This is a genomic window from Colwellia sp. 75C3 (genome assembly GCF_002836255.1).
Lineage (GTDB): Bacteria > Pseudomonadota > Gammaproteobacteria > Enterobacterales > Alteromonadaceae > Colwellia.
The window spans coordinates 115,344-346,029 of the sequence record NZ_PJAU01000059.1; the positions used below are offsets into that span (position 1 = coordinate 115,344).

The window sequence follows — 230,686 nt, forward strand, 5'->3', positions numbered from 1 at the left end:
CGGCCACGTAATTGGTGAAGTTGCGCTAAACCTAAGCGCTCAGGGTTCTCTATAACCATCAAACTAGCGTTAGGTACATCAACGCCCACTTCAATCACAGTAGTGGCAATCAGTAAGTGCAAATCGCCAGATTTAAAGGCATCCATCACGGCTTGTTTTTCAACTGCCTTCATCCGCCCATGCACTAAGCCGATATTTAATTCAGGTAATTGTTCTTTTAATAAAATAGCGGCGTCTTCTGCCGCTTGGCATTGTAGTACTTCAGATTCTTCAATTAAAGTACACACCCAATACGCTTGCCTGCCGTCATTAACACAGCCCTTGCGGATGCGTTCAATAACATCTCCACGGCGTAGGTCAGGTAAAGCGACAGTATTGATTGGCGTACGACCCGGTGGCAGTTCATCAATAATTGAGGAATCTAAGTCGGCATAAGCGGTCATCGATAAGGTACGCGGAATAGGTGTTGCCGTCATGATCAATTGATGAGGGTATTTATTATCGAACACGCCCTTTTCACGTAAAGTTAGCCGTTGATGAACACCAAATTTGTGCTGCTCATCAATGATCACTAAGACCATATTTTTAAAGACAACGTCGGCTTGAAACAGCGCGTGTGTGCCAATAACCATTTGCATTTCGCCACTGGCTATCTGTTCTAGGGCGAGTCTTTTGGCTTTTACTTTGGTTTTCCCCGCTAACCAACCAACGCTAATATCAAGCTCTGTAAACCAGTTAGCAAAATTAATGGCGTGTTGTTCTGCCAATATCTCAGTAGGGGCCATTAATGCGACTTGATAACCCTCACTAATAGCCGTTAATGCGGCTAGGGCGGCTACTAAGGTTTTTCCTGAGCCTACATCACCTTGCACTAAACGCATCATGGGTTGAGTCTTGGCTAAGTCCGCTTTTATTTCTGCAACAACGCGAGTTTGTGCATTGGTTGGCGTAAAAGGTAATGCGTTAAGGAATTTTTCACTCACTCTATCATCACCAACAAGTGGTAGTGCATCATGAATATCACTACTTTGTCTGAGCTTAAGCATACTCAAATTATGAGCAAGTAATTCTTCTTTGATTAATCGTTGCTGAGCAGGGTGATGACCTTGCTCTAATTGCTCTACAGAAACCTCTGGTGGCGGACGATGTATAATCGTTAAGGCTTCACTGAGGGAGTATTGCTCAGTAAAAATATTCGCGGGTAATAACTCTTCTACTTGCCCTCGCTGTAATCGAAGCAATGCTTGTTCGGTTAAGCTACGTAGCGAAATTTGTCTGAGGCCATCAGTACTGGGATAAACAGGCGTTAGGGTTTCTTCTGCGGAGGTTAATTCTCTATCGTCATCAAGGGACTTATATTCAGGATGAACGATTTGATAGCTACGTGGACCACGCTTTACTTCGCCATAACAACGAATCGTTTTACCAATAGCTAGGCTATTTTTTTGACTCGCGGAAAAGCTGAAAAAGCACAGTTGAATACTCCCTGTGCCATCATGCAGGGTAACCACAAGCATGCGACGTTTACCGTGTGTTATCTGGCTATCGGTAATTTCGCCAATAATATTGGTGGAGGTGCCGACTAATAAATCACGTACTGTGGTGACACGGGTTTTATCTTCATAACGCAGCGGTAAATGAAAAAGCATGTCTTGCACTGACAGCAAGCCAATTTTTTCTAGTTTTTCCGATAAACTAGGCCCGACACCTTTGAGTGTACTTAGGGGGACTTGTGATAATCGGCTTAGTGCTTCCAGTGCCATAGTTAACCTCAGCTCGGCTTAAAACTTATTATCGGTAGAACTAGTCATCGATATGTTGCCAAGCTTTTTTGTTCATTTGCATCTTTTGCCACCATTTTTCATCTGCGACAATTTGACCTTCTTCATCGATCTCAGGGTAAGGTAAACCTTTACGCTGACAAGCATCGGCAAAGATAGGATGGCCACCTTCAAATAAAGTACGTTGACGGCGTTCATTGCTTAAAAGAGGTTTATCATACATTCCAGCAGCTTCACGCTGGCGTTGTGCTTCGTATAAAACAACTGAGCAAGCAACAGAAACATTTAATGATTGCACCATGCCAACCATAGGAATAACAATATGGTGATCAGCTAGTTCAAGCGCTTCTTTTGAAGTACCAAACTTCTCTTGGCCTAAAATAATGGCGGTAGGTTTAGTGTAATCAATTTCGGTAAAGTTAACCGCAGTATCAGACAGGTTAGTAACCAATACCTGCATGCCCTGTGCTTTTAACGCAGCAATGGCATCGGCTGTTTTATGGTAATTATGGACATCAATCCAATTTTGGCTACCCGCGGCACTTCCACCACGTACTTCCGCCTCTTCACTCTTCCATACCGCATGAACATCACTAATACCAATAGCATCACAAGTACGTACTACGGCAGCTAAGTTATGAGATTTGTGTAAGCCTTCCATGCAAACCGTTAAATCAGGTTGGCGTTTATCTAACATGGTATTAATGCGTGCTAATCTTTCAGGAGTCATTTTTGTTAATTCTATAAAAGTAAAAGTTTAATATGTTAAATGAATAATATTTAGGCAAAGCCGTCAAGCAGTGAGTTCATGGAGCTTATGCCTATAAGTGACTTGAACGAACTGCGTAGACAATGCCGAATAAATTTTTTTCATGACACATATTTTAGTTAACGCTAGGAAGTTCCATGATACCGTCAATTTCAATGGCCACATCTTTCGGCAATCTAGAAACCTGTACCGCAGCTCTTGCTGGGTATGGTTGACTAAAGTAGCGGCTCATAATTTCGTTAACCGTAGCAAAGTTGCTTAAATCAGTTAAGAAAATATTCACTTTAACCATATCGTTAATTTCGCCACCAGCCGCTTCACATACTGCTACGATGTTTTTAAATACTTGCTCTGCTTGCTCAGCAAAGCCACCTTCAATTACCGTCATTGTTTCAGCAACCAATGGGATTTGGCCTGATAAATAAACTGTATTGTTTACTTTCACTGCTTGGCTGTATGTACCAATGGCGCTAGGTGCTTTGTCTGTACTGATAATGCTTTTCATAATATTTCCTTTGATTTAATTTGTTACCGCGTTGTAGAGCTCGGGAATAAATTCCCTCCTACTTTATTTATTTCGAATGACGCGTTGAACATCAATCATCACTTTAATTTTACGAATAATGTCAGCTAAATGAATACGGTCTCGACAGGTTATTTCCATATCTATTACGTATAAACCAGCTTCTTTTTCACCGGAATTTAAGTTGTGAACATTAGAGCCACATCTTGCTACTACATTGGTTAGTAACGCTAATGCACCTTGGTGATTAACAATTTCTACGCGTAATTTAGCAATAAACTCTTTATCGATATCCGTGTCCCATTTTACTGGGAATAAGCTACCTTGATCGTGGCCTTTAATATTACGACAACCTTGCTGATGCACCATTAAACCTTTACCTGGGCTTAAGTAAGCTAAAATAGCATCGCCAGGAATAGGACGACAACATTTACCGTAGCTGACTAACATGCCTTCGGTACCTTTTATCGGCATTTTGGTCTTAGTACCCGTGGTGATTAAGTCGCTATCTTCGGTAAAACCATCAGTAAGTTGTCTCGCGATACCTATACTCAGGGCATTACCTAAACCTATGTTGGTCAATAACTCTTCAAAGGTATCATTACCACTTTGTTGAACGACTTCATCAATTTTTTCTTGTGATAAATCTTCAAGTTTGGTTTTACCCAGGGCGTGACTTAATAAACGAATACCTAAAGCATGGGACTCATCTTTTTCACAACTTCTTAGGTAAGTTCTAATTTGTAAACGCGCTTTAGCGGTTACGACAAAGTTTAACCAGGTTGCATTCGGTCTCGCTGCCGCTGAAGTAATCACTTCAATGGTTTGTCCTGAATCGATAGGTTGACTCATAGGGTAAGGCTTGCGATCTACCTTAACGCCAACACAAGAGTTACCGACATCGGTGTGCACAGCATAAGCAAAATCGATTGCGGTTGCGCCCATTGGTAGCTCAATAATACGACCGTCAGGGGTAAAGACATAAATTTCTTCAGGAAATAGATCAGACTTAACGTTTTCAATAAACTCAAAAGAGCTACCAGCGCTTTGTTGAAGCTCTAATAAACTTTGCATCCAACGACGGGCTTTCATCTGCGCTGTTGTACCCGTGTTGCTACCGTCTTGTTTGTATAACCAATGAGCCGCAACACCCTTATCGGCCATTTGATCCATATCCTGGGTACGAATTTGAATTTCTACTGGAATGCCGTGAGGACCAATTAACGAGGTATGCAGCGATTGATAACCGTTAGTTTTAGGGATGGCGATGTAATCTTTAAAACGTGTCTCAATCGGTTTGAATAAATTGTGCATAGCACCTAAAGCGCGATAACAGTTGTCAATTTTTTCAGTAACAATGACGCGGAAGGCATAAATATCCATCACTTCATTGAACATTAATTCTTTATTTAGCATTTTACGGTAAATAGAATAAAGGTGTTTTTCTCTACCGATAATTTGCGCATCAATACCGCTTTCTTGTAGACGTGAAGCAATTTCTTTTTCAATGTTATCAATAATAGCTTTACGGTTACCGCGAGCACTTTTTACCGCTGATTTTAAAGCGCGTGATCTCATAGGATAAAGCGCTTCAAAGCCTAAGCGTTCTAATTCATTTTTTATATCATGAATACCTAAGCGGTTTGCTATTGGTGCATAAATCTCTAAGGTTTCTCTGGCAATACGACGACGTTTATCTGGTCGTAAAGAACCAAGAGTACGCATATTATGAGTACGATCGGCAAGTTTGATTAAAATGACACGGATATCTTGCACCATGGCAAGTACCATTTTACGGAAGTTTTCCGCTTGCATCTCTTCTTTGTTATCAAACTTAAGCTTATCGAGTTTACTAACGCCTTCAACAAGTTCAGCTACAGTGTGACCAAAAAGCTCAGCTAATTGATCTTTAGTAACTTCAGTGTCTTCAATAACATCGTGTAATAAAGCTGCCATGAGAGTTTCATGATCTAAATGCATTTGCGCTAAATTAATCGCTACGGCAACAGGATGAGTTATATAAGGATCACCACTAGAACGCATTTGGCCATCATGGGCATCACGCGCAACAATATAAGCGTGCTTTAACAAATCAATTTGTACTTTTGATAGGTAAGTAGAGCTAAGTTCTTTTAAAGGTTCAAATAGGTACACCTAATACTCCAAATTGAGGGGGAAAGTGGGGGTAATTCGAGTATATACCCTAGTTAATACTCATGTTACCTCGAAATGTACGGTTCAGCGAGCATTAAAAGGCATAAAGGCAAGGCATTGATTGAAGAGAATGGTTATTCCCTTCTCCAAATTAATAACGCAGTATTTATGCCTTATAAACTCGCCTTCTAGGGATTTCTGAGCAAATAATGCTCAGCGTTGTATCTTTTTTTAAGGGAGTACCATTAATAAAAAAATTCGCCTTGATCATGAATTGCTCAAAAATCCTGAAACGTATATTTTGAAGTATCATGAGTATAAGCAGCATACGCGGCAATACGCTCTGTTTACAAGAGAAAAATAAAGCTAACTAATAAAAAGACCATAAAAAAACGCGTAACCTATTTTCTGACAAAAGCAGAACGAGGTACGCGTTTTTAAGGGCTTAAAACTAATCAATCTATAAATAGAAAGAATTAACTCTAGCTAAAATCTTCTTGTTGACCACCAACAATCGCTGCAACAGCATCTAATTCAGCAGTATCTTGCTGGATTTGTTGTGCACGATCAGAAGTGTTCATAATGTCTGTAGTAATTAAGCCTGCTTCGATTTCACGCAAAGCGATTACCGTTGGTTTGTCGTTTTCGACTTCTACCAATGGATCTTTACCGCCAGTTGCAATTTGACGAGCACGACGTGATGCAACTAGCACCAAATCAAAACGATTACCGACTTTTTCTACGGCATCTTCAACAGTTACGCGAGCCATCTGGGCACTCCAACTAATAAACCAACTTACAAAATAGCTGCGTAGTTTACTGGGCACTCACTAATTAAGCAAGTAATAGCCACGCAACAGAGGATATTTATTCTTTTATTACTTATTCAGCAGACTGAGTTACTTCATTATTTAATAAATTGTTAAATAATTCTTGCTGAGCAATGCTTTGCTGGCGACATTTAAGGCGCTGGTTATTTACCACAATTGTTAGATCAAGCAAAGCTTGGTCGAAATTGTCGTTAACTATAACGTAATCAAATTCATTATAGTGAGAACATTCAGCTTGCGCTTGTTCCATGCGACTGGCGATCACTTCTTCACTGTCTTGACCTCGACCTCTTAGACGACTTTCTAATTCTTCTTTAGAAGGAGGGCTAATGAATATAGTGGTCACACTCGGTTTTTTCATGCGAACTTGTTGTGCGCCTTGCCAATCAATATCAAGGAATACATCAACACCTCGAGCAAGCTGCTCGTCTATGGCAGCTTCAGAAGTGCCGTAATAGTTGCCAAATACTTCGGCATATTCATAAAAGGCATTTTTTTCTATTTGTTTTTTAAACTCAGTAACACTAACAAAGTGATAATGTTCACCATTATTTTCGCCAGGACGGGCATCACGGGTAGTATGAGAAACAGATACCTGCATAGCTCTAGAGGATGCTTGATTATCTTGCTTTAACAATGCATTGATAAGGCTGGATTTCCCTGCACCACTTGGTGCAGAAAGAATAAATAAATTACCGGGAACGATCACAGGGTTTTCCTTGAGTCACATATAAGTTGAATTGGTATTACAGCCAATAAAAAAGGCTAAGCCTTATTTTACTCTATTAGAATAAAAAAAGCTCAGCCTGTCTGACGATAAACAATGTTAACTGTCGTATTTGCGCGATTAAAATCCCGCCTACGGTTGTTGCCAGTAGGCGGGAACTTGTTCGCGCTCTTTACTTAATAATGAAGGCTTAAAGCACCTTAGCAATAGATTTTGCTAAGTAATCAACATTACTGTTAGCAATACCGGCAATACTCATACGGCTAGAACCGACCATATAAATGCTGTATTCATCTTGTAATTGCTGCACTTGCTCAGGGGTTATACCTAAGAAAGAGAACATACCACTTTGACGACTGATAAAGCTAAAGTCGCGTGTTACGCCATTTTCAGCAAGCTTATCAACGATTAATTTACGGTTGCCATTAATGCGATCACGCATTCCTTTCAATTCGCTATGCCATTCAGTACGAAGTTCATCTGAACTTAAAATTGTTTCTACAATAGCAGCACCGTGTGCTGGCGGCATAGAGTAAATAACACGCACAACATAAAGTAAAACAGAATTAGCAATATCAACAGAAATACTAGATTCACCAATGATGGTACAAGCACCAATACGTTCACGGTATAAACCAAAGTTTTTAGAACATGAGCTACAAACAATCATCTCTTTAACTGTTTCAGCCATTAGACGTAAACCGTAAGCGTCTTCGTCTAAACCAGAGCCAAAACCTTGATAAGCCATATCAATCAATGGTGTGAAACCAACACTTTTAGCTACTTCTGCAACTTGCTGCCATTGTTCGTTGTTTAAATCCATACCACTTGGGTTATGACAACAAGCATGTAATAGCACAACATCATCACTGCTAACTTCTTTTAACGCATTTAACATGCCGTCAAAATCTAAGCTTTTATTTTCATAGTCGTAATAAGGATAAGTTTTAACAGTTAAGCCAGCTGCAGCAAATAAACCGGTATGGTTTGCCCATGTTGGGTTACTTACCCAGATAGTCGCGCCTGCTTTGCAGGACTTGATAAATTCAGCCGCTACGCGTAAAGCGCCAGTACCGCCTGGTGTTGATATAGTGCGAGCACGGTTTTCGTTTAAAACTTTATGTTCAGCGCCAAAAATAAGCTTAGCCATTTCGTCATTGAATAAAGGTGAACCCGTTGGGCCAATGTAAACTTTACTATCTTCGGTATTGGTACGATGTTGTTCAGCTTTTTTTACACAATCTAAAACAGCAGTATGACCTGCTTCGTTTTTGAATACGCCAACACCTAAATCAATTTTATTTGGGTTGTTATCTTTTCTATATTTAGCTAATAATCCAAGAATTGGATCAGCAGGCAAAGCCTTTAAACGACCAAACATGACAGAAGTTTACCTTATGTTAGATGAGAGTTAAGTCAATAAGGCATTATCGCACTTATGACTGCAAACTCTCTAAGTTTTTAGTTAACCAAGCATAACCTTGCAGATGGCGTAATTAAAGTGATTTTTACGCCATATAGTGACAAAAGTAAGATTAATTTGTACGGCTTTAGCTCTTTATTTTATAAGTATAAGGTTATGCACTTGATAAATAACTAAGCTATGGAGGGTATTCAGGCACTCTTAAAAATTATCGGTAATTGCGGCAACAACGCCAATGATACCGCCAAATATGCCACCCCAAACAACGAGCCATCCGAGATGCTTTTGTATCATTTTTTGCACAATTTCTTTGACTAATTGTGGTGTTAATTCATTAAGACGCTTTTCAATAATATCACTGACTTTATCCCGCATGCCGGAAATGATATCAGGTTGCTCTAATTCTTCTCGCAATAAAGTATTAAATTGCTCACTCTGAGCGATATCTTGTATCGAGATTTTCATCTTCTCAATAAAAGGTTCTCTCATTGGTTGTAAAGCGTCACTACCACCAACCATGGCAAGCATGCCACCAAAGGACGAGTTTTCAATAACAGACACTAAACTGTCAAAAGCTGGAGAAAGATCTACTTTATCAATAATGGGAGTTAAATTAAGGGTACTGGCTTTTCCTGAACTATCAGAAAGAAAACGGTCGATATTATCTTCAGTAAAAAACTGCTCCATCATTAATTGACGAATAGCGACTTTAAACTCTTCAAAACGGGCAGGAATAACGCCTGAACCATAAAGTAATGGCACTTTTTCAAATAACATATGGATAGCCAGCCAGTTAGTGACCGCACCAGATAAAGCAAATAACCCTAAAGTAAAAAGAATATGCTGCTCGCTAACATAGCCCCCTATTGTGCAAGCTAATGCAATGAGGTTGGTGATTAGGCTTTTGTTCACGGAATACTCCCAGATAGAATGATATAAATAATAGAAATTTTAAAGGCGGCTATGATAGCATTTAATTTACTTACCTTATAAATAGATAACTCAGCGATGAAAGCTTCTTTGAAAAGTATCCTAACGTTAACTACGTTATTTTTTATTAGCGCCTGTGGTGCGGATAACTCAGCAGACTCTGCTTGGCGTAAGTTAGCGCTAAACAATACGGTATTATTAACCCTACCTCATGGCAAAGTGGTTATTGAGCTAGCGCCGCAATTTTCTCCAAAAAGTGTTGCGCAATTTAGTGACTTAACAAAGAAGGGTTTTTACGACAGCACTAAATTCTACCGTGTTATCGACGGTTTTGTTGCGCAAGCGGGGCCAAAAGATGACAGTAAGAAAGACAAATCAGTACCATTATTAGCAATGGAGTCTGAATGGAACACAGATAGTAAATGGAGCTATACTCCGGTACAGCAGCAGGACTTATTTGCACAGCAAACCGGGTTTAAAGACGGTTTTGCGATTGCTTATCAAGCCAGTAATAACGAAAACTCAAGTAAAGCATGGTTAACGCATTGTCCAGGCACGATAGCAATGGCGAGAAATAATGAAGCAGACACGGCCTCAAGCCACTTTTATTTTGTTATTGGCCAAGCACCACGTTATTTAGACCGAATTATGACCATCTTTGGCCGCGTGGTTTACGGTATGCAACATGTGCAAGCAATACAACGTACTGAAGTTGTAGAAGGAGATTACGCTGTTGATCATCGTGATTTTACTAAAATTGTTAGTATGGAATTAATGAGTGATGTAGTAAAAGCTGAGCAAATTCACATTGAAGTTGAGAATACGGAGTCGACGATGTTTGCGGAGCGCCTAGTAAAACGTCGCGCACGTGAAAGTGATTTTTTCTACAAAAAGCCACCACCTGTGCTCGATGTTTGTCAGATCCCTATTAGAAGTCGACGAGTGAAATAGAACAAGTAGTAAACAATATGTAATAACAAAGAGGTGTTGTGTATAGCTATTATGACTTTGTAATTCAACATAATTACACGTAGCCAGTTGTTGATGGCATGTTGATATAGGTTGCTAAGAATACAATAATTTATAATTAATCGCTAAAGGGAGTCGATATTTTGCCGCTTTTCTCGATAAATTTTGTTAAAAAACAGGCTGTTCAAGTAGCAGCAAAAAACTACGCGTTAATTACTACTATTACTATATTGAGCACCTCAGTATTAAGTAATTTCGCTTGGGCTGATATTCAGCCGCGTAGTGCTAGTCTCAATTATTCACAAAAATCGCTATCAAATGCGGGTAATCCTGCGGCAGCAGCATTAATTGTCGCTCGAAAAGATCCTCATGTGATGACGGGTGGGTCAATTGAAATTGGAGCCGGCATTGAATACGGTGACTTAGATGAACTATTCGCCAAAATTGACGAATTATCAGTATTGTTTAATCCACCAAGTGACGGCAGTGAGGTTGAATTACCACCTACGCCAACAAACCCTATCAGAAATTATACTTGGGATGATCTCTTTGCCGAGTACCCAGAGTTAGCAGACCGCCTTGATATTATTAAAGAAAAAGCAGTGACAACCACAGGTTTGTTAGCTTTAATCGCAGCTGAAGGTTATGGTAAAGCAGAAGCAACCAGTGAAGCGAGTTTTGTTCTGAATGAAGATTTGTTCGGCGGCACTTTATTATTCGGTATGGCGTACAAAGGTAATTCAAAAGCCGTGGGTCTTTTTGAGGAAATTAACCTTGATTCAGGCTACGCAAAAGAACAATTAAAAACTATTCCTGATTTTAACGAAAATGATCCGATACAAGAGATCGACCTATCTGGCGGCATGACCCTATTTTATGACCCTGCGAATAAAAAAATTAAATTGTCTGTCGAAAATGACAGTTTGTTACTGGTCAAAGCAACCAAAATAGCGCAGTTTTCCTTATCTTACAGTCGCAATATAATAAAAAGTGATGCTGGAGATTTATATTGGGGCATAAAACCTACCTTTTATCGGGTTGGTTTAACCAATGTTGGTACTCGTATTGGTGAAGTTTCTGATACCGAAGCTTTGTTTGACGATATAAAAAATACTGATTTTATTTATCAAAATGGTTTTGATGTAGATTTAGGACTTGTTTGGGCGGCAGATCATTATCAGTTGGGTGTTTCCGTCAATAATACATTTGAGCACACATATAAATTTCCTGACTTTGATAAAGGAACATTTACTTCAGTAAGAATACTCAATCAACTTAATCAACATAGTGCTTATACTATGGAGCGTCAGTTGAAGTTAGAGGCAGGTATTTTTACTGACCAACGTCATTGGAGTTTAAACGTCGAGTTAGACGCTAATCCTGTTGAAGATTCTATGCGTGACGATTATCAATGGTTCACCTTAACAGCTGGATATGCGGCCGATAGTTGGTGGTTGCCAAGTGCACGTATTGGCCTTAGTCGAAATTTAGCGGGTTCACAACTTGGCTATATCAATGCAGGGGTGACTGTGATGAGGTTCATCAATATTGATGTGGCAACTACTATAGATACTGTCACGTTAGATGGTGATGAGATGCGACGCGGTATAAACCTTCGCCTAGGCGTACAATTTGATTACTAACTTCAACTGCTAACTTTGATCGTTAAATTAAATTGAAAGTATGCGATTTAAAACCTTAGTCAGCCATCAAACTTCCTGTCAGGTTGGAGCTGAACGAACAATAAAATAATTTATCATCATTAAGGAACACCTTGAAAAGTAATCTTATAACTAGTGCTGGATATAAAAAACTACAGGAAGAGCTTAACTATCTATGGCGAGATAAAAGACCAAAAATCACTGCTATTGTAAGCTGGGCTGCTAGCTTAGGCGATAGATCTGAAAATGGCGATTATACCTTTAATAAACGAGTATTAAGAGAAATTGACCGAAGAGTGAGGTACTTAAGAAAACGCTTAGAAGATCTTAAAGTGATTGATTATTCTCCTCAGCAAGATGGCAAAGTATTTTTTGGCGCCACGGTCGAAATTGAAAACGAAGCGGGTGAAATCATTAGTTTTAAGATTGTAGGTCCTGATGAGATTTATAATACCAAAGATTTTATTTCAATAGACTCGCCTATGGCCCGAGCGATGATAAAAAAAGAAGTCGACGATGAGTTTTTTGTCCAAACCCCAACGGGAAATAAAGAATGGTTTATAAACAAAATTGATTATGTGTAGTAACTAATCCAGTTAATTTTATTAATCCCCCAATTGCTCCATATCGACGTAAGAAATATGATTATTTAGCCGCAGATAAGTAACACATTGGTATAACTAATGATCACCTACCATACTGTAAAATAGTTTACTCATATTGTTAGGCGCATGAATGAAGGCATTGGTTGTAGAACCCTCAAAAATGTATCAATTATTGTTGAATGAATTTCTTAATGGTTTCTCCATCAGCCATGAAGTAGTTACCACAGGTGAAGCAGCATTAATTGAGTTAGCAAAAGAACCAGTAGATTTTATTATTATTGCGATGAATCTATCAGATACGCTAGCAACAACACTCGCGAGTCAAATTAAATCCCAGAAAAATTTAGCTAACACCGTCATTGTTATCATGACAGGCGAGCAAGATCCGTCGAAACTATTACAAATGAAAACGGCAGATATAAACCATGTTTGTCAACGACATGAGTTAAACCAGCTAAAAGACATTTTAACTAAGTTAACCCAAGGTGACCTGACTATTAGCAAGGTTTCGGGACATATATTATACCTTGAAGACCATCTAACACTTGCCAATATGACGATGGATATTCTTACACAAATGGGTTTAACGTTTGAGCACAGCAGCTCTGCTGAGCAGGGATTAGTTTTGTTTGAAGAAAATTGTTACGACTTAGTTTTATTAGATATTATTTTAGCCGGAAAAAAAGACGGTATTGAAATGATAAAGGAGATTAGAGCTCGAGATGATGATAAAAAATTAATCCCTATTTTGGCTATGTCAGCTACCTCCAAAGCCAGTGAACGCATTAATGTGTTAAAAGTAGGCTCTAATGATTTTATTACTAAACCCGTTTTGCAAGCTGAGTTGGCTGTTCGAGCTAAAAACCTCATTGTTGCCAGGCAATTACACTTAAAAATAATCAGTCAGCAACAAGCATTAGAAAAGCTTGCCATGACAGATCAGTTAACGGGTTTATATAACCGTTATTTTCTTAATTCTTTTATTGAGAAAGCGTTAAGTTTAGCTAAACGGCATAAGTATCCATTAAGTATTCTCATGATCGATCTCGATAAATTTAAATACATTAATGATACTTTCGGTCATGAACAAGGTGATGAAGTATTGGTCAGTATTTCAAAGGTATTACAACAGAATTGTCGTTTGGAAGACATTGCGGTGCGTTTAGGTGGTGATGAATTTTTAGTGGTGCTGCCGCATTGTCCCCAAGCACAAGCTATAAGTAAAGCTGATGAAATTTGTAGTAAAATACATGCTATAGAAACGAGTCGAGTTGGAGTGGTAGTGGCGGCAAGCTTTGGTGTGAGTTCAACAGAGCAGGGCAGTTTTAACTATAAATCTTTATTTGATTTAGCCGATCAAGCCGCTTATCAATCAAAAGCTGAAGGTGGAAATACAGTGCATTGCATTGAACCATAATAAAGTTCTCGTATTGAATTTTGCAGTATAATTCTCGTCAGAACAGTTTTCTGTTATTATGCTAACCAACATATTATCCTGCTGGAATTGCCTTTCAATGTTAACTATTGCCGAGCAAATAGCTCAAGAACTCAATGTTAACGCGGTACAAATAAATGCCGCTATTACTTTACTTGATGATGGTGCCACTGTGCCATTTATTGCCCGCTACCGTAAAGAAGCCACTCAAGGTTTAGATGATAATCATCTCCGCCATTTAGCGCAGCGCTTAAGCTATTTACGCGAGTTAGAAGATCGTCGACAAGTTATCTTAGTGAGCATTAAGCAACAAGATAAGCTTACTGTCGAACTCGAGAAATTAATCACTCAAGCAGATAACAAAACTCGCTTAGAAGATTTATATTTACCCTATAAGCCAAAGCGTCGTACTAAAGGCAAAATCGCCAGTGAAGCGGGTATAGCACCTTTAGCGAATAAGCTCTTTAATAACTGGCAACTCTCTCCAACAACCGAGGCTAAATATTTTATCAATGAAGCTGCTGGTTTTTCTGATGTGAACGCCGTGTTGGAAGGTGCCTGTTATATTTTAGCGGAACGTTTTAGTGAAGATGCCAGTTTACTCGCTAAATTACGTGCACATTTATTAAAACAAGCGCATTTAACCAGTAAGCTTGTTAAAGGACAAGAGAAAGCAGGAGCAAAATTCCGTGATTATTTTGAGCACAGCGAAAAGCTAAAGTCAGTACCGTCTCATCGCATGCTTGCCATGTTACGCGGCAGGAATGAAGGTTTCTTAAAACTTAATATTGACGTTGACCCAGGGCAAGAGATCGCTACTTTTAATAGTGCCGAGCGAATTATCATTGAGCACTTAACGTTACGTTGCCTATCTACCGGAAATAAACAACCGGCTGCAGAGTTTTTAACTAAACTTGTGCAGTTAACTTGGAAAGCCAAACTCAATGTTAGTTTAAGCAATGAACTTGTTACTAGTTTACGTGAGCAAGCTGAAACACAAGCAATAGACGTGTTTTCAAATAACCTTGCAGATCTATTAATGGCAGCACCTGCGGGCGTAAAAGTGACTTTAGGTTTAGATCCCGGTTTAAGAACGGGTTGTAAAATTGCCATTGTTGATGGCACAGGCAAGTTATTACATACCGCTACCATCTTCCCACACGTTCCGCAAAATCATTGGGATAAATCGATACGAACTTTGGTCAATATTTGTCGTCAGCATAAAGTTGAATTAGTGGCTATTGGTAATGGTACCGGTTCTCGTGAAAGTGATAAGTTAATTGCAGAAGTAATCCAGTTTTTCAAAGCAGAAGAAAGTAAAATACAGCTTACTAAGATGATTGTCAGTGAAGCTGGCGCATCTGTTTATTCTGCTTCTGAATTTGCCGCTAACGAATTTCCTGATTTAGATGTGTCAATTCGTGGCGCAGTTTCTATCGCTCGACGTCTACAAGATCCCTTAGCAGAATTAGTAAAAATTGATCCAAAAGCCATAGGCGTTGGCCAATATCAGCACGATGTAAGTCAAAGCCAACTGAGTAAAACCCTTGATGATGTTGTTGAAGATTGTGTAAATGCGGTTGGAGTAGACTTAAACAGTGCTTCAGCGGCGTTATTAACACGTGTTTCAGGGTTAAATAAAACCATGGCTAGCAATATTGTTGCTTATCGAGATAGCGAAGGTCGCTTTACCAACAGAAAACAGTTGAAAAAAGTAGCACGTTTAGGGCCTAAAGCTTTTGAGCAATCTGCTGGCTTCTTACGTATCACCGATGGTGACAATCCGTTAGATCAATCAGCACTTCATCCTGAAAGTTACCCAGTGGTTGAAAAAATCCTTAACCTACTAGCGCTTGATGTTAACAAAATACTTAATAATGATGAGCAATTAAAATCACTCGATATTGATCAGCTAACCAATAATGAGTTTGGTGAAGTTACCATCAAAGATATTATCAAAGAATTAGCTAAGCCGAATCGTGATCCTAGACCAGCGTTTAAAACCGCTAGTTTTGCCGAAGGTGTTACTACCATGGCAGATTTAACGTTAGGCATGATACTCGAAGGTGTTGTCTCTAATGTGGCTAACTTCGGTGCTTTTGTTGATATTGGTGTGCATCAAGATGGTTTAGTACACATTTCATCAATAACCGATAAGTTTGTTAGTGATCCGCGTGAAATTGTTAAGGCTGGCGATATTGTTAAGGTGAAGGTATTAGAAGTTGATGCGTCTCGTAAGCGAATCAGTTTGACTATGCGTCTGGATGAACAAGCAACGGAGCAAACTAAAAAGCCTACACAAGCTCAAGGTGCGAGTAATCCGAGTAGTAAAGCGAAGAATCACGCAAGTAATAAAAGTCATCAAGGAAAATCGTCTGCACAGCAAAACAATTCGCAGGGTAGATCGCAAGGTAAGAAAGTAGATAATGCCGTAATGGGTAACGCTTTCGCCGATGCTTTTGCTAAGTTGAAGAAATAAAATAAGACTATTTTAAATTTATTGTCGAAATAGTGTTGACTATCGTAATGAGAATGATTATCATTTGTTTCGTTGCTTAGGCAGTGAATGCTCTCTCACTAAATAGGTAATACCAATTCAATTAAGTTTGTTCTCACTCAGCGAGAATTAAAAGTTTTATAGGCAAGGCATTGTTTGAAGATAATGGTTATTCCCTTATCAAAATCAATAACGCAGTAAATAAAACTTTTAAACTCGCCCTAGGGAGCTTGCTTGGAAAACAATAACTGCACAAATTTGTTTGATTTAGAATGACTAAGCCAGCACAAATTTTATTTGCTCTAGTTCTCCAAGCATAGCTCTGAGTTGGGAAGAAACATATTTGATTTGGTATATGCAAAGCACGGAACTTAGTGGTTATGCTCCAGGACACATAACCACTAAGTACCACTTTGGGATTCTTTGGAGTTCGATTCGACTTTAAAATTTTTGATGGTTTAACCAGTAACACTTTTGATGAAAAATGTTACTGGTTTTTTTATGGCTAAAATTTACTGTTATTCATTTTTTAGTCTTAGATTTTAAAGCGACCCACTACTTCAGACATACCATGACTACTTACCTTTAATTGCTGGCTTGTCTCACTCAATTGTCTAGTGGTTGCCAGCGATTCATCGGTCATGCCAGCTAGGTCATTAATACTGCCATTAACTTCATTAGCTGCTTGGCTTTGTTGTTCGGTAGCACGTGCAATTTGCGTATTCATATCTGAGATAACTTCCATTAAACGGTCAATTTCAGAAAGAGAATCATCCGCTTTAGCTGTCTGTTCTACCGTTTTCAGTGATATATCCTGACTAACTTTCACTGCAGAAACCGCGTCTTGTGCGCCTGATTGCAGCTTTTGTATCATTTTTTGAATTTCGTTGGTACTTTGCTCTGTTCGGTTAGCCAATGTCCTAACTTCATCAGCAACCACGGCAAAACCACGTCCTTGTTCGCCTGCACGTGCCGCTTCTATTGCGGCGTTTAGCGCTAGTAAATTGGTTTGCTCAGCAATGCCTCTAATAACATCCAATACTGAGCCGATATTATCGCTCTCTGACGCTAAGCTAGAAATTACTTGGCTAACATCATCAATATTGCTCGATAGCGATTGCATTTGAGTAATGGTATGAGAGATTATTTCTTTGCCATCAGAGGTGTTAGTTCTTGCATCATTTGCTGCTTGTTCAGCAGAGCTAGCATTGTCACTCACTTCCCTGATTTGTGACGTCATTTGTTCCATCGCGGTAGCTACTTGCGCAGTAATATCATTTTGGCTTTGAATGAGGGTTTGTACAGTATCACTAGCCCCAGATACCGCCTCTGCATGGTCTAAAACTTGTGCGGTGTTATCGGCGACATCTTGTAGTGATTGACGCATTTTTGCAGTAAAGTCATTAAAATATTTAGATAAGCGAGAAATCTCATCTTGACCGCTATCATCTAAGGAATTAGTCAAATCACCTTCGCCTTGCGCTATATCTTTCATTAACTCAGCGGCAGAACGTGTCGGTAATAAAATACTCTTACCAATAACATAACTTAGCGCAATGATGACCAAGGCGATCACTAGGCTGTCAAAAATAACCCTATTACGCTGCGAGGCAAAAGTAGCTTCAATATCATCAAGGTAAGCCCCTGAGCCTACAATCCACTGCCAAGGGGGAAAACCTTTAACAAAGCCAATTTTGTCAACAGGATCATCAAAACCAGGTTTAGCCCATTTGTAATAAACGAAACCTTCACCTTTAGTTTTGGCAACATTAACCATATCAACAAATAAGGCCTTACCATCAGGATCTTTAACACCGGCTACATTTTTTCCGTTAAGTTGTGGTTTTACCGGGTGCATGACCATATTGGGAGTAAAATCATTGACCCAAAAATAGTTATTTGTGTCGTAACGCATACTGGCAAGAATACTCAGTGCTTGTTCTTTTGCTTTATCTTCACTGATTTCACCAGCTTGATGTAAAGCATAGTGGTGTTCAACAATGCCGTAAGCACTATCAATTAATTCTTTGGTGGTATGTTTTTTTTGCTTCATCATTGATTTGTATTCTTCAGACAAGCTCATGACATCGAGTGCAGAAAGACCAATAATGATTAATAACACCAGCATGGATAATCGTTGCTGTATGGTAAACTTCCGTAAAAAACCCATAAAATAATCTCTCAAATGACTAAGCTGTATTTGTTAGTTTAGTTCAATTTTTGCTATAACCACTAACAAGCTAAATAAAAAATCAGTTAGAAAGTCGTAATGAATTATGACTTTATAGGAAGTACTCCTCATTATGGACTTATGCTATGGGGAATCGATATTTTAAAGGTTTTACCTTGAGCTTGGTCTGTTATTAGCTCTATGTTGCCCTTCAATTTTTGGGTAACTAAATTGTAGACAATATGTGCTCCTAAGCCTGAGCCACCTTGACCTCTTTTAGTGGTATAAAAAGGTTCAAATAGTTGTGCTTTGGTCTCTTCGTTCAGCTTGCAACCGTTATCACCATAGTACAATTCAATACTTTGAGCCAAACGCTTAACTTCAATCGTTATTTCACCGGAGCTATCGCTAACCTCAGCAAAGGCATGAACTAAGCTATTGATAACAAGGTTATTTGTTATTTGTGCTATGGCGCCAGGATATGAAGTAATTAATAGCTCTTTAGGACAAGTAAGCTTGATACTCACTTGCGCTTGCCTTGCTTTAGGGCGTAATGATCTAATAACGTCTTCTAAATAATCGTGCACATTAAGCGTACGCGCATCATCAACAACACTATCGACGGCTATCAGTTTAAAGCCTTCAATCAACTCAACCGCGCGGCTAATATTTCTGAGCGAGAGGTCAAAACCTAGGTCGAGTTCATCAGTAAACTTGGTTAATTGTTTGGCGCTTAACGTTTGATTCTTCATCGCGTCCACAATATTGACACACCTTTCTTTCATAAAGCTGATTGAAGTGAGCACGATACCAATAGGTGTATTAACTTCATGGGCAACTCCTGCGACAAGCCCGCCGAGTGAGGCCATTTTTTCGTTTTCTAGTAGTTGTACTTGTGTGAATTTTAGTTCTTCGAGTGTTTGATTAAGCTCACCATTACTTTGGCTTAATGCTTGTGTTCTTTCTGTCACTCGCTGTTCTAAATCCTCGTTCAGAGAGTTCGCTATTTGCTCTGCTTTTAAGCGTTGAACGATCTCACTTTCTAATTTGGCTATCGTCTCGAGCTGCTGATTAGCATGACTCTCTAGCAGTTCACGCTTTTGCTGATGAAAGTTAACTTGTTCAAACAGCTCTTTGGGAGAAAGTTGTAACTGAGCAAAAAAGTGAGAAAAATAGCTGGCAAGTTGTTCTTCTTCCGCTGCATTGATTAAGCTAATGTTATTAAAAGCTTTATAAGCGGAAGCCATACCAATAGCACCCGCTAAGCTATTCAGTGCAGCATTTTTTAATGAAGATAGTTGCACTATATTAATATTTTCTTGGTTGTGTATTTCTGCCTTTTCTAAAGATTGCTTTAATTTCAATTCAGCTAAAGTTTCAGGTAAATATTGCTGGAAAACATGCTTTATTTGATATTTTTTACTGAAAACATTGATATTAGCAGGTGTACCTTCGGCAAAATTATCTTTAAAGTAGATGTTTTTAATATCGACAAATTGATGCGATATTTTTTGCTCTTCTTCTGACATCTTAGTAAATAAAGAAACGCCGACATAACAAATAAGATTGGCAAGTAAAGTCCAGACTAGGGCATTAGTTAGAGGGTTAATGCCTTGAATAGCAAAAAGTTGTTCGGGATTAAACCAATAAAAGAAACCGCTGTCTTGGGACAATATTGACCAATCTAGCCAACCAGAACGAATTAAAGACGGTAATAAAGAGCAGTAAAACCACAAACAGGCGCCGAGAGTAAGCCCGCTGAAAGCACCCGATAAGTTGCCTCTACGCCAAATTAATCCACCTATTAATGCTGGCGCAAACTGTGCTGTAGCGACAAAACTGATGCTGCCGATACTTACCATAAGTTGTGAGTCACCAATAGCACGGTAATAAAAAAGACTTAAAAAGAGTACTGCAAACACCATTAACCAACGCAAAGGTAAGATCTGACGCTTTAGCGATGAAAGCTGAGGGGTGCGCATGATTACCGGCATTAGAATATGATTGGTCAGCATGGTTGATAATGTCATCGCACTAATCATTATCATGCCTGTTGCGGCTGCAAAACCGCCCAGAAAGGTAATCAGTGCAATAAGTGGTGCATGTTCAGCTAAAGGTAAGGTCAGTAATAATAAGTTTGCTGACTTGAGCGTTTCTGGTGATAGTAAAGCGGATAATGCCACAGGAAAGGTGAATAAGTTAATCAGTAATAAATAAAGAGGAAAGAGCCATTTAGCCCGATCTAAAAATTTTGCATCGCTACATTCAACAATGCCAACATGAAATTGTCTTGGCAGAGTCATGATGCCTAAAAAACCTATCAGCATAAAACTTAGCCATTGCTGGGTCGATATAGTTTGGACTTTTGGATTCAGTTGTACCTGATGAGCAACTTGCTCGAAGATACTAAATACGCCTGGGTTGACTATATAACAAACCCATAGGGTACCAACGAGCATCGCTACTAACTTTATAATACTTTCACCGGCAAGGGCTACCATCATACCGGGATGCTTTTCGGTCGGGTCAATGTGACGCACACCAAAAATAATGGTGAAAAATGCCATCATTAAAACAATGATCACATCTAAGTAATCGATAAACGCCAGTGTTTGCTGAGAGTTAGCGGTCAGTATTTTAAAGCCATCAATAACCGATTTTAATTGGATGGTTAAGTAAGGGGCAATGCCAATTAAGCAGAGTAAACTAATTAATGCCGCTAGACCTTGCGATCTTTTATAACGAACCGAGATAAAATCGGCAATACTGGTGGAGTGAAACTCGTTTTTAAGCAGCACCATTTTTTTTAATAATGGCGTCATAAAAATAAAAGTTAAGGTAGTTCCTAAATATAAGGCAACGGGAAATAGCCCTTGTTTAGTTGATACCGCGATATTGCCGAAAAATGTCCATGAGGTACAAAATACAGCCAAGCTCAAGGCGTATGTATTAGCTGAGTTCCGTATTTTCTTAGCACTTTTACTTTCGGACTGCCCCCACTGAGCGATTAAAAAAAGTGAAACAATATAAAGAGCTAAAATGGAAATTAATAGGCTAAATGAAATCACAGACGATTATTCCTTTGACGCTGAATCAGCAGGAGGGACTGTGGTATTTTCTTTATTGGCAGAGGGTAAAGCAGAAAGTAAAAGGATGAATGACCAGCTAATAAAAATGAATAACCAGTTCGTTAATAAAGAGACTTCATCAACAAGAATCAAGGGTACGATAAAGGCAATAAAAGTCAGTACCGCGAGAAAGCTGCGTTTAGCGATATCATGAGACATTTTATTAACCAGTGATGAGAAAATATTACTTCATTATAGTTATAAAAAGATTTATTTATCAATCCCCTTCTGATAATTGACAAACTTATGTTTTAGCATAAAAAAAGGGAAGCAAATGCTTCCCTATAAAATAACCTCAACAGAGGTTAACTAACGCAAGTTGTGATACTAAATTACCTCTGTTTTATTCCTGTGTAAGCAGTAAAACTAGAGTACAAATTTAGTTGAGAATTGAACGTAAGTAGAATCAGCGTCTTGCTCAGCCATATCAAAGTTACCCACTTCAATACCAAAAGATAATTGCTTGGTTACGTTAGTGAATAAATTCACACCAAAATGAGAACGATCTCTGTCGGTAAGATCTGTAGTGGTATTGCCAAAGAATGCTGAACTGCGGAGTTTTTCAGTCCAAAAATGGCGATAAGCAACCATAACTGACGTTGTTTCTTCAACGTCTACTGCACCATTGCTATTTACTGCTACATCAGTTGCTGCCGCAACACCGACATAACGACCTGTGTGACCGCCGTGTACTTGGAAGCGAAAATCATCTTTACCAAAAGTATTAATACGACCTGCAACACCAAAACCCACAGCCGATTCAGAACCATCAACAGTTTGTAATTGACGTGCTAGACCAGAAACAGAAACATTACCCCAATCGCCTTTAAAGGTGTATTTACCAATGAAGTCTGGAATTGAGTCATCTCCATGAACACCACCATAGGTTTCTGGATTTTCAATAGAAAGTTGTAAACCGCCATTGGTATAACGAACTTGGCCCTGGCGAAGGAAGGCTGAGGCTACTAACGGACCGCCAAAGTCAGCAGATTCAGCAAGTGAACTGGTATTTTGGAAGGTTGTCCATGTTTGACCAACTAATACATTTTTGTACTTAACAAAGGCATGGCGTAAACGTGGTTTTGATGAATTAGAAATAATTTCATTACCGCCACCTGATGTACCTTCACCGTAAAAATCAATTTCAATAAAACCGGTGACGTCACCATGAACGTATTTAGTGTTAAAACGTGTTTCGTTGGCGGCGATACCAAAGTTGGAAACGTCACTGGCTGTTTTCGTAGCAGACCCGATGAAGTAATTGTTTGCGGCAATATTACCACTCATATAACGCGCATCAACTTTAACGTAACCACCAAAAGTTAGGCTATCACCGTCATCTAAATTAATAGTGTAACCGGCATTAGCGGCACCCGTAACAGCTAATAAAGTGGTTGCGAGTACTAATTTTTTAACTTTAAATAATGAATTATTGAACATGGTATTCCCCATTTGTTTTTACTTAATTTATTGTTATGTGTTTGTGTCAACTTTCTAATCTTTTATGAGGTCTTAAATGCCTCTTATTATTTTAATTCTAATTAGTGTAGTTGTTACTTTTTGTTATTGAATAATAAGTTAGAGTGTAAAGTGAACAAAAGGAATTAGACCTAAGTCTACATTGCTAATAAAACAGGGTAGACTTTAGTCGATTTTTAGCTAGTTCTGACCTATTTGGCTACTGATTTAGCTTTAAAGCCAATTCTGAAGCCACCCCAATGCTTACCTTGAACAAATATGGGAGCGGACACATCATGCATAATTTCACCGGTATCACGCTTGTATGTTTGCAGTAAAAATTTGTCAATGTGCTTGCCACAACGAATGCCTGTAGGGTCATCAAATAGTCGCTTAGTTCGGTTATTGATAACATCAACAGCATTATTACCGGTTAACGCTTTAGAGAAGCACTTATTATGGGTAGGGAAGTAACCATTGATATCAACAGCGCCTGCGTAAATCATCTCTGAAAATTGTATTAACAAGGGCTCTTGAATTTTAGGTAGGTGTTGATCGGTAAATTTATCAAAAGAGGTGGTGAATTTTTTCGGTTCACTGCTGCCCAATTGTTGGTAATTAAAATTAAATAATTGTTGCTGCGTAATAAGATTTTTTTCGATACTTTGTTCAAATAATTGACTTACTTTGCTGGCAGCAAGCTGTGATTGCTGGCACATATTAGCAATGAGCGAGTCACTTTCAAAAGATGAGATATGGACGAAAATGGATTCGGTACTATTAGACAGAGATTGTGCTTGCACTGATGCGGCTTGAGTCTCGCTACTTTTACTCAATAAAAAATCATGTAAACGGACTACCGAAGATGAAATTTCTTCCGCTGCAAAATCTTGCTCTTTTAGTGCATGGCTGATCTGATCGCTAGCCGCAGAAGAGTCAGTCATCAGTTGGTCAATTTCAGCAAAACCGTGCGACAAATCTGTCATTGTGGTTACTACACTATTCGTTTGTTCAACAATTTGTGACATAACTTTTGTTGTTTCACTGGTTTCGTCACTGGTTTTCTTAAGCATTTCTCCTATTTGTGCGGTCGCATCGGCTGTTTTCCCTGCGAGCGCTCTGACTTCATCAGCGACCACGGCAAAGCCACGACCTTGCTCACCCGCACGCGCGGCTTCGATTGCAGCATTAAGCGCAAGTAAATTGGTCTGTGATGAAATACCATCAATAACATCGGTAATACTTTGAATAGCCTGTGCTTTCTGCTGAAGAGATTGTATTTTATCTGCGGCATTATTTACCGATTGGCTCAGTTGATTAACAATATTGATATTATCGCCTAGCTGAGTTGAACTCGCGGTACTTGCCGCCATAGCATTACTGGCCTGTTGTGAAGCAAGTACGGCATTATCATTTATTTGCTTACTGTTGGCAGACATTTGCTCTGCTGCAGTTGCTAGGCGGTCAACATCATCACTCGATTGGTTTATTGCACCACTTAACTGTGTTAAGAAAAAGCTGATTTCTGCAGAGTTAATTGCAAGTTCGCTTGCTTTACTATCAATTTTACCGCCAATCACCCCCAATTCAACTTTACTAGGCGTTTGCTCTGCTAAGGTTTCAGCAAGTTTTTGGCTTTGTTTAAGTATAATATTGGACAAAACTACGAGGGTAATGCAGCTAATAATAAAGATACAGACTGCAGTAATGAGTGCTGAAATAATATAAATATGGCTCAAATAAGCGGTCAAGCTCATTAAAGTCGATAGTAATACTAAGGTCGGAAAGAGTTTTTTATGCATTTTATTCTCACTAACAGCTTAGCGCACGAAGCACCGTAAAGTATGATTAAATAAGTTCCTTATACTTGTTAACTTCCTTGCCAAATATTTTGAAAGTATAGAAATAACTAATGTCGAGGCTAACACTAAAAACAATGCTCTAGGCATTAGACTTTAGTGTTGAGTTACTTAATTCTTATTAAGGTGAGTTGAGGTTTTCAGAATAAAAAGGGATAAAAAAGCCTAGAGGAAAGCAGTTGATATGTGCTTTAACCACTAGGCTATTTCTTATGTTTTTACATTATCAGGCAGGTTAAAAAGCGACCTGCATAGCAAGACGGAAGCTTCTCCCATCACCCACGGTTACGTTAGATGTGCCGCCACCAGCAAGGTAGTCGGTATCAAATAAATTCTGCACATTAAAGCGTAAGTTAATGTCAGTATTATCTAAGTTTATTTTATAAGTAGCACCTACATCAATACGAGCATAGGCATTTTTTACAATAGTATTATCTTGATCTGCGAAGCGTTCGCCTTCATAAAAAGCACCTGCATTAATAGCAAAATTTTCGGTTACTTCATAACGAGACCAAATAGATGCAGACCATTCTGGCGCATCAATGGGTGTTTTTCCTGTGTACTCTTCATCATTTTCATAAACAGCATCTAGATTCATTACTGATGCCATGACAAATAACTTGTCTGTCACAGCCCCTTGAGCAGCTATTTCAAAACCTTTGTGGCGTTGTTCCCCTACTTGTGAAGTTTGGTAGCTATCATCTTCATAGTACTCGGTCACTAGCACGCCGGATTTAGTAATATCAAATATGGCCGTGGTCAGTAATAATCGGTCATCTAATAGCTGCCACTTTGCGCCTAATTCAAATTGTTCAGAGGTCATGGCATCGATTTCCATGCCGTGGTTCAAATCGTCTTCATCATGAATAGTTTCGCTACTTTGCGGTTCAAATCCTTCGCTATAACTTGCATAGAACGTGGTGCTATCACTTGGATGGTAAAGCAAGCCAGCTTTTGGCAGTAGTGACTCATTGTCTGCACCTTCTTTACTCTGTTTATCATAACGACCGCCAAGCATTACTTGCCATTCTTGGTTAATAGTAATCAAATCTTGGATGTAAATACCATAATAGTCGTATTCGCTGGTGTATAAGCTATCGTCGTTTGAATAGCTTATATCTGGGCGAGGAGGCTCACCTTGACCTGCCGAATATTCAAAGGAATCACCATTTACTTTCAGCTGACCGTAGTAATAATCAAGATAGTTAGCACCAACAAGTAAGTTATGATCAACACCGGCCAGTTCAAATTCACCAGTAAAATCAATAAAAGTGGTGGTAAACTGCCAATCATCATAGCGATCATAGGGTTTTGAGGTGTAGGTATCACCCTCATTAAAGTCGCTAGGCTTCTTCGGAGATGATTCAAAACGTTGTCTCTCAAAAGATTGCTCGTTATAGCCAACTTTTACTTGCCATGAGTCACTTAAAATATAATTAACATCAACACCGTAATTTTCTACTGTAATGTCGGTAAAAGCCCATGACATATCACGAATCGTTTTGTCATCACCAATAACCTTACCTTCATCATCAAGCCAAGCACCGGTATCTAAGCCGGCTTTGTCATTAGTTCTATCGTAGTGAACGCGAACGAGTAAGTTGTCATTTACATCGTAATCAACCACAAGAGCACCAAGGAAACGTTCACGATCGCGTTGTTCGCCGTTTTGATATTCTCGTTGATAAGTCACATCTTGTTTTACTAAATTTGCGCGGTAACGTAGAGCTTCATCATCAGTAAGTGCGCCACCAGCATCTAATGTTAAGCGAGATGAACCCTCTTGGTCAAAATCAACGCCTAGGGTAAAAATACTGTTAGCCGTTGGCTTTTTGGTTACCATATTAACTAAGCCACCAGGGCCTGATTGACCGTATAGTATGCTTGATGGGCCTTTTATTACTTCAATGCTTTCTAGTGTTTCAATCGGTTGTTGGTAATGAGACCAATGCTGATGACCATCACGTAAGTAACCATTGGATGAGCTTAATTCAAAACCACGTAAATTAAATACTTCGCGATTACGTTGCTTTGAACCAGCAGTTAAGCTGGCGTCATTAACCAGTACTTCACCTAAGGTAGTGGCTAGTTGTTCGTTAATCACAGTATCAGGAATAACGGTGACCGATTGTGCTGTTTCTAATAATGAAATATCACCACGCATGGCACCATTGGCATTATCAACTTTATATCCATGGAAATAACTGCCTTTAACTTCAATGACTTCCATTGGATTATTTCTTTGTGAACCGTCTGGGGTACTACTTGCCGAGTTATCAGGTGTATTAGCAAAAACTGCCGTAGAGGAAAGTACCGCACTGACGGCTAAAAAGAGTGGAGAAAACTTCATAAATAACTCAAACCTTAATTAATATAAGAGTAAAACAAGTGTGCAATAAAATAATGACGCGAATTCTAATGATAATCATTACCATTTGCAATGGTTGTTTTGTTATTCTTTAAGTTATTAATCTGGAGATTGATTTAGTACATGTTTATCTTATACCAAGTTGATTAAGTTCTTTCCCACTCAGCGAGAATTAAAGGGTTTAGAGGCAAGGCATTGATTGAAGAGAATGGTTATTCAGGAGAATAAGCTCCTGCATTCTCTAATTAGCTGCATCCGTGCAGCGTCCTTGTTAAAATCAATAACGCGGCATATAAACCCTTTAAACTCACCCTTTGGAAGCTTACTCAACGCCCACTAACATCGTTAAATTTATTTGGTTTAGAATGACTAAAATCAAAAAAATTCGCCTTGTTATTGAACATTGAGTACAGCTCTGAGTTGGGAAGAAATTTAATCAAATTGGTATTATTTTTAAGGCAATAAAAAAGGCCAGCAGAGCTGACCTTTTTGGGAAGTACTTTAACTAAAGCGACTGCTTTTTATTTCTTATCAGCGTCTTTTTGTGCTGTTAAGTTAGCTGCATGAGGTAAGTCATGAGCAGGCATTGGCTTGTTATCATGTTTTAGATAGTTATCCATCCAACGCATCAAACGTAAGCTGTAATCATACTTGGCTGCAGCGCGTTTATTACCATGACCTTCACCTGGATAATAAACTAAACGAACTGTTTTTCCATGAACCTTCATGTAGCGGTACATTTCCATAGATTGTGCAGGATGTACGCGAGGATCAGCTTTACCGTGCATAATTAATAATGGTGTTTCAGACTGCTCAACCCAATAAATAGGGCTACGTTCTAGGTACCATTGCCATTTATTCCATGGATATGAACGCGCATGAACTAAATTCATTTCGTTCGAAATATCAGTAGTACCAAACTTTGATAACTGGTTAGAAATACCAACAAACATAACGCTAGCAGCAAAATGTTTAGTTAGTTTCGTTGCACCCCAAGCTGAAGCATAACCACCGTACGAACCACCAGTGATACCTACTTTTTTCTCATTAACTAAACCAATGTTCACTAGGTGATTTTTAAGGTCAACCAAGTCATCAAATTCTTTACCAGCGTAATCGTTTTGACCTAACTTAGAATAATCTACGCCTTTGCCTGTGCTACCGCGGTAGTTAGGGTGAAATACTGCATAACCCTGTGCTGCTGCTAATTGACCAGGACGAGAGTAAGCCGTTATCCAACCATCTTTATCATGACTTTCAGGACCGCCATGAACAGACATGATTAATGGGTAACGTTGACCTTTTTTATAATCAAGTGGATAAACTAAAACACCACCAATTTCAACGCCGTCACGGGCTTTAATGGTAAGACTTTCTTGTTTTGCTAAAGCTACATCATTTAACCATGCATTTGAGTCAGTTAAACGCGTTTGCTTCTTACCGCGAAGCATGAATACTTCGTTAGGGTGTTGTGCACTGTTTGCTTTTACCACAACGGTTTTGTCTGAATTAGAAATACTTAGGTTACCAGCGATGAATTTACCACCTGCCACAACCGTTTTGTATTTATTAGAACCAGGCTTGATTTTGGCAACGACAGATTGTGTACCAACATTAGCGATGAAAAATAATTCATTACGCTTGTTAGACCATTCAAAATCACTGACGTGACCTTTAAAATTTGGTAACCAATTACTTACTTTGCCTGAGCTAACATTAGCAATATATAAACGACCTGTTGCAGGGTCATGCTTGTCTTGTGCGCCGTGCAGGGCAACATATTCACCATCGTATGAAAACTCAGCTGCGCCTAATTTACCTTCAGTAGCAAAAGATGTTTTAACTGCTTTATCAGCAATATCAACAATGTGCCATTGTGACTTCATATACTTGTCATCAATTAACGCAGTCGGTTGAGTTTTTACTAATAAATCTTCACCGTTAGGAGAAAAGTGCACATCAGAAACATAACCTTTGATGTCCCATGCTTCAGGTGTTATTGCTTTATCAGACTGAGTAAGGTCTGTTACGTATAACAACTGATTAGTCAGTTGCTCTTCAAAAACTTCAGCTTTAAAGCCTAAGCCAGTCAATTTCTTTACTGACTTGTCTTTAGCTTTTTTAGCTAAAATGGCAATTTTTGTATTGTCAGCGTTAAGCGAGTAGTTGCTAATGCTAGTGTCTTTTAATACAACCGTTTTTTGCGCTTGACCGCCATTTGCTGGAATTTGATAAAGTGTAGTGAATTTATCATCATTCATTTTTGCTAAGAAATAGATGAGTGAACCGTCAGCAGCCCACTGAATATTTCTAACATTTACTTTACCGGTAATATAAGGACGTTCTTCGCCTTTATCATTTACCAGGTAAAGTTCACCCCAGTTAGTACCATCTTTTTCAACATAAATTTCACGAGGTACAGAACGAGTGTAAGCAATGTGCTCACCACTTGGGCTTACTTGTGCACTGCTCACTGATTGCAAGGTAGCAAGGTTTTCAGCAGTAATGACTTTGCTTGTTTGTTCAGCCGATGCGACTGAACAAGTAAGCAAACCTAAGCTGATCGCTAAGGCCTGTTTTAACGAGTTTATTTTTAGTTTCATTTCTAGTCCTAGAGGTCTATTCGAAAATTGTTCACACCTGAGTTTATGTTTTTTTGAGCGTCAAACCAATGAAAAGTGTATTAAATTCGTTAAAAAGAGTGAGAATCGAGATTAAATAGAGATTGTACTAGTGTATTTTACCCATTTTATCGATTAGCATAATTTGGCAATAAAAATATCGTAACAATATGTAGCCGCTAGGCGAAATGATAATTATAAGAAGAGCTATTATGACAACTGATGTAACACCCGATATGAAAAAAAAAGCGAAGTTATGGCGAGGTTTTCCAAAGGATTTTTGGACAGCTAATGGCGTAGAGTTACTTGAGCGAGCAGCCTATTATGGTGTGTTTATAGTGATTACTTTATACCTTTCGCGCATTTTAGGTTTTGATGATATTGAAGCCGCATGGATCTCAGGTTCGTTCTCAGCAGGTCTCTATTTTTTACCAACGTTTACCGGAGCACTCGCGGATAAAATTGGTTTCCGTAGCTCTCTTCTGCTGGCGTTTGGTTTATTAACCGTTGGTTATGCTGGTTTAGCTGTTTTTCCTGCGTTATTAGAGGGGCAGGGTCTGGTGCAATATGGCCGCGAAGTTGTCTTTACTGGATTACTTGAGAGAGATATTCGCTGGGCAATTGTCCCCATTATGGTAGTCATCATGATTGGTGGTTCATTCATCAAGGCAGTGATCACTGGTACTGTGGCAAAATCGACCACGGCAGCAAACCGAGCAAAGGGCTTTTCTATTTTTTATATGATGGTCAATATTGGTGCATTCTCAGGTAAAACGATTGTTAAACCACTACGTGAATCTATGGGTGATTTAGGGCTAATTAACCTTAACTACTTTGCTGCCTCTATGACGTTGATAGCCTTTTTAAGTGTGTTCTTTTTCTTTAAAAATACGGAAGAGAAAGAAGACAGTAAGAGCCTTGCAGAAATATGGGCCGCGCTGTTAAAAGTATTATCTAACGGTCGCTTAGTATCATTAATTTTAATTATTACCGGTTTTTGGATGGTACAACATCAATTGTACGCGACTATGCCTAAATACGTACTTCGTATGGCAGGTGAGGGAGCGTCGCCCTCATGGTATGCCAATGTTAATCCACTAGTTGTGGTATTAACGGTGAGCTTGGTTACATCAATGATGAGAAACCGCAGTGCATTATTTTCTATGACGACAGGTATGTTGATTATGCCAATTTCTGCTTTGTTGATGGCCTCGGGTAATATGATTTCAGGCAATATAGACCTCGGCTTTATGCAGATGCATCCAATTGCTTTTATGATGATTCTGGGCATTGTTTTTCAAGGCTTAGCTGAATCTTTTATTTCACCACGCTTTTTAGAGTACTTTTCATTACAAGCACCTAAAGGTGAGGAAGGTCTATACCTTGGTTTCTCTCATTTACACTCTTTTCTTAGTTCACTACTTGGTTTTGGTTTGTCAGGTTACTTATTAAGTGCTTATTGTCCTGATCCTAGAAAATTCGCCACTCATGAGGCTTGGCAAGCCGCCTCTGCGAATGCGCATTATATTTGGTATGTTTTTGCAGGTATCGCCACTGTTTCGGCAATCGCTCTGGTCATTTATGGCTGGGTGATTAAGCGCTTAGATGCTAAAGACGTCAAAGCAGACGTGTTACCTGAGGCGATAGCCGATCCAATAAATTAGAGATAAGATTTAGTACAAAAGAAAAGGCTGCATATATCTGGAAGAGATATGCAGCCTTTTTAGGTTTTAGCTGAGCGTATTATTGTCAATGCGCAGCGACGACTTCCATGAGTCTAGTTATGCTTAACTACTTAAATCTAGCTGCTAAGTAATCAAATACTGCTCGAATACCGAATGCTTCACCATTTCCTATAAAACGGGGGCGGCCTGATTGTAACTGTGCAGCGACGGCTTCCATGAGTCTAGTTATGCTTAACTACTTAAATCTAGCTGCTAAGTAATCGAATACTGCTCGAATACCGAATGCTTCACCACCTAATGGGCGACCTGATAAATGACGCACATTAAAGGCCATTACATCAAAATGAACCCAATCTGTTTTTTCGACAAAACGTTGTAAGTATAACGCTGCAGAAATAGCGGCACCAAATGGCTGGGTAGGACAATTGGTCATATCGGCGATAGTGCTGTCGAACAAGTTATCATAAGCTTTATGTAACGGCATACGCCATACCGGATCACTATTTCTAAGACCTGCTGTAGTTATATCTGCGGCAACTTGGTCATTAGTTGAGAAGAAACCAGGTAATTCAGTACCTAAGGCAACGCGCATAGCACCTGTTAATGTAGCGAAATCTATGATTAATGCTGGCTCATCATTTTCGGCTTCAGCCAAGGCATCACATAAAACTAAACGACCTTCAGCATCAGTATTATGAATTTCAACGGTAAGGCCTTTACGAGTAGTAACTACGTCACCAGGACGAAGCGCATTACTTGAGACTGCGTTTTCTACTGCTGGAATTAAAACACGTAAGTTAATCGGTAAGTTATGCGCCATAATTAATTGCGCTAAACCTAAAACATGCGCAGCACCGCCCATATCTTTTTTCATGTTACGCATGCCAGCAGCCGGTTTCATATCTAAACCACCACTGTCAAAACAAACACCTTTACCTACTAAAGTGACTTGTGGGTTTTTACTCTCACCCCAGGTTAAGTCAACTAAACGCGGCGTATGAACACTGGCGCGACCAACAGCATGAATGGTTGGATAATTATGAACTAGCAGTTCATCACCAATGATTTGCTTAACGTCACCATTAAATTGCTCTGCTAGGGCTAACGCAGCCTTAGCAATATCTTCTGGCATCATATCGGCAGCGGGCGTATTCACTAAGTCACGTGTTAAGGCGGTAGCTTCGGCAAATTTAATTGCACTTTCTACTGCATCAGCATTGTTAATTGCTAAAGAGGCTAATACTTTAGCTGACTTGTTACTAATATATCTATCATATTGGTAAGCACCAACTAACCAACCAAAGCTAATCGCTTCAACATGTTTAGCATCTGCGTGTAATAAGTATTGACCTTGGGGTAACTGTTTAATTAAGTCACCACAGGCAAAGAAATCGCTAGCATCAGCAACGACAAATACAGCTTGGTTAATTTCGCCTTGGCTATTTGGGATAAGGGCTAAACCGTTTCCGGTAAATTGCGTATTTGATAACCAGGCTTTACTTTGTTTATCTTGGCTTTCAAGCCAAGTTTGATAAGCGATTTTTTCAATGATTATTAGTGGTGTTCCGGTATTTTCTGCGTTCAATAAGTTATTCATGATCATCCTTTAGAGCTGTTGGCTATCTTGATTAATACCAATTCAATTAAGTCTCGCAGTGTAGAAAGAAGCTTATTTGAATGGGTATAATGCTTTGATTGTAACTCAAGACGAGCAGAGAAAAAGCTCTATAAGGTCAATTATTTATCGATTTATGGTCAATTGTGATCGAAGGTGTCAATTAGGTTAAAGAGTGACCTGAAGATAGAAGCTATTGTTGAGTGGTTACAGCAATACATCTTTTTAGGTGGTTTTACCGTCTTTATTGGTTTTGCTCATTTGTGCCATTAATAATTCAGCGGTAACAATTGCATCATTAGTGCAATAAAGAGAAAAACCAGTAGCGGAAATATTGTTGGCATTGTTAGCATAAAGCCTAATGTTACTAAAGTTCATTTTTTAATGATAAAGCTATGTCAATAAATTTTACAGATGAAACATTTTCATTATATAAATTATAGTTAAAACAGTGCATTAGCCTGTTGGCTTGTTACTTGCTTGGGCGTGGAAAGGTTAGTTTATTATTTATTGAAAGGATTACAATGAAAAAAATTATTTTAGCAATTGTTTGTACAATGTTGATGGGAACTGCTCATGCAACACCACTTTATTCAGTATCATCGCCCATTGGTGATACCTATGGTAATCTTTCGTATGGTGAAATTTTTACTGTTGGCTCACAAGATCTAACTGTTACCGCACTTGGCGCATACGATCATGATCAAGATGGATTTTTAACAATTGGTGGTATTCAAGTAGGTTTGTATTTAGAAAGCGACGGTAGCTTATTGACATCTGCGAGTGTGCAAAGTTCTGATGCTCTTGATGGGCTGTTTCGTTTTTCTGATATTGCGAACCTGACTCTTTTAAGCGGTGAACAATATCGTATTGTTGCGGACACTGGTTTGGATCAATACAATGTTGCAGAGGGCTCAGCGACATTTGACTCTAGAGTTACATCTAATGGTTATATGCAGTGTGGTGACAACAAACAGTTTTGTACAAATGGTAGTACAGGTATGGGATATACTTTGATGGCCAATTTGCAATTTTCTGATTCTGCATCTGGTCCTACACCTGTTCCTGAGCCTATGAGTTTCGGCTTGTTTGCACTTGGTTTGGCTGGTATTCGTTTTTCAAGAAAACTAAAAATACAGTAAACTTGAATAATGGAATGAATTAGCTCCTATTATTGAAAGAATAATTCATTAGAGAAGCGACTACGGTTTATCCTAGTCGCTTTTTTTATTCCCAAAATATTTAACGTTGATTTTAGCTTCATCGCGTTTTATACGTTTGTTAATAGCATAAAGCTAAGGTTACAACGAAACGAGATGCAGAACCTTTGATTCAAAGAAACACCGATGAATTCACGTTGTTGCTATGGCATGCATAAATATCGCACTAAAAGACTTAATTATAACAACACATCTTTTAAGGTGGTTTCGCCGTTTTTATTGGCTTTGCTCATTTGTGCCATAAATAATTCAGCGGTAGCAATGGCATCGTTTAGGGCATTATGGGCATGGTGTTCAGGCAGTTCAAACTTGCGGCGTAAATTGGTTAGGCGCAATTCAGAAGGGTCGTAGGCAACATCACGCTTATCTAAACGGCGCTTAGCAAGTGCCAGCGTATCTATCATCGGAAAAGTGGGTGCCATGCCATAAAGTTCAAGGCAAGCTTCAGTCAGAAACTGTTTTTCAATGCGAGCAAAATGTACCAGCATTACTTTACCTGCTAAGGCTTTTAATAGCGTTTCAACTACCGTAGATAATGCTTGTCCTTGCTCTTTTTGGCTGTCAGTAATGTGATGAATAATGACATTACTTTCTTCAAGCTGTGCTTTGGTTTTGATAATTTGGTGGTAGCTTGTTTTGAGTGACATTTGCTGTTTTTTAAGAGTGATAAAGCCAACACTCAATAACTTATCTTGTTTGGCGTCAAGACCGGTTGTTTCAAAATCGACAGCTAAGATTTCTACCTTATCGATAGGGGTATCAATATCAGGTAAGGGTACCGATAAAAAATCACGCAAAACACCCGCAGGCGCCTTTTGTAACAACTTTTTGCGTTTGGCTTCATAACCAATAAGCCAGCCGAACACTGATGAATTTGCTAAGGTAGTACTGGTCATTAGTAGCTCGACTGTCTAGCGTCTTGTAGACTTTTAATGACCTTGAAGGCATCTTTAAGATGCTCTCGCTCTAACTTAGAAATCTCTTTGGGTGATAAATAATTATCAGGACTTTCTCCGCGCATCAATTCTTTCGCTTGGTGCTCAACTCTAAGCATGCCTAAAAACTCATAGGCATCAATTAAGTTATCTGCAGATTCTTTCGTTAATGAAGGTGTACCAGCAGCTTGTTGAATGCGTTCTATGGTATTTACCGCACTAATACCTTCAGCTAGAGCATAGATTCGTGCTAAATCGACTACCGGTGCTATACCATTATGTTTTAAATCCAATGTGGCTCGATGTTTACCACTTTGCTTTAAAACAAAGTCACGGAAAAACCCTAATGGCGGACGTAAATTTAAGGCGTTTTTAGATAAATGCGCGATAAATAGGGTGCTATTTTGAGTTTTAATCAGTAGTTTTTTTCTGACGTTATTGAGTAAAGATACATCACCATAAATGGTCTCTAAATCAAAAAAAACACTGCTATTTAATAAGGCTTTCGGACTTGGTGTTTCTACCCAATCAGTAAAATAGTTATGCCACATTTTCTGTGGTTGTCGCCACTTAGGATTGGTAGCCATAATATCCCCTGGACAGTAGATAAAACCACATTCAGCTAAACCATCGCAGACAAAAGTGGCGAGACTTTCAAACCAAGCATCATCATAGGGTTTCATAGAATTACAGATAATAATGGCATTATCTTGATCAGAATGAGCTAGTTGCTCTTGTCTTGCTTGAGAGCCAGCAGCGAGCCATGCATAAGGCACGGGGGCTTGACCATATTTGTATTCAGCCATTTCAATTAAACGTTTGGTAAATGCCATGGTAATGGCGCTAATGCTTTTACCAACATGATCGGCACTGCTACCTAATTTGGCTAATCGGATTTGTAGTTTAGGTATAAAGTGGCTGATTTCTTTGAGCTCGGAGAGCGTGCTAGCTTTGTGGATAATGCTCGATAAGTTAATGGCATTATGGCCTTCATTATTGATTAAGTCCGTAACGGTAACCATGCCAACAAGCTGGTCATGTTTGGTGACAGGAAGATGATGGATATGCTTAGCGGTCATCTTCATTAAAGCATCATAGGCATTACTTTTTACATCAATGCTACACATGTCGCGTGTCATAATTTCACTAATGGCTTCACTGGTTGCTAACCCCGTAGCAACGCAACGGCGACGAATATCTTTATCAGTGACAATGCCGACCGGATTATTATCATCAATCACCACTAAACAAGAATAGCCTTGTTCATTCATTTGTATTGCCGCCTGCTGTATTGTTTGTTTAGCATCAATAGAGGCGACTGGGGTGTGGTAGAAGTTACTAACTGAAGTATTCATTAAGGTAGAGGATAAAATAGCCTCTTCATTAACCTGGCTCATCTTAGTTTTTAGTCGTTGTGCTGAATTTTGGCTGAAATAGTCACCTATGCTGGGAAAACGTCCACTAATATCGTGCAAGATACTTGCCTCGACACTGTAGATTAAGCAGTCTTCATCAGTCTGAACGTTAAGCTGATTTTCTATGGATATTTGACTATTGTCGAATGCACTGGCATCACTATGATAAAAGGCGTCACACAAGTCACCTTCGCCGAGTCGACTGACCAAAACCCCATCAGCCGATCTGCAGCTGATTGCTCCTTTTCGTAAGATGTATAATCTTGGCTCGTTAATGCCTTTTGGCGGCAAAGAATCATCTTTTCTTACATAATTGATGCTTAATTCGCGAACTAAGTGCGCTAATACCTGCTTGGGCAAGCTATCAAATGGCGGAATACTATGAATAAAACTGCTGATTTCTGAAAGTTCGGTATCCATGATTTATCCCGCTAATAGGCAGTAGTGATCAACTATACCCGCTACCATTCAAAGTGCAGGATTTCAGTGGGAATTAAAATCTCTTTAGGCAAGGAAAATAATTTAAGCATAGTCATTCTATGGTTTGATTATTTAACGCCGTATAAAGTGATTTTAAACCCATCAAAGAAGTGCTTGAGTAACATCACTTCATCGTTGCTGTGATTTATAAGGGAATTACCCTTATTTCATCACAGCGCCTTGAATTGAAATTGCTCAAGCACTCTGAAACATGCATCTTGAATGGTAACGGGTATATAAGTAATAGAGCTAATTTAGAGTCTTGTGTGCTTTTAGACAAGTGTTATTGCTTAAACCTAGACTAAAGTGTGAGGTCTTTAATAGTGAATAAGTGGCTGGAGTTGATCTCTTTTACTTATTTAGCCAATAAACGGAAACATTAATTAAAGCCTAAATAGACTAAATACTCAGGTTTATCCTAGCCTGTAAGCTTTTGTTACAATCTAGACTAAAGGCTAATATCCCGCCAAAACAAAGCTTGTTAGATTAATTAACAGTTAAAAGTTGAATATGGATTTTTGCCACTATTGCCCTTTCCGGTAAGTTTTGACAGAAATCTATATCCATACTTTTACTGCAATGTTCATAAATTATTACTAACTCTTTTTTAAGAAAGGCGTAATAAAGCGAAATAAAAAAATAAATCGCTAAAAAACGCTATGTCGCTAGGAGACTATTGTGGAAGAAAATAAAGAAGCATACTGGCAGGAAAATCTGCGCTTGATCTTTATCTGTCTTGCAATCTGGTTCGTTGTTTCATTTGGTTTAGGTTTACTTTTGGTAGAGCCGTTAAATGAATTTCGTCTAGGTGGGTACAAACTTGGTTTTTGGTTTGCACAGCAAGGTTCAATTTATTCATTTTTAGGTTTGATCTTTTGGTATGGTGCCAAAATGAACAAGCTTGATAAAAAATATCACGCGGAGAGCTAAGAGATGGATGAGTTAAAACTATATACTTACATCGCAGTATTTGGCACATTCGCTTTATACTTTGCTATTGCTTGGTGGGCTCGTGCGGGTTCAACTAGTGATTTTTACGTAGCGGGCGGCGGCATTACCCCATTACAAAACGGTATGGCAATCGGTGCCGATTGGATGAGTGCAGCGTCATTCATTTCAATGGCTGGTATGATTGCTTTCATGGGTTACGGCGGCTCAGTCTTCTTAATGGGTTGGACTGGTGGTTATGTATTATTGGCATTGCTTTTAGCGCCATACATGCGTAAACACGGTAAGTTCACTGTACCTGAGTTCATCTTCGATCGTTATTATTCAAAAACAGCACGTGTTGTTGCGGTTGCTTGTTTAATTATCGCCTCATTAACTTACATCATCGGCCAAATGAAAGGTGTGGGTGTTGCTTTCTCTCGCTTCTTAGAAGTTGATTATGCTTTGGGTCTTTACATTGGTATGTTCGTTGTTTGGGTATACGCAGTATTAGGCGGCATGAAAGGTATTACTTATACGCAAATCGCTCAGTATGTTGTAATGATTTTTGCTTACACTATTCCAGCGGTATTTATTTCATTACAACTTACCGGTAACCCAATTCCACAACTCGGTTTAGGTTCAACCTTAGCTGACGGTAGTGGTATGTACTTGCTTGATAAACTTGACTTAGTCGTTACTGATTTAGGCTTTAAAGAATACACCACATCAAACTTAGGTGGTGGATTGAATATGTTCGCCTATACCATGTCTCTGATGATTGGTACTGCGGGTCTTCCTCATGTAATTATGCGTTTCTTCACTGTGCCATCAGTACAAGCAGCACGTGCTTCAGCGGGTTATGCTTTAGTGTTTATCGGTCTTCTTTACACTGTTGCTCCGGCAGTTGGTGCAATGGCTCGCTTAAATCTAATGAATACTATTGAGCCTGCTGCTGGTCAAAACCTTGAGTACGCTGAGCGTCCACAATGGTTTAAAGATTGGGAAAAAACGGGTCTGTTAAAGTATGAAGATAAAAATGGCGACGGTAAAATTCAGTACACTGCTGATGCAGCAACGAATGAAATGGTTAAAGTTGACCGTGACATTATGGTACTAGCTAACCCTGCTATTGCGAACTTACCTAACTGGGTGATTGCGCTTGTCGCCGCCGGTGGTTTAGCCGCAGCACTGTCAACAGCAGCCGGTTTGTTATTGGCAATATCCTCATCCATCTCGCACGATTTAATGAAAGGTATCTTAACACCAGACATGTCCGAGAAAAATGAGCTATTAGCCGGTCGCGTGGTGATGACCATCGCTATCATTGTCTCAGGATACTTAGGGCTGAATCCGCCTGGATTTGCCGCAGGTACTGTTGCGCTAGCCTTTGGTTTAGCAGCATCAAGTATCTTCCCGGCATTAATGATGGGTATTTTCTCTAAGAAAATGAGCGGTAAGGCAGCGGTTGCGGGTATGTGTTCAGGTATCGGTATCACTATGTTATACGTGTTCCAACACAAAGGAATTATGTTTATCCCGGGTACTTCATTCCTAGGCGACATGGGTAAAGATTGGTTCTTTGGTATCTCTCCTAACGCATTTGGTTCAGTCGGTGCATTAGTTAACTTTGCAGTAGCCTTCGCGGTACTTAAAGTAACAGGTCCAGCGCCAGCTCATATCCAAGCAATGGTAGAAAACATGCGTGTTCCTGGAAATGTTAGCGCAGCACACGATCACTAGAATATTAAGTGATTAGGCGTGACTTACGTTACGTCAGATAATATAAAGGCCAGATGACAATTTATATAAACCGTCGTCTGGCCTTTTTTGTTAAGCTCTATTAACTATTAGAAAATGAAATATAGTAATACCAAGTTGATTAAGTTCTTTCCCACTCAGCGATAATTAAAAGGCTTAGAGGCAAGGCATTGATTGAAGAGAATGGTTCTTCCCTTATCAAAATCAATAACGCAGCATGTAAGCCTTTTAAAATCGCCCTCTGGGAGCTTTCTCGATGCCCACTAACATCGTTAAATTTATTTGATTTAGAATGACTAAACCGAAACAAATTTTCCTTGTTACCGAACATCGAGCAAGCTCTGAGTTAGGAAGAAATTTAATCAAATTGGTATCATTTGATTAATCAATGAGTCGAATTAGTATATTCCATTCACTCAGCCTGAAGATATCACTGAACTATCGGAAAACCGTATTCAGTTGACCAAGCAGTCTTTTTTAATGCTCCAAAATATGATGATTCATCATATTCAATAAGAAGAAGAAATTGTTATGAATAAACACACTAAAATGGCCTTTATGGTTGCGCCTTTTCTCGCTATATTTGGCTTTATTGGCGCTGATCTGTATGAAGAAAATAAAGCGGATGATAATAAAATAATTCAATTAGCACCAGAAGGGCATTGTGATATTGCCAATAAAAATTGCGTACTTATCTCGGGTGAATTTAAAATAAATATTTCTGATGAGGCTGGTATTACTGAAGTTAATTCAACCTTTCCCTTAGATAGTGCGACACTCTTTTTAGTTGATAAAAGTGACAAGATGACACCATATCCTTTAGGGATGAAAAAAAGTCCTTATTATTGGCGTAGCAATACACCGTTAGGTGATTTGTTGGCTAATAAAGGCGATAGTTATAAACTACGTTTAATTGCAAAAATTAAGGGTGGTCAATACATTGGTGAGTTTTACACGCAAACAGTGAAGTAACCCCCCGTATTATTTTTAAGCGTATCCTTTAGGAAATAAACTGTCTGTCACAAGTTTGATTTAGATCAATAAATCAAACTACATGCCTTGTTATCAGTGTCTATAGTTAATAGACCGTTGGTAAGATAACAATACAAATGACTGAACTTTCAAACAATTACTTTGTTTGTGTCGCAGAAATCGCTGCAAAGCTTGATCAAGCGACTCGCATTGCCCAACAACTCTCCTTAACGGCCAGTAACGCCCGAGCTGTCGCATTACGCGCTGGTGAGCGAGCCGCTGGTTTTCGGCCATTGACGGACTTTATTGACCGTTTGGCTGAAATCACCATTAAATCTTCTCGTAGTATCAATCTGCTGGCGGCGACATTAAGTCAAACCTCAGCCGACAAAGTCCGTGCAGATTCTGCCATAGAACACTTTAATATTGTTTTTATAAAAGCGAAAGACTCTCAATTCATCGGTAGCTTAGATGAGGTCTATCTGCGCTGCCAAACTAAACAACAGCAACTTGAAAAAAGCTATAAAAGGCAAATAGATCGTCTGAGTGATGAACTTATTATGCTGAGTAATGAGTTACGTAACGCGGTTATTTTAGCAACATTATCTCGGGTAGAAGCTTCACAGGCAGGCATTGAATATCAAGATGCACTGATTAATGTTGCCAATAATGTTGAAGGCGCTGCCAGTAAAATTAAAGAGCATATTAATTATTCACAACAAATGGTTTCTACCTTAGAAGAATACTAATCAAACCTATAAAAATAATATCACAAGGACGATAGATGAAAACGCATAAGCTTTTTGAGAATAAATCACATACTTGGTTAATGTTTGGTCGTGACGATGAGAAACCCAATGAAATTATTGATACCAACCAATACATAGTTATTACCCATAAGAATGCTTTATTAATGGACCCCGGCGGCATTGAGCTATTTTCATCAATGCTTGCGGCTGTTATTAAACAATTACCCGCAGATAAAATAACCCATCTTTTTGCATCACATCAAGACCCGGACATCATATCTTCCCTTGGTTTGTGGGACCAAGCCTTACCCTCAGCAACATTGCATTCCCCTTGGATATGGGAGAGCTTTATTAGGCATTTTGGTATGCATAATATTAGCTATTCAGCCATACCCGATGAGGGTAGTACATTAAAAATAGATCAAGTTAGCTTAGATTTTATTCCTGCGCATTATTTGCATTCTTCGGGTAATTTCAATGTCTATGATGCCGAGGCAAAAATATTGATGTCAGGTGATATTGGCGCGGCATTGGAAAGTGTTGAAGCACCATTATTCGTCGAAGATTTTGATGAGCATATTGCAAAAATGAAAATGTTCCACCAACGTTGGATGCCGTCAAATGAAGCGAAAAATTATTGGGTTAGACGAGTACGTAAACTAGATATAGATATGATGTGCCCACAACACGGTAGAATCTTTAAAGGTGACGATGTTAAGCGCTTTTTAGATTGGTTTGAGGCACTTGAAGTAGGCATCATTAGCAAGGCGGCAGCAGATGTTTAATATGCTATAGTGCAAAAGAAACCTACGTAGGGAGGCTTAAATATAGCAAATTAAAGGATTAATTTATGCAAGATCTAGTCGATGATTTTATAAAGATGAACCAAGCAGGACAAGTGCTGGCGTTATGTGAAAAGTATTATCATGATGACGTCACCATGCTGAGTAATGGTGACATCTTTGCTCGTACTATGCGCGAAGCCTATGAGTTACAAAAAGGCTTTGTCGCTTCCATTGAATCTTTTGATATTCAGCTTATTTCACAGCAAGTAAGTGGCAATACCAGTGAATTAGTTTTTAACTATAAAATGATTGGTGTTGATGAAACCTTAAATGAATTTACCGGTAAGCATATTCAAACGTGGCAAGATAATAAAATTATCCGCGAAGAATACCTTAGCGTTTAACCTCGTAATTTATAATCGCCATCTCTTCAAACTAGCTATTACAAAAAACGTTACAGCAAGGTGAGTCATTACCCTAAAAGGGCTCACTTACTTTCATTTATCCTCTGAACTTACTGCACTGTCTAGGTGCGGAGACCCATAAATAGTGCATAAGTCCGATTAAATGCTTATGGGTTGGCGCTGTAAGTTGTTGATATGAAAAGGTTATTAAATAGTGTTAATGACTGGCATTTTGCTTGCTCTATAAAGTTATATATATTTTATAGGGTAAAATAATGAGTAATCAAGTTGGCATAAAGTTGTGGTCATTTACAGGGAAAATGAAAATACTCCATTTAAGTTGGATGGCATTTTTCATTACCTTCATGGTGTGGTTTAACCATGCACCATTACTTGCCGTTATTGCCGATAGTTTAGGCCTGAGCAGTAGTGAAATTAAAACATTACTGATTTTAAATGTCGCCTTGACCATACCGGCACGTGTCATTATTGGCATGCTAACCGATAAATATGGACCTAGATTAACCTTTGCTGTGTTACTTGCTGTCTGTAGTTTGCCGTGTTTTATGTTTGCTTTAGCACAAAATTTTGAGCAAGCAGCAATATCTCGATTTTTACTGGGTTTTATCGGTGCTGGTTTTGTTATTGGTATTCGTATGGTAAGTGAGTGGTTTCCTGCTCATGAATTAGGGACTGCGGAAGGTCTTTATGGTGGCTGGGGTAACTTTGGCTCTGCCGCTGCAGCAATGTCTTTACCTATGTTAGCCCTTTTTATTGGCGATGCTTTCGGGGTAGAAGAAGCATGGCGTTATTCAGTTGGCCTCACTGGTTTATTAAGTTTAATTTTTAGTTTTATTTGGTATGCCAATGTTACCGATACCCCTAAAGGTGCAACCTACTTCAAGCCTAAACAAACAGGCGCGATGGAGGTTACCAGCGTCAGTGATTTTTATTTACTGTTAATAATGAAACTACCTATGTACGGCGCATTAGCGTTACTGACTTGGAAGCTGTCGCCTGAAGGCGTTAGTTTACTTTCAAGTAATATGGCCATTGGTGCCTATGTAGGTTTAATTGTACTATTTATTGTTGAAGTAAGAAAAACTTACCAAATTAACGGACATTTATTTAGCGAAGAAGTGCCTGAAATTCACCGTTATGAATTTAAACAAGTTGCGGTACTAAATATTTTATATTTTGCGACCTTTGGCTCTGAACTCGCGGTTGTTTCTATGTTGCCTTTATTCTTTGCTGAAACGTTTAGTTTAGATATGGTTTATGCTGGTTTACTCGCATCTTTGTATGCTTTTATGAATTTAATGTCGCGACCTGGCGGCGGTTGGTTAAGTGATAAGTTTGGCCGTAAAAAAACCTTACTCATCTTAACGGCTGGTTTAGCGGTAGGTTATTTGGCTATGTCACTTATTGATAGTACTTGGCCACTGGTTTTGGCTGTTGTTACGGCAATGGCATGTTCGTTCTTTGTTCAGGCTGGCGAAGGGGCAGTGTTTGCTGCAGTACCGTTAATTAAACGTCGATTAACAGGACAGATAGCGGGCATGACTGGTGCTTATGGTAATGTTGGTGCGGTGGTTTATCTAACCGTATTATCTATGGTGAGCTATCAAGATTTCTTCTTAGTGATTGCAGCAACGGCTGTCGTTGGTTTTATCACGTTACTCTTTATGAAAGAGCCAAAAGGTTCCATGACTGAGATTCGTGAAGATGGCACAGTAGAATTAATTCAAGTGAGTTAGGTTAAGTCTTTCGACCATGGCCAGTCTGATCATTATCAGCAGGGTCGTGGTAGAAAACTACGCGGATTAATTTATTGCAGGTACTTATTGTAGGAAGTAAATGAAAACTGATAATAACGCATATACTCAACCAGCAAGTCAGCCTGTAGCTCCGGTAACGACAGCGGCTAAAGTCACAACAGCCAAGTTACAGGTATTATTGGGTGGTTATAGTAGTGCTGGTATCAAAGCAACGAATGAAGATGCTTTTGCCTCGCTAGTGCCTAATGATGCCGAGCTAACGACTAAAGGTGTTGTTGCTGTTATTGCTGACGGTGTATCGAGTGCCAGTAAAGCAGCACAAGCGGCACAATTATCAGTTACACAATTTATTAACGACTATTACGCCACACCACAGACATGGTCAACGCAAAAGTCTGCGAGTAAGGTGTTATCAAGCTTAAACCAATGGTTGTATGCGCAAACTGACGCGGTATCAGGTTATACCTTGCAATGGTTAACAACCTTTTCAGCACTGATCGTCAAATCGTCTACCGCTTATATTTTTCATGTCGGTGATACGCGTATTAGCCAGTATCGACAAGGTGAAATAGAAGTACTGACCAAAGACCATCAACAAAAGCAGGGACCTTCTCACAGTGTATTAACTCGAGCGCTGGGTGCCGACCATCGCTTGCAAGTAGATGTACAACAAGTTGCCATTCAATCAGGTGATATTTTTGTGTTAACTTGCGATGGTGTGCATGAATATTTATCGGCTCAACAGATCAAAAAACAATTAGGTACATTAACGCAGTCACCTAGTACAAAAGCGCTAGAAGAAATGGCGAAATTGTTGACTGAGCTTGCGATAGAGAATGGTAGTAAAGATAATGTCAGCTGCTTGCTAGTGTACATAGGCGCAACGCCGAACAGAGCTTTGGCTGAAATTGAGCGAGAACTACTAAATAAAGCTATACCTCCCGCGTTGGCGGTTGGCAATAAAATTGATGACTACCAAATCTGTAAAGTTATTCATGCCAGTATCCGTTCGCATTTATATTTAGCTAAACACCCAGATGAAACCGAGCCTTGTGTACTTAAGGTTCCTTCATCAAACCTCGCTGATGATAGTAGCTATTTACAAGGTTTCATACGTGAAGCTTGGCTAGGGGAGCGACTTAGTAATAGCCATGTAATGAAAATAAAACGTGGCAGCGACAATAGTCGCTTTCTTTATCATATTTGCGAATATATTGATGGGCAAACTTTAGGGCAATGGATGTTTGATAATCCTAAACCTAAGCTTGCACAAGTGCGTGATATTATTGAGCAGATTATTATCGCCTTACGTTCGTTTCAGCGCTTAGAGGTTATTCATCGAGACTTAAAGCCTGACAATATTATGATTGATGCTTACGGTAAAGTGTTTCTTATTGATTACGGCACCGCACTTATTGCCTCACTGGCGGAAAATAATGATGTGTTATCCGAAACCGTACCTCAAGGTACATTGAATTATATCGCGCCAGAAACACTACTGACTTTACATGCAGACCATCAAAGTGATCTATTTTCTTTGGGTGTTATTGCTTATGAAATGCTTTGCGGAGAACTACCGTACAAACCGATGCAAAGAGCTGATATGAGTGCACAAAATCACTTGATTGATGACGAAAAGAGTCGTTTAGAAAATTACTCTCAATGGCAGTATCGCAGTATTCGACAATTTCGTAGCGACTTACCTTTTTGGCTTGATATGGTGTTATCAAAAGCAACCCAAGCTGATCCTAAGTTTCGTTTTCAGGCTTATTCTGAATTAAAAGCAGATTTGAGCAAGCCCTCCGCCTCGGCATTAGAAGAATATAAAAGCCAGCCTCTATTACAGCGTAATCCGGTAGTATTTTGGCAAGGTGCCACGTTGACCTTCTTTATCTTATGGTTAACTGCGCTAATTCTGTAGAGAGAAGAGCGCGTTATAACCTCATTTCGAATGCTACATTACACAGCATTACAACCTATTGATAATCAATTGAATATGCGCAAGACTAAATAGCATCATCTATTGATTTTATGTTTTGGTTGGGTAGATGTGTAATTATGAGATTAATAATACTTACGACTTTGATAAGTATGAATATTTAATATATGTTTGCTGCCATCATCCAAAACTTTACTACGCGATTCAGTTTTTGAATATTAATATATCTAGTTCCTAGGAAAAGGCATGCCTTCTATTCGACCAAGGGTAAAACCCAAACATACCATTTTATTTAAATTTTCTTTTGGTTTGAGTATGCTGTTTTTAGTGATGATCGCAGCAACTTATATGGTGGTTGATCTCGTTGCTAAAGACTATTTGATTAGCAAAAATAAAGAATTAATTGACGAGACAGGTTCACGTATCGTCGCTGATATATCACTGCGTATTAGTATTGCTGAAACATTAACCCGGAATTTGGCCGCCGCAGGGGAAACCTTGCCTAAAGATCCTGAGTTGTTCTACAAAGTTATCCCTCAATTACTTGATATAAAGGAAAATAAAGACTTTATCGCTGGGGGCGGAGTGTGGCCTGAACCTGAACAGTTCACTCGTGGTCTAGCGCGACGTAGCTTTTTTTGGGGACGAGACAGTGTCGGTAATTTACATTACTTCGATCAATATAATGATGTCGAGAGTGCGGGTTATCATAATGAAGAATGGTATGTACCAGGGCGTTATAGCAAGCAAGGAGAATGTCTCTGGTCTAAGTCTTATATGGACCCGTACACATTGTCGCCGATGGTGACCTGTACCGTAGCCATGTTCAACCAGAAAAAATTCTCGGGTAATGCGACGGTTGATGTCAGTCTACAACAACTCAATAGTATATTAAGCAAGGGCAGCGCCAAGCTTGGTGGTTATGCCTACGCTGTTGATCGTAATAATAAATTTTTATCTTTTCCTGATGAGCAGTTAACTAAAACGACTAATCGAGACCATAATAATTTAACTCAAGAGTATATTACAGTAAATCAATTGGCTGAAAAACAGCCTCTGTTTCAGCCAATTTCCGGTATATTAACTGAGATAAACAAATCATTTATTCAAGCTCTGTCAGATGAAAATATGCAGCTGTCAGCGAGTATTGCTAAGCAAAGTAAGCAAATATCGACCGAAGAAGCGCAGTTATTGGTCGCTAATATGTCGATCTTACGTGATCAAGCTTTATATCATAATGCTGATAGCATTTCGGTGATTTCTAAGCAAGATTTCGTACTAGATGAACCCGTTAACATATCGGTATTTATCATTCCAAAAACCCTATGGAAAATAGTTGTAGTCACGCCACAACAGAGAGCAATAAATAGCGCGAGTAAGGTGGCAAATTTGATCTTAATATTGCTTATCACCATCCTAATTATCGCCGCTTTTTTTGGTTTTATTTATTGTCGACGTAGTTTAATCATACCTATGTATCAAATGGTAAAGCAACTGCAGCAACCCTTGTCGGAAGGTGATAATTCTAAGGCAGAATTGCTTGATGATCGCAGGAAGGATGAGTTTGGTTTGTTGGCTTATCATTTTAACCAAGCAAAAATGGCGCTAGATAATAACAACCATAATTTACAATTACAGATCAATGAACGTAAGCAAGCAGAACAACAATTAAAACATTTGGCACAGCACGACCCACTGACAGGTTTGCCTAATCGCTTAATGTTTCAAGAACGGTTGCAGCAAGCGATAGATCTGTCTGAACAATATAATCATAAGTTTTCGGTCTTCTTTCTGGACTTAGATAATTTCAAGATTATTAACGACACCATGGGTCATGAAACTGGCGATGAACTACTTAAAGAAGTCGCACTACGACTCTCGGATACAGGTCGAGAAACCGATACGGTAGCGCGATTAGGCGGGGATGAATTTGCATTTATTATCAATAATGTTGACTCTGTTGAAGACGCAGTAAGTTTTGCTCAACGTCTTAATAAGCTATTGAAAAAACCAATAGAAGTAAACGGCAACGCTATTAATATGGGTAGTAGCATTGGGATAACTATTTATCCTGATGACGCCAATAATAGTGAGGAGCTGCTTCGAAATGCCGATATCGCTATGTATCAAGCTAAGGATGATGGCCGTAATACTGTACGTTTTTTCACTAGTGAAATGAATGCTAAATTGCAAAAAAACAAAGAGATTATCATGGATCTCACTAAGTCTTTAACTCAAGATGAGTTTGAACTCTATTACCAACCGCTTTTTGCTATTGACGATAATAGCTTGGTTGGAACTGAGGCATTGATTCGATGGCACCACCCAGATAAGGGTATGATCCCACCGGACCAATTTATTTCGGTTGCTGAGCAGAGTGGGCTGATTAATGAGCTGGGTGATTGGGTCTTAGCGCAGGCATGTCGTGAAATAAAGAACTTTGAAAATGTGGGGATTAGTGGGATTAGGGTGGCGATTAACATTTCTCCAGTGCAATTTAGACGTAAAGATTTTTTACAACATATGCTACTAATTTTACAACAGTATAATGTTAACCCTGACTGTATCGAGCTTGAAATCACAGAAGGCGCGGTGATGTATAATGTCGACCAAGCTATCAATACTATGCAAGCCTTGCATGATGCAGGTTTTCAGTTGGCGATGGACGATTTTGGTACCGGTTATTCCTCACTGAGTTATCTGAAGCGCTTTCCGATCCAAAAAGTAAAAATAGATCGGAGTTTTATTTCAGATATTGAGAATGATGAGGACAGTAAATCTATTACTACCGCCATTATTCAGATGAGTCATTCGTTAGGATTAGATGTACTTGCTGAAGGCGTCGAAACGGCAGCCCAACTGGAATACCTTAAAAAAGAAAAGTGTGATTATGTGCAAGGTTATTATAGCGGAAGACCTATGCCTGCCAGCGAGTTTATCAAAAAATTTGCTGTCTCTGAGCAAGATAAGCACTCTGATGGAGTGTGGATGCTATCAACTGCAACAATTTAACCAAAGCGCCGCTATAAGGAAGCTATAGCGTAAAAATATTCAACTAACATTACTAACAAACGCTGAAATCGCTATCTTGATGGATAAAGGGGATAGGCCTTGTCTCAGTCATCATTCAGCTAAACCGATTACTATCTACATAATATCGTTTTCATAATACAAAACCAGTCACCATTAAGGCATTTAAAGAGTGAATGACTCAATTGCCATTTATTGACTCGTGTCTAGGTTATTTATATGTTGTGTATACTGTACCGAGCTAGTGCTGAACAATACGAAATCTAGAAAAAACTTTAATTTTCAATGGTATAATGGTTCTGATTCATTTCTATAGTTAGTTGGATTATGGGTTTCAGCACTCGACCGTAGTTATATTAGCTAACCTGTCAAATGAAACATAACTTTCCGTATTTAAGGTCCCTTCACAAAAGCTCACCGTGTTATTTTTTATCTTATGGTTATCAGCATTACTGTTTGATTAACTATTAATGGTGAATAGGCTATCAAGTGCGGTGTGTTGCAAAGTGGTAAACCACCGAGCTATTAATTAATCATTTATTTATGGCGTACTGGGTAATTATTCGCTTAATGATACTGACTACGCTTGAGAAATAAAATTAATTAAACTACGTTTATATAGTGAATAGATTAATATTTAAACAATCATTAGTCTCAGATGTAAGATGAAATTAAACTTTTATTATTAATATACCTATACTCATGTAACCCAAAAAAATCAGGGTTAGCGGGAGTTTCTAAGAGAATCATAGGTATAGTGCCAAGGAGAAAAGGATGTCTTCGATTCGACCTAAAGTACAATCCAAAAATACCATTTTGTTTAAGTTTTCTCTTGGTTTAAGCATGCAAATTTTAGTGATGATCGCGGCAATTTATATTGTGATTGATCTCGTCGCGAAAGATTATTTGGTCAAAAAAAATAAGGAACTGATCGACGAAATCGGTTCACACATTGTGTCAGAGATATCACAGCGTATTAGTATCGCGGAAACGCTAACTCGAAATTTAGCTGCCGCAGGGGAAACATTACCTAAAGATCCTCAACTATTCTTCAACGTCATTCCTCAAATGCTTGATATACAAGAAAACCAAGATTTTATTGCCGGTGGAGGAGTGTGGCCTGAGCCTGAGCAATTCACTCCTGGCGTAGCGCGAAGAAGCTTCTTTTGGGGAAGAGACAGCTTGGGTAAATTGCAATACTTCGACCAATATAATGATATCGAGAGTACTGGTTATCATTCTGAAGAGTGGTATGTGCCAAGTCGTTATAGCCAACAGGGAGAATGCCTCTGGTCTAAGTCTTATATGGATCCGTATACATTGGCACCGATGGTGACTTGTACTGTCGCAATGTTCAACCAGCAAAAATTCGCGGGCAATGCGACGGTGGATGTCAGTTTACAACAACTCAAGAGCATATTGAGCAAGGGTAGTGCCAAACTTGGTGGTTATGCTTATGCCGTTGACCGTAATAATAAGTTTTTGTCTTTTCCCGATGACCAATTAACTAAAATAACCAATCGGGATAATGATAATTTAACCCAAGAGTATATTACGGTAAATCAACTAGCCGAAAAACTTGATCTCTTCCAGCCTATAGCCGGTATTTTAACAAAGATAAATCAATCATTGATTCAGTCTATTGTAAATGAACATAGACTGTTGGCTGATAATATTGCGAAGCAAAGTACACAAATATCTCTTGAAGACGCGGAGTTAATTGTCGCCAATATGCAACTCCTTAGAGATCAGGTTGATCACCATAATATTAAGAGCATTTCAGTGATTAGTAAGCAAGATTTTTTACTCGGTGAACCGGTGAATGTGTCGATATTTATGATCCCAAAAACCTTGTGGAAGATTGTTGTGGTCACGCCGCAACATGTGGCGATAAACAGCGCGAGTAAAGTGGCAAACCTGATCTTAATATTACTCATCGCCATCATGATTATCGCTGCATTTTTCGGTTTTATTTATTGTCGACGTAGTTTAATCGTGCCTATTTATCAAATGGTCAACCAACTACAACAACCAGTGCCTGAAGGAGATGATGTTGACAGAGAATTGCTCGATGATCGCAGACAGGATGAGTTTGGTTTGTTGGCTTATCATATTAACCAATCAAAAATGGCGTTGGATAGTAACAACAGAGATCTAAAACTACAGATAAATGAGCGTAAGCTGGCAGAACATCAATTAAAACATCTAGCACTGCATGACCCACTGACTGGCTTGCCTAATAGACTCTTATTTCAAGATCGATTGCATCAGGCGATAGCACTATCTAAACGTCATCAACATAAATTTGCCGTATTCTTTATGGACCTAGATAACTTTAAGATCATTAATGACACCATGGGTCATGACGCAGGTGATGAATTACTAAGGCAAGTGTCATTGAGGATTTCTGGGACAGGGCGGGAGACTGATACGGTAGCACGGTTAGGTGGTGATGAATTTGCTTTCATTATCAATAAAGTTAATACAGTCGAGGGCGCGGTAAGCTTTGCTCAGCGACTCAATACGTTATTAAAAACACCGATAGCAGTGAACGGAAACAATATTAATATGGGTAGTAGCATCGGAATAACTATTTACCCCGACGATGCGACCAATAGTGAGGAATTATTACGCAATGCCGATATTGCCATGTATCAAGCGAAGGATGATGGCCGTAATACAATCCGCTTTTTTACCTGTGAGATGAATGCTAAATTGCAAAAAAACAAGGAGATTTTGACTGATTTAGCTGAGTCTTTAACTGAAGGCCACTTTGAACTTTATTATCAACCACTCTTTACTATCGAGCATAATACTCTTGTTGGAGCTGAAGCGCTGATTCGGTGGCATCACCCTGAGAAGGGTATGATCCCTCCGGATAAATTTATTGCAGTTGCTGAGCAGAGTGGACTGATCAACGAGTTGGGTGATTGGGTCTTAGCGCAGGCATGTCGTGACATAAAACGTTTTGTAAATGCAGGGATTTTAGCTATTAGGGTAGCGGTTAATATTTCACCTGTGCAATTTAGGCGCAAAGATTTTTTACAACATATGCTAATGATCTTAAAGCAGCATGATGTTAGCGCTGACTTTATCGAACTTGAAATCACAGAGGGTGCGGTGATGGATAATGTCGATCAAGCCATAGAGACTATGCAAGCCTTACACGATGCAGGCTTTCAGTTAGCGATGGATGATTTTGGTACTGGTTATTCTTCGCTGAGTTATCTGAAGCGCTTTCCGATCCAAAAGGTGAAAATAGATCGGAGTTTTATTTCAGATCTAGAAAATGACGACGATAGTAAATCTATTACCACCGCGATTATTCAAATGAGCCACTCGTTAGGGTTAGATGTACTTGCCGAAGGCGTTGAAACTGAAGCCCAACTGAAATATCTACAGGGGGAAAAGTGTGATTATGTGCAAGGTTATTATACGGGCAGACCTATGCCCGCCAGTGAATTTCTTAAAAAATTTAGCGTAGTTAAGGAAATAATATTATCGGACGGAGTCTGGACTGTATCAAGCACAACGATTTAACCAAAGCATCGCTATAACGAAGTTATAGCGATGCTTTGTTCAACTCACATTACTGAAAAGCGCTGAAACCGGTATCTTGACTGATAAAGGGCAAAGGCCCTGTATCATTCCGCTAAACCTATAACCATCCACACAATATCGCCTTCATAATATAAAACCAGTCACCATTAAGATATTTAAAGATTAAATGACTAAATTGCCATTTATTGATCCGTGTTCTGGTTATTTATATGTTGTGAACATTTGCACCGTCTGAGTGCTAAATAGTCTTCACTCTAGTGCAACTGTACAACTTTTCAAAATGATATTTATCATAACACATTGTTATTTATGTTAAAAAAATATTGGCATTCAGCTTGCTCTACTAAAAGCATCTTGAATAAAACCTTATGAAGAGTGTGTCATTTACTCATTGGTTTTATTTCATTCACGCATTATGAGTAGGATTACGCCCTTATGAGTACAGATAAGCAGTTATTGAAAAAGTTTAAAGTTGTTGTGGTAGGTAATGGCATGGTTGGCCATCATTTTGTGGAAGAAATGGCAAAAAATACTGATTACGACATAACTGTGCTATCTGCAGAGTCTCGTTTAGCTTACGACAGAGTTCACTTGTCTGAATATTTTGGTGGTAAAACGGCTGAAGATTTAGCGATGACTACACCTGAGCACTATGAAGAATTAGGCGTTAACTTTAAGACCAATGCCAAGGTCACTTCCATTGATAAAGTGGCCAAATGTGTCACTACCGAAAAGGGTGAAACATATCACTACGACAAGCTTGTTTTAGCAACGGGCTCTTATCCATTTGTGCCACCTATTCCAGGTAAAGATCAAGACCATTGTTTAGTTTATCGTACTATTGACGATTTAGAAGACATCGCCGCCAGTGCTAAAGTAAGTAAAGTTGGAGTGGTTATTGGTGGTGGTTTATTAGGTCTCGAAGCGGCAAACGCTATCAAACAACTAGGTCTACAAACACACGTTGTTGAATTTGCGCCACAATTAATGGGTGTGCAAATCGATGGCGGCGGTGGGCGTTTATTAAGGCAAAAAATTGAAGACTTAGGTGTGCAAGTTCATACCTCTAAAGCAACTAGCGTAATCGAAAAAGGTAATACTAGCCGTTATAAATTATGCTTTAGTGATGACACAGAATTAGAAACAGATTTAATTTTATTCTCTGCGGGTATTCGCCCGTATGACAACCTTGCACGAGAATTTGACCTAGATTTGGGTGAGCGTGGCGGTATTGTTGTTAACAACCAATGTCAAACCTCAGACGAAAACATTTACGCTATTGGTGAATGTGCATTATGGAATAACTTCATTTTTGGTTTAGTTGCCCCAGGTTATGCCATGGCGAAAGTAGCAGCCAAACACATTAGTGGTGAAGAAGGTGAATTTACCGGTGCCGATATGAGCACGAAGTTAAAGCTAATGGGCGTAGAAGTTGGCTCTATTGGCGATGCACACGGTAAAACTGAAGGTTCATTAACCTACACCTACGAAAACCAACCTGAAGGCGTATATAAGAAAATTGTAGTTTCGAGCGACAAAAAAGCCTTACTCGGTGCTGTGCTTATTGGTGATACCAGTGAATACGATACTTTATTGCAATACATGCTTAATGCCATTGAATTACCTGAATCCCCGGAAGGTCTTATTCTGCCAATGGCGGCTGATAAACCAACGTTAGGTGTTGATGCCTTACCAGATACTGCAACAATTTGCTCATGTCATAACGTCACTAAAGGCGACATTATTGCTTCTATTGATGCTGGCGCAACAACGGTAGGTGAGGTGAAAAGCTGTACTAAAGCTGGCTCTGGTTGTGGTGGTTGCGCTGCGTTGGTTAAGAGTGTTGCCGATAACGAGTTTGAAAAACGCGGTGTTGAAGTTAAAAAAGATATTTGTGAGCATTTTGCTTATTCACGCAGTGAAATCTTCGACATTGTTAGCGTAGAAAAAATCAAAACCTTTGATGAGCTACTTGAAAGTCATGGTCGCGGTTTAGGGTGTGAAATTTGTAAACCATTAGCTGGTTCAGTACTTGCCTCAGTTTGGAATGATTACATTCTTAAAAAGCCTCATTTATCACTGCAAGATACTAATGATACTTACCTAGGTAACATGCAAAAAGATGGTACTTATTCAGTGGTACCGCGTATTGCCGGTGGTGAAATTACGCCAGATAAACTTATCGTACTCGGTGAAGTCGCTAAAAAATATAACTTGTATACCAAAATTACCGGTGGTGCTCGTGTTGATTTATTTGGAGCTCGTGTTGAACAGTTACCGCCTATTTGGAAAGAGTTAGTTGATGCTGGTTTTGAAACAGGCCACGCCTACGGTAAATCATTACGTACTGTTAAATCCTGTGTTGGCTCTACTTGGTGTCGCTACGGCGTACAAGACAGTATGAGCATGGCCATCGATTTAGAACACAGATACAAAGGTTTACGTGCCCCACATAAGATTAAATTTGGTGTGTCGGGTTGTACTCGTGAATGTGCTGAAGCACAGGGTAAAGATATCGGTATTATTGCAACTGAAAATGGTTGGAACCTTTTTGTCGGGGGCAATGGTGGTATGAAGCCACGTCACGGTGATTTATTTGCCACGGATTTAGATGATGACACTTTAGTAAAATATGTTGACCGAATTCTGATGTTCTACGTACAAACGGGTGACAGATTACAGCGTACCTCTACTTGGATGGATAATCTAGAAGGCGGTTTAGCTTACTTACAAGACGTTATCATGAACGACAGCTTAGGTATTAATGCTGTGCTAGAAACGCAAATGAAAGCCATTGTTGGTACTTATCAATGTGAATGGAAAACAACTCTTGAAGATCCTGAAGCATTAAAACGTTTTCAACCTTTCGTTAACTCAGACAAGGCTGATAGCAATATCCAGTTTGTTACTGAGCGTGAGCAAATTCGTCCTGCACGTGGTGCAGAAAAAATTGACGTAACATTCATTGATGCAACAGAAATCGTCGCCGAAGAAGCATAAGAGGAGCACAACAAAATGACACTTTCAACCAAAGCAACAACTGACAAAACATGGAAAACTATCTGCGGTACAACGGACCTAGTAAAAGATTCAGGTATCAGTGCTTTAATCGCTAACTCTGCGGGTGAAGATGAGCAAGTAGCTATTTTCCACATCCCTAACAGCGAAGAAAAAATATTTGCCGTTGGTAACTATGACCCTATTGGCGAAGCCAATGTATTGTATCGCGGTCTTGTTGGCTGTATTGACGATGAACCAGTAGTTTCTTCACCATTATATAAGCAACATTACTCGTTAAAAACAGGCCGTTGTTTACAAGAAGAAAAGACTATCGCAGTTTACGATATTCGTATTGAAAACGAGCAAGTACAGCTTTTTTACTAGCTTGTTATCAAATATACCCAACCCACATGAGACGCTTAATGCGAATTAACGTGGCAAGGGTATGAATATATTGTTTTTAGGAGTTCAGTTTGAGCGATTTATTACCAACATCACCGCTTACTTCATCTGTTATTAAAACCGGTGAACCGTCACTAATTCAAAGTACTTGTGCCTATTGTGGCGTAGGTTGTGGTGTTGATATTGGCGTAGCAGATGGCAAAGCAACGTCATTAACAGGTTCAGCTAACCACCCTGCAAACTTCGGAAGACTGTGTGTTAAAGGTAGTAACTTACTGAACACCATAGATTTAACAGGTCGTTTGTTAGCGCCTGAAATAGCGGGCGAACAAGTGAGTTGGGATAAAGCGACCGATTACGTCGCTGAGCAATTTAACGACATCATTAAAAAGCACGGCAAAGACTCTGTTGCTTTTTATGTGTCAGGTCAGTTATTAACTGAAGATTACTACATTGCTAACAAGCTGATGAAAGGTTATATCGGCTCAGGTAACATAGATACCAACTCTCGACTTTGTATGTCGTCAGCAGTTTCAGCATACAAACGTGCTTTTGGTGAAGATGTTGTTCCGTGTACTTATGAAGACCTTGAGCAAACCGACTTATTATTAATTACGGGATCTAACGCAGCTTGGACGCATCCGGTATTATATCAACGTATTGAGCGCGCGAAAAAAATTAATCCTGCGATGAAAGTTGTGGTGATTGACCCCCGTAAAACAGCAACCTGTGAGCTAGCTGATAATTTCATTCAATTAAAACCGGGTACTGACGGTGCCTTTTTTAATGGTCTTTTGAATTATTTGGCAGAAAATGGCGGTTTAGATCCTGATTATATAGACGGATTCACCGATGGTTTTGAAGAAACCCTAAAACAAACTTCAACGTGGTCAATCGCGAATGTGGCTGAATATTGTCAAGTGAGTGCTGAAGAAATCACGGCTGTTTATCAGTTGTTTTGTCAGAGTAAAAGCGCAGTTACCTTCTATTCTATGGGTATTAATCAATCGTCTTCTGGTGTTGATAAATGCCAAAGTATTATTAATTGTCATTTAGCTAGTGGTAAAATAGCCAAAGCGGGTAGTGGACCTTTTTCAATTACAGGACAACCCAATGCTATGGGTGGGAGAGAAGTTGGCGGACTTGCCAATCAACTTGCCGCTCACATGGATATCGATAACCCAGCACATCAAGATAAAGTACAACGTTTTTGGCAATCACCGACCATAGCCAAAAAACAAGGTGCTAAAGCCATTGAGTTGTTTGATAAAATAGCGATGGGTGAAATTAAAGCCGTATGGATAATGGCAACTAATCCCGTAGTAAGTTTGCCTGATCGCGATAAAATAATTGCAGCGCTGAAGAAGTGTGAATTAGTGGTCGTGTCAGATTGTGTTGAGAAAAATGATACGTTGGCTTTTGCTGATGTAAAATTACCGGCAACGCCATGGTTAGAAAAAAATGGCACGGTCACCAATTCAGAGCGACGTATCTCGCGTCAACGCAATGCAGTTGCACCTGCGGGACAAGCTAAACATGATTGGCAAATTATCCAAGATGTTGCCACCAAAATGGGCTTTGATGGCTTTGATTTCGATGACGTAAGTGATGTTTTTAAAGAGCATGCGCAATTAACTCAATTTGAAAATAATGGTGAGCGCTTACTCGATTTAAGTGGCTTAAGCCAATTATCGGCCAAAGAGTATCATCAATTAGCACCAGTACATTGGCCAGTTAATAAAGAACATCCTCAAGGTTGTGCTCGCGTTTTTTCCGATGGAAAATTTAATACCGCATCAGGTAAAGCACAGTTTATTGCTGTAACACCACAATTACCAATACAACAAACTTCAGCAGAATTCCCTTTTGTATTAAACAGTGGTCGAATGCGTGACCAATGGCATACTATGACCCGTACCGGCAAAACCAGTAAGCTTTCCGCACATACAGATAAACCCTATCTATATTTACATCCTAAAGATGCCAAAGACTTAGGCGTGCAAGATAACGATATGCTTACCATTACAGCAAGCACAGGGCAGGCGATTTCTCATGTGAAAGTTGATAATCAACAACGCATTGGTGAGTGCTTTATGCCAATCCATTGGAACAAAAGTTATGCCTCACATGGCAACGTTAGCGCTTTGTATCAAGGTATTGTCGATCCCATTTCAGGACAGGCTGAATGCAAGCAAGGCGCTGTTGGCTTAAGTAAAAAAATATATCAACAATATGTTAGCGTACACACTACTGGTGACGTTAATCTCAACGCAGATTTTTGGGTAAAAAGTACCGCCGTCTATGGCGATGTTTATCAAGTGGCATTTCATCAAACAACGAATGATGCCCTATTGTGGAGCCAAAAGACGAGTGGTCTATCTGGTGAATGGTTAACCTTCCAACAAGGTAGCCAGTGTTTTATTGTTTGTTTACAAGCAGGTAAACTTGCCTTTTTAGCCTATTTTTCAACTGGCTGGCCTGAAATTGAAACGTCATGGCTTGATCACGTTTTTAGTGAAAAAACGTTAGCATTTGCCACGATACAATCACTTTTACTAGGTATTTCAAGTGAAGAATTCAATCAAGGTAAACAGGTGTGTAGTTGTTTTAATATCGGTGAAAAAACCATTAATAAAGCGATAGGGCAAGGCTGTAGCAGTGTTGATGAATTGGGTGAAAAGTTACAGTGCGGTACTAAATGTGGCTCTTGTAAGCCAGAATTAGCCAGCTTAATCAGTCAGTACCAAACAGATCATATTACCGTCATAACCGACCTTGCGGTCAGCTAAAAAAATAAAGAGTAACTATATTAATCTAGCGTACTAGCATAGTCAGTAGAAACTTGGTTACAATACGCGCTCTTAAAAATGCTCAATGAATGGATTTATCATGTCACTTTCTGTTGTTATTCTTGCCGCGGGTAAAGGTACCCGTATGCGCTCTTCTTTACCTAAAGTACTACATAGTATCGCCGACAAGCCAATGGTTGCGCATGTTATCGATAGCGCTCGCCAACTCGGCGCAAGCAATATCTATGTGGTTTATGGCTTTGGCGGTGAAGTATTACAACAACGTATCACCGGTGATGACTTAACATTTGTTGAGCAAGTAGAGCAACTCGGAACAGGTCACGCCGTTGATCAAGCTTCACCTTTTTTGAAAGATGATGAAAATGTACTCGTATTATACGGTGACGTACCATTAACTAAAGTATCTACCTTAGAAAGCTTATTAGCCGCTAAACCAGAAAATGGCATGGCGTTATTAACGGTAAACTTGGCTAACCCAATGGGCTACGGTCGTATCGTTCGTGAAGACATTGCTGGTGAGCAACAAGTCGTTGGTATTATTGAACAAAAAGATGCCAGTGCTGAGCAGCTAAAAATTAACGAAGCTAATACCGGTATTTTACTGGCTAATGGCGGCGATTTAAAACGTTGGTTAAGCAATTTATCAAGTGATAATGCCCAAGGTGAATACTACCTAACCGATATTATTGCTTCAGCTCACGGTGAAGGCAAAGTTATTGCTACTGCACACCCAGAAACTGAAGTGGAAGTAGAAGGCGCTAATAATCGAGTTCAACTGGCAGCACTAGAACGTGCTTTTCAAGCACGCATTGCAGAACAACTAATGATTGCTGGCGCTAGTTTACGTGACCCGGCACGCATCGATGTTCGTGGTAACTTAACTACAGGCACTGAAGTTAGCATTGATGTTAACTGTATTTTTGAAGGGTCAGTAACACTGGCTGATAACGTACTGATTGGCGCAAACTGTATTATTATCAATAGTACTATTGGCGAAAATGTTGAAATAAAGCCTAACAGTATTATTGAAGATGCCATTATTGAAGCTGATTGCTCTGTAGGTCCTTTTGCCCGTATTCGTCCTGGCTCAGTAATGAAACAAAATTCGCATATCGGTAACTTTGTTGAAATGAAAAACACCACTTTTGGTACTGGCAGTAAGGCTGGTCACTTAAGTTATCTCGGTAATGCCGAAATAGGCAGCAAAGTAAATATTGGTGCAGGAACGATTACTTGTAATTACGATGGTGTAAATAAATCAATCACTGAAATTGGTGATAATGCATTTATTGGCTCTAATAGTTCATTGGTAGCGCCAGTAACTATTGGTAACTCAGCGACGATTGGAGCAGGCTCTGTCATTACTAAGCAAGTAGAAGATAACGGTTTAGGGCTTGGTCGCGGTAAACAACGTAATGTTGCAGGTTGGCAGCGACCGGTAAAAAACAGTTAATTACCTGATAAGTAAAGTTATTTTCTAAAAGTGCTATTTTTATAGCACTTTTTTTATGTCTAAATTTCGAGCATTACTTGTTGGATAAGTTATCATGAAAATCTAAGTAAGAATTGCATTATCTTTCGGTATGAAACATAATACCCGTAATAGCGAAACTAAATTTCGCAACTCGAAACTATTCGAAACAAATTAATCAAATAAGTTAACCATTAAATCCCATGTCGAAACGAAATACTCAACAACGTCGTCATAATATAATTGCCGACTTAAATGCCCAGGGTGAAGTCAGCGTAGATAGCTTAGCCAAGCAATTTGATACCTCAGAAGTCACCATCAGAAAAGACCTTGCCGCACTGGAAAACAGCGGTTTGTTGCTAAGACGTTATGGTGGTGCGGTTGCTTTGCCCAGTGAAATTACTGAAACAAAAGCAGATCCACTGTCGCAACAAAAACTACTTATTGCGAAAAAAGCAGCGATGCTTATTCGTGATCACAACCGCATTATCATCGATAGCGGTCAAACCACCTCTGCTTTAGTCAGTGAATTAGCCAATAAAAAAGGCCTAGTGGTAATGACCAATGCACTTAGCATTGCTAACGAGATTCACGCATTAGAAAACGAACCGACATTATTGATGACCGGTGGAACGTGGGACGCAAACTCTGAAGCTTTTCAGGGACAAGTTGCCGAACAAGTTTTACGATCGTACGACTTTGACCAACTCTTTATTGGTGCTGATGGTATCGATATTAAGCGTGGTACTACTACCTTTAATGAATTAATCGGCTTGAGCCGAGTTATGGCAGAAGTCGCTCGCGAAGTTATCGTAATGGTTGAATCAGACAAAATAACAAAGAAAATCCCAAATTTAGAACTAACCTGGGAGCAAATTCATACAGTGATCACCGATGACGGTCTCTCTGACGAAATGCGAACAGCGCTCACTGAGCAAGGCGTAAAATTAATTATCGCCAAAGGTTAATTTAGCTGATTTAGCTTATTTATTTAAGTTAATAGAGTTAATGACGTTAATCAAGCTCAAAACAATGAAAGAATTTTACGTAAAAGACATAAATACGTAAAAATTAAAAGGAATCAATATTATGTGTGGAATAGTCGGCGCAGTAGCGCAACGTGATGTAGCAGATATTTTAGTAGAAGGTTTAAAGCGATTAGAGTATCGCGGTTATGATTCTGCTGGTGTTGCAGTGGTCAATAATAATAACGAACTACTCACAACAAAACGTTTAGGTAAAGTACAAGAACTTGCCCAAGCATTAGAGCTGAAACCTTTAACGGGCGGTACAGGCATAGCACACACACGTTGGGCTACGCATGGTGTTCCAAGCGAAGCGAATGCTCACCCTCATATTTCTAATAGCACTATCGCTGTAGTACATAATGGCATTATAGAAAATCATCAAACCTTACGTAGTCAGCTACAAGGTTTAGGTTATGAATTTCTATCGCAAACGGATACCGAAGTAATTACTCACTTAGTTCATCATGAACTAAAAACCAGTGATAGCTTATTATCAGCAGTACAAAAAACCGTTAAGCAGCTTGAAGGTGCTTACGGTACCGTAGTAATGGATAGTCGTGATAAAGACAACATCATCGTAGCTCGCTCTGGTAGCCCATTAGTTATTGGTTACGGTTTAGGCGAAAACTTCATTGCTTCAGATATTATGGCGTTACTACCGGTAACGCGTAAATTCTCTTACCTTGAAGAAGGTGATGTCGCGCAAATCAGTCGCTTTAACGTCAGTATTTACGATACTAATGGCGAACCTGTAGAACGTGAAGCGAAAGATGCTAACGTTTCACACGACAGTGGTGATAAAGGTGAATACCGTCACTACATGTTAAAAGAAACGTACGAGCAGCCAACATCTGTGCGTAATACCTTAGAAGGTCGTTTAGTGGGTACTGAACTGAATATAGATACTTTTGGTCAGGGTGCGGATGACATTTTTAAGAATGTTGAACATGTACAAATTATCGCCTGTGGTACGAGTTACCATTCAGGTATGGTTGCTCGTTACTGGTTAGAAGCGTTTGCCGGTGTTTCTTGTAATATCGAAATAGCCAGTGAGTTTAGATACCGTAAATCATTTGTACCTAAAAACTCTATGATTGTGACGTTATCGCAATCGGGTGAAACAGCAGATACTTTAGCGGCATTACGCTTAGCTAAAGAAATTGGCTACAAATCAAGTTTGAGCATTTGTAACGTACCCGGTTCTTCATTAGTACGTGAATCTGATTTATCGTTTATGACGAAAGCGGGCGCTGAAATTGGTGTTGCTTCAACTAAAGCATTTACCACTCAGTTAGTCGGTTTATTAATGATGACATTAGCCATAGGTAAACATCATGGAATGTCGGTAGAGCAACAAAATAGCATTGCCACATCACTAATGACATTACCAAATAAACTTGAAGAAGTACTTGCGTTAGCGCCTTCAATTGAAGCATTAGCGATAGATTTTGCTGACAAGCAAAACGCCTTATTTTTAGGTCGTGGCGATCAGTATCCAATCGCGATGGAAGGTGCGCTTAAGCTGAAAGAAATTTCATATATTCATGCAGAAGCTTATGCTGCAGGTGAACTTAAACATGGTCCTTTAGCACTTATTGATGCTGATATGCCTGTTATTGTTGTCGCGCCACAAAATGATTTAATTGAAAAATTAAAATCAAACGTTGAAGAAGTACGTGCCCGTGGCGGCTTAATGTATGTCTTTGCAGACAGCAATACCAATTTTGTTAGCGATGACACGATGAAGGTTATTGAAGTGCCGGTATGTGATGACATTATCGCACCAATCGTTTACACCCTACCATTACAGTTACTTTCTTATTATGTAGCGATAATCAAAGGTACGGATGTCGATCAGCCACGTAACTTAGCGAAATCAGTTACAGTAGAATAAGCTGTTCAAAATGAATTGGTGACCGGTCAGTTATTGTCGGTTAATAAGTGTTAATAATAAGATTAAAATAAAAGCGATTTACTCCTAGAGTAGTCGCTTTTTTATTATCCGAATATGTATTTTGTCATTGAAAATATTAGATATTGTTAACTATATAACTAAAGTGTCGATTATTTCATCTGATTAGTATTTATCCATTTACTTATCCAAGTAAACCCCCTATATTCACACCGACTAAACGGAATTAATATAAGGATATTATTATGGATAATACAAATTTAGATAGAAGACACTCATCACCCAGTAAATCGGCTCTATGGAATCAGTTAACAATTCCACAGCAGTTTGCATCAGCTAGTTTAAATAATTTCGGCTATGATCTCGCCTATATTAGAGACAGTAATATAAATCCTATGGCGATCTTACTATGTGACAGTAAAGTGGCTGTGATTGATGCCGACGGTGATATAAACACAGACCCTAGTATTACTATTAGATAGTATGAAAACGCTACTCCTAAATATGTAATGCGTAAGCGGTTAACACTGTCTTTATAGCGCGTAAAAAGCGACTTACTCCTAGAGTAGTCGCTTTTTTTGGTTGGTAACAAGACACACCTAAAGGTTTTATTAAGGCTTGTAAGCTATAGTTTTAAATACGATAGAGCAAGTAGCATAGTATTTATGAAGCAACTAAAGGAAACATTCGCCGTAGGCTTGGTCGTATTCCTTGTGTTTTATAGTGGGCAAGTATTGTCAGCTAGGCTCAATATCCTGACAGAACATTTAGCGCCTTATCAAATTGTTAGCGAAGATTCTATCAAAGGCTTCTCAACAGAAATAGTTGAAGCAACGTTAAAAGAATCTCAGTATGAATATGACATAACAGCCTACCCATGGGCATTGTCTTTTAGAAGGGCAAAGCATGAAAAGAATACCTGTATATATTCGCTCGCCCGAATTCCTCGACGTGAGTCAAAGTTTAAATGGATAGGGCATATTGTTACAAGTACGGTTTCTTTTTATTCACTTAAAAGTAATCAAATAGTTATTTCTACTATAGAAGAAGCTAAAAAATATAACGCTGCAGTGATACGCGATGATGTCACTCATCAATTTTTAGTATCGAAAGGCTTTGTAGAAAACGAAAATCTTTATGTGGTTAATAATTATGACGCGTTATTAAAATTACTAGAGTTGTCTAGTCGACATATTGATTTAGTGGTTCTTAATGATGATTTACTCAAAAATAGAGTAAAAAATTTGAAGGACACCGCTAAGTATAAAAATGTATTACCGCTCAAAGAATTGACGATGAATTTACATTTAGCTTGTAGTTTGAATACAGAACAAAAAGTCGTAGATGATCTTATTAATGCCATGAAAGTGTTGGAAAAACGCGGTGTACTTTTGGAGATTAAGGAGAGATGGAAAAAAAGCATGAAAAGTATCATCAAATAATAAAAAGCGACTTGCACATAGTGCCGTCGCTTTTTTATGAGTATTACTTAGTCTTATATCAGCGATGCTTTTGACACAAAGTTAAGGTTGTTGCTTTGTTGGTGCTAAAACAATTTCACGAATACAAACATTTTGAGGTTGGTTGTATGCATATGAAATTGCGTTTGATACATCAATAGGCGCCAATACCCCGCCCATCTCTTTTTTCCAAGACTCATAGCCTGAAACAATATCACTCGAGGTGGTGTGTGATAATAATTCTGTCTCAACAGCACCTGGAGCTATGGTTATTACTCTGACGTTGTTATTGGCTACTTCTTCTCTTACGTTCTCAGATATTGCATGCACAGCAAACTTAGTTCCACAATACGCCGCATGATCAGCAAAGGTTTTTCTGCCAGCTACCGAACTAATATTTATGATTGTGCCAGTATTACGTTGCTTCATTGATGACAATACGGTTTGCATGCCATTTAACAATCCTACAACATTCACGTCATACATTGATTGCCACTCAGTTGCATTCTGAACATCGACTTGGCCAAGTAACATAAGGCCGGCATTATTAACGAGTAAATCAACAGCACCATATTTATCAGTTGCTGTGTCTACCGCTTTTTGGAAGGCAGCTTTATCTGTAACATCCACCTTCATGCATAAGGTATTTGAAAGCCCTAACGCTTCAAGCCTTTCAACTCTTCTCGCTAGCAATAATAAGGGGTGACCTTGTGCATTCATTTGTTTTGCTAATTCTTCGCCAATACCTGAACTCGCGCCAGTAATAACAACTAAACTTTTCATAATATTTCTCATTAGTTAATCCAATCTGTTGAGTGAATAATAAAGAAAGCTTAGCTAATGATATATGCCACTTAACTTACATCATTGATGACTAAGAGTTAACAATCTAATGTCGCTGCAATATGTATGTCGGTTACGGAACGTTAAACTAGCTCAGAAAGCCTATAACAAGGCGCTTCCATCTGTTTTGAACATTTCACATTAATGCCTCATCCGTTTTACTTATTTAATATTTGGTGATATATATGCATCAACAGCTGTATCTGTTTACTGTTAGTTGACAAAGAGGTCGTATGAAAAAAAAAGTAAGTCTTTCTGATATCAAAACGTTTGTTGTGCTGGCTGAGCAAGGCAGCTTTACTAAAGCGGGCGAAAAGTTAGCATGTTCAAGGTCACATATTTCCAAGCAACTAGCTCAATTAGAATCTAGTCTTGACGTTAGCTTGTTGATAAGAACAACTCGCACCCAACACTTAACACCACAAGGTGAAGCGTTTTATCAGCGCTGTAAACTGTCACTCAATGGCATCTCTCACGCTATTGATCGAGTGCTCGAAAGTGCAGACTCGTTATCGGGCAAAATTCGCATCAATTGTGTTGGTGGTTATATTGCGGAAGAGGTAATTTCTCCGTTGATTAGTGACTTTATGGTTGAGCATCCAGATATTAATATTGAGTTAGACTTTTCTAGTCGACGAGTCGATCTTGTTTCAGGAGAGTTTGATTTCGTTTTTCGTATGGGTGAATTAGCAGATTCGTCACTTATCGCTAGAAAACTTACCGATATAACAATAAATACTTATGTCAGTCCCAAGTATCTAGCCAAACACGGTAAACCAAATGACCCGAAAGACTTAATAAAACATAGATGTATTACCGGCAGTTTGAAAAGCTGGAGCTTTATTAATAGTGAAACAAAGAAAAAAACAGACGTTATGGTTGAAGGTAATCTTACCTGTAAAAATGGCAGGGTGATGATTTCTTCAGCGATATCGGGTAACGGCATTATTAGAGTGCCAGAGTTGTATTGTAAAACAGAACTCGAACGGGGATTGTTGGAGCCACTATTTACTAAATGGCAGGTAGAGTCGACACCCTTTTATTTAGTTTACGTACAAGATAAGCATAAACCGATGCGCTTAACTGCTTTTAAGAATTATGTAGTCGAGAACTTTTCGAAGTATTTAGCGTGATACTTATTGATATTCACAGCAAGAATACTCAAGACAGCGGGCATTTGATTGTGGATAACGTCACCTAATGATAAGTTGTTCTTCGCTCAACATTCAATCTTAAGCCCATTATGAACCAGACAAATAAAACACTATCGTTATATCATAAACTTGAAAACTACCCATTTGGAAAGAAAATATTTTCCATTATGGTCAGCCGTATAGCACCTTATTTTGCGACTATTAGTCCTAAAATTTCAGCGTTAGTACCTCACCATTGCACCTGTCTTATCAAAAAAAGAAAGAAGGTTTTTAATCACATTAAAACGGTGCATGTCATCGCTATTTGTAATGGTTTAGAAATGGCGATGGGGGTAATGGCTGAGGCGTCTGTCCCCAAACATTTACGTTGGATCCCAAAAGGAATGACGGTTGATTACACCGCAAAAGCAGGTAGTGACATTCGATGCGTAGCAGAGGTGAAAGCAGAAGATTGGCAGCCTGGCGATATGTTCGTTAACATCACCGCTTATGATGAAAATAATGTGGTCGTGGTTAAGGGCAATATTAAGTTGTGGATAACGGAAAAGCCAAAAGTATAAATTTAAGGTTGTTGAATTCATATAGTAAATAAATAAACTTCTAAAATAGAGGGTTATTTATTTTAATGAAAATAATTTAGTACAATTTCTACCATTGTCTTTAGCGGTATAGAGGGCAATATCAGCATGCTTAAATAAATCTATTTTGTTAAGTGTCCCTGCTTTTAATGCTTCTATTCCAATACTTACCGTCACAACACCGGTGTCAGACTGAGTGTACTTAATCGCTAATGCCTCAATATTTTTCCTAATTCTTTCGGCAATAGCAAAAGCACCGGTAGCATCGGTTTCAGGCAATAACACCACGAATTCTTCGCCGCCAAACCTTGAAACTAAATCGGTAGCCCTGGGCAGAGAATCAGCAATAGATTGAGCAACACTACAGAGGGTAATATCTCCATTATCATGGCCATATTCATCGTTATATATTTTAAAATTATCAATATCGATCATTAATAGTGACAGATATGTGTCATTACGTTTAGCGGTTGAAATATTTTCACAAAGGCGTCGCTCATAAAAAAGACGGTTAGATAATTTAGTTAAAAAATCTGTTTCACTGCTTATTTTTAATTGCTTATTTGCTTCTTCAAGTGCTTTAGTGCGTTTTGCTACCAGTGATTCAAGTTCACTATTCATTTGATGAAGTTTTATTTCGGCCGACTTGCGGTCTGTAATATCGATGGAGACAATCATATAGTATTCTAATTGATGATTTTCATCGTAAACCGGCACTATAGTTGAGTGGAACCACACTTCATCTCCATTTAAGTCTACTACCGCGGCCTCTTGTGTTACTGTTTCCTTAGTATGCCTTGCATGTTTTATCGTCTCAATCATTTGAGTACGAAATGATTGAGGATAGAAATCAAGAGGATAAGGCTGCCCGTAATAAGGTAAAATATCAAAAATACACAAGGATTTAACCCCCGATTCACTCATGTATTGAAGATTGAAATTAGGGTCTACAATTTTTGTGCAAACAGGTGAATTTTCAAGCCAATGATGACTTCGTCTTTCTGCATCCTTTAATAATTGCGCTTTATTTGATAGTTCAGTGATAGACATCTTTAATCCTTGAGATAACCAAGTACCTATTCATAATATAGATCATTATTAAGGTGATCTAAGTTAAATATCGATCCTGTCTTAATTTTTAATGATTTATCATTGAGACTTCATAAAGAAAAAAGACTAATTGCTAGCCTCTTGGCACCAAGCAAGTGCTAATTAGGCCGCTTTATATTAGGCAAAGTGCTACTATAAGCTATATTTTGTTTTATCAATTTAATGTTAGTTTTATCTCCTAATACGGATGTAGTTGAGCTTAGTTCAAGCGAGAAACTCCTATGGTGACGCTTCATTTTTTGAATCAATAGCCAATGAATATCGTTAAAATTGTCACAATAATAGGTTTCACACTTTTCCCACCAAGATAATGATAAACCAATGAATATTTATGAGAGCGTAGCAATTGTCTAAATCGATCCCCAAGCTTCATGTTATCAGTGAATTATATGATATTAATGAGCAACTCATGCCTTTAAAAGCACTAGCTGATAGAGAACGCAGAGCTATTTTTGGTTTAACGGGTATGGTTTATACCCCACATATAGATGACTATATGCAGGTTAGTATAAAGAAAGCTGAGATACTCGCTTGTTTAAAAGCACAAGGATTAATGGCGCAATCAGAGGTCGAGGTCATTACCATCGCCTTAGATTTTTTGCATAAAAGAGCTAGAAATAATGCTGTTGTTGAGTATGATGGTAATTCTTATCAACGAAAATTCTCTCCGCTGAAGTTAAGCAAATCAGGTAAAGTTGTTCGCACATGGGCAAAATATTGGTTTTTACAGTTACCCAGTGGCAGAGCTGATCCGGAATGGGAAGCTCAAGTACGTGAGATTTGGCCAACGTATTTTTTAATCAGAACGATAGATATGTAGCTCGGTAAGACTTAGATAAGTACTACTTATCTAAGTCTTAGTTGTCAAAGTACTGTTGAGTAAATTCTAAGAAAGTTGATATTCGCTTTGATTGATGAATACGTTGCGGGTGTATCATATAAATCATTGAGCCACGTGGCATTTGTTCTTCAAATATAGCCTTAAGTTTTCCTGACTTTATCTCATTGTCTACTAAATATTTAGGTACTCGAATAATCCCCTTACCCGCTAACGCGAGTCCTTTTAACATATTGTTATCGTTAACTGATAACCATCCATGTGTTGGTACCTCAACTTGTTGAAACTGCCATGTAGTTTGTTCTTGTGCTTTTAGGCATTCATGATCTATTAAGTCATTAGGAGTTTTTGGTACCCCTTTTCTAGCAAAGTACTCAGGGGAGGCACAGCAACAATGTTGATAAGACATTAAATGTTTAGCGACCATGTTTTGAGGAGGCTCACTGGTTGCTCTAAACGCTAAATCAAAGTCACTTCTGTTTAAATCAAAGCGGGTATAACTACAATTAATTGAAAACTCGATGGCAGGATGTAGCTGCTTAAATTTTGAAAATACATCAAATAAAAATCGCTCAGCAAATCCCGCTGGCGCGGTAATCTTTATTCGACCTTCTATTTTATTACCTTCATGTTCGGCGCTTCTTTCTAACTCTAATAGATCATGACGGATCTTATTCATACCGGTAAGCACACGTTCACCTTCAGGTGTTAATCGCACACTTCTTGTTGAGCGAATCAGCAGAATCATCGCCATGTCTTGCTCTAAACGCTTAATTTGAGTAGAAAGGTGTCCGCGAGAAATATTTAATTTTTCGGCTGCCGCGGTAAAACTTAAATGTTCTGCGACTTCACTAAAAAGCATTAAACGCTCAAGTTTTTTATGTTCTTTCATCATGAGAGTAGATCAATTATCGACAATTGTTTTTTATACTAAACAATGAATATTTTTTTGTCATATTTTATTTGCTAATGTTTTAGTGAACAATGCACATATAAAAGAATAAAGCCTGGTGAACCGCTACTATTCTCCCCGTCATTTTCCATAGGAATTTAAATGAAGTGTAATAAATACCCGTTATCTCGCTCACTAGAAAACAATAGCTCTGTTGTCTTTGGTTGTATGGGATTAGGTGGGACTTGGGATAAAAATCCTATTAGTGCAATCGATATAAAAAAAGCACATGAGGTTGTTGATGCTGCGATCGAGTCTGATATTACCTTGTTTGACCATGCAGACATTTATACTTTCGGTAAAGCTGAACAAGTTTTTGGTGAAGTATTAAAAACACGTCCCGAATTACGCTCGTTAATTTCTATTCAATCAAAGTGCGCTATTCGATTTGAAGATAACTTAGGACCGCAGCGTTATGATTTTTCACCTGAGTGGATTCTAAGTTCCGTTGAAAATAGTCTGTCTCGGTTGAACATAGAGCAATTAGATATTTTAATGCTGCATCGTCCCGATCCCCTGATGGAGCCTGAGTTAGTTGCCCAAGCTTTTGATACGTTAGCGGCTAGTGGAAAAGTTAAACATTTTGGTGTCTCTAATATGCAGCATCATCAAATGTCATTTTTATCATCGGCATTATCACAGCCGTTAGTTGTTAACCAAGTTGAACTGAGCTTAAGCCATTTGGCTTGGCTTGAAGAAGGCGTAACGTCAGGAAACTCTGGCGAGCCGTCGGTAAATTATGGTGCAGGTACTATTGAATATTGCCGACAAAACAATGTGCAACTGCAATCCTGGGGTTGCTTAAGCCAAGGGTTATTTACCGGACGTGATATTTCTCAAGCACCACTTCATATTCAAAAAACAGCCGAATTGGTTACGACATTGGCAGCTGAATATCAGGTGAGTAAAGAAGCGGTAGTATTAGCTTGGTTAAAGCGTCACCCCGCGAATATCCAACCCGTTATCGGTACTACCAATGTTGAACGCATTAAAGCCTGTGCTGAAGTGGATAACATTAACCTTACCAGAGAACATTGGTACGCATTATGGCTTTGTGCGCGAGGAAAAGCACTGCCGTAAAGGCCAGTGGTGATTATTTTTAACTTGGGTGAAACAGGTGATTAATTGCTTTTATAATGAGAACGTAGATGAACTTCCCACACTGCTAATTATCAGTGTGAGAGGTTTTTTATCAAAAGGTTATGAGACTATCTTTCACCCTGAATTTCAAATGAATCGCTTTGCAAGCGAGCTTTACCATCTTGTTCAACTACCCAATGCTCACGGTGTACTACACCAAAGGATTTGTTCATTTCCCAACTAGACGTTAGTATAAATCCACCGTCTTGGGCAGGCTGCCAATTAACATTTGAATACGCTACATCAGAAAAACCTTGTTCGATAATATTTTTCCAACACTCAAGAATTTCTGCTCGGCCGGTAAATGTGCCGAGTGGTTTTGCTTCCATAATACAATCTTCAGAATATAGCGCAGCACAACCAGCAGCATCTTGGTTATTGAATGCTTGCTGCCAAGCGTTAATACCTTGTTTACATAACGTGAGCATATCTTTATCAGTCATAAGTGTTCTCTTTAGGTGGTTGTTTATATTTATGTCGTTGTTAGGTAAATGATAAAACTTTCTATTGAATGTAAAAACAAAGATAATAAGAAATAGAGTTCTGTTTTTACGGACAATGAACATGAAAAAATTACGTCACATGTCAGTTTTCGCACATATTGTCGAAGCAGGCTCGATAACTCGAGCGGCAGAAAGACTTCAGCTATCAAAGTCAGTGGTTAGCCAACACCTTAAGGCACTTGAACTCGACTTAGGTGTTTTATTGATTAAACGAAGTACCCGAACGCATGTCCTGACAAGTGCAGGAAAAGGCTTTTATGAATCTTGCAAAGAAATTAATAAAATTACCGATAGTGCTTGGCAGTTAGCGCAAGAATCAATAGAGGTTCCTAAAGGTTTTATAAAAATTACCGCGCCTAATGCACTGATGGATGTGGTTATCGCACCTGCAATTGGTAAGTTGCTTAAGCAATACCCGTTACTGGAACCCGAGTTAATTAGCGGTGATTCTCACCTAAATTTAATGTCAGAGAATATAGATTTAGCGATTAGAGTCGGTCGTTCTCAGGCGAGTAATGTTAAGCAGCGTAGAATTGGAGAGTTCAGGGATATTTTATGTGGTCAGCACGAGATGTTGCAAAAAGAGGCCGTCGATAACGTTATTTACATAGCGAACAAATGGCAAGGCAAGCATATTAGCCATCAATTCTCGGGTAAAGACAATAGTAAGATGCTCTATGAGGCAACCGCTCAGTGTCGCGCCAACTCATTTTATTCGTGTTTAGCCTTGATAAAAGAAGGCGCCGGTATTGGTTTGATTCCTGACTTTCAATTTAATAGAATAAAGCCTGATTTATCTGAAGTTTTTCCTGCTTTTGAACTGCCAATTAATCAAATTTATGCCTTATACCCTTACGATAAACACCTACCTTTAAGTGTTAAGGTTTGTATTGAAGCGATAGAAAATCACCTTACCCATTTATCAGAAAAACAACAGTAAAGAATCGAACATCAGCCATTAATACCAATTGCAGTAAGTAAGTGAATAGTTTCGAATGAAAGCGGGAACTTTACATTTTTTATTTCGATGTGTGCAATAAAAGTCAGTTAATCAGGTCTTATTGGCACTTATAATTTTAATGCGCTTAGGCTTTTTATGAAATCGCTACATATGAACTTTTCTTTATACTTAATTAGTATTTCAACAGTACTTTTAGGGTTAAGTATTTTGCTGTTAGGTCATCATAAGCATATAACCTTAGCGACTGACTTTTATCTTATTTCAAATTTATTACCAGCAAAAATATTCAATTTGCTTGCCGCTTTCAGTTTTATTAGCTGTGCAGTTTTGGCTTTTTTATCTATAACAAAAAGCAATTTACGGCCAATGTTAGGCTACTTACTGATCGTAATCAGCATAGTACCTTTGGGCTCTCTGTTAAGTGATTCTATGTGGATAGCATCCATGGGAGGTTTTCCTGTTATTGGCTCTGGCCAAGGTGTTATTAAGTATTTCGCTTTATTATCGATAGGCATACTACTGATAAAACGCACCTTTTCTCCCTTGGTGTCTGCATGGATAAGCATCATTCCAGTATTAGTAGTTTTGCTGTGGATTGGCGGTATGAAGTTCACCTTACTTGAAGCACAAGGTATTGAAGCTTTGGTAAAAAGCTCGCCATTTATGGGATGGTTGTATAAGTTATTTAGTCTGCAAGCAACGTCAAATATTATTGGGATTTATGATTTAATCGCCGTGGTAGCTTTAATTTTAGCGATGTATTATCCAAAACTGATAGCTCCGGCAGTTGTTATGTCAGGCATGGTTTTCGTGGTAACGCAAAGCTTTCTAGTGACTTTCACTGGTTCATTATCAAGCGAGACAATATTATCAACCACAGGGCACTTTCTTATTAAAGATTTATGGTTTTTGGTTTGCTTGTTTTTTTATTATTCAGCCTTAAAACAACTAGCCTTGAAAGGTGGGTCACTTAAAATCACCTAACGTGAAAAATATCTATAATCATTGCCACAGAATTATAGTTAATGCACACTTTTACCACAAAGGAGACATTAGCCATTTATATGAAATAGTACATTTGGATTAGATTTTGCATTGATAACGCCTCGTTAAGAGGCAAATAATATGTTGGCTAAAATAAGCGACGCAGGAGCAAAAGCCAACTGTTATTTGTCCTGCTTTAACGACTTGTTATGCCTGACAGGTTATTCCTCTTCGTTACCTAGTAATGGGTTTTGGCTGCTTGATGGTAATTCTTCCGCTCTAGCTTGGGTTTTCCATGCAATTTGTGATAACTCTTTAATCCTATCAACAAATGGTTTTGAGTCTTTACCAAATTTACCAATAACGATTCCTGCGTCACCGACAAGCCCCCAAATACGATCTACATCGCTCATTTTTTTATGCATCTCCGATTGCATTGCCTCTAATCTTCTAAGTAGACGACGGCGATGACTATCATCAAAAAGATCTGAAACTGTAATTTCTTTTCTCAGCTCATTTATTAGTTCTTGTATACGGTCTAAGTCACCATCAGTAAACTCATAGAAAAAACCTTTATCAAGAATTTTCTTTTTATTATTAATTGCAGATAAAAGCTGGTTGTTTTTATTAGAGCCTACAGCATCATCAATAAGTGGCTGAATAAGAACCTTAACTTGAGCAATGTAGTTCATAAACTCTTTTAAGTTAGCTGCATTGTCATGCCCTAATGCGGGAATAGCAGGTAGGTCCAAGTGAGAGAAATAACTCTCTTCATCTAAACTTGCAATCAACTCCGCAACAATCTCAAGTATATTTTCATATTTAGGTAATAACTTAGCAAATGAAATGCTGTTCATTATGTCTGCTAAATATGTAACGACTGATTCATAATTTTGACTCTTAGCTGCTGCAACAGAAGTTAAAATAGGCTGAACCCCTGAGGTTTTTAAAAATTGGTCGTATTGCTTTATTAAATCATCAATTGCTAATGCAGGATTTTCATTAGTTACTACTTCATTGGTCACAATTTAACTCCAGGTTTTGGGAAGGCATAATAGCTTATTATGGAGACTTCTCAGTAATGTCCGTCCCATAACTATAATTTTATTCGCATTAATATCCCATATTTTCAGTACCTTATAAACTAAAAATATTTTATTTTTGTTAGGTTTTGGATATTACTGAGACTTCTCAGTAATATCCAATATAGAATTAGAGGTTATTTCAAACAATATCAATTGGTTAGGATTTAGAAAGATTGATTTTGGTTTATTACTGAGACTTCTCAGTAATATGACACAGTCAATGCATTAGAAAATGTATCGCAAATATTTCGAAGTTAACTTCCGCTTTGCGCCCAAAGTGAGCATAGTTTATTCGTGTAAAATCTATGTCATTGCCCATAACATCACAATATTCAGGAATAAACTACACAACGTTTATTCTAGAGCTTAATTTAAAACCACTATTACTATATTGCTGTGACGTTTGTTTAAATGCTCTTTTAATCGCATAAATAAATGATGAATTCGAATCGACCGGTCATCATAAATATATACAAGTTCCGGATAGTATAATCGCTAACAGTAGTTTACCTATGAATGACTTATTGTTTGAATTCATGGATAAATTAGTGCTTTCATATGGCGTGAATATTTCTTAAACTCCAGATTATTAGTCATAAACTAATTAACTCATTATTAATAACTATAACTATTTACCAAGGACTGGCACATGGAAACCAAGCACTACCTAACGACTGTTTATTGTGGAAAAACAGCAGAAATCTATGGCATGGAAACTGCTATAAATAAGCAGCCAGTCAATACCTCCCTGTATTTATCTCTTAAAGGATTAGCGGGTGATGAGTGCGCTGATAAACTTTATCATGGTGGTCTTGAACGGGCATTACACCAATACCCGATAGAACATTATGCTTATTGGCAGGAAAAGTACGGTGCACAATATAGAGATAAGTATGCGGAGAAGGTTAATAGAAAAATTGCCGGTATGGGTGAAAACCTAAGTTCAATAGGCATGACAGAACAGAATGTTTACTTGGGTGATCGCTACCAGTGGGGCGAAGCTATTATCGAGGTGAGTCAGCCTCGCTCTCCTTGTTTTAAGCTCAATAAACGTTGGGGTATTGAAAGTTTTTCGGTAGATATGCAGGAGATTAGTCGCTGCGGTTGGTTATATCGTGTCATTCAGCCAGGCATGGTGAGTGTGAATGAGCCATTAGAATTAATTGCCCGAGTTGATAATGCGATAACTATTAGCTCAGTATGTGAGATGTTTTTTGGCGACCCACTCAATCAGGAAAAACTGGCCTTACTAAGGCAACAAACAAAACTGTCTGACAGTTGGATGGATAGAGTGGTGCAACGCTTAGCAACGAACGAAGTAGAATCTTGGGCTTTTAGGTTGTTGGGGCCTGCTTAGGGGAAATAAAAAACAGGACCGTACATGGGATAAATTGAATTATAGCGAGTCGACACCACCGTATACGTCGATAGTAAAACCTCGTTGTCGCGCGTAATCTTGTGGTGTTAACCCTAACTGCTTTTTTAAATATCGGATCAGGTGGGGTTGGTCACTAAAGCCGAATTGATAGGCAATATCGACCCAATCAATTTCGCTTTTCTCACGCAGGTAAAGAAACTCTAAAATAGCTTCCAACTTATTCATCGATTGACACTGTTTAAGCGTTAAGCCGGTGACTTTTAAAAAACTACGCTCTAAAGTACGTTGTGAGCAGTTTAGGATCTTTCCTAATTCATTAATGACTGTATTGGATAGCAGAGGAAGTATGCGTCTCGTTATCTCACTATGCTTATCTTCATGGCTTTTTAACAACCATGGCCGGCATAAGTTGTCCAACATTTCACAACAGTCATCAGGGCTATTTCGAGCAAGCGTCAGTAACTCAATCTCACGACATTGAGCTTTTACGCTTAGCGTAACGTCACTGGCAAACATCTCCTCAACGTTAATAGCACAGGTACTATTAACGAATGCTTGCATGGCTTTACCTTGCAAGGCATTAAGCTGTGGTAATGAATACAGTGCGCCTACATGGAATTTAATACCGATACAGGCAACAGGCTTAGAGTGGTCTAACTCATAGGTGTTCCCATAAGGGAATAACCAATGGCTACCTTGCACTTGAGTCACATCACTGTCGCTCTTATATTGAAAAATTTGCTTGGGCAAGGTTACGATCAAATGTGCTGCAGGATCAGGATTAAGCTTTGGGTAATTATTACCTTCAGCATTAGGTGACTTCTCAAGGAACCAATAACAATCAATATATTTAGCAAGCTCTGGGTTATCAGGGCTTTTCAACCAATGTATCATCAGACTCCTTAAAGACTTTTGTTTCAATAAGTTTAGGTCAAACTACGTTATGCGAACCGTATTATACGTATAGTTTTTCTAGTCTTGGCTGAACTCAAACTGCACTATACGATGAGCAGAGCTGAAACCAGCGTGAGATATCGCTTTTTGAGCCGCAATATTACAGCTCTCAGTTGAACAAATAGCTTTTAGCCCTTGGTTAGTTGCCTTGTTGATTAGGTAAGTTAATACTTTTTTGGCGAGACCTTGTCCACGTACCGTTTGTGCGACAATCATACCTAAATCAGCGTATTCTGTTTGATATTGGTCGAACAAACGACATTCACCTGCAGCTAATAATTGCCCTTCATGCCAGTAACCAAAGAGCTCTTTACGTGTAATTAAATTACCATAATATTGAGTGAGCCATTGCTCGGGAGCGCCAATATTAGTGACGGAAAAAGTGACAAATTCACTTAATTGTTCAGCGCAAGCGAGTTGCATATCAATACTTTCAATTTTATCATCAAGCAACTTAGGTCTGTGCTGGTACATCAAAGCATTAACTTTAAAGGTGGTAGAATTATCCAAACATAAAGCCAGATAACTCGGCTCTGAAGTACTGACAAATGCGCCTTTGACTTCGCCGATTATTGAACTGTTTTGCTGGGAAATTAAGGTAAATAATTCTTGAGAAAATTTTTGATAATTGGATTCAACATAATATTCCAACAAGTAGCCCTCATCATTAACGCAACAAAAACCAACTAGGCTTTGATCGACATAAAAGCCAAAGTGTTTAGCCATAGGGACGAAACCAAAGTGCCACATGCCATCAAGTGGCACAATCGAGCTGTTAAAGTATGCACTTTTTAGTGCAGTTAATTCGCTTAGCGCTTCAATTGTTTTAATTTTAATCATTGCTCATTACCTACCGTAAAGTGGCCTTTATAGAGATTTAACCTTGGTTGAGTTAAATCTCTCTATTTCAATGATGTGTATAGTAGAGCTTGAATAGATTTAAAGATTGAATAAAAGCGACAGCATCGACCGGTGAGTACTTTTTTGTTAGTAATTAGACTAACTAAGGATTAAATTTCTTTAATCATATGAAGTATTTCCGTTTCAAAGCCTAGGTTTTGGTAAAAGCCCTGCGCTTTGTCGTTATTGGCAAAGACCTCAAGGTGTAATAAGCGATAACCTTGTGTTTTAGCCCATTGCTCAGCTGCGGCTACTAATGCTTTGCCAACACCCAAACCTTGCGCTTTTTGAGATACACCAAGTAAGGGCACGGTACCGCATGCTTCACCCGAGACCTCATCTTTACGAGAGCGAGTGTGAATAAAGCCAAGGGGCACATTGTTTTGTTCGGCAATAAAGGTTGCTTGCAGTGATGAGGCGTTAGCGAACACTTCAGCAAAATAATCATCGTGCATCTTTTGCACCACCTTATCGCTATGCCATGGTAAAACGGCTACTTCAGCCAAACGCGGTGACAGTCCAAAAATGAACTCGCGATCGGTGCTGGTAGCAGGTCGAATAATTAAATTTTTGGTCATGTTGTCTCTATTAATGGCTATTGCTGAGGGCTAAGTATAAGCCCCGTAAGATAGGATATACACCAAGAGCAGCGAGTATCAATAAAAGACTTAAGCACAATGAGTTTTTATGCCAGCCGCTCAGTACATAATGATATTGCGGGTTGGCACCAAACTTAACAGACAGTTCACTAACAAATAAGCCATAAATAGATCCGAAGAAAAAAAATATATAACTTGATGCTAGAAAAATAAATGTCCATGGTTTTAAGGATTTTATGATATTCATTGGTTAACGCTCCTTGTTGCAATGGTTCATATTGCTTCATTGTAATTCAAAGAGCAAAGCTAATCATTGACCCATAATGCTCTTCGTTATGACTGTGCTTCATTGACTCGGCGATTTACCGGATACCGTTCAAAATCTTCCCAGTAATGAATACCACCAAGCATTTCTTTAACGCCATAACCTAAGGCTGATATTTTGAATGCTGCTTTAGCTGCGCCATTGCAACCAGGTCCCCAGCAATACACCACAAACAAAGTGTCTTTAGTATATTTTGCAAAAGTTTTTGCATTAATTTCACTGTGAGGCATGCTCACTGCAGTGATGGCGTGACTTTTTTCAAAGGCTTCTTTAGCGCGCACATCTAACAATATATAGTTTGTGCTGCCTTGGGTAATGTCGGCATACACATCGGAACAATCGGTTTCACAGCTAAGTTTTTCTGCAAAAAAGTTATTTATTTTTTGTTCAGGGGATATTGGTTGAGAAAGTGTATTATTATCGTTAAGCATAAATGCTCCTAGGTTATTGTTAAGAAGCTCACTATATCGTGATTTTATTACTGACTAAATTCATAGGTTTTTAAGGTCGTGTTCAGTATATCTGAAGGGCAAAGAACGTCGTTAGTGGGTATCATTAGCACCATCTGTTTAGAGTAAAGTGTAAGGAAGCTCGCTGTGGAATTTTATCATCTGAGATCATTTGTTGCGGTTGCCCAAACAGGCAATTTAACTAAAGCAGCTAAACGTTTATACACCACACCTCCCGCAATAAGTGCACACATCAAAAGCCTTGAAGAAGAGCTTGCCACGCCATTATTTATTCGGTCAAGTAAAGGGATGTCGCTTACTGAAAAAGGTCAATTGTTGCTACAAAAAGCGCAAGTTACTTTAGATAGTGCGGTAGATTTAGTGAATCTTGCTGCCGATAATCAGCATGAAATTATAGGTACCTTTAGCTTAGGTAATAACCTCAGTGTTGAGCAGATAAAACTTGCTGAATTGGCGATTAATATAGAAGAGAATTGCCCCGGTATTAGTTTAAGCATTCATCAGCAATCAAGTGGACAAATTATCCAAGACATTAGAAGCCAGCAACTAGACGGTGGTTATATTTTTGGTGATATTCCCGATGATTTTATTGCTATAACGGTGCAAGAGCAAAAAATAACGACAGTAGCCCCGCTAACGTTTGATGCCAGTAAAATATTCACGGCTAGTGACCTTAGTAAACAATCTTGGATCATGATGGGGGAGTATTGCCCCTTTGATGACTTGCTAAAAAATAAGCTCGGCAACAACATCTCATCAGTATTAAAATCGAGTGATGACGGCACGCGTTTAGAGCTGGTTAAAGGTAATTTTGGTTTGAGCTTTATTACCTTAGATGAAGCGCGGGTAGCTGAAAAAAGTAAAGCAGTGCAGATTATTTCTACACTCGATTTTTTCATACCATTACATTTTGTTATCGCTAAACGCAGAGTAAAAGAACCGGTGATTAAAGCATTATTACAAGAAATCCGTATATTATGGCAACTCAACGATTAGAGGTAGGGAATACCATGGTTAAAATACTAAAAGTAGCTATTGTAACAAGCTTATTATTCATATCAGGCCAAGTGGTAAATGCTTATGCCAGTAATGTATATGAACACTTTCCAACACAAATAAATGCCGATGAAAAATATGTTTTTTACTCGCATGGCCTCATCGTTGAGGGAAAAAATCCGACGCCTACTCACCCACGGTGGGGCGTATATGAATTCCCTAAGGTAAAAACCGCGCTAACAAGTGAACACTACAATTTAATTGCCTATCATCGTGCACTTGATACTAAACCTAGAGACTTTGCCAAAAAGCTAGCCAGTGACGTTGACTTGCTTATCAAAAAAGGCGTAAAAGCAGAAAATATTAGCTTAGTGGGCTTTTCTCGCGGCGGTGAAATAACCATATTAGCGTCTAGTTATATTAACTCATCGGCGGTTAATATTGTGTTGCTCGCCGCTTGTTCAAGCTTTATGAAAGGTCATGCTGAATTTACCGTGGTTGGCAACTTTCATTCAATTTACGAAACCTCTGATGGAAATGGCTCTTGCCAGTTTTTAGTTGACCAAAGTGACCAAATAAACACGATGAAAGAAATATCTATCAGCACAGGTAAAGAGCATGGAGCATTTTATCAAGCTTTACCTGAATGGATTGTACCGGTTAAAAACTGGTTGGCGTTGGCAGGGGCTAAATAATGAACTTGGCAAAATCAGCGGACATTAACGCCTCTTTTAACCCGCAGTATAGGGCTTTCTATCAAGGTTTTTTACCCTGGGTATTATGTCTTTTTATCCTGATAGGTATTCTATTTTCATCATTGTTAGTTGCTCAAGAGTCGTTCAAAATTCCTAGAAGTTTGGTGGTAGAAGTTACCGACCCAATGAGTAAATTAACCTACCCATTATTTATTAAGTTGCCGAAAGGCTATGACAAGAACCCTGACAAAAAATATCCGGTAATCTATTTAACGGATGCGTGGTACGCCTTTCAAATTGTCTCCGGTGCCACCCGTTATCCGATGAATGCGAATAAAATGGCACAAGCCATTATTGTCGGTATGTCTTACGCTAAAGGCTCAAAGGGAGATAGCAGCAGAGTGTTTGATTATACCCCAAACGTGAGTAAGTCTTGGCGCAAGAAAACCGGTGGTGCAGCACAATATATGCAGTTTATTGAACAGCATGTTTTTAAATACATGTCGAAAAACTATCGAGTAGATAAGCACAATAGAACCTTTATTGGTAACTCCCTTGGTGGTTTATTTGGTAGTTATGTTTTATTAACCAAACCGAAATTATTTAAAAACTATATCTTGGGTAGTCCATCTTTTTGGTTTGATAATTACGCTATCTTCCGCCTTGAGAGTGCCGTTTCGAGTAACATTGAGAACCTTAATGCGAATGTATTTATTGCCATTGGTGAGCGGGAAAGTAAAAAATTCGAAAGCAATTATGAGATGGTAAATGATGCCGAGCTGTTTTATCAGAAAATGCTGTCTTGGCAGCAAATAAAGCTAAAGGCGAAGATCATTATTATTCCACAAGCAAATCATCAAACAGCCTTTCCAACCGCGGCCATTCAAGGACTGCAATGGGTGCTAGGCAAGTGTCATAAGTCTATGGATTGTGCCAACTAACGTTTGGTATTTGGTTAGCAAGTTCACATGTATGATCTTGCTAACCGTAACGAATATTATTTTGTAACACATTAGTGTTTTCTTCAATATTTACAGTTAAGTACAATTGGTATTAACACTATTTATCTTAAAATAAGGATAAGCGACTTATGAACTACTTATCAATAATTAAATCTATTGCGATGGCAGTGGCCATCATGCTACCGAGTATAGTCTTTAGCACTTTCAGTCAGGCACAAACAGTACCAACTCAGGGAGCCGAGTGGGCTAAATATTTTAAAAAATATGATGCGAAGGGCACCATTGTTGTACTTGATAAACGTGCACAACAAGAGAAAACTTGGGTCTATAATCAAAATAGAGCGCAGCAACGTTATTCTCCCGCTTCAACTTACAAGATTCCACACAGCCTTTTTGCACTTGATGCAGGTTTGGTTAACGATGAGTTTCAAGTGTTCCCTTGGGATGGCGTGAAAAGAGGATACTCACCGCATAACCAAGATCAAAATTTACGCTCTGCCATGCGTAATTCTGCGGTGTGGGTGTATGATATTTTTGCTGAGCAGCTTGGCGAGAAAAAGGCTGGTAATTACTTAAAGAAAATAGCTTACGGTAATGCCGACCCAGTGACTGCGGATGGCAGCTATTGGATTGATGGCAAGCTTGCTATTTCAGCACACGAACAAATTGAATTCCTGGAACAGCTCTATAAAAATGAATTGCCTTTTAAAGTAGAACATCAATTATTAGTGAAAGACATCATGGTGGTTGAAGCACAAAAAGAATGGATTTTACGTGCTAAAACGGGCTGGCAAGGTAAACATGGTTGGTGGGTAGGTTGGGTAGAGTGGCCAACAGGCCCCGTATTTTTTGCTTTGAATATAGATACCCCGGAAGGTATGAAAGATTTATATAAAAGACAAGCGATAGTACGAGACATACTAATGTCGATAGATGCTTTGCCAAGTAAAAAATAATACTAACAAATTGAATTTACAGTTCACCGTTTCATTTTGACTGTAAATTCATAACTTCTAGGTTTGATCTTAGTTTATATATTATTACGAGCATGTTGGATACGCTCTACGAGAGAGTTCCATTCATCAAGAAGTAGTTTATATTCTTCAACCTCTTTTGGGGTAGCTGTTTCATTCACTACTTTTTCAGCTAATCTTTCTAACCTATGAAGGTTGTTCTCTTCCATGTAAATTGTCCTTGTTTATCCATTAGATTAATATAGAACACTATCAACAGATTGCAATAGTTTCCGTATATTCTACGTACAATAAATTTAAGCGACTGACTCATCTAAACACTAAAAATCATTAGGTTAAGGGAGAAAGTTCTTTCGGTCAGCAGCCGTAGCACTCTCATTACACTCGCCACGTATCGTATAAATAGTTTTATTTAAACTGCGCTCAAGTTCAAAATATCCTTTACGACAATAGCTATTATCCTCAAGCTTTTCAGCCAAGCGGCTTTCTAATTCACGGGCCATTTTATCTTGTCGTTTTTGTTTTGTATCTGAACGCTGAACTTTAGGGTTATTGTCAGTGTTATTTCTTTTGCCTCGACCTTTACCTTGTTTAGATCTTTTCTGCTTGTTATCGATATTTCCATCATGACCTTTTGGTAATTCTGGCTCAGCGTTGCGGACAAAAATGATAGAAAAGGTAAATAACTTAGCGTTATCCGCTCTAATATCACTACGAAACACCTCGGTAATTTTCACTTCATTGCTACTACAGCCGGTAATAACGAACAAACTTAATAACAAGACACAAAAAGTGCTTTTAAAAAATATCATTTAATTAATCATTAGAGCAGAGAAAAACAAGTGCCTATGATAGCTACCCCTAAGTAAAGTAACGTAAAGCTATGGTAAAGTTTTCATTTTATTTATTAGTAAAGTGACTGAATATCTGTCGTTCTTATCGATAAAGCAAACTAGTGTATTTTTTTCACGTTGTGTTTTATATATCACTTATCATTTTTAGTGATTTACTTTTCTAGCCCAGTTAGTTGTAAACTGCCAACTATTGCGAATAAGCTATTTTAGGGAGAAATATGACGATATTTAATCGAGACAGTAATACTGCAATTTTATTGGCAGGTATATTAGCGCTTGTTGTCGGGGTTGGTGTCGCTCGTTTTGTTTTCACTTCTCTGTTGCCTGCAATGTTGGAAGACTCAATCAGTATCGCCTTTGCTGGCGTACTTGCTTCAATTAATTATCTCGGTTATTTAACCGGCTCTGTTTTTTCTATTTTTATTAAAGATATTCATACCAAGGTAAAATATTTTAGGTTCGGATTATTTCTTTGTGTCGCTTCTTCTTTTGTCTTAGGTATTACTGAAAATAGTACGTTGTGGATTATTGCGCGATTATTTGCTGGCTTTGGTGCTGCAATGGCACTTGTTGTTGGATCGGCTGTGGTGATGTTAAAACTCAAGGCGACCAATAAAACGAAGGCAATGGGCATACACTTTAGCGGTTTAGGCTTTTCAATTGTTATTACCGATCTTGTAATGCGCGCTGTCTTTTATTATGGCGGAGACTGGAAAGATGCTTGGCTTATCTTAGCGATAATAGGGGCTTTTTTATCATGTTATCCTGCTTATATCTTACGATTTGATAAACAACCAACCAACGAGGTTGTTAAACACAATGTTGATAAATCACTTTTCTCTCCGATGGTTATCATTCTAATTTTGGCCTACTTTACCGAAGGTGTTGGTATGGTAGTTCAAGCAACATTCTTGCCTGATATAGTGAATTCGTTAGAGGGACTCGATGGTTATGGCGGTTACGTTTGGTTAGCCGTAGGTATTGCCGGCATTCCGTCTTGTATAATATGGATGCGTTTAGCACATCGTTTTGGCAGTATTAATATTATGATAGTCGCCATGCTCTTGCAGATTATTGGTATTTTAATTCCTACCTTTTCTAGCAATATTATTATGAATCTTATTAGTGGGCTGTTCTTTGGCGCGACGTTTATTGGTTTAGTTGCTTTGTTTATGAATTTTGGTGGTCAGCTTTCAAAGAAAAATCCAGTATTTATCATGGGCGCAATAACATCGGCTTACGGGATAGGCCAAATTATCGCGCCATTATATTGTGTGGCATTGATCAAACAATTCAATACTTATAATCAAGCCTTATATTTGACCGCTCTTATCGTTGCGTGTGGAATTTTAATGCTGGCTTATGCAAAACTTAATTTCAAAGAAGCCAAACAAAGTATGCAGTAGTCATTAAATTTTATTTTGGTAATGGGCACTTGAGTGATTGCCAATGATCGATATCTTTAGCATATATATTTGACCATTTAACCGCGGCAGCCTGATCAGAGAGTTTTTCAATAACGGCTAAAGAAGATGCATCGGCAATCATCTGACTAGTAAAGCTAATGCTTTTAATTAAGTTATACACGCAAGGAAATTTTTCCTGTAACGTCGGAGAGGCTGCTTTTTTTAACCATCCTCCTCTGTTGTTGCCACAGTCCTTGACTAAATTTTTATTGAGACCCCATTCAGGATCCCTTTCACATGCTTCAGTATAAATAGGAAAATCGACAAACTTACCTTCTACATAATTATCCGTCCAATTTGGGCTCCAATTCAGTAGCATAATAGGCTTTTTTGTTGCAATCGCATGAGTAAGAGTTTCCCACAATGCTAATTCATCAGCTAAACGTTCAATGGTAAAATTTAGCCCTAATGCCCGAATAATATCAGCATCACCATAATTCCAAGGTCCACCAAAATAGACACCTTTGTCACTTGTTGTTCGTCCCTTAAAAAGCGTTCTGCATTTTTTTAAGGCTTGCCATTGCGGTAACTCGGGGCATGAATTTTCCACATATTTTGGATACCACCAATCTTCTGTCACTTTAGCTTCGTGTGTTCCTAAATCAACAATGTCACCGTTAGCGACAAGCTTATTAAATTCTTGACCCATTGAGGGTTCCCATACTTCTATCTGAAAATGAACAACGCCTCTTTTTAATGCTCCCCATTGACGGTCAGCACTAATGTTTACGTATTCTATGGGGATGCCTAGATCTTTAATTAACTGACCAACAACATTTGATAATACGCGTTGGCTTGACCATTGATTTATGGGTATTACGACTTTATTTGAAAGGAGGAGTGGGGTGGCACTTAGCATGCTGGAAAGTAGTATTAATGAGATTAAGGCCGTCACGTAATATCTCTTTTTCATTTTTAGCCTCAGAATTATACTATGTTAGATGTGACCTAAATACTCTGTCATAACTTCATGGCTAAATGTTATTGTGAATATTCACAAACTATTATTACCCTCAAGTAACTAACAATACTGAGTTTAATACATATTTGCAGTGATGTCCTATTTGCTATCAAAGAAACCGTGTCGTTGTGTAGTTTCAATTCGCCAATTACGATTGTTTTGTTCTTAAAGTGAGTATTTAGACTTATTGAAATATTTAGCAAAAAAAAGCCAGCTTACTGAATGTAAGTTGGCTTTGTTAATTAAGACGTTACGCTAATTTAATTGGCGTCATAACTATCAAATTTATTGAACTTGATAATTGAAGTAAGCTCTTCACCATAAAGGCTACCTTTTTCAGAGTAACGGTCTAATTTGGTTACTAGGATAAAAGGGTCGTTTGTTGTCATTTTAGCTTTTCTAAACTCAGCGAAAGCGCTACTACGCCCTAAAGTGCGATAATAATCAAAGACAGAATCTTCAATAGAGTCGTATTTTTTTACCCAAATAGTTTTGTCACCACGTTTCTTCAAAGCAGCAACTCTAGGTTCATCTTCGTCAAAAGACCAAACACCGAAAATATTATAAGCCACTCTAAAAAAACGAGAGGTAGCCCAAGAGCTTTCCATTGCCGCTTGTGCGATGGCGATGCTCTTAGGGTGAGGCTTAAGTGCCATGAGCAGTTCGTCGTTTGAAGTAGCTCTATATTCTACCTTTAACTCTTCAATTTCAGCACTACTTTCTCCAGCATCAAGTGTTGCTTTAACACCTTCATATCGAGTCATCAGCTGGGCATAAACAGTGTTAACGGCAGGAACAATTAAAGATTTAAATCTAGCTTTCTTCTCTTGTACTGTCATTTTAGGAAGTTCAGCTGGCTTTTGAGTGACAGTGTAGATAACTGAAGCAATTATAATAAGTAAAATAATAGCTATAATGGTTTTGATTTTATATGACGATAATTGCACGGATTTATTTCCAGATTGTTCATTAAGTTATTAGGTCAAAGAGTAAGCTATTTCAATAGTAAAACAAAACTATATTTAGTTGTCACAGACGTGATATCAGGGTAGTTATTTGATCAATAAAAATCAAAATGTTTAACGTATTAACACCTTGAATAGGGCAACGTTACGTTTTTAATAATCCTGATAATTTTTCAATTAAAATCAGATGATCTATCGGCTTTGCAAGGTAATCATCCATGCCGACAGCCAAGCACTTTTGTTCATCACCTTCCATAACACCAGCCGTAACGGCAATGATATGAGTTGATTGATGATGTTCGCCTGCTTCTCCTTGCCTGATAAGTTTAGTCGCGGTTAAACCGTCCATCACAGGCATTTGACAATCCATTAGAATGACAGCATATACATCGTCAACAGATGTTGCTTTTAATGTATCAATGGCTAGCTGACCATTGCCGACAATATCATGTTCAATAGAAAATTTATTAAGAATACTTTTCATTACCCGTTGGTTAATACGATTATCTTCAACAACAAGCACTTTAAAGTTATCAGGAAATGATAAATTTTTAATGTCATCGATAGAGAGAAGGTCTGCATTTAAGTTCAGTTCGTTAACTACAGTTTGGATAGGTAAAGTTACTTTAAAGCACGTTCCTTTTGCTAATTCACTTTCAACGGTTAATGTACCGTCCAATAATTCGGTAAGCTGTTTTGTTATACTTAATCCTAAACCAGTGCCACCAAACTTACGCGTAGTAGATGAATCTGCTTGCGTGAATTGATCAAAAAGGTGGTGCAACTGCTCAGTCTCTAATCCTATCCCTGTGTCTTTAATACTTATTTCAAGAGTCGCGGCTTGATTATCGTCGATACTCACTTTAGCGGTGATTGATACCCTGCCATGTAAAGTAAATTTAATCGCATTACTCACTAAATTATATAATATTTGTCTTAACTTACCTTCATCGGATTTTATGATTTCAAAAGCAACATCGGTACAATTTGTGGTTAAAATAATATTTTTGTTCTTCGCCTCTACGCTCATTAAATGGGTAACACTATGAACTAAATTAACGATGTTGAATGTGGATAGTTCTAATATCATTTTATTAGCTTCTAATTTTGAAAAATCGAGAATACCATTAATAATATGCAATAAATTTTGCGCACTTAATGAAGCCGTCTCAAGTTGCGATTTCTGTTCAGTATTTAAATTTTCAGGCGAGATTACCGTTAGCATGCCAATAATGCCATTCATTGGTGTACGGATTTCATGACTCATAGTGGCCAAAAAGTTACTTTTTATCTCACTTGCGGTAACCGCTTTTTTAGTTTCTTGATTTAACTTTTCAGTACGTTCTTCAACGGCTAAAAGTAATTTTTCTCGATTTTCAAGAAGAAAAACAATCAAAATTAAGATAGAAATCACAATTAAACAGAGTGTTAATAATTGGGTGTATTTAATCGTTTGAATATTACTTTCAGCAGCTTTTTTTATTGGATCAAGCATAATTTTAACCACTAAAACACCACGTAAATCATTTAGCTTCCAATCAGTTTTAGGTGAATCTGGGTAGGTGTTATGGCATTTGACACAGGCAACTACCATACGCTCTGCTACTGCGTATTTAAATAATCCGTCGTCACTTACTTCCGAAAAATCATCAAGAGAATTATTTTGTAATGCTTGCCAAGCTCTATTTTCAAAAGCGGTTAATGACCTATCTCGCCAAGGAAAGGGGTATGGGCTCACTAAATCAACCACTACTCCTAAATCTTTAATATTAATTTTTTTCCCTAACTCTAAGCTAGCACTTGCAGGTAAAGGGATGGTGTCTGGTTTTGAGTGGTATTCATGGCTCACTTTTATACCGTATGCTTGAACTTTTTGAACAACATCTACAGTATAAGCTTGTCGAAACTCACGAATAATTGAAGCGATAATTTTTGCATTTTGAGAGGCTGATTGCAGAACGCTATTATTGATGGACTGTTCAAAGCCTTTTAAAGATAAGCTGATCAATACACCTAAAATAAGAAAGGCAATGACAAAGCTGAACATCTGAAATTTCTTGTTTTTTGATAAGTGTTTAGTCATTGCAAGATAAAAGTTCCTGAGGAATTAATAAATTATATCACGTAGAAAAATTGGGATTAATTACTCAATTTTAAGAAACTGTTCACATTTTATTGCTCGATTATAACTATAGTTAACAATGCACTTAACGCTAATATTATTAAGGGATGAACTAGATTTTTACTCAAAAGCCAACTAACTGCGTGTAATTTAACTTTTAGAGGTTATGCGGACAAATAGCTTCTGATGTGTTTTTGATATGTTCGCAAATTATGTTGTTGAAATCAATATAGGGGATATCAGTGGTAAACCAAAGCTATGTTTATCAGGAATGGCTAATTTCGGTAGTCATCAACATAAGCTCATCATTAATTATGAAAGGTATTATGATTGGCGAAAGAGAATTAAACTAAGACATACCCCTCAGAGGGTAATATTCACTTTCGCCTGCTCAGTTAGCCATAGACGTTACTAAAGCTATCAACACCTGCTTGTGCACAGCCTAAATCTTGCTCTGGTGAGCCTGAACTAACACCAATGCCACCAACAACATTACCATTAAAAGTAATGGGTAAACCTCCGCCAACAATACACATACGTCCACCTAAAGCGGTATGAATACCAAATAAGTTATTTTTATGGCCTGGAATACAGGCTTTATTAAATTCATGAGTACCTTTACGCGCCGATGCGGCAGTAAATGCTTTATCTTGCGAAATGGTAATACTATGAACTTTGCCTCCGTCCATACGTTCAAAGGCAATTAAGTTACCTGATTCATCGACAACGGCAATACACATGGGCACGCCAAGTGTCTTTGCTTTGTTCACCGCCCCATCAATTATCGTTTTTGCTTCCGTTTGGTTTAGTCTATTTATGGTCAACATAGTTTCTACTCTTTAATTTTAAAACTGGTACAGCACAATGAGGGTTGACTAAGCTCTCGGCTGTTAAATTTTGCATCACTAATTATTTAACTGGCTTCTTTGAGTGGTTGTTGGTTTTTAACATAACCAAGCTCAATGGAGATTGACTTGCCCGCTTTGACTAAATCTTTAATCCACTCATCTTTACGTCGAGCAATAGGAGCTGATACCGATAAACCGGCGACAACCTCACCATATCTGTCGTATAACAGCACGCCAATACAACCGACGCCTATTTCGGCTTCTTCGTTGTCATAGGCAAAACCTTGTTCGACACAGCGCATACATTCACGCTCTAAGCTTTCTATCTCTGAAAATGTCTTACGTGTATAAGTTGGCAAGTTGGTGCGTTGCGCATACCCTTCAATACCGTCATGGCCTTCCATGCCCAACATCATTTTTCCCACACCAGTGACGTGCAGCGGTGCACGGCTACCAATAATTTGTTGAACATGCATCATTCTATTGGGAATGGCTTTTTCTACGTAAATAACCACGTCGCCTTCACGCGCTGTAAGGTTAATGGTTTCACCAAATTTATCACGCAACTTTTCCATATAAGGAATAGCGACTTTACGAAAATCGACGTTTTGATATTGATAATTACTGAGCCTAATGAGTCGACCGCTTAACTGGTACTTGCCAGAATTATCCCGATCAACAAAATGATTATCGATGAGTGAATGTAAAATTCGAAAAGCAGTAGATGGCGCCAAACTAGTATCTGCACTAAGGGCTTTTAATGTTACTGGCATGGTATAGCGTGATATAGCATCGAGTAATGTCGCTGCTCTATCGATCACTTGTATGCGAGATTCTGGTTTAACTCTAGTCATAATATTACCGCTTATCTTACAGGCTTAGTTGGTATAACATCTCTTTTCTTGACTCTTGTGTCAACTTTTATTAAATATAAAGCTAAAACCGATAAAAACCATTATTAATTGACCGCTGCTCATTTCATATCGTGGAATCCATAACTTCTCTTGCCATTCATCTCTTCTTAATTCTTTACTTATCAGTTGACTACATCATTTCATATCGTGATAAAAAGTGAGGATTTCATATGGTGAAATCCCTCTTATTTGCCTGCCTCGACGGTTTTCCATAAGGTGAAATTGAAGCGTAATAACCCAATATTTTACAAGTTAGGAGTCACATTGAGACTCATATAAAGAAATACGAACAAAGCCGTGACTAATTTCATGGCTAATACTACGACCAATATTACGGCTAATACCGCAAAAGATATTAAGAGGAACATATGAGCAGTTCAACCAAACCGACCATGATAATTCCAAGCTACGAAGATGTACTCGTTGCCCATGAACGTATTAAACCCTTTATTCATGAAACGCCGGTATTAACCTCACGTTTCCTAAATGAATTAACTGGGGCGGAGTTGTTTTTTAAATGTGAAAACTTGCAAAAGGCAGCGGCTTTTAAAGTACGCGGTGCCTGTAATGCTGTTTTTGGTTTAACCGATGCAGAAGCAAAAATTGGTGTTGCCACCCATTCATCAGGTAACCATGCCTTATCACTCTCTTACGCTGCTGGACGACGTGGAATTCCCGTTACCGTAGTAATGCCACGTACTGCACCACAAGCGAAGAAAGATGCCGTAATTGGTTATGGCGGCATCATTGTCGAATGTGAACCTTCTACCAGTTCTCGCGAAGCGGTATTTGCTGATGTTGTTGCACAGTCAGGAGCTGACTTTGTTCATCCATACAACGACCCACGTGTTATTGCAGGGCAAGCAACGTGTTCAAAAGAGTTGGTTAGTCAGGTGCAAGGCTTAGATACCGTGGTTGCGCCTATTGGCGGTGGCGGCATGATTTCAGGTACTTGCCTGACCTTATCAACCATTGCTCCAGATATAAAAATTTATGCGGCAGAGCCACTTAACGCTGACGATGCGGCACGTTCTTTCAAAGCCGGTTATATCATTGCTGATGATGCACCGGATACGGTTGCTGATGGTCTGAAAGTCCCTCTAAAAGACTTAACTTGGCATTTTGTTAAAAACCATGTCACCGATATTTTAACGGCAACCGAAGAGGAAATTGTTGCGGCAATGAAGCTTATTTGGATCCGCATGAAAATAGTTGTCGAGCCAAGTAGTGCAGTAACACTAGCCATTATTTTAAAAAATCCTGAGGTGTTTAAAGGCAAACGTATCGGCGTCATTTTGACTGGCGGAAATGTCGATTTAGACAAATTGCCGTGGATGAATAAATAAACCTAATTGGTAAAAATTTAAGTTAACTCAATACAAATAATTAAAATCTTGGAGAATAAAATGACAAAAGTAAACGATTTAGAAGTAGGTTATGACGTTCCAGCACTTCCAGGTATGGACGAAGCTGATATTCAAACACCTTGTTTGATAGTCGATTTAGACGCGTTAGAGCGCAACATTATTAAAATGGGTGGCTACGCAAAAGAGATGGGCGTTCGCCATCGTGTTCATGGAAAAATGCATAAATCGGTAGATATAGCACTTTTACAAGAAAAGTTGGGTGATAGCTGTGGTGTTTGTTGTCAAAAAGTATCAGAAGCAGAAGTTTTTGCTCGCGGTGGTATTAAAGACGTTTTAGTGTCAAACCAAGTACGTGATCCAGCCAAACTTGATCGTTTAGCACGCCTACCTAAGTTGGGCGCCCGTACTATTGTTTGTGTTGATGATTTGGAAAACGTTGCTGAATTAGCGGCTGCTGTTAATAAGCATGACACGCAGATTGAATGTTTAGTTGAAATTGACTGTGGCGCAGGCCGTTGTGGTGTAAGCGAAGGTCAACCTGTTGTTGATATCGCTAAAGCGATTGCAGCTACACCGGGTTTAACCTTCTCAGGCATTCAAGCATATCAAGGAGCTATGCAGCATTTAGAAAGTTTCCAAGAGCGTAAAGAAAAAATCGACATTGCAATTGGCATGGTTGCGCGCACGGTTGACATGCTTAAAGCTGAAGGGCTTGAGTGTGACATCGTTGGCGGTGGTGGTACGGGTTCATACTACTTTGAAGGCAACTCAGGCGTTTTCAATGAATTACAGTGTGGTTCTTACGCATTTATGGATGCGGATTACCAACGTATTCATGATGAAAATGGCAAGAGAATCTCAGAATTCGAAAATTCATTATTCATCTTAACGTCTGTTATGAGCCATACCAAAGCAGACAAAGCTATTTGTGATGCAGGTCTTAAGGCGCAATCAGTAGATAGTGGTTTACCGTACATCTTTGGTCGTGACGATGTTGAATACATTAAGTGTTCTGATGAGCATGGTGTTATTTCAGATGCTAGTGGCGCATTAAAAATTAATGAAAAACTTAAACTAGTGCCAGGTCATTGTGATCCAACGTGTAACGTACATGATTACTATGTTGGTGTACGTAATGGCAAGGTTGAAACGTTATGGCCAGTGTCTGCACGTGGTAAAGCTTTTTAATAGCAGCTTTATTGCAACCCATACCCTCGGCATTCGTTGAGGGTTTAGCAAATTTATTGGGTTTACCACTTTCCTAGGATAATAATTATGAGTAATTCACAAAGCAGTACAACAACAAATAGTTCACCAACAAGCTCTTTACCAGAAAAAAAGGGCGTATCCGTTGTTTCTGAAGAAATTTGCCAAGAAGTCATTGGTCGTGCAGATGCCTTTACCGCGGTAGAAAATGTATTTTCCGCCATGGCTAAAAATACCGCATACAACTTCCCAGTAATTCGTGAAGATATTGGTCATGCGGGTGCACTTTATGGTTTTAAATCAGGTTTTGACCGTGACGGCATGGTGTTAGGTTTAAAATCTGGCGGTTACTGGCCAGATAACATGGCACAGGGATTAACTAACCATCAGTCTACTGTTATTTTATTTGATCCCGATACCGGTAAGCTAAAATCACTGGTTGGTGGCAACTATTTAACCGCGGTACGTACTGCTGCCTCTTCTGCTGTTTCTATCGCGCATTTAGCGCGTAAAGATGCAAAAGTATTAGGTATGGTTGGTGCAGGTCACCAGTCTACTTTCCAATTACGTGCTGCAGTTGAGCAACGTGATTTTGAAAAAGTTGTCGCGTGGAACTTTCACCCGGACATGCTTCCTAACCTTGCTGCGGTAGCTAAAGAATTAGGTTTGCCATTTGAGTCAGTCACTCGCGAAGAGTTAGGTGCTCAAGCGGATGTCATTATTACCATTACTTCTGCTTTTGAATCATTAATAGAAAAAGATTGGATCAAGCCTGGTACTCACATCGCTTGTATGGGGACTGATACTAAAGGTAAACAAGAAGTTGATGCCGATTTATTAGCGACTGCTACTGTATTTACCGATGAGATTGCTCAATCTATTACTATTGGTGAAGCACAACACGCGGTTGCTACTGGTTTGATCAAAGCGTCTGATATCACGCCAATTGGTGATGTGATTAACGGGTCTAAACCGGGACGTACATCGGCTGAAGAAATCACCTTGTTTGATGGTACTGGCGTTGGTTTACAAGATTTAGCGGTTGCTTCGGTTGCTGCTGAATTAGCTGAAGCTAAAGGTCTAGCAACCTACTTCAATTTATAAGGCTTAGTGTTAGGGCATTTATCATATACGCTAATTAAAAATTAAAAAGTCCTAATGGCTGTTTATTCTTGTGAACAGCCATTTTTTTGTTTGGACAAAATAACACAGGTAAATGGTATTTATACTGTTAACTCAGTGTTGTTCACGTTAAATTGGTAAATCAATCCATCGCTGTAAAGTGTCAAAAAATGATGCGTTTTATACTTACCTTTTCCCTATTACTATTTTCAGCCACGATTAATGCTGAAGAAATCAAGCCTTTTACCTCTGATGGCTGTAGTTCCTTCCCCGATGGAACTTTTACCCAACAAAAATTATGGTTAAGTTGCTGTACTGCTCACGACTACACCTATTGGCAAGGAGGCACTTATGATGAGCGCGTAACCGCTGATAAAGAGCTTCAACAATGTGTGGCTAAAGTCGGACAGCCGGAAATAGCCGCGCTAATGCTTGCCGGTGTTCGTGTCGGCGGAACCCCTTTGTTGCCTACAACTTTTCGGTGGGGTTATGGCTGGTCCTATCCTCGTTGGTATCAAGCGTTAACCGTCGAAGAAAAAAAACAAATTAAATCACAATAACGGATATCAAAGGAGCTGTTTAGACCTGATCCTGAGCATGGTAGTAAATTAGTAAACGATAATTTGATTAAATAGCTACTAGGTAACGAAACTTCCATGTACTCAGCCAAATACACAAATAGTTACTTTTTCGGCTTGTTCTCTTTTTCGGCGAGCGTATAGTGCTTTTATGTATGTTTTAGATAGTGGAAGAATAATCAAATGGTAGTTATTAGAGAAGCGAACTTAGATGACCTTGCAAGCATTGCCGGATTACATGCACAAAGCTGGCGTGATAATTATCATTCAGTACTTTCTGCTGATTATCTGCTTGATAAGGTTTTTGCTGAAAGAGAAGCCGTGTGGACAACGCGATTAACAAAGCCACCGAGTAATCAATTGGTGTTAGTTGCTGAGGTCGAGGGTACCTTTTGCGGATTTGTTTGTGTCTTAGGTGCTAACCACCCTAAGTTTGGCACTATCATTGATAATCTTCATGTAAAGGTTGGTAGTAAAGGCCAAGGTACTGGTTCTCGTTTATTAGTTGCCGCAGCATCTTGGTCTATTGAAAACTATAGTGACCATGATTTATATCTTGAGGTTTTAGCGTGCAACAGTAATGCGATAGACTTTTATCAAGCTAAAGGGGGCAAAAATATTAAGACTGCTTATTGGCATACCCCTTGTGATAATAAAGTAAAAGAGTTCCTTTATAGTTGGGGTTCGCCAGAAAACTTAGCTAAGAATTTGGCTCATAATCTTGTTGAGAACGTTTGATGAAAGAATCGATAGATGAAGTGAAAAATGAGTTAAAATCTAAGTTATTGTATTGGAATAACCTAAAAAGTAGAAAAATAAAAGCAGGCGTAATCCTTGTATTTATCGGGGTTATTGTACTAAAAATATTCACCACAGTATTAACTTTTGATTGGGTCAGTGGTTTATTTACGTAAAAATCACAAAAGCTATCTAGTTAGCGGATATTGGTGATAGCTAAGTAGACCAAGTTAGGCTAAATTTAGTATCAATATATTAACCACTTACGAACCTTTTATATGCTAACTCGATTTGTTTTATTTTGCTTATTTTTAGCGTCATATACTGCTTTAGCAGATACAAATAAAAAGTTGGTTATTTATCATGATGCCGATTACTCATTAAATCAGTTATCGGCTAATGCAATGAAAATGGGATTGCTTACCGCATTTGATGAAGTTGACAATGAAATACAAGGCTTTAGTTTAGAGCTCAAAGAGAAAAATCATCGAGGTAATATTAAACGTAGTTTGCTAAGCATGAAAGATTTTCTTAAAGATGAAAAAGCATTGTTTATTCTTGGTGGTTTGCACTCTCCTCCGTATATAAAAAATCGTACCTTTATTAATGAAAATCAAATTCCTCTTTTAGTACCTTGGGCGGCAGGTGGCCCAATCACGCGCTATCCAAGCGCGGATAACTGGGTATTTCGCTTATCTGTTGATGATACTAAAGCAGGTATTCGCATTAGTGAATTCGCACTCCAGAACCTCTCCTGTAAAAACCCTCATTTGTTATTAGAAGATACCGCTTGGGGCAAATCGAATAAGAAAACAATGTCGTCATATTTGCAAGATAAAGTACCTTTTGGTTTAAGCTTATTCGGTTGGAATATTAAAGAAAATTCAGCGCGTATAATGGTTAGAAATATAATTTCAGCAGGTTATGATTGCGTCTTTTTTGTGGGTAATTTCAATGAAACTCATCAGTTTGTAAATGCTATGGCGGCGATGGAAAAAGAGAAAAGGTTGCCTATCATCAGTCACTGGGGAGCCACGGGAGGTGATGTAGATATGATATTCAATGAAAAGATTAAACAAGACGTATCTTTTCATTTTATTCAGAGTTGTTATTCCCTTGCTTCATCGAAGCAATCTTTATTTCAACGTTCAGTCATGGCAAGAGCAAAAAAGCTATTTCCTGAAGAGTTTACTTCGCCAGAAAAGGTTAAAGCGCCAGCAGGGTTTATACACGCTTACGATCTTGGACGATTAGCTATTTCGGCATTACAACAAATAGAATTGACCGGTAATATGAAGCAGGATCGTTTTTTATTCCAACAAGCCTTGGAGTCTTTGCAACAACCCGTTCAAGGGCTTATTAAAGAATATGACAAGCCGTTTTCTAAGTGGAGTGAACAACACCAAGATGCGCACGAAGCGTTAAGGCTTGAAAACTTCTGTATGGCAACTTTTGGTGAGCATAATCAAATTAACGTAACGGCTAATTAAGCGTTATGAACTTTTTAAAAAAACTTAAAAGCAAAGCGGGTCTTACCTATTTAGTGTTGTTGCTGGGATTCTTGTTTTCACTGTTAATAAATATTAACTTTGTGTCAGAGCGTGCCGTTTCTTCTTTAACACAACTTCAAGAAAGTCACACTAAGCTGCAGGCTCAGTCCACTTTTGATAATCTTCAGCAATTTCTTGAGAATCGCGTCAAGCTGCTTGCTGAATTAGGTGAATCGCCTATTGTCACTTCAAGTGTTATGGGGGTTGAACTGGCCTCGGCAAACTTGACCGATTTACTTAATGATCGAAAGATTTTGGGTTCTAAAGAAAAAATTTATATTACCGATTTTACTGGTGAATTAATTTACCCTAAACCTACGGTAAAACTTTCACGTCCACCGTTCATTGAAAACACAATTGAAAAGATAATTGACCATAAAGCACCGCTTGTTTTAACCATCATTAAAGACGCGGAACAGCATTATTTTAGTATCGCCATGCCGGTGAAATATAATAATGGTGTAGAAGGTATCATTAGCTTTGATATCGTCAGTCATTCCATTGAAAAACTTTTAGCCGAGTTAACTAAAGATAATAATTATGCGGTCAGTTTTGTTAATAAAAGTGATTTGTTTTTTCAAACAACGCCCTTAAATAATTATTCTTTAGTATCAACATACCCTGTTGCTAATACCGCAATGGAATTAAAATTTTATACCTCCACAAGTAAATTACAGGAGGAAAAAGAGCAGTATGTTTGGCAAATAGGTAGCACGCTGGCTGTGACTACCTTGTTTTCTTTTGTGTTATTAGCTTTGTTAATTCGTTCATTACTGATCAATCCATTAAAAAAACTGGCCATTTCAGAAAGAAAAATAAAACAAAGTGAAGAACGATATCAATTCGCTATCCAGGGCAGTAATGATGGGATTTGGGATTGGAACTACCAAACGGGAGACGTTTATTTCTCCGAGCGTTGGTTAGGTATGTTGGGATACGAACCGAAAGAAAAAAAAGGCAATGTAGAAACTTGGAGCGAACTCTGTCATCCAGATGACGTTGAGCGGACGTTGAAATTGGTTGAAGCCTGCTCTAAGGGTAGTCAAAATGGATATCGCATTGAATTTCGGATGCGCCACAAAAAGGGACATTGGGTACCTATTCTATCGCGAGCTTATGCCGCTCGTGACCCAGAATCACACGAAGTTCTGCGTTTTGTCGGCACGCATATTGACCTTACCCAACAGAAAATTGACGAACAAGTATTACGACAAGCGAAGCAGGCTGCCGAAGACGACAACCAAGCTAAAAGTGATTTTTTAGCTAATATGAGTCATGAGATTCGTACACCCATGAATGGTGTATTAGGTTCATTGCAAATATTGAAACGAGATAACTTGTCTGAGTCTTCAAAAGAAATGGTTGAAATGGGTATCACCTCTTCAAAAAATCTACTTGCAATTATTAATGATATTTTAGATTTATCTAAAATAGAATCCAATAACATTAGTTTAGAGTCACTACCGACCAACATCGAGGGGTTATTCAAATCTATAATTGCTGAACTTTCCTTGTCAGCTGAACAAAAAAAAATTGGCTTAATCTTTACCATAAAAAAAGGCATGCACGCCCATTGGTTGGCTGATCCGGTAAGATTGAGGCAAATTATTTTAAATTTAATTTCTAATGCAATTAAATTTACCCTTAAGGGTGAGGTGAACATTACCCTTAGTGAGCAAAATGAGGCATTGCTATTTGAGGTGAGAGACACGGGTATAGGTATTTCTGAAGCTCAAATTAATAAATTATTTAACCGTTTTGAACAAGCTGATGCGACAACCACTAGGAATTATGGCGGTACAGGTCTAGGTTTACCTATTGCTAAACAATTAACAAACCTAATGGGGGGAGAAATAACAGTCATCAGTGAAGAGCAGGTAGGTTCTACTTTTAGTGTCGTCTTACCATTAAATAAAACTGAGCCGGCAAGACATGACGCGTTGGCATTGACGCAAGTACAAGCGCCACAAGCAGAGAAGCTGAATATTCTGCTGGCAGAGGATAATAAGATAAATCAAAAGATTTTTAGTGCAGTGCTTCGCCCTACCAAAGCAACCATTCGTATTGCTAATGACGGTATAGAGGCAATCGATGAGGTGGGTAAGTTATTACCTGATTTGATTTTTATGGATATTCAAATGCCAAATATGGACGGTGTTCAGGCGTGTGAAATTATTAAAAATTCCCATCCCAATATTCCGGTTATTGCTTTAACCGCAAATGTTATGACACGCGATATTGATAAATATAAGCAGGCAGGGTTTGATCACTGTTTAGGTAAACCTATTGATGTAGATGAAATTTATACACTGATACAAAAATATACCGACTAACTCGATAGCCAATAAACTTGGGCAATAATTATGGGTAGTTATTAAAACGAAAAATTCATCTCAGTTGCAGTCTAAAATTTTTATCTGTGGTGTTTATTTACAATAGTTAGAACAAATGGAGATGAAAGTGTTAGCAGAGAAATATTGCTTAAAATTAGAAACCCCAACTGTCCAAGACTTTTTACTCTTACGTCGTAAAATAGGTTGGGGTGATCTTGCTGCTAACCTCGCTGAAAAGAGCTTAAATAGCAGCTTGTTTCACGTTATTATTTACTATGACGGACAACTTATTGGTATGGGGCGTGTGGTGGGGGATGGTGCGATGTACTTCTATATTCAGGATGTCATTGTTGATCCAAGTTATCAAAGCCAAGGTCTCGGCACTGTGCTAATGGATACAATAGAAGGTTATTTACGCTATACCGCACAAAAAGGCTCAACCATAGGTTTGTTATCAGCAGCCGGAAGAGAAAGTTTTTATGCTCGTTATGGCTATATTCAAAGACCTAGTGATTCTACGGGTCATGGTATGTGCAGGTTTGTATAATACCCATATCATTAAATTATTGCTCACTAGTGCTAGCTAAAATACTTCACGTCAATATTAAAAAGGCATTCCTATGATCGAGAGAAAATCTGGTATTTATGATGGTCGTAGTAAATTATCAGCCTATAAATACTTAGTGTGGACGGTAGCGACATCAGCAGATACCTCGGTGGGTATTGAACAACAAACATTACTTACTTTGGCGACAATTGAGGCGAATTTGACGGAGTTAAGCTCAGATAAAAGCCGAATTGTTTCTGCACAAGTTTATACCCGTTCCACTTGAAAATGCATGATTCAGCTGGAATTAGAAACGTCTTTAGGCAAGGCAAGGCATTGATTGAAGAGAATGGTAAGCCCCTTCTCAAAATCAATAACGCAGCATAAAGCGTTTCTAAACCTGCCCTTTGGGGAAGTCTGAGCAAATCATACTCAGCGTTACATTTCTTTTTAAGGGAATAACCCTTAATAAAAAAATGCGCCTTGTTTATGAGTCGCTCAAACTTCTTGAAACGAGCATTTTCAAATGGAGCGGGTATACATCGCTAAGATGACAGATAAACCCTTGATGGATACTGTATGGCAAAACTGGTTAGGCGATAATCCTCAACATTGGCCACAACGTGCATGCCTTGGAGTGAACCTTGAAGGTGATGTGCTAATTGAAGTGACAGTTACGGCAGTGCGTAGCACTTAATTGGTTTTATAAAAATGACTACACCTATACCAATAACCATGAATAATCTTATTAATGCCATTAAGGCTATCAACACTGAAGACCACACGTTACCTTTTGCGGTTTACTCCTCGATAAAATAGCAGCATTTATTAAATGTACCGATAGTGAAACCGTTATTTATCGCAGTCCTTGATGGAGATAAAAAATTAGGTAAGCAGGGGGAGATAATTTGTCGAGCGGGTGACTTCATCTTTTTATCGGATAACCCTGCGATAAATATGCGTAATATTCCGAAAGAAAAAGAATACTTTGCGTTATTGATTGAGTTTGAATATGAGGACTTTATCGGCATAGGTCCGAATACCCTCAGTGAACAATCTTTTAGTCTTGGGGAAATATCCATTGCCCTAGAGAAGTGCCTGCAGCAATTTGTTGAGTGGTCGTTATTCTCGCCGCAAGCCATGTGGTCATTACGCCGAAAAGAAATTTTACAATTGCTTTATCACTTGGGATATAAAGACATTTTATCGATGGCTGTGCCTCATAAGCTAGGGCAAAAAATACATGTCATTTTAAGTGAACAACCTTCAGTAGATGTAGCACTCGCCACTATTTGCCAAAAAGTCGCTATGAGCGAATCGACCCTCAGGCGCAAGTTATTCGCAGAAGGTACGACGATTCAAGAAATAAAAGATCAGGTGAAATTAGGACTTGGTTTGCACTTGTTACAAACGACTAGTCATTCAATTGTGTATATCGCAGAGCAATGTGGTTATCAGTCACAATCTCGTTTTACCAGCCGCTTTAAAGGGCGATTTGGTCTGACACCTTCAGCTTTACGTAAAACTAAAGTGACGGATTAGGGCGAAAACTTGACGGGATTGAGACTATAAATATTGCGGGCGATCGATAAAATATTCCCTATTGAAATAACCGATATTCAACCATCAATGCCCATTACGTTAAATAAGGAACATGATTATGTTTAAGTCGTTCACAGCCGTTGCTTTACTCACCTTAAGTCTTTCATCAACCGTTTTCGCCGAGTCGCTTAAGTTGTCTAGTCAGGATATTACCAACGGAGAGTTCATGTCTAAAGCGCAAGAATTTACTGGCTTTGGTTGTAGTGGAAGTGATTTATCACCACAGCTGAAATGGTCTGGTGCGCCTGAAGGGACTAAAAGTTTCGCTATTACCGCTTATGATCCTGACGCGCCGACAGGTAGTGGTTGGTGGCATTGGCAAATCGTGAATATTCCTAGCACAGTGACAGAAGTTGCTGCCGGTGCAGGTAGCACAAAAAAAGCTTTAGCCCCTGAAGGTAGCATGCAAATAACGAATGATTATGGAAGCCAAGGTTTTGGTGGTGCTTGTCCTCCAGCAGGCCATGGTATTCATCATTATCGCTTTACCGTGCATGCACTATCAGTTGATAAGCTTGAATTGCCAGAAGGAGCTTCAGGCGCGTTAGCAGGCTATATGATTAATGCCAACACTATCGAAACAAGCACGATAGAGTCTTTATATAAACGAGACTAAGATTTAACTGAATTGCTTTGCTCTTTCAAATGCTGAAAATCAGAGTCTAGGCATTCGTTTAAAATAAAAGTTGATGAGTGATAGCACGTTACACTCATCAACTTTATTGTCTCTATTTTAAGTCACGTATACCGGCGCACTGACTTTTATTTTTCGACTATTCCGCCAACGTCTCCACGAAAGCATGGCCCCGGTGTAAACTAACAAACATGCTAATAGTGATGCTAAGCCCGCAATAGTTTGTCCAAAGGGTCCAAAAAACTCTCCCGTATGCAGAAACCTAATATAGCTGCGTAATTTACTATAAGTGGATAGTTGCTCAAATTTTTGTTCCTGTACCAAATCACCCGTTGTTTTATTTAGCAGTACTTTAAGCCGCTTTTGTGGCTCGCCACCATTGCCCTGATCGACTTGATATACTTTGTTATTGGTCGGGATATTCTCTAATAAATCGTCTAGTGAGGAGTCTAATAAATTGTCTAATGAAAATTGAATGGTTTGCCACTGTGGGTAAAGCGCTTTGATCCTTAATAATTGCTGTTCAATAGGAAGTTGTAATAAGGTCTGCTGAGCTGAAACCTGCACAGGTTTTTCGAGAGACAATGACTCCGTTGATACTAGGTTTTTAAGGGTATTACCGGGCCATTTAAACGAAAAGAATAGCGCGGTAACCACCAAGACAAAAAGCACGGGTGCCATATAAACACCAAACACGTTATGCCATTGGTAATTTCTAGCACTTTTGTTGGGGTAATTACCCGATAAGGTTAATCTTTGTTTAAATGCTCTCGACTTAAATCGTTTAGGTAGCCATAAATAAAGCCCTGAAAGAATTAGCACAAGAAAAATAATATTTGCTATGCCATTGACCCATCGACCCGTTTCACTAAATTTCCCGTCAAATGTTAACCAACGATGAAAAGCACGTAATTTACTGAAAAAAGTTTTAGTATTTTGACCCGGTACTGCTAATTCAGCCCCAGTATAGGGATTAAGATAAGCGACTTTCTTTCTACCATCTTTGACTATAATCGGTGCATTATCTTGATTTTCTATCACAATTTCAGCGATCTTTTTCGTAGGATAACCTTTGGCAATAATCAAGAGTTCTGACATTGGTAAAATGGGTGTCGAACTTGTTGGCGCAGCAGGGTAATCAGCACGCTCGGCCGCTTTAATCATCTGACGTTCATAGGTTAATGCAACACCAGTGATAGACATTAAAAAAATAAAAATAGCGGCGCTACAACCTAGGATCAAATGTAGCCAAAAAAAGGTTTTTCTTATATTCATCTATTTACCTTGAGCCAGTACTGATAAGTGCTGGGTATGAAACTTCCTTGAGTACGAAAAAAGATAAGCGTCGTGCTTATCTATAATATGTTTAATCAAATTTAGCAGAAAGAATTTTGCTGGTTTTGAAGTGACGTTTTGGGTGATTGTAATATACTTTAATTACTTTAATTACTTTAATTACTTTAAATACGAATGATTCGTTATTGTATGTGTTTTTAGTATATTCATGTCTAGCTATAAAAAATAGCAATAAAAAAGCCGCTATTAATAGCGGCTTTGTGGGCAAATAAAATAGATTAAATCTAACTATATCTAAGCAAGTTAGTTAAGCATCATTCATATAGTTATCAGGTAAAGGTAACGCAGCAACACCTGAATCTACAGCGGCCTTAGCCACTGCTAGGGCAACATTTTTACACAACCTCGGATCCATAGGTCGAGGAATAATGTAACCTTTACCAAAAGATAATTGCTTTTCGCCGCTTGCCTGTAAAACGCTTTCTGGCACGTCTTGTTTGGCAAGCTCTCTAATAGCATGCACCGCTGCTATTTTCATCTCGTTGTTAATTTTACGCGCTCGCACATCTAAAGCGCCGCGGAAAATAAATGGGAAACATAAAACATTGTTTACTTGGTTAGGGTAATCAGAACGACCTGTCGCCATAATTAAATCACTTCTTACACTATGCGCTAACTCAGGTTTTATTTCAGGATCTGGGTTAGAACAAGCAAACACCACAGGGTTGTCTGCCATTTTCTTTAACTGTTCGGTATTAAGTAAGTTAGGGCCAGAAACACCCAGAAAAACATCAGCCCCTTCAATGACATCGTCTAGGGTTCTTTTGTCGGTGTTATTGGCAAATCGTGTTTTATATTCAGACAAGTCACTACGACGGGTATGAATAACGCCTTTAGTATCGAGCATGTAGATTTTTTCACGCATTGCGCCACATTGGATCAAAAGTTCCATACAGGCAATCGCCGCGGCACCCGCACCTAAACAAACAATATTAGCTTGTTCAATTTTCTTATTTTGAATTTCTAAGGCGTTAATCATGGCTGCCGCCGTTACGATGGCAGTACCGTGCTGGTCATCATGAAATATCGGTATTTTACAACGCTCATTAAGGGCTTTTTCAATAACAAAACATTCAGGGGCTTTGATATCTTCTAAGTTAATACCACCAAAGCTATCGGCAATACAGGCAACCGTATTGATAAATTCTTCGGTTGTTTTATGGGTTACTTCTATATCGAAAGAGTTAATGTCGGCAAAACGCTTAAACAATAAAGCTTTACCTTCCATCACTGGCTTGGAGGCCATTGGGCCTAAATTACCTAATCCTAATACTGCAGTACCATTTGAGATAACGGCAACGGTATTGCCTTTGCCTGTGTACTTGTAAACATCGTCAGGGTTTTTGGCTATTTCTCGACAAGGCTCGGCGACACCTGGACTATAGGCTAGCGATAAATCGGCACTTGTTTCGGCGGCTGTGGTGATGGCAATGGCAATCTTGCCTGGTGTTGGCAAGGCGTGATAATCCAGTGCTGCTTGTTTAAAATCAGACATGAGTAGACCTATTTTTTAGTGTTATAAGATTAAAAATATATAAATTAAGGGGCAGTACTCAACGTGCCGGTTGGGGTAGCATGTTGAATACCAAAAAGTTGTTGTTTATAAAATCACATCGTTGACTTTAAGGTAATAAGCTTATGATTAATCGGTTAAATGCAGGGTTGATGAATGCAAAATACCGTCGATTACTTCGAAACCTACTACTGTGTTTAAAGGCGTTTTTTGTAGATGGACAGTCAAAAAAACGCGCAATGAAAAATCTGCCAATCACACCATGAGATTGCTGTAACCGTCATCTTCGAAGTATCTGATCGAAGATCCATCACTTTTTAGTGACTGGATCCTCGATTCAGGTTTGTGGTTCCAGACCAAAGCTAAGTACCTACATCTATGTAGGCAAAGACACCACGAGGATGACGTCCCTGAACCATATGCATAGGCACGATAACTTATAAGGTGCTTAAAAACGCCATACTGCTAAAAATTGCACGGTATTATCATCAACACCTTTAGCACCTAGCTTATTTTTCCAGTATTGGTACTCAATACCCGCGAATAAACGGTTAGATGGCGTGCCAATCAATTCACCAACATCTAGGCGAACTTGTGGTTGAATTAGAATCCAAGATTCTAGTTCGGTAGTGCCGAAGTTATTAACTTGAGTACGACCGTCAATATACTCTGCGTGGCCTTCAAAACTCCAACTAGTAGAACCTAATTTAAAAGGTAAAGCCCAAGCAAAATCGACCATGAAACTGCTGTCTTCATCAATAATTGAGAAAGGAGCACCGAAGTTACCCGCTAAAGATGAATCAGCACCGCTTGCATGGATAAATGCAGTAATATCAAATTGTGCAAAAGCAAAACCGGGTAAATCTAAGGCTAAGCGTACACCGGGTAATACCCAAGAGCTGTCTACTTCTGGCGCGTAGTTAAAGCCAGCAACTAAGCCAATGTCTTTCACCGGACCAAAAGATAAATCATTACCTGTCAGCGCACCTAAGCTAAAGTTTGAATACCATTCACCGTAAAATTCAGCGGAATCATTTAAGCCATTCTTTCCAGAATATTGTGAATGGTCGACGAAGAAGAAGTTATCGCCGTATTCCCAACCACCAGCATGTTGGAAAGTAGTAATTGTACCTGTTGATGTTCCTGGAGCACCTGCACTTTCAAATTCACCACCTGCTTGTAGTTGAACTTCGGTATTACTCCAGATTTCTGCTGATGCCATTGGGGCATTTAACGCAGCGGCTAATGCAAGTGCGGTAAGTGATGCTGAAATTTTCATAGTGTCTCTCTTAATGTTATTTAATTTTAATTATTTTAGTTTTAATTTTTTAAATATGTTCATGTTTTCACTATTTTCCGTAACTTGACACCTGTGTCAGGTTACGGTTTACTAAGATACATCAGGTTGTTTTATAAACACAACTAAAAATTAAAACTAAAATAGAAGGTAAAGCAATTATGACATTTAAATCATTTAATCCACCACAAAGAATTTTAATGGGCCCTGGCCCTTCGGACGTTAGTGCACGAGTTCTCTCTGCATTGGCTAGACCTACTATAGGTCATTTAGACCCTTTATTTATCAATATGATGGATGAAGTGAAAACTTTGCTGCAATATGCATTTCAAACAAAAAATGAATTCACCATTGCTTTATCAGCACCGGGTTCAGCAGGTATGGAAGCCTGTTTTGTAAACTTAGTAGAAGCGGGTGATAAAGTCATTGTTTGTCGCAATGGTGTTTTTGGTGACCGTATGATTCAAAACGTTACCAGAATAGGCGCAGAGGCCATTGTGGTTGACTCTCCATGGGGTCGTGCTGTTGAAACACACAAGGTAAAAGCCGCGTTACATGACCATCCCGATGCTAAGTTTTTAGCCTTTGTTCATGCAGAAACGTCAACAGGTGCTGTGTCAGATGCTAAAGCCCTTTGTAAAATGGCGCAAGAGCATGATTGTTTGACGATTGTTGATGCCGTGACATCATTAGGTGGTATTGAGCTTAAAGTGGATGAATGGGGCATTGACGCCATTTATTCAGGTACGCAGAAATGTATGTCTTGTGTACCAGGCATATCACCAATCTCTTTCAGCCCTAGGGCTGTAGAGGTAGTTCAAAACCGTAAAACTCAAATACAAAGCTGGTTCTTAGATCAAACGTTAGTCATGGGTTATTGGTCAGGTAAAGGTAAGCGTAGTTATCACCATACTGCACCGGTAAACTCATTATATGCGCTACATGAAGCCTTGTTTATGTTACATGATGAAGGTCTAGAAAATAGCTGGGCACGTCATAGAGAACAGCACGAAGTCTTAGCTAAGGGACTGAAAGAGTTAGGTATTGAGTTTATCGTACCGGAAGAAGAGCGCTTACCTCAGTTGAATGCAATTTACATCCCTGACGGTGCTGATGATGCGAAAGTAAGAGATTATTTACTAGATCACTACAACCTTGAAATTGGTGCGGGTTTAGGTGCTTTTGCTGGTAAAGCATGGCGCATTGGTTTGATGGGACATGCCGCTAAAAGTGAAAATGTGGCCTTATGTTTAACCGCATTAAAGGATGCTTTGAACCAATAAGAGTAAAATAACGCTGATTAAAGCGCTCCATAAATGAAAAAAGATCACCTTTTGGTGGTCTTTTTTTTTGCATAGTGAAATATAAAGCGCTTTTTATGTACGATTTTACCACTTAACTTTTCACAATGTGGAAGTGAAAGGACTTTCTTGATAAGCCAATACGGACCTTTTCAGACGTTGAATTACCACGTAACTGATATTTTCGACAGCTGATGTATTTTTCGGTAGCGATTAACGTTTAGAAAATGGATTTTTAGTCTTTATGAATGGCTGTATTTTTTCAATACTTCCTCGGTTAAAGTGCAGCCGAGTGTAAACTAAAACATTAACCGTCTTAGAACCTAGATAAATGAAAAGAAATAGTTATACTGCTAATTATGACTTTTATAAAAATCCTATTTTTACTTTACCTTTTTTCCTTCTCTGTCTTAGCGCATACCAGCTTACAGTCGGATGATTCTCAAGCAAAAAAGGGCAAAGTTATTCTAACAGTAGCTATTGAAGAGATAGGTTACTTTCCATTTAACTATGAAGAAAATGAAGAAATTAAGGGTCTCACTATTGATATTCTTGATTACGTTGAAGCTAATTCAAAATATGCTTTTGACTTTATAGCACGACCTTGGCCTAGGGCGCTTCATCTGGTTGAGCAAGGTCAAATTGATCTTATACTCACTTTATTTAAAACGTCAAAACGTGAGCAGAGTTATCATTTCATAGAGCCTTCTTATGCTAATGAAGTTAATCAATTGTTTACTTTAAAGGATAGTAACCTTGAGTTTACTGGCCAATTACAGCAATTGACGGCATATTCTATCGGTACTACAAGAGAGTACTCATATGGAGAATTGTTCGATCGGGCAAGTTATCTAACTAAATTACCCGCATTAACGGAAGAAGTCTTATTGAAGCTATTGCTCAGTAGACGAATTGATATAGCTATCGCCAATCCGCTTATTTTTAATCGAATTATTTCCAAAGAGAATGTGAGTGCTCAGATTAAAGCGATAAAGCCCCAAATAGCAATCACACCAGTATATATGGCGTTAACAAAGGCCAGAGAAGACTCTAAAGAAATAAAACAAACGATTGGAGAACTCATCCAACAATTAAAAGCCTCTGCCTATTACCAGGAGTTATTGGAAAAATATCAACTCAACTATTAATTAATATCGACTACATTAGCTTTGTCAGATAAGTACAGCTGGACTAGCTTAAGCTAAACCGCAGCCTTTTAAGATAATTTTGGTCAGTGATGTTATGACATCATCAAAATCATCATCGTTCATTGCTTCTTTACCAAAACCAGCCAATACCTGCACATTAAAGTCAGCATAATGCTGGGTTGAACTCCAAATAAGGAATAACAAATGATGTGGGTTTATTGCGTCTATTTGGCCCTGTTCAATCCAGGTTTCGATGACAGTAATTTTTTTATCTAACCACTGCTTAAATTCGGTATGCAAATAGTCTTTAAGAATAGGCGCACCATGAATAACTTCACTGGCAAAAATCTTAGAGCCATCAGGATCATGTTTGGCATGCATGATTTTTTCATGAATATACGCAGTCAAAATTGTTTTAGGATCATCATCAATACTTAAGGTATCAAAGCTAGTGTTCCAACTGACAATAATTTCGCTGAGTAACTGCTGATACAGATCGGTTTTATCATTGAAATAATAATGAATATTCGCTCTTGGGATACTTGCTCGTTCGGCAATACGCTTAATGGATGCGCCTTTAAAACCGTGGGTTACAAATTCTGTTTTAGCCGCAGTTAAAATAAGCGCCACATTCTTTTGGCGAATTTGTCCGACTGATTCTTTCTTTACCTGCACAGATACCTCATAACTTCATTTATAGTGGAGAAAAAGAACTGTATAACAAGTTTTCGCCTACAGCTATAGCTTTCTGGTAAATGGAATCAATAATTGCGATAAATCAAAAATATGACAAGTAATACTAAGCGGATAATGGTGAGTGTTTGCTTTTAACCATAAGGTGTAGGGGAGTAATAAAGTATCACAGTGAAAACTCGGTTAACCAGTTTCAGTTTTTGCCACAAAGCGGTCATTAGGTAAATTTAGTATAAAACTTTTACTCCCATAATACCTATCGCCATTAACCCTGAGAAAAAAGAAACTATAACTGTAATGGCTGTATACGAAAGTAATAAAACTATATTGCGCTCTCGGCTTTTACTGGTATCAGAGATACGAAATAATGCAAAGGAGCCAATAACATAACTGATGAATATAACTACTCCTACAGATATAGTTAGGAAGGTTCCACCGCCAAAAATTGACCTACAAATGAAGGCAAATAATATTGGTGCCCAGATAGGGCTTATAACAAGTAACTTTTCAACAGCAATAACTTTTTTATGCACTTTAATCGAATCAAGGCGCTTGCTTAAGTGATCAGCCTTTCGGAGAATCCGTTGTTCTAGTGAGTTATCATCCATGACCTGATATTTACCTAACGCGCCAATAAGGGGCTAAAAATTGTTTGCTAAAATGTTGAGGAACGAAAACAGCAAACTGTTTTTAGTCCTGCTTGATTGGCTTGTCATGTGATTTATAAATTATTATCCGCGTAATGAACAATTGCATCACCTAAGTAATCAACCATTTCGGGGTGATATGAATTATGAAACTTTTTCATATCTTCATTTTCTTTATAAAAGATCCCCATACCTATATATGCTTCTTTAGATGGAGTATAAAAGCGGCAAGCGATTTCAAAATGCTCTTTCATTAACGTTTGAACGTGTGCATTATCAGCGGCGGTCTCATCAGCGTAATCGGCTAATTTTTTGTATAAGACGTCCCAATCTTGATGGACAAGCTCTCTATTAACATGCGCCCAGTTATCGGTAATTGATAAACTATGAGTCTGCTCTGCATCAAGAGCAGTTTTACATTCAGTTAAATATTCTTTACTTAATTTATTCATTTCTAGATATTCCATTAATTTGAATTTATTCGCGACAAACTAGCCGAATCACATAACAGCTTATTATGGATCTGGCTCAGTAATGCCCGTTCCATAATTAAAATTTAATTTACAGCAATGCCCCACAAATTCAAAGTATTAGAAACCACTGCAACCAATTATTTAATAAAAGATAGGGTATTACTAAGCCCGCTCAGTAACACTCCTAAAAAATATTCATTAGAAAATATAAGGCTAACGTCCGAAATGCGCACAAAGTGACCATAAAAAAAGAGCGGTATTTCCGACCTTTTAAGTAGTTCCTATATAACTTTTTACTACTCTCCCGTAATAGGTGGGAGTAATAGCAGTAGCGTGATGTTAGTAAAATTCACTTAAAAAAAGCAAGATAACTTAGCGGCTAAGTCATCTTGCTTTGATAGGGCAAGTCGCCTTTCCCGTGATTACTTAATAGGTAATCCCAGGTTATGTATTAATGCGCAGCTTTTACGTCAATACGGCGTTTATGCAATAACGGTTCAGTATAACCGCTGGGCTGTTCTTTACCTGTAAAGATGAGTTCAGCTGCCGTTTTAAAGGCAATGCTATTCTCTAAATCAGTCGACATTGCTATGTAACTGGTATCATTGGCATTTTGCTGATCAACAATAGGCGCCATACGTTCTAATGACTCATTCACTTGGCTTTCACTGATCACACCATGATGCAGCCAGTTACAGATATGCTGACTAGATATTCTTAAGGTGGCTCTATCTTCCATGCGGGCAACATTATCGATATCAGGTACTTTAGAGCAGCCAATACCTTGGTTAACCCAACGCACCACATAACCCAATAAGCCTTGAATGTTATTGTCTAATTCTTTTTGAATGGCCGCAGTTGACAAGTCAGCTTGGTTTTTCAATAAAGGAATAGTCAATAAATCAGTTAAATCATCGATTGTGCCAGGTAAAGAAAACTCAGCTTGCATAGCGTTTTGCACGGCTTTCACATTTACTTTGTGATAATGCATTACATGTAAAGTCGCTGCTGTAGGTGAGGGTACCCAAGCACAGTTTGCACCTGATTGCGGATGGGCTATTTTGTTTTTTACCATGGCTGACATTTGGTCAGGTATGGCCCACATGCCCTTACCGATTTGCGCTTTACCTTGCAGACCGGCTTGCAAACCAATTCTGACATTACGCAATTCATAAGCCTTAATCCATGGCTCATCTTTCATCAATTCTTTTTGTGCCATAGCACCAGCAAGCATGCTGGTATGCATTTCATCGCCAGTACGATCTAAAAAACCGGTATTGATGAAGGCAACACGGGTTTGTGCCGCGCGAATACATTCTTTTAAGTTGGCTGAGGTACGACGTTCTTCATCCATAATACCCATTTTAATGGTATTTTCAGCTAGTCCTAAATTACGCTCGATAGCGCTAAATAAGTCATGACTAAAAGTAACTTCTTCAGGGCCGTGCATTTTAGGTTTTACAATGTAAATGCTGCCTTTTTTGGAGTTCTTAAATTTAGAGCTACCTTTTAAATCATGTAATGAAATTAAGGTGGTGATAAGTCCATCGACAATACCTTCAGGTACATTTTCATCATTTTCGGTGACGATAGCATCGGTAGTCATCAATAAGCCGACATTACGGATAAACTGCAGGCTTCTTCCTGATAATGAAAAAGGCGTTTGGCTCGGTGATAAATAATCACGGTCGTGATTTAAAGTACGAGTTATCGTTTTGTCACCTTTTTGAATGATCTCAGCAAGGTCACCTTTCATTAAACCTAACCAGTTACGGTAAACAGCGGTTTTATCACTCGCATCAACCGCAGCAATAGAGTCTTCACAATCTTGAATAGTGCTTAAGGCAGACTCTAATACGACATCTTTAACAAAGGCGGCATCGGTTTTACCAACAATGTTATCTTTATCTATTTGGATTTCGATGTGCAAACCATTATGACGGCAAAGTAGCGCTGTAGGAGCATCGGTAGAGCCGTTGTAACCGACAAATTGTGCTGCATCTTTTAGCTGAACTTGTTCGCCAGAGAATAAGGTAACGGTGAAGTTTTTATTAATAATATGATACTGCACCGCATCAATATGACTACCTGATGTTAACGGTAAAGTATCGTCTAAAAATCGGCGCGCGTATGCTTGCACTCTACGTCCACGAACAGGGTTGAACGCTTTCGTTTGTTGGGCGCCGTTATCATCACCGATAACGTCAGTACCATATAATGCATCATATAAACTGCCCCATCGTGCGTTTGCGGCATTAAGGGCAAACCTTGCATTCATTAAAGGAACAACCAGTTGAGGGCCTGCTACCAGGGCAACCTCATCATCAACATTTTTAGTGGAGATAGTAAAATCTGCTTTTTCTTCTACCAGATAACCTATTTCTTTTAAAAACAATTGATAGCGTTGTTGGTCAAAAGGTTGATTTGCTGCATCACTGTGCCATACATCAATTTGTGCCTGTAAATTAGCTCTGGTTGTTAATAACTGCTGATTGCGTGGAGTAAACTCAGTTAAAACCTCAGCAACAGAATCCCAGAAGTGATCGGCAGTAATATTAAGACCAGGTAATACATCGTGATTGACTAAATTAACTAAACAGCCTGCAACCTTATAACCGTGCTTGATTGTTTTTTGCTTCATTTTTTATCCTTTTTCTTTGTTTGAAACCAAGTCAAATAAATTTTTTCACATTCAGCGAGACTTAAAAGGCTTAGAGGCAAGGCTTTGATTGCAGATAATAGTTATTCTATTGTCAAAATCAGTAACGCAGCATGGAAGCCTTTTAAACTCGCCCTTTGGGAGTTTGTCAGCAATTCGATAACGGCACAGAATTTTCTTAATATAGAATGACTATACATAAAAAAAGTCTATTTGTTCTCAAACCGCTGACAAGCTCTGAGTGGGAACAAACTTACTTGATTTGGTTTACCCAAATTGACAAGGTTAGACGTTCTTCATCGGTCATTTTGGTTTTGTTCATGAATGGCATGTCTTTACTGTCAATAACACGCGCTTGAATTCGTGGCGCCCATTGTTTAATAGAAGCAATATCTGTGAAAATAACGCCTGCTTGAGGAGTTTTAAACATATCATCAGTAGGTGTTTCTGAATGACATGCAGCACAACGGTCTTCAATAATTTTTTGAACTTGCATATGGCTGACAACTTGTTGCTTTTGCTCAACTGACAACTCAATTTTCTTAGGAGCAATAGCATAAGCAAGCACAATAGTGGCGATAATAGAGCCTACTAAGACCATAGGTTTTTGTTTGCCAAAATGACGTAAGACAAAATACTGACGAACGGCAGCGGTGATCAAAATAATTACCATTAATACTAACCAGTTCGCACTGTGGTTATAGGTAATTGGGTAATGATTCGAAATCATAATGAATAACACGGGTAAGGTGATATAGGTATTGTGTGTTGAACGTAATTTAGCGTTAAGACCATATTTAGAGTCAGGCTTAGCACCTTCTTCTACTGCTTTTACTAAGGCACGTTGTGATGGCATGATGCCAAAAAACACGTTACCAGCCATGATAGTGCCTAAAATAGCACCCATATGCATGTAGGCACCACGCGCACTAAATACTTGCGTTAAACCGTAAGATAAAGCCGTAGCAATAACGAATAAAATAAGCGCTAAGACTAAGCCGTGATCTTTAAGTTTGGTTCTCACTAATAACTCATAACTACCAACACCAATAATAATAGAGCCTAGACCTAAGCCAATTGCCTGCCATTGGGTTAAATCTTTCACGCGTGGGTCAATTAAGTAAGACTCAGCACCGACATAAAACATTAGCGATAATAATAAGAAACCTGTGATCCACGTGGTATATGCTTCCCACTTAAACCAATGCAAGGTTGTTGGTATTGTTGGTGGTGCTAGTTTGTATTTTGCTACTTCGTAAAAACCACCGCCGTGAATAGCCCAAAGGTCACCTGAAATGCCTTTTTCTTCTTTCCATACAGGTGGTTTTTCAAGATGGTTGTCTAACCAAACAAAATAAAATGAGGCACCGATCCACGCGATACCAACGATTAAATGTGCGAAACGAATGATTAAATTTAACCACTCAGTAATATACGGGTCCATAGTCTTTCCTTTTGTACGCTTACTCGTAGTAGCGTTTTATAATTTTATAATTTTATAATTTTATGATTAACTAGTTAACTCAGGGGCTTGCTGAAACGTCATCTTCGAAGTCTCTGATCGAAGATCCATTACTTTTTATAAACTGGATCCCCGATGAATACACCACGGGGATGACGTCCCTGAGCCTTGTGCATAGGAACGTAATTTTAATTAATTACGTTGTTAAATAATTATTTCTCTTAAGCGATGTTGCCTTAGACCCAGCTAGGCAACCGTCTGTTATAATTTAATTTATCTACCACTAATGATTTAGTTGATGACTGAAGTTTGTGAGTACTTCTGATGCAGTATTCGCAGATTTCAGCTATTAAATAATTTGTTAATTAAACTTTTTCGCCCATTATGTGAGTAGCTTTAACGTGTCTATCATCACCCAACATGCTCAAGACAAAGAGTTTTTCGGTTAAGGTTTTACAACGTTTGATGCGTACATCCATTAACGGTGTTGCTTGATAATCCAGTACAATAAAATCAGCTTCTGCGCCTTGAGCGAAGTTACCAATAGTACCTTCTAAATCTAAAGCAACTGCGCCACCGAGCGTGGCTAAATACAATGATTTGTACGGGCTTAATTTATCGCCACGTAATTGCTGAGTTTTATAACCTTCGTTTAATGTTGTTAACATTGAAAAGCTGCTACCTGCACCTATGTCAGTACCTAAACCCACATTGACATCAAACTCTTCAGCTTGTTTTAAGTTAAAACAACCACTGCCTAAAAATAGGTTTGAAGTGGGACAAAAAGCAATAGCTGAATCAGTTTCACTTAAACGCTGGCATTCATGGTCGTGCAAATGCACGCCGTGAGCGAAAACACTACGACGGCCTAATAAACTGCTTTTGTCGTAAACATCAAGATAGCCTTTACTGTCTGGGAATAGCTCACTTACCCACGCTATTTCATCTTTGTTCTCTGATAAATGCGTATGTAAGTAAACATCTGGATACTCTTTTAATAACTCACCGGCTTTATTTAGCTGCTCTGTTGAACAAGTCGGAGCGAAACGTGGAGTAACAGCGTAAAGCAAACGATCTGTGTTATGCCATTTTTCAATTAATGCTTTACTGTCTGTGTAGCCAGATTCTGTGGTATCTTGCAGGTCATCAGGGCAGTTTTGATTCATTAGAACTTTACCGCAAATCATGCGTAATTTTTTCTGTTGCGCGATAGTGAAAAAGGCATCAACAGATTCTTTATGAACCGTACCAAATACAAGTGCAGTCGTTGTTCCAGCATCTAATAACTGTGTTAAGAAAAATTCAGCGACACGTTTACCGTGCTCAATATCAGCAAATTGCTTTTCTTCAGGGAAGGTATAATTTTCAAGCCACTCGAGTAACTGTTCGCCGTATGAAGCGACCATTTCAGATTGTGCATAATGCACGTGCGTATCAATAAATCCTGGCATGATTAGGCCATTGTCATATTGAATCACGGTAACATCGGCAGATAACGTTGCTAATAAATCACTAGCAAAACCTACGGCTTCGACTAAGCCATTATTGATAACTAAAAGTCCATCTTCAAAGTACTGGTAACTCTCTTCTTCAGCGACTTTGGCAGGATCGGCTAAAAAGTGCAGTACTTCACCACGATATGCTTTGCGGCCGGTATTTGTTGGTTTACTCATTACTTCACTTTTTGAAGATGTATTTACAATGTTGTTCGACATATTACTTAACCTTTACTTATTTTGTTGCTTGGTGCATTACTTCGAGTGTTGCTTCTTAAGTTGCACTGAATTTTGTTTCGTTACTTGCTTAGACTAGCTTTTTAAATTGATGACCATTGAGCCGTCGAGTTTTTCTACATCGCAGTTATCACCTTCTCCGCCGCGATCGACTACGAGAAAGTCACTGACTTCATTTAGCGCTAAACAAAAGTGATGCCAAGTACCTTTATGGTAATTAACGCCTTGCTCACCGCTTGCTAAAAACACTTTGATGGCTGAGATATCAAGTTCACCTGCGGGGGCAACAACCACCACATAAGGCTGCTTGCCCATAGGAATAAATGCTTGGCTGCCCAAAGGATGGCGTTCCATCATTTCGACCGGCAAAGGAAAAGCCAGCGGGGTGGAACGAAAAATATTAAGCAAGGTTTTACCCTGTTGCTCAGCAACGTCGACATCAGCAAGATTATGATAACGCATAGTATGGCCATCATTAATGGCGAAATGTTCAGCACTTTCGGACACTGAAATTACATCCCCATAAGCGGAGAAATTCTCTGCCGTTAGCTCTTGGGGTACAACATTAATGATTTTACTGGTCATCTTATCTTCTCTGTTAACTGTTAATATTTTTCTACTGGCTAGAAACTATTGTTTATAAATTATATTGCTAAACCTTACTTAGGTAGGCTTAGCTACCGCGGTAAGTAGAGTATCCATAGGCGGTTAGTAATAATGGAATATGGTAATGCGTGCCGCTGGCGTCAATTTCAAAAACGATATCGACGTAGGGATAAAAGCCGGTTTCGTTATTGGCTTGAAAATAACTAGCGGTGGCAAAATGCATACGGTAAACACCAGCGGGTAATTTTTCATTATCAGCTAATAAACCCGGTAAACGACCATCACCATTAGTGACACCACCATTTACTTCTTTCCAACCTTCACCGTCTTGAGCAAACAAGGTAATCGGTACATTTTGCGCGGGTAAACCACGTGTTGTATCAAGTATATGGGTAGTAATTTGACTCATATTCGTTCCTTAAAAGTACTTTTCGGATTAGCCTTCAGCTAATGTGTTTTCGAAGGCTTTAGTAATACGTAGTTGAAATATTTTTCGTTGCTCTTCAGCAGCATTAACAAGCTCTTGTTTTTTGTTATTGGGTAAACGTGCTTGTAATAAATCAGACATTTGTTTAGCACTTTTACCTGTCGCACAAACAATAAAGATAAAGCCAAATTTTGCTTCGTAGTCAGTATTACCTTGAGAAAGTACTTCAAGTACATCGTCGTTGGCTTCTTTAACTAAACCTTGCTCGTTGCCAGCTAACTCTTTGGTATTGGCATACTTAGCACGTAAGCTACTCACATCACCAATTTTTGGATGGCCTTCAAACGCTTCAAAATAATCTTGTTCCGTTAAACCTAACCATGCATCATCAGCGGCTTTTTTTATTGCCGTCGTATCAGCAAATGGACGCGCTGCTACCATGTTTTTTACCCAAGTGCTTGAAGTACAACACTGCATAAATGTGTGGTTAGCGTCGCTTGCTGGTAATTGGTTTAAATCTTCTAATCTCATTCTAGTATCCTTTATTCTTTACTACTTATTCGTGTTAACTCGGTATGCGGGTTAAAGCTGTGAAGCTGCCTTATGGAGAAAAACATCTTATTCATGGATGAATAAGCTGAGTTTATAGGGACATATTCACAGCGTTTTTGCGTAATAATGGCCGCAATAGCTTAACCCGAGTTCACGTTAACTAACCTTGACGGTTACCAAAAACACGCATACGAGAAATACCACCATCAGGGAAGATATTTAAACGTACATGAGTAAACGGTTGATCTTTTTCTGTGATGATTTCTTTAGTAAATAAATGTTCACGATGCGCATACAACTTAGTACTTGGAATAATCGGAGTCCAAGTAACGCTTGGCGCATTTTCAGTGAAATCATCGCTATCACTGATACAACCTTCAAGCATAAAGGTATCAGGGAAGTTACCTTTAAAGTGACAGGTATCTATGATGACTTTATTAACACTACCCGTAGCGGCAAGTTTAACAATTGACCAATCTGGACCTGGATCACGACGACGTTTAGTTTCCCAACCATCGCCCATGTTGGCGCCACGGCCAGGCATGATTAGGTTATTTTTATCGCTGAAGAACATGTCGCTTACTAATAAAGCTTTTGCGCCATTTTTAATGGAAGCTAAATCAATTAATTCGCCGTCAACAAAGTCATTCCAGTTTACATCTGCTTCACCATAAACACGAAAACGCGCAATACCACCATCAGGGAACATAGTTAAACGTACATGAGTCCATGCTGTATCATTTAGCTTTTCTTCAGGATCGAGAGTAAAAAGGTTTTGGCTATGCGCTTTAACATCAGTCGCTTCAAAAATTGTCTGCCAAACTGTATCTGCATTAGGTTGTACTTCACTAACACAAGCTTCTACGGAAACTTTTTCTGGCGCGTTGCCACGGAAATAATTGGTGTCGATATCAAAAGCGCGAATAACACCACTGATGCCTAAACGGATAATACACCAATCAGAATCACGACCATTATTACGACCATAACTTCTGCGTGATTCCCAACCGTCCATCCATTTACCACGTTCAGTAAATTTCTCTTCGATAAAAATACCACGGCCTACTTTTAATAAGTTTTCCATTTCTGCGAAGAAATCATCACTACATGACAGTGTTTCACCACCCACTTTTTCGCTGGCTAAATCTACATAATGCGTTTTTAATTTTTGCTCTAATACCGCTTCTTCTGCCGACAATTTGTTTTGTGCTAACCAATCTTCAATCATTTCTTTTCTCCAGTTACTGCATTGTCAGGCAAGCCTTTGTCGACTCTGATACATTGCGTGAATGTTAATTTTATTATTTTGATTCAGTATTTTTACATGCCTATGCACATTGTTCAGGATCGTCATCCCCGTGGTGTCCTAATCGGGGATCCAGTCTCTAAAAAGCAATGGATCTTCGATCAGAGACTTCGAAGATGACGTTTACAGCTGACCTTTCAATAACGGTCTACCTATTGGCGAATTAATGAATTCATCTTGCTGATAAACATGAAAGCCACGCACAAAGGTATGATTCACTTGACCAAATACTTTGCGACCTGCATAAGGGGTAATGTTGTGCTTATGTTTGATCATTTCGCTGGTAATGGTGTATTCAATCGCGGGATCAAAAACACAAAAATCTGCATGGTTACCGACTTTGATAGCACCTTTAATTCCATCTAAACCAGCAAATTTAGCAGTTTCTAGTGACATTAAACGTGCTAAATCTACCAAGGTAAAACCACGGTCTTTGGCTTCAGTCCAAATTAAAGAGAGACCAAATTGCAGTGCTGAAATACCGCCCCATGCTTTTTCAATATCGCCGGTATCAATATGTTTTAATTCTGGAGTACAAGGAGAGTGATCAGAAACGATAAAATCTAAGCGGCCATCGGTAACGGCTTGCCATAAGTGTTCACGATTTTTGTTTTCACGAATTGGCGGACAACATTTGAATAATGTTTTGCCATCTGGAATATTTTCAGAAGCAATGGTTAAGTAATGAGGACAAGTTTCAGCGGTAAAACGTAAACCTTCTGATTTTGCTTGCGCAATAGTACTTAACGCTTCGTCAGAAGATAAATGCACGATATGCACTTTACAATTATCACCAGCTTCTTTTGATTCACGTGCCATATCAACCATTAACGAGATAGCATTGTTTTCCCAGCTTTTAGGGCGTGATTCTAAGAAAGAGTCGTATTCTTTAGTAATTTCAACATCATCAAAATGACCACAGTCTAATTCAGCATGAATCAAATAAGGTACATCATATTTGGCTAAAATAGGCATAGCTGCGCGCATATCTTTGGCTTCAACAGGTGGGAACTCTTCGATACCTGAATCAATCAAAAAAGATTTAACACCTAGAACACCAGCAGAAAGTAAGCCATCAAGTTCATCAATATTATCAGGGATAACACCGCCCCAAAAACCACAATCTACCCAAAGTTTATCGTCAACAGAGTCTAACTTTTCTTGAAAGGCGGCTTTGGTCGTTGTGACTGGAATACAGTTTAACGGCATATCTACTAAGGCGGTGATACCACCTGCCGCAGCAGCTTGAGTAGCGGTATTAAAACCTTCCCATTCAGTACGACCAGGTTCATTGATATGAACGTGAGAATCGACCAAGCCAGGCATAATAACTTGTTCACCAAAGTCTTTAACTTCGCAGTTGAGTGCTTGGCCATAAGGGTGAATAGCATGAATCAGCTGGTCTTTGATTTCGACGCAAGCCGCGATCATTTTTCCTGCAATGACTACTTGTGTACTTTGTAGAGCAAAATGGGACACCTTGCTAACTCCTTTAATTTAATGAACCTGAACGTTTAAATGCATTTTACAATGGTCTAAATATCCAATAACTTCGTTGCTTTCAATCCCAATAGCCAGCTATTAGTCAATCAAGCGCCTTGTTCTTGAAAATTTATCCTCATTGAGCTTTATATCCTGACCCTACTTAAAAGCGATAACTCTCTTAAACCGAGTTCAGGTCAGTAAATATGTGCGAGCATATCTTTGTTTATTTGGTTTGCTAACTGACTATTTCTTCTGTCATTAAGCTTTTCAATTCTTGCCAAGCGATGCCTTTTTTTGAACTCTGTGGCTTGGCATTTTTTTGTTTATTAACCGTTGGATTAGCTACTGTTTTTTCAGCCAACTTGGCTTGATAAAGCTGAATTATTTCACCGGCAACTGACACCGCTACTTCCATTGGTAACTTGCCTTGAACTTGGGCTAAACCAATCGGGCAGTTCATCTTATCTACTAAGCTTTTTTCTATATCGCGATGTTGAAAGCGCTGTTGAAAACGACGCCATTTGGTATCCGAAGCAATTAAGCCTGAATAAGCAAAATCAGCACGTTTTAAAATATTATGGCTAATTTCAAAATCGAGTTGATGGTTGTGCGTCATCACAATGTAGTAGCTGTTAGCTGGCATAGTTGCCACTTCTTCAGCGGGATTATCACTAATAACAGCGGTAACATTGGAGTAATTTTCGATATCATCAGGAAATTGCTCAGCGCGGTTATCTACCCAAGTAATGCTACAAGGTAAACCGGCTAAAATTGGTATCAATGCTTTACCCACATGTCCTGCGCCAAATAAGATGATATTGGCACCACTAGCGGCAAAACATTCAAATAATACGCTGGCATCACCACCACAACATTGACCTAATTGTGCGCCTAACTGAAAATGTTCTAGTTGCTGACAAGCTTCACCGGAAGTTAACAACTGATGAGCATGTTTAATCACCTTATGTTCAAGATGACCGCCACCTATGGTGTCAAAAATATCTTCATTGGTTATCACCATTTTGGTGCCACTATTACGCGGCGTTGAACCGGTTACACCAACAATTGTCGCAACAACATAGGCTTTACCTTGTTTGTTTAGTTGGTGTACTGCACCGGTCCAATTCATTTTCATGATGATATTCCTATTTATTTCGCAGCAGTAGATTTAACAGCTTCAACAGCAAATAACACACGTTCTGGTGTTGCTGGCGTATCAAGTTTAGGGCTAGTTTTGTAATCATTAACACTGGCAACAGCATCTTTTAATGCCGACCAAACAGCCATACCTAACATAAACGGTGGCTCACCTACTGCTTTTGAGTTGTAGATAGTACGCTCTGGATTGGGAGCATTAGGTACTAGCGCTACGCGAAAGTCTTCAGGTGCATCGTTAATCGCTGGGATCTTGTAGGTTGCAGGGTTGTTTGAAAGTAAACGACCTTGTTCATTCCATACGAGTTCTTCAGTGGTTAACCAACCCATGCCCTGAACGAAAGCCCCTTCGATTTGGCCGATATCAATCGCTGGGTTAATTGAAGCTCCAACATCTTGTAAAATATCAGTACGCAGTGTTTTGTACTCACCTGTTAAGGTATCTATGATGACTTCAGAAACACAAGCACCGGTGGCGAAGTAGAAGAACGGACGTCCTTTACCACTAGCGCGATCATAGTGAATCTTAGGTGTTTTGTAGAAACCGGTAGAAGATAACGAAACACGATTCATGTAAGCAATTTGAGAGAACTCAGCAAAGCTAAACGTTTCTGTGCCTACAATCACATTGTTGTTTTCAAATTGAACTTGTCCAGCTTCAACGTCATATTTCTCACAAGCAAAGTCAATTAAACGTTGTTTGATGGTTTTAGCCGCCGCTTCAGCCGCTTTACCATTTAAGTCAGTACCTGAAGAGGCAGCGGTAGGCGATGAATTTGGCACTTTATCAGTACGAGCAGCAGAACAAGCAACCGTATCAACATCAACTTGGAATTCTTCAGCAACAATTTGCGCTACTTTAGTATTCAAACCTTGCCCCATTTCACTACCACCATGGCTTAAGTGAATTGTGCCATCAGTGTAAATATGAACGAGTGCACCCGCTTGGTTTAAATGCTGAACAGTAAAAGAAATACCAAATTTAACCGGTGTTAAGGCAATACCTTTTTTCAGTATGCTGCTATTAGCATTATATTCAGTAATGGCTTTACGACGGGCTTGGTAATCTGAACTTTCTTCTAACGATTCAATGATCTCGCTTAAGTTGTTATGTTCAACGGTTTGATCATAGTGAGTAACGTTACGTTCTTCTTTCCCGTATAAGTTAATTTTGCGAATATCTAATGGATCTTTACCGAGATGGCGGGCAATTTCATCCATGATCAATTCGATAGTCATCATACCTTGAGGACCACCAAAACCACGGTAAGCGGTATGAGAAACCGTGTTTAGTTTGCAACGATTACCAGTAATCGTTGATTGATCTAAGTAGTAAGCATTATCTGAGTGGAACATCGCTCTATCAACAATTGCATCAGATAAATCTGGTGAGTAACCACAGTTACCATTTACTTCGATGTTAATGCCTTTGATCTGACCATTTTTGTCAAAACCAACGGTGTAGTTGTTTTCAAAAGGGTGACGTTTACCTGTCATGACCATATCGTCTAAACGCGCTAACTTAAATTTAACAGGACGTTTTGTTTCATTAGCAAGTAAAGCGGCAATACATGCCCAAGGCGCTGCTTGTGTTTCTTTACCACCGAAACCACCACCCATACGGCGCATATCAACTAAAACTTTGTTTAGTGGAATATCAAGTACTTCAGCGACTAGCTTTTGTACTTCACTTGGATGTTGTGAAGAGGTGTAAATGTTCATGCCACCATCTTCAGTAGGCTCAGCTGTTGAAACTTGGCCTTCAAGATACATATGCTCTTGACCACCAACGCTGATTTCACCTGATAATTGATGCTCAGCCGCCGCAATAGCAGATTCAGAATCGCCACGTTTTAAGGTATGTGGCGGACGAACAAAGCTTTTTTTGGCTAAAGCGTCTTTTACGGTAAGTACTGCTTCAAGTTCTTCATACTCAACTTTTGCCAATTTAACGGCTTTACGCGCAAGGTCGAAACTTGTTGCAGCAACGGCGAAAAGCGGTTGACCAACAAATTCTACTTTACCAATAGCTAATACCGGGTCACCTGGAAATACCGGACCGATATCAGTATGACCGGGTACATCTTCAACGGTAATTACTTTTACCACACCTTCTGCCGCTTTAACGGCAGATAAGTCCATTGAAATGATGTTAGCGTGCGCCATGGTTGATTGACCAACCGCTGCATGTAATTCGCCACGAAGTGCTGGACGGTCATCAACATAAATTGCTTCACCAGCGACTTGCTTGTCAGCACTTTCATGTTTTTTAGAGCGACCTACGCCACCTAGACCAATATTTTTTTGTCCGTTAACAACAGTTTTATCTGTGTTTGATTGTACTTTGTTAGTAACGGCTTTTTTTACATCGATAAGACTACGCATTAGTAATTCACCACTCGTGTTTCAATAACTTCTCTTGTTTGGATACTTTGAAGCTCTAAATAACATTTTTCGATAAGGTTTTGAGCTACGGTCATACGGTACTTATCAGAAGCACGTACATCAGTCATAGGTTGGAAATCAGCGGTTAAGGCTGCTTTCGCTTGTGCGACTGATTCTTTGGTAAAGTCTTTTCCTAACAATGCAGCTTCTGCAGCTGAACCACGTTTAGGAATACCCGCCATGCCACCAAAAGCTAAACGAACATTAGTAATTTTTTGTCCATCTTGCTCAATGAAGAACGCAGCTAATACCGCAGAAATATCATCATCTAAGCGCTTAGAGATCTTGTAAAGCTTAAGTGTTTGACCAGCAATGGGCTTAGGAATTGTAATAGATTTGATGAATTCAGATGTTTGCAGAACCGTTTTCTTGTAATCAAGGAAAAACTCTTCAACTAAGATAGTACGCTCTGTGCCTTTAAGGTGCAGCGTCATCGTTGCGCCTAGTGCGATTAATGCAGGAGGCATATCGCCGATAGGTGAAGCGTTACCTACGTTTCCGCCTAAAGTACCGGTATTACGAACTTGTTTCGCACCAATACGCTCAATCATGTCACCAAGATCTGGGTAGTAGTGGTGTAAAGTATCGATAAAATCACTGTAGGGTAATGCAGAGCCAATAACTATTTCAGACTCAGTTTCTTCAATAGTGGTTAATTCAGCAACGTTACCAACATACACTAACTTTTTGACAACGGCTAAATTTTGAGTAACTGAAAGGGCTAAATCGGTACCACCAGCCACTAACGTTGATTTTGGTTCGTTAGTTAACTCAGTAGCTAGTTCATCAAGGTTCTGCGGAGCGATATAAGTATTACCATTGCCATTTAATGTAGGGGTTGGTAATTTCTCTAGCTCAGTAAGTGTCACTAACGTTTGTTGGTAATGCTTAGCAAAAGAATCGTCTTGATTACCTTCGCTAGAAGTCATTGCCGCTTCAATTATTGAACGGTAACCCGTACAACGACATAAATTCCCTGCTAATGCTTCTAGTACTTCAGCACGATTTGGTTTGTTATTTTGCTTATGTAAAGCAAATGATGACATTACAAAACCTGGTGTACAGAAGCCACATTGTGAACCGTGGTTATCAACAATCGTTTGCTGAGCATGGTGCAATTTAGCGCCATCTTTTAAGTCTTCAACGGTAATCAATTGCTTGCCATGTAAATTACCGACAAAGGTAATACAGGAGTTAATTGATTTATAAGTAAGTTGACCTGCCTTTTCAGGATCTAGTTCAGCGAGTACTACAGTACAAGCACCACAGTCACCGGAAGCACAGCCCTCTTTTGTACCAGACTTAAATTTCTCTTCACGTAAATATTGTAAAACCGTCGTATTAGGATCTAAGTTTTCAATGTTTACTAGCTCGTTGTTTAACAGGAATTTTATTGTATTTGCTACCATTATTCTTTCCGCTTTAATTTTGATTTTTAGTGTCGATTCGAATATTCGTATGGATTGACTATAGCAGAATCATTAGTTGACACAAGTGTCAGCTTTGATTTATTTGTTCACTTTATATTTGAGTAAAGGCACTAAATACAGCTTTATTCTTTTTTAATTACGGGACGTAAGGGGTAGTATTTAGTGATGAACTTATTGTAAAACAATGTGTTAAGCGAATATATTTAGGAGAGGGATTTCAGTTTGTAAAGGAATATTTATCAGCAAACTCTTTAGGATGCTAATTTCATCATGTGAAATTAATCCGTTTAGTATTTATTAGAAATAGAAATAGGCAGGACTTATACACTGCAAGGTTGGATCTGCAATAGTAAGTGCGGCTTTTTATAATGGTGCTAGAGCTCAAATGGCTCTTACAAAACAAAGATTAAAAATTAACAGCTAACAGCTTTTCTTTATTATCTTGTAACCAGTATTTGTTGGCATTGTCCTGAATGTATTGCGAGTAGAAGTCGTAGTTAACTTGTGCGGTTGGATCGCTACAGAGTAATAAGGCTATATCTAAACTTAGCAGTTTATCTCCAGCAAGCCTTGCTTGTTCAAAAGTACGCTGTGCATGGTGATTGAAAAGCTCTGTGTTTGCATTCGCTTGTGCTAGCAAGGTTTTAAGATAAGAATTCTGTGCATTATCCGTAGCATCAGTAGTAATCAAGGCTTCCGCCTCTAGCAGCCGGTCTTGTTTAAGATAATGGCGCAATAATTGTTGTCGACTAGATTGAGCAACCCAATGATCGGGTGTTAACTGTGTATATTCCAGTACCTGCTTCCAATGAGGCTCTTTATCTGAAGCTGTTTTAGCAAAAATAGCGTAATGAAAGGGGATTTTAGCAAAGTGGTAAATAGGCAGTTGATAGCTTTTCATCTTACTTTCAGCTTGTTGTAAGTACAGGTATCTATCGACTTCTTGATGATGTTTATGCGCAAGGACTGATAAGTAGGTTAATGCGTCTAACTCTCGTGGTATGTCGTTAGCATCAAGAGATAATTGTGCAGATTTAAGTAAATTCACTTTAATGGCGGGATAATCATCTTCTTGATGATCCAACCATGAGTGAGCAAACCACGCATCAGCTTGGCGTTTTAAATCGTCTATCTGCTCAAAGTACTTAATGGCTGAAGTCAGTTTATGCGAGCTTAATTCATATAACTCTTTACGGGTTAGAATTTCACTTTGAAAAAGCAATGCATTACCCAGTTGTTGCCAATTTCCGAAAGCTTCTGCGACATTCGCTAATTTATCTGCCATGACCATGGCTTTTTCCAATTCATCCATTTGAATATAGGTCTTGATTAACGCCCCTAAAATAATAAGGTCATCGGGGGATTGTTGATGGGCGATAGATAAGTTAGCTTGTTTCAGCTCAGGTGTTTGCGCAGTATTGAGTAAGTCATAAATAACATTTTGCTGTAAATGCATTTGTAGCTTTTGCATTACTTCATCCGTTGAAGCGCCGGATAGCTGTCCTTGCCAATCAGAAAAAGGGCCTTTTACCAGAAAATCCACATAACTTTGTTGATCATGTTGACGAATTGTTGCCGTTAATATGAGTGGATGCGTTGACGCCAAACTACGATATTTCAGTTCTATTGTATTGTGAAAGTCTTCCGTGGTGATATTAGCTAGCTCGGTAAAATCAAAATACTCATTATCATCTAGGGTAACGTTTTCATTACCTTGCATGGTCGAAATTGGAATGTAGGCAATTCTTTTTAATGGACTTCGACTTTCTGGAGTAAAGGGACTTTGAAATGTGACAACAGTAATGATGAAGAGGATTACGCTAGCAATTAGAGCGTATGACCAATAATTCCTCACTGTAGTCTGTGCAGGACTAGGTAAAGTACTTTGTGAAGCGTTTGATAAAGAAGTCGGTGAAGTACTTGAAGAAATTATCGGTGAGGTCTTTGATGGAACAACAGCGTTATTAGCTGGTGGATTTTGTTCAGAGAGCTCAGATACGGGTAATATGATTTCAGTAGCTAATAGCCACTGATAACCACGCTTAGGAAACGTTTTAATGGCATCGTTACCAAATAAACTTCTTAAATGACTAATGTTTTGAAATACCGCTTGCTCAGAAACGACTTTACCTTGCCAAACTTGCGATAGGATATCGTCTTTACTTAGCACTTTGTCAGCTTGCTCAACAAGTAGGGCAAGTAATTTGGCTTCGTTGTGTCGAATGGCTAATGACTGACCATTTTCTACTAAGACTAGACTTTCGCTGTCAAATTCAAAATGTTTAAAGCTATAACGCATCGTTTACTTAAGTACCTGAATGATTGTTTCATATTTATCTTAACTGATTAGTTATACCATTTACATTAACTTAGTGATCAAAATTCAATGAGGATAAATTTTCAAGTTCAAGGCGCGTGATTGAGCAATAGCTGGCTATTGGGATTGAACGCAACATAGAAATTGTAGATTTAGACCATTTGAAGATGGGCAATCAATTAGTGTAATTGGTATTATACCAAGTGATCAATTAATTAACTTACTGGATATTTTCAAAGCGTCAGAGCAAATTGTGTAAATATCTTGCCAGCAGCATTCTCAAAATATTCACGCTAAGGCTTGTCAGGATCTATTTAACTGGCATGATGTACTCAATTCTTATCTTGTTTGTTTTATCGACGATACAACAATCATGCTAATCACTCGATACAGGCTGAAATCAGCGGAGTTGTTAATGTTTTCTCGAAGTAGTCGCTTTGCCTTAATTCTTACGGCAATTAGCTTGATGGGCTTATTTTCCTTTGCTGCCATCGCCCATGGCGTAGATGAAAGCACCCGTCTATTTTTACAAAACAATACTGGGGTTCAATTTTTTCCTTTTATGTACATTGGCGCTAAACATATGGTGACCGGGTACGATCACTTGCTGTTTTTAGCGGGTGTTATTTTCTTTTTATACAAGAGCAAAGACATATTACTTTATGTCAGCATGTTTACCGTGGGACACAGCTTAACGTTACTCTTTGGTGTGCTCGGTGATGTACAAGTAAATGCCTATATTATTGATGCTATTATTGGTTTTTCTGTGGTGTATAAAGGTTTTGACAACTTAGGCGGCTTTCAGCGTACCTTAGGTTTTAGCCCAAATGCGAAAATGGCAGTACTAATTTTTGGCTTATTCCATGGCTTTGGTTTAGCGACAAAACTACAAGAGTTTCAACTACCTCAAGATGGATTATTGACTAACTTAATTGCTTTTAATATAGGGGTAGAACTGGGGCAATTTACCGCGCTAATGTTTATATTATTGCTGATTAGCTTTTGGCGTAAACATCATTCATTTAAACAATTTTCAACGGTAAGTAATACCTTATTAATGAGCGCAGGTTTTATGCTGATAGGGTTTCAGTTAACCGGTTATTTCACTAGCTAGCTATTACTAACAATAAGAAAAAAGAGATATATTTATGCAACATACCTTATCAAACAAAGCCTTGTTCAAATCAACGATTATCGCCGCAGTGATTGCTGGTTTAGTACTTATTAGTTTTATATTACCAGCAGAATATAATATCGACCCAACAGGTATTGGCGCTAAATTGGGTTTAACGGCTTTAGCCAATCCGGTGGCTACTTCGGAAATTAAAACTAAACAGACGGAGAACAGTACTGATAGCCAAAAATCAGCGGATATTATTGAGGTTGTTGTGCCAGCAGGGCGTGGTGTTGAATATAAATTCGCAATGACTCAGTTTAAAAAAATGGAATACCAATGGCAAACAGATGGCACAGTACTTTTTTTTGACTTACATGGTGAGCCTGAAGGTGATACTACCGGATATTATGAAAGTTATGCCATTGCTACGTCTATTGAAATGAAAGGTAGTTTTACTACGCCATTTACTGGTATTCATGGCTGGTATTGGAAAAACACTTCAGATAAACCGATTACTGTGAAGCTCAACGTAAGTGGCGAATACACCATTGTCGGCTTAAAGAAATAAAGTTTTTTGCTGATTTTAAATTGATTTTAGTGAGCATCTACTATTGGTTAGATCTTTAATAATTTATTGACTAACCAAGTGTTTTCTTTTTTTACTAATTGTATTTTCCTAACTTCTTTATAAATTCTCTCATTGCGTTTACCTGTTAATAAAACGGTCATAGTTACTTGGATATTAGCCGCATCAATTACTGTCGTGGCTAATCTTTGAGTGTCTATGGTCACGGAGTCGAATGATAAGTTAAGTCCGCGTCGCGCAAAATTATTAAGCGTTTTATATTTTATAATGTCTTTTTTAAAACTTACAGAGCTGAGTGAAAGGGCTGTATTTATATTTTTTTGATTATATATCGCATCAAAAAATGCAATGGTGACCTCTGCCTCTGACGCGCCAGATACTTCTTCAGTACAGCTAGTGGTTAAGTAAAGCATCGATAAGATAAGTAATAAACCCATATTACGCACTAGAGGTATCATCATGTTATTTCCTTTTTGTTGATTATATTAATTTGTTATTCTTATCTAATTAGCCATTAGATAGAACAAGTTTAACTATTGTTAACAATAGTCTTTAGCAGTAATAAAAGAAAAAATAAAATCAAATTATTTTAACTTTCTTCATTTTTTAGATTGATAGTAATCTATTGAATCCAGTTGGATGAGGTACTGCTAGTTGCTATTCGCCTTTAATATCTTAGCTTAGCGTGGCTAATAATCCATTCACCTTATAGAAAGCCGCTTTTGTCTTTATTTAATCTCTTATGCTTTGACATTAGTGCTGAGCATTGGCAAAGTGATTTTTTAAATGCGAATAAGATAATAATAATGAAACACATAAGCACCGGCATAAGCTCTCAAATAAGTAAAACAAACCAATTCAAACGCTCGCCTTTAATGGTCGCGATTGTTTTATCTTTAGGTGTGGCAGTAAGTGCCTGCCAAGATCCTAATGCGGGTGTTCAAAGTGCGGTAAAGACCACTGAAACAAAAGAAGCAGCAGAAGTTGCTGTGGTTGATCAAGCACAATTAGCCCAAGAAATAGCGAAAAAGTATATTATTACTGATGGCCATATCGATGTCCCATACCGCTTAGAAAATGAATTTGAAAATGTTGCAGAGCATACGGCACATGGTGACTTTGATTTCCCAAGAGCTGTTGCTGGTGGTTTAGATGCACCTTTTATGTCGATATATATCCCGGCATCACTTGAAAAAACAGGTGGCAGTAAAGCGCTTGCCGATAAACTGATCTCGATGGTTGAGAACATTGCTAATGAAGCACCAGAAAAGTTTGAGTTAGCTTATTCAACGGCTGAAGTAGAAGAAAACTTTGCAAAGGGCATCATTTCACTGCCAATGGGCATGGAAAACGGTAGCCCAATTGAAGGTGATTTAGCTAACCTTAAACATTTTTATGATCGCGGTATTCGCTATATTACTCTGACTCACTCAAAAGCTAATCATATTTCAGACTCTTCATATGACGAAGCCCGTCCTGCAGGTGGTTTAACAGATTTTGGTAAAACCTTAGTAGCAGAAATGAATAATATTGGTGTAATGGTTGATGTTTCTCACATCTCTGATGATGCCTTTAATGATGTGATGGCAATCAGTAAAGTACCTGTTATTGCTTCGCATTCTTCTGCTCGACACTTTACCCCAGGTTTTGAGCGTAATATGAGTGATGAGATGATAAAAACGTTAGCGAAAAATGGCGGCGTTATTCAAATAAACTTTGGCTCGAGCTTTATCAATCAAGAAGCCATTGAATACGGTAAAGTACGCAAAGCAGCAATTAAAGTTTTCACTGAAGCAAACAAGCTTGAAAAAGGCAGTGCTGAAATTACAGCATTTAAAGAAGAATATAAAATCAAAAACGCATACCCGTACGCAAGTTTATCGGATGTGCTGGATCATTATGACCATGTTGTTAAATTAGTGGGTATTGATTATGTAGGTATAGGCTCTGATTATGACGGTGTTGGTGATAGCCTGCCAAGTAACTTAAAAGATGTGTCTTCTTACCCAAATTTGATTGAAGGCTTGTTGAAGCGTGGTTACAGCGAGCAAGATATTGCCAAGATTCTTTCAGGTAATGTGATGCGTGTTTGGAAAGCCGTTGAGGTTTATGCTGCACAGCATTAGGTTTAGATAATAACGAGCCCTCATTAACTTAGCTTAACCTGAGTTAATGAGGGCTTTTTTGAACATGAAAAATTGCCCATTATCTTGCTTATGAAGCATTGAACTTGGCAATTTCGTTATATTTAAAAATATTAGGTCGAGTGTTTTACTTCGGACTTTAAGCTAATACTCTAGGCCATTGTTAAGATGAAAATTCAATAGAACGTACTTGTAGAATAGCTTCGCCACCGTCTTTATCTGTCATGCTTGGTGTTAAATAAATAGCGTTAATATGCTCAGGTAATAAGCCTAGGTCTTTTGAACTGGCAGGTGTCCATTCTGGTCGATAGAAGTCTTTCAAATCAACTTCTTTTGTCGACCATTGGTTTGTTGCCGGTAATTTTATTTGGTAATGGGCATAACTCTGATCGCCATTTTTGCCATATTCGAGCTGTGATAACTTAATAATCAAGGGAATATCACATTGGTAAGTTAAGCGTATTTTCTGGTTACCTGCTAATGAAGCTGTAGGAAGTTTATGAATAAGTTCAATCCATGAATTACGCTTTTCATCAACACGAGGTACACGTTTGAATTTGATCCAAATACCGCCATGCCTGATCAGTTTTTCGTTAATAATGGCTTCACTACCATAGGGGTCAGTATCATAACTCCATTGGTGTTTATCTAATGGCGTTTGAGTGCTAGCTGCATTGGCCGGTACGGTAAATAGAAGCAATAAACTAGCAAGACCAGCAAGTAATAGTGTTTTGAAAAAGTGCATTTATATCCTTTAAATCGAAGTTTCACATAACTTAACTGCAAATAATAAATCAAGGGAGCCTTACAAGATAGCTCTTAAAGTCATTAAGGTACTTATTACGAAACGCATGATAAGGGATTATTCGCTATTTCATTGCGGTCAAAACAAAACAAAACAAAAGAGAATGGTTAATGACCTGCTGCAATCCACAGTTTGAATGATAACGGGTATAACCCCGTTACCTTCATTCTGCTGGAGCTAGGTATTATTAGTTTTTGGTAGGCCAGTAGATCGCCACAAATAATAGAGCGCAGGCAATACCAGTAAGGTTAATAACATAGCACTTGCCATACCACCCACCATAGGCGCAGCAATACGGCTCATGACTTCTGAACCCGTGCCAGTACCATATAATATTGGTAATAAACCAACAATCACAGTTCCTCCGGTCATCATAATAGGCCTTACTCTTAATCCTGCACCATGAAGCACAGCCTCCAATAGGTCGGCTTTACTTGTAGCTTTTCCTTGTTTAGTATTTTGTTTCAACAAAGCGTAGTAGGCTTGATTTAAATACACCAGCATAATTACGCCAATTTCAACAGCGACCCCTGCAAGAGCAATAAAACCAACACCTACCGCAACAGAGAAGTTAAAGCCTTGTAAATACATTAGCCAAATACTACCTACCATAGCTAATGGCAACGTACCTAAAATTATTGCTACTTCAACTACATTTTTAAAGCTTAAATACAATAATATGATGATGATAGCTAAGGTTAACGGTACAACATAAGTGAGTTTAGCTTTTGCACGTTGCATATATTCATACTGACCTGCCCATGCAATAGAATAGCCCGCAGGTAACTTCAATTGTTCATCTACTACTTTTTGTGCATTATCAACATAAGTACCAACATCGACACCTTCAATATCAATAAAAGCCCAACCATTTAAGCGCGCATTTTCAGATTTAATACCTGGTGGCCCATCTTCAATAAATATATTGGCAACATCTCCTAAAGAGATACGTTGACCATTTGGCGTGACAATAGGAAGTAATGAAAGCTGCTCTGGCGAATTACGATAATCCTGAGGATAACGTAAACTCACAGGATATCGCTCTAACCCTTCTACTGTATTAGTCACATTCATACCACCAATGGCAGTAGCCACAACTTGCTGGATATCACTAATATTTAAGCCATAACGAGCTGCCTTACCACGTTGAATGTCCACTTTAATATAGCGACCACCTGCGACACGTTCAGAATAGACAGAGGCAGTACCTGGTACGTCAGCTAAGATAGTTTCTAATTGCTGTCCTATTTCTTGAATAACCTCAAGTTTAGGTCCTGCTATTTTGATACCTACCGGCGTTTTAATACCGGTTGCTAACATATCGATACGTGTTTTTATTGGCATAACCCAAGCATTGGTGACCCCTGGTAATTTCACTAAGTCATCAAGTTCTTTTTTCAAGCTAGCGGTAGTAACGCCTTCGCGCCATTCACTTTTTGGCTTTAACTGAATGAAGGTTTCTATCATGGTTAATGGGGCAGGATCGGTTGCCGTTTCTGCACGACCCACTTTACCAAATACCGTTTTAACTTCAGGTACCGTTTTAATTAGCTTATCGGTTTGCTGCAATAACTGCCTTGCTTGGCCAATAGAAATACCCGGATAGGTTGTCGGCATATACATTAAATCGCCTTCATCAAGTGGTGGTATAAACTCACTGCCTATTTTATCTAACGGATATAAACCTATGATAAGTACCACTACAGCCGCAGCTAAGGTTGTTTTGGGGAAATTCAATACGGTTTTTAGCGCCGGCATATATAACGCCGTTAAAAACTTATTTACCGGATTTTTATGTTCAGCTAAAACCTTACCACGAATAAAGTAACCCATAAGAACGGGCACTAAAGTAATAGCTAAAGCTGCTGAGGCCGCCATGGCATAAGTTTTGGTGTAAGCCAGTGGCGAAAACATCCGACCTTCTTGTGCTTCAAGGGTAAATACCGGTACGAAACTAACGGTGATAATCAGTAAACTAAAAAACAGGGCTGGCCCCACTTCACAGGCGGCATCAGTGACAATTTGCCAGCGATTTTCATTACTCAGCGGTTTATCTTGAGGTAATCGTTCCATATGTTTGTGCATATTTTCAATCATAACAATGGCGCCATCCACCATAGCGCCAATGGCAATAGCAATACCACCGAGCGACATGATGTTAGCGTTTAAACCTTGAGCATGCATAACGATAAAGGCCGTTAAAATACCGACCGGTATGCTAATGATCACCACTAAAGACGAGCGTAAATGGAACAGAAAAATAACACAGACTAAGGCAACAACCGCAAACTCTTCTAACAGTTTCATCGCGAGATTTTTTACTGCGCGCTCAATAAGCGATGATCGGTCATAAACAGTGACAATCTCTACACCATCAGGCAGACCTTTTTTCAACTGTTCAAGTTTTGCTTTCACGCCTTTAATGACTTCTTGGGCATTTTCACCAAAGCGCATCACCACAATACCGCCGACGGCTTCACCTTCACCATTAAGCTCAGCAATGCCACGGCGCATTTGTGGACCAGTGCCAATTTCAGCGACATCTTTTAATAATAAAGGTGTGCCATTTTCATTGACGCCGAGCGGGATGTTTTCAAGGTCTTCAACACTCTTGATGTAACCGGTGGCCCGTACCATATACTCGGCTTCGGCCATTTCCACCACCGAAGCACCAATTTCTTGGTTACCTTGTTTTATTGCTGTTTGAATCAACGATAAAGGAATGCCAAAGGCGCGTAATTTATCGGGATCAATTTGTACTTGATATTGCTTAACCATGCCGCCGAGTGCGGTAACTTCAGACACCCCTTTTACGGTTTGTAGTTCAAACTTTAAAAACCAATCTTGCAAACTACGCAGTTGACTTAGATCATGTTGACCAGTTTTATCAACCAAGGCATAGAGATATACCCAACCGACACCCGTAGCATCAGGGCCTAATTGTGGTTTAGCATCACTTGGTAAGTTTGGGGCTACTTGACTTAAATACTCTAAAACTCGCGAACGAGCCCAATAAAGGTCGGTATCTTCGTCGAAAATAACATAAACATAAGAGTCGCCAAAAAAGGAATAACCACGTACGGTCACTGCGCCAGGTACCGATAACATAGCAGTGGTTAATGGATAAGTTACTTGATCTTCAACCACCTGAGGTGCTTGTCCTGGGTAACTCGTTTTAATAATCACTTGTACATCAGATAGATCCGGCAGGGCATCAACCGGGGTATTTTTGACTGAATATAAACCGACACCCACGAGTATCATGGTGGCGAGAATAACGAAGAAGCGGTTGCCTATTGACCACCGAATAATGGCAGCAATCATTACATCTCTCCCTTCATTGCCATAGCACTAACAATGATGAACTCGCCACCTTGAATTTCGAAGGTAAACATTAAATAAGCATCGACTGTAAAAAGTGACATATCAACACTTTCTGCGACCATGAAGTCAACAGTGGCAGGTTCACGGCCCCATTTTTCAATGGCTTCGCGGTCGATAGTGACCATGCGGTGATCGGTCATCACCGATGTTACGGTGCCGTTTACTGTGGCATTGCTGACCGGCTTTTCACCATTTTTCTCAATATTGATAATGCGGTAATCACTGTCGCTGACTTTTTCAATTTCAACACGGATAATCATCTCTGCTGTTAGTTGGGAAAAATCCACTGAGTCTAAGGCAGTAAAGTCCATCGTCATTTCTGGCCAGTCCCATGCAGGAATGGCATCATGGGCTAAGGTTAGCATTTTGTGATCTGCCATTAGGCTAACTATACTAGCATCGACCCAGACGGTACTAGGTATTGGATCATGGCTCATACGTTTGAAATCTGAGGTTTTGCTCGATTCAGAGTCGAGTAAAAATTGTGCCGAACTAACGATTTTTTCACCGGCGCTTAAGCCAGATAATATCTCGACATTCTCACTATCAAAACGACCAACACTCACGGCGACAGATTTAAAGTTTCCTTCACCTAAGGCTAAGACCACGCGGTCTTGATTACCGGTGCGAATTAGTGCCTCTTTGGGAATGAGCAGGGTTTTTTCATCACTGCTGGTATGAATGATGATTTGGGCAAACATGTTCGGTTTAAATTCACCATTTTCATTGTTAAAGCGTAACCTTACTTTTACCGTACGGGTTGTCGGATCTAATATCGGGTAAACATAATCTATTTTTCCTTGCCAGGTTTTACCGGGTAAATAATCTAGACTCATGGTTACCGCTGTACCTTGTACCACCTGATTTGCTTGGCGTTCGAATACTTCAGCGACCACCCAAACTTGTGATAAGTCACCGATAGACATTAAGGTTGAACCGGGTTTAACAAAAAATCCTTCACGAATATTTAGGTTTTCAACAACGCCATTTTGTGGTGCAAAAAAGGCAATGTTTTGTTGCACTTGACGCGTTTTTTTAAGGTTACGAATGATTGATTTAGGTAATTGCAGTGCCACCAAGCGGTTTTCTGCGGCAGTTATTAAACGACTATTCTTTCTGTCTAGGGCAAGTAAATATTCTTCTTGCGCATTGACGAGTTCAGGTGAATAAATATTGTATAACGGCTGGCCTTTTTTAACGGGATCGCCAATAGCTTTTACATAGAGCTTTTCAATCCAACCTTCTACTCTAGGATGAATATGGACTAATCTATCCTCATCATAGGTCACATAACCGACGGTATTTATTTGGGTATGCAGTGTTTTAACTTCGGCCTTAACGGTTCGAACACCAAGATTATTAATAACATTCGCTGAAATACGAATAGTACCAGCCCCCTCATCAGGCCCTGCACCATCACCACCATAATAGGCTACTAAATCCATACCCATAGGGGACTTTCCGGGTTTATCACGACGATAGTTAGCATCCATAGGGGCAACCCAATAGAGTGGCTGCTTTTCACTGCTAGCGTTATTGTTTGTATTTTTTGTGCCATCTGTTGGCATTAAAATGGAGTAAGCCAGAAAGGTAAGGGCTGAACCAGTGATTAAGCCAATTAGGCTGGCTTTAAGTGTTGAAGATTTCGTTGCTGTCATTATTTTTCTCCAGCTGTGCTATTGGCGGTACTTAACGAGCCAACAAATAAGTAATTTAATTCCAAGATGATCTTTTGCTCTGCTACCTGAATGACTAAATCGTCAATTTGCGCATTGAGCACGGCAATGCGTGAACGCACAACTTCAGCAAAATCACCATCGTCATTGGTGTAAGCCGTTAATGACGCTTCTGCTTGGTCATGAACTTGTGGTAATAATCGCGTTTTGTAGAGTGACTTTCGCTCTTCTAAGCGCAATAAACGGCCTTTAGCACTTGAATAGGCTCCGAGTAGTTGACGTAATAACAGTATTTTTTCGGTTTTAATCGCTTCCGTTTTTGAAATGGCGGACTTTACTGCCATATCTTGACGGTTTGCAGTAAATAACGGTAAATCGAAGGTCACTCCGACAGAGAATAAGTCTGCGCGACTGTTGCCCATAGGATCATCATCACGGTAACCATAACTGGCATTTACTCCCCATTCGGGTTGGTATTGTTGCTCGGCTAAGTTAATACCTGTTTTAGTCGCAGATATTTTTTTATCTATGGCAAATACAGCGGGATGATTAGCAAAGTGCTTAGCTAATACCTCAACGGACAACCAAGTTTTGCTATAGACCAGTTTATTATTGAATAAATCAAGTTGTGGCAATTCTTTTGCCAATTGCATGTTGTGTAATTGACTGATAGCGCTGATGGCATCTTGCTCACTATCGACGGTAAAAACCGTCGATAGCCATTGTGATAGCATGCCTAAATAGGCATTTTGCTGTTGCGCTAATATATCTAATCTATCATCAAGGCGAGTTAACTCAAGTTGTGCACGGACGATATCTTGTTGGCGGGTCTTTCCTAAAGCGGAAGAATAACTGGCTTGAGCAACATCGGCTAATTGTTCGAACAAGGAGCGATTTTGTTCAATAAGAGCAATACTTTGCTGAACTCTGTAGGCATCAAGCCATAAACTACCGACAGTAACGGCGACTTTAGCTTTCCTATCGGCGCGCTGAAATGGATAAGCTTCACTTTCAATGCGTAATTGTTGATTTTTAATGGCAAGCGTATCGCCACGTGGAAACATTTGGGTAATGCCTACCTTTAATTGGGTCATACCTTCTTGAGAAAAATCAAAACCATCGGTGGGTAAATTGGCCAGGCCAACGGACATTTTAGGATCTGGCATAGTGGCTGCGGCATGACTTAATGCTTCAACGGCTTGTTGCTGATGTTTATTTCCTGTTAGCCAAGGATCATTTTTTTGGGCTGTTTTTACTGCGCTATTAAAGGACCAAATACGTTCATTGTTAGCCGCTGGACTCGTTTGGCTAAAGGCTAAAAGTAAACTCAATGTTATGACACTGGCAACTGAACTTTTCTTAATCTGACTTAGTTTGTTGGTGATCATTAGAATTGCTCCTGATAGTTATTCAGCTTGGCGTAAATGTCATAACTACCATCAGATTTTAGCAAAATGATTTGGTATGGCATAAATTTGTCACCTACTTCCATACCTGGAGTACCAATTGGCATAGCTGGCACAGACAAGCCGATTGAATTTTTTGGTGGGTTTGCTAAAAATTGATGAATAAATTTTGCAGGTACATGGCCTTCAAAAACATAACCATCTTTTGATACCGCGGTATGACAAGAGCGATATTGTGGGGCTATGCCTTTATTGCTCTTAAACGCTGACAAATCAGTTTGATTGTATGCTTTCGAACTAAAGCCATGTTGGTCAATATGTGCAATCCACTTCTCACAACAACTACAGGTTGGGCTTTTATAAATGGCTAGCAATGGTAATACTGTACTGGCTTGTTGAAGCGGCTTTTCTTGTTTTATAGGTGAAATATGAGGTTTTTTTTCTGCTGTAACAGAGGCTTCTAGCTTACTCTGTTCGGTACAGGCGCTAAGTAATAATAAGCTTGTGAATAGAGTCATCGCGATAGTAATTTTGACAGGAAAAGAAAATGAAAACATAACTCCCTCCTAAGGGAAATTGTACGGAAATAAATATTTTGTTAACTAAGTCACTAGAAATTTATTCTTTTTAAATTAACAAGTAACTAGATGGTTTTTGCTGCGTCGAATGTTTCAAATTATCTATGATAAGAGTAAAACGGCAAAATTTAGACGCAAAGAGGCTGAGTTCAGCTAAGTATAGGGGGTCTATATAGGGATGTGAGTGTTTGACTAGCGGTTAATGAATTAGGGGACGTTATCTTATTTTCGATGGCAAAAGCTGGGGGATAAGTCATGCTGGTTGAGAATGCCGAAACGGTTGAACAGCCGCTTGTTGAGCAGTCACACTCTTGTGCACAGCAATCTTCAGTAGACATAGTACTCATGTCATGGGCTGAGCCGTCAGCTTCTTCCATCATATGATGCATACCTTTCATCGATGACATTCCTGCCATAGATTGCATAGCAGTCATATTATAAAACATAGATATAGATGCCATTGATTGACCAATAAAGATCAAACAAAGCAATAACACCATCATTGTTTTATTTATAAAAGTAGGCACAAGCAACACTTAAATTATGAGTTAGGTACTATTAGCTAATTACAAACTTGGTCTTAGTTGATAATTACATAATAGGAAGTATTTTAATTTTAGCATTATTAAAAAGAAGATAGCAATAATAGTAACTCTATTAAATTCATTCATATCTCAGGGCTATATTAGAGATTTAAAAATTTTAGTTTATCCAAACTGTAGGGGAATTTCCTAAACTTTGATTAATCAAAAATCTTCTGCTAAAAACAGTAGATAGCATTTATTATATATTTTAGGGGGAAAGGTAATGAAATTTATAAAAATATTTTTATGTTATTTTCCTTGTCTTATAGCAAATGCAAATCAAAAAATTATTATTAATGATATTCAATGGCCACCTTATTTCATGATTAATGCCGAGCAAGAGGGAGCAGGCTTGGGGAAAGATATCATCAATTTATGCGTACAACGGGGAGGGTATCAAGTTGAATACCATGAACTTCCTATTAAGAGAACCCATCATTTTATGGAGGTGGGGGAAGTTGATATCACCGTTTATTCTTATAAAGAAAAACGAAAAGAGATCCTTTATTACGGGAAAGAAGCGTTATTCAATTCAGAATATGGATTTATGGTTAGAAGAAATAGTGATATTAAAATAGATAAGCTAGCCGATTTAGAGCCTTATGTTATCGGACATTTGGCGGGGTTAAGTTATACACCGGAACTAAAAAAAATTATTAATGATAAAGATGAAATCGGCGAAGTTGTTACCGGTTACTCTTTAAAAGCAATGTTTTCACAATTACTTGCTAAGACTCCAAGATTTGAAATTATGGCAGATTCAAAAATAACATTTCACTGGCAAGCTAAAAAGTTAGGTGTTGCCGATAAAATAAAAGTATTAGACTATAACATTAAGAACAAAGCTTATTACATCACCGTATCGAAACGTTCAAAGAACATTAAAAACCCTAAAGATTTTCTGAATAAAATCGATATTTGTTTACGTGATATAAAGCAAAGTGGCGAGTTCAAAGCAATTTTAGCTCGCTATGGGATTTATTAACTATTTATCTCTGATAGAATTTTTATAAGTAATCGAACCCCTCTCCTCACTCTATGCTGCAAGAGCTTGGCTTAGTCAATAAAGAATCAGGTACATTATGTAGTTTGTATCTTTATCATTTATATTTTAGCTGAGGTAAAGTAGAGATCAACGAAATGAGCACTAACAAATTATAAAGGTTGATTTTATGCGTGGAGCAGGTGGTACGTCAGGTGGTTTAGGACAATTTTTCATTGGATTAATTATGATGTGCGGTGGTTTTTATTTACTACTTAATGCCATTACAGTTAGTTCTAGTTTTGGTATGGGCATGCGACTTTATGGTTTTTCTGCTATGGGTGGCAGTTATAGCGTCACTAGCGGTATGGTGATGATCCCGTTTATGTTTGGTGTAGGTCTGATTTTTTATAACAGTAAGAATCCTATTGGCTGGGTACTCGCACTAGGTTCTATTACTGGTTTAATTTTCGGGGTGATTTCTTCGATTCGTTTTAGCATGAGAACAATGACATCATTTGATTTAATTGTCATCTTAGTGTTGTCAATGGGTGGTTTAGGCTTGTTTTTACGCTCGTTGAAGAAAATTGATTCGGCTATTCCTGCTGAGTAATGTCGATTAATTAAGGAGTATTTTTTAGTGCGATATAAGAACAGTTTACCTGCTATTTTGATTAGCTTTAACTATATTTGAGCTTTAATAAATTAATATTTATCACCCTTCAATTAACTTATAGCAGAAAAAGTTTATTGAATGGTGTCATTTTATGTGTAACATAAAGACGATTCTTATTTTTCGTGAGCTTGCATGTTCCCTTCTATCACTAAAGCCTTAATGGTGTTGCTACTGTGTTTGACCTTTATCGGTCAAGTCATGGCGTCTACCCTTATGCCTTATCAGATGATGAGTATGAATGCCGAGAGTATGCAGGAGCAACCTCATGATATGGCTATGATGGATCACAGTGCCCATCAAATGGCGAGTGGTGGTGATAATCCTATTATGGATTGTTGCGAAAATGACTGTGCTTGTTTTATTGGTGGTTGTTCCACATTAGCCGTATTGTCCACAATTTCACAAACAGAGCCTAATCTACCTTCTTCCTTGAAGATACAGTCCGTTACCAGCTTAATGCTTAGTCAATATTTAACTTCCCTATACCGACCACCGATATTTAGCTAAATAGAGCATAAATGTGTCCAAAATTTGGTGCATTTACTGCGTGCTAGCTTGTATCAGTCACCTTGACTGCTAAGTCTCTTCATATCTGTTGGCAAGCAAACTTGTTAACAGCCTTGTCGTAATGCTTGCTGCTCTTTAAATCAATATTAGTACTAAAATCACCTATAAACTGCACGTTTTGGCAGTATCTTTAATCTATTAAGCAACACCTAGGAACACACATGAATAAAATTTTAATATTACTTACGGTTACTTTATTAACTATTTCGTCATCGGTATTAGCCCACGCTGGCTTAAAAACCTCATTACCAAAAGATGGTGCTATGTTAATGGCAAGTCCAACAGTATTACAGTTAGCATTTACTAAAGAGGTACGTTTAGTAAAACTTACCCTTGGCGATAAAAACGGCACTCTTATCCCTATTGAATTTAAACCTTCGGCAACAGCATCAGCTAGTTATAGCTTAGCTTTACCCACGTTACCTAGTAGCAACTACCAAGTTAACTGGACCATTATGGGAAAAGATGCTCATAAAATGAAAGGTAAGTTTACTTTTATGGTTCACGGAGCTGCTCAGTCAAAAGCAATGAAACATGAACAGCATAGTCATTAGGAGTTTCTAAGATGGAAATATCACCTTGGGACATCGCAATTATTCTCAGTAAAATGATGATATACATTGGTATATCTGGCTCTATTGGTGGTGTTTTCATCTATTGGCTAGTTATTAAAAGAGCTTACCAATTCAATTTACGCCAGCACTGTCAGCTGATGTTATTTATTGGCGTTGTCGGCACACTGTTGAATTTTTTTATACAAGTCGGTGCTTTTGCCGAGTCAGGTGTAGCAGGTCTTTTTGACCCTTTTTATAACTCATTATTGTGGCAATCTAATGCTGGTGATGCACTTTTATATCGCCTTGCTGGTTTTATATTGGTATTAATTTCAGTGACTAAGGTAATGGCAATTGGGCAATATCGGCGCTTATTTTTAGTTACTTTTGTCTTAAGTACCTTACTGCTTGTGCGTTCGTTCAGTGTTATTGGACATACCGCAGAGATGAATTTGACTAGCCAATTGTTGCTTAATTTACATGTGTTGCTGGTTTTCTGGTGGTTAGGTTCACTTTGGCCACTCTGGAAAGCATGTGGGTTTTTATCTGCACCTGTTTTACATACTGTTATGCAGCAGTTTGGCTATTATGCTAGCTATATCGTTTCGCTATTAATACTTTGTGGCTTAATAGTGGCTTACCAGCTTATTGGTTCGATAGAAGGTTTATTTTTAAGCTCTTATGGGCAAAGTTTTTTATTAAAACTTATTTTAGTCATTGGCATATTACTTATTGCTGCGAATCATAAATTAAACTTGGTGGCTAAGTTACTAACAAACGACCAGGGTAAAAAAGCCCTAGCTCGCTCTATTCAGTGGGAGATGGTTTTAGCCTTGTTGATTTTATTGATAACAACTTGGCTTACTACTGTCGTGGGACCTGAGCATTAAACCAACAACCAACAACCAACAACCAACAATCAAAAAATTACAAACGAGAGATAATCGAATGAAGAACTTTAAATTATTATGTATTACCGTACTATTTTCAGCCCTTGTACCAACAACGTATGCCCATGAAGATGCGAAAAAGGCAGAGGTCAACTCGAGTCTATTTACCGGTGTCGACTCTATGGCGGCTAAGGTCGTTAAGCGTTTTCATCATGCACTCAAAACAAGTGATAAAGTCACTGCTCGTCAGTTACTAGCCGATGAGGTACAAATATTTGAAGGCGGCGGCGTAGAGCGCTCCGCTGATGAATATGCCAGCCATCATATGTTGTCGGATATGAAATATCTTGCCGCGGTAAATAATAAAACGTTAGAGCATAATGTAAAAGTGATGGGTAACAGCGCGGTCTCTATGTCTCGTAGTCAAACTACCGGAACATACAAAGGCAAAGAGCAGAATTACCAAAGTATGGAAACTATAGTGCTAGAAAAGCAACAGGGTGAGTGGAAAATCGTCCGTATCCATTGGTCTAATTAAATACCTTGAACCGTGAGCTTAAAGTGCTGTATTAGTTATTATATCGACTAAGTGCTGCATTTAATTCCCAGGCAATACACTAGCTATTGTCTGGGAATCTATCTTGAGTTAAGTAACCTGAACCCAAGTTAAGTCCAGCTATCAAACTTTCGATAGTCGGCTATTTAATTCAAAAAGGTTTGATAAGCGAGATTTTCGGTTTCTTCTTGCCACTGATAACCAAGATCATTAAGGTGTTGGAAGAAGTCGTTTTGCTGACTTTTATCCAGATCGAAACCAGCAAGTACCTGACCAAATGCTGCGCCATGGTTACGGTAATGAAATAAGGTGATATTCCAATGCTCTCCCATTGCATCTAAGAACTTTTCTAATGCGCCAGGGTGCTCAGGAAATTCGAAACTAAATAATCGTTCATCATTCTTATTTGCTGAATTAGGACTTTTACCGCCGATCATGTAGCGAACATGCAGCTTTGCAAGTTCATTATCGGTGAAATCTCTCACTTGATAGTTTGCGCTTACTAGTCCTTGCAGTAACTGTTGACGTTCTTGCACACTGCCACCAAGGCGAACACCGACAAAAATTTCAGCACTCGGCTTACCAGAGAATCGATAGTTAAACTCGGTAATGGCACGGTTACCTATGGATTGGCAAAAACGTTTAAAGCTGCCTTTTTCTTCTGGAATAGTAACCGCTAATATTGCTTCTTTCTTTTCACCTAATTCACAGCGTTCTGATACATAACGCAAAGTATGAAAGTTCATGTTTGCGCCTGAAAGTACCGCTGCTAATGACTCATTACCTTTGCTAGTTTGGGTGTACTTTTGTAAACCGGCTAATGATAATGCGCCAGCAGGCTCAGCAATAACACGCGTTTCTTCGAAAATATCTTTAATGGATGCACAAATTTCATCAGTTGTTACGGTGATCACCTCATCGCAAAACTGTTGAATCAAACCGAAAGTATTTTCTCCAATACGTTTAACCGCAACGCCATCGGCAAACAAACCTACTTGCGCTAAATCGACAGGTTTCCCCGCCTCAAGTGCCGCTTTTAAGCAGGCTGAATCTTCAGCTTCGACACCGATAATTTTAGTACTAGGGCTCAGTTGTTTTAAATAAACTGACATACCCGCGAGTAAACCGCCGCCGCCAACAGGAATAAAAACAACATCGGCATGGGGTAATTGTTGTAAAAGTTCTTTTGCGACAGTACCTTGGCCAATAATGACTTCAATATCATCAAACGGGTGAATAAGGGTTTTGTTTTCTTCTTTGGCATATTCAACTGAAGCTGCTTGTGCTTCATTGAAACTATTACCAACTAAACGTACTTCACCACCAAAACGTCTGACATTATCTACTTTGATGTCTGGTGTGGTTTTTGGCATCACTATTGTTGCTTTGATACCTAGTTTACTCGCCGCTAATGCCAAACCTTGCGCATGGTTTCCTGCTGAGGCAGCGATAACACCATGAATGCACTGAGCTTCAGTTAAACTATTGAGTTTGTTATAAGCGCCACGTAATTTAAAAGAATGCACGGGCTGCTGATCTTCACGTTTTAAATAAATTTGGTTATTTAACCGAGAAGATAATTTGTTCAAGGTCGTCAGTTCAGTTTCAACCGCTAGGTCATAAATAGGCGCGAGTAGAATACGGCGTAAGTAATCTAATGGTGTTTGTGCTGAGGCTTGTTTGAGAGTTTCTGTCATTAGATTTACCTAGGAATTAGATTGAGCTATTTGCATGTTTTTTTTAACATTCTTTAAGTTGAACGCGACAAAAGTGCGTTCAACTCTTTTACTTTATTAGTCAACTAAACCATCAAGTAAGGCACGGTTACGTACAGCGCCTTTATCAGCACTCGTTGCCAACATAGCGTAGTTTTTAAGTGCATAGCTAATTGGACGAACACGATCAGCAGGTTTCCAAGCCTTTTTACCTTTAGCTTCCATCGCAGCACGACGTTCTTCAAGGACTTCTTCAGAGACTTGTAAAGTAATCTCACGAGTAGGAATATCAATGTGAATGATATCGCCTTGTTCAACTAAGGCGATTGTGCCGCCGTCAGCTGCTTCTGGTGATACGTGACCAATAGATAATCCTGAAGTACCGCCAGAGAAACGACCGTCGGTTAATAACGCACAGGCTTTACCTAGACCCATAGACTTTAAGTAAGTCGTTGGATAAAGCATTTCTTGCATGCCTGGACCGCCTTTAGGACCTTCGTAACGAATAACGACGACTTCACCAGCAACAACTTTTTTGTCAAGAATGGCAGCAACTGCTTCGTCTTGGCTTTCAAATATGTGTGCAGGGCCTGTGAATACTAAGTTATCGTCCTCTACACCCGCCGTTTTAACAACACAGCCATCAGGTGCAATATTACCTGAAAGTACTGCTAAGCCACCTTCTAATGAGAATGCGTTTTCAAGACTACGAATACAACCATTGGCACGGTCATCGTCTAAGGTATCCCAACGACAATCTTGGCTAAAGGCTTTAACTGTACGAATACCTGCTGGGCCAGCACGGTAGAATTTTTTAACATCTTCATCATCTGTTAAGGTAATGTCATATTTAGCGATAACATCTGCTAACGTGGTACCTAAAACATTCGGCACATCAGTATGTAATAAACCAGCACGATCTAATTCACCTAAAATACTAATAACACCACCAGCGCGATGCACATCTTCCATGTGGTACTCAGGTGTTGATGGCGCAACTTTACATAACTGTGGTACGCGACGAGATAATTCATCCATGTCTTTCATGGTGTAATCAATTTCAGCTTCTTGTGCCGTTGCCAGTAAATGCAAAATAGTGTTGGTTGAACCACCCATAGCAATATCTAAACACATAGCATTGTGTAATGCTTCTTTACAGGCAATATTACGTGGCAGTGCAGACTCATCGTTATCTTGGTAATAACGTTTAGTCAATTTAACGATTTCTTTACCCGCCTTTAAGAATAATTGTTCTCTATCAGCATGAGTGGCCAACATAGAACCGTTACCCGGTAAGGCAAGACCTAATGCTTCAGCTAAACAGTTCATTGAGTTGGCAGTGAACATACCAGAACATGAACCACAGGTTGGACAGGCAGAACGTTCAATCTTATCGCTATCTTCATCACTTACTGTTGGATCTGCACCTTTAATCATGGCATCAACTAAATCAAGCTTAATGATTTGATCACTCAATTTCGTTTTACCGGCTTCCATTGGACCACCAGAAACAAAAATCACTGGGATGTTTAAGCGCATTGCCGCCATCATCATGCCAGGAGTGATTTTGTCACAGTTTGAAATACAAACCATGGCATCAGCACAATGGGCATTTACCATGTATTCAACAGAGTCGGCAATTAAATCACGAGAAGGTAAGCTATACAGCATCCCTGAATGACCCATGGCGATACCGTCATCAACAGCGATAGTATTGAATTCTTTAGCAACACCGCCAGCTTCTTCAATTGCACCAGCAACTAATTGGCCCATGTCTTTTAAATGCACATGACCAGGTACAAATTGTGTGAAAGAGTTCACTACCGCAATAATTGGTTTTCCAAAATCGCCATCTGTCATGCCTGTAGCACGCCAAAGTGCACGAGCACCAGCCATATTACGGCCTTGAGTAGAAGTTGCAGATCTTAATTTAGGCATGATGTTTACATTCCAATTGGTGAGTTTGAGAAAGGCTTATTTTGAAAATTCACTAACTTTTATCGCGTAAATGAACTTTAAAAATAATTTTCTATAAAGAAAATTGAATTTTGACTCTAGATCAAGGCAGGAGCACGGAGCCTATGAACATAGGTGAGTACTCCTAACGAGGAACTAGAGTCAAAAGGTGTTTTATTCTACTGGTTCTAACCAGCTTTCTGGCACTTCAGTAGTACCATCAAAAATACCAAAAAAGGCTTCTTGAAGTGCTTTAGTGATTGGTCCACGAGAACCAGTACCTACAGGTAAACCATCTACTGATTTAACAGGTACAACTTCAGTAGCTGTTCCACACATAAAGAATTCATCGCAAAGGTATAAAGCTTCACGTGCAATAGACTCTTCACGTACTTCATAGCCTAACTGCTTAGCCAAGTAGAATACGGCATCACGTGTTAAGCCTTGTAAAATAGAGGCAGTTCCTGGTGGTGTATATATGACACCATTACGTACTAAAAATAAGTTTTGACCCGCGCCTTCACTTACCATGTTATTTACATCTAGCGCTACACCTTCGGCATAACCATGGCGAGCAGCTTCAGTAGAGATAAGTTGTGAAGACAAATAGTTACCACCTGCTTTTGCTGCAGTAGGCATTGTATTTGGTGCTAAACGGTTCCAACTAGAAACGCCTACTTCAACACCGTTCTCAACAGCGTCAGCGCCTAAGTATGCTTCCCAGCTAAAAGCGGCAATCATAAGGTCAGCTTTAGCATCAATAGGTGGACGAAGACCCATACCAATATCACCTAAAAAGGCTAATGGGCGAAGATATGCTGATTTTAAATCGTTTTTTACGACAGCATCTTTACAGGCTTGCACAACTTCTGCTTGCGTGTATGGAATATTCATACGGTAAATTTTTGCTGAATCAAATAAACGCTTGATGTGTTCTTCTAAACGAAAAATACACGTGCCTTTATGTGTTTCATAAGCACGAATGCCTTCAAAAACTGATGAACCGTAATGAAGAGCATGGCTCATTACGTGAACTGTAGCATTTTGCCACGGCATGATTTCACCATTGAACCAAATATAATCTGCGTTTACTTTAGCCATTTTCTTTTCCTAATTTTTGTTGCTCTTGGGTAATTCACAAACCCCGACGATGATGTCAGAGTCATGTAAATTAGCACGGAGCGAATTTTTATTTTATTATGGGTAAATAATATTACTTGTTGTTTAAGCGCTGTATTGCTTTATTTGCACTTCACTATTGTCTACTTTGACACCCTTGATGTCGATCAATTTGTTGATTTGATCAACAAGCAAAGAAATAGGGCGCTCACTACTGACAGACATAGTGATTGTGGCAACATTATTACCAGTATTAACCTCGGCATTCATTCCGTTGATTAGAAAACCGCGATAACGAGTGACTTGTAAGATTCGCTCTAGCACCACTTGTTTATCATCAGCCATAATAATTAATTGATACTTATTTAGCGTTACAGGATTCATCTTAAACACCCTCCATCATTTTATCGTTTGCTGTGTTTGGCGGAACTAACGGCCAAACATTTTCAGTTGAATCTATTTTTACTTGTAATAAGTAAGGGCCATCATGGTCTAACATCTCTTTAACGGCAGCGTCGACTTCACTCTTTTTAGTGATTAGTTTTGCTTTAATATCAAATGCTGTTGCTAACATGACAAAATCAGGATTATCTGACAAATCAGTTTCGCTTAATCGACCATCAAAAAACAGGTCTTGCCATTGGCGAACCATACCGAGTTTAGCGTTATCAATAAGTACAACTTTTACCGGAATTTGGTAACGTTTAATGGTCGCTAATTCTTGTACATTCATCATAATTGAGCCATCACCTGATACGGCAATAACAGTATCATGTGGACGTGAAATTTGTGCACCAATCGCTGCTGGTAGACCAAAGCCCATAGTGCCCATGCCGCCACTAGTTAAGAAGTTACTTGGATCATCAAAACTCATATGTTGCGCAGCCCACATTTGATGTTGACCAACATCTGTCGTGATACAAGTATTGCTTGGCATCAAATCACTCACCGTTTTTAATACCGCGGGAGCAAAAATGTTCTCGCCTGGGTGATCATATCGCCACGCAAAGTCCGTGTTCATTTGTTGTAATCTTTGTTGCCAATTTTCGATGTCTAAATCAGTTGTTAATAAAGGTAAGTTGCCCTTTAAATCGCCTAAAATAGCGGCGTCAGCTTCACGACGTTTGTTAATTTCAGCGGTATCAATATCAAAATGAATCACTTTAGCATTCGGCGCAAATTCATCTAGCTTGCCAGTCACTCGGTCATCAAAACGAGCGCCAACAACGACTAATAAATCACATTCCTGAACAGCAATATTGGCTGTTTTTGTGCCGTGCATACCTAACATACCAAGGTAGTTTTTATTGTCCGGATTAATTGCACCGAGGCCTTTCAATGTTGAAACACTAGGCATGCCTGTTTTTTCAGCAAAATCACGTACTTCTTCTACGGCATTCGCCATACCAACACCACCACCAACATACAAAATAGGTTGTTTAGCATGGGTCAGTAAATCAAGCGCTTTACTGATATCCGCAAGAGGTAATTGTACTTTATTTTTTAAGTGAGACAGTTTATCTAAGCGTTGAGTAACTTCCGCTAACTGTATGTCTTTTGGAATATCAACAAGTACAGGACCATGACGACCTTCTAAAGCAATTTCAAAGGCTTGATGTAATACTTTTTCAAGTTCATTAATATCAGTTACTTGGAAAGAGTGCTTAGTACAAGCAAGTGATAAACCAAAAATATCAATTTCTTGGAAAGCATCACTACCCATTGCAGCAGTAGGAACTTGCCCGGTAATTGCCACAACAGGTATTGAATCTGCTAACGCATCGGCAAGACCTGTGATCAAGTTTGTTGCCCCAGGTCCTGAGGTCGCTAAACAAACACCAACGGTGCCAGCGGCACGCGCATAACCAACAGCAGAAAATGCTGCTCCTTGCTCGTGACGGCATAGATAGTGTTTTACGTCACTGTCATATAAAGCGTCATAAATCGGCATTATTGCGCCACCCGGGTAGCCAAAAACGTGTTGTACGCCGTGTTCTTGTAGCACTTCAAATAATAATGCGCCGCCTGTTAGCGTTTTACTCTTGGTCATGATGATTCCAATTGTTATCTTGTTAATGTCTATTTCTTCAGCATTTTTACCTTTATTAGAAAAGCTAATAAAAAATTAATAAAAATGGCTAAAAAGAAAACCCTCGGTTCTTGCGAAGCGAGGGTTTGTATTTGTTTGAATGCTTTTTCTTTAGCTCAACAAAACCCTCGAGATGATTTAATAATCACCACGACGAGAAGGTTTATAATAATTGAGTTCAATTTATGCATTTTATCTCTTAGCTTGTTTTGTTGTGCGTTGACTGCTTATTGTTTATTTATTGCTAGTCCCGCTTCCTTATTAAATTAGTACCATAGCTCTAATCCCATGTGCAAGTTATTTTATTATAGTTTTTTTGTCTAATAAGCAATATTAGGTAATAACCGCAGCTAATAAAATTTGAACTACACTGGAAACAAGGAACTTAAAAAAATGGAATTTTTATGTCGCTTTCATGCATATTTAGTCGTGCTCGGGTTGGGCTTGATTCACCGTTAGTTACCGTCGAAGTTCACCTTGCTAATGGTTTACCTGCATTCAACATCGTTGGCTTACCAGAAGCTTCAGTAAAAGAATCAAAAGATAGGGTGCGTAGCGCAATAATCAATTGTGGTTATGAATTTCCGGCTAAACGCATTACTGTCAATTTGGCACCTGCGGATTTACCTAAGGAGGGAGGACGGTTTGATTTACCTATTGCAGTGGGTATTCTGGCCGCCTCTGAACAACTCCCTCCTGTTGATTTATCGCAATATGAATTTGCTGGAGAACTAGCATTATCCGGAGAGCTAAGAGCAATTGTTGGCGAAATACCTGTTGCCATGGCAAGTAGTCAAAGTAAGCGGACCTTGATCATCCCCACCCAAAACATCGAACAGGCCAGTTGGGTTAAACAAGCGAAAATTCACGCTATCAGTCATTTAACACAACTGTTTCCTCATTTCGCCGGACAACAGGTTTTACCGTTTGTTACTGAACAAATCATGGCAGAAGAATCAACCGAGCAAGATAAAACCTTGGATATGAGCGATGTGATGGGGCAACCCTTGGCCAAGCGTGCGTTGGAAATTGCTGCTAGTGGCGGTCATAATTTATTATTCATCGGCCCACCAGGTACGGGTAAAACCATGTTAGCTAGCCGTTTAGCCGGAATTTTACCGCCAATGACAGAGGAAGAAGCGCTGCAAGTTGCCGCCATTCAATCAATTAGTCATCAAGGTATTACCCGTAAATCGTGGTTTACTCGACCTTTTCGAGCACCGCACCATACGGCTTCATCAGCGGCTTTGGTGGGCGGAGGTAGTCAACCAAAGCCAGGCGAAATCACGCTAGCGCACAACGGCGTGTTATTTTTAGATGAATTACCTGAGTTTGAGCGCAAGGTCTTAGACGTATTACGTGAGCCAATGGAATCGGGTGAAGTGACTATATCTCGAGCGTTGCACAAGCAATGCTTTCCGGCACGTTTTCAATTGATTGCTGCGATGAATCCCAGTCCAACAGGCTTTTACAATGACCAACGTAGTACGCCAGAGCAAGTATTGCGTTATTTGAATCGTTTATCAGGACCCTTTCTGGACCGGATTGATATTCAAGTTGAAGTGGCACGCTTGCCTAGAGGTACTTGGGCGCAGAGTAGTCAAAAAAACGAATCAAGCGCACAAGTACAACAACGAGTGCAAGCTTGTCGGATTATTCAATTACAAAGGCAGGGCAAAGCCAATGCGCATATCAGCAGTAGTGAATTGAAAAGTTTTTGTGTGTTAAGTTCTGATGAAAATGAGTTTTTAGAAGTTGCAGTGGAAAAATTAGGTCTGTCAACTCGGGCACATCACAAGATTCTGAAAATTGCACGCACGCTTGCTGATATGGAAAACACACCAAATATTTGCCATAAACATTTGGTGGAGGCTTTATCTTACCGAGCTATGGATCGGTTGTTACGTCATTTAATGAGTGCGGTTTCGGTCTGAGGAACAGTAAAATTAACCAATTGACGAAAAAAAAGCTTTAATCAGCGGTTGTGCTTTTGATTGATTCAAACAGCAGACACCCAACTCGAACGGTTCAATATCACCAATGTTTTCGAGGTTGCTAACCCTGTCTTTCACGGGACTATTATCTACCACCACTTGCGGCACTATGCCAACCCCACAACCTAAAGCCACCATACTTACCAAGGCTTCGTGACCAGAAACCGTGGCGTAGATATTAGGTTTTCCTTGCTGTTTTTTACGATACCAAAGCTCAAATCGTTTTCGAGCAGCACCATGCTCAGGCAATATTATGGGGATTTCAGACCAACTTAACACCTTTTGGTTTAACTGCTGCTGAACCTTGCAGGTCATTGTCGGCGCGATCACCGATAGTGAAATAGTATCAAGGTGATGAAAATAGACACTGCGGGGTAGATGCTCTGGCGCTGCTGCAATGGCAAAATCAACAGATTTATTTTGCACTTGCTCAAGGGCATCGGCGGCATCACCTGTGGTCAGCATAATTTCGACTAAAGGATGGAGCACACGAAACCTTTCCAACAAAGGCGGTAAGTGACTGTATGCAGCAGTAACTGAGCAGTAAACGTGGAGCTTTCCGGTTAATTCGGCCTGTGTTTCATCAAGTGATAGTTTGAAATTATGCCATTGTTCAAGTTGCTGTTCGGCGTAGGCTTTAAATTTTTTACCCACGTCGGTAAGCACCACCGTTCGATTATCACGATGTAATAACTCACTACCCACTTCATCTTCGAGTCGTTGAATGGCTCTACTCAGTGTTGACGGACTGATGTGATGTGCTTGCGCCGTTTTGCCAAAATGTAAACTTTGGCTCAAGTGGGAAAACATCGACAGTGCTTTTTGATCCATAACTTTTTCCGTAGGCGGGATTTTAATCGCGCTGGTAGATTAATATCGTGATTGCAAAAAACGCAACGTTACAGTGCGAATATATCACTTTTTGCAACGTAATATCTAGGGTATGGTGTTTACATTGAAAAAAGCATTGTTAAAAAGAACAGTCAGCAAGCTGACTCAACTAATACTCCAGAAATTATAGGAAAGTCCATGAGCAACTATTTTAATACTTTAAGTTTACGTGAAAAATTAGGCCAATTAGGTCAATGTCGTTTTATGAAACGTGAAGAGTTCAGCGATGGCTGTAACTTCATTAAAGATTGGAACATTGTTATCGTTGGTTGTGGTGCGCAAGGTTTAAACCAAGGTTTGAACATGCGTGATTCTGGTTTAAATATTTCTTATGCGTTACGTGACGGCGCAATTAGCGAGAAGCGTCAATCATGGCAGTGGGCTACAGAAAATGGTTTTACTGTTGGTAACTATGCTGAATTAATTCCTCAAGCTGATTTAGTTTTAAACTTAACGCCTGATAAGCAACATACTTCAGCTGTTACAGCGGTAATGCCATTGATGAAGCAAGGCGCTACGCTTTCTTACTCACATGGTTTCAATATCGTTGAAGAAGGTATGCAAGTTCGTCCTGATATTACAGTTGTTATGGTTGCACCTAAGTGTCCAGGTACTGAAGTACGTGAAGAATACAAACGTGGTTTTGGTGTTCCAACACTAATCGCGGTTCACCCAGAAAATGATCCACAAGGTAATGGTTTAGCCATTGCTAAAGCTTACGCTAGTGCAACAGGTGGTGATAGAGCGGGTGTTTTACAGTCTTCTTTCATCGCTGAAGTTAAGTCTGACTTAATGGGTGAGCAAACGATTCTTTGTGGCATGTTGCAAACGGCTGCTGTTTTGGGTCATAAGCAATTAATCGCTCAAGGTATGGACGCTGCTTACGCACGTAAATTATTACAATACGGCTTAGAGACAACTACTGAAGGTCTTAAGCATGGCGGCATCACTAACATGATGGACCGTTTATCAAACCCAGCGAAAATTAAAGCGTTTGATATGTCTGAAGAATTGAAAGTGATTTTACGTCCATTATTTGAAAAACATATGGATGACATCATTGAAGGTCGCTTCTCTGAAACTATGATGGCTGATTGGGCAAATGATGATATTAACTTATTAACATGGCGCGCAGAAACAGCTGAAACATCATTTGAATTAGCAGCTGATTGCGAAACTGAAATTACAGAACAAGAATATTACGATAAAGGCATCTTTGTTGTTGCTATGATTAAAGCAGGTGTTGAATTAGCCTTTGAAGCTATGGTTGCTGCAGGCATCATTGAAGAGTCTGCTTATTATGAGTCACTTCATGAAACGCCATTAATTGCTAACTGTATTGCACGTAACAAGCTTTACGAAATGAATGTAGTAATTTCTGATACTGCAGAGTACGGTAACTACTTATTTACTCACGCTGCTGTGCCACTACTTGCAGATTACACGGCTAACTTATCGTTAGAACAGTTAGGCGAAGGTTTTAAAGAAAGTTCAAATAACGTTGATAACGCGCGTTTAATTGAAGTTAATGAAGCAATTCGCAGCCATGGTGTTGAAGTGATTGGTAAAGAACTTCGTGGTTATATGACTGACATGAAAAAGATTGCTAGCGCAACTTAGTACTCATCTCTTGAAGTAGAGATAGTTAATTAAACGGCATTCGAGTCTAATTCAATGCCGTTTTTTATTGCCAGAACTTTCTCTCTATTTTAACCCTTATGAAATTTTAACAAGGAAGACTCAATGTCTGATTTTAAAGAAGTAACTATTAACAGAGCAGCCAATGTATATTTTGATGGCAAGGTAACTAGCCGTACTATTACATTTAACGATGGCTCCTTCAAAACACTTGGTATTATGCAAGCAGGTGATTACACCTTTGGTACCAAGGAAAAAGAATTAATGGAAATTACAGCGGGTGAATGTGAAATTTTACTTGCGGGCTCTACAGAATGGCAAACAATCGTTGGTGGTCAATCATTCCACGTTGACGCCGATAGCTCTTTTGATGTTAAAGCCAAAACTATCATTGATTACTGTTGTACTTATATAAGCTAATACAACTAGCGTATGCTGTTCGGCTTTACTGTTGAGTTATAAGTAATAATACCAATGACATTCATGAAGATTGTATGTCATTGGTTTTTTACCCCTTTACAGATTTTGTGGTAACGAAAGACGAATGCTTAATCCTGGTGATAACGATGTTAACAGCAGCTTACCACTATGAAGTTCAGCGATAGCTTTTACAATAGAAAGACCTAAGCCAAAGCCACCTTCCTGTCGGCTTGCATCTAAACGATATAAACGTTTAAAAACCGCCTCATGTTGTGCTTCGGGAATACCCGGGCCGTTATCGATGACAGAAATATCAACGCCAATCTCACTATAGTTTACCGCTAAGCTAATAACGCCTTGTATTTGAGTATACTTAATCGCATTCTCGACAATATTATATACTGCTCTAAAGAGTAAATTGGCATCGGCAAAAATGGGCTTGCCCAGTTCATTTTGGTGAGTATTATCAACGAAAGTAAAACGCTGGTTTTTATCTTCAGCCAAAGGCTCTGCTAACTCAAACACATCCTGACAGAGCGTACTGATATTAACGCTACTACTAGGTTTATTTTGGACACCTTTCTCTAATCTTGATAATTCCAACATGGCATTGAAGGTATGAATGACATTATCAATTTCATCGAGCAAATTTTCTTTCCATTGATCACTTTGATAAATAGCACTATCGTTATCGATACTATCTTCAACTGATATACGAATGCGAGATAATGGCGTTCTAAGATCATGGGCGATGTTATCTGTTACCTGTGAAACTGAGCCAATCAAATCATCAATCTCATCTAACATTTGATTAATTTGCTCAGCAATCATGTCAAATTCATCTTGCTTAGTGCTAATAGGTAATCTTGATTTCAACCGGCCTGCTTTTACATGCGCTGTAAGCTCAGCTATTTGTTTCACTCTAGACAGTACTCGTCGGTTTAACAAAAACCCCGAGATAAGTGTAAGCACTAAGGCGAGTATTAACGCAACAATACTTGCTGTGATGAAGTTCTTTTCAAGTACTTGATAATTATTGTCAAACAATCCAATGGATAAATCGCCAAAGCGAGTTTGTAGATTGGTGCCTAAAAGTATTTCAACGGTGGTATCACCTAAATGGTCAACAACCGCGATGGGGAAATGGCGTAAGGTAGGAAATTCAGGTAACTCTTGTGGCAAGCTGTTTAAGTTACCGATAACTTGAGCATCATGCGACAGTACTAAGACCACAGCATTACTTCTTTTTATACGCTGCTGTATGGCCGTTTTAAAGTCTTTGGCCGTCATACTTGAGCTCTCAGAAAGATCAGCAAAACCTTGTGCAGTAATGGTGACTTGTTGAGCTATTTGGCGTTTCTGTTCACCGACCGTGAATTGATAAACAAGCGCCAAAATACTGGTACAGATAAGTAACACAATCAAAGTAAATATTAAGGTAAACCGCCATATAGAGGTTCGAGTAAAAACCTTAAAGCGTTCTGACCACATACCCAGCTCCTCGTACCGTATGAATAAGTGGTGCTTGGCCGTTTTCTTCTAATTTCTTTCTTAATTTTGCTACGTGCACATCGATTACATTAGTTTTCGGGTCAAAATGATAATCCCAAACCGACTCAAACAATAACGTTCTGGATATCACCTGGTCTTGGTGTTCTAACAGGTAACGTAATAATTGAAATTCTTTCGGTTGAATGGTGAGCTCTTTACCGGCTCTAAGTACTTTATGTCCAACTAGGTCCATCACTAAGTCATCAATTGATAACTCTGTGGCTGGGCCATTGTCTTGGGGGGATGCGCTATACCTTTCAACGAGTATGCTTGCTCGGATATAAAGTTCTTGAAAAGAAAAAGGTTTAGCTAAATAGTCATCGCCGCCCGCTTTTAAGCCTTTAATTCGCTCATCGACATGACCTAAAGCACTTAAAATGATAACGGGCGTCTTAATAGTGGCAGCACGCATGGCGGCTAATAATGCTAAACCATCCATTTTTGGTAACATACGATCAAGCACTACTAGATCATAACTATTACTTGTGGCAAAGAATAAGCCGTCAGGCCCATTTTCTGCAGTATCAACAATATGCCCTTGTTCGACAAAGCCCTTTTTTATGTAGGCTAATGTTGTCGCATCATCTTCAATAACAAGTAATTTCATCAGTGTTCACTATTTTTTAAATACGGGTATTAGTTGGTTGTTATTTATATCAACAAGCCAGTCTTTTTTACCTTTTGCGCTAATTGTCTCTAGCTCAAAAAATAGAATGCCTTGCTTGTCTTCAACTTCGATTTCGGTAAGCAGTGAGGACAAATCAAGATTAATGGCGTCAATAGCATTAAGCATAGAGTAATCCATTTTTGCCAATTTTTTTGCCGTGACAATACGATCATCTTCAGAAAACCATGAGAATAGACGGCTTTTTTCTTCATTAACAATTGAGCCATCTTGAATTGAAATAGTCAGCTTAATTTTTTTATCGGCTTCAATATCAATTAATTTTACTTCGTGATAATAAACGCCTTCTTCATCGTCAAGCTCATAACTATAAATAATGCCATTATAATCTTGCTGCACTTGTTTGATAGTGTGTTGAGCGGTTATACCTGATTTTTCAATAATCGATTTGGTTATCGCTAATTCTTGTTTGTTAGAACCCGCCCAGCTCGCTGATATGGTACCGACGGTGAGTAAAGTAACTAAGGCAACTGATTTAAGTGAAGAAAGTGAAGTAAGTAAATTTAAACGTTTCATAATATTGTCCTCTAATAAGAATAGTATCAGTTTACTTTGTCCTTAATAAAGCCAAGATGTGCAGAACATTAATTATTGTTAATGAATGGCGGAGGGAGCTTAGCGCTTACTTTTACTAATAATGATCAATAAAGAAGTTATTAGCAAAATAGCTAATAACTTCTTTATTGGGGAAACGCTTAGTTAGTTAGTTAGTTAGTTAGCTTTATTTCACTTCATTTAAAGCGTTAACTATTGATGAACGTCTTTGGTATTGATAGCTGTAATCTAATTTTACCTCACCAGTACCACTGTTTGGCGTGGTATGCATAGTGATTTCAGCATTGTCATCAGTTAGTTGTATATGGGAGAAGCCCCAAATCATACCTTTAGCATAGAGTGCGGTATTATCTTTATATGTCTTGTCTTGATAAGCTTTAAACTTGCTGTGAACGCCACGCTGCTTTGCTGCTGCACCAGAAATAACTTGTAAAAGTGGTGGCGCATTATGGTTCTCACCAAAAACAGCATCACAACTATCTTCATGTAACTCTAAAGAATGTTCATGACCAGCAAAGTAAACATCAGCATATTTACACAATGAAGGTAATATTAGTTTTCTCAATGAACGTGCTTGCTCAAATTTAGTGCCTCCCGTTGACCAAATTGGGTGATGACCAATAACAAGCTTCCACTTAGCTGTAGAGTTTTTAAGCCCTTGCTCTAACCACTTTGCCATGTTTTTTTCTGCATGGTTAATCGGCTTAGTCCAAGCATCAGGTTGATCAATTTCATCAACTTTCATTTCGCTACCATCTGGGTTTAGTTCTGCTTCCATTACGGTCGTACCACCAAGCATCACTTCAGTATCGATAACAAAGATCTCAACATCACCATTTCCGGCAGCTGGTTTTACGCTATAAAAAATACCATCCATATAAAATGGTTTAGTATTTTCCATAAAGTCTACTTGTGCCATTGCTCCTGCTCTTGAGGTATTCCAATCATGGTTACCTAGCGCGGTATAGATGCGGTAATCTGGATTACCTTCACCCAAGTTACCAAAAGGTTTGGTAAATATATCATCAAAACGTGTGCTGTCATCTTTACCATCAATGCCCATTGTTGCGCCATCAGGGTAAATATTATCACCAAGCATTACTGAAAATTCACAAGAGGCCCCATGGCAGTAATCCGTCATAGCTTTAGCTACAGGGTACATGCCACTTGTTTCAATCATGCTGCCTACCTCTGATATATATTCACTCGGTGGCGGGGTAAATTCACTCATAACACGGCCATCTTCAAACCAGTCATTTTTTTCGAACGCAACGAACTCTTGTAAGTCTTTTCTAGCGGGCGTGAATTGTTTCTTCTTCAGGTAATCGGTGTGGTAACCGCTGTCGCCAAACGCAATAAAACCAAAATCGATATTTTGTTGCTGAGCTGCCTGCGGGGAGGCAGCTTCCGGTTTGCTTTCTGAATTGATACAACCGGCTAATGTAACGCTGGCGAGTAATGGTAGCGTTAACCAGAGACTCAATTTAGCTGCATTCTTAACTCGTGGTTTAACTTGTAGCATGGTGTTGTTATTCATTGTTGTACCTATATTTAATCTTTTATTACGGGAAAAATTGAAGGAAAGAGAAACTTTCCTTCAATATAATGAGAACGCTGTTATTAAAATGATTTACGTAACGTTAAGGTAATCATTCTGCCAGAGCTTTCATCTTCATGTTCAAATTCATCAACATTGCCTCGAGTATGGTTGTCGATTACTTCTTGTGTGCTATCACCATCATATTTGGTAAATTTTTCAACTTTATGGGCATCTAATAAGTTAGTGCCACTTAAGCGTAATACGTAACCATCAGCAAATCTTTTTTCAATAAATACCTCAAGGTTCGCGTCATAACTAAGTTCTACTTCTCTGTTAAAATCAACAGATAAACTGTCACCTTGTTTTTGATAACTAAAGCCAAAACTAGCATCCAATTGAGGAATGTTATGCGTTATACCAAAGTTATAAATATAGTCTGGTTGGTCTCTAAAGTTTCTTTCGACTCCGGTAAATTGGTCGTCAATTTTTGAATCGAGTAAGGTCAGGTTAGCAAAGAATCCGGTGTCATCACCTAAAGGGGCACTAAGATCCATTTCTAAACCCCAAGTACTACCATTACCAGCGTTATTGTAGGAATAAAGCGTGCCACCCGCTTCAGATTCACCCACACCCGCTTCTTCGATAACGTCGGTAATATCACGGTAAAAGGCATTAAAGCCAATGATTCCACTACCTGCGAAGGTATACTCATACCCTACATCGATACCCATTGAGACTTCATCTTCTAAAAATGGGTTACCTTGCTTAGTATCGCCATCTTCAGGTGCATCGTGCTCTGTAATTGGCGCAAGTTGCTTGAAGTTAGGTCGTTTTACCGTTTGCGCTAAACTCATTCTAAAGGTGCTATCTTCATTCAACTTAGATGAAAAATGCAGTGAGGGATTAACATGAGTAGAGCTAGCATCATAAGCAATGCCTTCAGCATTGATGGTACGCGCAGTATGTTCGACGCGTAAACCAAGCTCTAAAAAGCTATCGGTGAATATTTCTTTTTTACCTAAGAAGTAACCATCAATGCGATCTTCTTGTACGTCATAAGTTTGGTCTAAATCGATGTCTTCAATGATGCCAGTTTCGCTATCGACGTTATATTCGATGATGGATTCATCACGGTCTTTCATCGATAAATCCATGCCAGATTTAAAGGTTAATTCATTTTCAAATATATGCTCATAAAAGCCCGCGAATATAATCTCAGTGTCTTTGGTATCTTCGAGTTCTCTCGCGTCATACTCCCAAATGTTTTCAGGATCATCACGTTCAAATTTCGTTATATTTTCTACATCGGTTGCGTCAGAATAACTAGCCGATAATTCGAAATTATTATCGTTTGCTAAATCTTTACTATAAATAGCTGAGAGATTGATAGACTCTTCATCAATGAAAACATCGTCACGAGCATATTCGTATTCATCATCATCCACGTCATACATATCTTCGGTCTGTAATTCGCTGCGATCTGTATTTAAGTAGTTAATTTGGAGATCAAGCACTGAAGTATCATCCAAATCATATGATATGCCGGCACTTAATGAGATATCTTCACTATCTCTGATATCTTCTTCTAGCTCATCTTTTTTAAGATCCCCGGGAACAAAACCATTTTCCAAATCGCCATCAGCGGCAAAAACCTGTTCAGTTTTAGTTTTATTGACATAACGTTGTTGGAAGATTGCGGACAGTGTCCAAGACATATCATTGGTATTGCCGCCATAACCAAATGAAGCATTACCTTTAGTGGTACCGTCATCAGCGCTTAAACCACCGATTTTTACAGTACCGCCATCAAAACTGGCGCCATCTTTTAGGATGATATTAATAGTGCCACCAACACCTTGGCTATCTTGGTCGGCACTTGGGCTACGTATTATTTGGATACGGTCAACCATTTCAGCGGGAATACGGTCAACGAAAATAGCTCTATCTGAACTACTACCTGGAACTTTTTTACCGTTGATTAATACTTGGGTATAACCTTCACCCAAACCGCGCATTTGTGGAGCATCATATTCACCAACATCACTACTAAATGAAACACCGGGAGTACGTTTTAACATATCGCCCACTGATGTTGGTTCAAACTGTTCAAAAAACAAGCCGCCGTATTCTAGCTGCGGAGATACAGACTCTGTTCTGTTACGAAAGACAGGAGATCCTGTAACAACAATTTTTTCAACGTCTTTTTCTGCACTGTTTTGCGTATCTTGCGCTAATAGTGGTGTACTAATCGTTGATAATATCGCGATAGAAATACAACTATATAAGCTCGATAAATAGTATGTCTTACTCTTGCTTTTGATGTTTTTCACAATGATTGATCTCGGTTAAATTTTATGGAAATATATCTAAATAGACAGTCACTTCGTATTAATGGCGCCACTTTAACTAAGATTTATGACGCTTTTATGACTAACTTAAGACAGATTTTTGACATAATGATTTATTGATAAGGTTGTTGTTTTTATAAGCTTTTATTAACATCACATGTACATGTGAATACGATTAGTTACATTGTTCTGTCCAAATTTTGGCTGGGTGAAATTGAACGGAACGCCAATATGAGAAATAAAGGTAAGAATGCGGCCACTGAGCATGATTATTCAGCGGCTGAAATATCTGAGCATCAATTATTAACAAAAGTTAATCTTTAATTAACCTTCTCGTTATTGTCTGTTCGATAAACTAATGCCCAGTTAATAATTGGAGAGACAAAAATGACAGCGACTACAATGAGAAAAAGAAATTTAATTCAGATTGCATTAACCTTAGCCCTAACATCAACGTGTAGTATTGCTTATAGCGTTGAAGACAATACAGCAAGTAAAGTGAATAAGATCGAGACAGTGACTGCCTCAGTAGAAACGAGACCTCACTACAAAGATGCCAAAGGGAACTTCACTGATGTTGACGACCCAGCCATCTGGGTAAATCCAACTGACAAAAGCAAAAGCCTAGTGGTTACTACATTAAAAAAGGGGGGCATTGATGTTTATAACTTACAAGGAGAGCTGTTACAGTTTATCCCGTCAGCATTAGCGCCGAGTTGCAGTGACTCTACGGTAAAGTGTGATAATAAAGCGGGCCGAACCAATAATGCCGATATCATTTATAATTTTGATTTCAACGGTAACAAAGAGGATGTGGTCGTGGTGTCAGATCGCGGTCTAGATAAAATGACCATTTATGTCATTAACCCGAATGCAGTCAGTCTATTGCAAAACGTCACCTCAGCAGCTGCACCGTTAATATTTGCCAAAAACCAACAAGACATTAACGAAGGTCGCACCGCTTACGGCTTAGCAACAGTAAAAACGGATAAAGCAATGGCCTTTGTTAGTCAAAATAGTGAAACGCGCGTTGCACAATTAGAAATATTTGATAACGGCGACGGCACGATAAGTTATAAAAACATTGCCAATATAGATTTTCCTAAACAATTTACTTTACCCGACAAGATCAGCTGGACCCCGTGTTCAGATGATAATAATGAGCGCCCTCACTTAGAAGGTATCGTGGCTGACGCCAAAAACGACTCACTATTTCTAGCTCAGGAAGATGTTGGCATTTGGAAAGTAAAACTCAGTGAACCGAACAACATCAAACATTGGCAGTTAATTGCTAAGGTTAAAGAATACGGCATACCCTATACACGCACTTGGGATAAAACTGAGCAAGAATATATTTGTCAGTTAAATAATGAACAAGACAAGAGCTTTGGTAGCAAGCATCTCACCGCAGATGCTGAAGGGTTAACACTTTATGATGGCGGTAATGGTCAAGGTTATTTGTTAGCTTCAAGCCAAGGTAATAACACCATCGCTTTATTTAATCGCGAAGCACCACATCAATATATCAACTCTTTTACCGTAAACGGCGGTAACATTGATGGCGTAAAAGAAACGGATGGCATGATGGTGGTTAACGCAGACTTAGGTAAAGGATTTAGTCAGGGTGTATTAGTTATGCAAGATGGCGACAATAAAACAGTAAAAAACTCATCTTCCACATCAGGTAAAAAAAGAGAAAGTACCAACTTTAAATATGTTTCATGGGGTGAGGTTGCTAAAAAATTAGATTTACCGATTAACACTGAATTTAATAGAAACAAGTAGCACCTACTTAAATTACAAATATTGTTAGTAACAACTCATGAGCATCAGTTTCTACTGGTGCTTTAGGCATTGTCTTTACTCAAATAGAATAACTTGAGAAGTCATGTTCTTCTACTTAGGTGTACAAGTGTTATTTTAACTTGTTGTAATTATTGATTTAATAAAATTTAATATGAGAGTAATTCATCTTTAATATTATTTAATTAGTAAGTACAGCGGTTAGGTGTTCCATTGGTGGTCAGAACAATAACTACTTACTACAACAACCGTTATCCTGACAGGAATAAAATAATAATGAAGTTCTTTACTACAAAAGCCAGTTTATTTATTGGCGCTATCTCTTTAATGACTAGTTCAGTTATTCAAGCAAACCCTGAACTCGCTAATAATAGTAAAATTATGTTTGATGATTTTAGCTATAAAACCCTCACTGACGCACAAAATAATGGCTGGGTACCTAGAACGCAGGTAGGCCATCCCGGTATAAAAAATGCGACGTGGTGGTCAGCAGGTATTAGCTTTCACCCTGATCAAAGTAATGCCAATAATACCGTGATGCGCTTAACCTCAAAAACTGATGGCAGCCCAGAAAATACTCGCCACACGCAAATTTGTCATCAGCGTAAGTACCTAGAAGGTACCTATGCCGCTCGTTTATTTTTTAATGATCAACCTGACTTTGGTCCTGACGGTGATGGCATTGTCGAAACCTTCTACACTATCAGTCCACTAGAAGCGCCAATGGATAAAAATTACAGCGAAATGGATTTTGAATACCTGGCCAACGGTGGTTGGGGCGAAAAAGAGAATGTATTATTTTCAACTTCTTGGGAAACTTTCCAACTTGAGCCTTGGACAAAAGTGAATGCTTTTGATACTTATGTAAAAAGCCTGCAAGGCTGGAATACCGTAGTATTACAGGTGTTTGATAATGAGGTGAAATATTATATAAACGGGCATTTATTTTCACAACACGGCAGTGATGTGTATCCAGAAGTAGCTATGTCGGTTAATTTCAATTTATGGTTTATACCAGAGCAAATAGTAGAAAGCACTGAGATGCGTCAATATCATCAAGAGATTGATTGGGTGTATTTTAATGCCGATCAGAATTTGTCCCATAAAGAAGTGGTAAACGAAGTCGCAAGATTACGTAAAAGTAATGTTAAACAACAAGATAATGTGCCACATTGGCAACCTGAGTTAGATAGCTATTGCGGTTTGTAATAGGTTCATAAAGATATAAAAAAAAATCATGATTGAGCTGTTAGCTTCATCATGATTTCATCCTTTTAGGATATGAATAAACAACTGTAATGGATAAGTTATGACAGATACAGATAAGGTAATTCGTTGGGGCATTATTGGCTGTGGCGCGGTAACTGAAGTCAAGAGCGGGCCTGCCTATCAAAAAACAGCAGGTTTTGAATTAACAGCAGTAATGCGCCGAGATCTAAAGCTTGCTAGAAGTTATGCCCAACGACATAACGTCGCTAAATTTAGTGATAATGCGGCTGATATTATTAATGATACCAATATTGATGCCATCTATATTGCTACTCCACCGGATAGTCATAAACATTATGCTTTAATGGTGGCTGAAGCAGGTAAACCTTGTTGCATTGAAAAGCCTTTAGCATCGAGTTATCAAGAAAGCCTAGCGATTGAGCAGGCTTTTAAAAAAGCGAATGTACCACTGTTTGTCGCTTATTATCGCCGCTCTTTACCGCGATTTAATAAGGTGAAAAATTTACTAGAAAGCAAAGCTATCGGGCAAGTACGGCATATTAGCTGGCAGTTAAGTAAGCCGGCCAATACGATTGATTTATCGGGGCAATATAATTGGCGTACAGATAAAAGTATTGCCGCAGGAGGTTATTTCGACGACTTAGCTAGCCACGGTTTAGATTTATTTTCTTTTCTACTGGGGGACTTTCAGCAAGTCAGCGGCATAGCGACAAATCAGCAGGGCCTATACTCTGCCTTTGATGCGGTTACTGCCTGTTGGCAACATGAAAGTGGTGTTACCGGTATCGGCAGTTGGAACTTTGGTGGTGCAGCAAGGCAAGATAGCGTGACCATAGTGGGTAGTGAAGGGGAGTTAAATTTCTCCGTATTCGATGAAGTACCCATAGTGTTAACTCAAGGTAATAGTCGCGAAATATTTACCATTGAAAACCCTAAAAACATTCAATTATATCATGTTGGAAATATCTATCAGCAACTTATAAATGGGCAACAACACCCATCAAATGGCTCTTCTGCGCTACATACTAGTTGGGTTATGGATAAAATTTTAGCCGTTAACTAATATTCACTTTTATCGAATGAATCGGTCAGCAATCAGCTTAATTGACTTGGTAGGTTTTGTTATCATCCTGCCAAGCGCTTACCTTCGCGATTAACACGTTATTTTTAGCTTTTATTGCAATGCTCTTAGCTTGAGCTGCATAAGCTTGAGCTTGAGCTTGAACTGTTTTTTCGGCGTTTAGGGCAACTTGAGCTTGCGCTAACAAAATAGCCACTTTATTCGTTGCCACACCATCTTTATTGGCGATAGTGGTTGCTTGGGTAAAATAAGTGCGACCCAGTTCGATTTTATCTTGTGCATAGGCTATTAGCGCTAACTCTATAAGTGCGCGTGTTTGCCCGTAACTACCTTCAAAATCTTTATGGTATTGCATAGCTGTTTCTAATAAAGGAATTGCTTCGAGATATTGATGTTGTAGGCGCTTTATTTTAGCTAACTCTTCATGGGCATAAGCAATAAATAGTGCATCATGATAGTGCTCTGCCAGTTTTTTGGTTAATAAGATATAACGTTCAGCTTTAGATAAATCATGGTGAGTTAGTGAGTCTTTTTCATATTGATGAATAAGTAATACCCCTATCATCAAATGACTACGAATCTCTTCTCTGTGCATTTTCTTTTGACGCGCTTGCGCTATGTTTTCTTTCATTAAGATAATGCCTTGCTCGGTATCACCACTGTTAATATAGCTGGCGGCTAAAAATCGACGAGCGGCTAATAGGTCATTATTGCTTTGCAGCGCAGAAGAGAAAAAGGTAGTTGCTTGTACATAATCTCTTTGTAAATAAAGTGCTATACCACGAGCAAAAGCTTCATTACTAAAGTCGCTAATATATGGCAGGGACGTTTGTGTGGCGTGTGGAGCAAAACGTAGTGTTATTTTTTGCACTAATTGCTCTAGGGCGTCCGGAATACTAGCGGCTAAGATAACCCCTTGTTCAACTCGCTGAGCAAGGTAGAAACTATAATCTAGCTGGAAATCTTGCGGATAACCTCGAAGTGTAGTTTGTACCAATAAATCGACGTTTAACGTTTGAGCAAGCGCTCTTAACTCGTTAGGGTCGGGATTTATTGAATTTTGTAATTTTTCTTGTTTAGATAATTGAATTGACTGAAGCAACTGTGTGCTAGCAATCAGTTGTAATGGCGTGTTTTTTGTTAAGCTTTCCCTTATATAGTCCATACCTTGTAAAGGAACCCAGTCGTGAATATCATCAGGCATATCATTAATGACTGGTAATAAAGCAACAGTGAAGCGTTCTTTTGTCGGGTTTTGGTGATTACTTTGGGAAGAGTGATAAATAAGTAAGCCGATGAAGGTGACAAAGGTCAATGCAGCAATTAGTACTAGATAGGTTGTATTGACGGATTTTCCTAAAAAACTACTTTTATTGGTGATTTCACTGAGCTCAGCCGTCCATTGATAGCCTTGGCGTGGATAAGTTTTAATGACATGGCTGCCAAGTAAATCACGAATCTCTTTTATCGATTGTACCAATACTTGTTCTTGTACAACGACATCGTGCCAGACAGAGTCTAATACTTCCTGTTTAGTAACTATTTTAGTTTGATGAGCGATTAAGTATTTTAAGACTAATAACGTTTTTGCCCTGATACTAATTGTTTGACCATCTTTGATCAACACGCCAGCAGTTAAGTTGAGCTCAATATCATTAAAAGTAAATCGCATAAAAGAACAGTTACAGCTTAGTTAGAGGGAAATTATTATAAATGAGCGGCTATGTTGGCTTAAATTAAATCTGAGTGCAACCAGCAGATGTTTTGCTTACTGATAAAGTGAAACAGAGTCGACTTTATTCATGCCCTAGTGCGACAGTGAGTGTTTGTTTAAATAGGAAGTTCTTGGCGTGCTACAAGCAACAGTTAGGGTTAAATAGCTTGCTTTGCTCATAACAGTCTATTAACGTATTATTAAAAATAATTCTCAATTGAATTTAGATTTCACTTCGAACTTAAATTCAAATAAACAAGGAAAAAATATTTATGGAAAATTTTGTTGAAGGTATTCTTACTAGTCCTGTTGTATGGATTACTATTGTTATTTTATACACGCTAAAAAAGGGCATTTATTTTGTCCCACAAAACCGAGGTTATGTTATTTATACCTTAGGTAAGTACAGCAAAACGCTTTCTGCGGGTTTAAATTTTATCATCCCTTACGTGCAATCAGTTGCTGCTGATCGTAATTTAAAAGAACAGTCATTAGAGATTATTTCACAACCTGCAATAACTAAAGATAACATTACTTTAGATATTGACGGTATTTTGTTTATGAAAGTCACTGATGCTTCAGCAGCGACCAATAACATCACCGATTATAAAATGTCGGTAGTACAACTTGCTATGACGAGTATGCGTAATGCTATTGGCTCAATGGAGTTAGATGATTGTTTTCAAAACCGTGATGCCATTAATGCACAAATCTTAAACTCAATGACAGAAGCCACAGCACCTTGGGGTGTAATGGTTACTCGTTATGAAATAAAAGATATTACGCCACCACAGACTATCCGCGAAGATATGGAAAAACAAATGACCGCAGAGCGTGAAAAACGTTCAGTGATATTAACCGCCGAAGGGGTTAAAGTCGCAGCGATCACAGAAGCTGAAGGTCAGAAACAAGCGAGAGTTTTAGATGCTGAAGCAGCAAAAGCTGAGCAAGTACTTGCAGCAGAGGCATCAAAAGAGTCACAAATACTTGAAGCAACAGGTAAAGCGGAAGCGATACGCTTAGTTGCAGATGCAGACGCTAATGCCTTAGAAGTGGTAGGTAATGCGGCAAATACTGAACAAGGTCATGCGGCGGTAATGCTAACACTAGCACAAGATGCAATTACAGCGCATCAAGCTATTGCGAACGAAAGTACAGTAGTACTAACAGATGGCAAAACAGGTGAAAACATTGCTAATACAGTTGCGCAAGCGATTGCTGTTTCAAGTAGTTTGAAGTTGTCTAACTAGTACTTATTGTAGACCTATATATTTGGGTGTAAAGTCAAATAAACTAGGTCTATCTTTCTTTTACCAAAGAGGTTCTATGGAATATTTTTTAGAAAACCCTTCTCATTTATGGTATCTAATTGCAGGTATTAGCTTTGTAGTTGAATTGAGTATTATGGGTTTAAGTGGTCCGTTACTCTTTTTTGCTATTGCTAGTTTGACTACGGGTATTTTAGTGAGTGTTGGTTTTGTTGATGGTTGGCAAGGTGAAATATTAACGGTTGGCCTTTTAACTGCGGTTGTTGCTGCTATTTTATGGAAACCATTAAAGTCATTGCAGAATTCAAAAGATAAAACGGATGATTCTAGCGATATGATAGGTTTGCAAGTACCTGCCAGCTCTGAAATTAATGCAACTAGCGGTACCATTCGTTATTCAGGTATCGATTGGCAAGCACGTTTAGCTGATGAAGCTAATGGGGCAGCCATTAGTGAGAAGAGTCAGTGTGAAATTGTCGGAATAACGGGTACTACTATGTTAGTTAAGGTCTCAGCACTTAAATAAATTGTAACGCTGAGATATCAGAAGTCCCAAATAAAACGACGCACTAGCGTCGTTTTTTTGCTTTATTTTAGCTTAATCCACAGGCGTTCATCGGTTAACAGTGCTTTGGTTTTATCAGATAATAAAGGGTTACGTAGGGGAAATGAGGTGCGATTATTGACGTTAGCTTTAGATAAAATACCTGAAGTGATTCTATGATTCAGAAAAAATTGTTCAAATTGACCTGATTCAAGTAACAGCGCCAAGCCAAAAGATAAACGTTGTTGTAATCGTTCATTATGTTTATTAACAAAAAAGAATGTCGGGGCAGGGTATTGCAGCATTAAATATTTTTCAACGGTAAGGCCTTCGTCATCAGAAATTTCTAACCAAGGTTCATGTAGCGCTCGTGGAAAATAACTGAATCGTCCTTTTTTTAACATTTTAATTAAAGAAACATCATTGCCTTTAACAACTTGAAAGTTGTTGGCCAACAAAATATCACTATCGGCCCAATTATGTCCTTGACCAAGATCTATTTTTTTTAGATCAGCTAACGATGTCTTTTTATTAAAAAGGTGTTGTTTATTTTTAGGAATAATAAAGATTCGATAGCCCATTAGTCCCTTTAATATAGGAAAATAAATGGCCTGAAGTTTATTTTCTAATGTTTGGGAGGTCATTCGCCAAGTTAAATCAATATACTCTTCACGTTGCAACATCATCGATGTTCTAGCTTGAGCCATTTCAATATTGACGGGCTGTAATTTGTAGTCGCCATAACGGGATTTACTGACCTCAAGTGCCAGTGTTAATAAGTCAACAAAATAGCTTTGTTTAAGGTCGGGGTATTTCTTTGACTCGACATAACGAACCAGATCTATTTCAGTAGCAAAGCTAAAGTTACTGATTAATGCCATGGTGATTAATAGTTGGCGGATGTTACTTAGAACCATGAATCACATTGCAGTTATTGGCTAATAATGAATATTATTATAGCCTAAATTATTTAAGCTGCGAGGAGAATTTCGCAGCTTAAATAAAGACTTATATGTCTATTTATATATCTTCTCAGCCCAACGCGCTAAACCTGAAGTTACGCTGCCAAAATGATCACCCACAACGATAGGGATGTTTGGCATTTGCTGTTGTAAAAACTCACTCAATACAGGTGATTTTGCTGTACCACCGGTGACAAAAATCACTTCTGGTTGACACTGAGCTTGCTCTACAGCAGATTTCATTATATCGGCAATACTTTCTAGGGTGCGCTTATTAGCAGTGCGTAATGTCTCTTTGGTAACGTCTGCATAAAGATCATCGCTAATATCTGTTAGGTCGATTGTTTGCTCATTTTGCTCTGAGAGAGCAATTTTTGCTTGCTCAGCGGCATTGACTAATTGATAGCTAAGTTTGTGATCGTGTACAGCCACTAAGCGTTCAATTATTGCTGTTTCTTTGGCATCACGTGATAACTGAAGTAAATCACGTCTATTTTTAGCACTGTAAAATTCTGTTTGTTCATTAATGTTATTAATCGCGAGTGCTTGATAAAAGCTACTCGTTGGCATCGGTTTACCTGTCTTTAATAAACTATTCATACCTAAACTTGGCATGATGCCTTGTAAGGCCAATTGAATATCAAAGTCATTACCTGCAACGCGTAGACCCGCATGAGCGAGTAGATGATCGTTACGATTATCGTTATCGGTGAAATTCGGGCTCATGAGTAACATTGAACAATCACTAGTACCTCCACCAATATCTACCACTAATACGCGTGTTTCTTTAGTTAATGATGATTCAAATTCAAAACCAGCCGCGACAGGCTCATATTGAAATTCAACATCTTTAAAACCAACACGTTTTGCTGCATTAGTTAATACGGCTATGGCTTGTCGGTTACTTTCTTCACCGTGCAACCCTTGGAAATTAATCGGACGTCCAATTACTGTTTGAGTGACTTCTTTTTGTAATGCTTGCTCAGTAAGGCTTTTCACATTACTCATCATACAAGCGACAATATCTTCAAAAAATTGAATTTGTGCTGGTGCTAAACCGCCCGCGCCAAGAAATGATTTAGGTGATTTGATGTAATAACCTTCTTCGGGATCCTCAAGGTATTGCTCTAATGCGGTTTTACCAAAGAGTAAATCACTTGATATGCCATCAAACTTTAACTCACGCAGAGCCGATTGACCTTTTTGCAACTGATTTTTACGATCAGTGAGAAACGTCGCCTGTTGTGTGGCCGGTAACTGTTGAGACAGCCAGTTAGTAATAACATCACGGCTTGGTGCATATAGATTTGAGGCAATATATGACTCATCACCCAATAAAGGAATAATGTGTGGCTGACCATTGCGCATGGTGGCAACACCACAGTTGGATGTACCGTAATCGAAACCTATCATCATTAATACCTAAGAGAATGCCTACTAGAAAAAGGCCGCGTAGCATACTCAGTAACTAAGATAATCTCAAGGCCTAGGGATAATTAATTTGTAAATGGTTGATCTTCAGCGTTAAGTTTTGAATTTAAGCCGAGCTGAAGATATAGCTTACGTCACTTGGTTGTGTTCGCTTTTCTAGGCAGTTAAAATAGCGAAAATTGTGTTGAGAGCTAATGATGAAATTAAGTAAAACGAATCAAAAAATTGATAATAACGTCTGTAAAGCGTTGACCATTGCCTGTGAATCATCTTTGCATGAGGTTGCTGGTTTTGTTTGGTTAACCCATAGAGCGAATTATACTAATTTTCCTGCTAGCTTAGTCATTACCTGTGTATTTAGCACCAATGAAGAAGTTACCGCGATGAAAGCGCAACAACAAGATGAAGTTTTGCGCTTGAGTATTCAAAAACAATTAGTAAAAGTGGGCGTAGTTGCTAAAAATATCAAACAATGTGTTCATTTTGATAGTGAACAGGCTTGTCAGGCGCAACATAGTGGGGATTGGGAAGCGCGTTTAGCATTGCGCATTGTAAAACAAAAAACTATGTCTCGACGTACTCACTAATAAGTTTGTATAAAACGAAGCCCAGATTTTAGGCTTCGTTTATTCAGTGCTTATTTTACAGTCGAACTTGACCATCACCAAAAACAACAAATTTCTCTGTCGTTAAAGCCTCTAGGCCCATCGGCCCGTAAGCATGTAATTTACTGGTTGAGATACCTATTTCTGAGCCTAAACCTAATTGGTTACCATCTGAAAAACGTGACGATGCATTAACCATTACAACCGAAGAGTTTATTTGGCGGACAAATTGTTGGCTGCGTGAAATATCTTGGCTGATAATGACTTCAGTATGATCAGAAGTAAATTCATTGATATGACTAATAGCTTTGTTAAAACTATTCACTACCTTTACTGCAATTTCCTGCGCTAAGTACTCAGCTTGGTAATCTGCTTCGGTTGCTAATTCAGCGTTGGCAAAATAACCAATACTGTCTTTACAGGCATGTATTTTCACTTGTGCAGCATCATTAAGTGCTTTAGCTGCTAAAGGTAAGAAACTAGCGCTAATATCGCCGTGCACTAAAACTGTCTCAAAGGCATTACAAGCACTAGGTTTTTGGGTTTTACCATTAACCAAAATATCGACAGCTTTATCTAAATCAGCGTACTTATCTATGTATAAGTGACAAACACCCTTGTAGTGTTGAATAACCGGAATACGACTGTTTTCACTGACATAACGGATTAAACCTTCACCACCACGTGGAATAACTAAATCGATAGTATCACTCTGTTGTAGTAAGTCTTCAATAACGCTGCGACTCGTATCAGGTACTACGCTGACAATATTTTCATCAACATTATGTGTGGTTAATACTTGATGCAAACATTGCGCGATTGCTAAGTTAGAGTAAATAGCTTCAGAGCCACCACGTAGAATGACTGCATTGCCTGATTTAATACATAAGGCAGCGGCTTCAGCGGTAACATTAGGTCGAGCTTCGTAAATCATGGCAATTACACCAAGAGGAATACGCATTTTACCGACTTGAATGCCATTTGGACGTAATGATAATTTATCAATATCGCCAATAGGATCCGCTAAGGCGACAATTTCACGAATAGCGGCACTAATTTCTTTAATGCCTTTATCGTTTAGTACTAATCTATCTAACATGGCTTGCGATAAACCTTTCTCACGGCCCGCAGTTATATCTTTATTGTTTTCTTCAATGATCATGTCGCTGTTATCTTCAACCGCAGTGGCGATAGCATTTAACAGGGTGTTTTTTTCAGTACTGTTCAGTTGTGCTGCCACTCTGCTGGCTGCTTTAGCTTTTTTTGCCATCGTGGCGATATTAAAATTGGTCATTTTGTTACTCTTATCGAAAAATTTTTAAGTTGCTATACGCTAAATTAGAAAATAACCATATCATCGCGATGTACGACAACTTCACCATAATCATGGCCTAAAATAGCGATAATATCATTACTGTGTTTGCCCATAATTCTTTTCAAATCATAGTGACTATATAAGGTAATGCCTTTGCCGATCACTGTATTGTTTTGAGCATCGATAAGATCGATAGCATCGCCAGCTTCAAACCTTTTTGTTACCGATTTTATACCTGCGGGTAATAGAGACGCGCCTTTATTAACAACAGCATTAACGGCGCCTGGATCGAGTTTTATTTTACCTCGGCTTTTTAATGTGTGTTTTAACCAGTGCTTTTTAGCGGTAATAATATTTTTATCTGCAGCAAAACGTGTACCGGGGTTCACTTGTGCGATAAGAGAGCTAAAAACCTCACTTTTAGTACCGTTGACAATATAGGTATTTATCCCATGTTCAACGGCTTTTTCAGCGGCTTCTATTTTGGTTTTCATACCTCCCATGGCTAGAGGATTACGACTTGTGCCAGCCATGGCATATATTTCATCAGTGATCTTATCAATATTAGGGATTAATACGGCATCATCATTGATATTTGGGTCTTTGGTGAATACACCATCAATATCACTTAATATGAATAAACTGTCTGCCTCACAGGCTTGGGCAACTAACGCGGCAAGGTTGTCATTATCACCGATGGAGAGTTCTTTGGTGGTGACGGTGTCATTCTCATTAACGATAGGTAGCACGCCATTGGCTAACTGAATTTTAATCGTTTCTTGAATGCTGATAAAACGTTCTCTATCAGCTAAATCATTTTGGGTGATGAGTATTTGGCTACAAGGGACATCAAAAAAACGTTGCCAGTTAGCCATCATTTGCATCTGACCTACGCTAGACATGGCTTTTTTAGTGGATATTGATAGCTTTGGTGAGCCATGCTGAATGACCGTTCGGCCAGCTGCGACACCACCAGAGGAAACTAAGATTATCTCTTTGCCTTGCTGTTGGCATGTGGTGATAAATTGTGCGATTGCTAATATGTATTGGCCGCTACAACCATCGCTAGTAGGCGCTACTAAGGCACTACCAACTTTGATCACAGCTCTATTAAAATTCATTTTATCTCCTTTGTTAAGCTGTCTTCAGTATGCAGTAAACTGAGTAAAAACTCAATTGATTACATTTTTATTCACTATGACACAATATGAAACGTATGTTTTTAGCCCTTTTAGAAAGTATCTGCGACGAACGATGCTTTTTACATGACTAGATTAGCCAAAAAGCTTCAATTACTTTGGTATAAAAAAAAAGTGATCGCTTTTTGTCCATTTTAAATTTCTATTGATAATGTGATTATGAAAAGGGATGCTCAGTGAGCAGGCAATAAAAAAATATAATTATTAGCTAAATCATGATTAAATAACGTTATCCGTATTACTTATCTATTATTAGTTATTAGCAAGATATGTTAAATTTTTTACCTGCCAAATTGATCGGTTTTTTATCCTTCTCCCTTTATATCCTTAATACACTATTTTGGCTGATGCCTATTTTAGTGTTTTCTCTATTTAAAGCTTTAATTCCATTAAACTTCTCTAAAAAGATCTTTAGTTACTTACTTGATTTGATGGCAAGTAATTGGGTGGCTACCAATAGCCTGATTCAAAAAATATTCACCAAAACCACTATTGTGGTGACCGGATTAGAAGCGCTTAAAATTAACGACTGGTATTTAGTGTTAGCAAATCACCAAAGCTGGGTTGATATAGTGGTATTACAACGAGCTTTACATGGAAATATTCCGTTTTTAAAATTCTTCCTAAAAAAAGAACTGATTTATGTACCGCTGCTGGGCTTGGCTTGGTGGGCACTCGATTTTCCTTTTATGAAGCGATACAGCCAAGCTTTTTTGAAGAAAAACCCTCACTTACGTGGCAAAGATTTAGAAACAACCCGAAATGCCTGTGCTAAGTTTAAGCACAAGCCCGTTAGTGTGATGAATTTTATTGAAGGCACACGTTTTACGCAAAAAAAGCATGACCAACAAGATTCTCCTTTCCAACATATGTTGAAGCCTAAATCAGGTGGAATTTCTTTTGTGTTGGATGCCATGGGTGAGCATTTAACTAAAATTGTTGATGTGACTATTTATTATCCGGACGGTATCCCAAACTTTAGTGATTTTGTTTATGGGCAAGTGGAAAGGGTACACATTGATATTCAAACCTTCGATATTGCCAGTGAACTGGGTCATATCGATTTTTTAGATCGTAATGATAGAGTTGCTTTTCAAAAATGGTTAACCCAATTTTGGCATGATAAAGATGCCCGACTTGAAAAAATGAGATTGCAACATACTATTCCAAATGAGAAATAATCGTTAACATTGGAAGTTACTAAGTTAACTCGCTTGCCGATAAGATGACAGGAGAACTATATGAATGAACTGATCAGTATTTGGTTAAGCGAACAAGGTCTTAAATCGCAATATATAGCTAGTAGCGCTATTGCAATTGGTGTAAGTTTAATCTTTTTGATTGCCAGCCTAAGTTATTACCTAGCTAAACATCAACTGTTAAACTTGATGAACAAGCTTATTATTAATAGCAAAAACACCTGGGATGATGCGTTGATGGAGCATAGCGTGCTCAGTCGAATGACCTTGTTATTACCCTTTGTTTTAATACTCTTTTTAACACCCCTTATGTTAGAAACCAGTAGTATCTCAAGTACTCTACTTATTCTAGTAAGTAAGGTACTGCTTACCTTTCAAATTTCACGTTGCATCAGCGCCTTACTTAACGTGAGTAGAAGCATATATCACGAAAGTGCCCAACAACGATTTTTACCCTTAAACGCTATTATTCAAATCTTTAAATTAGCATTGTATTTAGTGGCTGGTATTGTCATCGTTTCGCTTATTATTAATCGTTCACCTGTTTATCTATTAAGTGGTTTAGGTGCCTTGACCGCGGTTTTATTGTTGGTTTTTCAAGATACCATTAAAGGCTTGGTCGCTAGTATTCAAATTTCAGCGAATAGGATGGTCGTTGCTGGCGATTGGGTTGAGTTACCTAAATATGGTGCTGATGGTGATGTGCTAGAAATAGGGTTAAGTACGGTAAAAATTGAGAATTTTGATAAAACTATTACTACGGTGCCCACTTATGCACTGATTAGTGATTCTTTCAAAAACTGGCGCAATATGTACCATACGGGTGCGCGACGTATTAAACGGACAATTATTATTGATATTGCCAGTATTGACTTTTACAGTGCTGAAAAAATAAACCAGCTCACTAACGCGCACTTATTACAAGATTACCTCAGTGAGAAAAAACAACAGCTCGCGATAAACGATCAAGATGAAAGCAGCGATGAAGCAGCTCAAACATTTAAATCGATGAATAGCCGACAACTGACTAATATAGGTACGTTTCGTGCTTATATAACTAAGTACCTAAAACAAAACCCGCTAATTCGTGATGATTTAACCTGTATGGTTAGGCAACTAACAGCCACTCAGACCGGTTTACCACTTGAAATATACTGCTTTGCCAATACTACTGATTGGTTAGCTTATGAGGCTATTCAAGCGGATATATTTGATCATCTTTTTGCTATTGCGCCACAGTTTGATTTACGTGTTTTTCAACATCCAAGCGGCCACGATTGGCAACAACATTCATAACAAAGAGTATTAAAATGAAGTCAATTGAAGAACAATTAGCACGATATAAAAGTGTGCACTTAAATCAAAAAAATATTAATACCCATTTTATTGGCGTGCCTTTAATCGTATTTGCGGTAACGCTGATGTTGAGTACTATTGCTTTTGAAATAATGATGGATGACATATTTAGTACGCCATTTATGCTGCATTTCACTTTAGCCATGATCATTTTTGCCGTCATAGCGATTTATTATATCGCTTTGCATCGCTTATTAGCGTTGGGCATGCTGGCTTATATCTTAGTTAATTTGTTTGCCGCACAATTATTTAGTGACACAGCTGGCGTGATGTATATCGCGGTAGGAATATTTATCATTGGCTGGATTATTCAGTTTATTGGTCATTATTATGAAAAAGCTAAACCTGCTTTTGTCGATGATTTAAGCCAGTTTCTCATTGGGCCATTATTCTTAATGGCTGAGATATACTTTATGTTAGGTTTAGAGCCGGTATTAAAAGCGCGTGTTACCTCGCTAGCGGTAGAAAAGCGTAAAGCATTGGAAAAGAGAAATCGATCTAGATAGCCTTCATTAGCTACTATAAAAATATGGCTAACAATTTGTAGCCATATTACTAATACCCAACTTATCTTTGTCTAATCACGCCTTCTTGCATGGTTGAAGCGACTAATTGACCTTGTCGATCATATATTTGTCCTCTAACTAACCCTCGACCATTACTTGCAGATGGACTGTCCATACAATAAAGCAACCAATCATCGAAGCGGAATGGACGATGAAACCACATGGCGTGATCTATAGTGGCAATTTGAAAGTTTGGTTGCCAATGACTGGCGCCATGAGGTAATAATGCGGTCGGTAAAAAATGGAAATCCGACGTATAAGCTAACATATAGGTGTGTATGCCCAGATCGTCAGGTAAATCACCGTTGGCTTTAATCCACATTTGGCTAGCGGAATTGGTTGGTGCCGGCTTTAACCAGTTATATTGTTGCACCGGTCGTATATCAATTGGCATTTCGGCTAAAAATTTCTCACGCAATGGCTCAGGTATATACTGTTGGTTAGCTTTTATATAATCAGTAAATGATGGTAGATCTTCTGGAGAAGCGACATCAGGCATGGTGTCTTGATGATCAAAACCTGCTTCGGCATGTTGAAAAGATGCCGTCATGTAGAAAATAGCTTTGCCTTTTTGTACTGCTTGCACTCTGCGAGTACTGAAACTAGAGCCATCACGAATCACTTCCACTTCATAAACAACGGGTAAGCTGGCATCACCGGGTCGTAAAAAATAAGAATGCAATGAATGAACAAAGCGATTAGCTGCTATTGTCTCTTGAGCAGCGGAAAGAGCTTGTCCCATAACTTGGCCGCCAAAAAGCGCTTTATAACCTAAATCTTGGCTTTGGCCTCGGTAGATACCTTGTTCAATAACTTCTAATTTCAATAACGCTGATAATTCATCCAATACACGTGACATTTTTTACCTTACTTATCAAAGACTATTTGGCTAAACACTGCTTAATTCGAAGAGGTTAGTGTAATCCCTATTGATGTTACATGCAAAGTAGGTTAAGTTTTGTTCAAAATAATATTAATAATAAAAACAATAAATATTTAAACCAAATCATAATTGGATGGGGAAGTTAAAATTATGGCTATAGCAATGCTAAGAGAAGATCTGCTGGAACGGCGAATGCCAACTCAGGGGAACTACGATGATTTATGGGAAGAGCTAACGTTGGCACAGAAATTTGCGGCGAGTAGCTTAACGCAATTTGGTTATGAACTTAATTTTATTAGAGATTTCCATGATACTCATATAGCAGTATTAACCTGTAATGAGAATATCGCAGTGATCTCTAAAGGTGGAGAAATCAATACTCATCCAAATATTGAAATTCGACTTTAAGCTAACAAGTTTGGAAAAAGCGTCTATAGGCGCTTTTTTTGTGTCTTTTTTCTGCTTTTTAAGGTTTTTCACCTATTAATAACGTAAAATAGCCGCCATTAATTAGTAAAAAAGTAATTGTAACTATGTCTCGTTCAAAAAAATCTAGAAAACCAGGTGGAGCACCGACAGCTAAGCCTAAGTTAAGTAAGCAAGAATTAGAAAAAGTTGAGAAGCGCTCCCGTAAAACAACGGGTAAAGTGGCGGGAAATCGTCAAAAAGAAGCCCAGCCAGATCAAACTGAGAATAATCAGAAAAACGCTAATAAAGATCCGCGTCTTGGTAATAAAACACCTATCGTTTTAGGTAAATTAATTACTAAAGCTGAAAAAGATAAAGCAGAAAAAGCAAAACAAGTTAAAGCGAAACAAAAGAGCCTGAAATCAGCGCCTATTGCCGGTGTCCGTTTCGTTGAAAATACTGACGTTGAGTTATCTGAAAAACAAGAAATTTCTCCAGCAGCATTAACGCCAGAGCAAGAATTAGATGCAATTGAGCAAGATGAAGCGTTGCAAACAATTTTAGCGAAGCAAGAAGACGATATCGCTTTAACTGAAGAAGAAGTTAACTACTACAATGACATGATGGATCGTCATCAAGCATTATCAGCTGAATTAGGTCTTGATGACGAAGACGAATCTGATGAGAGTGATGAATCAAAAGACAGTGGCAGCGAAGATGACTTATGGGATAAGTTAGATGGTCATGACTTTTCAGATTTTGAAGATAAAGAGTAATTTCAATGAGTGATTTTTGGCTTTATGCTTTGTTGTTTGGCGGTATTATTGTACTGGCGCTAGCATTTTATGCCGGCAAGCTTTTAAAGCAAGTAGCACAGCAAAAAGATCAACAGGAAAAAGCTCAGATAGCCCAGCAACAAGCATTAAATAAGCACGACAAAAAAATCTTCGATAGCGTGTTATTAATTACACGCGCTATGCAGCAAGAGCAATGTGAATTTGATGAAGGCTGCTGGCGCCTATCGGTATTGTTGTCTTCATTGAAAACGTTGACGGAATTACCTGCGAAATTTCCGGGTATTTTTGGCTTATACGATGCGATTAAAGATCTTGCCATTCTAGATGGACGTAAAACGCTAAGCAAAAAAGAACGTATGCGTGAAGATTATCAACGCATGACGGCGTTAAATAAAATGCATGATGAGATTGTTACTGACTTAGGTGAGCTTTATCAGTTTACTACAGAGCAACTTAGTAGCCTTACTACCCCTGCTTAAACTTATACCCATTACCATTCAAAGTGCTCTGAAACATGCATCTTGAATAGTAACGGGTATATAATCCAATAACAGCGTTAATCGACTCTGTTATTGCGCTTGATCAATACCCTCAAATTGCAAAAGACTATAATGTTTTCGTTCACTAAATAAAACGGTACGAAAACATGAAAGTAAGTCAATTTTTCGATAATAAGCTATTAAATAAATATAACACCAGCGGACCAAGATATACGTCTTATCCAACAGCGTTAGAATTTCATGATGATTTTAAACATGATGATTTTATTCAAGCGATAGAAAACTCGCAAAACCGCGAATTGTCACTTTACGTGCATATCCCATTTTGTCACACGCTTTGTTATTACTGTGGTTGTAATAAAGTCGTTACTCGCCATCGTGACAAAGCAGATACTTACCTTGAATATTTAGCACAAGAAATTGCTCTACAAGCACCATTATTTGAAGAATACACCGTTAAGCAATTACATTGGGGTGGTGGTACACCAAGCTTTTTAACGCACCCACAAATCACAAAACTTGTTTCTTTATTAAAAGAGAAATTTAATTTTTCTGATGAATTGGAAATGAGCATTGAAATAGACCCTCGTGAAATTGAGATGGACTTGGCTGAGCATTTATATTCACTCGGTTTCAATCGTTTGAGCTTAGGTGTTCAAGACCTTGATTTGAAAGTACAACAGGCTATTAACCGTGTCCAGTCTACAGAATTCATTGGTGACTTTATTCAGCATGCGAAAGCGGTTGGTTTTAAGTCTATTAATATTGATTTGATTTATGGTTTACCTCATCAAACACTTGAGAACTTTACTAAAACGTTAGTAAAAGCACATGAGTGGGATGTTGACCGTATCTCTCTATTTAGCTACGCGCATATACCAAGCCGTTTTGCTGCACAACGAAAATTGCGCGATGAATGGTTACCTAATACCGAAGAAAAATTCGCTTTAATGAAATTAGCGGTAGAAACGCTTTGTAACTTTGGTTACGACTTTATTGGTATGGATCATTTTGCGAAACCTAATGATGAGTTAGCGATAGCGCAAAGTGATGGTACTTTACATCGTAACTTCCAAGGTTACACCACTAAAGGCGGCTGTGATTTATTGGGACTAGGCGTATCATCAATTAGCTCTATTGGTAATAGCTTTAGCCAAAATATAAAAGATTTAAAAGAGTATTACCAAGCGATAACAGAAAAGCAGCATGCACAAATAAAAGGCGTAAGTTTATCTGAAGATGACATCTTACGTGGTGAAGTTATTCAGGAATTGATGTGTAATTTGTATCTAGACAAACAAATGATTAATACAAAATTTAGCATTAATTTTGATGACTATTTTGCTGAAGATTTACCGTTGTTAACGACGTTTATTGATGATGGTTTATTAGAAAACACAGAAAATTATATTAAAGTAGGTCAATCAGCTCGTTTATTGATCCGTATTATTTGTATGAGCTTTGATGCTTATATGAAGAAGCATATCAACCAGCAACGCTTTTCTAGAGTCATTTAATTAATCGTTAATTTTTTATATGACGCTTAATTTATTAGGTTAGCTTGTTAATGGTATTTATCCCCGAATGTTCAAGTTCGGGGGTTAAAACAGCTTGATAATTGCTATCTAAATAGTCCTAAATTTCTATCACCGATGGCCTCTCGCCAACCGCCCAACCACTCTGACTTAGCATCAGTATTTTGATAAGGGCACTGTTCCTTAGTTTTACCACCAAGGCCAGCTTGATATCCATTAGAATGCGCTCTACCCAATTTATCTCTTTTTTGTCTTTTCATTTACTCCACCTCATAAACACCTCGTAATTGTCTTATAAATCAATTAATAAACAAAATTAGAATCACTCGTTTAACTTAGATCATCTTATTACTTAATACTACAGAGTGGTCGATTCTCGAATTTTACATTAATTTTTATGGTATGAAATTTCATCAATCGACGAGTCATTTAAGAGGATTTATTGAGGTGATGCAAGGGAAAAAATGTAATTTTAAAGAGGATATAATATTCCGGAAAAAGGATAACCTGTGGACAAATTTTAACCGTAAAAGTTTTTTTTGGCAAAACAACTTGTTAGCATTAAATTAACGTAAAATGTTATTGCTAGAGGTAATAACTATGCTGGTTTTATAGACAAATTAGTTCTAAAGAAAGAACGTGCCACTGCGGGGGAAATGTTAATTACAAACGTTAGTTGAGAACTCAGTAATTAACTCTGCAATAAAGGTTGTAGCATACCTTCTAAACCATTTAGTTTTACCTCATACATTAAGGCTAACTGTTGTCCTAATTTGCCTTCGGGAAAACCTTTGCTGTGAAACCATACCAAATAAGGTTCAGGCAGCTGTAATAGTTTTCTTCCTGCATATTTACCAAAAGGCATGGTTTGATTAATTGCTTCAATAAGTGCTTGTTGATCGTTTAACAAATTAAGTCCGTGCTTGTCATATTAGTGACATATTTACGTCACAAAATCTTCATTAGTGCTCATTATACTGCTCCTATCTTAAAAGGTTAACAACTCAGTGTTAATCGCGTTAATAAATTTAGGGATGAATATGTCAATTATTAGAAAACGAAGTGCCGCTCACAAGGCTTACTTACCTGGTAATGTTCGTGATAATCAATATATTTTGGCCGAATTTAGTTTGACCGATGAGCTATTTCAGCAGTTTTCAGGAAAATATAGCGACTTAAAACCGCAGCCATTTTATGATTTTTACCAGCAGCTAGCAGATATATTCTTTAAATTAACAGATGAATTTGAGTTAGAGAATTGTCAGTTTATTGCTAATGATAAATTGGCTAGAGTCAGATACAGCCAAGAAATGCACCAATGGCAAACCAATCAACAAATTCTCTTTTATTACAATCCGGAAAGTCACCACCTTAAAAAGTCTTTTTTTGATGGCAGTAAACGAGCGAAAAAAATCTGTTTACTCTTTTTGGCTACCGGTAATGAGATCCGCGTTAATGCGGCCTGTTTTCATAGTAAAGTAAGTCAACTTGTCGAAAAATTTTGTCAAACAATTAAGTTAGATAAAAGCGATGTACGTTTGAGAGATCACCAGCACCTTACTTACGATTTGTTTGCTAAGAATAAGGGCTGTACCACTAGCCAAACACATAAATTACGTGAAATTAAAAAACGTTATGCTAGCCAAGACGTGATTGTACCGGCTTATCATAGTGCAATGAATTATGCGGTTGTTACGTTAAATATCAGCAATGAATTATTGAAACAGGTAGAAATAGATAGTCACTCAAAAGACACTTATAACCCATTGTATACTTACCTAACGGATGTATTCACCATGGCAGCAAAACGCTATAATTTAAACAATGGTGCGCTGATTGCCAATGGTTTAGTACCCATTGTTCGATACAGTATTCATGAGATTGTTTCTCGAGTAGGTGAGTTGCAAATGTTAGGTTACAACCCTGAACAAAGTCCATGCGGTATGGTTAGTAAATGGAGTGCAGGTGAATTAACAGATAGCGTACAGCTAATTTTTGTCGCCACCCCAGAAAATAACAGTGAACATGGTTTTGGTCGTTTTTTAAACCAAATTGAACAAGCAATGCAATTGATGGCGGTAGAGCTTGAAATTGAGCCAACTAAAGAAGAAATGGTGGTTAGATTTCATCAACACCTAGCCTATAACTATTAAAAGCTGATTACGTTCGTTTTAAGTTATTTTTAAGTGGGTGTTTTTAGGCAGATTGAGGGTGCTTTTGTAATTTACGTTGTAGCGTTCTTCTGTGCATTGCAAGCTGTCGAGCGGTAGCTGAAATATTACCCTGATTAGCCTTTAATACCTGTTGAATATGTTGCCATTCAACCTGCTCGGCAGATAAGGTTTGTTCGCTGGTTTTATCTACTTCGATGGTTTCGGCTTTACTGCCTTTGAGTGTTGCGAGTAGTGTTTGACTATCGACAGGTTTAGATAAATAATCATCAGCACCAAGCTTTATCGCGTCAACTGCGGTCGCAATACTGGCAAAGCCGGTAAGTAATATAATCCGGCTTTGTGGGCGCAGTTTACGCAGTGGTGTGATGATCGATAAGGTGTTTTCTTCTGCTAACTTCATATCGAGTAAAATATAATCGGGTGTGTGCCGATGGCAGGCAAGTAAGGCATCATTATTATTATCTACTTGTACACAATCAAAGCCATATTTAGTCAAGCGTCGGTTAAGGGTATTGGCAAAAATAATATCATCTTCAACGATTAATAATTTCGACGAGGCTGGTGCCATTGCTGTGTTAGGCATAACTAATTTCCTTATGGTTAACGGTTTTACTTTGCTGAGATGAAATAGGCATACTTAAGGTGACAAGTGCGCCGCCATCTTGATGATTTGTTAAGGCTAATTTACCACCAAGGCGCTCTAAACTAGCATGACTTAAAAAAACAGCCATGCCAAAACCTTGTTCACTATTAACCGGTTTAACGCCTAATTCATTGAGTTTTTTCAAGGTAAAACCTTTACCATAATCACGAATAGTAAATTGCCAGTTACCTTCAATAACTTGGCTAGTTAGACTGAGGGTTTTGCTATTATTGGCTTTGCTTGCTCTTATTGCATTATTAATTAAATTGATGATAGCGGGTAATAAGCTGGCATCAGCTTTAATGGTAACTGCTTCGGTTAAGTTACAGCCGGTATTATTTTGCAATTGTAAGTTTATTTCGGGATTATTGAATCGTACGTTAACCGTTATTTCATCAAATAAATCTTGGCAATTAATCTCCTTAATCACCTGTTCTTTTATCTCAAAAACCATAGCACGAAATTCAGATAAGCTGTCTCTGCAGCGAGTAAGCTGACTTTGCATATCCGCAACAATTTCGTTATCAGGTAAATCCTCACTTAATTCATCAGCCAGTAGTTGTACCGTTGCTATGGGGGTCGCCAACTGATGAGTCACCTGAGCGGAAGCAACACCTAATGAAGTCACTTGTTCTTGTTTTAATAAGTTCTCACGATAATTGGCAATGGCCAGTTCCTGCTGATTAATGCTACGTGCCATTTTACCCACAACAATGGCAACTACCAATGCTGAAAATAAAAAGTTGATACCCATACCAATAAAGTGACCTTGCATATTACCGTGCATCACACTCATGGGTAATGACCATAATAAAATACTGTAAGATGAAATAGCGAGGGAGGCGACTATCGCCAGTAATAAAGGTGTTAGGGTAACTGCTGCTATGGCAATAGGAATGAGCAATAAAGAAACAAAGGCATTAGTAGCGCCACCACTGAAAAATAGCAGTAACGAGAGAAAGATTATGTCCGCGCATATTTGTACCAGTATTGCTTTTTGGCTGGCTTTTTTTTCACTTAAATGATTATGACGATAATAAATATAACTGCTTAAGGTAAATAGTATCTCTAAACTAATAACACTGACCAGTGGCGTCCAGGGGAGTTGGTACGCTAAGCCTAAATTAACAAACATAATTAACAGTAATTGAATGATAATTGCAGTACTGCGCAGTGCAATTATTACCTGGATTTTACTCGTTCTTTTGAAATATTTTGGCATATATTATGGTCTAGATAGGGGTATAATGTGAATATTCACAAAATTAACAAAGACATCTTAGCTTATTTATTAATAGAAAAGACTGAGATAAATCATTAAAGAAGCATTGAATAAGGCTGCACGATAAATGACTGAACAACTCAACGACAAAGCACTACAAACTGCAACTCTAGGTGGAGGTTGCTTTTGGTGTATCGAAAGTGCGCTTAATATGGTTAAGGGCATTATTACGGCAAAACCGGGTTATATGGGCGGGCAAAGTGAAGCGCCAACCTATAACGCAGTGTGTACTGGCAATACTGGCCATGCTGAAGTCGTGCAATTAGCGTTTGATAGTCAGGTGATTAGTTTTAGAGAAATTTTAGAGATATTTTTCACCTTACACAATCCCACGCAGTTAAACCGCCAAGGCAATGATGTAGGTACACAGTATCGCTCTGAAATTTTTACTCATGATGCCGAGCAACACGAAATAGCAGAACAAATAATTAAAGAAATGAGTCAAGAGCAGTTGTTTGATGATCCTATCGTTACCCAAGTGAGTCCAGCGGTGACTTTTCATTGTGGTGAAGATTATCATATGAATTATTTTAACAATAATCCAGAAAATCAATATTGCCAAGCTGTTGTTTCACCTAAACTTGCTAAGTTTAGAAAAACCTTCGTTGCTAAATTGAAATAAGCAGTCACTTTATCAGCGTAATATCTTCTACCGGCTAAAATGATTTCCACTATACTTTTTATATATGTGGAGAGCATTTTTTCGGTGGTGTTATTATGCAAAAGAAAAAATTAATATTATCTACACTCGCTCTATTTGCCGTACTTGTATGGTTATATCCTTCTGAGCAACCCTATAAGTTCCGGCAAGTTAAGCGATTGGCTACCGCCGAAGATAATTATTTACTACCAATCTCTCCGCATATTAGCCAAGTTGGGCGTCCCAAAGAAGTCTTTCACTTTCCTATCAAGTTAGGCGATGTTGGGCCAAGTAATTCGCTATATTCAGGTCCGAAACAATACCCATTTTATTGTATGACCATAGACTCACACATTGGCCAGCCTTTGGTCGATAACCAAGAGGGCTTTGGTGTACCTGTATATGAAAATTTAGCACTGCGTAGCAAAGTTATTGGTTATTCAAAAGACTGCTTATTTAAAAGTCATTTGCAGTTTTATTATCTTAATCAGGATGAAAAGTTGTCGAAGCTCGCTGCTGATAAGTTCTCCCAATTATCGACTTTAAGAGACGCCAAAGCCCCTTTACAATTGTTTCGTGCGGAACAAGGCAGTATTAATCGTTTCATTTACACGATAGCCATGGCAATCACGCCTGAAGAACTAGGTACACGTACTGAGAGCTCTTTGTGGAATAAGAAGCTTATCTATCAATTTAATGGCGGCTCAGGTATAGGTTTTAGGCAAGGAAGGCAAAAAGCAGTTCGTACGATAACCCGACGTTTAATTGAAGTTCAGAAAGGCTACGCTATTATAAGCTCGAGCGGAAATCGCACTAGTTATACTTATAATATGTTACTAGCAGAAGATACTGCACGTAGGGTAAAGCTGAACTTTGTTCGTTTATTTGGTGAGCCAATATATACGGTTGGCATAGGCGGCTCAGGTGGTGGTTTAGCGCAATACCTTATTGGCCAAAATAGCACGGGCATTCTTGATGGCTTAATTCCTCAATACTCTTACCCCGATATGATCAGCCAAACAATTTATACTTTAGATTGTGATTTATTTAATAATTATTTTACCTTTCGAGCCAAAGATAATAGCCGCTGGCAGCAATGGGACCAGCGACAATTACTCGAGGGCATGAACACTTTGCAAGATTTTCCACAAAAAATAGCGTTCTTACAACCGGTTGCACAACTAATGGCAGGCATGGTACCTAGTTTCCCAGAAGGAAATAGTGAATGTATTAATGGCTACTTTGGTTTATCGACCTTTATTCATAATCCTAGACAAGGCTTCTTGCGACATTTTTATAGTGAGGATGTGGTTGATAAGACCAATTGGAACTATTGGGAAGATATGGCGTGGTTATTCAGCCGTGATAAGCATGGGCTAGTAGAAAGTACTTGGGATAATGACGGTGTTCAATATGGTTTGCACGCGTTAAAGCAAAAGCAGATCACACTCGCTGAGTTTGTTCATATCAATAAAAATATTGGCAGTTGGAAAGAGCAGCACCAAATGACAGCTGAAAAAATTATTATTCCGTTTGGACGTAAAATGCCATTTTGGGTCTCTTTGTGGGGAAGTGACAATATAACGCAAGTCATTGATAACCAAATGGCGCCTAGGCGAAGCGCTTCACTTGAATCAATAGAACTGGCTTATCGAGGTGGGCAGGTATTTATTGGCAAACTTGATTTGCCTATTATCGATGTTCGTCATTACTTGGAAGAAAAACTCGATATGCATCATATGTCAGCATCTTTTAGTACCCGATTACGGTTGCAACAGGCTAACGGTCATTTTGATAATCAGGTTATTTGGGTGGCAAAACGAGACTTTGACCCAACAGATCAAGCTTTTGATGTAATGGATTTATGGTTGCTGAAACGTCAACAATTTCCTGAGTTAACTGCAGGGCAAAGTAAGCCAGCACAAATACAAGATACGTGCTTTGATAATAAGGGGGAAGTGCTGGCACAAGGTAAGGGGGTTTGGCAGGGAAATTGGAGTGATGCTAGCTCTGGCGATAAAAGGATAAAACGAGGGGCATGTGCAAAACATTATGCCATCTTTTCAAATAGTCGTATACAAGCCGAAGGTCCCTGGCAAGGCAGTATTTTCAAATGTTATAAAATTCCGTTTGAACAGGCGATTAAACAAGGTATGTACGGGGATATAGAACTTGCTGAGCAGTTACCGTCTTTACGCACAATATTTGCGCAAGGGGTCTGTGATTATAGTCAAGGCGATGTAGGTAGACCTAGCGATCTTTAGATGAATTTTATTTGGAGTTTAGATTAAAGATAGGTGAAAAAAAATGACAAAGGTAATACTTTGTCATTTTAAGGATTAACGGGTTATCGCTTTATAAATATTTTGTCTTAAAAAACTCGACGGAATGATGAGCGACGGCTTCTAGATGAGCGACGACTTTTCATGCGGCTATGCAATTCATGACGTTTTGATTCTAACCACTCTTCGCGAGTGATGGTAGTGTCTCCACTACGGCCTTCTTCACGAGTACGATAAGCACAAAACTCTTCAAAAGCTTCAAAGTCATCTTTAAAGTCTTCTGCAACAAGCTCGATCATAATGGCATCATCTAAAAAGCCTAAGACTGGAATATGATCTGGTACTAAATCTTCAGGGTCACTAAAGTAAGCTAAAGCACTTAATACTTCGGAGCGCTCTTCACTTGGGATTTGCCATTCATTATCTTCAATCATAGCAACAAAAGTTTCTAATTTTTGAATACGCTCACGTACAAATTCGGGTACGTTATCTTTAATATTTACACTGACTTTTTTAGCATTAGCTAAAATTTCTTGCTCGCTAAGTTGCTTTGCACCTGTTTGCGCCTTGTGCATAACATCGCGAAAATACTCTAAGTCTGATTCGGTTAATTCAAATTTAACTTCAAACGCCATTATAATTCTCCTGATTTTGGCTTTATTATTACAATATATATTGGGTAATTATGCTTAAGCATAGTTGACTAATATTAATTCAGTTAGTTGAAATATATTGATTTGATCAATTATCTTATCAGTCAATCTACCAGAATAAAGCGTTGACAGCACCCCATAAAGTTAAGTTGAGTTAACTTTTGTATTTAGATTGTAACTTCATGTAGACATGATGGTATGATTTTACTGTTTATAGCTATTTTATTGTGTATTTATACCATTCAGTATAAAGAAGTGATCACTTAGAACAGCATGAACGACATTAGAACAATCAAAATATGCGTAGTTATAGTTATTCTACATCAAGCATGTTTTGTGAAGTTATCATGGTGTTCATGAGCTCCCAAAGGGCGAGTTTTAAAGGCTTATATACTGCGTTATTGATTTTGATAAGGGCGCTACACGGATGTAGCTTATTAGAGAATGCAGGAGCATATTCTCCTGAATAACCATTATCTGCAATCAATGCCTTGCCTATAAGCCTTTAAATTCTCGCTAAGTGAGCACTTTCTTATACAGATTGGTATTATTATGACAACTACTGAGTTAATCGAGACAGAAACAGCGACTGATGTGGTTAATCCTGCTATTTCAGAAAGTAAGAAAGAAAGTAAAAGTTGTGAAAATTGCCATCAAGAACTCAATGGTCCTTTTTGCGCGAGTTGTGGCCAATCTTCAGATTCGACATTAAAATATTTCTGGTTAGTTATCATGCATTTGCTTGATGATATTTTCAGTTTTGATTCTCGTGCTAGTAGAACGATTTGGCCATTAATTACACGACCCGCTTTTCTCACTAATGAATATTTTGCCGGCAGGAGAGTGCACTATGTGCCGCCTTTACGATTATATTTATTTATTAGTATTGTTTTCTTCATCACCTTAAAGTTTTTTATTGCTTCTGATGACGCTAACTCTATAGATATTAATGGTAACCAAGAGGTTGTCACTCAAGTTAAAGCGCATATTAAGCAGCTTAAAACTAAGCAGAATAGCTTGCAAGAATCCTCTTTAGAAAGTACCCAAACGCTAGATGAAATAACTCGTCTCAATGAAGAGCTAGCGAAGTTTAGCAATTATTTCGCTGACTTAAATCGCGAATATACATCAGGGCAGAATAAACAACTCATTAAGATTACTCGTGAGATGGTTGAGTTAGAGTTTGATAAGGCTGATGAAGGCTTGTCATCAAAAAAACAAGAGCGATTTGAAAGCCTAATAGAAAAACGATTGAAATTGATCAGTGGCGGGATAATCTCTGAAGAGCTCACTATCGCTAATAATGAAGATGGCAGCCTATCTTTTGAGTTTTTATCAAAAGAACAAAATAAAAAGCTAAATGAGTTTACCGAAGAGCTAAAAGAAAAAGGTGAAAAAGCGTTTAATTCTGATACAGGTCCCTTAATGGAGCAAGTGATTGGTAAGCTGCCGCAATTGATGTTTATCTTATTACCACTCTTTGCGGTATTACTGAAAGTGATGTTTATCTTTTCTAAAAGACTGTACATGGAGCATTTAACGGTTGCTTTGCATAGTCATAGTTTTATTTTTATCACTGTACTGTTGTTTGAAATGTTAGATCTTTTAGAAGACTATCTTGCAGAAACGAGTCCTACTATTGCTAGTTTCTCAGGTGTGGTCGCTGGAGGGTTATTAGTCTGGATCCCTATTTACTTATTTTTAATGCAAAAAAGAGTCTACAAACAAGGTAAATTTTTTACGTTTGTAAAGTTTAGTATCATCGGTATTTTATATATTCTGATGATAGGGGTAACGGCTATTGTTGCTATGGTATGGGGAATAATGGGAACTTAGCATAGCTGCTCTCTAATTTGCTGAATTCTGTATCTTCATGTTGCGGGATATAGGTTATCGTATTCATAAAAAAAGCGGTAAAGCATCTATGCTTTACCGCTTTTTATTGTTCTTAAGGCTGCGTTATTTAAAGCGCATTGATAAATCAACAGCATGAACGTGTTTGGTTAATGCACCACTTGAGATGTAATCAACTCCTGCTTTGGCGTATTCTTGCAAAATCTCAATGGTCATATTACCCGATACTTCTAATTTTGCTTTGCCGCGAGTAGCTGTTACTGCTTGCTCTATCATCGCCGGGCTGAAATTATCCAGCATGATAATATCGGCACCAGCGTTCAGTGCTTGTTCAAGCTCGTTGAGTGATTCTACTTCTACTTCAATAGTCTTATCACTATGATTGCTTTTAGCCGTGGCCACTGCTTGGCTAATACCACCACAAGCAGCGATATGATTTTCTTTTATTAAAAAAGCATCAAATAAGCCAATTCTATGATTTACACCACCGCCACAAAGCACGGCATATTTTTGTGCGCTACGTAATCCAGGTAAGGTTTTACGTGTATCAAGCAGTTTAGTGTTACTGCCAGCTAGCTCTTTTACATAATGGCTGGTTAGAGTGGCGGTGCCTGATAATGTTTGTAAAAAGTTTAGCGCTACACGCTCACCCGTTAACAAAGTACGGGCATCACCTTCAAGTTCAAAAAGAGTACTATTGGCCGCAACAGATTCACCATCATTAACAAACCAGGTTATTTTGGTAGATGACATTCTTGTAGGTAAAGAGCTAGTTGCCTGTTCAGCCGTGCTATTTAAAGAAGCATCAAGTTGTTTGAATACTTCATTTACCCAAGCAACACCACAAACTATACAATCTTCACGGGTAATTACCGTGGCAACCGCTTGTTCATTTTCAGGAATGAGCATGGCAGTAATATCTTGACTGGCTTGAGGTGTTTCATTATCAACGACACCTAAATCTTCGCAAAGGGCCCAAGAGATAGTTTTGCTAATATCTTGCTGTAATTTTTCTAATTGTGCATTAAGCATTGCTTTCTTCCTGTTACAGGGGATCCCGTAAGATTAGTTGTTTACCCGTTTGATAAAAATCGACTTGTTTTAGTGCACTCATGCCTAAAAGAATTTCATCTGTTTTCATTGCGGGATTAATATGAGCCGCGACATTATACAAGAAAATATTACCTAAGCTCAATTGCGCAATGTCAGTTTTATAAACAGTAACACTACCATTGGCAGTTTGAACTCGGTAACTTCCCTGAGCAACTAAACCTAATTGCTCAGCAATATGCGCGGGAATTGATACTTGAGTTGCTCCAGTATCAAGTAAAAAAGTCACCGGGGTTTCATTGATGGTACCGCGGGCAACATAATGACCTTGCCGGTTTTGATCTAAAATCACCTCTGCTTGGCCACTATCAGTTAAACGCCTTTCAGGGCGGCTATTAGGATTGTACTGCTCATCAAGTACATCCTGAAATACAAACATTAATAATGCTAAGCCAATTATCCAGGCTATCCAGACGAATGTTTTTGCCATTTTGTTTGTTGGGTCAACTTCAGTCATACTAAGCAGTCTTTGATTAAAGGGAGTACTATTGTATGTTTTATCAAGTAAGCAAGAAAGTACAAAGTGTAACCTTATATGCCAAAATTACGGCACCTATCCACACTATAAAATGAGAAACGTATGTTTTCTATTTCTTCTGGCTGGCTAACACAAGCGCAACACTTACCGTCACCGTACTTTGCTCCACGTGAATTAGGTGAAGAAATTAATTTATTAGTGGTCCATAATATTTCACTACCAGCAGGGCAGTTTGGTGGTCATTACATTAGCGACTTGTTTCTTGGTCAGCTAGATTGTAACGCGCATCCAAGTTTTAATGATTTAAGAGGTGTTAAGGTTTCAGCCCACTGTCTAGTCCGCCGTGATGGTAGCGTAATCCAGTATGTATCCTTCGACGATAAAGCTTGGCATGCAGGGGTTTCATCATTTAATCAGCGAGAACGCTGTAATGATTATTCCATTGGTATTGAATTAGAGGGCACAGATGACATCCCTTATACGGCAGAACAATACCAACAATTAATTGCGTTAACGCTTTGTTTGCAAAATCAATTTCCTGCTATTATCATAGGCAATGTTGTTGGTCATTGTGATATTGCCCCGGTTAGAAAAACCGATCCTGGGCCTGTATTTGACTGGCCATACTTTTATCAGTGTTTGACTGAACAAGCGACAAGGAATATCACCTAACATGAGTTTACTAAGTTTATTAATTGCCCTAGCAGCAGACAGAACGTTATCTGCAGAAATGTGGCGATTCAATTTTTATTATCAACACTATTTACATTTTTTTAGTAAAAATTTTACCGCTAAGCAAGGTACGATTGCTAGTGCCGTGTTTATTATAGTACCCGTCATTGCGACATATCTGCTGCTTGATATTATTGATAACCCAGTACTGCAATTACTACTTTCTACGGTGATACTCATCATTTGTTTTGGTTGTACTACCACCAGAAATAGTTATAAAAGCTATCTTCTCTCGGCTTTTCGGGGGGAAGAAACGACCACCGAAATGCATCATCAGCAATTATTAACAGATAAGAACCTGCCGAATATGGGCTTTGGCCAAGCACTTATTTGGTTAAATTATCGTTATTACATCGCTATCATGCTGTATTTCACTGTGTTTGGTGCAGCGGGCGCGGTATTTTATCGTTTATTGACGACAGTTATTGAGCATAAAAAAGCACAATGTATGGCCAGCGCTGCTGAGAAACAGGCAGAAGCTCAGACAACGTCGGCAAATGATAGTGAAGAGGAGCAGGAGGGGCAGCATGAAGCGAGTGTCGCTCCTAATATTATGAGTGGCTGTCAAAACCATCACGATGTGCTTTTTTGGATAGATTGGTTGCCTGTTCGTATCGCTTCTTTTGGCTATATGTTTGTTGGTCACTTTTCCAAAGCCGTGCCTGTTTGGTTAGAAAGTTTATTTGATAGCGAAAAGCCAACCCATCAAGTATTGATTGATGTGGCAGAAAAATCTGAAGATATCATGGTAAACGAAAACGATTGTACAGCAGAGCCTTGTTTACTGGTAAGACTAGCAAAACGTAATGTGCTACTTGTGCTTGCTGTTATCTCAATATTGACATTGTCGGGTTTCCTTACTTAACAAAACCTAATTAAAATGAATGGTCAGACCAATCGGTCAACCTCACCTAATGCGTTAAAAAAAGACAGAATTATCTTGATTTAGCGCATATAAACCTTGCTTAAATACTAACCATCAACTAAATTTACTTGTCAAAAGTAGCCATATTTGCTATTTTATTGCCTTGAAAATGATTGGTCTTACCAATTTACCAAGATTCAATCGAGTGTATGAATCGCTCATTTGTCTCTTTATTACCATGGAAATAGCTTGCTAAATTACTTTTATGAATGCAAACGTAACGGCAAATAAATCAATGAAAGCATCCCAACGCACTGGGCGAGTAAAGCCACAGAAGTTAGCTGATATTATTTTAGCTCAGCTGGAGTCGATGATAATTGAAGGAAGTTTACAGCCCGGTGAGAAATTATTACCTGAGCGTGAACTTGCGTTGCAATTTGAAGTCTCAAGACCGTCATTACGTGAAGCGATACAGAAGTTAGAAGCCAAAGGTTTGGTTACACGTAAGCAAGGTGGTGGCACCTTTGTTAGTGACAATTTACTCAGTGGTTTTTCCGATCCATTGTTTGAATTAATGTCGAACAATAATGAGTCACAATTTGATTTATTAGAGTTTCGTCACGGTATTGAAGGTATGGCATCTTATTATGCTGCTATGCGCGGTACGCCAGCAGATTTTGAACAAATTCAAGCAAAGCATAATGAAATTGGTAATAGCCAGCTAGAAAAAGGCGAAGATGACTTTCGTGGAGAAGCGGAAGCGGTTGTTCAATTTCATTTAGCCATTTGTGCAGCATCACATAATGCGGTGATATTACAGCTTGCTCGTAGTATGTCGCCATTATTGGCGGATAACATTGCACAAAATTTAACTGTTTTGGCGAAGCGTCCTGATATCTTTAGCAAGATTACCGATTATAGAAAGCGTTTGCTCAATGCCATTATCAGTGGTGAACCCCAGAAAGCTTGGGGAGCAAGCCATAGACATTTAGCTTTCATCGAAGAAATATTACTGAAATCGACACAAGAAAACAGCCGCATGGAGCGCTCAATGCGCAGAATGTAGATAAGTCAGTGGTGAGCCTCAAAAGGCATGGGGTGCAAGCCATAGACACTTAGCTTTCATCGAAGAAATATTATTGCTTTTTAAAGATACGTACACAAGAAAACAGCCGCATGGAACGGTCGATGCGACGCATGTAAAAGAATTATGCGCAAAGCGCACCGAGTAGAAAAAGAAATTAGCAGATTAAACAAAGAATAGTTAACACCTTTAATTTTATACATTTTATTAAACTTTTTATTAAATAAGAAAGTATTGGAGACTAAACAATATGTCAGATCTACCAAATATCGATATTGATTCAGCAGAAACTCAAGAGTGGTTAGAGTCATTAGAGTCAGTATTAGAAAATGAAGGCCCAGAACGTGCCCATCAATTATTAGAAACGTTAATTGAACGTGCGCGTCGTGGTGGTACTCATTTACCGTTTAACGCGACTACAGCATATGTAAATACGATTCCACCAGGCCAAGAGCCTCATATGCCTGCTGACCAAACGATTGAATCACGTATCCGTGCTGCAATTCGTTGGAACGCGTTAGTATTAGTATTACGTGCCTCTAAAAAAGATTTAGAACTTGGCGGCCATATTGGTAGCTTCGCGTCTTCATCTACTTTATACGATGTAGGTTTTAACCACTTCTTTAAAGCGGCATCTGAAACTGATGGCGGAGATTTCATTTTTGCTCAAGGTCATATTTCTCCAGGTATTTATTCTCGTGCCTTCATGGAAGGTCGTTTAACTGAAGAGCAAATGAATAACTTCCGTCAAGAGTGTGATGGCAAAGGTTTATCTTCGTACCCGCATCCTCATTTGATGAAAGATTTCTGGCAGTTCCCAACAGTTTCTATGGGCTTAGGTCCATTACAAGCTATCTATACTGCACGTTTCTTAAAATACTTAACGGACCGTGGCATTAAAGATTGTTCAGGCCAACGTGTTTACTGTTTCCTAGGTGATGGTGAAACTGATGAGCCAGAATCATTAGGTGCTATCGGTTTAGCGTCGCGTGAAGGTTTAGATAACTTAACGTTTATCGTTAACTGTAACTTACAGCGTTTAGATGGTCCTGTACGTGGTAACGGTAAAATTATCCAAGAACTTGAAGGTACATTCCGTGGCGCAGGCTGGGAAGTAGTGAAAGTTATTTGGGGTTCTTACTGGGATTCACTTATTGCCCGTGATACTTCAGGTAAATTACTACAGTTAATGAACGAAACAGTAGATGGCGAATACCAAAACTGTAAAGCGAAAGGCGGTAAGTACACGCGCGAAAACTTCTTTAACAAGTACCCTGAAACTAAAGCTATGGTTGCTAACATGTCAGATGCAGATATCTGGCGTTTAAACCGTGGTGGTCATGATCCAGTTAAAGTTTATGCTGCTTATGAAAAAGCGAAAAACACTAAAGGTCGTCCAACAGTAATCTTAGCTAAAACAGTTAAAGGTTTCGGTTTAGGCGCTTCAGGTGAAGCATTAAACATTGCACATAACGTTAAGAAAATGGACGTTGAGTCAATCAAACATTACCGTGATCGTTTCAATATTCCGGTAAGCGATGATGAAATTGCTGATTTACCTTTCTACAAATTTCCTGAAGACAGTGAAGAATTCAAGTACATGAAAGCCCGTCGCGAAGCGCTAGGTGGTTCATTACCTGCACGTCGTGTTCAAGCAGAAGAACAACTTGAAATCCCAGCACTTAAAATCTTTGATCCTATTTTAAAAGGTTCTGGTGATCGTCAAGTATCATCTACAATGACTTTTGTACGTGTACTTAACAGCTTATTAAAAGATAAGAAAATAGGTAAGCGCATCGTACCAATCATTCCGGATGAAGCACGTACTTTTGGTATGGAAGGTTTATTCCGCCAAGTCGGTATTTATGCAAGTGAAGGTCAAAAGTATGTGCCACAAGATGCTGACCAAGTTGCTTATTACCGTGAAGACAAAAAAGGCCAAGTTTTACAAGAAGGCATTAACGAATTAGGTGCTATGGCATCTTGGGTTGCTGCAGGTACTTCTTATTCAACGTGTAACGCGGTAACTATTCCGTTCTACATTTACTACTCAATGTTTGGTTTCCAACGCGTTGGTGATTTAGCATGGGCAGCTGGCGATAGCCAAGCACGTGGTTTCTTATTAGGTGCTACTGCAGGTAGAACAACACTTAACGGCGAAGGTCTTCAGCATCAAGATGGTCACTCACATGTACAGGCAGGTTTAATTCCTAACTGTGTGACTTATGATCCAACTTACGGTTATGAAATTGCTGTTATCGTGCGTGAAGGTTTACGTCGCATGTATGAAGAAAATGAAAACATCTTCTTCTACTTAACCTTAATGAATGAAAACTATCAACATCCGGCAATGCCAGAAAGCAAAACGGTTGAAGACGAAATTATTAAAGGTATTTATCAACTTGAACAAGCTGCACCAGCTAAAGGTAAAGCGACTGCAAATGTTCAGTTATTAGGTTCAGGTACTATCTTAGAGAAAGTACGTGAAGCGGCACAAATCCTTGCTAATGATTTCAACATCTCAAGTGATGTTTACTCAGTAACTTCATTTAACGAACTAGGCCGTGACGGTCAAGACGTAACTCGTTGGAACATGCTTCACCCAGAAAGTGAGCAGCGTGTACCTTATATTGCAAAAATTATTACTAAAGATGCAGGACCTGCAATTGCAGCAACTGATTACATTAAAAACTACTCAGATCAAGTACGTGCTTACATAGATACTGAATACCGTTGTTTAGGTACTGATGGTTTTGGTCGTAGTGATAGCCGCGCAAACTTGCGTACTCACTTCGAAGTAAATGCAGCTTACATTGTTGTTGCGGCATTATTTGAATTAGCAAATCGTGGTGAAGTTAAACGTTCAGTAGTAACAGAAGCAATTAAACGCTTTGATATTGATACTGAAAAACTTAACCCACTTTACGCTTAATTAGCGACTAGAGAAAAGGAAACGATTATGTCTATTGAAAAAATCCTAGTCCCTGATGTTGGTGGCGATGAAGTTGAAATTATCGAAATCTGTTTTGCTGTTGGCGACACGCTTGAAGCTGATGAGGGTATTATTACCGTAGAAACTGATAAAGCTTCTATGGATATTCCCGCGCCATTTGCCGGTAAGCTTGTTAGCTTAACTGTGAGTGTTGGCGATAAAATTAAAGAAGGCGATGTTATTGCCGAAATGGAGAGCGCTTCAGTAGCCCCTGCTCCAGAAACAGCACCAGTTGCAGCTGTTGTTGAAGCTCCTGCTCCAGCAGCCCCAGTTGTTGAAGCTGCGCCTGTAGCGGTTGCTCCAGTTGCGACTGCCTCTGAGATTATTGACATCGCAATACCAGATATTGGTGAAGACGGCGAAGTTGAAGCGATTGAAGTATTAGTTAGTGTTGGTGATGTCATTGAAGCAGAAGATGGCTTAATCACCCTTGAAACTGATAAAGCGACCATGGATGTTCCTTCTACGCACGCAGGTACTGTTATAGAAGTATTTGTTAGTACTGGCGATAAAGTTAAGCAAGGTTCATTGGTAATCAAGCTTGAAACTGCTGGTGATGTTGCGTCTGCACCCGTTGCCGCCGCGCCAGTAGCACAAGTTGCTCCTGTAGCTGCACCTACTGTTGCTGCAACAACAGCACCTACAGCTTCACCAGTACCACATCATCCACAAGCGGGTAACGTGAATAAAGGGACTATTTATACGTCACCTTCAATCCGTCGTCTGGCACGTGAATTTGGTGTTGATTTAACGGTAGTTAAAGGCACTGGTCGTAAAGGCCGCATCTTAAAAGAAGATGTACAATCATTTGTTAAGTATGAATTATCTCGCCCGAAAGCGAATGCAGGTAGTTCTGTTGCCAGCGGTGAAGGCGGTTTACAAGTTGTTAGTGCTAAGACGATTGATTTCTCTAAATTTGGTGAGATTGAAACAAAAGCATTAACACGTATTCAGAAAATTTCTGGACCATTCTTACATCGTAACTGGGTAACTATTCCACATGTTACGCAATTTGATGAAGCTGATATCACTAACGTTGAAGCGTTCCGTAAAGAACAAAATGTTGTTTGTGAAAAGCAAAAGCTTGGTTTTAAAATCACGCCACTTGTCTTTATCTTAAAAGCGGCGGCTGATGCATTACGTGCCTTCCCAACGTTTAACTCAAGCTTGAGTGAAGACGGAGAAAGCTTAATTCTTAAGAAATACATTCACATTGGTGTTGCCGTTGATACACCAAATGGTTTGGTTGTTCCGGTAGTACGTGATGTTGACCAAAAGGGTATTCATCAGTTATCTCGTGAATTACTTGAAATCAGCATGAAAGCACGTGATGGCAAATTAAAAGCCCAAGACATGCAAGGTGGTTGTTTCACTATTTCGAGCCTTGGTGGTATTGGTGGTACGGCATTTACGCCTATCGTTAATGCACCAGAAGTGGCTATTTTAGGCGTTTCTAAATCAGAAATGAAACCTAAATGGAATGGTAAAGACTTTGAACCTAAGCTAATGCTTCCGTTATCTATGTCATATGATCATCGTGTTATTGATGGTGCGTTAGCAGCACGTTTCACTGTGCATTTAGCTGGCGTAATGTCTGACATTCGTAAATTGGTACTTTAGTCGATATTGACTAATTAAAGTTGGCGAAATTCAACACATAAGAGTAGAATTTCGCCCATAAAAATACTTACACAGAACAACAGTTTTTAATGAGGAATTTATGAGTAACGATATCAAAACTCAAGTAGTAGTATTAGGTTCAGGCCCTGGCGGCTATTCTGCAGCATTTCGTGCAGCAGATTTAGGTTTAGACGTAGTATTAGTTGAAAGCCGTGAAACATTAGGTGGCGTTTGTTTGAACGTGGGTTGTATCCCATCAAAAGCATTACTTCACGTTGCTAAAGTAATTGACGATGCGGCTGCTATGGCTTCACACGGTGTTACTTTTGGTAAGCCAGAAATCGATTTAGATAAAATTCGTGGCTGGAAAGAAAGCGTAGTAGCTCAACTTACTGGCGGTTTAGGCGGCATGTCTAAAGCACGTAAAGTAACGACAGTTTACGGTTACGGTAAATTCACTTCAGATAAGACTATTGAAGTTGAAGGTAATGACGGCGTGAAAACGACTGTTACTTTTGATAACGCTATTATCGCAGCTGGTTCTTCAGTAATTGACTTACCATTTATTCCTAACGATGACCCACGTGTTATTGACTCAACTGGCGCATTAGAACTTAAAGATGTTCCTGGCGAGATGTTAGTACTTGGTGGCGGCATTATCGGTCTAGAAATGGGTACTGTTTACGCTGCATTAGGCTCTAAAGTATCTGTTGTTGAGTTTGCTGATCAATTAGTACCAGCAGCTGATAAAGATATTGTTAAAGTTTATAACAACTACAACAAGAAAAAATTCAACATTATGTTGTCTACTAAAGTTGTTGCTGTTGAAGCAAAAGATGACGGTTTATACGTTACTTTTGAAGGTAAAAAAGCACCAGCTGAACAAGTACGTTACGACAAGATTTTAGTTGCTGTTGGTCGTAAGCCAAACGGTCACTTAGTTGCTGCTGATAAAGCAGGCGTAAATGTTGATGAACGTGGTTTCATCAATGTAACGAACGAACTTCGTACTAACGTGCCACACATCTTCGCTATCGGCGATGTTGTTGGTCAACCTATGCTTGCGCATAAAGCCGTTCATGAAGCACATTGTGCTGCTGAAGTGATTTCAGGTAAGAAGCATACATTCGAACCACGTTGTATCCCTTCAATCGCTTACACAGATCCAGAAATGGCTTGGGTTGGTGTAACTGAATCTGAAGCGAAAGAGCAAGGTTTAAACATCGAAATTGCTAACTTCCCTTGGGCTGCTTCTGGTCGTGCTATCGCTTCTGCACGTACTGAAGGTAAAACTAAGTTAATCTTCGAAAAAGAATCAGGCCGTATACTTGGTGGTGCTATTGTTGGTATCAATGCCGGTGAAATGCTTGGTGAAATTTGTTTAGCTATTGAAATGGGCGCTGACGCAGAAGATATTGGTTTAACTATCCATGCTCACCCAACGTTAAACGAGTCAATTGGCTTAGCGGCAGAAATCTTTGAAGGTTCTATCACTGATTTACCTAACGCTAAAGCAGTAAAAAGAAAAAAATAAACTTGTTTAGCTTAGCGTAAAGCTAATGAAAAATGATGATGAAAAGCCAGTTACTTGCATAAAGTAACTGGCTTTTTTGTGTTAAGAATGAGCTGTATATCGTATTTATTTCTGCTAAATTTTCGTAATAACCGATTGTTATTGAAATTGATTGCTATGCTTAAAGCATATTGTTTTCAAGCCTACAATTTGTTCATAACTGACTTATTTCACAACACGGTATCCGCGTTGAATCGTCATTGGTAGAAGGTACTGTATGAAATATATAGCCCAACATTCCATCGTCTTACTCTCAATAGTTATGTTTCTTTATAATATATATCTTGGTAATGGTTCATGGCCAACAGATACAGTTGAGTTTATCGCTGAGTTTACTATGCTGCTTGCTTGTCTTGCTGTTATGTATTATATCCGACAACTAAGACCCTACCCAGATGTTTACTGGCTAATGCTTTCAGGCTCAGCCTTTTATTATATATACGCTTTTATGGATATATTAGAAGAATTCTTTATTAATAGTACTGTAGGAATCACAAACATTGATGACTATATTCAAACAATTGGGTTTGTTTTGTTATGTGTAGGTATTCATAATTGGATTGTTTTACATCGCAGCTTCATACAAAAGTTGGAGCTAAAGGCTGAAACTGATCATTTAACAGGGCTATTTAATCGCCATGCTTTTTTTAAGAGGATGAATCCTAAATCTAAGCAAGAGGAAGGCATTCAAGGTGCTTTTTTAATAATGGATATCGATCATTTCAAAGCAGTCAACGATACCTATGGTCATACACTAGGTGATGTTGTATTACAGGGCGTAGCTCAAGAGTTAAAGTCTCATATAAGGGCTAATGATATTCTAGCTCGTTGGGGCGGAGAGGAATTTTTACTTTACCTCAATGATGTTATGAATGAAGAGGCTTTAGTTACTGCTGAGTCTCTGCGTAAGTTCATTGAACAGCTGGTTTTTCAATATGAAGGTGAAAGCGTGCAATGTACGATAAGCATTGGTATTTATAACGTCAATAGCAGCATTAGACTCGACACAGCAATAGACCGCGCAGATAAAGCATTATATAAAGCAAAATCGAAAGGACGTAATTGCGTAGTTGTTAATAGTGGAGTGATTATTTAAAGCAGTTTTTTGAGTAACTGGTTGTTTTGACCCAGCAACAAAATTTGTGCAATTAACCATGTTAAACAAAGCTAAATATCCAATAAGGAGGCTGTTTCAATAACAACAACCTGAGTGCATCCTCACCATTTATTTATCTTCTTTATAATACAAGCTAACCGGAATAGCTAAACAGCTTGCCAGAAATGCCTCTGCATATTGTTTACCTTTACCTTTGTACTTCCAGCCTAGTGTGAGCGCTATTTGCGTAGGTCTAAAGTTGGCACTATTGGTTTGCTCTTTAGTAAAGGGGTACTCAACGCCATTGCCTTTCATCAGTGCATCTTCAGAAAGTGGGTTTTGTTCTACTGTGGATAACGTCTGTGCTCTTTCTGAGAAATCGACAAAAAAGCTGACTGATGCTTGGCAATAATCAAAGCGCTTCTTTTTCGCCGTTAGCATGCTTTCTTCTTTTGTCATTAAGCGTCGTCTTTTACCTTCAGGCGCTTCTTTTTTAAGTTTTTTTCTGATGACTTTGTGAAGTTTTGAGTAAGGATTATCCATCAGGGCTAGCTTAGTGTGCATCGCTGGCCAATCTTGAAGAGCTAACTGTTTATTATATTCAGTGATCACTTCAGGGCTCATATCTGCGGTTATTGATACAGCGTTTGCCGTGGTACTAAATATAGCCAGTACGCTCAGTCCTGTGAAGGTTATAGTGCGGATAAATAGTAAGGTGTTTTTGTAGTTGGTAGTCTTAACTTTACTGTCAATTTTACTATTCTCTTTAGTTAAAAAACTACTGAATAAGTATCGGCAGGAAAAAAATTGATACGTTTGCATACTATTATTCTTCTTATTATTATTTAGTTTGCCACCAATAGTTCACTATTGGATTAATGAAAGCCTATTCGCACTGACCTACGCTAAAGTAAGATATTGCTATTTCTCTAGCTTTTATTACGTTGTATTAAAGCAGCTTTAACCAATAGTTAATAATTACAACGTTATCAAGTTAGTATTGTGAAACATTTTGATATAAAAGTACAAAAATCTTAATTTATTTTGACTGATTATAATACCCGTTCTTGACCATGAGTCACTATTTTTTTTCATTTGTTCGGTCGACGTCGTTTTTTATCTTCACTTAACGTTGGATAAATCAATTTCCTTAGCAGTAGGAAGCTTTGATTGTCTAATCATTGACTTACCTAATGAGAAAGCAGAGAAAAATATATGTTTAAGGATACAAACTATTGAGCGACATAAAAGCCAGCTATTTACCCCGTCATTGGTTTTTTATGTTTACAGTTGCGAGAAAATGCTAGTATGCAAAAACTGTTACATAAGTGTTAATATCTAGAGTTTCATTTCTAAAACTTAAAAGGACTTTGTTATATGCGTTACTCCCTATCAAAAGTAGCCTCACTCGCTACGCTAGCACTAGCTTGTGCGTTAGCTTCACCGAGCAATGCGGTGGAATTATCTAAACACCTTTCTACCATCGTTAGTCCCGAGCCAATTGTACGTATTGCGCCTAAATACCCAATAAATGCAGCGAGAAGTGGCCGAGAAGGTTGGGCAGAGCTCAGCTTTGTAATTGATAAAGAAGGTGATGTTAGTAACGTATTGGTAAAAGATACCTCAGGTAGTAACGATTTTGCCAAAGAGGCTATCAAAGCGGCAAAAAAATGGCGATACAAGCCAGCCTTTGAGAATGGCAAGGCAATTCAGCAATGTGTTAATACGGTGCGTATGGATTTTAAGATGGGTGAATCAGCTTCTGAAGGAACGGTAGGTGTTTCTAGAAGGTTTATCATTAAATATAAAAAAGCTAAAAAAGCACTGGAAGAACAAGACTATAAAGAAGTTGATACGCAGTTAGCTTTAATGATGAAGCGTAAATCAATGCACTTATCTGAGCATAATTATATGCATATGTTGGCAGCGGAATATGAAAAAGCTAAAGGTAATAAAGAAAAGCAGTTGTTTCATTTATCTCGAATAGCGAAAAGTTTTGTTCGCCAGGACGATGAAAAACAAGAGTTATCAATCTTATACCAGATGTTTATTTTACAAGTTGAGTTTAATGAATTCAGAGCCGCGCATAATACCTATAATCGGCTGATTAAATTGGACTCAGCTAAGCCACACCTAGGCAAGCTTGATAAAATTATGGCAAAGGTTGATGCGGCTGTAGCTAGTGATGGAGATTTGATAAGACTTGCAGACATCAAAGGCAATGACTTTTGGACTGCTGATTTAGTGAGAAATGAATTTTCATTAACAAACGTTGACGGCTCTTTACATACTTTAGATGTTCGCTGTGTCAACAAACGTCATGTTTATACCATTGAAGAAGATAATACTTGGAAGTTGCCAGCTAGTTGGGAAAATTGCAGTATTTATGTTTATGGTGAGCCAAAAACTAGTTTTAAACTTATTGAGCATCCGCTAGGTACCTAATTACTCTACTCTCATTACTTTAGCTTAGTATTTATTTAAATATTTTTTATAAGCTGATAAAAACAGTTATAAGGATAATCGCTGTGATAAGTACAACAGCTAAATCGGTATTACAAAATAGCATAACAACACTATGTTTTTGCTTGCTAGTCGCTTGTGCAGCACCCAGTAAAGGTGTTTTAGGTCAGGCGAAAACCGAGTGGGATTTTGATCACCAGCTACAGTTTAAAAAAACTGAATTTGATGAAAATCATTACCTACTAGAAGTTATTCCCAACAATAAGGTTAGCTTTGAACGTTTGTCGGCTTTTTTATTACGTCGAGGTTACTTAATTTGCGGTAGTTATGGTTACAAATTAGAGTTAATTACGGGTGTCGAGAGTTTTGATTATCCGCGTGCCTCACCTAATTTTATTATGCCAAACCTAACCGCTAGGCTTGAGTGTGCAATGAAAAAATAACGTTGTGAATACTCGTGCGGGGAAGGACTAACTTCGCGAGTTGTAAAAAGAAAAAGGGTTACTTAACAAAAGTTAAGTAACCCTTTTTTATTCTGCTTTATGCTATTTAGTTAATAGAGCTAATTCAGCTTATTAACTCACTAACAAAGATTTATACAACTTTAATCGGTACTGCTGGTGCAGTGTACTTAGTAGTCATTGCATGTGTAGGCGGAGAAAATCGAGTTAAATCGATACCTTCTACAGCAGACTTGTACTCTTCGATTGTTGGGAAACGACCCAGCATAGTTGAAAGTACAACTAACGGTGTAGAGCCAAGAAGTGATTCACCTTTCTTCTCTGCAGTATCTGCAACAACACGACCTTGGAATAAGCGTGTAGATGTGGCAATAACCGTGTCGCCTGGTTCCGCTTTTTCTTGGTTACCCATACATAAGTTACAGCCTGGGCGTTCTAAGTACATGATGTTTTCATACTTAGTACGTGCAGCGTTTTTAGGCACAGCATCATCAAATTCAAAACCTGAATACTTCTGTAAAATATCCCAATCGCCTTCAGCTTTAAGCTCATCAACAATGTTATACGTTGGTGGCGCAACAACTAATGGTGCTTTAAATTCTATTTTATTACCTTGTTCTTCCATATTACGGAACATTTGAGCGATGATTTGCATATCGCCTTTGTGAACCATACAAGAACCAACAAAACCTAAATCAACTGATTTATCAGCGTAGAATGAAACAGGGCGAATAACATCATGCGTGTAACGTTTAGAAGCGTCTGCGTTGTTAACATCTGGATCAGCAATCATTGGCTGGTCGATAACATCTAAATCAATCACGACTTCTGCGTAGTAGGTAGCGTTATCATCTGGTGCTAATGCAGGAGTTTCACCTGATTTAATGCCTTCGATGCGTTTGTCAGCTAATGCGATTAAACCGTTAAGTGTTTTCGCTTCGTTTTCCATACCCTTGTTGATCATGATTTGGATACGGCTCTTAGCAAGCTCAAGTGATTTAATTAATGTTTCATCTTCAGAAATACAGATAGACGCTTTAGCTTTCATCTCTGCAGACCAATCTGTAAAGGTAAATGCTTGGTCAGCTAATAACGTGCCGATATGCACTTCAATGATACGTCCTTGGAATACGTTTTCACCACCAAATTGCTTAAGCATTTGTGCTTGAGTCGCGTGAACTACGTCACGGAAATCCATGTGGCCTTGCATATTACCTTTAAAAGTAACTTTTACAGACTCAGGGATTGGCATAGCCGATTCACCTGTGGCTAGCGCAATTGCAACTGTACCCGAGTCAGCACCAAAGGCTACACCTTTAGACATACGAGTATGCGAGTCACCACCAATGATGATTGCGCGATCGTCTACAGTAATATCATTTAATACTTTATGAATAACATCAGTCATTGCATGATATTCGCCTTTAGGATCACGTGCAGTGATAAGGCCGAATTTATTCATGAAACTCATTAGTTTAGGAATGTTAGCTTTAGCTTTGCTATCCCAAACTGACGCTGTATGACAACCAGACTGATATGCACCATCAACCAATGGAGAAATAGTAGATGCTGCCATTGCTTCAAGTTCTTGACATGTCATAGGACCTGTCGTGTCTTGAGAGCCAACAATATTCACTTTTACACGAACATCTGAACCAGCATGTAATGGTGTTTCAGATGTTACACCAACAGCGTTGTTATTAAATATTTTTTCAACGGCCGTTAAACCTTGACCTTCATGTGAAATTTCTTTTGACGTTGCGTATACAGGTGGTGTTGCTACGCCAAGTGTTTCAGCTGCGAACGTTTGTAATTTTTTACCAAATGTTACCGCGTAAGAACCACCAGCTTTCATGAATTCTACTTTCTGTGGCGTAAAGGCTGAAGATATATCCGCAAGCTCTTTGTCACCGTTGTATAATTTCTTCGCTTTGGTATCAATAGTTAACACAGTACCAGTTGCTACTGAGTAAGCTTCTTCTAAAACTGCATCACCATTTGCATCAGCAACTGTGTTGCCGCTAGCATCTATTTTCTTAACCCAGTTTTTAAGGTCAAGACCAATACCACCAGTTACATCAACGGTAGTTAAGAAGATTGGCGAAATGCCATTAGTACCAGCAACTACCGGTGCAATGTTAATGAATGGTACGTATGGGCTTGCTTTTTTACCGGCCAATAGTGCAACGTTGTTAACGCCCGACATACGAGATGAACCAACACCCATAGTGCCTTTTTCAGCAATTAACATCACTTTTGCATTAGGATGCTTAACTTGTAATGCAAGTATTTCTGCTTGAGCTTCTGGAGTGCTCATACACTTACCGTGTAATTCACGATCGGCACGAGAATGCGCTTGATGGCCAGGAGAAAGTAAGTCAGTTGAGATATCACCTTCACCAGCAATATAAGTCACTACTTCAACTTTTTCTTCTACGTTTGGTAATTTGGTGAAGAATTCCGCTTGTGCGTAGCTTTCTAAAATTTCTTTTGCAAGTGCATTACCTGCTTTAAACGCGACTTCAAGACGTGCTGTATCTGCGTCGTATAAGAATACTTGAGTTTTTAATACTTCTGCCGCTGGTTTTGCTACTGATGCGTCATCAGATAATGCTAAATCAAGAAGCACTACAATTGAAGGGCCGCCTTTCATATGAGATAACAATTCAAAAGCAAACGTAGGTGTAATTTCAGCAACAACTGACTCACCTAAGATAATTTCTTTTAGGAATGCAGCTTTAACACCGGCAGCACTAGTAGTACCCGGTAAGGTGTTGTAAATGAAAAAGTTTAGGGAATCTGCTCTGTACTCGTTTCCTGAATCTTTAATTTGAGCAATAATTTCAGATAATAACTCAGCGCCATCAATTGGCAAAGGAGCCAATGCTAGATCATTTTTACGACTTTCAATTTCTTTGATGTATTCTAAATATAAACTCATTTGATACTCTCTCAGGCAATTATAAGATGCTAATAATATTGCGATTAGCTGGGACAAATTTTTGCCCCTATTTTACCTGATTTTCTATGTACTACTAATCATTTGCTTAAATAAGCACTATTCACATTGCTTATGGTTGGTAGAAGAAATAGTTATAGTGGTATGATCAGATCCCATGTGAATTTTTCTTGTTGTTAAGTTTCACTATTTTTCAGTCGCTAGTACTCACCTATAGTCACAGTAACCATGCTAATTTATTGAACTTGTAACAAGTACAGTTATCAAAAAAGTCTGAAGAGAGCATTACCGATGTCAATTTACAGTAGCGCTTTTGGTTGATTAATTAGCAAAACCCACCATTTCAAATAGCATCAGCAGCTAAATATTTTCTTAATACCATCAAAGCCAATCTCGAAATCGAAATTCCTTTCAAATAAACTCGTCTCGATATCGAGACGAAAACTACCTACATGTAACTGATTTTTAACTAACTCCATGTATTACAGAGTTATTTAATTATTGGTATAACGATTGCTCTAATCAGCCTATGATTTACTAATTGGCTTATTTATGGATATTGTTCGCTCAAAGCAGAAGAACAAAATTAAGATTAAAAAATGGTTTTATATTGCAGCAATCAGCGTCGTTTCCTTGGTATTGATCATTAATCTATCAGGTAACTCATCGACATATCATGTTGATAAATTTGAATTACTGCTTGCTGAAGTACAGCGTGGTCAATTTAACATAAGTGTTCGTGGCGTTGGTGTATTAGTACCTAAAGATGTTCGCTGGGTAGCAACTAATGTTGAAGGACGTGTTGAACGCATTTTGATAAAGGCTGGCGCTAAAGTAACAAAGGGCGATTTGTTACTAGAATTATCTAACCCACAGTTAGTTCAGCAATTAGAAGAAACCAAATGGCAACTAGAAGAAATGGTAGCCGAAACTAATGCACAAAATGCTTCGCTTGCATCAGAATTGTTAGATCAAGAAGCCGCGGTGATTAATGAGAAGCTTAATCATGAGCGTGCCCTTTTAACGTATAACGCTCAAAAAACGCTGCTTGATAAAGGCACTGTTGCCGTTTCACATATTGCTCATGAAGAAGTCAAAATAGATGTAGCGCAATACAAGGAACGTTGGCAGTTAGAAATAAAACGTCTGAATAAAAAGAAAGAAAGCTTAACGGCGCAAGCAAAAGCTTATCAAGCCAGACTTAATCGGATGCATAAAATTTATCAAAGAGCGCAGCAGCAAGTGGAGTCGTTAAAGGTACATGCCACCATGGACAGTATTGTGCAAGCCATGCCAATGGAGTTAGGGCAACGAGTATTGGTGGGCAGTAATCTTGCAAGATTGGCGCGAAGTGGTGAGTTCATTGCAGAACTGAGAGTCCCTGAAAAACAAATTAAAGATGTAGCACTTGGCCAATCAGTTGTTGTTGATACCCGCAATAGTAAGATTAAAGGCATTGTTCAACGTATAGATCCCATTGTTAATAATGGCTCAGTACAAGTTGATATTGAACTCATCGGGAATATGCCAAAAGATGCCCGTCCAGACCTCACGGTTAATGGTGTTATCGCCATTGCCAATATTGAAAATACCCTCTTTGTGAAACGACCTATGTTTGCCAATGAGCATAGTGAATCTTTTGCCTATGTACTAACAGAAGACGGTAATCAAGCCGATAAAGTGAGCATTCACTTCGGTCAAACATCAACACAATATATACAAGTAACATCCGGCTTGGCGCTAGGAAATAATATTATTATTTCCGATGTTTCAGCTTGGGAAAAACAACAATCCATTAACGTAAATTAGGATGACGTGATGAACAATAATAATACAGAAAATTCAACACAAGCTTTAGTATCGCTTAAAGATATCACCAAGGTGTTTTTTACTGATGATGTAGAAACGCATGCTATCAATAATATAAACCTCAGCATTAATAAAGGTGAGTATCTGTCAATCTCCGGTCCTTCAGGCTGTGGTAAATCTACCTTGTTGTCATTATTAGGCTTATTAGATACTTCTAGCAGTGGTAGCTATACCTTAGCTGGGCACAATGTCTCTGATTTAAATCGCGATGAACGCTCAGCGATTAGAAATAAAGAAATTGGTTTTATCTTTCAAGCGTTTAATTTAATCAGTGATTTAACGGTCGCCGAAAATATTGAATTACCACTGACTTATCGTAGTGACTTTGATGCAACGCAGCGTGCTGCTATGGTGAATGCAGCCTTAGACAAAGTGGATATGTTACATCGAGCTCATCATTTCCCCTCGCAGCTTTCAGGTGGTCAACAACAACGTGTGGCGGTAGCGCGTGCTATATCTGCTAAGCCAGCAATCATTCTCGCCGATGAGCCAACGGGGAACTTAGACTCAAAAAATGCTCAAATAGTGATGGCATTACTTGACCAATTACATCAAGAAGGCGCAACTATCTGTATGGTTACCCATGATCCACGATCAGCAGCGAGAGCTGAACGTATGATAGAGGTATTTGATGGCAAGATAGTTGCTGATCAACTTACACAAGCACCTACAGCCATTGCTGTGTAATGTCGCTATTTCTTAGCATTTTTGTTGTTACTCTATAACTTCGAACGAGGATTTTCAGGTGTCTATTACTCTTGATATAAAATATGCAGCTAGGCTGCTACATAAAAAACCAGCTTTTACTGCGCTTACCATTTTTATTGTTGCCATTGGTTTGGGATTGACTTTATATACATATTCTTTATTGAGCAGTTTGGTCTTTAAGCCATTATTACTAAATAAAGACTCAGCTGTTATTTCCATTGAGGCAGAGTTCGATCCGAGTCATTTATCAAGAAGAGGGGTTGATGCTTATGATTTCTTAACGATAAGAAATGAACTGGATTCAATTGATGAGTTTGGTATTTATGAAAACGATACAGCGCTTATAGGTAAACCACAAAATAACGCCGCTACGCGTAAGTATAATGCGGTTCAAATAGAATGGAACGTTTTTGAATTTTCAGGCGTAAAACCAATTATGGGCCGTGCTCTTATCGCAGAAGACCACTTTGAAGGAGCAGAGCCTGTTATCGTACTTGGGTATGATGTTTGGCAGCAATACTTTTTAGCGGATAAAGATATTGTAAACACAAGTATTTTAGTTGATGCCGTTGCTACCCGTGTTGTTGGTGTAATGCCACAAGGTTTTGCTTTTCCCATGACAGCACAAATTTGGATTCCTATAGCTCAAAAATATCTAACACCGACGGACCGCTCGCGTAGTTGGCTTTTTTCCTATGCACGATTGAAAACAGATGTGTCGTTTGATGTTTTCTCTCAAGAGCTGGCTTTACTTAATAAAACAGTGGTAAAAAGTTTGCCGGATAACATGCGCTGGCGACTTGATGATTTTGAGGGCTACTTAAGAGCTGTTCCATATAAAAAGGCGAGTATCACCCAGTTTTACTCCATCTTTATTACCATGGGGGTCGTGGTGGTACTCATTTTATTACTCGCTTGTATTAATGTTGGTAATCTATTGCTTGCCCGAGTGAATGAACGCTTTAAAGAAGTAGCCATTCGCATCGCTTTGGGTGTACCTCGTCATCGATTAATATTACAGATGTTACTCGAAAGTATTTTCATTTGCAGTGTGGGCGGATTCTTAGCTGTACTGTTTGCTGGTTGGGGCTTAGAGCTGAGTAATACCGTCTTTGACCAGATGTTTATGGTAAATCAGGAGAAGCCATTTTGGTGGCAGGTGAGTTTAGATACTGACGCTATCATTTTATTGGTTTTATCTGTTGTCGCGATGATTGTTATTACAGGGTTTATACCAGCTTGGCGCGCATTATCATGCGACTTTAACGGTGTGTTAAGAGACGGTACACGTGGCTCACAAGGTAAAAAAGCAGCGAGAGCTAGTCAAATATTAGTGATTAGTGAAATTTTTCTTTCTTGTGTGGTACTTGTCATTGCAACCATATTATTGTCGACTAGCTATTCTGCAGGGCAAGCTGATTATGGTGTTGATACGAAGAATAGAATCACTGCGACCTTAGAGTTACCTGAAAGCAGTTATCCAATTCGCTCAGACACTGAGTTTGAATTAGCAGACACCCTTAAAAGAACAGCATTTTATTATGATCTACAAGATGTCTTGGAACAGATGCCTAATATTGAAGCTGTTGCCTTTATGAGTAGCCTGCCTGGAACTGGCGAAGGGGCAAGTTTCTTTGAAATAGAAGGCCGCGCAGCTGCTGTTTACAATGAAAATCCCTTTTCAAATAATGAGGTGGCTTCTCGTGGTGCTTGGAATGCTTTAGGCATGACTGTTATACAGGGTAGAGATTTTAGCCTTGACGACATCAGCGAGGAAATTGATACCATTATTATTAATGAATCAATCGCCAATGACTTCTTTCCAGATGGTGATGCCATTGGTCAACGTGTTCGTCGTGCCATGAGAAATGTTGATAGAGAAGGCGGCTGGCAGACAATCGTAGGGGTGGTGTCTGATACATTTCATGGTTCAGCCATGCGCACTTCAAGTGAGCAATACAGTTCATACTTTATGTTAGATAATGTGGGTTTTAGCTGGATTAATATGGCCATTCATTATTCTGGTTCACAAGTGCTTGCTGAGAAATCACTGCAGCAAGCGATTAATCAGGTCAATAATAATGCGACCGTATATCACATTCAAAGTTACGATGAGTTAATCTCGCAACCAATGATACTAGTGTCAGCTATTTCCAAAGTGTTCTTATTATGTGGTGTTATCGCAGTGTTTCTAGCTGCGAGTGGTATCTATGCAGTGGCGGCTAATAGTGTTAGCCAACGTACCCAAGAAATAGGTGTACGTAGAGCGCTTGGTGCTAGCGATAGTAAAATCATGCAATTATTTATGAGAAAGGCACTTTGGCAACTCGTTATTGGTTTGAGCATAGGTATTACCTTGTCACTGTGGGTGGTTAATCAAATGACAGATACTATGGTAATTAACCAAGGCAGTTACCTTATTGGTTTGTTGGGTATCCCCTTATTAATCGTTATTATGGTGATTGTCGCCACGTATGTACCAACACGCAAAGTTGTGCTGATGGAGCCGAGCGATGCGTTACATCATGATTAGTGCATAGTAAAATGTACTTTTAGCGGTAAATCAGCTGATACTTTGATAAAGTCGTCAAGTATTACCTGATACCGCTTAACCCTTTTTACCTCACGCAAAAGAAATGGATAACATGACGCCAGCTACTGCTTCAACTTCCTCATCAATGACTCCCTCAATACTGATTGCTGATGATGATCCGCGTATTCTTACAACTTTAAAACTGTTATTGAAATCGCAAAACTATCAAGTCGTTGCAGTAAGCTCACCCGCTGAGTTATTAACCGTGTTAGCGAGGCGTAGCTTTTCAGTGGCGTTAATCGATTTAAATTACCAGCATGACACAACCTCAGGTAAAGAAGGTTTAACACTCATTTCGAAAATGAAAGCCCTTGATGAACATATGCCGATTGTGGTGATGACAGGCTATAGCAGTGTTGATCTTGCGGTGAACGTTATGAAAGAAGGTGCCGCCGATTTTGTGCAAAAGCCATGGACTAATGATCGCCTATTAAGTATTTTGCAGGCGCAGGTACATATCCATCAAATCGCCCGTACAGGGCAAAAGTTAGCACAAGAGAATGCTTTACTTAAATCCCAAAGCAGTACTGATTGCCAAAATATTGTAGCGATATCAACCGTGATGAAACAGTTATTAGTACAACTAGCTAAGTTGGCTAAAAGTGATATGAATATCCTATTTACCGGTGAAAATGGTACCGGTAAAAGCATGTTTGCCGGTTATTTACATCAATGCTCTTCGAGAAATGAACAGAGCTTAATTTCTGTCAATATGGGTGCAATAACTGACAGCTTGTTTGAAAGTGAAATGTTTGGCCATGTAAAAGGTGCTTTTACCGATGCTAAAGAGTCGCGCATTGGTCGTTTTGAATTGGCAGAAGGTGGCACCATTTTTTTAGATGAAGTTGCCAATATTCCTTTATCTCAACAAGCTAAATTACTCAGGGTGTTAGAAGAAAAACAATTTGAGAAAGTTGGCAGTGTTAAAACTCAACAGGTAGATGTGCGTTTAGTCTCGGCAACCAATGCTTCATTAGCCGAGTTAATAAAACAAGGCTCATTTAGACAAGATTTACTTTACCGTATTAATACTGTCGAAATTACTATCCCACCATTGCGAGAGCGTATTGCCGATATACTGCCCTTAGCCCAGCAATTTTTATCACAATATGCACTGAAGTATGGCATGGAAAGTCATGAAATTTCTGATGAGGCCATCGCAGGGTTAACTCAGTATCAATGGCCAGGAAATATTCGTGAATTAAGTCATATGATGGAGCGCGCGATATTTCTGAGTCAGGATCAAATCATCACATTAGCCGACCTTGGGCTTGAACTTCAATTATTGGCTTTAAATGACAATGGACTAGATTGCCCTGGTGTGGATAGCAAAAATGACACTTTAGAGGTGATAGAAAGGCAAATCATCGTCGACAGATTGGCTCGTTATAATAATAACAGTCATGAAACGGCGGAATCATTAGGGTTAAGTCGAAGTTCTTACTATCGTCGCATAGAAAAACATAAACTGTAAACTGTGGGTGGTTTCAGCACGAATGAAAAAAAATAACAAAGCGTCAGCGACAACCTCGTTTGAACAGCAACTCTTACGTATAGCCTTATTTATAGGGCTATTACCTATGGTCTTTTTATCTTATGCCTTATATACCCATGAGTTATCAATATTTTTAAAAATTATGCTGATGTTTTTACTGTTAGTTAGCATTCTCTATGGTGCTTTTTTAATTCGCCAAAAAGTCGCCTTTCAATTAAGAACCTCAACCAATCTCATCACGGCAATGCAAGCCGGTGACCATAGCATTAGAGCAAACCACTTCGAAGGGGAAGGGGCGTTGAGAGAATTTAATCATGTCTTTAATGGTTTGTCCTCAAAGTTAGCAGAACAAGAACTGATCAGTAAAGAGCGACAAGTATTATTAGATATCGTGATTAAACAAATAGATGTTGCGATTGTCGCTGTTAATAAAAGCAGCAATATCATCTTAATGAATCCTGCCGCAGAAAAACTGTTTTCTTGTCGATTCGATGAAGTAGCAGGCTGGCCTATTAGCACTATAGGTTTACAAGATGTATTAACGAACGAAAGTCGTCAAGTTACTGAGTTTGAAATAAAAGCGCATAAGAAAAAAGTCTTTATTCACACCGATGAGTATTTTGAGCAGGGTGACAGACACAAGTTAGTGTTCATCACTGATATTCAAAAATTATTACATGAAGAAGAGAGACAAGCTTGGCAAAAATTATTACGTGTATTGAGCCATGAAATAAATAATTCATTAACGCCCATTGCTTCGCTTAGTGATACCTTAATACGTTTGATTACTAATCATAAAAATTCAATAACTACGCAGGGTAACGCACTTGAAGAGCATGATCTTTTTGATGACTTAGAAGAAGGGTTAGCGGTTATTGCTGAACGCGCACAATCACTTAATGAATTTTTATTACGCTATCAAGAATTTAGTAGTCTGCCTAAGCCAGAGAAATCCCTGTTCGATTTGGCTAACCTGTTAAAGTCGATGTTATTACTTTTTGATGATTACAATATTACCTTATCAGGTCAGTCGTTAGTTATTTACGCCGATGAAAAACAGCTACAACAAGTATTGGTAAACTTAATTAAAAATGCTCATCAAGCTATGTTGGAAAATAGCACTGGGCAAATTACCATTGATTGGCAGCAAAAAGGTGACATTGTAGAGATCAATATAAATGATCAAGGAACAGGTATAAATAATGCCGATAATATTTTTGTGCCATTCTATACCACTAAAGACGATGGTTGTGGCATAGGGCTAGTCTTTAGCCGACAAATTATAGTTAATCATGGTGGTAGCTTGGCCTTAACAAATAGAGCTGAAAGCCAAGGTGCACTAGCTTGTATCGTTTTACCTATTCATGACTAACTTTAGTGTTTGAGACGTTCATCTTGGCACTTTTCTAGATGTAGAATATAACGTTGCGCTAAATTAGCACCAAAGCGATAACCGATATAGGCAGCAATGAACCAAACGACAATGTTCTCCATATCAAATACATCAGGCCAAAAACTAAACCATAACAATGATTGGATCATATTCATAAAAGATTCAATGATCATACCGAGAATGGCATGAAAGGTGAGTAAATTAGCAAATGATTGCCAACCTGTCGCATGAATTAAAAACTGAACCGTTTGTTCTAATTCGATATAAACAAAGGTTAATAGTGCAAGTAGGCCATAAAATCCGCCTCCAAAAGTAACCCATTTAGAATGTAAAAAGAGTAAACTTTTTCTGTTTGCTTTTGATAGTTTTTTATTGGGATTCTTTTTATCTTTGAAAGCATCTCGAATATTTACATTAGAGGTAAGATAGCCTTTATGATAGGCATAATACACCATTATAAACGTGAATATCTGAACAGGTAAGCCAGCATAAAAAATGGCCTTAATTAAATCCATATTCATCCGCTACTCCCTCAATTCAATGACTATTTTATCACCGTGGATTAGTATACTGTTTAATTGCATTTAACTGAGCCCCTCTTCCATAATAACTAGTCGTCTTTAATTGATGGAAAGTGTGTTCCGATAACTTAATAGTATAATCTTCTTTATCAATATTAAAGAACCCCTCTACCGACATCGACCTTGATATTTTAGGTTTGAGTTTAATGGGCTAACCGTTAGGCTTTCTAATCGCTAAAAAAAGTAACAAACATGTTCCATAAGCCTGCCTCATAGTTCGCTCGATTAGTGAGCTATGTTCATTACCAATTAATTCTGCTAAAATATGCCTCCCTAAAAACGTGACTTAGCTGTGCTACTCGGAAGTTATTCGGTAGTTACCCGTTAGTTATTAGATACGTTATTCGGGAAGCAATAAATTACGTTTATTATTCATTTTAATAATCGATTTGAAGTAATTAACTTTAAGTCATTAACTTTAAGTAATCGATTTTAAAAATTTAATCTAAAGCACTGGATTTACGTTCCAGCTAGTTCAATGGAGAGACCATGAGTTCATCAGAAAATAATTCATCAGCATCTGCTACAGCAAAAGTAGCAGCAAAAATCACCTCAAAAAAATCATCAACTAACGCTATTACCATTTGTGCATTATATAAGTTCGTTCGTTTAGAGACGTTTGAAGCTTTACGTGAGCCACTATCAAATAAAATGGTCAGTGTTGATGTTAAAGGCACCTTATTATTAGCGGCAGAAGGTATCAACGGTACTATCGCTGGCCCACAAGCAGGTATTGATACGGTAATGGCTTTTCTAGGTGAACAGCCAGGTTTAGATAACATTTCTCATAAAGAATCTTACAGCGAAGAAAATCCATTTCACCGTACTAAAGTGAAATTGAAAAAAGAAATCGTCACTATGGGGATTGAAGGTATTGATCCTAACCAAGTGGTTGGTACTTATGTGAAGCCAAAAGATTGGAATGCCTTAATTTCTGATCCTGAAGTGTTATTGGTTGATACACGTAATGATTACGAAATTGAAATAGGCACCTTTAAAAATGCTATTAACCCGAATACAGAAACATTTCGTGAATTCCCTGCTTACGTTGAAAAGAACCTAGATAAAAACAAGCATAAGAAAGTTGCTATGTATTGTACTGGCGGTATTCGTTGTGAAAAATCTACCGCATACCTTAAAGAACAAGGTTTTGAAGAGGTTTATCATCTTGAAGGTGGCATCTTAAAGTACCTTGAAGAAATACCAAGTACAGAAACAATGTGGGAAGGTGAGTGTTTTGTTTTTGATGGTCGCGTTGCGGTTAATCATGAATTAGAACAAGGCCAATACGATCAATGTTTTGCTTGTCGTTTCCCGTTAACCGAAGCGGAAAAAGAAAGTGAACATTACGTTAAAGGCGTAAGCTGTCATCGTTGTCATGACAAAGTTACCGACGAACAACGTAATCGCTATGCCGAACGTCAACGCCAAATTACGTTAGCTGAAGAACGTGGTGAGAGCCACATAGGTGGTGATATTCAAAACATCATTGAAGAACGTCGCCAAGAAAAAAATGATAAAAAAGCGAAACAATCCTCTAAATAAAAGCTACATTTAGTAGTAAATATATTTTATAAAAAACGCCAGTTTGATATTCAAATTGGCGTTTTTTATTGGAATTACTAGGCATAATGTTTGCTATAACTAATTAACAGATTGATTAGTTATAGAGTCACCGTACTATTTTACTGATTTAGTGTCGAAACTAAAACCAGCATGCAGAAGACTGTTTTGAGAATACATTCAGCTTACTTAATTCCACACTATTACTTCTAAGCTCGTCTTTTATATTCGTCATAAAAAACATCATAAATCTCTTTTGACACTTCATTACCAAAACAGCGTGTATGTATAAATACCCCTTCTGATTCATATACACTTGAGTTGTAAATAATATACTTTATTTGATTTTTTCCATTTACTTTGGCAGGATAATTTAAAAGTTTTTCAAACCTTTTCAGTCTTGTCATCATCGCATTTAGGCAATCTTTATCTATCTGAAATTCGGATACATGGTGACCAATATACTCACCCTTGCTATATCCTAGAATGTCCAATTCAAATTGATTGGCATATTTAATAACTCCATCAGGGGATACTGCATGAATGCCAATAGAAGATTTTTCGATGAAATCAACAGGATTTTCTGTGAACATTTTAACTCCAAATATGAAAATAGTTGGTTTCGTGAGGGAAACGTTTTAAGTATAGCTGCCATTGGCTATTGCAGTATTAAGTTTCCCCTATGATAAAGTTCACTATGGCACAACATTATCACTAATATTGTTGTTGAGGTCTCAGCTGGTATTGTTTTTATAAAAACGGGTGCTTTAGTTTACAAGGTTAGACATATCAACTATCTCAGCCATATTGCTTATAACTTGCAGATTGTATATTCTTGCTGCACTCACAATCTAGCTGTTTTACATAAGAACGATGATGAAAAAACTATTAACCTTTGCCGCAATATCTCTTGCAGCATCAGTAGCCGCTAATGCGCAAAGCACTAGCGAAGTGTTTACTGTTGAAAAGCTAAACCAATTGAACCAATTACACGATGTCGCTTTGTCTCCTCAAGGTGATGTACTTGTTTATGGGTTGAAAAAAGGCAGTAGCTCAACAGACAATCACTTATATAGACAAAATATTAAAACAGGTGACATCACTCAACTGACTAGCCATGAAAAATCTGAAAGTAATGTTGTTTGGGCAGATGATGGGAAATCTGTTTATTTCCTCTCATCACGTAGTGGTAGTAGTCAGATTTGGCAGCAAGGTTTACTCGCAACAACAGCGAAGCAAATATCTGATTTTCCGGTAGGGGTTAACGGCTTTAAATTATCTAAAAATGGTCAAGTATTTGCTTTGTCTTTTACTGTTAAGCCTAATTGTGCAACGTTAGCTTGTACTGTTGAAGCAAAGAAAGCCGATAAAGAGAAGAAATATAATATCCGTGCCTATGACCAGTTGATGGTTCGTCATTGGGATACCTGGACTACAGAATATAAAGAGCATTTATTTGTTGGTCATGTAAATCAAGACGGTCAGCTTACGCATGCTCAAGATATTATGCCAAACTGGCAAAGTGATTTTGCTGGTATTAGCCAAGTAAGTATTCACCCTGAGGCTATATCTTTAGCCTTTTCAGCAAAAGACTCATCAAGTAAAGACCAAGCTAAAGATCATGCTTGGACAACTAATTTTGATATCTTCGAAGTCGCTTTACCTAAAGTAAAAGCAGATGAAGTTATTGCTTATAGACTAACTAATATTACTGAAAAGAATACCGCATGGGATACGAGTCCTGTTTATTCATCTAACGGTCGCTTTCTTGCTTATAGAGCAATGAAAACACCTGGTTATGAAGCTGATAAGTTTACTTTACAGTTACGTGATAACAGAACAGGAAAAACCCGTGCAGTTGCCAGTGATTGGGATCGTTCAATCAGTAGCTTGGCTTTTTCACCGGATAACAAATCTGTCTATGTTGTAGCACAAGATGTTGGCCAAAAAAGTATTTTCTCTATTACCCCTGAATTTGATGAAGTACGAAGAATTTATAATATCGGTAGCACGGGTGATATCTCAAGTCATGGTAATAAAGTTTACTTTACCCGCCATACGTTAAATTCACCGAAAGATGTTTTTTCAATTGATAACCATGGTGATGATTTAGTCCAATTAACTGATATCAATAAAGATAAGCTTGGCACAGTAAAGTTTGCTGATTATCAACAATTTAACTTTAAAGGTTGGAATGATGAAACTGTGCACGGTTACTGGTTAAAGCCAGCTAACTTTGAAGAAGGAAAAAAATATCCAATCGCATTTTTAGTACATGGTGGCCCACAAGGTAGTTTTGGTAACATGTTCCATTACCGCTGGAATGCTCAATTATGGGCAGCACAGGGTTATGGTGTTGTTATGGTCGATTTCCATGGTTCTACTGGTTACGGACAAGAATTTACCCATTCAATCAGTCGAGATTGGGGTGGTAAGCCATTAGAAGATTTACAAAAAGGTTTAGACTTTATCGTAAAAGACCAACCTTGGTTAGATGGCGATAATGCGTGTGCATTAGGTGCGTCTTACGGTGGTTACATGATGAATTGGATTGCTGGAAACTGGCCTACTGGTTTTAAATGTTTGATCAATCACGCTGGTTTATACGACATGCCAAGCTTTTATCAATCTACTGAAGAACTATGGTTCCCTGAATATGATATGGGTGGTCCTTCATGGGGTAAAGAAAGTGGCAATGCTAAAGGCAAGGTAAGCCCTGATTACTCTAAATTTAACCCGTCTGCTTATGTTAATAATTGGCAAACGCCTATGTTAGTGATTCAAGGTGAATTAGATTATCGTGTGCCCTACGCGCAAAGCTTAGGTGCATTTACTACCTTACAGCGTAAAGGTATTGATAGCCGTTTAGTGATGTTCCCAGATGAAGATCACCACATTCGTAAACCTGACAATTTAGTGGTTTGGTACGCAGAAGTATTCAAATGGTTAGACAAGTATACTCAAAAATAATCACTGAAAAGTGAAACGAAAAAGGCACATTAACTTAGGTTAATGTGCCTTTTTTATAATTTATTCATTCATAAAGTATTTATTAAAAAAACCCTGAAGCTGACGCTAGCGACAACCCTTCTGAAAAATCACTTCGTGTTAGTGTCTGTTTGATATCGTTCTCGGTTTTTCATTCTAATTCTTTTAATCGTGCCGTCAGATACTATCTTCGCTAATACTTGTGATAATTCATTGGCGTAACGTCTAGCCTTTGAGTGTCTGGAAAGAACAATATAACTATTGATAGTCTTATTATATTGGTAATCAGCCATGGTAAATTTATTTTGATATTCGGTTGTTGATAACAAAGGTAATACCGTTTCTTCTCTCTCTAAAAAAGTATCAATTCGACCTTTGAGTAACATGCTAACCAGTTGCTCTCTTGACGTGAGTTCTACTTTTTTTATTGTTTGGTTTTCATCAAATAGTGGAAAATAAGCGGCGCCCCGTAATGTGCCAACCAGTAATGAATTTAGATCGCTAAAGTGTTGTATAGTTTGTTTTTTTTCTTTTAATGTGAAAAATCGTAAAGGCTTTTTCTGTTTAAAATGAGGAGGGTTAAGGAAAATAAGATCTTTTTCTCTATCTATTGATTTACTTAAACCTAATAGCATATCTGCCTGGCCACTTTTAGTCATTGCTAAACAACGTACGAATGGGCATTGAATAAAAGCGGGTTCTAAGCCAATAGATTTAGTTAATAGATTAATTATGTCAATATTCTCACCGACTAATTTTTTTGCGACTAAATCAACATAGGGTGGTTCAATAAATACAGCAACATTCAACTTGCCCGTTTCGGCCATGGCAATGTTAGATAAAAGTGTGAGAATAAACAAACAGCAGTAAAAGTATTTCATAATAACTTTACGGATAAATGAGCGACCTAGTTAATAGTGTAGCGTATCTCATAAGGTATACGCTTTACTTGGTGAAAAGTCAGCTCTCAAATCTCGATTTAAGTTTTATTGAATAAGTCTATTAATGAGTTGCACTATAACTAAAAACATAATGAAATTAGGTCTTTGAGTGTTGATTGATAAGTTTTATGTGGAACTTGAGGGCAAAAGAAGGTGATAGCTTAACGAATAAAGCTATCACGATTATAAGCTGGGTTAGTCTTGCTCTGCAGCTTCTTTAAGGTAAGCAAGTCGATCTTGCTCTTGCTCAAAGGCGGCTTGAATTTCGGCTAATACCGTTTCAACATCCGCACTTTGTGTATCTTCAGCAAATTGCCCAGTTAATTTAGTAGTATTGCTTAATTCACCCGCTTCATATAATGCCCACATTTCTTCACCAAATTTTGTTAAGGCTAAATTTGGGGCAAATTGTGCATAATAGCTAGTGATATTGTTGACATCACGCAGTAACATCGATTTAGCATTGTTATTAGCCGAGGCATCCACCGCTTGGGGTAAATCAATAACAACGGGACCATAAGCATCAACTAAAACATTAAACTCAGATAGATCACCATGTACTATGCCTGCACAAAGCATGCGCATGATATAAATCATCATTAAGGCATGATCTTCTAAGGCTTGATCGGCAGGCATGACAACATCATTAAGACGTGGCGCGACATCACCTTGTTCATCGGTAATTAGCTCCATGAGTAATACACCATCGAAGCAACCATAAGGCTGTGGCACACGTACATCGTTTTCAGCAAGGGTATACAAGGCGTCCACTTCAGCATTTTGCCAAGCGGTCTCTTGTTGACTCTTACCGTACTTAGAGCCTTTTTCCATTGCTCTAGCACGTCGACTACTACGGCCCTTTCGACCTTCGGTGTACTGGGATGCTTTTTTAAAGCTACGTTGAGTCGCTTCTTTATATACTTTCGCGCAGCGAATTTCATCACCACAACGAACACGATACACAGTAGCTTCTTTTCCGCTCATCAATTGGTTGAGCACTTCATCAATTAAGCCTTCTTCTACGAGAGGCAATATACGTTTTGGAATTTTCATGGGGCTGTTATACATTAGATAGAGTAAGGAAGATAGTAAAATCTAATTTGTTATTTTTATAGCGGCTATAGGCAAGCGTTTAGATGGTCATACCTCACCTAACAAGCCTTTAAAAATAAGCTATTTGGCCTTTTTTTCAAACGATTCTAACTTCTCTTCTAATACTGTTAATTTTTGATATATTTTGTTATTTTGTTGTAAAATCTCTTCATTTTGCTTTCTTAGTTCTCGATTTTTGATATTAGTATCAGCAAAGCCAAAAATCTTATTAGCAAAAATAGCACCAACACCACCTAATATACCAACACCAAGAATAAACATAACAAAAACTGCGATACGTCCAGCTAATGTAATAGGGTAAACATCACCAAAGCCGATGGTGGTTGAAGACATTAGCATAAGCCAAAAAGCATCCGCATAATTTTTTACCGGAGAACCGACTACGGCAGTTTCTGCTACAAAGGTGATGTAACCTAAACCGATATTAATGAATGCAAATAAGGCAAAAGAGACTACAGCCAATATGCCGTAGTTATAGTTTTTAACGCCAAATTCATCAACTTTAAATAAGTTACTTTTTTCCATGGCGCTTTGCAGAATAATCATAGAGGGTCTCGTGCTGTGTTTTTTAGTTATCTTTGTGGTATTTACTATACCAGTTGGCGAGTGGTTGAGCACTGATACCGTGAGAAAAAATACTCATTAACACGGTTACCATCACGGTGGCGTAAACGGTTTCTAAACCTTTATCTGACCCCATTTCATGAGCAACAATAAGTATGTAGAGAATAGAGGCAATGCCACGAGGCCCAAACCAGCCAATAAAAATCATGGTGGAAAAATCCAGTTTAGCTGTGGTGAGTCTAGCGCCAATCAGACAAATGATTACCGGAATTATACGTAATACGGTTAAGCTCAAAAATGCGTAGATACAAACGTCAACAGTAACATATTCAATAATGTTAGGCACAAAAGCTAAACCAAACAGGAAGAAGCTGATAAGGACTAATAACTCGCCTTCACTCTCTGCAAAATTTTCAATATGTTCACGTGTTTGTTCGCAAGTATTACCGGCGAGTAAACCAGCAAAGAAAGCGGCGATAAAGCCGTTACCAAGAAAGGTCTCAGCTAAATAAAAGGCCAAGAGAGCTAAAGCAATAGGCACGAGATTTTGATAGCTAGCAACCATCCAGTTTTTACTGACACTGAATTGGGATAACTTAGTGCCCAAATAACCAATTATAGCGCCGACTAAAGCGCCAACGCTGATTTGGATAAATACCCCCTCTAACCATTGATAATCACCACCACTGGTTTCAGTTAATCCACTTAAAATCATCGCAACAACAGTGATCACTAGTGGGAAAACAATACCATCATTAAGGCCACTTTCTACGTTAATAGTGGAACGAATATCTTTAGGTATTTGTTCATCTGAGACTACAGCCTTACCTAATGCCGCATCAGTTGGCGTAAGTAATAGCGCGAGTAATAGCATATTTATTGTTGGTTCATTCGGAAATATCATTTGTGCGATGAAGGTACCGGCAATAATGGTCAGCGGTAAACCTATTAATAATAAACGAGCGGGTAATTGCCATGAATGGCGCAGTGACTTTAAAGAAAGCAGCGCTGCATCGCTAAACAGCACTAAGATCAGCGCAATCTCAACAATTATGGTGACAAAATCAGCATGAATATCTACTTGGCCAATATCTAAACCCAATGGCGAAATTAATAAACCTAAACCTGCAAAGACCATTGGACCAGATATATTCAATCGACTTAGCCCTTGGGATATATAACCATATAACAGCACCAATATCGCAATAACTAAGATAATCATATGTTCATGCATATTTAATTTTCATTTTTATAAAGGCAGGTAAGTTGTCTCGGCTATTTTGGTAAAACAATTATTATCGAAACAGTCTGGCTATGAATGTAATAACAATAAATCATCTAGATATAAAAGTGTAATATTTTCACTAGATAAAAAATATTTATCAACATCAAAAATCCCTTTTTAATTTATTAATATCTATTTATTACAATACTTTAACTTAAAGTCTTTTAGGTTGTTTAGTCAGGATAAGATAGAACTATATATGGATGAGCTTTGGCTGTTTATTGGTTAGGCAGAGCATCTTTCTTTAGTCTGCCAATTGGTAAATAGCCGAGGTAAAAGCAAGTGTTAGCTTGCCTTTTTAGCTGGTTTCTTTTGAAATGTTTTTTTGCCGCGTTTCGGCTTAAAAGCGACTTTAGGTAACCCTGAAAATGATTGTTGGCTAGCACCGTATACCATCTCGGTGACGATATTTGTTAACGGTTGCATAAAGTGCAAGTAACTAGCATTTTTCTCACTGATTGCGGTGAGCGTAGCTTCCCATTGCGCTGTCATATCGGGCAGGGTGGCCATTTCGGGTAAAGCGTTGATTAACGCAACACCCACCTCTGTTGCGGTTATTGCTTTGCCTTGGCGTTTTAAAAAGTCACGTTTAAAGAGTAAATCAATAATGCCGGCGCGAGTCGCATCGGTACCTAAACCATCGGTTTCTTTCAGTACTTTTTTGATGGCTGGATCACTGACATAACGAGAGATCCCTGTCATGGCACCGAGCAAGGTAGCATCGGTAAAAGACTGTGGCGGCGAGGTGTGTTTTTCTACCAATTCGCCTTGTTTGCAATGTACTATCTGTCCTTTTGTTAAAGCCGGCAATGTTTGCTCTTGATCATATCCTTGCTTTAAATTATCTGAGGTTTGTGCTTTTTTGCTTTTAGGGAAAAGTACTTGCCAGCCTAGCTGTTTCTCCATTTTTGCTTGAGTGAGAAAATGTCCGCCGGCAATAAGTAAATGTACTTTGGTTTGTTGGTATATATAAGCAGGATAAAACTGTACTAAATACTGGCGCACAATCAGTAAATAAATATTCTTTTCAAAGGTATTTAAGTTGATGTTCTCAGGTGATTTCTCGGTAGGAATAATCGCATGATGAGCAGTGATTTTTTTATCGTTCCAGGCTTTACTCACCAAAGCGGTGTTCGCCTCTTGTGCTGGCTTATTACAAGGTAGCGATGATTGCGCGAGTGTATTAACAATGCCTTTTGCTTGTTTGAGTTGCTCTTTAGGTAAATAGCGACAATCTGAACGTGGGTAAGTAATCAGCTTATGCCTTTCATATAATGCCTGACAAACATCAAGCACGAGTTTGGCATTCATCGAAAATTGCTTAGCAGCACTGATTTGTAGTTGTGACAAATTAAACGGTAAAGGGGCTGCTTGCTGTTTTTCAGTACTTTCAATATTACTGATAGTGGCAGGTTGGTTATCTATACGGTTAACGACATTTGCCGCTAACGCTTTTACCACCACGCGACCTTCTTCATCACAATAAGGCTGACAGCTTTCACTTGGCTGCCATTTTGCCGTAAAAGCGATAGCTTCATTTGAGCTTAGCGCAATATGAGCCTGTACTTGGAAAAAGGGTTTACTGACAAATTGTGAAATTTCCTGCTCGCGCCTAACGACTAAACCTAATAACGGTGTTTGTACGCGGCCAACTGATAATACCGAGTGATAACCGGTTTTTTGTCCTTGCAATGTATAAGCGCGGGTGAGGTTAATACCATAAAGCCAATCAGCGCGCGAACGAGCTAGGGCAGAAATAGATAATGGCAT

The 230,686-nt window shown here is 38.6% G+C and carries 191 protein-coding genes (2 of these 191 only partly in view); 97 read left to right on the top strand and 94 right to left on the bottom strand.

Annotated features, from left to right (window positions below):
- The 8 genes from recG to CXF85_RS17880 form a co-directional block, all read right to left on the bottom strand.
- Positions 1-1,763, bottom strand: the 5' portion of a protein-coding gene (recG, locus tag CXF85_RS17845; RefSeq protein ID WP_101229998.1) for an ATP-dependent DNA helicase RecG. Its footprint begins 331 nt before the window's first position; only the first 1,763 of its 2,094 coding nucleotides appear in the window; it begins with the start codon at positions 1,761-1,763; the stop codon falls past the left edge of the window.
- 40 nt (positions 1,764-1,803) lie between these two features.
- Entirely contained in the window at positions 1,804-2,511 is a 708-nt protein-coding gene (trmH, locus tag CXF85_RS17850; protein ID WP_101229999.1) for a tRNA (guanosine(18)-2'-O)-methyltransferase TrmH, read from the bottom strand.
- 154 nt (positions 2,512-2,665) lie between these two features.
- A complete protein-coding gene (locus CXF85_RS17855; protein ID WP_198555703.1) occupies positions 2,666-3,058 on the bottom strand; it encodes a RidA family protein in 393 nt (130 codons plus the stop codon).
- A gap of 60 nt (positions 3,059-3,118) precedes the next feature.
- Positions 3,119-5,227, bottom strand: a complete 2,109-nt coding sequence (spoT, locus tag CXF85_RS17860) for a bifunctional GTP diphosphokinase/guanosine-3',5'-bis pyrophosphate 3'-pyrophosphohydrolase (RefSeq protein WP_101230001.1) — start codon at positions 5,225-5,227, stop codon at positions 3,119-3,121.
- A gap of 482 nt (positions 5,228-5,709) precedes the next feature.
- Positions 5,710-5,997 carry a DNA-directed RNA polymerase subunit omega gene (rpoZ, locus tag CXF85_RS17865; RefSeq protein WP_101230002.1) on the bottom strand — a complete coding sequence of 96 codons (288 nt, stop codon included), beginning with the start codon at positions 5,995-5,997 and terminating at the stop codon, positions 5,710-5,712.
- Between the two features lie 112 nt (positions 5,998-6,109).
- On the bottom strand, positions 6,110-6,766 hold the full coding sequence (gene gmk / locus CXF85_RS17870) for a guanylate kinase (protein ID WP_232771253.1): 657 nt from the start codon (positions 6,764-6,766) through the stop codon (positions 6,110-6,112).
- 208 nt (positions 6,767-6,974) lie between these two features.
- Positions 6,975-8,165, bottom strand: coding sequence for an amino acid aminotransferase (locus tag CXF85_RS17875; RefSeq protein ID WP_101230003.1), 1,191 nt, complete (start codon positions 8,163-8,165; stop codon positions 6,975-6,977).
- Between the two features lie 243 nt (positions 8,166-8,408).
- Positions 8,409-9,119: a DUF445 domain-containing protein gene (locus CXF85_RS17880; RefSeq protein WP_101230004.1), complete on the bottom strand. Its 711-nt coding sequence runs from the start codon at positions 9,117-9,119 to the stop codon at positions 8,409-8,411.
- Between the two features lie 96 nt (positions 9,120-9,215).
- Here CXF85_RS17880 and CXF85_RS17885 point away from each other — a divergent pair, with 96 nt between their 5' ends.
- The 5 genes from CXF85_RS17885 (at position 9,216) to CXF85_RS17905 (ending at position 16,286) form a co-directional block, all read left to right on the top strand.
- Positions 9,216-10,088 carry a peptidylprolyl isomerase gene (locus tag CXF85_RS17885; protein ID WP_101230005.1) on the top strand — a complete coding sequence of 291 codons (873 nt, stop codon included), beginning with the start codon at positions 9,216-9,218 and terminating at the stop codon, positions 10,086-10,088.
- Between the two features lie 161 nt (positions 10,089-10,249).
- Positions 10,250-11,749, top strand: coding sequence for a conjugal transfer protein TraF (traF, locus tag CXF85_RS17890; RefSeq protein ID WP_101230006.1), 1,500 nt, complete (start codon positions 10,250-10,252; stop codon positions 11,747-11,749).
- 131 nt (positions 11,750-11,880) lie between these two features.
- The gene (gene greB, locus CXF85_RS17895; protein ID WP_101230007.1) at positions 11,881-12,351 is read left to right on the top strand and encodes a transcription elongation factor GreB; all 471 of its coding nucleotides are present in this window, start codon (positions 11,881-11,883) and stop codon (positions 12,349-12,351) included.
- Positions 12,352-12,502: 151 nt separating this feature from the next.
- A complete protein-coding gene (locus CXF85_RS17900) occupies positions 12,503-13,789 on the top strand; it encodes a diguanylate cyclase (protein WP_101230008.1) in 1,287 nt (428 codons plus the stop codon).
- Between the two features lie 97 nt (positions 13,790-13,886).
- Positions 13,887-16,286: a Tex family protein gene (locus tag CXF85_RS17905; RefSeq protein ID WP_101230009.1), complete on the top strand. Its 2,400-nt coding sequence runs from the start codon at positions 13,887-13,889 to the stop codon at positions 16,284-16,286.
- A gap of 553 nt (positions 16,287-16,839) precedes the next feature.
- On the opposite strand, the gene CXF85_RS17910 is transcribed toward CXF85_RS17905, so the two are convergent.
- The 7 genes from CXF85_RS17910 to CXF85_RS17940 all read right to left on the bottom strand — a co-directional run bounded on the left by CXF85_RS17910 (position 16,840) and on the right by CXF85_RS17940 (position 29,890).
- Entirely contained in the window at positions 16,840-18,474 is a 1,635-nt protein-coding gene (locus CXF85_RS17910; RefSeq protein ID WP_101230010.1) for a methyl-accepting chemotaxis protein, read from the bottom strand.
- Between the two features lie 131 nt (positions 18,475-18,605).
- Positions 18,606-21,542, bottom strand: a complete 2,937-nt coding sequence (locus tag CXF85_RS17915) for an ATP-binding protein (RefSeq protein WP_101230011.1) — start codon at positions 21,540-21,542, stop codon at positions 18,606-18,608.
- 6 nt (positions 21,543-21,548) lie between these two features.
- Entirely contained in the window at positions 21,549-21,761 is a 213-nt protein-coding gene (locus tag CXF85_RS22835; RefSeq protein WP_157829133.1) for a hypothetical protein, read from the bottom strand.
- Between the two features lie 207 nt (positions 21,762-21,968).
- A complete protein-coding gene (locus CXF85_RS17925) occupies positions 21,969-23,042 on the bottom strand; it encodes a DcaP family trimeric outer membrane transporter (RefSeq protein ID WP_101230013.1) in 1,074 nt (357 codons plus the stop codon).
- Between the two features lie 230 nt (positions 23,043-23,272).
- A complete protein-coding gene (locus CXF85_RS17930) occupies positions 23,273-24,862 on the bottom strand; it encodes a methyl-accepting chemotaxis protein (protein WP_101230014.1) in 1,590 nt (529 codons plus the stop codon).
- Between the two features lie 292 nt (positions 24,863-25,154).
- Positions 25,155-27,269 (bottom strand): TonB-dependent siderophore receptor, encoded by a 2,115-nt coding sequence (locus tag CXF85_RS17935; protein WP_101230015.1) that lies wholly within the window; start codon positions 27,267-27,269, stop codon positions 25,155-25,157.
- A gap of 539 nt (positions 27,270-27,808) precedes the next feature.
- Positions 27,809-29,890: a S9 family peptidase gene (locus tag CXF85_RS17940; protein WP_101230016.1), complete on the bottom strand. Its 2,082-nt coding sequence runs from the start codon at positions 29,888-29,890 to the stop codon at positions 27,809-27,811.
- A 230-nt stretch (positions 29,891-30,120) separates the two neighbouring features.
- On the opposite strand from CXF85_RS17940, the gene CXF85_RS17945 reads away from it, so the two are divergent.
- A complete protein-coding gene (locus CXF85_RS17945) occupies positions 30,121-31,572 on the top strand; it encodes an MFS transporter (RefSeq protein ID WP_232771254.1) in 1,452 nt (483 codons plus the stop codon).
- Positions 31,573-31,828: 256 nt separating this feature from the next.
- Here the strand turns inward: CXF85_RS17945 and CXF85_RS17950 are convergent, their stop codons facing one another.
- Positions 31,829-33,190 (bottom strand): leucyl aminopeptidase family protein, encoded by a 1,362-nt coding sequence (locus tag CXF85_RS17950; protein WP_101230017.1) that lies wholly within the window; start codon positions 33,188-33,190, stop codon positions 31,829-31,831.
- 243 nt (positions 33,191-33,433) lie between these two features.
- A complete protein-coding gene (locus tag CXF85_RS23195) occupies positions 33,434-33,586 on the bottom strand; it encodes a hypothetical protein (protein ID WP_232771255.1) in 153 nt (50 codons plus the stop codon).
- A gap of 146 nt (positions 33,587-33,732) precedes the next feature.
- Between CXF85_RS23195 and CXF85_RS17960 the strand changes: the two genes are divergently transcribed.
- The gene (locus CXF85_RS17960; RefSeq protein ID WP_101230018.1) at positions 33,733-34,350 is read left to right on the top strand and encodes a PEP-CTERM sorting domain-containing protein; all 618 of its coding nucleotides are present in this window, start codon (positions 33,733-33,735) and stop codon (positions 34,348-34,350) included.
- Between the two features lie 257 nt (positions 34,351-34,607).
- Here the strand turns inward: CXF85_RS17960 and CXF85_RS17965 are convergent, their stop codons facing one another.
- Positions 34,608-35,324, bottom strand: coding sequence for an exonuclease domain-containing protein (locus CXF85_RS17965; RefSeq protein WP_101230019.1), 717 nt, complete (start codon positions 35,322-35,324; stop codon positions 34,608-34,610).
- On the bottom strand, positions 35,324-37,198 hold the full coding sequence (locus CXF85_RS17970) for a putative nucleotidyltransferase substrate binding domain-containing protein (RefSeq protein ID WP_101230020.1): 1,875 nt from the start codon (positions 37,196-37,198) through the stop codon (positions 35,324-35,326). Before CXF85_RS17970 ends, CXF85_RS17965 begins: the two co-directional genes overlap by 1 nt.
- 738 nt (positions 37,199-37,936) lie before the next feature.
- On the opposite strand from CXF85_RS17970, the gene CXF85_RS17975 reads away from it, so the two are divergent.
- From CXF85_RS17975 to CXF85_RS18060, 18 genes are all read left to right on the top strand, one after another.
- Positions 37,937-38,188 (top strand): DUF4212 domain-containing protein, encoded by a 252-nt coding sequence (locus CXF85_RS17975; protein ID WP_101230021.1) that lies wholly within the window; start codon positions 37,937-37,939, stop codon positions 38,186-38,188.
- A 3-nt stretch (positions 38,189-38,191) separates the two neighbouring features.
- A complete protein-coding gene (locus tag CXF85_RS17980) occupies positions 38,192-39,928 on the top strand; it encodes a sodium:solute symporter family protein (protein WP_101230022.1) in 1,737 nt (578 codons plus the stop codon).
- A 549-nt stretch (positions 39,929-40,477) separates the two neighbouring features.
- The gene (locus CXF85_RS17985; protein ID WP_101230023.1) at positions 40,478-40,918 is read left to right on the top strand and encodes a hypothetical protein; all 441 of its coding nucleotides are present in this window, start codon (positions 40,478-40,480) and stop codon (positions 40,916-40,918) included.
- A gap of 137 nt (positions 40,919-41,055) precedes the next feature.
- Positions 41,056-41,667 (top strand): chemotaxis protein, encoded by a 612-nt coding sequence (locus CXF85_RS17990; protein WP_101230024.1) that lies wholly within the window; start codon positions 41,056-41,058, stop codon positions 41,665-41,667.
- 35 nt (positions 41,668-41,702) lie between these two features.
- Positions 41,703-42,452: an MBL fold metallo-hydrolase gene (locus tag CXF85_RS17995; protein WP_101230025.1), complete on the top strand. Its 750-nt coding sequence runs from the start codon at positions 41,703-41,705 to the stop codon at positions 42,450-42,452.
- Positions 42,453-42,517: 65 nt separating this feature from the next.
- Complete coding sequence (locus CXF85_RS18000; RefSeq protein ID WP_101230026.1) at positions 42,518-42,856, top strand: hypothetical protein; 339 nt, start codon at positions 42,518-42,520, stop codon at positions 42,854-42,856.
- A 275-nt stretch (positions 42,857-43,131) separates the two neighbouring features.
- Positions 43,132-44,613: a NarK family nitrate/nitrite MFS transporter gene (locus CXF85_RS18005; RefSeq protein ID WP_101230027.1), complete on the top strand. Its 1,482-nt coding sequence runs from the start codon at positions 43,132-43,134 to the stop codon at positions 44,611-44,613.
- Positions 44,614-44,713: 100 nt separating this feature from the next.
- Positions 44,714-46,555: a bifunctional protein-serine/threonine kinase/phosphatase gene (locus CXF85_RS18010; RefSeq protein ID WP_101230028.1), complete on the top strand. Its 1,842-nt coding sequence runs from the start codon at positions 44,714-44,716 to the stop codon at positions 46,553-46,555.
- A gap of 264 nt (positions 46,556-46,819) precedes the next feature.
- Complete coding sequence (locus CXF85_RS18015) at positions 46,820-49,585, top strand: bifunctional diguanylate cyclase/phosphodiesterase (protein ID WP_101230029.1); 2,766 nt, start codon at positions 46,820-46,822, stop codon at positions 49,583-49,585.
- Between the two features lie 792 nt (positions 49,586-50,377).
- Entirely contained in the window at positions 50,378-53,143 is a 2,766-nt protein-coding gene (locus tag CXF85_RS18020) for a bifunctional diguanylate cyclase/phosphodiesterase (protein ID WP_101230030.1), read from the top strand.
- Between the two features lie 456 nt (positions 53,144-53,599).
- Positions 53,600-56,164 (top strand): nitrite reductase large subunit NirB, encoded by a 2,565-nt coding sequence (gene nirB / locus CXF85_RS18025; protein WP_101230031.1) that lies wholly within the window; start codon positions 53,600-53,602, stop codon positions 56,162-56,164.
- Between the two features lie 15 nt (positions 56,165-56,179).
- Positions 56,180-56,548 carry a nitrite reductase small subunit NirD gene (nirD, locus tag CXF85_RS18030; protein ID WP_101230032.1) on the top strand — a complete coding sequence of 123 codons (369 nt, stop codon included), beginning with the start codon at positions 56,180-56,182 and terminating at the stop codon, positions 56,546-56,548.
- An 89-nt stretch (positions 56,549-56,637) separates the two neighbouring features.
- Entirely contained in the window at positions 56,638-59,355 is a 2,718-nt protein-coding gene (locus CXF85_RS18035; protein WP_101230033.1) for a nitrate reductase, read from the top strand.
- Positions 59,356-59,455: 100 nt separating this feature from the next.
- Positions 59,456-60,829, top strand: a complete 1,374-nt coding sequence (glmU, locus tag CXF85_RS18040) for a bifunctional UDP-N-acetylglucosamine diphosphorylase/glucosamine-1-phosphate N-acetyltransferase GlmU (protein ID WP_101230034.1) — start codon at positions 59,456-59,458, stop codon at positions 60,827-60,829.
- 221 nt (positions 60,830-61,050) lie between these two features.
- The gene (locus CXF85_RS18045) at positions 61,051-61,815 is read left to right on the top strand and encodes a DeoR/GlpR family DNA-binding transcription regulator (RefSeq protein WP_101230035.1); all 765 of its coding nucleotides are present in this window, start codon (positions 61,051-61,053) and stop codon (positions 61,813-61,815) included.
- 121 nt (positions 61,816-61,936) lie between these two features.
- Positions 61,937-63,769 (top strand): glutamine--fructose-6-phosphate transaminase (isomerizing), encoded by a 1,833-nt coding sequence (glmS, locus tag CXF85_RS18050; protein ID WP_101230036.1) that lies wholly within the window; start codon positions 61,937-61,939, stop codon positions 63,767-63,769.
- A gap of 263 nt (positions 63,770-64,032) precedes the next feature.
- Positions 64,033-64,269 carry a hypothetical protein gene (locus CXF85_RS18055; RefSeq protein WP_101230037.1) on the top strand — a complete coding sequence of 79 codons (237 nt, stop codon included), beginning with the start codon at positions 64,033-64,035 and terminating at the stop codon, positions 64,267-64,269.
- Between the two features lie 183 nt (positions 64,270-64,452).
- Positions 64,453-65,229, top strand: a complete 777-nt coding sequence (locus tag CXF85_RS18060) for a substrate-binding periplasmic protein (RefSeq protein WP_101230038.1) — start codon at positions 64,453-64,455, stop codon at positions 65,227-65,229.
- A gap of 81 nt (positions 65,230-65,310) precedes the next feature.
- Here CXF85_RS18060 and CXF85_RS18065 read toward each other — a convergent pair whose 3' ends face one another.
- Positions 65,311-66,030, bottom strand: coding sequence for an SDR family oxidoreductase (locus CXF85_RS18065; RefSeq protein WP_101230285.1), 720 nt, complete (start codon positions 66,028-66,030; stop codon positions 65,311-65,313).
- 293 nt (positions 66,031-66,323) lie between these two features.
- Here CXF85_RS18065 and CXF85_RS18070 point away from each other — a divergent pair, with 293 nt between their 5' ends.
- Both CXF85_RS18070 and CXF85_RS18075 read left to right on the top strand, forming a co-directional pair.
- Positions 66,324-67,223, top strand: a complete 900-nt coding sequence (locus tag CXF85_RS18070; protein WP_101230039.1) for a LysR family transcriptional regulator — start codon at positions 66,324-66,326, stop codon at positions 67,221-67,223.
- A gap of 110 nt (positions 67,224-67,333) precedes the next feature.
- Positions 67,334-67,804 carry a hotdog fold domain-containing protein gene (locus tag CXF85_RS18075; RefSeq protein ID WP_101230040.1) on the top strand — a complete coding sequence of 157 codons (471 nt, stop codon included), beginning with the start codon at positions 67,334-67,336 and terminating at the stop codon, positions 67,802-67,804.
- Between the two features lie 57 nt (positions 67,805-67,861).
- Here the strand turns inward: CXF85_RS18075 and CXF85_RS18080 are convergent, their stop codons facing one another.
- Complete coding sequence (locus tag CXF85_RS18080) at positions 67,862-68,872, bottom strand: sensor domain-containing diguanylate cyclase (protein WP_101230041.1); 1,011 nt, start codon at positions 68,870-68,872, stop codon at positions 67,862-67,864.
- Positions 68,873-69,278: 406 nt separating this feature from the next.
- Here CXF85_RS18080 and CXF85_RS18085 point away from each other — a divergent pair, with 406 nt between their 5' ends.
- Complete coding sequence (locus tag CXF85_RS18085; RefSeq protein ID WP_101230042.1) at positions 69,279-69,752, top strand: hypothetical protein; 474 nt, start codon at positions 69,279-69,281, stop codon at positions 69,750-69,752.
- A gap of 37 nt (positions 69,753-69,789) precedes the next feature.
- Here CXF85_RS18085 and CXF85_RS18090 read toward each other — a convergent pair whose 3' ends face one another.
- A complete protein-coding gene (locus CXF85_RS18090; RefSeq protein ID WP_198555684.1) occupies positions 69,790-70,665 on the bottom strand; it encodes a LysR family transcriptional regulator in 876 nt (291 codons plus the stop codon).
- A gap of 159 nt (positions 70,666-70,824) precedes the next feature.
- Here CXF85_RS18090 and CXF85_RS18095 point away from each other — a divergent pair, with 159 nt between their 5' ends.
- A complete protein-coding gene (locus CXF85_RS18095) occupies positions 70,825-71,802 on the top strand; it encodes an aldo/keto reductase (protein WP_101230043.1) in 978 nt (325 codons plus the stop codon).
- A gap of 128 nt (positions 71,803-71,930) precedes the next feature.
- Here CXF85_RS18095 and CXF85_RS18100 read toward each other — a convergent pair whose 3' ends face one another.
- Complete coding sequence (locus tag CXF85_RS18100) at positions 71,931-72,305, bottom strand: YybH family protein (protein WP_101230044.1); 375 nt, start codon at positions 72,303-72,305, stop codon at positions 71,931-71,933.
- Positions 72,306-72,426: 121 nt separating this feature from the next.
- On the opposite strand from CXF85_RS18100, the gene CXF85_RS18105 reads away from it, so the two are divergent.
- Both CXF85_RS18105 and CXF85_RS18110 read left to right on the top strand, forming a co-directional pair.
- A complete protein-coding gene (locus tag CXF85_RS18105) occupies positions 72,427-73,305 on the top strand; it encodes a LysR family transcriptional regulator (RefSeq protein WP_101230045.1) in 879 nt (292 codons plus the stop codon).
- A gap of 156 nt (positions 73,306-73,461) precedes the next feature.
- Positions 73,462-74,310: a DUF417 family protein gene (locus CXF85_RS18110; RefSeq protein ID WP_101230046.1), complete on the top strand. Its 849-nt coding sequence runs from the start codon at positions 73,462-73,464 to the stop codon at positions 74,308-74,310.
- Between the two features lie 221 nt (positions 74,311-74,531).
- Here CXF85_RS18110 and CXF85_RS18115 read toward each other — a convergent pair whose 3' ends face one another.
- Positions 74,532-75,335 carry a hypothetical protein gene (locus CXF85_RS18115; RefSeq protein ID WP_101230047.1) on the bottom strand — a complete coding sequence of 268 codons (804 nt, stop codon included), beginning with the start codon at positions 75,333-75,335 and terminating at the stop codon, positions 74,532-74,534.
- Positions 75,336-76,044: 709 nt separating this feature from the next.
- Between CXF85_RS18115 and CXF85_RS18120 the strand changes: the two genes are divergently transcribed.
- On the top strand, positions 76,045-76,752 hold the full coding sequence (locus tag CXF85_RS18120) for an MOSC domain-containing protein (RefSeq protein ID WP_101230048.1): 708 nt from the start codon (positions 76,045-76,047) through the stop codon (positions 76,750-76,752).
- A 39-nt stretch (positions 76,753-76,791) separates the two neighbouring features.
- On the opposite strand, the gene CXF85_RS18125 is transcribed toward CXF85_RS18120, so the two are convergent.
- The 5 genes from CXF85_RS18125 to CXF85_RS18145 all read right to left on the bottom strand — a co-directional run bounded on the left by CXF85_RS18125 (position 76,792) and on the right by CXF85_RS18145 (position 79,982).
- Positions 76,792-77,667, bottom strand: a complete 876-nt coding sequence (locus CXF85_RS18125) for a helix-turn-helix domain-containing protein (RefSeq protein WP_101230049.1) — start codon at positions 77,665-77,667, stop codon at positions 76,792-76,794.
- A 78-nt stretch (positions 77,668-77,745) separates the two neighbouring features.
- A complete protein-coding gene (locus CXF85_RS18130) occupies positions 77,746-78,567 on the bottom strand; it encodes a GNAT family N-acetyltransferase (protein ID WP_101230050.1) in 822 nt (273 codons plus the stop codon).
- 170 nt (positions 78,568-78,737) lie between these two features.
- Positions 78,738-79,205, bottom strand: coding sequence for a GNAT family N-acetyltransferase (locus CXF85_RS18135; protein ID WP_101230051.1), 468 nt, complete (start codon positions 79,203-79,205; stop codon positions 78,738-78,740).
- Between the two features lie 10 nt (positions 79,206-79,215).
- A complete protein-coding gene (locus CXF85_RS18140; RefSeq protein WP_101230052.1) occupies positions 79,216-79,473 on the bottom strand; it encodes a hypothetical protein in 258 nt (85 codons plus the stop codon).
- 86 nt (positions 79,474-79,559) lie between these two features.
- Positions 79,560-79,982: a rhodanese-like domain-containing protein gene (locus tag CXF85_RS18145; RefSeq protein ID WP_101230053.1), complete on the bottom strand. Its 423-nt coding sequence runs from the start codon at positions 79,980-79,982 to the stop codon at positions 79,560-79,562.
- 165 nt (positions 79,983-80,147) lie between these two features.
- Between CXF85_RS18145 and CXF85_RS18150 the strand changes: the two genes are divergently transcribed.
- From CXF85_RS18150 to blaOXA, 4 genes are all read left to right on the top strand, one after another.
- The gene (locus CXF85_RS18150; RefSeq protein ID WP_101230054.1) at positions 80,148-81,017 is read left to right on the top strand and encodes a LysR family transcriptional regulator; all 870 of its coding nucleotides are present in this window, start codon (positions 80,148-80,150) and stop codon (positions 81,015-81,017) included.
- 14 nt (positions 81,018-81,031) lie between these two features.
- Positions 81,032-81,712, top strand: a complete 681-nt coding sequence (locus CXF85_RS18155; RefSeq protein WP_101230055.1) for an alpha/beta hydrolase — start codon at positions 81,032-81,034, stop codon at positions 81,710-81,712.
- Positions 81,712-82,653 (top strand): alpha/beta hydrolase, encoded by a 942-nt coding sequence (locus CXF85_RS18160; protein ID WP_101230056.1) that lies wholly within the window; start codon positions 81,712-81,714, stop codon positions 82,651-82,653. The genes CXF85_RS18155 and CXF85_RS18160 overlap by 1 nt, the downstream gene beginning before the upstream one ends.
- A 188-nt stretch (positions 82,654-82,841) precedes the next feature.
- Positions 82,842-83,630, top strand: coding sequence for a class D beta-lactamase (blaOXA, locus tag CXF85_RS18165; protein ID WP_198555707.1), 789 nt, complete (start codon positions 82,842-82,844; stop codon positions 83,628-83,630).
- A 74-nt stretch (positions 83,631-83,704) separates the two neighbouring features.
- Here the strand turns inward: blaOXA and CXF85_RS22840 are convergent, their stop codons facing one another.
- Both CXF85_RS22840 and CXF85_RS18170 read right to left on the bottom strand, forming a co-directional pair.
- Positions 83,705-83,857 (bottom strand): hypothetical protein, encoded by a 153-nt coding sequence (locus tag CXF85_RS22840; RefSeq protein WP_157829134.1) that lies wholly within the window; start codon positions 83,855-83,857, stop codon positions 83,705-83,707.
- Between the two features lie 126 nt (positions 83,858-83,983).
- Positions 83,984-84,460: a hypothetical protein gene (locus CXF85_RS18170; protein ID WP_101230057.1), complete on the bottom strand. Its 477-nt coding sequence runs from the start codon at positions 84,458-84,460 to the stop codon at positions 83,984-83,986.
- Positions 84,461-84,720: 260 nt separating this feature from the next.
- Between CXF85_RS18170 and CXF85_RS18175 the strand changes: the two genes are divergently transcribed.
- A complete protein-coding gene (locus tag CXF85_RS18175) occupies positions 84,721-85,908 on the top strand; it encodes a YbfB/YjiJ family MFS transporter (RefSeq protein WP_101230058.1) in 1,188 nt (395 codons plus the stop codon).
- A gap of 10 nt (positions 85,909-85,918) precedes the next feature.
- Here the strand turns inward: CXF85_RS18175 and CXF85_RS18180 are convergent, their stop codons facing one another.
- The 5 genes from CXF85_RS18180 to CXF85_RS18200 all read right to left on the bottom strand — a co-directional run bounded on the left by CXF85_RS18180 (position 85,919) and on the right by CXF85_RS18200 (position 91,718).
- Positions 85,919-86,881, bottom strand: a complete 963-nt coding sequence (locus CXF85_RS18180) for an ABC transporter substrate-binding protein (RefSeq protein ID WP_101230059.1) — start codon at positions 86,879-86,881, stop codon at positions 85,919-85,921.
- Between the two features lie 308 nt (positions 86,882-87,189).
- Entirely contained in the window at positions 87,190-87,876 is a 687-nt protein-coding gene (locus CXF85_RS18185) for a glucosaminidase domain-containing protein (protein ID WP_198555686.1), read from the bottom strand.
- 163 nt (positions 87,877-88,039) lie between these two features.
- Positions 88,040-89,977 (bottom strand): ATP-binding protein, encoded by a 1,938-nt coding sequence (locus CXF85_RS18190; protein ID WP_101230060.1) that lies wholly within the window; start codon positions 89,975-89,977, stop codon positions 88,040-88,042.
- A gap of 434 nt (positions 89,978-90,411) precedes the next feature.
- Positions 90,412-90,843, bottom strand: coding sequence for a GlcG/HbpS family heme-binding protein (locus CXF85_RS18195; protein WP_101230061.1), 432 nt, complete (start codon positions 90,841-90,843; stop codon positions 90,412-90,414).
- Positions 90,844-90,929: 86 nt separating this feature from the next.
- A complete protein-coding gene (locus tag CXF85_RS18200; protein WP_101230062.1) occupies positions 90,930-91,718 on the bottom strand; it encodes an IclR family transcriptional regulator in 789 nt (262 codons plus the stop codon).
- A gap of 428 nt (positions 91,719-92,146) precedes the next feature.
- Here CXF85_RS18200 and bhcB point away from each other — a divergent pair, with 428 nt between their 5' ends.
- From bhcB to CXF85_RS18265, 13 genes are all read left to right on the top strand, one after another.
- Positions 92,147-93,124, top strand: coding sequence for a beta-hydroxyaspartate dehydratase BhcB (gene bhcB, locus CXF85_RS18205; RefSeq protein WP_101230063.1), 978 nt, complete (start codon positions 92,147-92,149; stop codon positions 93,122-93,124).
- A 60-nt stretch (positions 93,125-93,184) separates the two neighbouring features.
- Entirely contained in the window at positions 93,185-94,333 is a 1,149-nt protein-coding gene (gene bhcC, locus CXF85_RS18210) for a 3-hydroxy-D-aspartate aldolase BhcC (protein ID WP_101230064.1), read from the top strand.
- Positions 94,334-94,420: 87 nt separating this feature from the next.
- Entirely contained in the window at positions 94,421-95,455 is a 1,035-nt protein-coding gene (gene bhcD, locus CXF85_RS18215) for an iminosuccinate reductase BhcD (RefSeq protein WP_101230065.1), read from the top strand.
- A gap of 191 nt (positions 95,456-95,646) precedes the next feature.
- Positions 95,647-96,033 carry a hypothetical protein gene (locus tag CXF85_RS18220; RefSeq protein ID WP_442871883.1) on the top strand — a complete coding sequence of 129 codons (387 nt, stop codon included), beginning with the start codon at positions 95,647-95,649 and terminating at the stop codon, positions 96,031-96,033.
- Positions 96,034-96,234: 201 nt separating this feature from the next.
- Entirely contained in the window at positions 96,235-96,789 is a 555-nt protein-coding gene (locus CXF85_RS18225) for a GNAT family N-acetyltransferase (protein ID WP_101230067.1), read from the top strand.
- Complete coding sequence (locus CXF85_RS22990) at positions 96,789-96,965, top strand: hypothetical protein (RefSeq protein WP_198555688.1); 177 nt, start codon at positions 96,789-96,791, stop codon at positions 96,963-96,965. Before CXF85_RS18225 ends, CXF85_RS22990 begins: the two co-directional genes overlap by 1 nt.
- A gap of 102 nt (positions 96,966-97,067) precedes the next feature.
- Positions 97,068-98,279 (top strand): ABC transporter substrate-binding protein, encoded by a 1,212-nt coding sequence (locus CXF85_RS18230; protein WP_101230068.1) that lies wholly within the window; start codon positions 97,068-97,070, stop codon positions 98,277-98,279.
- A 5-nt stretch (positions 98,280-98,284) separates the two neighbouring features.
- On the top strand, positions 98,285-100,672 hold the full coding sequence (locus CXF85_RS18235; protein ID WP_101230069.1) for an ATP-binding protein: 2,388 nt from the start codon (positions 98,285-98,287) through the stop codon (positions 100,670-100,672).
- Positions 100,673-100,793: 121 nt separating this feature from the next.
- Positions 100,794-101,219: a GNAT family N-acetyltransferase gene (locus CXF85_RS18240; RefSeq protein ID WP_101230070.1), complete on the top strand. Its 426-nt coding sequence runs from the start codon at positions 100,794-100,796 to the stop codon at positions 101,217-101,219.
- Positions 101,220-101,292: 73 nt separating this feature from the next.
- Positions 101,293-101,505 carry a hypothetical protein gene (locus CXF85_RS18245; protein ID WP_198555690.1) on the top strand — a complete coding sequence of 71 codons (213 nt, stop codon included), beginning with the start codon at positions 101,293-101,295 and terminating at the stop codon, positions 101,503-101,505.
- Positions 101,506-101,745: 240 nt separating this feature from the next.
- Complete coding sequence (locus CXF85_RS18255; RefSeq protein ID WP_198555692.1) at positions 101,746-101,916, top strand: hypothetical protein; 171 nt, start codon at positions 101,746-101,748, stop codon at positions 101,914-101,916.
- A gap of 146 nt (positions 101,917-102,062) precedes the next feature.
- Complete coding sequence (locus CXF85_RS18260) at positions 102,063-102,761, top strand: helix-turn-helix transcriptional regulator (protein WP_232771256.1); 699 nt, start codon at positions 102,063-102,065, stop codon at positions 102,759-102,761.
- Between the two features lie 118 nt (positions 102,762-102,879).
- Positions 102,880-103,437: a YbhB/YbcL family Raf kinase inhibitor-like protein gene (locus tag CXF85_RS18265; protein WP_101230072.1), complete on the top strand. Its 558-nt coding sequence runs from the start codon at positions 102,880-102,882 to the stop codon at positions 103,435-103,437.
- 117 nt (positions 103,438-103,554) lie between these two features.
- On the opposite strand, the gene CXF85_RS18270 is transcribed toward CXF85_RS18265, so the two are convergent.
- The 3 genes from CXF85_RS18270 to CXF85_RS18280 form a co-directional block, all read right to left on the bottom strand.
- Positions 103,555-104,730: a PepSY-associated TM helix domain-containing protein gene (locus CXF85_RS18270; protein WP_101230073.1), complete on the bottom strand. Its 1,176-nt coding sequence runs from the start codon at positions 104,728-104,730 to the stop codon at positions 103,555-103,557.
- 328 nt (positions 104,731-105,058) lie between these two features.
- The gene (locus CXF85_RS18275) at positions 105,059-106,306 is read right to left on the bottom strand and encodes a malic enzyme-like NAD(P)-binding protein (protein WP_101230074.1); all 1,248 of its coding nucleotides are present in this window, start codon (positions 106,304-106,306) and stop codon (positions 105,059-105,061) included.
- Between the two features lie 466 nt (positions 106,307-106,772).
- Positions 106,773-107,603 (bottom strand): hypothetical protein, encoded by an 831-nt coding sequence (locus CXF85_RS18280; RefSeq protein ID WP_101230075.1) that lies wholly within the window; start codon positions 107,601-107,603, stop codon positions 106,773-106,775.
- Between the two features lie 179 nt (positions 107,604-107,782).
- On the opposite strand from CXF85_RS18280, the gene CXF85_RS18285 reads away from it, so the two are divergent.
- Both CXF85_RS18285 and CXF85_RS18290 read left to right on the top strand, forming a co-directional pair.
- Entirely contained in the window at positions 107,783-108,904 is a 1,122-nt protein-coding gene (locus tag CXF85_RS18285; RefSeq protein ID WP_101230076.1) for a pyridoxal-phosphate-dependent aminotransferase family protein, read from the top strand.
- 377 nt (positions 108,905-109,281) lie between these two features.
- On the top strand, positions 109,282-110,070 hold the full coding sequence (locus tag CXF85_RS18290) for a substrate-binding periplasmic protein (RefSeq protein ID WP_101230077.1): 789 nt from the start codon (positions 109,282-109,284) through the stop codon (positions 110,068-110,070).
- 48 nt (positions 110,071-110,118) lie between these two features.
- On the opposite strand, the gene CXF85_RS18295 is transcribed toward CXF85_RS18290, so the two are convergent.
- The 15 genes from CXF85_RS18295 to CXF85_RS18365 form a co-directional block, all read right to left on the bottom strand.
- The gene (locus tag CXF85_RS18295; RefSeq protein ID WP_101230078.1) at positions 110,119-110,745 is read right to left on the bottom strand and encodes a TetR/AcrR family transcriptional regulator; all 627 of its coding nucleotides are present in this window, start codon (positions 110,743-110,745) and stop codon (positions 110,119-110,121) included.
- A gap of 245 nt (positions 110,746-110,990) precedes the next feature.
- Entirely contained in the window at positions 110,991-111,371 is a 381-nt protein-coding gene (locus CXF85_RS18300) for a hypothetical protein (RefSeq protein ID WP_101230079.1), read from the bottom strand.
- 113 nt (positions 111,372-111,484) lie between these two features.
- Complete coding sequence (locus CXF85_RS18305) at positions 111,485-111,862, bottom strand: TipAS antibiotic-recognition domain-containing protein (protein ID WP_101230080.1); 378 nt, start codon at positions 111,860-111,862, stop codon at positions 111,485-111,487.
- Between the two features lie 472 nt (positions 111,863-112,334).
- The gene (locus tag CXF85_RS18310) at positions 112,335-114,524 is read right to left on the bottom strand and encodes a malate synthase G (RefSeq protein WP_101230081.1); all 2,190 of its coding nucleotides are present in this window, start codon (positions 114,522-114,524) and stop codon (positions 112,335-112,337) included.
- 271 nt (positions 114,525-114,795) lie between these two features.
- A complete protein-coding gene (locus tag CXF85_RS18315; RefSeq protein ID WP_101230082.1) occupies positions 114,796-115,986 on the bottom strand; it encodes a urate hydroxylase PuuD in 1,191 nt (396 codons plus the stop codon).
- A gap of 383 nt (positions 115,987-116,369) precedes the next feature.
- Positions 116,370-117,719 carry a guanine deaminase gene (gene guaD, locus CXF85_RS18320; RefSeq protein WP_101230083.1) on the bottom strand — a complete coding sequence of 450 codons (1,350 nt, stop codon included), beginning with the start codon at positions 117,717-117,719 and terminating at the stop codon, positions 116,370-116,372.
- A 93-nt stretch (positions 117,720-117,812) separates the two neighbouring features.
- On the bottom strand, positions 117,813-118,322 hold the full coding sequence (locus tag CXF85_RS18325) for an ureidoglycolate lyase (protein ID WP_101230084.1): 510 nt from the start codon (positions 118,320-118,322) through the stop codon (positions 117,813-117,815).
- Between the two features lie 88 nt (positions 118,323-118,410).
- A complete protein-coding gene (gene uraH, locus CXF85_RS18330) occupies positions 118,411-118,752 on the bottom strand; it encodes a hydroxyisourate hydrolase (protein ID WP_101230085.1) in 342 nt (113 codons plus the stop codon).
- Between the two features lie 27 nt (positions 118,753-118,779).
- Positions 118,780-119,301, bottom strand: a complete 522-nt coding sequence (gene uraD / locus CXF85_RS18335; RefSeq protein ID WP_101230086.1) for a 2-oxo-4-hydroxy-4-carboxy-5-ureidoimidazoline decarboxylase — start codon at positions 119,299-119,301, stop codon at positions 118,780-118,782.
- A gap of 181 nt (positions 119,302-119,482) precedes the next feature.
- The gene (gene alc, locus CXF85_RS18340; protein ID WP_101230087.1) at positions 119,483-120,550 is read right to left on the bottom strand and encodes an allantoicase; all 1,068 of its coding nucleotides are present in this window, start codon (positions 120,548-120,550) and stop codon (positions 119,483-119,485) included.
- 201 nt (positions 120,551-120,751) lie between these two features.
- Positions 120,752-122,107, bottom strand: a complete 1,356-nt coding sequence (gene allB, locus CXF85_RS18345; protein WP_101230088.1) for an allantoinase AllB — start codon at positions 122,105-122,107, stop codon at positions 120,752-120,754.
- Between the two features lie 241 nt (positions 122,108-122,348).
- The gene (xdhC, locus tag CXF85_RS18350; protein ID WP_101230089.1) at positions 122,349-123,248 is read right to left on the bottom strand and encodes a xanthine dehydrogenase accessory protein XdhC; all 900 of its coding nucleotides are present in this window, start codon (positions 123,246-123,248) and stop codon (positions 122,349-122,351) included.
- A gap of 14 nt (positions 123,249-123,262) precedes the next feature.
- Complete coding sequence (xdhB, locus tag CXF85_RS18355) at positions 123,263-125,653, bottom strand: xanthine dehydrogenase molybdopterin binding subunit (protein ID WP_101230090.1); 2,391 nt, start codon at positions 125,651-125,653, stop codon at positions 123,263-123,265.
- Positions 125,653-127,122, bottom strand: coding sequence for a xanthine dehydrogenase small subunit (gene xdhA / locus CXF85_RS18360; protein ID WP_101230091.1), 1,470 nt, complete (start codon positions 127,120-127,122; stop codon positions 125,653-125,655). The genes xdhB and xdhA overlap by 1 nt, the downstream gene beginning before the upstream one ends.
- Positions 127,123-127,549: 427 nt before the next feature.
- Positions 127,550-129,442, bottom strand: coding sequence for a transcriptional regulator (locus tag CXF85_RS18365; protein WP_101230092.1), 1,893 nt, complete (start codon positions 129,440-129,442; stop codon positions 127,550-127,552).
- A gap of 433 nt (positions 129,443-129,875) precedes the next feature.
- Here CXF85_RS18365 and CXF85_RS18370 point away from each other — a divergent pair, with 433 nt between their 5' ends.
- Complete coding sequence (locus CXF85_RS18370; RefSeq protein ID WP_101230093.1) at positions 129,876-130,574, top strand: HupE/UreJ family protein; 699 nt, start codon at positions 129,876-129,878, stop codon at positions 130,572-130,574.
- A gap of 34 nt (positions 130,575-130,608) precedes the next feature.
- Positions 130,609-131,145 (top strand): hypothetical protein, encoded by a 537-nt coding sequence (locus CXF85_RS18375; protein ID WP_101230094.1) that lies wholly within the window; start codon positions 130,609-130,611, stop codon positions 131,143-131,145.
- Between the two features lie 47 nt (positions 131,146-131,192).
- On the opposite strand, the gene CXF85_RS18380 is transcribed toward CXF85_RS18375, so the two are convergent.
- On the bottom strand, positions 131,193-131,624 hold the full coding sequence (locus tag CXF85_RS18380; RefSeq protein WP_101230095.1) for a hypothetical protein: 432 nt from the start codon (positions 131,622-131,624) through the stop codon (positions 131,193-131,195).
- A gap of 345 nt (positions 131,625-131,969) precedes the next feature.
- On the opposite strand from CXF85_RS18380, the gene CXF85_RS18385 reads away from it, so the two are divergent.
- Positions 131,970-133,289 carry a dipeptidase gene (locus CXF85_RS18385; RefSeq protein WP_232771257.1) on the top strand — a complete coding sequence of 440 codons (1,320 nt, stop codon included), beginning with the start codon at positions 131,970-131,972 and terminating at the stop codon, positions 133,287-133,289.
- Positions 133,290-133,470: 181 nt separating this feature from the next.
- Here CXF85_RS18385 and CXF85_RS18390 read toward each other — a convergent pair whose 3' ends face one another.
- The 6 genes from CXF85_RS18390 to CXF85_RS18415 all read right to left on the bottom strand — a co-directional run bounded on the left by CXF85_RS18390 (position 133,471) and on the right by CXF85_RS18415 (position 141,683).
- Positions 133,471-134,052, bottom strand: coding sequence for a hypothetical protein (locus CXF85_RS18390; protein ID WP_101230096.1), 582 nt, complete (start codon positions 134,050-134,052; stop codon positions 133,471-133,473).
- Between the two features lie 237 nt (positions 134,053-134,289).
- Positions 134,290-137,436 carry an efflux RND transporter permease subunit gene (locus tag CXF85_RS18395; protein WP_101230097.1) on the bottom strand — a complete coding sequence of 1,049 codons (3,147 nt, stop codon included), beginning with the start codon at positions 137,434-137,436 and terminating at the stop codon, positions 134,290-134,292.
- Positions 137,436-139,154, bottom strand: coding sequence for an efflux RND transporter periplasmic adaptor subunit (locus CXF85_RS18400; RefSeq protein ID WP_101230098.1), 1,719 nt, complete (start codon positions 139,152-139,154; stop codon positions 137,436-137,438). The genes CXF85_RS18395 and CXF85_RS18400 overlap by 1 nt, the downstream gene beginning before the upstream one ends.
- Complete coding sequence (locus CXF85_RS18405; protein WP_101230099.1) at positions 139,154-140,560, bottom strand: TolC family protein; 1,407 nt, start codon at positions 140,558-140,560, stop codon at positions 139,154-139,156. The genes CXF85_RS18400 and CXF85_RS18405 overlap by 1 nt, the downstream gene beginning before the upstream one ends.
- The gene (locus tag CXF85_RS18410) at positions 140,560-141,135 is read right to left on the bottom strand and encodes a DUF411 domain-containing protein (protein ID WP_101230100.1); all 576 of its coding nucleotides are present in this window, start codon (positions 141,133-141,135) and stop codon (positions 140,560-140,562) included. Before CXF85_RS18410 ends, CXF85_RS18405 begins: the two co-directional genes overlap by 1 nt.
- Positions 141,136-141,305: 170 nt before the next feature.
- On the bottom strand, positions 141,306-141,683 hold the full coding sequence (locus tag CXF85_RS18415) for a CopL family metal-binding regulatory protein (protein WP_101230101.1): 378 nt from the start codon (positions 141,681-141,683) through the stop codon (positions 141,306-141,308).
- A gap of 280 nt (positions 141,684-141,963) precedes the next feature.
- Here CXF85_RS18415 and CXF85_RS18420 point away from each other — a divergent pair, with 280 nt between their 5' ends.
- The 6 genes from CXF85_RS18420 to CXF85_RS18445 all read left to right on the top strand — a co-directional run bounded on the left by CXF85_RS18420 (position 141,964) and on the right by CXF85_RS18445 (position 145,947).
- Complete coding sequence (locus CXF85_RS18420) at positions 141,964-142,725, top strand: substrate-binding periplasmic protein (protein ID WP_101230102.1); 762 nt, start codon at positions 141,964-141,966, stop codon at positions 142,723-142,725.
- Between the two features lie 187 nt (positions 142,726-142,912).
- Positions 142,913-143,335, top strand: a complete 423-nt coding sequence (locus tag CXF85_RS18425) for a hypothetical protein (RefSeq protein ID WP_101230103.1) — start codon at positions 142,913-142,915, stop codon at positions 143,333-143,335.
- A 195-nt stretch (positions 143,336-143,530) separates the two neighbouring features.
- A complete protein-coding gene (locus CXF85_RS18430) occupies positions 143,531-143,905 on the top strand; it encodes a CopL family metal-binding regulatory protein (RefSeq protein WP_101230104.1) in 375 nt (124 codons plus the stop codon).
- Positions 143,906-144,126: 221 nt separating this feature from the next.
- A complete protein-coding gene (locus CXF85_RS18435; RefSeq protein WP_232771258.1) occupies positions 144,127-144,519 on the top strand; it encodes a copper resistance CopC family protein in 393 nt (130 codons plus the stop codon).
- Between the two features lie 11 nt (positions 144,520-144,530).
- Complete coding sequence (locus CXF85_RS18440) at positions 144,531-145,409, top strand: CopD family protein (protein WP_101230105.1); 879 nt, start codon at positions 144,531-144,533, stop codon at positions 145,407-145,409.
- 58 nt (positions 145,410-145,467) lie between these two features.
- The gene (locus CXF85_RS18445) at positions 145,468-145,947 is read left to right on the top strand and encodes a YybH family protein (RefSeq protein WP_101230106.1); all 480 of its coding nucleotides are present in this window, start codon (positions 145,468-145,470) and stop codon (positions 145,945-145,947) included.
- Positions 145,948-146,111: 164 nt separating this feature from the next.
- Here the strand turns inward: CXF85_RS18445 and ilvA are convergent, their stop codons facing one another.
- The 5 genes from ilvA to ilvG all read right to left on the bottom strand — a co-directional run bounded on the left by ilvA (position 146,112) and on the right by ilvG (position 152,805).
- On the bottom strand, positions 146,112-147,662 hold the full coding sequence (ilvA, locus tag CXF85_RS18450; RefSeq protein WP_101230107.1) for a threonine ammonia-lyase, biosynthetic: 1,551 nt from the start codon (positions 147,660-147,662) through the stop codon (positions 146,112-146,114).
- 96 nt (positions 147,663-147,758) lie between these two features.
- Entirely contained in the window at positions 147,759-149,618 is a 1,860-nt protein-coding gene (gene ilvD / locus CXF85_RS18455; RefSeq protein WP_101230108.1) for a dihydroxy-acid dehydratase, read from the bottom strand.
- A gap of 192 nt (positions 149,619-149,810) precedes the next feature.
- Positions 149,811-150,737, bottom strand: coding sequence for a branched-chain amino acid transaminase (locus tag CXF85_RS18460; RefSeq protein ID WP_101230109.1), 927 nt, complete (start codon positions 150,735-150,737; stop codon positions 149,811-149,813).
- A 123-nt stretch (positions 150,738-150,860) separates the two neighbouring features.
- Positions 150,861-151,139: an acetolactate synthase 2 small subunit gene (gene ilvM, locus CXF85_RS18465; RefSeq protein ID WP_101230110.1), complete on the bottom strand. Its 279-nt coding sequence runs from the start codon at positions 151,137-151,139 to the stop codon at positions 150,861-150,863.
- Between the two features lies 1 nt (position 151,140).
- On the bottom strand, positions 151,141-152,805 hold the full coding sequence (ilvG, locus tag CXF85_RS18470; protein WP_101230111.1) for an acetolactate synthase 2 catalytic subunit: 1,665 nt from the start codon (positions 152,803-152,805) through the stop codon (positions 151,141-151,143).
- Positions 152,806-153,248: 443 nt separating this feature from the next.
- Here ilvG and CXF85_RS18475 point away from each other — a divergent pair, with 443 nt between their 5' ends.
- Entirely contained in the window at positions 153,249-154,778 is a 1,530-nt protein-coding gene (locus CXF85_RS18475; protein WP_101230112.1) for a YifB family Mg chelatase-like AAA ATPase, read from the top strand.
- A 12-nt stretch (positions 154,779-154,790) separates the two neighbouring features.
- Here the strand turns inward: CXF85_RS18475 and ilvY are convergent, their stop codons facing one another.
- On the bottom strand, positions 154,791-155,669 hold the full coding sequence (gene ilvY / locus CXF85_RS18480; RefSeq protein WP_101230113.1) for an HTH-type transcriptional activator IlvY: 879 nt from the start codon (positions 155,667-155,669) through the stop codon (positions 154,791-154,793).
- 198 nt (positions 155,670-155,867) lie between these two features.
- Here ilvY and ilvC point away from each other — a divergent pair, with 198 nt between their 5' ends.
- Together ilvC and ppnP are read left to right on the top strand one after the other, a co-directional pair.
- A complete protein-coding gene (ilvC, locus tag CXF85_RS18485; protein ID WP_101230114.1) occupies positions 155,868-157,349 on the top strand; it encodes a ketol-acid reductoisomerase in 1,482 nt (493 codons plus the stop codon).
- Positions 157,350-157,472: 123 nt separating this feature from the next.
- Positions 157,473-157,787, top strand: coding sequence for a pyrimidine/purine nucleoside phosphorylase (gene ppnP / locus CXF85_RS18490; protein ID WP_101230115.1), 315 nt, complete (start codon positions 157,473-157,475; stop codon positions 157,785-157,787).
- Positions 157,788-157,883: 96 nt separating this feature from the next.
- On the opposite strand, the gene CXF85_RS18495 is transcribed toward ppnP, so the two are convergent.
- The 5 genes from CXF85_RS18495 to CXF85_RS18515 all read right to left on the bottom strand — a co-directional run bounded on the left by CXF85_RS18495 (position 157,884) and on the right by CXF85_RS18515 (position 164,448).
- Positions 157,884-159,278, bottom strand: coding sequence for a sensor histidine kinase (locus tag CXF85_RS18495; protein ID WP_101230116.1), 1,395 nt, complete (start codon positions 159,276-159,278; stop codon positions 157,884-157,886).
- A complete protein-coding gene (locus CXF85_RS18500) occupies positions 159,259-159,945 on the bottom strand; it encodes a winged helix-turn-helix domain-containing protein (protein WP_101230117.1) in 687 nt (228 codons plus the stop codon). Before CXF85_RS18500 ends, CXF85_RS18495 begins: the two co-directional genes overlap by 20 nt.
- A gap of 9 nt (positions 159,946-159,954) precedes the next feature.
- On the bottom strand, positions 159,955-160,539 hold the full coding sequence (locus CXF85_RS18505; RefSeq protein ID WP_101230118.1) for a hypothetical protein: 585 nt from the start codon (positions 160,537-160,539) through the stop codon (positions 159,955-159,957).
- 205 nt (positions 160,540-160,744) lie between these two features.
- Positions 160,745-162,115, bottom strand: coding sequence for a metallophosphoesterase (locus tag CXF85_RS18510; protein ID WP_232771259.1), 1,371 nt, complete (start codon positions 162,113-162,115; stop codon positions 160,745-160,747).
- An 83-nt stretch (positions 162,116-162,198) separates the two neighbouring features.
- The gene (locus CXF85_RS18515) at positions 162,199-164,448 is read right to left on the bottom strand and encodes a TonB-dependent receptor plug domain-containing protein (RefSeq protein ID WP_101230119.1); all 2,250 of its coding nucleotides are present in this window, start codon (positions 164,446-164,448) and stop codon (positions 162,199-162,201) included.
- Between the two features lie 405 nt (positions 164,449-164,853).
- Here CXF85_RS18515 and CXF85_RS18520 point away from each other — a divergent pair, with 405 nt between their 5' ends.
- The 3 genes from CXF85_RS18520 to CXF85_RS18530 all read left to right on the top strand — a co-directional run bounded on the left by CXF85_RS18520 (position 164,854) and on the right by CXF85_RS18530 (position 168,562).
- Complete coding sequence (locus CXF85_RS18520; protein ID WP_101230120.1) at positions 164,854-166,251, top strand: phytase; 1,398 nt, start codon at positions 164,854-164,856, stop codon at positions 166,249-166,251.
- Between the two features lie 294 nt (positions 166,252-166,545).
- A complete protein-coding gene (locus CXF85_RS18525) occupies positions 166,546-167,478 on the top strand; it encodes a glycoside hydrolase family 16 protein (RefSeq protein WP_101230121.1) in 933 nt (310 codons plus the stop codon).
- Positions 167,479-167,578: 100 nt separating this feature from the next.
- Positions 167,579-168,562 carry a Gfo/Idh/MocA family protein gene (locus CXF85_RS18530; RefSeq protein ID WP_101230122.1) on the top strand — a complete coding sequence of 328 codons (984 nt, stop codon included), beginning with the start codon at positions 167,579-167,581 and terminating at the stop codon, positions 168,560-168,562.
- Positions 168,563-168,599: 37 nt separating this feature from the next.
- On the opposite strand, the gene CXF85_RS18535 is transcribed toward CXF85_RS18530, so the two are convergent.
- A complete protein-coding gene (locus CXF85_RS18535; protein ID WP_101230123.1) occupies positions 168,600-170,252 on the bottom strand; it encodes a winged helix-turn-helix domain-containing protein in 1,653 nt (550 codons plus the stop codon).
- A 314-nt stretch (positions 170,253-170,566) separates the two neighbouring features.
- On the opposite strand from CXF85_RS18535, the gene CXF85_RS18540 reads away from it, so the two are divergent.
- Both CXF85_RS18540 and CXF85_RS18545 read left to right on the top strand, forming a co-directional pair.
- Positions 170,567-171,544, top strand: a complete 978-nt coding sequence (locus tag CXF85_RS18540; RefSeq protein ID WP_101230124.1) for an SPFH domain-containing protein — start codon at positions 170,567-170,569, stop codon at positions 171,542-171,544.
- A 76-nt stretch (positions 171,545-171,620) separates the two neighbouring features.
- Positions 171,621-172,088, top strand: a complete 468-nt coding sequence (locus CXF85_RS18545; RefSeq protein WP_101230125.1) for an NfeD family protein — start codon at positions 171,621-171,623, stop codon at positions 172,086-172,088.
- 62 nt (positions 172,089-172,150) lie between these two features.
- Here the strand turns inward: CXF85_RS18545 and CXF85_RS18550 are convergent, their stop codons facing one another.
- Positions 172,151-173,023, bottom strand: a complete 873-nt coding sequence (locus CXF85_RS18550; protein ID WP_157829135.1) for a hypothetical protein — start codon at positions 173,021-173,023, stop codon at positions 172,151-172,153.
- A 99-nt stretch (positions 173,024-173,122) separates the two neighbouring features.
- Positions 173,123-174,484, bottom strand: coding sequence for a molecular chaperone (gene yegD / locus CXF85_RS18555; RefSeq protein ID WP_232771260.1), 1,362 nt, complete (start codon positions 174,482-174,484; stop codon positions 173,123-173,125).
- A gap of 212 nt (positions 174,485-174,696) precedes the next feature.
- Here yegD and CXF85_RS18560 point away from each other — a divergent pair, with 212 nt between their 5' ends.
- A complete protein-coding gene (locus tag CXF85_RS18560) occupies positions 174,697-175,086 on the top strand; it encodes a Fis family transcriptional regulator (RefSeq protein ID WP_101230128.1) in 390 nt (129 codons plus the stop codon).
- Between the two features lie 55 nt (positions 175,087-175,141).
- On the opposite strand, the gene CXF85_RS18565 is transcribed toward CXF85_RS18560, so the two are convergent.
- Together CXF85_RS18565 and proB are read right to left on the bottom strand one after the other, a co-directional pair.
- Positions 175,142-176,398 (bottom strand): glutamate-5-semialdehyde dehydrogenase, encoded by a 1,257-nt coding sequence (locus tag CXF85_RS18565; protein ID WP_101230129.1) that lies wholly within the window; start codon positions 176,396-176,398, stop codon positions 175,142-175,144.
- Positions 176,399-176,442: 44 nt separating this feature from the next.
- A complete protein-coding gene (gene proB / locus CXF85_RS18570; protein ID WP_101230130.1) occupies positions 176,443-177,540 on the bottom strand; it encodes a glutamate 5-kinase in 1,098 nt (365 codons plus the stop codon).
- Between the two features lie 347 nt (positions 177,541-177,887).
- On the opposite strand from proB, the gene CXF85_RS18575 reads away from it, so the two are divergent.
- Genes CXF85_RS18575 through CXF85_RS18585 form a run of 3 tightly spaced genes read left to right on the top strand, consistent with a single transcriptional unit; the run spans position 177,888 to position 180,679 of the window.
- On the top strand, positions 177,888-178,799 hold the full coding sequence (locus CXF85_RS18575; protein ID WP_101230131.1) for an acyltransferase: 912 nt from the start codon (positions 177,888-177,890) through the stop codon (positions 178,797-178,799).
- Between the two features lie 60 nt (positions 178,800-178,859).
- Positions 178,860-180,113 carry a mechanosensitive ion channel family protein gene (locus tag CXF85_RS18580; RefSeq protein WP_101230132.1) on the top strand — a complete coding sequence of 418 codons (1,254 nt, stop codon included), beginning with the start codon at positions 178,860-178,862 and terminating at the stop codon, positions 180,111-180,113.
- Between the two features lie 14 nt (positions 180,114-180,127).
- A complete protein-coding gene (locus tag CXF85_RS18585; protein ID WP_101230133.1) occupies positions 180,128-180,679 on the top strand; it encodes an Mpo1 family 2-hydroxy fatty acid dioxygenase in 552 nt (183 codons plus the stop codon).
- Positions 180,680-180,740: 61 nt separating this feature from the next.
- On the opposite strand, the gene tesB is transcribed toward CXF85_RS18585, so the two are convergent.
- A complete protein-coding gene (tesB, locus tag CXF85_RS18590) occupies positions 180,741-181,598 on the bottom strand; it encodes an acyl-CoA thioesterase II (protein WP_101230134.1) in 858 nt (285 codons plus the stop codon).
- A gap of 216 nt (positions 181,599-181,814) precedes the next feature.
- Between tesB and CXF85_RS18595 the strand changes: the two genes are divergently transcribed.
- From CXF85_RS18595 to hemN, 4 genes are all read left to right on the top strand, one after another.
- Complete coding sequence (locus tag CXF85_RS18595) at positions 181,815-182,030, top strand: hypothetical protein (RefSeq protein WP_232771261.1); 216 nt, start codon at positions 181,815-181,817, stop codon at positions 182,028-182,030.
- 125 nt (positions 182,031-182,155) lie between these two features.
- On the top strand, positions 182,156-182,806 hold the full coding sequence (gene yihI, locus CXF85_RS18600) for a Der GTPase-activating protein YihI (RefSeq protein ID WP_101230136.1): 651 nt from the start codon (positions 182,156-182,158) through the stop codon (positions 182,804-182,806).
- 5 nt (positions 182,807-182,811) lie between these two features.
- Positions 182,812-183,306 (top strand): DUF2489 domain-containing protein, encoded by a 495-nt coding sequence (locus CXF85_RS18605; protein ID WP_101230137.1) that lies wholly within the window; start codon positions 182,812-182,814, stop codon positions 183,304-183,306.
- Positions 183,307-183,473: 167 nt separating this feature from the next.
- The gene (gene hemN, locus CXF85_RS18610; RefSeq protein WP_101230138.1) at positions 183,474-184,844 is read left to right on the top strand and encodes an oxygen-independent coproporphyrinogen III oxidase; all 1,371 of its coding nucleotides are present in this window, start codon (positions 183,474-183,476) and stop codon (positions 184,842-184,844) included.
- A gap of 104 nt (positions 184,845-184,948) precedes the next feature.
- Here the strand turns inward: hemN and rmf are convergent, their stop codons facing one another.
- Both rmf and CXF85_RS18620 read right to left on the bottom strand, forming a co-directional pair.
- Positions 184,949-185,122 carry a ribosome modulation factor gene (gene rmf / locus CXF85_RS18615; RefSeq protein ID WP_101230139.1) on the bottom strand — a complete coding sequence of 58 codons (174 nt, stop codon included), beginning with the start codon at positions 185,120-185,122 and terminating at the stop codon, positions 184,949-184,951.
- A gap of 431 nt (positions 185,123-185,553) precedes the next feature.
- The gene (locus CXF85_RS18620) at positions 185,554-185,772 is read right to left on the bottom strand and encodes a DUF3820 family protein (protein WP_101230140.1); all 219 of its coding nucleotides are present in this window, start codon (positions 185,770-185,772) and stop codon (positions 185,554-185,556) included.
- 130 nt (positions 185,773-185,902) lie between these two features.
- On the opposite strand from CXF85_RS18620, the gene CXF85_RS18625 reads away from it, so the two are divergent.
- On the top strand, positions 185,903-187,015 hold the full coding sequence (locus CXF85_RS18625) for a DUF3083 family protein (protein ID WP_101230141.1): 1,113 nt from the start codon (positions 185,903-185,905) through the stop codon (positions 187,013-187,015).
- Between the two features lie 43 nt (positions 187,016-187,058).
- On the opposite strand, the gene CXF85_RS18630 is transcribed toward CXF85_RS18625, so the two are convergent.
- Both CXF85_RS18630 and CXF85_RS18635 read right to left on the bottom strand, forming a co-directional pair.
- Complete coding sequence (locus CXF85_RS18630) at positions 187,059-187,619, bottom strand: response regulator transcription factor (RefSeq protein ID WP_101230142.1); 561 nt, start codon at positions 187,617-187,619, stop codon at positions 187,059-187,061.
- A complete protein-coding gene (locus CXF85_RS18635; protein ID WP_101230143.1) occupies positions 187,612-188,901 on the bottom strand; it encodes a sensor histidine kinase in 1,290 nt (429 codons plus the stop codon). The genes CXF85_RS18630 and CXF85_RS18635 overlap by 8 nt, the downstream gene beginning before the upstream one ends.
- A gap of 127 nt (positions 188,902-189,028) precedes the next feature.
- Between CXF85_RS18635 and msrA the strand changes: the two genes are divergently transcribed.
- Together msrA and CXF85_RS18645 are read left to right on the top strand one after the other, a co-directional pair.
- Complete coding sequence (msrA, locus tag CXF85_RS18640) at positions 189,029-189,583, top strand: peptide-methionine (S)-S-oxide reductase MsrA (protein ID WP_101230144.1); 555 nt, start codon at positions 189,029-189,031, stop codon at positions 189,581-189,583.
- 95 nt (positions 189,584-189,678) lie between these two features.
- On the top strand, positions 189,679-191,865 hold the full coding sequence (locus CXF85_RS18645; RefSeq protein ID WP_101230145.1) for a DUF6351 family protein: 2,187 nt from the start codon (positions 189,679-189,681) through the stop codon (positions 191,863-191,865).
- A 107-nt stretch (positions 191,866-191,972) separates the two neighbouring features.
- Here the strand turns inward: CXF85_RS18645 and CXF85_RS18650 are convergent, their stop codons facing one another.
- Positions 191,973-192,518 (bottom strand): YkvA family protein, encoded by a 546-nt coding sequence (locus CXF85_RS18650; RefSeq protein ID WP_101230146.1) that lies wholly within the window; start codon positions 192,516-192,518, stop codon positions 191,973-191,975.
- Between the two features lie 570 nt (positions 192,519-193,088).
- Here CXF85_RS18650 and CXF85_RS18655 point away from each other — a divergent pair.
- The gene (locus CXF85_RS18655; protein ID WP_101230147.1) at positions 193,089-194,372 is read left to right on the top strand and encodes a DUF3667 domain-containing protein; all 1,284 of its coding nucleotides are present in this window, start codon (positions 193,089-193,091) and stop codon (positions 194,370-194,372) included.
- Positions 194,373-194,495: 123 nt separating this feature from the next.
- Here CXF85_RS18655 and nadC read toward each other — a convergent pair whose 3' ends face one another.
- Both nadC and CXF85_RS18665 read right to left on the bottom strand, forming a co-directional pair.
- Positions 194,496-195,422: a carboxylating nicotinate-nucleotide diphosphorylase gene (gene nadC, locus CXF85_RS18660; protein WP_101230148.1), complete on the bottom strand. Its 927-nt coding sequence runs from the start codon at positions 195,420-195,422 to the stop codon at positions 194,496-194,498.
- A gap of 13 nt (positions 195,423-195,435) precedes the next feature.
- Positions 195,436-195,957, bottom strand: a complete 522-nt coding sequence (locus tag CXF85_RS18665) for a retropepsin-like aspartic protease family protein (protein WP_101230149.1) — start codon at positions 195,955-195,957, stop codon at positions 195,436-195,438.
- 123 nt (positions 195,958-196,080) lie between these two features.
- Between CXF85_RS18665 and ampD the strand changes: the two genes are divergently transcribed.
- The 7 genes from ampD to CXF85_RS18705 all read left to right on the top strand — a co-directional run bounded on the left by ampD (position 196,081) and on the right by CXF85_RS18705 (position 205,940).
- Positions 196,081-196,650 (top strand): 1,6-anhydro-N-acetylmuramyl-L-alanine amidase AmpD, encoded by a 570-nt coding sequence (ampD, locus tag CXF85_RS18670; RefSeq protein WP_101230150.1) that lies wholly within the window; start codon positions 196,081-196,083, stop codon positions 196,648-196,650.
- Between the two features lies 1 nt (position 196,651).
- The gene (gene ampE / locus CXF85_RS18675) at positions 196,652-197,575 is read left to right on the top strand and encodes a beta-lactamase regulator AmpE (protein WP_101230151.1); all 924 of its coding nucleotides are present in this window, start codon (positions 196,652-196,654) and stop codon (positions 197,573-197,575) included.
- A gap of 295 nt (positions 197,576-197,870) precedes the next feature.
- Entirely contained in the window at positions 197,871-198,641 is a 771-nt protein-coding gene (gene pdhR, locus CXF85_RS18680; protein ID WP_198555694.1) for a pyruvate dehydrogenase complex transcriptional repressor PdhR, read from the top strand.
- Between the two features lie 268 nt (positions 198,642-198,909).
- Entirely contained in the window at positions 198,910-201,591 is a 2,682-nt protein-coding gene (gene aceE, locus CXF85_RS18690) for a pyruvate dehydrogenase (acetyl-transferring), homodimeric type (RefSeq protein ID WP_101230153.1), read from the top strand.
- 27 nt (positions 201,592-201,618) lie between these two features.
- Positions 201,619-203,271 carry a dihydrolipoyllysine-residue acetyltransferase gene (gene aceF / locus CXF85_RS18695; RefSeq protein WP_198555696.1) on the top strand — a complete coding sequence of 551 codons (1,653 nt, stop codon included), beginning with the start codon at positions 201,619-201,621 and terminating at the stop codon, positions 203,269-203,271.
- 100 nt (positions 203,272-203,371) lie between these two features.
- A complete protein-coding gene (gene lpdA, locus CXF85_RS18700) occupies positions 203,372-204,805 on the top strand; it encodes a dihydrolipoyl dehydrogenase (RefSeq protein WP_101230155.1) in 1,434 nt (477 codons plus the stop codon).
- 256 nt (positions 204,806-205,061) lie between these two features.
- Entirely contained in the window at positions 205,062-205,940 is an 879-nt protein-coding gene (locus CXF85_RS18705) for a GGDEF domain-containing protein (RefSeq protein ID WP_101230156.1), read from the top strand.
- A gap of 129 nt (positions 205,941-206,069) precedes the next feature.
- Here CXF85_RS18705 and CXF85_RS18710 read toward each other — a convergent pair whose 3' ends face one another.
- On the bottom strand, positions 206,070-206,762 hold the full coding sequence (locus CXF85_RS18710; RefSeq protein ID WP_101230157.1) for a hypothetical protein: 693 nt from the start codon (positions 206,760-206,762) through the stop codon (positions 206,070-206,072).
- Between the two features lie 555 nt (positions 206,763-207,317).
- Between CXF85_RS18710 and CXF85_RS18715 the strand changes: the two genes are divergently transcribed.
- On the top strand, positions 207,318-208,385 hold the full coding sequence (locus CXF85_RS18715) for an energy transducer TonB (RefSeq protein ID WP_101230158.1): 1,068 nt from the start codon (positions 207,318-207,320) through the stop codon (positions 208,383-208,385).
- Between the two features lie 83 nt (positions 208,386-208,468).
- Positions 208,469-208,846 (top strand): hypothetical protein, encoded by a 378-nt coding sequence (locus CXF85_RS18720; protein ID WP_101230159.1) that lies wholly within the window; start codon positions 208,469-208,471, stop codon positions 208,844-208,846.
- Positions 208,847-208,997: 151 nt separating this feature from the next.
- Here CXF85_RS18720 and CXF85_RS18725 read toward each other — a convergent pair whose 3' ends face one another.
- Positions 208,998-211,805 carry a bifunctional aconitate hydratase 2/2-methylisocitrate dehydratase gene (locus CXF85_RS18725; RefSeq protein ID WP_101230160.1) on the bottom strand — a complete coding sequence of 936 codons (2,808 nt, stop codon included), beginning with the start codon at positions 211,803-211,805 and terminating at the stop codon, positions 208,998-209,000.
- 570 nt (positions 211,806-212,375) lie between these two features.
- On the opposite strand from CXF85_RS18725, the gene CXF85_RS18730 reads away from it, so the two are divergent.
- The 5 genes from CXF85_RS18730 (at position 212,376) to CXF85_RS18750 (ending at position 219,860) form a co-directional block, all read left to right on the top strand.
- Positions 212,376-213,632: an efflux RND transporter periplasmic adaptor subunit gene (locus CXF85_RS18730; protein WP_101230161.1), complete on the top strand. Its 1,257-nt coding sequence runs from the start codon at positions 212,376-212,378 to the stop codon at positions 213,630-213,632.
- 9 nt (positions 213,633-213,641) lie between these two features.
- Positions 213,642-214,379 carry an ABC transporter ATP-binding protein gene (locus CXF85_RS18735; RefSeq protein ID WP_101230162.1) on the top strand — a complete coding sequence of 246 codons (738 nt, stop codon included), beginning with the start codon at positions 213,642-213,644 and terminating at the stop codon, positions 214,377-214,379.
- A 58-nt stretch (positions 214,380-214,437) separates the two neighbouring features.
- Complete coding sequence (locus tag CXF85_RS18740; protein ID WP_101230163.1) at positions 214,438-216,933, top strand: FtsX-like permease family protein; 2,496 nt, start codon at positions 214,438-214,440, stop codon at positions 216,931-216,933.
- Positions 216,934-217,036: 103 nt separating this feature from the next.
- Positions 217,037-218,467: a sigma-54-dependent transcriptional regulator gene (locus tag CXF85_RS18745; protein WP_442871882.1), complete on the top strand. Its 1,431-nt coding sequence runs from the start codon at positions 217,037-217,039 to the stop codon at positions 218,465-218,467.
- Between the two features lie 22 nt (positions 218,468-218,489).
- Positions 218,490-219,860 carry a sensor histidine kinase gene (locus CXF85_RS18750; protein WP_101230164.1) on the top strand — a complete coding sequence of 457 codons (1,371 nt, stop codon included), beginning with the start codon at positions 218,490-218,492 and terminating at the stop codon, positions 219,858-219,860.
- 2 nt (positions 219,861-219,862) lie between these two features.
- Here the strand turns inward: CXF85_RS18750 and CXF85_RS18755 are convergent, their stop codons facing one another.
- Positions 219,863-220,402, bottom strand: coding sequence for a hypothetical protein (locus CXF85_RS18755; RefSeq protein ID WP_101230165.1), 540 nt, complete (start codon positions 220,400-220,402; stop codon positions 219,863-219,865).
- Positions 220,403-220,951: 549 nt separating this feature from the next.
- Between CXF85_RS18755 and trhO the strand changes: the two genes are divergently transcribed.
- Positions 220,952-222,007 carry an oxygen-dependent tRNA uridine(34) hydroxylase TrhO gene (gene trhO, locus CXF85_RS18760; protein ID WP_101230166.1) on the top strand — a complete coding sequence of 352 codons (1,056 nt, stop codon included), beginning with the start codon at positions 220,952-220,954 and terminating at the stop codon, positions 222,005-222,007.
- A gap of 227 nt (positions 222,008-222,234) precedes the next feature.
- Here trhO and CXF85_RS18765 read toward each other — a convergent pair whose 3' ends face one another.
- Positions 222,235-222,618: a PAS domain S-box protein gene (locus tag CXF85_RS18765; RefSeq protein WP_101230167.1), complete on the bottom strand. Its 384-nt coding sequence runs from the start codon at positions 222,616-222,618 to the stop codon at positions 222,235-222,237.
- Between the two features lie 283 nt (positions 222,619-222,901).
- Between CXF85_RS18765 and CXF85_RS18770 the strand changes: the two genes are divergently transcribed.
- The gene (locus tag CXF85_RS18770; protein WP_101230168.1) at positions 222,902-224,995 is read left to right on the top strand and encodes a S9 family peptidase; all 2,094 of its coding nucleotides are present in this window, start codon (positions 222,902-222,904) and stop codon (positions 224,993-224,995) included.
- A 128-nt stretch (positions 224,996-225,123) separates the two neighbouring features.
- Here the strand turns inward: CXF85_RS18770 and CXF85_RS18775 are convergent, their stop codons facing one another.
- The 5 genes from CXF85_RS18775 to CXF85_RS18795 form a co-directional block, all read right to left on the bottom strand.
- Positions 225,124-225,894, bottom strand: coding sequence for a substrate-binding periplasmic protein (locus tag CXF85_RS18775; protein ID WP_101230169.1), 771 nt, complete (start codon positions 225,892-225,894; stop codon positions 225,124-225,126).
- 255 nt (positions 225,895-226,149) lie between these two features.
- The gene (locus CXF85_RS18780) at positions 226,150-227,007 is read right to left on the bottom strand and encodes a PA4780 family RIO1-like protein kinase (protein ID WP_101230170.1); all 858 of its coding nucleotides are present in this window, start codon (positions 227,005-227,007) and stop codon (positions 226,150-226,152) included.
- A gap of 120 nt (positions 227,008-227,127) precedes the next feature.
- Positions 227,128-227,613 (bottom strand): potassium channel family protein, encoded by a 486-nt coding sequence (locus CXF85_RS18785; RefSeq protein WP_198555698.1) that lies wholly within the window; start codon positions 227,611-227,613, stop codon positions 227,128-227,130.
- A gap of 22 nt (positions 227,614-227,635) precedes the next feature.
- Positions 227,636-228,865 carry a cation:proton antiporter gene (locus tag CXF85_RS18790; RefSeq protein ID WP_101230171.1) on the bottom strand — a complete coding sequence of 410 codons (1,230 nt, stop codon included), beginning with the start codon at positions 228,863-228,865 and terminating at the stop codon, positions 227,636-227,638.
- Positions 228,866-229,201: 336 nt separating this feature from the next.
- On the bottom strand, positions 229,202-230,686 hold the 3' portion of the coding sequence (locus CXF85_RS18795) for a DNA topoisomerase III (protein ID WP_101230172.1). It continues 465 nt past the right edge of the window; 1,485 of the gene's 1,950 nt are visible here — the last part of the coding sequence; the start codon falls outside the window, past its right edge — the gene reads right to left on this strand; it ends in the stop codon at positions 229,202-229,204.

Excerpts from the sequence above, each read along its gene's own strand:
- trmH (WP_101229999.1), bottom strand. The coding sequence starts at position 2,511 with ATGACTCCTGAAAGATTAGCACGCATTAATACCATGTTAGATAAACGC.
- rpoZ (WP_101230002.1), bottom strand. The coding sequence starts at position 5,997 with ATGGCTCGCGTAACTGTTGAAGATGCCGTAGAAAAAGTCGGTAATCGT.
- CXF85_RS17875 (WP_101230003.1), bottom strand. The coding sequence starts at position 8,165 with ATGTTTGGTCGTTTAAAGGCTTTGCCTGCTGATCCAATTCTTGGATTA.
- CXF85_RS17885 (WP_101230005.1), top strand. The coding sequence starts at position 9,216 with ATGAAAGCTTCTTTGAAAAGTATCCTAACGTTAACTACGTTATTTTTT.
- CXF85_RS17900 (WP_101230008.1), top strand. The coding sequence starts at position 12,503 with ATGAAGGCATTGGTTGTAGAACCCTCAAAAATGTATCAATTATTGTTG.
- CXF85_RS17905 (WP_101230009.1), top strand. The coding sequence starts at position 13,887 with ATGTTAACTATTGCCGAGCAAATAGCTCAAGAACTCAATGTTAACGCG.
- CXF85_RS17910 (WP_101230010.1), bottom strand. The coding sequence starts at position 18,474 with ATGGGTTTTTTACGGAAGTTTACCATACAGCAACGATTATCCATGCTG.
- CXF85_RS22835 (WP_157829133.1), bottom strand. The coding sequence starts at position 21,761 with ATGTCTCATGATATCGCTAAACGCAGCTTTCTCGCGGTACTGACTTTT.
- CXF85_RS17925 (WP_101230013.1), bottom strand. The coding sequence starts at position 23,042 with ATGTTCAATAATTCATTATTTAAAGTTAAAAAATTAGTACTCGCAACC.
- CXF85_RS17930 (WP_101230014.1), bottom strand. The coding sequence starts at position 24,862 with ATGCATAAAAAACTCTTTCCGACCTTAGTATTACTATCGACTTTAATG.
- CXF85_RS17935 (WP_101230015.1), bottom strand. The coding sequence starts at position 27,269 with ATGAAGTTTTCTCCACTCTTTTTAGCCGTCAGTGCGGTACTTTCCTCT.
- CXF85_RS17940 (WP_101230016.1), bottom strand. The coding sequence starts at position 29,890 with ATGAAACTAAAAATAAACTCGTTAAAACAGGCCTTAGCGATCAGCTTA.
- CXF85_RS17945 (WP_232771254.1), top strand. The coding sequence starts at position 30,121 with ATGACAACTGATGTAACACCCGATATGAAAAAAAAAGCGAAGTTATGG.
- CXF85_RS17950 (WP_101230017.1), bottom strand. The coding sequence starts at position 33,190 with ATGAATAACTTATTGAACGCAGAAAATACCGGAACACCACTAATAATC.
- CXF85_RS23195 (WP_232771255.1), bottom strand. The coding sequence starts at position 33,586 with ATGAACTTTAGTAACATTAGGCTTTATGCTAACAATGCCAACAATATT.
- CXF85_RS17960 (WP_101230018.1), top strand. The coding sequence starts at position 33,733 with ATGAAAAAAATTATTTTAGCAATTGTTTGTACAATGTTGATGGGAACT.
- CXF85_RS17965 (WP_101230019.1), bottom strand. The coding sequence starts at position 35,324 with ATGACCAGTACTACCTTAGCAAATTCATCAGTGTTCGGCTGGCTTATT.
- CXF85_RS17970 (WP_101230020.1), bottom strand. The coding sequence starts at position 37,198 with ATGGATACCGAACTTTCAGAAATCAGCAGTTTTATTCATAGTATTCCG.
- CXF85_RS17980 (WP_101230022.1), top strand. The coding sequence starts at position 38,192 with ATGGATGAGTTAAAACTATATACTTACATCGCAGTATTTGGCACATTC.
- CXF85_RS17985 (WP_101230023.1), top strand. The coding sequence starts at position 40,478 with ATGAATAAACACACTAAAATGGCCTTTATGGTTGCGCCTTTTCTCGCT.
- CXF85_RS17990 (WP_101230024.1), top strand. The coding sequence starts at position 41,056 with ATGACTGAACTTTCAAACAATTACTTTGTTTGTGTCGCAGAAATCGCT.
- CXF85_RS17995 (WP_101230025.1), top strand. The coding sequence starts at position 41,703 with ATGAAAACGCATAAGCTTTTTGAGAATAAATCACATACTTGGTTAATG.
- CXF85_RS18000 (WP_101230026.1), top strand. The coding sequence starts at position 42,518 with ATGCAAGATCTAGTCGATGATTTTATAAAGATGAACCAAGCAGGACAA.
- CXF85_RS18005 (WP_101230027.1), top strand. The coding sequence starts at position 43,132 with ATGAGTAATCAAGTTGGCATAAAGTTGTGGTCATTTACAGGGAAAATG.
- CXF85_RS18010 (WP_101230028.1), top strand. The coding sequence starts at position 44,714 with ATGAAAACTGATAATAACGCATATACTCAACCAGCAAGTCAGCCTGTA.
- CXF85_RS18015 (WP_101230029.1), top strand. The coding sequence starts at position 46,820 with ATGCCTTCTATTCGACCAAGGGTAAAACCCAAACATACCATTTTATTT.
- CXF85_RS18020 (WP_101230030.1), top strand. The coding sequence starts at position 50,378 with ATGTCTTCGATTCGACCTAAAGTACAATCCAAAAATACCATTTTGTTT.
- nirB (WP_101230031.1), top strand. The coding sequence starts at position 53,600 with ATGAGTACAGATAAGCAGTTATTGAAAAAGTTTAAAGTTGTTGTGGTA.
- nirD (WP_101230032.1), top strand. The coding sequence starts at position 56,180 with ATGACACTTTCAACCAAAGCAACAACTGACAAAACATGGAAAACTATC.
- glmU (WP_101230034.1), top strand. The coding sequence starts at position 59,456 with ATGTCACTTTCTGTTGTTATTCTTGCCGCGGGTAAAGGTACCCGTATG.
- CXF85_RS18045 (WP_101230035.1), top strand. The coding sequence starts at position 61,051 with ATGTCGAAACGAAATACTCAACAACGTCGTCATAATATAATTGCCGAC.
- glmS (WP_101230036.1), top strand. The coding sequence starts at position 61,937 with ATGTGTGGAATAGTCGGCGCAGTAGCGCAACGTGATGTAGCAGATATT.
- CXF85_RS18055 (WP_101230037.1), top strand. The coding sequence starts at position 64,033 with ATGGATAATACAAATTTAGATAGAAGACACTCATCACCCAGTAAATCG.
- CXF85_RS18060 (WP_101230038.1), top strand. The coding sequence starts at position 64,453 with ATGAAGCAACTAAAGGAAACATTCGCCGTAGGCTTGGTCGTATTCCTT.
- CXF85_RS18065 (WP_101230285.1), bottom strand. The coding sequence starts at position 66,030 with ATGAAAAGTTTAGTTGTTATTACTGGCGCGAGTTCAGGTATTGGCGAA.
- CXF85_RS18070 (WP_101230039.1), top strand. The coding sequence starts at position 66,324 with ATGAAAAAAAAAGTAAGTCTTTCTGATATCAAAACGTTTGTTGTGCTG.
- CXF85_RS18075 (WP_101230040.1), top strand. The coding sequence starts at position 67,334 with ATGAACCAGACAAATAAAACACTATCGTTATATCATAAACTTGAAAAC.
- CXF85_RS18080 (WP_101230041.1), bottom strand. The coding sequence starts at position 68,872 with ATGTCTATCACTGAACTATCAAATAAAGCGCAATTATTAAAGGATGCA.
- CXF85_RS18090 (WP_198555684.1), bottom strand. The coding sequence starts at position 70,665 with ATGATGAAAGAACATAAAAAACTTGAGCGTTTAATGCTTTTTAGTGAA.
- CXF85_RS18095 (WP_101230043.1), top strand. The coding sequence starts at position 70,825 with ATGAAGTGTAATAAATACCCGTTATCTCGCTCACTAGAAAACAATAGC.
- CXF85_RS18100 (WP_101230044.1), bottom strand. The coding sequence starts at position 72,305 with ATGACTGATAAAGATATGCTCACGTTATGTAAACAAGGTATTAACGCT.
- CXF85_RS18105 (WP_101230045.1), top strand. The coding sequence starts at position 72,427 with ATGAAAAAATTACGTCACATGTCAGTTTTCGCACATATTGTCGAAGCA.
- CXF85_RS18110 (WP_101230046.1), top strand. The coding sequence starts at position 73,462 with ATGAAATCGCTACATATGAACTTTTCTTTATACTTAATTAGTATTTCA.
- CXF85_RS18120 (WP_101230048.1), top strand. The coding sequence starts at position 76,045 with ATGGAAACCAAGCACTACCTAACGACTGTTTATTGTGGAAAAACAGCA.
- CXF85_RS18125 (WP_101230049.1), bottom strand. The coding sequence starts at position 77,667 with ATGATACATTGGTTGAAAAGCCCTGATAACCCAGAGCTTGCTAAATAT.
- CXF85_RS18130 (WP_101230050.1), bottom strand. The coding sequence starts at position 78,567 with ATGATTAAAATTAAAACAATTGAAGCGCTAAGCGAATTAACTGCACTA.
- CXF85_RS18135 (WP_101230051.1), bottom strand. The coding sequence starts at position 79,205 with ATGACCAAAAATTTAATTATTCGACCTGCTACCAGCACCGATCGCGAG.
- CXF85_RS18140 (WP_101230052.1), bottom strand. The coding sequence starts at position 79,473 with ATGAATATCATAAAATCCTTAAAACCATGGACATTTATTTTTCTAGCA.
- CXF85_RS18145 (WP_101230053.1), bottom strand. The coding sequence starts at position 79,982 with ATGCTTAACGATAATAATACACTTTCTCAACCAATATCCCCTGAACAA.
- CXF85_RS18155 (WP_101230055.1), top strand. The coding sequence starts at position 81,032 with ATGGTTAAAATACTAAAAGTAGCTATTGTAACAAGCTTATTATTCATA.
- CXF85_RS18160 (WP_101230056.1), top strand. The coding sequence starts at position 81,712 with ATGAACTTGGCAAAATCAGCGGACATTAACGCCTCTTTTAACCCGCAG.
- CXF85_RS22840 (WP_157829134.1), bottom strand. The coding sequence starts at position 83,857 with ATGGAAGAGAACAACCTTCATAGGTTAGAAAGATTAGCTGAAAAAGTA.
- CXF85_RS18170 (WP_101230057.1), bottom strand. The coding sequence starts at position 84,460 with ATGATATTTTTTAAAAGCACTTTTTGTGTCTTGTTATTAAGTTTGTTC.
- CXF85_RS18175 (WP_101230058.1), top strand. The coding sequence starts at position 84,721 with ATGACGATATTTAATCGAGACAGTAATACTGCAATTTTATTGGCAGGT.
- CXF85_RS18180 (WP_101230059.1), bottom strand. The coding sequence starts at position 86,881 with ATGAAAAAGAGATATTACGTGACGGCCTTAATCTCATTAATACTACTT.
- CXF85_RS18190 (WP_101230060.1), bottom strand. The coding sequence starts at position 89,977 with ATGACTAAACACTTATCAAAAAACAAGAAATTTCAGATGTTCAGCTTT.
- CXF85_RS18195 (WP_101230061.1), bottom strand. The coding sequence starts at position 90,843 with ATGTTGACCATAAATAGACTAAACCAAACGGAAGCAAAAACGATAATT.
- CXF85_RS18200 (WP_101230062.1), bottom strand. The coding sequence starts at position 91,718 with ATGACTAGAGTTAAACCAGAATCTCGCATACAAGTGATCGATAGAGCA.
- bhcB (WP_101230063.1), top strand. The coding sequence starts at position 92,147 with ATGAGCAGTTCAACCAAACCGACCATGATAATTCCAAGCTACGAAGAT.
- bhcC (WP_101230064.1), top strand. The coding sequence starts at position 93,185 with ATGACAAAAGTAAACGATTTAGAAGTAGGTTATGACGTTCCAGCACTT.
- bhcD (WP_101230065.1), top strand. The coding sequence starts at position 94,421 with ATGAGTAATTCACAAAGCAGTACAACAACAAATAGTTCACCAACAAGC.
- CXF85_RS18220 (WP_442871883.1), top strand. The coding sequence starts at position 95,647 with ATGCGTTTTATACTTACCTTTTCCCTATTACTATTTTCAGCCACGATT.
- CXF85_RS18225 (WP_101230067.1), top strand. The coding sequence starts at position 96,235 with ATGGTAGTTATTAGAGAAGCGAACTTAGATGACCTTGCAAGCATTGCC.
- CXF85_RS22990 (WP_198555688.1), top strand. The coding sequence starts at position 96,789 with ATGAAAGAATCGATAGATGAAGTGAAAAATGAGTTAAAATCTAAGTTA.
- CXF85_RS18230 (WP_101230068.1), top strand. The coding sequence starts at position 97,068 with ATGCTAACTCGATTTGTTTTATTTTGCTTATTTTTAGCGTCATATACT.
- CXF85_RS18235 (WP_101230069.1), top strand. The coding sequence starts at position 98,285 with ATGAACTTTTTAAAAAAACTTAAAAGCAAAGCGGGTCTTACCTATTTA.
- CXF85_RS18240 (WP_101230070.1), top strand. The coding sequence starts at position 100,794 with ATGAAAGTGTTAGCAGAGAAATATTGCTTAAAATTAGAAACCCCAACT.
- CXF85_RS18245 (WP_198555690.1), top strand. The coding sequence starts at position 101,293 with ATGATCGAGAGAAAATCTGGTATTTATGATGGTCGTAGTAAATTATCA.
- CXF85_RS18255 (WP_198555692.1), top strand. The coding sequence starts at position 101,746 with ATGGAGCGGGTATACATCGCTAAGATGACAGATAAACCCTTGATGGAT.
- CXF85_RS18265 (WP_101230072.1), top strand. The coding sequence starts at position 102,880 with ATGTTTAAGTCGTTCACAGCCGTTGCTTTACTCACCTTAAGTCTTTCA.
- CXF85_RS18270 (WP_101230073.1), bottom strand. The coding sequence starts at position 104,730 with ATGAATATAAGAAAAACCTTTTTTTGGCTACATTTGATCCTAGGTTGT.
- CXF85_RS18275 (WP_101230074.1), bottom strand. The coding sequence starts at position 106,306 with ATGTCTGATTTTAAACAAGCAGCACTGGATTATCACGCCTTGCCAACA.
- CXF85_RS18280 (WP_101230075.1), bottom strand. The coding sequence starts at position 107,603 with ATGAAAATTTCAGCATCACTTACCGCACTTGCATTAGCCGCTGCGTTA.
- CXF85_RS18285 (WP_101230076.1), top strand. The coding sequence starts at position 107,783 with ATGACATTTAAATCATTTAATCCACCACAAAGAATTTTAATGGGCCCT.
- CXF85_RS18290 (WP_101230077.1), top strand. The coding sequence starts at position 109,282 with ATGACTTTTATAAAAATCCTATTTTTACTTTACCTTTTTTCCTTCTCT.
- CXF85_RS18300 (WP_101230079.1), bottom strand. The coding sequence starts at position 111,371 with ATGGATGATAACTCACTAGAACAACGGATTCTCCGAAAGGCTGATCAC.
- CXF85_RS18305 (WP_101230080.1), bottom strand. The coding sequence starts at position 111,862 with ATGAATAAATTAAGTAAAGAATATTTAACTGAATGTAAAACTGCTCTT.
- CXF85_RS18310 (WP_101230081.1), bottom strand. The coding sequence starts at position 114,524 with ATGAAGCAAAAAACAATCAAGCACGGTTATAAGGTTGCAGGCTGTTTA.
- CXF85_RS18315 (WP_101230082.1), bottom strand. The coding sequence starts at position 115,986 with ATGGACCCGTATATTACTGAGTGGTTAAATTTAATCATTCGTTTCGCA.
- guaD (WP_101230083.1), bottom strand. The coding sequence starts at position 117,719 with ATGTCGAACAACATTGTAAATACATCTTCAAAAAGTGAAGTAATGAGT.
- CXF85_RS18325 (WP_101230084.1), bottom strand. The coding sequence starts at position 118,322 with ATGACCAGTAAAATCATTAATGTTGTACCCCAAGAGCTAACGGCAGAG.
- uraH (WP_101230085.1), bottom strand. The coding sequence starts at position 118,752 with ATGAGTCAAATTACTACCCATATACTTGATACAACACGTGGTTTACCC.
- uraD (WP_101230086.1), bottom strand. The coding sequence starts at position 119,301 with ATGAGATTAGAAGATTTAAACCAATTACCAGCAAGCGACGCTAACCAC.
- alc (WP_101230087.1), bottom strand. The coding sequence starts at position 120,550 with ATGATTGAAGATTGGTTAGCACAAAACAAATTGTCGGCAGAAGAAGCG.
- xdhC (WP_101230089.1), bottom strand. The coding sequence starts at position 123,248 with ATGAAAATGAATTGGACCGGTGCAGTACACCAACTAAACAAACAAGGT.
- xdhB (WP_101230090.1), bottom strand. The coding sequence starts at position 125,653 with ATGCGTAGTCTTATCGATGTAAAAAAAGCCGTTACTAACAAAGTACAA.
- xdhA (WP_101230091.1), bottom strand. The coding sequence starts at position 127,122 with ATGGTAGCAAATACAATAAAATTCCTGTTAAACAACGAGCTAGTAAAC.
- CXF85_RS18365 (WP_101230092.1), bottom strand. The coding sequence starts at position 129,442 with ATGCGTTATAGCTTTAAACATTTTGAATTTGACAGCGAAAGTCTAGTC.
- CXF85_RS18370 (WP_101230093.1), top strand. The coding sequence starts at position 129,876 with ATGTTTTCTCGAAGTAGTCGCTTTGCCTTAATTCTTACGGCAATTAGC.
- CXF85_RS18375 (WP_101230094.1), top strand. The coding sequence starts at position 130,609 with ATGCAACATACCTTATCAAACAAAGCCTTGTTCAAATCAACGATTATC.
- CXF85_RS18380 (WP_101230095.1), bottom strand. The coding sequence starts at position 131,624 with ATGATGATACCTCTAGTGCGTAATATGGGTTTATTACTTATCTTATCG.
- CXF85_RS18385 (WP_232771257.1), top strand. The coding sequence starts at position 131,970 with ATGAAACACATAAGCACCGGCATAAGCTCTCAAATAAGTAAAACAAAC.
- CXF85_RS18390 (WP_101230096.1), bottom strand. The coding sequence starts at position 134,052 with ATGCACTTTTTCAAAACACTATTACTTGCTGGTCTTGCTAGTTTATTG.
- CXF85_RS18395 (WP_101230097.1), bottom strand. The coding sequence starts at position 137,436 with ATGATTGCTGCCATTATTCGGTGGTCAATAGGCAACCGCTTCTTCGTT.
- CXF85_RS18400 (WP_101230098.1), bottom strand. The coding sequence starts at position 139,154 with ATGACAGCAACGAAATCTTCAACACTTAAAGCCAGCCTAATTGGCTTA.
- CXF85_RS18405 (WP_101230099.1), bottom strand. The coding sequence starts at position 140,560 with ATGATCACCAACAAACTAAGTCAGATTAAGAAAAGTTCAGTTGCCAGT.
- CXF85_RS18410 (WP_101230100.1), bottom strand. The coding sequence starts at position 141,135 with ATGTTTTCATTTTCTTTTCCTGTCAAAATTACTATCGCGATGACTCTA.
- CXF85_RS18420 (WP_101230102.1), top strand. The coding sequence starts at position 141,964 with ATGAAATTTATAAAAATATTTTTATGTTATTTTCCTTGTCTTATAGCA.
- CXF85_RS18425 (WP_101230103.1), top strand. The coding sequence starts at position 142,913 with ATGCGTGGAGCAGGTGGTACGTCAGGTGGTTTAGGACAATTTTTCATT.
- CXF85_RS18430 (WP_101230104.1), top strand. The coding sequence starts at position 143,531 with ATGTTCCCTTCTATCACTAAAGCCTTAATGGTGTTGCTACTGTGTTTG.
- CXF85_RS18435 (WP_232771258.1), top strand. The coding sequence starts at position 144,127 with ATGAATAAAATTTTAATATTACTTACGGTTACTTTATTAACTATTTCG.
- CXF85_RS18440 (WP_101230105.1), top strand. The coding sequence starts at position 144,531 with ATGGAAATATCACCTTGGGACATCGCAATTATTCTCAGTAAAATGATG.
- CXF85_RS18445 (WP_101230106.1), top strand. The coding sequence starts at position 145,468 with ATGAAGAACTTTAAATTATTATGTATTACCGTACTATTTTCAGCCCTT.
- ilvA (WP_101230107.1), bottom strand. The coding sequence starts at position 147,662 with ATGACAGAAACTCTCAAACAAGCCTCAGCACAAACACCATTAGATTAC.
- ilvD (WP_101230108.1), bottom strand. The coding sequence starts at position 149,618 with ATGCCTAAATTAAGATCTGCAACTTCTACTCAAGGCCGTAATATGGCT.
- CXF85_RS18460 (WP_101230109.1), bottom strand. The coding sequence starts at position 150,737 with ATGGCTAAAGTAAACGCAGATTATATTTGGTTCAATGGTGAAATCATG.
- ilvM (WP_101230110.1), bottom strand. The coding sequence starts at position 151,139 with ATGAATCCTGTAACGCTAAATAAGTATCAATTAATTATTATGGCTGAT.
- ilvG (WP_101230111.1), bottom strand. The coding sequence starts at position 152,805 with ATGACCAAGAGTAAAACGCTAACAGGCGGCGCATTATTATTTGAAGTG.
- CXF85_RS18475 (WP_101230112.1), top strand. The coding sequence starts at position 153,249 with ATGTCGCTTTCATGCATATTTAGTCGTGCTCGGGTTGGGCTTGATTCA.
- ilvY (WP_101230113.1), bottom strand. The coding sequence starts at position 155,669 with ATGGATCAAAAAGCACTGTCGATGTTTTCCCACTTGAGCCAAAGTTTA.
- ilvC (WP_101230114.1), top strand. The coding sequence starts at position 155,868 with ATGAGCAACTATTTTAATACTTTAAGTTTACGTGAAAAATTAGGCCAA.
- ppnP (WP_101230115.1), top strand. The coding sequence starts at position 157,473 with ATGTCTGATTTTAAAGAAGTAACTATTAACAGAGCAGCCAATGTATAT.
- CXF85_RS18495 (WP_101230116.1), bottom strand. The coding sequence starts at position 159,278 with ATGTGGTCAGAACGCTTTAAGGTTTTTACTCGAACCTCTATATGGCGG.
- CXF85_RS18500 (WP_101230117.1), bottom strand. The coding sequence starts at position 159,945 with ATGAAATTACTTGTTATTGAAGATGATGCGACAACATTAGCCTACATA.
- CXF85_RS18505 (WP_101230118.1), bottom strand. The coding sequence starts at position 160,539 with ATGAAACGTTTAAATTTACTTACTTCACTTTCTTCACTTAAATCAGTT.
- CXF85_RS18510 (WP_232771259.1), bottom strand. The coding sequence starts at position 162,115 with ATGAATAACAACACCATGCTACAAGTTAAACCACGAGTTAAGAATGCA.
- CXF85_RS18520 (WP_101230120.1), top strand. The coding sequence starts at position 164,854 with ATGACAGCGACTACAATGAGAAAAAGAAATTTAATTCAGATTGCATTA.
- CXF85_RS18525 (WP_101230121.1), top strand. The coding sequence starts at position 166,546 with ATGAAGTTCTTTACTACAAAAGCCAGTTTATTTATTGGCGCTATCTCT.
- CXF85_RS18530 (WP_101230122.1), top strand. The coding sequence starts at position 167,579 with ATGACAGATACAGATAAGGTAATTCGTTGGGGCATTATTGGCTGTGGC.
- CXF85_RS18535 (WP_101230123.1), bottom strand. The coding sequence starts at position 170,252 with ATGCGATTTACTTTTAATGATATTGAGCTCAACTTAACTGCTGGCGTG.
- CXF85_RS18540 (WP_101230124.1), top strand. The coding sequence starts at position 170,567 with ATGGAAAATTTTGTTGAAGGTATTCTTACTAGTCCTGTTGTATGGATT.
- CXF85_RS18545 (WP_101230125.1), top strand. The coding sequence starts at position 171,621 with ATGGAATATTTTTTAGAAAACCCTTCTCATTTATGGTATCTAATTGCA.
- CXF85_RS18550 (WP_157829135.1), bottom strand. The coding sequence starts at position 173,023 with ATGGTTCTAAGTAACATCCGCCAACTATTAATCACCATGGCATTAATC.
- yegD (WP_232771260.1), bottom strand. The coding sequence starts at position 174,484 with ATGATGATAGGTTTCGATTACGGTACATCCAACTGTGGTGTTGCCACC.
- CXF85_RS18560 (WP_101230128.1), top strand. The coding sequence starts at position 174,697 with ATGAAATTAAGTAAAACGAATCAAAAAATTGATAATAACGTCTGTAAA.
- CXF85_RS18565 (WP_101230129.1), bottom strand. The coding sequence starts at position 176,398 with ATGACCAATTTTAATATCGCCACGATGGCAAAAAAAGCTAAAGCAGCC.
- proB (WP_101230130.1), bottom strand. The coding sequence starts at position 177,540 with ATGAATTTTAATAGAGCTGTGATCAAAGTTGGTAGTGCCTTAGTAGCG.
- CXF85_RS18575 (WP_101230131.1), top strand. The coding sequence starts at position 177,888 with ATGTTAAATTTTTTACCTGCCAAATTGATCGGTTTTTTATCCTTCTCC.
- CXF85_RS18580 (WP_101230132.1), top strand. The coding sequence starts at position 178,860 with ATGAATGAACTGATCAGTATTTGGTTAAGCGAACAAGGTCTTAAATCG.
- CXF85_RS18585 (WP_101230133.1), top strand. The coding sequence starts at position 180,128 with ATGAAGTCAATTGAAGAACAATTAGCACGATATAAAAGTGTGCACTTA.
- tesB (WP_101230134.1), bottom strand. The coding sequence starts at position 181,598 with ATGTCACGTGTATTGGATGAATTATCAGCGTTATTGAAATTAGAAGTT.
- CXF85_RS18595 (WP_232771261.1), top strand. The coding sequence starts at position 181,815 with ATGCCAACTCAGGGGAACTACGATGATTTATGGGAAGAGCTAACGTTG.
- yihI (WP_101230136.1), top strand. The coding sequence starts at position 182,156 with ATGTCTCGTTCAAAAAAATCTAGAAAACCAGGTGGAGCACCGACAGCT.
- CXF85_RS18605 (WP_101230137.1), top strand. The coding sequence starts at position 182,812 with ATGAGTGATTTTTGGCTTTATGCTTTGTTGTTTGGCGGTATTATTGTA.
- hemN (WP_101230138.1), top strand. The coding sequence starts at position 183,474 with ATGAAAGTAAGTCAATTTTTCGATAATAAGCTATTAAATAAATATAAC.
- rmf (WP_101230139.1), bottom strand. The coding sequence starts at position 185,122 with ATGAAAAGACAAAAAAGAGATAAATTGGGTAGAGCGCATTCTAATGGA.
- CXF85_RS18625 (WP_101230141.1), top strand. The coding sequence starts at position 185,903 with ATGTCAATTATTAGAAAACGAAGTGCCGCTCACAAGGCTTACTTACCT.
- CXF85_RS18630 (WP_101230142.1), bottom strand. The coding sequence starts at position 187,619 with ATGCCTAACACAGCAATGGCACCAGCCTCGTCGAAATTATTAATCGTT.
- CXF85_RS18635 (WP_101230143.1), bottom strand. The coding sequence starts at position 188,901 with ATGCCAAAATATTTCAAAAGAACGAGTAAAATCCAGGTAATAATTGCA.
- msrA (WP_101230144.1), top strand. The coding sequence starts at position 189,029 with ATGACTGAACAACTCAACGACAAAGCACTACAAACTGCAACTCTAGGT.
- CXF85_RS18645 (WP_101230145.1), top strand. The coding sequence starts at position 189,679 with ATGCAAAAGAAAAAATTAATATTATCTACACTCGCTCTATTTGCCGTA.
- CXF85_RS18650 (WP_101230146.1), bottom strand. The coding sequence starts at position 192,518 with ATGGCGTTTGAAGTTAAATTTGAATTAACCGAATCAGACTTAGAGTAT.
- CXF85_RS18655 (WP_101230147.1), top strand. The coding sequence starts at position 193,089 with ATGACAACTACTGAGTTAATCGAGACAGAAACAGCGACTGATGTGGTT.
- nadC (WP_101230148.1), bottom strand. The coding sequence starts at position 195,422 with ATGCTTAATGCACAATTAGAAAAATTACAGCAAGATATTAGCAAAACT.
- CXF85_RS18665 (WP_101230149.1), bottom strand. The coding sequence starts at position 195,957 with ATGACTGAAGTTGACCCAACAAACAAAATGGCAAAAACATTCGTCTGG.
- ampD (WP_101230150.1), top strand. The coding sequence starts at position 196,081 with ATGTTTTCTATTTCTTCTGGCTGGCTAACACAAGCGCAACACTTACCG.
- ampE (WP_101230151.1), top strand. The coding sequence starts at position 196,652 with ATGAGTTTACTAAGTTTATTAATTGCCCTAGCAGCAGACAGAACGTTA.
- pdhR (WP_198555694.1), top strand. The coding sequence starts at position 197,871 with ATGAAAGCATCCCAACGCACTGGGCGAGTAAAGCCACAGAAGTTAGCT.
- aceE (WP_101230153.1), top strand. The coding sequence starts at position 198,910 with ATGTCAGATCTACCAAATATCGATATTGATTCAGCAGAAACTCAAGAG.
- aceF (WP_198555696.1), top strand. The coding sequence starts at position 201,619 with ATGTCTATTGAAAAAATCCTAGTCCCTGATGTTGGTGGCGATGAAGTT.
- lpdA (WP_101230155.1), top strand. The coding sequence starts at position 203,372 with ATGAGTAACGATATCAAAACTCAAGTAGTAGTATTAGGTTCAGGCCCT.
- CXF85_RS18705 (WP_101230156.1), top strand. The coding sequence starts at position 205,062 with ATGAAATATATAGCCCAACATTCCATCGTCTTACTCTCAATAGTTATG.
- CXF85_RS18710 (WP_101230157.1), bottom strand. The coding sequence starts at position 206,762 with ATGCAAACGTATCAATTTTTTTCCTGCCGATACTTATTCAGTAGTTTT.
- CXF85_RS18715 (WP_101230158.1), top strand. The coding sequence starts at position 207,318 with ATGCGTTACTCCCTATCAAAAGTAGCCTCACTCGCTACGCTAGCACTA.
- CXF85_RS18725 (WP_101230160.1), bottom strand. The coding sequence starts at position 211,805 with ATGAGTTTATATTTAGAATACATCAAAGAAATTGAAAGTCGTAAAAAT.
- CXF85_RS18730 (WP_101230161.1), top strand. The coding sequence starts at position 212,376 with ATGGATATTGTTCGCTCAAAGCAGAAGAACAAAATTAAGATTAAAAAA.
- CXF85_RS18735 (WP_101230162.1), top strand. The coding sequence starts at position 213,642 with ATGAACAATAATAATACAGAAAATTCAACACAAGCTTTAGTATCGCTT.
- CXF85_RS18745 (WP_442871882.1), top strand. The coding sequence starts at position 217,037 with ATGGATAACATGACGCCAGCTACTGCTTCAACTTCCTCATCAATGACT.
- CXF85_RS18750 (WP_101230164.1), top strand. The coding sequence starts at position 218,490 with ATGAAAAAAAATAACAAAGCGTCAGCGACAACCTCGTTTGAACAGCAA.
- CXF85_RS18755 (WP_101230165.1), bottom strand. The coding sequence starts at position 220,402 with ATGAATATGGATTTAATTAAGGCCATTTTTTATGCTGGCTTACCTGTT.
- trhO (WP_101230166.1), top strand. The coding sequence starts at position 220,952 with ATGAGTTCATCAGAAAATAATTCATCAGCATCTGCTACAGCAAAAGTA.
- CXF85_RS18765 (WP_101230167.1), bottom strand. The coding sequence starts at position 222,618 with ATGTTCACAGAAAATCCTGTTGATTTCATCGAAAAATCTTCTATTGGC.
- CXF85_RS18770 (WP_101230168.1), top strand. The coding sequence starts at position 222,902 with ATGAAAAAACTATTAACCTTTGCCGCAATATCTCTTGCAGCATCAGTA.
- CXF85_RS18775 (WP_101230169.1), bottom strand. The coding sequence starts at position 225,894 with ATGAAATACTTTTACTGCTGTTTGTTTATTCTCACACTTTTATCTAAC.
- CXF85_RS18780 (WP_101230170.1), bottom strand. The coding sequence starts at position 227,007 with ATGAAAATTCCAAAACGTATATTGCCTCTCGTAGAAGAAGGCTTAATT.
- CXF85_RS18785 (WP_198555698.1), bottom strand. The coding sequence starts at position 227,613 with ATGATTATTCTGCAAAGCGCCATGGAAAAAAGTAACTTATTTAAAGTT.
- CXF85_RS18790 (WP_101230171.1), bottom strand. The coding sequence starts at position 228,865 with ATGCATGAACATATGATTATCTTAGTTATTGCGATATTGGTGCTGTTA.